This window comes from Sphingomonas faeni (assembly GCF_003053745.1).
Taxonomy (GTDB): domain Bacteria; phylum Pseudomonadota; class Alphaproteobacteria; order Sphingomonadales; family Sphingomonadaceae; genus Sphingomonas; species Sphingomonas faeni.
The window spans coordinates 112719-337067 of sequence record NZ_QAYE01000004.1 but is presented as its reverse complement, the minus strand read 5'-3'; the positions used below and the strand labels follow the sequence as shown (position 1 = coordinate 337067).

225 protein-coding genes, 4 tRNA genes and 1 riboswitch (1 of these 230 cut by a window edge) are annotated in these 224349 nt (G+C 66.2%); of the genes, 118 read left to right on the top strand and 111 right to left on the bottom strand.

What is annotated here, in order from left to right:
• The 7 genes from C8J25_RS09970 to C8J25_RS09940 all read right to left on the bottom strand — a co-directional run.
• On the bottom strand, positions 1-299 hold the 5' portion of the coding sequence (locus C8J25_RS09970; RefSeq protein WP_146173325.1) for a hypothetical protein. It extends 418 nt beyond the left edge of the window; 299 of the gene's 717 nt are visible here — the first part of the coding sequence; it begins with the start codon at positions 297-299; its stop codon lies beyond the left edge, outside the window.
• A 276-nt stretch (positions 300-575) separates the two neighbouring features.
• The gene (locus tag C8J25_RS09965; RefSeq protein WP_107954333.1) at positions 576-2246 is read right to left on the bottom strand and encodes an ATP-binding protein; all 1671 of its coding nucleotides are present in this window, start codon (positions 2244-2246) and stop codon (positions 576-578) included.
• Between the two features lie 114 nt (positions 2247-2360).
• Positions 2361-3080, bottom strand: a complete 720-nt coding sequence (locus C8J25_RS09960) for a TIGR02186 family protein (protein WP_056064071.1) — start codon at positions 3078-3080, stop codon at positions 2361-2363.
• Positions 3081-3115: 35 nt separating this feature from the next.
• A complete protein-coding gene (locus C8J25_RS09955; protein ID WP_107954264.1) occupies positions 3116-4030 on the bottom strand; it encodes a sulfite exporter TauE/SafE family protein in 915 nt (304 codons plus the stop codon).
• A 48-nt stretch (positions 4031-4078) separates the two neighbouring features.
• Positions 4079-4720, bottom strand: coding sequence for a hypothetical protein (locus C8J25_RS21110; RefSeq protein ID WP_244186945.1), 642 nt, complete (start codon positions 4718-4720; stop codon positions 4079-4081).
• Positions 4721-5070: 350 nt separating this feature from the next.
• Positions 5071-6513, bottom strand: a complete 1443-nt coding sequence (locus tag C8J25_RS09945; RefSeq protein WP_279628753.1) for a glycosyl transferase family protein — start codon at positions 6511-6513, stop codon at positions 5071-5073.
• A 248-nt stretch (positions 6514-6761) separates the two neighbouring features.
• A complete protein-coding gene (locus tag C8J25_RS09940) occupies positions 6762-7268 on the bottom strand; it encodes an outer membrane protein assembly factor BamE (RefSeq protein WP_107954262.1) in 507 nt (168 codons plus the stop codon).
• 134 nt (positions 7269-7402) lie between these two features.
• Here C8J25_RS09940 and C8J25_RS09935 point away from each other — a divergent pair, with 134 nt between their 5' ends.
• Positions 7403-7909: a ubiquinol-cytochrome C chaperone family protein gene (locus C8J25_RS09935; protein ID WP_244186943.1), complete on the top strand. Its 507-nt coding sequence runs from the start codon at positions 7403-7405 to the stop codon at positions 7907-7909.
• The gene (locus C8J25_RS09930) at positions 7906-8430 is read left to right on the top strand and encodes a YceD family protein (protein ID WP_107954261.1); all 525 of its coding nucleotides are present in this window, start codon (positions 7906-7908) and stop codon (positions 8428-8430) included. The genes C8J25_RS09935 and C8J25_RS09930 overlap by 4 nt, the downstream gene beginning before the upstream one ends.
• Positions 8431-8634: 204 nt before the next feature.
• On the opposite strand, the gene C8J25_RS09925 is transcribed toward C8J25_RS09930, so the two are convergent.
• Both C8J25_RS09925 and C8J25_RS09920 read right to left on the bottom strand, forming a co-directional pair.
• Positions 8635-9171, bottom strand: a complete 537-nt coding sequence (locus C8J25_RS09925) for a SixA phosphatase family protein (RefSeq protein WP_107954260.1) — start codon at positions 9169-9171, stop codon at positions 8635-8637.
• An 8-nt stretch (positions 9172-9179) separates the two neighbouring features.
• Complete coding sequence (locus C8J25_RS09920) at positions 9180-11879, bottom strand: ATP-dependent DNA helicase (protein WP_107954259.1); 2700 nt, start codon at positions 11877-11879, stop codon at positions 9180-9182.
• Positions 11880-12141: 262 nt separating this feature from the next.
• Between C8J25_RS09920 and C8J25_RS09915 the strand changes: the two genes are divergently transcribed.
• The 5 genes from C8J25_RS09915 to C8J25_RS09895 all read left to right on the top strand — a co-directional run bounded on the left by C8J25_RS09915 (position 12142) and on the right by C8J25_RS09895 (position 17163).
• Positions 12142-12447: a hypothetical protein gene (locus C8J25_RS09915; RefSeq protein ID WP_056053958.1), complete on the top strand. Its 306-nt coding sequence runs from the start codon at positions 12142-12144 to the stop codon at positions 12445-12447.
• 57 nt (positions 12448-12504) lie between these two features.
• Entirely contained in the window at positions 12505-14070 is a 1566-nt protein-coding gene (locus C8J25_RS09910; RefSeq protein WP_107954258.1) for a lysine--tRNA ligase, read from the top strand.
• A gap of 217 nt (positions 14071-14287) precedes the next feature.
• Positions 14288-14845, top strand: a complete 558-nt coding sequence (locus C8J25_RS09905) for a 2'-5' RNA ligase family protein (RefSeq protein ID WP_107954257.1) — start codon at positions 14288-14290, stop codon at positions 14843-14845.
• A 91-nt stretch (positions 14846-14936) separates the two neighbouring features.
• Positions 14937-15941, top strand: a complete 1005-nt coding sequence (locus C8J25_RS09900; protein ID WP_107954256.1) for a histone deacetylase family protein — start codon at positions 14937-14939, stop codon at positions 15939-15941.
• Entirely contained in the window at positions 15931-17163 is a 1233-nt protein-coding gene (locus C8J25_RS09895) for an MFS transporter (protein ID WP_244186941.1), read from the top strand. The genes C8J25_RS09900 and C8J25_RS09895 overlap by 11 nt, the downstream gene beginning before the upstream one ends.
• Before the next feature lie 157 nt (positions 17164-17320).
• On the opposite strand, the gene C8J25_RS09890 is transcribed toward C8J25_RS09895, so the two are convergent.
• Complete coding sequence (locus C8J25_RS09890; protein ID WP_244186940.1) at positions 17321-18586, bottom strand: dipeptidase; 1266 nt, start codon at positions 18584-18586, stop codon at positions 17321-17323.
• A 71-nt stretch (positions 18587-18657) separates the two neighbouring features.
• On the opposite strand from C8J25_RS09890, the gene C8J25_RS09885 reads away from it, so the two are divergent.
• A complete protein-coding gene (locus C8J25_RS09885) occupies positions 18658-19788 on the top strand; it encodes an acyltransferase (protein WP_244186939.1) in 1131 nt (376 codons plus the stop codon).
• On the opposite strand, the gene C8J25_RS21105 is transcribed toward C8J25_RS09885, so the two are convergent.
• The 5 genes from C8J25_RS21105 to sucC all read right to left on the bottom strand — a co-directional run bounded on the left by C8J25_RS21105 (position 19774) and on the right by sucC (position 24076).
• A complete protein-coding gene (locus tag C8J25_RS21105; protein WP_244186937.1) occupies positions 19774-20016 on the bottom strand; it encodes an energy transducer TonB in 243 nt (80 codons plus the stop codon). The genes C8J25_RS09885 and C8J25_RS21105 overlap by 15 nt on opposite strands.
• Before the next feature lie 325 nt (positions 20017-20341).
• Positions 20342-20521: a type II secretion system protein M gene (locus tag C8J25_RS20280; RefSeq protein WP_146173323.1), complete on the bottom strand. Its 180-nt coding sequence runs from the start codon at positions 20519-20521 to the stop codon at positions 20342-20344.
• A 432-nt stretch (positions 20522-20953) separates the two neighbouring features.
• A complete protein-coding gene (locus tag C8J25_RS09875; RefSeq protein ID WP_107954255.1) occupies positions 20954-21883 on the bottom strand; it encodes an electron transfer flavoprotein subunit alpha/FixB family protein in 930 nt (309 codons plus the stop codon).
• Positions 21880-22626 carry an electron transfer flavoprotein subunit beta/FixA family protein gene (locus tag C8J25_RS09870; RefSeq protein ID WP_056064107.1) on the bottom strand — a complete coding sequence of 249 codons (747 nt, stop codon included), beginning with the start codon at positions 22624-22626 and terminating at the stop codon, positions 21880-21882. The genes C8J25_RS09875 and C8J25_RS09870 overlap by 4 nt, the downstream gene beginning before the upstream one ends.
• 247 nt (positions 22627-22873) lie before the next feature.
• Entirely contained in the window at positions 22874-24076 is a 1203-nt protein-coding gene (sucC, locus tag C8J25_RS09865) for an ADP-forming succinate--CoA ligase subunit beta (protein ID WP_107954254.1), read from the bottom strand.
• Between the two features lie 340 nt (positions 24077-24416).
• On the opposite strand from sucC, the gene C8J25_RS09860 reads away from it, so the two are divergent.
• Positions 24417-24746 (top strand): PilZ domain-containing protein, encoded by a 330-nt coding sequence (locus tag C8J25_RS09860; protein WP_056064110.1) that lies wholly within the window; start codon positions 24417-24419, stop codon positions 24744-24746.
• A gap of 205 nt (positions 24747-24951) precedes the next feature.
• On the opposite strand, the gene C8J25_RS09855 is transcribed toward C8J25_RS09860, so the two are convergent.
• Positions 24952-25890 (bottom strand): ribose-phosphate pyrophosphokinase, encoded by a 939-nt coding sequence (locus C8J25_RS09855; protein ID WP_056064113.1) that lies wholly within the window; start codon positions 25888-25890, stop codon positions 24952-24954.
• Positions 25891-25987: 97 nt separating this feature from the next.
• Here C8J25_RS09855 and gltX point away from each other — a divergent pair, with 97 nt between their 5' ends.
• The 11 genes from gltX to C8J25_RS09800 all read left to right on the top strand — a co-directional run bounded on the left by gltX (position 25988) and on the right by C8J25_RS09800 (position 34544).
• A complete protein-coding gene (gene gltX / locus C8J25_RS09850) occupies positions 25988-27319 on the top strand; it encodes a glutamate--tRNA ligase (protein WP_107954253.1) in 1332 nt (443 codons plus the stop codon).
• 505 nt (positions 27320-27824) lie between these two features.
• Positions 27825-28490, top strand: a complete 666-nt coding sequence (locus C8J25_RS09845) for a TonB family protein (RefSeq protein ID WP_107954252.1) — start codon at positions 27825-27827, stop codon at positions 28488-28490.
• 55 nt (positions 28491-28545) lie between these two features.
• Positions 28546-28893, top strand: coding sequence for a hypothetical protein (locus tag C8J25_RS09840; RefSeq protein WP_056487857.1), 348 nt, complete (start codon positions 28546-28548; stop codon positions 28891-28893).
• Between the two features lie 20 nt (positions 28894-28913).
• Positions 28914-29873, top strand: a complete 960-nt coding sequence (gene ribD, locus C8J25_RS09835) for a bifunctional diaminohydroxyphosphoribosylaminopyrimidine deaminase/5-amino-6-(5-phosphoribosylamino)uracil reductase RibD (protein WP_208622561.1) — start codon at positions 28914-28916, stop codon at positions 29871-29873.
• The gene (locus C8J25_RS09830) at positions 29873-30484 is read left to right on the top strand and encodes a riboflavin synthase (protein ID WP_107954251.1); all 612 of its coding nucleotides are present in this window, start codon (positions 29873-29875) and stop codon (positions 30482-30484) included. The genes ribD and C8J25_RS09830 overlap by 1 nt, the downstream gene beginning before the upstream one ends.
• Complete coding sequence (gene ribB / locus C8J25_RS09825) at positions 30468-31622, top strand: 3,4-dihydroxy-2-butanone-4-phosphate synthase (protein ID WP_107954250.1); 1155 nt, start codon at positions 30468-30470, stop codon at positions 31620-31622. Before C8J25_RS09830 ends, ribB begins: the two co-directional genes overlap by 17 nt.
• Positions 31622-32044, top strand: a complete 423-nt coding sequence (gene ribH, locus C8J25_RS09820) for a 6,7-dimethyl-8-ribityllumazine synthase (protein ID WP_107954249.1) — start codon at positions 31622-31624, stop codon at positions 32042-32044. Before ribB ends, ribH begins: the two co-directional genes overlap by 1 nt.
• Positions 32041-32586 (top strand): GNAT family N-acetyltransferase, encoded by a 546-nt coding sequence (locus tag C8J25_RS09815; RefSeq protein WP_107954248.1) that lies wholly within the window; start codon positions 32041-32043, stop codon positions 32584-32586. Before ribH ends, C8J25_RS09815 begins: the two co-directional genes overlap by 4 nt.
• Positions 32546-32776: a DUF4169 family protein gene (locus tag C8J25_RS09810; RefSeq protein ID WP_341871533.1), complete on the top strand. Its 231-nt coding sequence runs from the start codon at positions 32546-32548 to the stop codon at positions 32774-32776. Before C8J25_RS09815 ends, C8J25_RS09810 begins: the two co-directional genes overlap by 41 nt.
• Positions 32777-33193: 417 nt before the next feature.
• Positions 33194-34009 carry a DUF1206 domain-containing protein gene (locus C8J25_RS09805; protein ID WP_107954247.1) on the top strand — a complete coding sequence of 272 codons (816 nt, stop codon included), beginning with the start codon at positions 33194-33196 and terminating at the stop codon, positions 34007-34009.
• Positions 34010-34169: 160 nt separating this feature from the next.
• On the top strand, positions 34170-34544 hold the full coding sequence (locus tag C8J25_RS09800; RefSeq protein WP_107954246.1) for a hypothetical protein: 375 nt from the start codon (positions 34170-34172) through the stop codon (positions 34542-34544).
• 3 nt (positions 34545-34547) lie between these two features.
• Here C8J25_RS09800 and C8J25_RS09795 read toward each other — a convergent pair whose 3' ends face one another.
• Both C8J25_RS09795 and C8J25_RS09790 read right to left on the bottom strand, forming a co-directional pair.
• A complete protein-coding gene (locus C8J25_RS09795; RefSeq protein ID WP_244186936.1) occupies positions 34548-35042 on the bottom strand; it encodes a hypothetical protein in 495 nt (164 codons plus the stop codon).
• A 220-nt stretch (positions 35043-35262) separates the two neighbouring features.
• Positions 35263-36351 carry an alkene reductase gene (locus C8J25_RS09790; protein ID WP_107954245.1) on the bottom strand — a complete coding sequence of 363 codons (1089 nt, stop codon included), beginning with the start codon at positions 36349-36351 and terminating at the stop codon, positions 35263-35265.
• A gap of 123 nt (positions 36352-36474) precedes the next feature.
• Here C8J25_RS09790 and C8J25_RS09785 point away from each other — a divergent pair, with 123 nt between their 5' ends.
• From C8J25_RS09785 to C8J25_RS09760, 6 genes are all read left to right on the top strand, one after another.
• Entirely contained in the window at positions 36475-37410 is a 936-nt protein-coding gene (locus C8J25_RS09785) for a DMT family transporter (RefSeq protein ID WP_107954244.1), read from the top strand.
• Positions 37407-38060 carry a COQ9 family protein gene (locus C8J25_RS09780; RefSeq protein ID WP_107954243.1) on the top strand — a complete coding sequence of 218 codons (654 nt, stop codon included), beginning with the start codon at positions 37407-37409 and terminating at the stop codon, positions 38058-38060. The genes C8J25_RS09785 and C8J25_RS09780 overlap by 4 nt, the downstream gene beginning before the upstream one ends.
• Positions 38061-38188: 128 nt before the next feature.
• Entirely contained in the window at positions 38189-38464 is a 276-nt protein-coding gene (locus C8J25_RS09775) for a FeoA family protein (RefSeq protein ID WP_056487822.1), read from the top strand.
• 9 nt (positions 38465-38473) lie between these two features.
• Positions 38474-40348 carry a ferrous iron transport protein B gene (feoB, locus tag C8J25_RS09770; protein ID WP_107954242.1) on the top strand — a complete coding sequence of 625 codons (1875 nt, stop codon included), beginning with the start codon at positions 38474-38476 and terminating at the stop codon, positions 40346-40348.
• Positions 40349-40517: 169 nt separating this feature from the next.
• Positions 40518-41102 carry a single-stranded DNA-binding protein gene (ssb, locus tag C8J25_RS09765; RefSeq protein ID WP_107954324.1) on the top strand — a complete coding sequence of 195 codons (585 nt, stop codon included), beginning with the start codon at positions 40518-40520 and terminating at the stop codon, positions 41100-41102.
• A 5-nt stretch (positions 41103-41107) separates the two neighbouring features.
• On the top strand, positions 41108-42640 hold the full coding sequence (locus tag C8J25_RS09760; RefSeq protein WP_425275461.1) for a sensor histidine kinase: 1533 nt from the start codon (positions 41108-41110) through the stop codon (positions 42638-42640).
• Here C8J25_RS09760 and C8J25_RS09755 read toward each other — a convergent pair.
• The 4 genes from C8J25_RS09755 to metX form a co-directional block, all read right to left on the bottom strand.
• Complete coding sequence (locus C8J25_RS09755) at positions 42630-43016, bottom strand: response regulator (RefSeq protein WP_107954323.1); 387 nt, start codon at positions 43014-43016, stop codon at positions 42630-42632. The two genes, C8J25_RS09760 and C8J25_RS09755, sit on opposite strands and share 11 nt — an antisense overlap.
• Before the next feature lie 103 nt (positions 43017-43119).
• Positions 43120-43707, bottom strand: a complete 588-nt coding sequence (gene metW, locus C8J25_RS09750; RefSeq protein ID WP_107954241.1) for a methionine biosynthesis protein MetW — start codon at positions 43705-43707, stop codon at positions 43120-43122.
• Positions 43704-44138, bottom strand: coding sequence for a GNAT family N-acetyltransferase (locus C8J25_RS09745; protein ID WP_107954240.1), 435 nt, complete (start codon positions 44136-44138; stop codon positions 43704-43706). Before C8J25_RS09745 ends, metW begins: the two co-directional genes overlap by 4 nt.
• On the bottom strand, positions 44135-45286 hold the full coding sequence (gene metX / locus C8J25_RS09740) for a homoserine O-acetyltransferase MetX (RefSeq protein ID WP_107954321.1): 1152 nt from the start codon (positions 45284-45286) through the stop codon (positions 44135-44137). The genes C8J25_RS09745 and metX overlap by 4 nt, the downstream gene beginning before the upstream one ends.
• Positions 45287-45540: 254 nt before the next feature.
• Between metX and hisC the strand changes: the two genes are divergently transcribed.
• On the top strand, positions 45541-46638 hold the full coding sequence (hisC, locus tag C8J25_RS09735) for a histidinol-phosphate transaminase (protein WP_107954320.1): 1098 nt from the start codon (positions 45541-45543) through the stop codon (positions 46636-46638).
• A complete protein-coding gene (locus C8J25_RS09730) occupies positions 46638-47546 on the top strand; it encodes a prephenate/arogenate dehydrogenase family protein (protein WP_107954239.1) in 909 nt (302 codons plus the stop codon). Before hisC ends, C8J25_RS09730 begins: the two co-directional genes overlap by 1 nt.
• 36 nt (positions 47547-47582) lie before the next feature.
• On the opposite strand, the gene C8J25_RS09725 is transcribed toward C8J25_RS09730, so the two are convergent.
• From C8J25_RS09725 to ftsE, 4 genes are read right to left on the bottom strand one after another with little or no spacing between them, the layout of a single operon-like run.
• A complete protein-coding gene (locus tag C8J25_RS09725; protein ID WP_107954238.1) occupies positions 47583-48263 on the bottom strand; it encodes a lysophospholipid acyltransferase family protein in 681 nt (226 codons plus the stop codon).
• A complete protein-coding gene (locus tag C8J25_RS09720; RefSeq protein WP_107954237.1) occupies positions 48260-48796 on the bottom strand; it encodes a YdcF family protein in 537 nt (178 codons plus the stop codon). Before C8J25_RS09720 ends, C8J25_RS09725 begins: the two co-directional genes overlap by 4 nt.
• Positions 48793-49689 carry a cell division protein FtsX gene (locus tag C8J25_RS09715; protein ID WP_107954319.1) on the bottom strand — a complete coding sequence of 299 codons (897 nt, stop codon included), beginning with the start codon at positions 49687-49689 and terminating at the stop codon, positions 48793-48795. Before C8J25_RS09715 ends, C8J25_RS09720 begins: the two co-directional genes overlap by 4 nt.
• Complete coding sequence (gene ftsE, locus C8J25_RS09710) at positions 49689-50405, bottom strand: cell division ATP-binding protein FtsE (protein WP_107954236.1); 717 nt, start codon at positions 50403-50405, stop codon at positions 49689-49691. Before ftsE ends, C8J25_RS09715 begins: the two co-directional genes overlap by 1 nt.
• Before the next feature lie 165 nt (positions 50406-50570).
• Between ftsE and C8J25_RS09705 the strand changes: the two genes are divergently transcribed.
• From C8J25_RS09705 to C8J25_RS20715, 3 genes are all read left to right on the top strand, one after another.
• Positions 50571-51338: an MJ0042-type zinc finger domain-containing protein gene (locus C8J25_RS09705; RefSeq protein ID WP_107954235.1), complete on the top strand. Its 768-nt coding sequence runs from the start codon at positions 50571-50573 to the stop codon at positions 51336-51338.
• A gap of 168 nt (positions 51339-51506) precedes the next feature.
• Positions 51507-51593, top strand: a tRNA-Leu gene (locus tag C8J25_RS09700).
• Between the two features lie 77 nt (positions 51594-51670).
• A complete protein-coding gene (locus C8J25_RS20715) occupies positions 51671-51823 on the top strand; it encodes a hypothetical protein (RefSeq protein ID WP_165886441.1) in 153 nt (50 codons plus the stop codon).
• 178 nt (positions 51824-52001) lie between these two features.
• Here the strand turns inward: C8J25_RS20715 and C8J25_RS09695 are convergent, their stop codons facing one another.
• The 6 genes from C8J25_RS09695 to C8J25_RS09670 all read right to left on the bottom strand — a co-directional run bounded on the left by C8J25_RS09695 (position 52002) and on the right by C8J25_RS09670 (position 60834).
• Positions 52002-52253, bottom strand: a complete 252-nt coding sequence (locus C8J25_RS09695; protein ID WP_107954234.1) for a hypothetical protein — start codon at positions 52251-52253, stop codon at positions 52002-52004.
• 18 nt (positions 52254-52271) lie between these two features.
• Positions 52272-57302 (bottom strand): DUF11 domain-containing protein, encoded by a 5031-nt coding sequence (locus tag C8J25_RS09690; RefSeq protein WP_107954233.1) that lies wholly within the window; start codon positions 57300-57302, stop codon positions 52272-52274.
• 84 nt (positions 57303-57386) lie between these two features.
• Positions 57387-58508, bottom strand: coding sequence for a DUF11 domain-containing protein (locus tag C8J25_RS09685; protein ID WP_107954232.1), 1122 nt, complete (start codon positions 58506-58508; stop codon positions 57387-57389).
• A gap of 59 nt (positions 58509-58567) precedes the next feature.
• On the bottom strand, positions 58568-59041 hold the full coding sequence (locus tag C8J25_RS09680) for a DUF11 domain-containing protein (RefSeq protein WP_107954231.1): 474 nt from the start codon (positions 59039-59041) through the stop codon (positions 58568-58570).
• A gap of 11 nt (positions 59042-59052) precedes the next feature.
• Positions 59053-59985, bottom strand: coding sequence for a hypothetical protein (locus C8J25_RS09675; RefSeq protein WP_167397696.1), 933 nt, complete (start codon positions 59983-59985; stop codon positions 59053-59055).
• A gap of 387 nt (positions 59986-60372) precedes the next feature.
• The gene (locus C8J25_RS09670; protein WP_107954318.1) at positions 60373-60834 is read right to left on the bottom strand and encodes a hypothetical protein; all 462 of its coding nucleotides are present in this window, start codon (positions 60832-60834) and stop codon (positions 60373-60375) included.
• A gap of 488 nt (positions 60835-61322) precedes the next feature.
• Here C8J25_RS09670 and C8J25_RS09665 point away from each other — a divergent pair, with 488 nt between their 5' ends.
• Genes C8J25_RS09665 through C8J25_RS09645 form a run of 5 tightly spaced genes read left to right on the top strand, consistent with a single transcriptional unit; the run spans position 61323 to position 66792 of the window.
• Entirely contained in the window at positions 61323-62387 is a 1065-nt protein-coding gene (locus tag C8J25_RS09665) for a type III polyketide synthase (RefSeq protein WP_244186935.1), read from the top strand.
• A complete protein-coding gene (locus C8J25_RS09660) occupies positions 62384-63064 on the top strand; it encodes a methyltransferase domain-containing protein (RefSeq protein ID WP_107954228.1) in 681 nt (226 codons plus the stop codon). The genes C8J25_RS09665 and C8J25_RS09660 overlap by 4 nt, the downstream gene beginning before the upstream one ends.
• Positions 63043-64131 (top strand): NAD(P)/FAD-dependent oxidoreductase, encoded by a 1089-nt coding sequence (locus tag C8J25_RS09655; protein ID WP_107954227.1) that lies wholly within the window; start codon positions 63043-63045, stop codon positions 64129-64131. Before C8J25_RS09660 ends, C8J25_RS09655 begins: the two co-directional genes overlap by 22 nt.
• Positions 64132-64162: 31 nt before the next feature.
• Positions 64163-64573: a peptide-methionine (R)-S-oxide reductase MsrB gene (gene msrB / locus C8J25_RS09650; RefSeq protein ID WP_107954226.1), complete on the top strand. Its 411-nt coding sequence runs from the start codon at positions 64163-64165 to the stop codon at positions 64571-64573.
• A 44-nt stretch (positions 64574-64617) separates the two neighbouring features.
• The gene (locus C8J25_RS09645; RefSeq protein WP_107954225.1) at positions 64618-66792 is read left to right on the top strand and encodes a transglycosylase domain-containing protein; all 2175 of its coding nucleotides are present in this window, start codon (positions 64618-64620) and stop codon (positions 66790-66792) included.
• Here C8J25_RS09645 and C8J25_RS09640 read toward each other — a convergent pair.
• From C8J25_RS09640 to C8J25_RS09630, 3 genes are read right to left on the bottom strand one after another with little or no spacing between them, the layout of a single operon-like run.
• Positions 66768-67442, bottom strand: a complete 675-nt coding sequence (locus C8J25_RS09640; protein ID WP_107954224.1) for a M48 family metallopeptidase — start codon at positions 67440-67442, stop codon at positions 66768-66770. The genes C8J25_RS09645 and C8J25_RS09640 overlap by 25 nt on opposite strands.
• A 15-nt stretch (positions 67443-67457) precedes the next feature.
• Complete coding sequence (locus C8J25_RS09635) at positions 67458-67892, bottom strand: YcgN family cysteine cluster protein (RefSeq protein ID WP_133020171.1); 435 nt, start codon at positions 67890-67892, stop codon at positions 67458-67460.
• Entirely contained in the window at positions 67889-68470 is a 582-nt protein-coding gene (locus C8J25_RS09630; RefSeq protein WP_107954317.1) for an SCO family protein, read from the bottom strand. Before C8J25_RS09630 ends, C8J25_RS09635 begins: the two co-directional genes overlap by 4 nt.
• A gap of 79 nt (positions 68471-68549) precedes the next feature.
• On the opposite strand from C8J25_RS09630, the gene C8J25_RS09625 reads away from it, so the two are divergent.
• Complete coding sequence (locus C8J25_RS09625; protein ID WP_056487752.1) at positions 68550-69158, top strand: ankyrin repeat domain-containing protein; 609 nt, start codon at positions 68550-68552, stop codon at positions 69156-69158.
• A gap of 168 nt (positions 69159-69326) precedes the next feature.
• Here C8J25_RS09625 and C8J25_RS09620 read toward each other — a convergent pair whose 3' ends face one another.
• From C8J25_RS09620 to tsaD, 3 genes are read right to left on the bottom strand one after another with little or no spacing between them, the layout of a single operon-like run.
• Positions 69327-69836 carry an MmcB family DNA repair protein gene (locus C8J25_RS09620; protein ID WP_107954315.1) on the bottom strand — a complete coding sequence of 170 codons (510 nt, stop codon included), beginning with the start codon at positions 69834-69836 and terminating at the stop codon, positions 69327-69329.
• 58 nt (positions 69837-69894) lie between these two features.
• Entirely contained in the window at positions 69895-70872 is a 978-nt protein-coding gene (locus C8J25_RS09615) for an NAD(P)H-dependent glycerol-3-phosphate dehydrogenase (protein ID WP_107954223.1), read from the bottom strand.
• Entirely contained in the window at positions 70869-71894 is a 1026-nt protein-coding gene (gene tsaD / locus C8J25_RS09610; protein ID WP_107954222.1) for a tRNA (adenosine(37)-N6)-threonylcarbamoyltransferase complex transferase subunit TsaD, read from the bottom strand. Before tsaD ends, C8J25_RS09615 begins: the two co-directional genes overlap by 4 nt.
• 64 nt (positions 71895-71958) lie before the next feature.
• Between tsaD and hemC the strand changes: the two genes are divergently transcribed.
• The gene (gene hemC / locus C8J25_RS09605; protein ID WP_107954221.1) at positions 71959-72864 is read left to right on the top strand and encodes a hydroxymethylbilane synthase; all 906 of its coding nucleotides are present in this window, start codon (positions 71959-71961) and stop codon (positions 72862-72864) included.
• Positions 72861-74519: a uroporphyrinogen-III synthase gene (locus C8J25_RS21100; RefSeq protein WP_244186933.1), complete on the top strand. Its 1659-nt coding sequence runs from the start codon at positions 72861-72863 to the stop codon at positions 74517-74519. The genes hemC and C8J25_RS21100 overlap by 4 nt, the downstream gene beginning before the upstream one ends.
• A gap of 293 nt (positions 74520-74812) precedes the next feature.
• Here C8J25_RS21100 and C8J25_RS09595 read toward each other — a convergent pair whose 3' ends face one another.
• The 7 genes from C8J25_RS09595 to glmM form a co-directional block, all read right to left on the bottom strand.
• Positions 74813-75697, bottom strand: coding sequence for a bestrophin family protein (locus tag C8J25_RS09595; protein WP_056064245.1), 885 nt, complete (start codon positions 75695-75697; stop codon positions 74813-74815).
• An 80-nt stretch (positions 75698-75777) separates the two neighbouring features.
• Positions 75778-76827 carry a dihydropteroate synthase gene (folP, locus tag C8J25_RS09590; protein ID WP_107954220.1) on the bottom strand — a complete coding sequence of 350 codons (1050 nt, stop codon included), beginning with the start codon at positions 76825-76827 and terminating at the stop codon, positions 75778-75780.
• Between the two features lie 126 nt (positions 76828-76953).
• Positions 76954-78093 (bottom strand): site-specific DNA-methyltransferase, encoded by a 1140-nt coding sequence (locus C8J25_RS09585; protein WP_107954219.1) that lies wholly within the window; start codon positions 78091-78093, stop codon positions 76954-76956.
• A 176-nt stretch (positions 78094-78269) separates the two neighbouring features.
• Positions 78270-78908, bottom strand: coding sequence for a ribonuclease HII (locus tag C8J25_RS09580; protein WP_107954218.1), 639 nt, complete (start codon positions 78906-78908; stop codon positions 78270-78272).
• On the bottom strand, positions 78908-79783 hold the full coding sequence (gene thiD / locus C8J25_RS09575) for a bifunctional hydroxymethylpyrimidine kinase/phosphomethylpyrimidine kinase (RefSeq protein WP_107954217.1): 876 nt from the start codon (positions 79781-79783) through the stop codon (positions 78908-78910). Before thiD ends, C8J25_RS09580 begins: the two co-directional genes overlap by 1 nt.
• A 338-nt stretch (positions 79784-80121) precedes the next feature.
• On the bottom strand, positions 80122-80337 hold the full coding sequence (locus tag C8J25_RS09570; protein WP_107954216.1) for a DUF1272 domain-containing protein: 216 nt from the start codon (positions 80335-80337) through the stop codon (positions 80122-80124).
• Positions 80337-81677: a phosphoglucosamine mutase gene (gene glmM, locus C8J25_RS09565; protein WP_056487731.1), complete on the bottom strand. Its 1341-nt coding sequence runs from the start codon at positions 81675-81677 to the stop codon at positions 80337-80339. The genes C8J25_RS09570 and glmM overlap by 1 nt, the downstream gene beginning before the upstream one ends.
• A gap of 68 nt (positions 81678-81745) precedes the next feature.
• Between glmM and C8J25_RS09560 the strand changes: the two genes are divergently transcribed.
• Both C8J25_RS09560 and C8J25_RS09555 read left to right on the top strand, forming a co-directional pair.
• Positions 81746-83008, top strand: coding sequence for a dicarboxylate/amino acid:cation symporter (locus tag C8J25_RS09560; RefSeq protein WP_107954215.1), 1263 nt, complete (start codon positions 81746-81748; stop codon positions 83006-83008).
• Positions 82983-83975, top strand: coding sequence for an aldo/keto reductase (locus C8J25_RS09555; protein ID WP_107954214.1), 993 nt, complete (start codon positions 82983-82985; stop codon positions 83973-83975). The genes C8J25_RS09560 and C8J25_RS09555 overlap by 26 nt, the downstream gene beginning before the upstream one ends.
• A gap of 121 nt (positions 83976-84096) precedes the next feature.
• Here C8J25_RS09555 and C8J25_RS09550 read toward each other — a convergent pair whose 3' ends face one another.
• On the bottom strand, positions 84097-85890 hold the full coding sequence (locus tag C8J25_RS09550) for a peptide MFS transporter (RefSeq protein WP_107954213.1): 1794 nt from the start codon (positions 85888-85890) through the stop codon (positions 84097-84099).
• Between the two features lie 117 nt (positions 85891-86007).
• On the opposite strand from C8J25_RS09550, the gene C8J25_RS09545 reads away from it, so the two are divergent.
• Together C8J25_RS09545 and C8J25_RS09540 are read left to right on the top strand one after the other, a co-directional pair.
• Positions 86008-86583, top strand: coding sequence for a nitroreductase family protein (locus C8J25_RS09545; protein WP_056487718.1), 576 nt, complete (start codon positions 86008-86010; stop codon positions 86581-86583).
• 37 nt (positions 86584-86620) lie between these two features.
• On the top strand, positions 86621-86977 hold the full coding sequence (locus tag C8J25_RS09540; protein WP_056053547.1) for a GntR family transcriptional regulator: 357 nt from the start codon (positions 86621-86623) through the stop codon (positions 86975-86977).
• A 223-nt stretch (positions 86978-87200) separates the two neighbouring features.
• On the opposite strand, the gene C8J25_RS09535 is transcribed toward C8J25_RS09540, so the two are convergent.
• Positions 87201-88016, bottom strand: coding sequence for an arylamine N-acetyltransferase family protein (locus C8J25_RS09535; RefSeq protein ID WP_107954212.1), 816 nt, complete (start codon positions 88014-88016; stop codon positions 87201-87203).
• 639 nt (positions 88017-88655) lie between these two features.
• Complete coding sequence (locus C8J25_RS09530; protein ID WP_107954211.1) at positions 88656-90368, bottom strand: acyl-CoA dehydrogenase family protein; 1713 nt, start codon at positions 90366-90368, stop codon at positions 88656-88658.
• A 46-nt stretch (positions 90369-90414) separates the two neighbouring features.
• On the opposite strand from C8J25_RS09530, the gene C8J25_RS09525 reads away from it, so the two are divergent.
• Complete coding sequence (locus tag C8J25_RS09525; RefSeq protein ID WP_107954210.1) at positions 90415-91434, top strand: L-threonylcarbamoyladenylate synthase; 1020 nt, start codon at positions 90415-90417, stop codon at positions 91432-91434.
• Between the two features lie 96 nt (positions 91435-91530).
• Here C8J25_RS09525 and msrA read toward each other — a convergent pair whose 3' ends face one another.
• Entirely contained in the window at positions 91531-92073 is a 543-nt protein-coding gene (msrA, locus tag C8J25_RS09520; RefSeq protein ID WP_107954209.1) for a peptide-methionine (S)-S-oxide reductase MsrA, read from the bottom strand.
• A 59-nt stretch (positions 92074-92132) separates the two neighbouring features.
• On the opposite strand from msrA, the gene galE reads away from it, so the two are divergent.
• Positions 92133-93131: a UDP-glucose 4-epimerase GalE gene (galE, locus tag C8J25_RS09515; protein WP_107954208.1), complete on the top strand. Its 999-nt coding sequence runs from the start codon at positions 92133-92135 to the stop codon at positions 93129-93131.
• Here galE and C8J25_RS09510 read toward each other — a convergent pair.
• From C8J25_RS09510 to folK, 3 genes are all read right to left on the bottom strand, one after another.
• The gene (locus tag C8J25_RS09510) at positions 93128-93595 is read right to left on the bottom strand and encodes a phosphatase PAP2 family protein (RefSeq protein WP_146173322.1); all 468 of its coding nucleotides are present in this window, start codon (positions 93593-93595) and stop codon (positions 93128-93130) included. The two genes, galE and C8J25_RS09510, sit on opposite strands and share 4 nt — an antisense overlap.
• Before the next feature lie 245 nt (positions 93596-93840).
• Positions 93841-93916: transfer RNA gene (locus C8J25_RS09505), tRNA-Lys, on the bottom strand.
• Positions 93917-93937: 21 nt separating this feature from the next.
• A complete protein-coding gene (gene folK / locus C8J25_RS09500) occupies positions 93938-94447 on the bottom strand; it encodes a 2-amino-4-hydroxy-6-hydroxymethyldihydropteridine diphosphokinase (RefSeq protein WP_107954206.1) in 510 nt (169 codons plus the stop codon).
• Positions 94448-94469: 22 nt separating this feature from the next.
• Here folK and C8J25_RS09495 point away from each other — a divergent pair, with 22 nt between their 5' ends.
• The gene (locus tag C8J25_RS09495) at positions 94470-95204 is read left to right on the top strand and encodes a uracil-DNA glycosylase (protein WP_107954205.1); all 735 of its coding nucleotides are present in this window, start codon (positions 94470-94472) and stop codon (positions 95202-95204) included.
• 141 nt (positions 95205-95345) lie between these two features.
• Here the strand turns inward: C8J25_RS09495 and C8J25_RS09490 are convergent, their stop codons facing one another.
• On the bottom strand, positions 95346-96560 hold the full coding sequence (locus C8J25_RS09490) for a UbiH/UbiF/VisC/COQ6 family ubiquinone biosynthesis hydroxylase (protein ID WP_107954204.1): 1215 nt from the start codon (positions 96558-96560) through the stop codon (positions 95346-95348).
• 163 nt (positions 96561-96723) lie between these two features.
• Here C8J25_RS09490 and C8J25_RS09485 point away from each other — a divergent pair, with 163 nt between their 5' ends.
• From C8J25_RS09485 to C8J25_RS09460, 6 genes are all read left to right on the top strand, one after another.
• Entirely contained in the window at positions 96724-99036 is a 2313-nt protein-coding gene (locus C8J25_RS09485; RefSeq protein ID WP_107954203.1) for a DNA translocase FtsK, read from the top strand.
• Positions 99037-99262: 226 nt separating this feature from the next.
• Positions 99263-100651 (top strand): carbohydrate porin, encoded by a 1389-nt coding sequence (locus tag C8J25_RS09480; protein ID WP_107954202.1) that lies wholly within the window; start codon positions 99263-99265, stop codon positions 100649-100651.
• 82 nt (positions 100652-100733) lie between these two features.
• Positions 100734-101363 carry a LolA family protein gene (locus C8J25_RS09475; protein ID WP_107954201.1) on the top strand — a complete coding sequence of 210 codons (630 nt, stop codon included), beginning with the start codon at positions 100734-100736 and terminating at the stop codon, positions 101361-101363.
• Positions 101364-101698: 335 nt separating this feature from the next.
• Positions 101699-102481 (top strand): exodeoxyribonuclease III, encoded by a 783-nt coding sequence (locus tag C8J25_RS09470; RefSeq protein ID WP_107954314.1) that lies wholly within the window; start codon positions 101699-101701, stop codon positions 102479-102481.
• Complete coding sequence (ribA, locus tag C8J25_RS09465; RefSeq protein ID WP_107954200.1) at positions 102478-103524, top strand: GTP cyclohydrolase II; 1047 nt, start codon at positions 102478-102480, stop codon at positions 103522-103524. Before C8J25_RS09470 ends, ribA begins: the two co-directional genes overlap by 4 nt.
• Before the next feature lie 32 nt (positions 103525-103556).
• Entirely contained in the window at positions 103557-104036 is a 480-nt protein-coding gene (locus C8J25_RS09460) for a YdcF family protein (RefSeq protein ID WP_167397695.1), read from the top strand.
• Positions 104037-104172: 136 nt separating this feature from the next.
• Here C8J25_RS09460 and C8J25_RS09455 read toward each other — a convergent pair whose 3' ends face one another.
• A complete protein-coding gene (locus C8J25_RS09455) occupies positions 104173-104853 on the bottom strand; it encodes an HAD family hydrolase (protein ID WP_107954198.1) in 681 nt (226 codons plus the stop codon).
• Positions 104850-105524 (bottom strand): YggS family pyridoxal phosphate-dependent enzyme, encoded by a 675-nt coding sequence (locus C8J25_RS09450; protein ID WP_107954197.1) that lies wholly within the window; start codon positions 105522-105524, stop codon positions 104850-104852. The genes C8J25_RS09455 and C8J25_RS09450 overlap by 4 nt, the downstream gene beginning before the upstream one ends.
• 22 nt (positions 105525-105546) lie before the next feature.
• Between C8J25_RS09450 and C8J25_RS09445 the strand changes: the two genes are divergently transcribed.
• Positions 105547-106065: a thiamine phosphate synthase gene (locus C8J25_RS09445; RefSeq protein WP_244186932.1), complete on the top strand. Its 519-nt coding sequence runs from the start codon at positions 105547-105549 to the stop codon at positions 106063-106065.
• A gap of 215 nt (positions 106066-106280) precedes the next feature.
• On the opposite strand, the gene C8J25_RS09440 is transcribed toward C8J25_RS09445, so the two are convergent.
• Positions 106281-106988, bottom strand: a complete 708-nt coding sequence (locus C8J25_RS09440; protein WP_183037995.1) for a hypothetical protein — start codon at positions 106986-106988, stop codon at positions 106281-106283.
• Positions 106989-107279: 291 nt separating this feature from the next.
• Here C8J25_RS09440 and C8J25_RS09435 point away from each other — a divergent pair, with 291 nt between their 5' ends.
• Genes C8J25_RS09435 through holA form a run of 4 tightly spaced genes read left to right on the top strand, consistent with a single transcriptional unit; the run spans position 107280 to position 111947 of the window.
• Entirely contained in the window at positions 107280-107711 is a 432-nt protein-coding gene (locus C8J25_RS09435) for a DUF3576 domain-containing protein (RefSeq protein WP_056053843.1), read from the top strand.
• Positions 107712-107722: 11 nt separating this feature from the next.
• On the top strand, positions 107723-110404 hold the full coding sequence (gene leuS / locus C8J25_RS09430) for a leucine--tRNA ligase (protein ID WP_107954195.1): 2682 nt from the start codon (positions 107723-107725) through the stop codon (positions 110402-110404).
• Positions 110401-110931, top strand: a complete 531-nt coding sequence (gene lptE / locus C8J25_RS09425) for an LPS assembly lipoprotein LptE (RefSeq protein ID WP_107954194.1) — start codon at positions 110401-110403, stop codon at positions 110929-110931. Before leuS ends, lptE begins: the two co-directional genes overlap by 4 nt.
• Positions 110928-111947: a DNA polymerase III subunit delta gene (holA, locus tag C8J25_RS09420; protein ID WP_107954193.1), complete on the top strand. Its 1020-nt coding sequence runs from the start codon at positions 110928-110930 to the stop codon at positions 111945-111947. The genes lptE and holA overlap by 4 nt, the downstream gene beginning before the upstream one ends.
• A 268-nt stretch (positions 111948-112215) precedes the next feature.
• Here the strand turns inward: holA and C8J25_RS09415 are convergent, their stop codons facing one another.
• From C8J25_RS09415 to C8J25_RS09390, 6 genes are read right to left on the bottom strand one after another with little or no spacing between them, the layout of a single operon-like run.
• Positions 112216-113118 (bottom strand): ParB/RepB/Spo0J family partition protein, encoded by a 903-nt coding sequence (locus C8J25_RS09415; protein WP_107954192.1) that lies wholly within the window; start codon positions 113116-113118, stop codon positions 112216-112218.
• On the bottom strand, positions 113115-113897 hold the full coding sequence (locus C8J25_RS09410) for a ParA family protein (RefSeq protein ID WP_056064325.1): 783 nt from the start codon (positions 113895-113897) through the stop codon (positions 113115-113117). The genes C8J25_RS09415 and C8J25_RS09410 overlap by 4 nt, the downstream gene beginning before the upstream one ends.
• Entirely contained in the window at positions 113894-114514 is a 621-nt protein-coding gene (gene rsmG, locus C8J25_RS09405; RefSeq protein ID WP_107954191.1) for a 16S rRNA (guanine(527)-N(7))-methyltransferase RsmG, read from the bottom strand. The genes C8J25_RS09410 and rsmG overlap by 4 nt, the downstream gene beginning before the upstream one ends.
• The gene (gene mnmG / locus C8J25_RS09400) at positions 114511-116346 is read right to left on the bottom strand and encodes a tRNA uridine-5-carboxymethylaminomethyl(34) synthesis enzyme MnmG (protein WP_107954190.1); all 1836 of its coding nucleotides are present in this window, start codon (positions 116344-116346) and stop codon (positions 114511-114513) included. The genes rsmG and mnmG overlap by 4 nt, the downstream gene beginning before the upstream one ends.
• A 54-nt stretch (positions 116347-116400) precedes the next feature.
• On the bottom strand, positions 116401-117678 hold the full coding sequence (gene mnmE, locus C8J25_RS09395) for a tRNA uridine-5-carboxymethylaminomethyl(34) synthesis GTPase MnmE (protein WP_107954189.1): 1278 nt from the start codon (positions 117676-117678) through the stop codon (positions 116401-116403).
• Positions 117679-117685: 7 nt separating this feature from the next.
• Positions 117686-117919 (bottom strand): DUF6489 family protein, encoded by a 234-nt coding sequence (locus tag C8J25_RS09390; protein ID WP_056053820.1) that lies wholly within the window; start codon positions 117917-117919, stop codon positions 117686-117688.
• 56 nt (positions 117920-117975) lie between these two features.
• Here C8J25_RS09390 and C8J25_RS09385 point away from each other — a divergent pair, with 56 nt between their 5' ends.
• Together C8J25_RS09385 and C8J25_RS09380 are read left to right on the top strand one after the other, a co-directional pair.
• The gene (locus tag C8J25_RS09385; RefSeq protein ID WP_107954312.1) at positions 117976-118446 is read left to right on the top strand and encodes a methylated-DNA--[protein]-cysteine S-methyltransferase; all 471 of its coding nucleotides are present in this window, start codon (positions 117976-117978) and stop codon (positions 118444-118446) included.
• Positions 118443-119144, top strand: coding sequence for a dienelactone hydrolase family protein (locus C8J25_RS09380; protein WP_107954188.1), 702 nt, complete (start codon positions 118443-118445; stop codon positions 119142-119144). Before C8J25_RS09385 ends, C8J25_RS09380 begins: the two co-directional genes overlap by 4 nt.
• Before the next feature lie 178 nt (positions 119145-119322).
• Here the strand turns inward: C8J25_RS09380 and C8J25_RS09375 are convergent, their stop codons facing one another.
• The 4 genes from C8J25_RS09375 to hemE all read right to left on the bottom strand — a co-directional run bounded on the left by C8J25_RS09375 (position 119323) and on the right by hemE (position 123296).
• The gene (locus C8J25_RS09375) at positions 119323-120042 is read right to left on the bottom strand and encodes a TerC family protein (RefSeq protein ID WP_107954187.1); all 720 of its coding nucleotides are present in this window, start codon (positions 120040-120042) and stop codon (positions 119323-119325) included.
• Positions 120043-120248: 206 nt separating this feature from the next.
• The gene (gene rho, locus C8J25_RS09370) at positions 120249-121505 is read right to left on the bottom strand and encodes a transcription termination factor Rho (RefSeq protein WP_031395107.1); all 1257 of its coding nucleotides are present in this window, start codon (positions 121503-121505) and stop codon (positions 120249-120251) included.
• Positions 121506-121818: 313 nt separating this feature from the next.
• Positions 121819-122280 (bottom strand): CopD family protein, encoded by a 462-nt coding sequence (locus C8J25_RS09365; RefSeq protein WP_107954186.1) that lies wholly within the window; start codon positions 122278-122280, stop codon positions 121819-121821.
• Complete coding sequence (gene hemE, locus C8J25_RS09360) at positions 122277-123296, bottom strand: uroporphyrinogen decarboxylase (RefSeq protein WP_208622565.1); 1020 nt, start codon at positions 123294-123296, stop codon at positions 122277-122279. The genes C8J25_RS09365 and hemE overlap by 4 nt, the downstream gene beginning before the upstream one ends.
• A gap of 358 nt (positions 123297-123654) precedes the next feature.
• Between hemE and C8J25_RS09355 the strand changes: the two genes are divergently transcribed.
• From C8J25_RS09355 to C8J25_RS09310, 10 genes are all read left to right on the top strand, one after another.
• Positions 123655-124488 (top strand): pyruvate, water dikinase regulatory protein, encoded by an 834-nt coding sequence (locus tag C8J25_RS09355; RefSeq protein ID WP_093398203.1) that lies wholly within the window; start codon positions 123655-123657, stop codon positions 124486-124488.
• Positions 124485-125075: a Maf family protein gene (locus C8J25_RS09350; RefSeq protein WP_107954184.1), complete on the top strand. Its 591-nt coding sequence runs from the start codon at positions 124485-124487 to the stop codon at positions 125073-125075. Before C8J25_RS09355 ends, C8J25_RS09350 begins: the two co-directional genes overlap by 4 nt.
• A 249-nt stretch (positions 125076-125324) precedes the next feature.
• On the top strand, positions 125325-126137 hold the full coding sequence (locus C8J25_RS09345; protein ID WP_107954183.1) for a shikimate dehydrogenase family protein: 813 nt from the start codon (positions 125325-125327) through the stop codon (positions 126135-126137).
• A complete protein-coding gene (coaE, locus tag C8J25_RS09340) occupies positions 126134-126709 on the top strand; it encodes a dephospho-CoA kinase (protein ID WP_107954182.1) in 576 nt (191 codons plus the stop codon). Before C8J25_RS09345 ends, coaE begins: the two co-directional genes overlap by 4 nt.
• A 15-nt stretch (positions 126710-126724) precedes the next feature.
• Positions 126725-127417, top strand: a complete 693-nt coding sequence (dnaQ, locus tag C8J25_RS09335) for a DNA polymerase III subunit epsilon (protein ID WP_107954181.1) — start codon at positions 126725-126727, stop codon at positions 127415-127417.
• A gap of 61 nt (positions 127418-127478) precedes the next feature.
• Positions 127479-128078, top strand: a complete 600-nt coding sequence (gene hpf, locus C8J25_RS09330; protein ID WP_056064359.1) for a ribosome hibernation-promoting factor, HPF/YfiA family — start codon at positions 127479-127481, stop codon at positions 128076-128078.
• A 101-nt stretch (positions 128079-128179) separates the two neighbouring features.
• On the top strand, positions 128180-128647 hold the full coding sequence (locus C8J25_RS09325) for a PTS sugar transporter subunit IIA (protein WP_056064361.1): 468 nt from the start codon (positions 128180-128182) through the stop codon (positions 128645-128647).
• A gap of 128 nt (positions 128648-128775) precedes the next feature.
• On the top strand, positions 128776-129243 hold the full coding sequence (locus C8J25_RS09320) for a PaaI family thioesterase (RefSeq protein WP_107954180.1): 468 nt from the start codon (positions 128776-128778) through the stop codon (positions 129241-129243).
• The gene (locus C8J25_RS09315) at positions 129240-129566 is read left to right on the top strand and encodes a DUF1491 family protein (protein ID WP_107954179.1); all 327 of its coding nucleotides are present in this window, start codon (positions 129240-129242) and stop codon (positions 129564-129566) included. The genes C8J25_RS09320 and C8J25_RS09315 overlap by 4 nt, the downstream gene beginning before the upstream one ends.
• Positions 129567-129719: 153 nt before the next feature.
• Complete coding sequence (locus C8J25_RS09310) at positions 129720-130379, top strand: cell wall hydrolase (protein WP_107954178.1); 660 nt, start codon at positions 129720-129722, stop codon at positions 130377-130379.
• Between the two features lie 79 nt (positions 130380-130458).
• On the opposite strand, the gene C8J25_RS09305 is transcribed toward C8J25_RS09310, so the two are convergent.
• The 4 genes from C8J25_RS09305 to recQ all read right to left on the bottom strand — a co-directional run bounded on the left by C8J25_RS09305 (position 130459) and on the right by recQ (position 134989).
• Complete coding sequence (locus C8J25_RS09305) at positions 130459-132315, bottom strand: AsmA family protein (RefSeq protein WP_107954177.1); 1857 nt, start codon at positions 132313-132315, stop codon at positions 130459-130461.
• Positions 132316-132399: 84 nt separating this feature from the next.
• Entirely contained in the window at positions 132400-132798 is a 399-nt protein-coding gene (locus C8J25_RS09300) for a hypothetical protein (RefSeq protein WP_107954176.1), read from the bottom strand.
• The gene (locus C8J25_RS09295) at positions 132795-133223 is read right to left on the bottom strand and encodes a protein tyrosine phosphatase family protein (protein ID WP_056064377.1); all 429 of its coding nucleotides are present in this window, start codon (positions 133221-133223) and stop codon (positions 132795-132797) included. Before C8J25_RS09295 ends, C8J25_RS09300 begins: the two co-directional genes overlap by 4 nt.
• Positions 133220-134989, bottom strand: coding sequence for a DNA helicase RecQ (gene recQ / locus C8J25_RS09290; RefSeq protein WP_107954175.1), 1770 nt, complete (start codon positions 134987-134989; stop codon positions 133220-133222). The genes C8J25_RS09295 and recQ overlap by 4 nt, the downstream gene beginning before the upstream one ends.
• Before the next feature lie 140 nt (positions 134990-135129).
• Between recQ and C8J25_RS09285 the strand changes: the two genes are divergently transcribed.
• Positions 135130-136101: a hypothetical protein gene (locus C8J25_RS09285; RefSeq protein WP_107954174.1), complete on the top strand. Its 972-nt coding sequence runs from the start codon at positions 135130-135132 to the stop codon at positions 136099-136101.
• 21 nt (positions 136102-136122) lie between these two features.
• Here the strand turns inward: C8J25_RS09285 and C8J25_RS09280 are convergent, their stop codons facing one another.
• The 3 genes from C8J25_RS09280 to C8J25_RS09270 are packed head-to-tail and all read right to left on the bottom strand — an operon-like array spanning position 136123 to position 138976.
• Complete coding sequence (locus C8J25_RS09280; RefSeq protein ID WP_107954173.1) at positions 136123-136578, bottom strand: hypothetical protein; 456 nt, start codon at positions 136576-136578, stop codon at positions 136123-136125.
• A 2-nt stretch (positions 136579-136580) separates the two neighbouring features.
• Positions 136581-137120: a Panacea domain-containing protein gene (locus C8J25_RS09275; protein WP_146173321.1), complete on the bottom strand. Its 540-nt coding sequence runs from the start codon at positions 137118-137120 to the stop codon at positions 136581-136583.
• Between the two features lie 26 nt (positions 137121-137146).
• A complete protein-coding gene (locus tag C8J25_RS09270) occupies positions 137147-138976 on the bottom strand; it encodes an ABCB family ABC transporter ATP-binding protein/permease (RefSeq protein ID WP_107954171.1) in 1830 nt (609 codons plus the stop codon).
• A gap of 121 nt (positions 138977-139097) precedes the next feature.
• On the opposite strand from C8J25_RS09270, the gene C8J25_RS09265 reads away from it, so the two are divergent.
• Positions 139098-139328, top strand: a complete 231-nt coding sequence (locus C8J25_RS09265) for a hypothetical protein (RefSeq protein ID WP_107954311.1) — start codon at positions 139098-139100, stop codon at positions 139326-139328.
• Positions 139329-139400: 72 nt separating this feature from the next.
• Here the strand turns inward: C8J25_RS09265 and C8J25_RS09260 are convergent, their stop codons facing one another.
• The 4 genes from C8J25_RS09260 to crtY all read right to left on the bottom strand — a co-directional run bounded on the left by C8J25_RS09260 (position 139401) and on the right by crtY (position 143952).
• Positions 139401-140345 carry a phytoene/squalene synthase family protein gene (locus C8J25_RS09260; protein ID WP_107954310.1) on the bottom strand — a complete coding sequence of 315 codons (945 nt, stop codon included), beginning with the start codon at positions 140343-140345 and terminating at the stop codon, positions 139401-139403.
• Positions 140346-140532: 187 nt separating this feature from the next.
• Complete coding sequence (locus C8J25_RS09255) at positions 140533-141114, bottom strand: LOG family protein (RefSeq protein WP_107954170.1); 582 nt, start codon at positions 141112-141114, stop codon at positions 140533-140535.
• Between the two features lie 196 nt (positions 141115-141310).
• On the bottom strand, positions 141311-142789 hold the full coding sequence (locus C8J25_RS09250) for a phytoene desaturase (RefSeq protein ID WP_056487654.1): 1479 nt from the start codon (positions 142787-142789) through the stop codon (positions 141311-141313).
• Positions 142786-143952, bottom strand: a complete 1167-nt coding sequence (crtY, locus tag C8J25_RS09245) for a lycopene beta-cyclase CrtY (RefSeq protein ID WP_107954169.1) — start codon at positions 143950-143952, stop codon at positions 142786-142788. Before crtY ends, C8J25_RS09250 begins: the two co-directional genes overlap by 4 nt.
• 554 nt (positions 143953-144506) lie before the next feature.
• Between crtY and C8J25_RS09240 the strand changes: the two genes are divergently transcribed.
• Positions 144507-145061: a GNAT family N-acetyltransferase gene (locus tag C8J25_RS09240; RefSeq protein WP_107954168.1), complete on the top strand. Its 555-nt coding sequence runs from the start codon at positions 144507-144509 to the stop codon at positions 145059-145061.
• On the opposite strand, the gene C8J25_RS09235 is transcribed toward C8J25_RS09240, so the two are convergent.
• On the bottom strand, positions 145045-145245 hold the full coding sequence (locus tag C8J25_RS09235; protein WP_107954167.1) for a hypothetical protein: 201 nt from the start codon (positions 145243-145245) through the stop codon (positions 145045-145047). The genes C8J25_RS09240 and C8J25_RS09235 overlap by 17 nt on opposite strands.
• Before the next feature lie 118 nt (positions 145246-145363).
• Positions 145364-147325, bottom strand: coding sequence for a glycoside hydrolase family 127 protein (locus C8J25_RS09230; RefSeq protein ID WP_107954166.1), 1962 nt, complete (start codon positions 147323-147325; stop codon positions 145364-145366).
• Positions 147326-147829: 504 nt separating this feature from the next.
• Here C8J25_RS09230 and C8J25_RS09220 point away from each other — a divergent pair.
• The 6 genes from C8J25_RS09220 to thiC all read left to right on the top strand — a co-directional run bounded on the left by C8J25_RS09220 (position 147830) and on the right by thiC (position 155164).
• The gene (locus C8J25_RS09220; protein ID WP_425275460.1) at positions 147830-148264 is read left to right on the top strand and encodes a DUF2141 domain-containing protein; all 435 of its coding nucleotides are present in this window, start codon (positions 147830-147832) and stop codon (positions 148262-148264) included.
• Between the two features lie 90 nt (positions 148265-148354).
• On the top strand, positions 148355-149197 hold the full coding sequence (locus tag C8J25_RS09215) for a MipA/OmpV family protein (protein WP_107954165.1): 843 nt from the start codon (positions 148355-148357) through the stop codon (positions 149195-149197).
• A gap of 391 nt (positions 149198-149588) precedes the next feature.
• Positions 149589-150611, top strand: a complete 1023-nt coding sequence (locus C8J25_RS09210) for a ferritin-like domain-containing protein (protein WP_107954164.1) — start codon at positions 149589-149591, stop codon at positions 150609-150611.
• Between the two features lie 51 nt (positions 150612-150662).
• Complete coding sequence (locus tag C8J25_RS09205) at positions 150663-151685, top strand: ferritin-like domain-containing protein (RefSeq protein WP_107954163.1); 1023 nt, start codon at positions 150663-150665, stop codon at positions 151683-151685.
• Between the two features lie 76 nt (positions 151686-151761).
• Positions 151762-152640 carry an outer membrane protein gene (locus tag C8J25_RS09200; RefSeq protein ID WP_244186926.1) on the top strand — a complete coding sequence of 293 codons (879 nt, stop codon included), beginning with the start codon at positions 151762-151764 and terminating at the stop codon, positions 152638-152640.
• A gap of 410 nt (positions 152641-153050) precedes the next feature.
• Positions 153051-153160, top strand: a riboswitch (TPP riboswitch).
• Positions 153161-153199: 39 nt separating this feature from the next.
• The gene (gene thiC / locus C8J25_RS09195) at positions 153200-155164 is read left to right on the top strand and encodes a phosphomethylpyrimidine synthase ThiC (protein WP_107954162.1); all 1965 of its coding nucleotides are present in this window, start codon (positions 153200-153202) and stop codon (positions 155162-155164) included.
• A 22-nt stretch (positions 155165-155186) separates the two neighbouring features.
• Here thiC and C8J25_RS20275 read toward each other — a convergent pair whose 3' ends face one another.
• From C8J25_RS20275 to C8J25_RS09175, 5 genes are all read right to left on the bottom strand, one after another.
• Positions 155187-155699: a hypothetical protein gene (locus tag C8J25_RS20275; protein ID WP_146173320.1), complete on the bottom strand. Its 513-nt coding sequence runs from the start codon at positions 155697-155699 to the stop codon at positions 155187-155189.
• Positions 155700-156062: 363 nt separating this feature from the next.
• The gene (locus tag C8J25_RS09190) at positions 156063-156350 is read right to left on the bottom strand and encodes a type II toxin-antitoxin system RelE/ParE family toxin (RefSeq protein ID WP_107954161.1); all 288 of its coding nucleotides are present in this window, start codon (positions 156348-156350) and stop codon (positions 156063-156065) included.
• The gene (locus tag C8J25_RS09185) at positions 156347-156712 is read right to left on the bottom strand and encodes a ribbon-helix-helix domain-containing protein (RefSeq protein WP_107954160.1); all 366 of its coding nucleotides are present in this window, start codon (positions 156710-156712) and stop codon (positions 156347-156349) included. Before C8J25_RS09185 ends, C8J25_RS09190 begins: the two co-directional genes overlap by 4 nt.
• 39 nt (positions 156713-156751) lie before the next feature.
• The gene (locus C8J25_RS09180; protein ID WP_107954159.1) at positions 156752-157018 is read right to left on the bottom strand and encodes a Txe/YoeB family addiction module toxin; all 267 of its coding nucleotides are present in this window, start codon (positions 157016-157018) and stop codon (positions 156752-156754) included.
• The gene (locus C8J25_RS09175) at positions 157015-157263 is read right to left on the bottom strand and encodes a type II toxin-antitoxin system Phd/YefM family antitoxin (protein ID WP_107954158.1); all 249 of its coding nucleotides are present in this window, start codon (positions 157261-157263) and stop codon (positions 157015-157017) included. The genes C8J25_RS09180 and C8J25_RS09175 overlap by 4 nt, the downstream gene beginning before the upstream one ends.
• Before the next feature lie 145 nt (positions 157264-157408).
• Here C8J25_RS09175 and C8J25_RS09170 point away from each other — a divergent pair, with 145 nt between their 5' ends.
• Positions 157409-158263: a hypothetical protein gene (locus tag C8J25_RS09170; protein ID WP_107954157.1), complete on the top strand. Its 855-nt coding sequence runs from the start codon at positions 157409-157411 to the stop codon at positions 158261-158263.
• Between the two features lie 48 nt (positions 158264-158311).
• On the opposite strand, the gene C8J25_RS09165 is transcribed toward C8J25_RS09170, so the two are convergent.
• Positions 158312-158611, bottom strand: a complete 300-nt coding sequence (locus C8J25_RS09165; protein ID WP_093398329.1) for an alkylphosphonate utilization protein — start codon at positions 158609-158611, stop codon at positions 158312-158314.
• A complete protein-coding gene (ung, locus tag C8J25_RS09160) occupies positions 158608-159306 on the bottom strand; it encodes a uracil-DNA glycosylase (protein WP_107954156.1) in 699 nt (232 codons plus the stop codon). The genes C8J25_RS09165 and ung overlap by 4 nt, the downstream gene beginning before the upstream one ends.
• A gap of 175 nt (positions 159307-159481) precedes the next feature.
• On the opposite strand from ung, the gene aguB reads away from it, so the two are divergent.
• Complete coding sequence (aguB, locus tag C8J25_RS09155; RefSeq protein ID WP_056064445.1) at positions 159482-160330, top strand: N-carbamoylputrescine amidase; 849 nt, start codon at positions 159482-159484, stop codon at positions 160328-160330.
• A gap of 120 nt (positions 160331-160450) precedes the next feature.
• On the opposite strand, the gene C8J25_RS09150 is transcribed toward aguB, so the two are convergent.
• Complete coding sequence (locus C8J25_RS09150) at positions 160451-161026, bottom strand: DUF4337 domain-containing protein (RefSeq protein ID WP_107954155.1); 576 nt, start codon at positions 161024-161026, stop codon at positions 160451-160453.
• A gap of 68 nt (positions 161027-161094) precedes the next feature.
• Between C8J25_RS09150 and C8J25_RS09145 the strand changes: the two genes are divergently transcribed.
• Positions 161095-162132, top strand: a complete 1038-nt coding sequence (locus tag C8J25_RS09145; protein ID WP_107954154.1) for an MBL fold metallo-hydrolase — start codon at positions 161095-161097, stop codon at positions 162130-162132.
• A gap of 249 nt (positions 162133-162381) precedes the next feature.
• On the opposite strand, the gene C8J25_RS09140 is transcribed toward C8J25_RS09145, so the two are convergent.
• The 4 genes from C8J25_RS09140 to C8J25_RS09125 all read right to left on the bottom strand — a co-directional run bounded on the left by C8J25_RS09140 (position 162382) and on the right by C8J25_RS09125 (position 167176).
• On the bottom strand, positions 162382-163041 hold the full coding sequence (locus tag C8J25_RS09140) for an alpha/beta fold hydrolase (RefSeq protein ID WP_107954153.1): 660 nt from the start codon (positions 163039-163041) through the stop codon (positions 162382-162384).
• Between the two features lie 40 nt (positions 163042-163081).
• Complete coding sequence (locus C8J25_RS09135) at positions 163082-164383, bottom strand: CitMHS family transporter (RefSeq protein WP_107954152.1); 1302 nt, start codon at positions 164381-164383, stop codon at positions 163082-163084.
• 232 nt (positions 164384-164615) lie between these two features.
• Positions 164616-166097, bottom strand: coding sequence for an OprO/OprP family phosphate-selective porin (locus C8J25_RS09130; protein WP_107954151.1), 1482 nt, complete (start codon positions 166095-166097; stop codon positions 164616-164618).
• Positions 166094-167176 (bottom strand): ABC transporter substrate-binding protein, encoded by a 1083-nt coding sequence (locus C8J25_RS09125; protein WP_107954150.1) that lies wholly within the window; start codon positions 167174-167176, stop codon positions 166094-166096. Before C8J25_RS09125 ends, C8J25_RS09130 begins: the two co-directional genes overlap by 4 nt.
• A gap of 91 nt (positions 167177-167267) precedes the next feature.
• Here C8J25_RS09125 and C8J25_RS09120 point away from each other — a divergent pair, with 91 nt between their 5' ends.
• The 3 genes from C8J25_RS09120 to C8J25_RS09110 all read left to right on the top strand — a co-directional run bounded on the left by C8J25_RS09120 (position 167268) and on the right by C8J25_RS09110 (position 171825).
• Complete coding sequence (locus tag C8J25_RS09120) at positions 167268-167933, top strand: response regulator transcription factor (protein ID WP_208622559.1); 666 nt, start codon at positions 167268-167270, stop codon at positions 167931-167933.
• On the top strand, positions 167923-169317 hold the full coding sequence (locus C8J25_RS09115) for a sensor histidine kinase (RefSeq protein WP_107954149.1): 1395 nt from the start codon (positions 167923-167925) through the stop codon (positions 169315-169317). The genes C8J25_RS09120 and C8J25_RS09115 overlap by 11 nt, the downstream gene beginning before the upstream one ends.
• Before the next feature lie 90 nt (positions 169318-169407).
• On the top strand, positions 169408-171825 hold the full coding sequence (locus C8J25_RS09110) for a bifunctional diguanylate cyclase/phosphodiesterase (RefSeq protein WP_107954148.1): 2418 nt from the start codon (positions 169408-169410) through the stop codon (positions 171823-171825).
• 4 nt (positions 171826-171829) lie between these two features.
• Here the strand turns inward: C8J25_RS09110 and C8J25_RS09105 are convergent, their stop codons facing one another.
• A complete protein-coding gene (locus tag C8J25_RS09105; RefSeq protein WP_107954147.1) occupies positions 171830-172186 on the bottom strand; it encodes a hypothetical protein in 357 nt (118 codons plus the stop codon).
• Between the two features lie 208 nt (positions 172187-172394).
• On the opposite strand from C8J25_RS09105, the gene C8J25_RS09100 reads away from it, so the two are divergent.
• The 3 genes from C8J25_RS09100 to C8J25_RS09090 all read left to right on the top strand — a co-directional run bounded on the left by C8J25_RS09100 (position 172395) and on the right by C8J25_RS09090 (position 174665).
• Positions 172395-173876: a PAS domain-containing protein gene (locus tag C8J25_RS09100; protein ID WP_244186924.1), complete on the top strand. Its 1482-nt coding sequence runs from the start codon at positions 172395-172397 to the stop codon at positions 173874-173876.
• A gap of 14 nt (positions 173877-173890) precedes the next feature.
• Positions 173891-174223, top strand: a complete 333-nt coding sequence (locus C8J25_RS09095) for a hypothetical protein (RefSeq protein ID WP_107954146.1) — start codon at positions 173891-173893, stop codon at positions 174221-174223.
• A 91-nt stretch (positions 174224-174314) separates the two neighbouring features.
• The gene (locus C8J25_RS09090) at positions 174315-174665 is read left to right on the top strand and encodes a response regulator (protein WP_107954145.1); all 351 of its coding nucleotides are present in this window, start codon (positions 174315-174317) and stop codon (positions 174663-174665) included.
• 46 nt (positions 174666-174711) lie between these two features.
• Here the strand turns inward: C8J25_RS09090 and C8J25_RS09085 are convergent, their stop codons facing one another.
• The 7 genes from C8J25_RS09085 to C8J25_RS09055 all read right to left on the bottom strand — a co-directional run bounded on the left by C8J25_RS09085 (position 174712) and on the right by C8J25_RS09055 (position 182780).
• The gene (locus tag C8J25_RS09085) at positions 174712-175017 is read right to left on the bottom strand and encodes a hypothetical protein (RefSeq protein WP_107954144.1); all 306 of its coding nucleotides are present in this window, start codon (positions 175015-175017) and stop codon (positions 174712-174714) included.
• A 28-nt stretch (positions 175018-175045) separates the two neighbouring features.
• Positions 175046-175930, bottom strand: a complete 885-nt coding sequence (locus C8J25_RS09080) for a type 1 glutamine amidotransferase (RefSeq protein ID WP_107954143.1) — start codon at positions 175928-175930, stop codon at positions 175046-175048.
• A gap of 83 nt (positions 175931-176013) precedes the next feature.
• A complete protein-coding gene (locus tag C8J25_RS09075; protein ID WP_107954142.1) occupies positions 176014-177090 on the bottom strand; it encodes a lipocalin-like domain-containing protein in 1077 nt (358 codons plus the stop codon).
• The gene (locus tag C8J25_RS09070; protein WP_107954141.1) at positions 177090-179639 is read right to left on the bottom strand and encodes an FtsX-like permease family protein; all 2550 of its coding nucleotides are present in this window, start codon (positions 179637-179639) and stop codon (positions 177090-177092) included. The genes C8J25_RS09075 and C8J25_RS09070 overlap by 1 nt, the downstream gene beginning before the upstream one ends.
• Positions 179629-180315, bottom strand: a complete 687-nt coding sequence (locus tag C8J25_RS09065; protein WP_244186922.1) for an ABC transporter ATP-binding protein — start codon at positions 180313-180315, stop codon at positions 179629-179631. Before C8J25_RS09065 ends, C8J25_RS09070 begins: the two co-directional genes overlap by 11 nt.
• 63 nt (positions 180316-180378) lie before the next feature.
• Entirely contained in the window at positions 180379-182586 is a 2208-nt protein-coding gene (locus C8J25_RS09060) for a penicillin acylase family protein (RefSeq protein WP_107954139.1), read from the bottom strand.
• Between the two features lie 119 nt (positions 182587-182705).
• Positions 182706-182780: transfer RNA gene (locus C8J25_RS09055), tRNA-Gly, on the bottom strand.
• A gap of 165 nt (positions 182781-182945) precedes the next feature.
• On the opposite strand from C8J25_RS09055, the gene C8J25_RS09050 reads away from it, so the two are divergent.
• From C8J25_RS09050 to C8J25_RS09025, 6 genes are all read left to right on the top strand, one after another.
• Entirely contained in the window at positions 182946-183728 is a 783-nt protein-coding gene (locus C8J25_RS09050; protein WP_107954138.1) for an ImuA family protein, read from the top strand.
• The gene (locus tag C8J25_RS09045) at positions 183697-185166 is read left to right on the top strand and encodes a Y-family DNA polymerase (protein WP_244186960.1); all 1470 of its coding nucleotides are present in this window, start codon (positions 183697-183699) and stop codon (positions 185164-185166) included. Before C8J25_RS09050 ends, C8J25_RS09045 begins: the two co-directional genes overlap by 32 nt.
• 7 nt (positions 185167-185173) lie before the next feature.
• On the top strand, positions 185174-188698 hold the full coding sequence (locus C8J25_RS09040; RefSeq protein ID WP_107954137.1) for an error-prone DNA polymerase: 3525 nt from the start codon (positions 185174-185176) through the stop codon (positions 188696-188698).
• 235 nt (positions 188699-188933) lie between these two features.
• Positions 188934-189830 (top strand): tetratricopeptide repeat protein, encoded by an 897-nt coding sequence (locus tag C8J25_RS09035; RefSeq protein ID WP_107954136.1) that lies wholly within the window; start codon positions 188934-188936, stop codon positions 189828-189830.
• Positions 189827-190468 carry an LON peptidase substrate-binding domain-containing protein gene (locus C8J25_RS09030; protein WP_107954135.1) on the top strand — a complete coding sequence of 214 codons (642 nt, stop codon included), beginning with the start codon at positions 189827-189829 and terminating at the stop codon, positions 190466-190468. Before C8J25_RS09035 ends, C8J25_RS09030 begins: the two co-directional genes overlap by 4 nt.
• Positions 190465-190650 (top strand): Trm112 family protein, encoded by a 186-nt coding sequence (locus tag C8J25_RS09025; RefSeq protein ID WP_279628752.1) that lies wholly within the window; start codon positions 190465-190467, stop codon positions 190648-190650. Before C8J25_RS09030 ends, C8J25_RS09025 begins: the two co-directional genes overlap by 4 nt.
• A 10-nt stretch (positions 190651-190660) precedes the next feature.
• Here the strand turns inward: C8J25_RS09025 and C8J25_RS09020 are convergent, their stop codons facing one another.
• Positions 190661-191827 (bottom strand): alpha-hydroxy-acid oxidizing protein, encoded by a 1167-nt coding sequence (locus tag C8J25_RS09020; RefSeq protein WP_107954133.1) that lies wholly within the window; start codon positions 191825-191827, stop codon positions 190661-190663.
• A 26-nt stretch (positions 191828-191853) separates the two neighbouring features.
• Complete coding sequence (locus tag C8J25_RS09015; RefSeq protein WP_107954304.1) at positions 191854-192651, bottom strand: class II aldolase/adducin family protein; 798 nt, start codon at positions 192649-192651, stop codon at positions 191854-191856.
• A gap of 95 nt (positions 192652-192746) precedes the next feature.
• Here C8J25_RS09015 and C8J25_RS09010 point away from each other — a divergent pair, with 95 nt between their 5' ends.
• Together C8J25_RS09010 and C8J25_RS09005 are read left to right on the top strand one after the other, a co-directional pair.
• Entirely contained in the window at positions 192747-193412 is a 666-nt protein-coding gene (locus tag C8J25_RS09010; RefSeq protein WP_107954132.1) for a Crp/Fnr family transcriptional regulator, read from the top strand.
• A 41-nt stretch (positions 193413-193453) separates the two neighbouring features.
• Entirely contained in the window at positions 193454-194245 is a 792-nt protein-coding gene (locus C8J25_RS09005) for a DUF72 domain-containing protein (protein WP_107954131.1), read from the top strand.
• Positions 194246-195859: 1614 nt separating this feature from the next.
• Here the strand turns inward: C8J25_RS09005 and C8J25_RS09000 are convergent.
• Positions 195860-197275 carry a sigma-54-dependent transcriptional regulator gene (locus C8J25_RS09000; RefSeq protein ID WP_107954130.1) on the bottom strand — a complete coding sequence of 472 codons (1416 nt, stop codon included), beginning with the start codon at positions 197273-197275 and terminating at the stop codon, positions 195860-195862.
• 140 nt (positions 197276-197415) lie between these two features.
• Between C8J25_RS09000 and C8J25_RS08995 the strand changes: the two genes are divergently transcribed.
• The 8 genes from C8J25_RS08995 (at position 197416) to C8J25_RS08960 (ending at position 202156) form a co-directional block, all read left to right on the top strand.
• Positions 197416-197538 (top strand): aa3-type cytochrome c oxidase subunit IV, encoded by a 123-nt coding sequence (locus tag C8J25_RS08995; protein WP_082441508.1) that lies wholly within the window; start codon positions 197416-197418, stop codon positions 197536-197538.
• Between the two features lie 4 nt (positions 197539-197542).
• Positions 197543-198664, top strand: coding sequence for an NAD(P) transhydrogenase subunit alpha (locus tag C8J25_RS08990; RefSeq protein WP_107954129.1), 1122 nt, complete (start codon positions 197543-197545; stop codon positions 198662-198664).
• 10 nt (positions 198665-198674) lie between these two features.
• A complete protein-coding gene (locus C8J25_RS08985; RefSeq protein WP_107954128.1) occupies positions 198675-198923 on the top strand; it encodes a hypothetical protein in 249 nt (82 codons plus the stop codon).
• Entirely contained in the window at positions 198920-199135 is a 216-nt protein-coding gene (locus C8J25_RS08980; RefSeq protein WP_107954127.1) for a type II toxin-antitoxin system HicB family antitoxin, read from the top strand. Before C8J25_RS08985 ends, C8J25_RS08980 begins: the two co-directional genes overlap by 4 nt.
• A gap of 19 nt (positions 199136-199154) precedes the next feature.
• On the top strand, positions 199155-199472 hold the full coding sequence (locus tag C8J25_RS08975; RefSeq protein ID WP_056064542.1) for an NAD(P) transhydrogenase subunit alpha part 2: 318 nt from the start codon (positions 199155-199157) through the stop codon (positions 199470-199472).
• Between the two features lie 27 nt (positions 199473-199499).
• The gene (locus C8J25_RS08970) at positions 199500-200987 is read left to right on the top strand and encodes an NAD(P)(+) transhydrogenase (Re/Si-specific) subunit beta (RefSeq protein WP_107954126.1); all 1488 of its coding nucleotides are present in this window, start codon (positions 199500-199502) and stop codon (positions 200985-200987) included.
• Positions 200988-201088: 101 nt separating this feature from the next.
• A complete protein-coding gene (locus C8J25_RS08965; protein ID WP_107954125.1) occupies positions 201089-202030 on the top strand; it encodes a hypothetical protein in 942 nt (313 codons plus the stop codon).
• A 51-nt stretch (positions 202031-202081) separates the two neighbouring features.
• Positions 202082-202156: transfer RNA gene (locus C8J25_RS08960), tRNA-Val, on the top strand.
• 4 nt (positions 202157-202160) lie between these two features.
• Here C8J25_RS08960 and C8J25_RS08955 read toward each other — a convergent pair.
• Complete coding sequence (locus C8J25_RS08955) at positions 202161-202721, bottom strand: helix-turn-helix domain-containing protein (protein ID WP_107954124.1); 561 nt, start codon at positions 202719-202721, stop codon at positions 202161-202163.
• An 85-nt stretch (positions 202722-202806) separates the two neighbouring features.
• Here C8J25_RS08955 and C8J25_RS08950 point away from each other — a divergent pair, with 85 nt between their 5' ends.
• The 3 genes from C8J25_RS08950 (at position 202807) to C8J25_RS08940 (ending at position 204887) form a co-directional block, all read left to right on the top strand.
• Positions 202807-203271 (top strand): DUF6456 domain-containing protein, encoded by a 465-nt coding sequence (locus C8J25_RS08950; RefSeq protein ID WP_107954303.1) that lies wholly within the window; start codon positions 202807-202809, stop codon positions 203269-203271.
• Between the two features lie 39 nt (positions 203272-203310).
• Positions 203311-204249, top strand: a complete 939-nt coding sequence (gene dapF / locus C8J25_RS08945; protein WP_107954123.1) for a diaminopimelate epimerase — start codon at positions 203311-203313, stop codon at positions 204247-204249.
• Between the two features lie 83 nt (positions 204250-204332).
• Positions 204333-204887: a fasciclin domain-containing protein gene (locus tag C8J25_RS08940; RefSeq protein ID WP_107954302.1), complete on the top strand. Its 555-nt coding sequence runs from the start codon at positions 204333-204335 to the stop codon at positions 204885-204887.
• Between the two features lie 224 nt (positions 204888-205111).
• Here C8J25_RS08940 and C8J25_RS08935 read toward each other — a convergent pair whose 3' ends face one another.
• Entirely contained in the window at positions 205112-206377 is a 1266-nt protein-coding gene (locus C8J25_RS08935) for a NupC/NupG family nucleoside CNT transporter (RefSeq protein WP_107954122.1), read from the bottom strand.
• Positions 206378-206522: 145 nt separating this feature from the next.
• Between C8J25_RS08935 and C8J25_RS08930 the strand changes: the two genes are divergently transcribed.
• The 6 genes from C8J25_RS08930 to C8J25_RS08905 all read left to right on the top strand — a co-directional run bounded on the left by C8J25_RS08930 (position 206523) and on the right by C8J25_RS08905 (position 210595).
• Entirely contained in the window at positions 206523-207170 is a 648-nt protein-coding gene (locus C8J25_RS08930) for a queuosine precursor transporter (protein WP_107954121.1), read from the top strand.
• Between the two features lie 126 nt (positions 207171-207296).
• The gene (gene argB, locus C8J25_RS08925) at positions 207297-208214 is read left to right on the top strand and encodes an acetylglutamate kinase (RefSeq protein WP_060526005.1); all 918 of its coding nucleotides are present in this window, start codon (positions 207297-207299) and stop codon (positions 208212-208214) included.
• A gap of 281 nt (positions 208215-208495) precedes the next feature.
• A complete protein-coding gene (locus tag C8J25_RS08920) occupies positions 208496-208798 on the top strand; it encodes a YggT family protein (RefSeq protein ID WP_107954120.1) in 303 nt (100 codons plus the stop codon).
• A complete protein-coding gene (locus C8J25_RS08915) occupies positions 208795-209106 on the top strand; it encodes a DUF167 domain-containing protein (protein WP_107954119.1) in 312 nt (103 codons plus the stop codon). The genes C8J25_RS08920 and C8J25_RS08915 overlap by 4 nt, the downstream gene beginning before the upstream one ends.
• Entirely contained in the window at positions 209103-209978 is an 876-nt protein-coding gene (gene folD / locus C8J25_RS08910; RefSeq protein ID WP_107954118.1) for a bifunctional methylenetetrahydrofolate dehydrogenase/methenyltetrahydrofolate cyclohydrolase FolD, read from the top strand. The genes C8J25_RS08915 and folD overlap by 4 nt, the downstream gene beginning before the upstream one ends.
• Positions 209975-210595, top strand: a complete 621-nt coding sequence (locus C8J25_RS08905) for a MarC family protein (RefSeq protein ID WP_107954117.1) — start codon at positions 209975-209977, stop codon at positions 210593-210595. Before folD ends, C8J25_RS08905 begins: the two co-directional genes overlap by 4 nt.
• Before the next feature lie 94 nt (positions 210596-210689).
• Here C8J25_RS08905 and C8J25_RS08900 read toward each other — a convergent pair whose 3' ends face one another.
• Positions 210690-212480, bottom strand: a complete 1791-nt coding sequence (locus C8J25_RS08900; RefSeq protein ID WP_244186920.1) for an AcrB/AcrD/AcrF family protein — start codon at positions 212478-212480, stop codon at positions 210690-210692.
• A gap of 90 nt (positions 212481-212570) precedes the next feature.
• Here C8J25_RS08900 and C8J25_RS08895 point away from each other — a divergent pair, with 90 nt between their 5' ends.
• Positions 212571-212996 carry a GtrA family protein gene (locus C8J25_RS08895; protein WP_175518124.1) on the top strand — a complete coding sequence of 142 codons (426 nt, stop codon included), beginning with the start codon at positions 212571-212573 and terminating at the stop codon, positions 212994-212996.
• A gap of 30 nt (positions 212997-213026) precedes the next feature.
• Positions 213027-213755, top strand: coding sequence for a class I SAM-dependent methyltransferase (locus tag C8J25_RS08890; RefSeq protein ID WP_107954116.1), 729 nt, complete (start codon positions 213027-213029; stop codon positions 213753-213755).
• A gap of 272 nt (positions 213756-214027) precedes the next feature.
• Here the strand turns inward: C8J25_RS08890 and C8J25_RS08885 are convergent, their stop codons facing one another.
• The 3 genes from C8J25_RS08885 to C8J25_RS08875 all read right to left on the bottom strand — a co-directional run bounded on the left by C8J25_RS08885 (position 214028) and on the right by C8J25_RS08875 (position 217600).
• Positions 214028-215050: a glycosyltransferase family 2 protein gene (locus C8J25_RS08885; RefSeq protein ID WP_107954115.1), complete on the bottom strand. Its 1023-nt coding sequence runs from the start codon at positions 215048-215050 to the stop codon at positions 214028-214030.
• Between the two features lie 67 nt (positions 215051-215117).
• Entirely contained in the window at positions 215118-217223 is a 2106-nt protein-coding gene (locus C8J25_RS08880) for a RelA/SpoT family protein (RefSeq protein ID WP_107954114.1), read from the bottom strand.
• Positions 217224-217270: 47 nt separating this feature from the next.
• Positions 217271-217600, bottom strand: a complete 330-nt coding sequence (locus tag C8J25_RS08875; protein ID WP_107954113.1) for a CC_3452 family protein — start codon at positions 217598-217600, stop codon at positions 217271-217273.
• Between the two features lie 184 nt (positions 217601-217784).
• Here C8J25_RS08875 and C8J25_RS08870 point away from each other — a divergent pair, with 184 nt between their 5' ends.
• Positions 217785-218207 carry a winged helix-turn-helix transcriptional regulator gene (locus C8J25_RS08870; protein WP_107954300.1) on the top strand — a complete coding sequence of 141 codons (423 nt, stop codon included), beginning with the start codon at positions 217785-217787 and terminating at the stop codon, positions 218205-218207.
• 86 nt (positions 218208-218293) lie between these two features.
• On the opposite strand, the gene C8J25_RS08865 is transcribed toward C8J25_RS08870, so the two are convergent.
• From C8J25_RS08865 to C8J25_RS08855, 3 genes are read right to left on the bottom strand one after another with little or no spacing between them, the layout of a single operon-like run.
• On the bottom strand, positions 218294-218719 hold the full coding sequence (locus C8J25_RS08865) for an acyl-CoA thioesterase (RefSeq protein ID WP_107954112.1): 426 nt from the start codon (positions 218717-218719) through the stop codon (positions 218294-218296).
• A gap of 1 nt (position 218720) precedes the next feature.
• Positions 218721-219497: a sulfite exporter TauE/SafE family protein gene (locus C8J25_RS08860; protein WP_107954111.1), complete on the bottom strand. Its 777-nt coding sequence runs from the start codon at positions 219495-219497 to the stop codon at positions 218721-218723.
• An 11-nt stretch (positions 219498-219508) separates the two neighbouring features.
• Positions 219509-220717 carry an LL-diaminopimelate aminotransferase gene (locus C8J25_RS08855; RefSeq protein ID WP_093398371.1) on the bottom strand — a complete coding sequence of 403 codons (1209 nt, stop codon included), beginning with the start codon at positions 220715-220717 and terminating at the stop codon, positions 219509-219511.
• 471 nt (positions 220718-221188) lie between these two features.
• Between C8J25_RS08855 and C8J25_RS08850 the strand changes: the two genes are divergently transcribed.
• The 3 genes from C8J25_RS08850 to clpS all read left to right on the top strand — a co-directional run bounded on the left by C8J25_RS08850 (position 221189) and on the right by clpS (position 224234).
• Positions 221189-222907, top strand: coding sequence for a PHA/PHB synthase family protein (locus tag C8J25_RS08850; protein ID WP_107954110.1), 1719 nt, complete (start codon positions 221189-221191; stop codon positions 222905-222907).
• A gap of 333 nt (positions 222908-223240) precedes the next feature.
• Positions 223241-223690: a phasin family protein gene (locus C8J25_RS08845; protein ID WP_167397694.1), complete on the top strand. Its 450-nt coding sequence runs from the start codon at positions 223241-223243 to the stop codon at positions 223688-223690.
• Positions 223691-223883: 193 nt separating this feature from the next.
• Entirely contained in the window at positions 223884-224234 is a 351-nt protein-coding gene (gene clpS / locus C8J25_RS08840) for an ATP-dependent Clp protease adapter ClpS (protein WP_056066412.1), read from the top strand.
• The last annotated feature ends 115 nt before the right edge of the window (positions 224235-224349 follow it).

Sequence of the window (224349 nt, the reverse complement as noted above, 5' to 3'; positions counted from 1 at the left end):
GTAAAAACTGGCAGCATTTCGCTACCATACGAAAACGACATATTCTCGACGCCAATATTAATCGGCAATTTCGACTTATTATATACTGCAACCCGGAAAGTCAGGCTTCCATGATCCAGTCCTGGCAATGGGACAACCCGAACAGCGGCTTGCTGATCCGGCAAATCTTCTTCGATCGTCGGAACGCCCCGATCGAAACGGACGACCTGCGCAGACGTCGGCGCTGGCTTAATTACAAGTTTCGCGAACGCAGGCGTTGCGGTCAACGCAATCACGCCGAAAATAACGAGTTTCTTCATCATGCCCCCAAAGCCGCGGATCCCCATCCGCGTCGAAGAGCAAGTATCATGCTCTAGTCCCAGATCAACGTGCACAGATTTACAAAAGTTCGGTACATTTTATCCACAATTTATGGAAACGTTTGGTCTAGACTAAGTCACAAGGCTATTTGTCGTCAGTACTTTGCCTGTCACGGAGTGCGGTATGCGAGACCGCATATCATCGGAATTTTATGATGTTTGGCGGAGACCTAAGGCGGCTTGTGGCAAATTGCAGCGTCGGGGTCGTCGCGCTTCCTACTTCCCCTGCGCCCGCCAGCGCTGGATCGTGCGACCGATGATCTGGTCCTCGCCGCCGACGTCGCGCCATAGTTCGGAGAACAGCGGATCACCCGAGGCGGGGCGCTTCTCCTCCTCCAATCCGTCGAAGCTCACGCGGATCGGGATCGTCACGCCTTCACCGCAGATGATGCACTCGCGATTGCGTAGCGCGGGGATCGAATCGAGAAACCCTCGCGCGCCTTCGGGCATCGCAGCGCGGACGAAGGCCTGGTCGCGGTCGTTGTTGAGGCGCATCGCGATGATCGTGCCGCATTGCGACAGCACACCCTCTGCGAGATCCGACGGACGCTGCGTGATGAGGCCTAGCGACACACCGTATTTGCGGCCCTCCTTGGCGATCCGACCGAGAATGCGCCCGACCGAACTGTTCGCCTCCTGCCCGGCCGGGATGTAGCGATGCGCCTCCTCACAGACGAGCAGGATGGGACGTTGCGGTTCGTTGCGGGACCAGATCGCGAAGTCGAACGTCATCCGCGCGAGTACCGCCACCACCACCGACGTAATATCCGACGGTACGCCCGAGACGTCGATGATCGAGATCGGCTTGCCGTCGCCTGGCAGGCGGAAGATGCGCGCGAGGAAGCTCGCCATCGTGTCCGCCACCAGCATGCCCGAGAACATGAACCCGTAGCGCGGATCGGCTTTGATCTCGTCGATCTTGGACTTGAGCCGAAGATAGGGCGCGGTGTCGCCAGCGCGGTCCATCTTGCCCATCTCGGCGCTGATGATCGTCGTCAGGTCGCTCAGCATATACGGGATCGGCGCGTCGACGGTGAGCTTGGCGATCTCTTGCCCGAGGCGGCTTTTCGCCTTCGCCGCGAGCAGGCATTTGGCGAGGATGTCGGCGTCGAACTGCCTCGCGGAACCACTGCTGGTCAGGAAGACCTCGCAATGCTCCTCGAAGTTCATCAGCCAATACGGCATCTGCAGGTTCGACACGTCGTAGATCGCCCCGTTCGACTTGAACGCCGCGGCGTATTCGCCATGCGGATCGATCATCACGATGTGCCCCTGCGGCGCGAGTTCGCAGATGCGGTGTAGGATCAACGCGGCGCTGGTCGACTTGCCCGTGCCCGTCGATCCAACAAGCGCGAAATGCTTGCCGAGCATCGCGTCGACGTACAGCGCAGCGGGGATATCGGTCGTCGGATATACCGTGCCGATCGTGATGTTCGCACGGTCGTCTGCGGCATAGACCTGTTGCAGGTCCGCCGTGGTGATCGGGAACACCTCGCAGCCGGGCATCGGATAGCGCGTGACGCCGCGGCGGAACCGGTAGAGCTTGCCGGTAAGTTTGTCCTCGTCGCCTTCCCCCAGATAGTCGATCTCCGCGGCGACGCAGGTGCCCGCGGCATCCTCCAGCTTGAGCGAGCGGATATTGGCGACCAGCCACGTCGCGCCGACGCGCATCTTGATCTGGCTGCCGACCTGTCCAGCCGCTGCGACGACCGGATCGGAATCATCGTGCAGCGCCGCGATCGCGGCGCGATCGAGCAGGATGCGGCTGCTCGATCCGGCGATCGCGAAGACGACGCCGACGGGTGCCGCCGCAGCGCCGGCGCCAGCGAATCCGCCCGTCAGGGGTGCCGCGCGCAAGAATGCGCCAGGTCCCGGCATGTCGCTCATCGCCGCAAAATCTCCAGTCATTTCGGACCGACCCTGCCGCGATAATTGTAAATATCCGATGACGACGGTGTTGAACTTGCTGAGAAACCCACCGCGTTTAGTCATCGTGACGCGCTAGACCCGGCGCGCGATCCAGCCTGCCGCCCAGCCGAGGAACACCGACAGCGCGACCGCCACCAGTCCGTAGGTCACCGAAGAACGATCCGCGGCGCGCGCGACGAATCGCTCGAAACCCGATTTGCGAATGTCGATGTCGCGAACCGCGGCCGCCAGGACCCGCCCGTCACGAATCAGGAACGTCTCCGCGGTGAATCGGCCGACGGGCACGCGGGCGGGGATCGACACGCGCGCACGGTAGAGCACGCCGTCGGTGATCTCGACCGCGCGGGGCGCCTCGTAATACAGGCCGGCGCGGCGCTTGAGGTCGACCAGCCCTTTCTGGAAGCGGTCCTGGATCGGCGCCGGTGCGCTCGACGCCGGTGACAATTGCAGGCTGTCGAGGCCGAGCTCGTAGATCGCGCGCGTCCGGTCGTCGACGAGGCGGTCGATCGGTTTGGACGACGCGATCGCGTAGAAGCTGGGGGCCGAACGGTATCTGAGGCGCGCGGCGTTGACCCAGATGCCGGCGACCTTCTCCTTCTCGCGCATCAGGATCGACTGGGTCGGGCCCTTGACGACGACGACGATGTCGGTGGGTTGCTCACCGGTCGGCAGGCGCCCGCCTGGGTAGAGAATCGCGCCGAACAGCAGCAGCTCGGCGCCGGTGAAGCTGTAGGCGATCTCGATATTGCGCTGCGACACGTCGGGGACCAGCACGGGCTTTGCCTGCGCCATCAGCAGCGGCGCAAGTAGAGCTAGCCAGCCAGGCTTCACGACAGCGTGACCGAGAAGATCTCCTCGGGGCGCCAGACAAGTCCGAGCAGGATACGCGCGCCGACTAGCAGCACCATGACCGCAAGTCCGAGGCGAAGATATTCGGGGCGGAACTTGGTCGCGAACCGCGCGCCGACCTGGGCCCCTACGACCGAGCCGAGCAGGAGCAGCGCCGCCAGCACGATGTCGACGGCCTTGGTGGTGGTTGCGTGGACCATCGTTGCGACCGCAGTCACGAACAGCGTCTGGAACAGCGACGTGCCGACCACCACCGACGTCGCCATGCCGAGCAGGTAGATCATCGCTGGGACGAGGATGAAGCCACCGCCGATGCCAAGCAGGATCGTCAGGATGCCGGTGAAGAACCCCAGCAACAGCGGCGCGAGCGGCGAGATGTAGAGCCCCGACGCGTAAAAGCGCGTCCTGAGCGGGAGCGCAGCGACGAGCGGGTGATGGCGGCGTTTACGTGCCTTCGGAGGCCGCCCGGTCCGCGCGCGGCCGATCGTGCCGATCGATTCCTTCGCCATCAGGCCACCGATCGAGCCGAGCATGATCACGTAGACGATCGCGATCACGGTATCGATCTGGCCGCTTTGCTGGAGCAGCCGGAACAGCCATGCCCCGAAGAACGAGCCGAGGATGCCACCTGCGACGAGCACCCCGCCCATCTTGGTATCGACGCCCTTGCGCCTGAAATGCGCGAACACGCCGGAAACGCTGGCGCCGGTTACCTGGCTCGCGGACGAGGCTGCGGCAACCGTCGGCGGAATGCCGTAGACGATCAGTAGCGGTGTCGTCAGGAAGCCGCCGCCGACGCCGAACATTCCCGACAACAGTCCGACTCCCCCGCCGAGCAGGATGATGACGAGCGCGTTGACCGACAGGTTCGCGACGGGAAGATACAGATCCACGACGGCTGCGTTACACCGGATTGCGCGGGCGGGGCTAGGCTCGACCGCTTAGAAGTCGCTACCGATCGACAGGGCCGGTCCGGAGCCCGGACGCGCGCCACCGGCGATGCGTTCGCGCCAGTCGAGTGTCAGGCGGATCGTCTTGCGCGCGACTGGCAGCGCGGCGACGATCGAAGGCCCGATATCGAAGCGTTCGGCGTCGCGTTGTGCACTTCCCCAGGCGCCGATGCCGATGTCTATGGTCGCGCCGGCAAGCTTTCCTAGTGGATGCGTGAGTCGTGCGGAGGCGTCGACGAAACCTTCGATCCCGTCACGCGCAATCCCGCCGGCCTGGCCGTACGCTTCCAGGCGGATACCCGGCGCGACCTTGGCGGGACCGTAGCCGGCGATGACGCCCACCGTCGGTCCGCCACGGCCGCCATCGAGTGCGAACCGCTGCTCGGCGACGAGGCGGATCGGTAGCCGCGTCGGTTGCCATTCGATCCCGAGTGCGGCCTCCCGTCCGGCACCTTTGAGCGGCGTGGCGACGCGTGCCACCAGCGCGACCTTGCGACGGCTACCGAGCGCGTAGGCCAGTCGCAAACCACCCTGCGACGCGCCGAGCTGCCCGCCCGACACCGTACCGGCGGGACCGCCACGCGCGAGCAGCCATGCGCTTCCGGTGAGACGATCTGGCCCGTTGGCGACCATGGGCGGTGCTACCGGCGACGGAATGAGGTATGTCCGAGGCTCTGCGACGGCTGGTAAATCGGGAAGATGTCGCGGTACTGACACCGGCGGCATAGCTGTTGATGCTTGCCATGGTCGCGGCTTGGAGACCATCGTCGGTACGACAACACCGTATGGGACGATCGCAACGCGCGGCGGCACGCGCTGTCCCGCGAAAACTGCTGCGGCAACTCTCGGCACTAGTACTTCGATCACCCGTGGGATCATGTCCGACGGTGGAAGCGAGGCGACCTCCGGCAACAACAACGCGACGCGGACCATTACCCATCCGCCTAATGCCAATGCGAGAAAGCGCAGCGGGCGCCCGACACTCATCGTGCGGCGGCGGCGAGGCCCGAATCGTTGGCGGTGACGACATCGTCGGGCGGCAGGTCCGGAAACTCATGCCGCGTCTTGTCCCAGACCGGCGCGGCACCCCGCAGCATGCCGATATAGACGATCAACGCGCGCGGTGCGGCGATCAGCGAGACGAGGTTGCCGACTAGGAATCGCGGCAGCGCCCAGATCGCCTCGCGCATGCCATAACTGCGTCCCGTGAATATCATCCGCACGATCAACCGCCACGCCAGCAAGGCGCCATTGGCGACGAGCAGCCAGAAGGCGATCGGGTAGGCGCCGTTCGCGTAGGGCGACGCCCCGCCGGCTTGGCCATGCGCCAGCAGCGAGAACACCCATATCGGCACCGCAAGATAGCCGACCGCTAGGATCACGACCGCCAACGGCGCGCGTCGATCGCGCATTCGCATCCAGTGATCGGCGACCGCGCAGGGCTGTCCCCAGCCGGTACGATCCCAGCCCGCCAGCGCAATACCCATCATCCACCGCGTCTTCTGGCGCACCGAGCCGCCGAGCGTACACGGGAAATACGCGCGTACCGCGACCACCGTCCCGGCATCGTCCGCCGCAACGCGCGCGAAAATGCCGCGAGCGCCTAGCTCTGCGAGTCGCAAGCCCAGCTCGTAATCCTCGGTCAGGCTGGTGGCGTCGAACGGATCGCCGCCCCGTGCCTGCGCAATCGTCGCAAGGACGGCGGGTGCGATCGCACAGCCCGTGCCCGCGAGCGGCATCGCTGCGCCCAATGCCGTCCGGACGACGATCTGCTTGGCATGGGATTCGGCGAACTCGTCGGCATAGTGTCCCGACACCAGCCGCGCACCGCGGTGGACCAGCGGCAGGACGGGAAGCTGGATGACGTCATACTGCTCGATCAGACTGTCGAAGACACGCAACTCCTGCGCATGCACCACGTCTTCTGCATCATGAATTACGACGGCCTTGGTCGGCAGAGCCACCTCGCCCCCGTCTCGCAGATCGTCGCGACACAGCGCATGCCACAGGGTGTTGAGGCAGTCGGCCTTGGTCGTCGGCCCGTCTCGTAGCCCGATCACGAGCCGGATCCGCGAGTCGCGCTCGGCGACCGCGGCAATTGCATCGATAGTCCCCCGGTCGTTCGGATAGGCGCCGACATAGATGCGGTAATTATCGTGGTCGTAGCGATCGAGCGCGGTCGTCAGCATCCCGCCGATCACCGCGACCTCGTCCCACGCCGCGACGAACACTGCGATCCGTCCGGCGGTGCGTGGTAATGGCAAAGTGGCAAGAGTCAGGCGAGCCCGGCCGCCATGCCTGATCCGGTGACCAATATAGACCAGATCGACCAGCAGATCATCGATACCACCGAGTAGCAGTCCGACGCCCGCAAACAGCAGCATCTCTCGCGCGGACGCGTCGATGATCCACAGCGACTCGCCCAAGCCACACCCCCGAATCAAGGGTACCGCAAGTCACCGTCGTAACGGATATAGTCTTATCGAGAACGGATGTTTGTCGTTTTCGCGAATTACGGCCTGACACGGCGAACCATCGCGTCGAACGTGCGTTACGACGATGATCCCTTTCCCCCCTTTCGGGATCGGCGCCGATGATGCCCGGCCCGGCCGCACCGCTGCGTAGCACGCGGTGCGGCCTAACCGACTTTGTGCTTACCCTTCAGACCGACCGGCTATGGTCGATTTCGACCGCCGCCGCCGGTGTTGCTACCGCCGCCACCGCCGCCGCCAGCACCCGCGGCGCCGACCGTGCCGATGTTACCGAACAGATCCTGGAAGAAGCCGCGCTCGCGACCGAGCGTCGGCGTCTTCTTGCCATAGGGTGCGATCGACGCGACCTGATCGAGCCCGCCGCGACGGATCGCGGTGACGGTGCCCCTCTGGTCGAAGCTGATCTGCAACGTGATCTGCGCGTTCGCGCGCGGGTTGCGGAACGCGAGGTTGCGGCTGTCGCGCGCAAGATAATACCAGTCGCCCTGGTCGAACTGGCCGGCGAGCGTCGGCTTGCCGAGCGTGGCGAGCACCGATTGGCGATTGTCGACGCCCGGCTGGACCGAGTTGACGAGGTCGGTATCGACCACATAGCCTTGGTGCGACCGCAGCTGGGTGCAGCCCCCACTGGCCAGTGCGGCGACCGCAAGTGCGGCGGCGAGACCCGTACGGGCGGAAAACACGCTCATATAAACTCCCAACCGGGGCACGCGAAAACACGTGACGGGTCCCACGCGATTGCATCGGCCGCCGATCGCCTCGATATGCGAGGATGCGCGGGCAAACAAGCCGAAGCGCGGCTTCGTGTTGAGGACGATAGATTTTGAGCTGGTTGGGAAGACTGCTCGGCGAGAAGCCCGACGAGGCGCTGCCGCTGTACAACGCTGTCATCGGCCGTGCCCGCGCGGAACATTGGTACAGGGAGGGCGCGGTGCCGGACACGGTCGACGGCCGGTTCGACATGATCGCGACGTTGCTGGCGATCGTCATGCTGCGGCTCGAGACGGAGCCCGCTGGCGGCGAACCCGCGGCGCGTCTGGCCGAACGCTTCGTCGACGATATGGACGGGCAGCTCCGCGAGATCGGGATCGGCGACATCATCGTCGGCAAGCATATCGGCAAGATGATGAGCATGCTTGGCGGGCGGCTTGGTGCCTACCGCGACGGGCTGGCGGCGGGCGATATCGCGCCGGCGTTGGTGCGCAACCTGTACCGGGGCGCCGGGCCGGACGATGCCGCGCTGACTCACGTCCGCGAGTCGGTGATGGCCTTTCATGCGGGGCTGGCTGCGACGCCACTACCAAATCTGTTATCTGGAGAATTGCCGTGAAGCCCGAGTTCAGCCGCCCCGAACGCCTCGACACGATCGGCGAGCGCGAGCGGATCGTCGACATCGCCGCGACCGAGGACGAGCGCGCGGCGCTGGCAAAGCGGTTCGCGCTGCTCTCGATCACGCGACTCGACGCGCGATTGGGGATCAAGCGGACCGACAGCGGCATCGTCGTAAAGGGCCGCGTGACCGGGGCTGCTGTGCAGGCATGTTCGGTGACCGACGAGCCGCTCAACACGAAGATCGATGAGCCAGTCGCGCTGTTGTTCGTCGCGCAGTTGGTGTCCGAGGGCAACGAGGTCGAACTGTCCGACGACGCGCTGGACACGGTAGCGATCGAGGGCGGCACGATCGACCTTGGCGAAGCTGCGGCGGATACACTGGCGCTGGCGATCGACCCATTCCCGCGAGGGCCGAATGCGGCGGCGGCGCTGGCGGCGGCGGGGGTCATTAGCGAGGACGAGTTCCGGCCGGCGAATGCGTTCTCGGATTTGAAGGCGAGGATGGCGGGGAAGAGCTGAACGGTACCGCGGTCTCAGGCTCGTTCGAGATTAGTTTACCAAAGATTTGCACCACCCCGGCGAAGGCCGGGGCCCAATTGGGGGCCGATAGTGAGGTAGGGCGGTCCGCCGTTACAACCACCTCTCCAATTGGGCCCCGGCCTTCGCCGGGGGTGGTGCGTGTTTGGGGCAACCTCGGCCTCCTTGTTCTCCCGGGAACATGGTTTAGTCCGCGTCGGGGCCTAAAGTAGGATCGAGATCGCGTGGGCGGATGAAGCGGGTCAGGCGCGCCGTACCCGCCGCAACATCGCCCCACTCCCCCTCGAACTGAAGCTCCGCAATACTGGCCGTCGGATATTTCTCCTCGACCGCATCGCGCAACGGATCGGCCCCATCCGCGACCAGCATCAGTACCAGATCCTCCAACCCAGGATTGTGCCCGATCATCAGCGCACTTTCCGCCTCGGCCGGAAATCCGTGCATCACGTCGAGCAACGTCGCCGCAGACGCTAGGTACACCCGCCGATCCAGGTCCGGCGCGATCGTCCGGCCATAGCCCGATTCGATCTGTTCCAAAGTCTCCGAAACCCGCACCGCCGGCGACGCGATCGCATGATCGAAAGCGAGCCCAAGCGACCGCATGTGGCGGCCGACCATCGCCGCGGCACGCTTGCCCTTGGCGTTGAGCGGGCGGTCGAAATCGCGCGCGACCGGATCGTCCCAGCCGGACTTGGCGTGGCGCAACAGCGTCAACGTCTTCATGGCAATCCTCAAGCCGGTTCGCGGCTTTCATGCCCTACCGGCGCTCGCGAGGAAAGCCGACTTGCGACTCGGGCCACCGCTTCTTCGAGCGTGACGCGCGCGATCGGCACGCCCGGTGGGAACGCGCTGAGTAGCCGCGACGGCATCGCAGCGGACAGCATTACGAACACGCCGGAGTCATCAGCACGCCGGATCAGCCGCCCGAACGCCTGCGCCAAACGCGCTCGGACCAGCCGGTCGTCATACGCCGAACCGCCGCCCGCGAGCCTGCGTGCGGCGTGCAGAACGGACGGTTTAGCCCAAGGCACGCCCTCCATCACGACCAGCCGCAGCGATTCGCCAGGAACGTCGACACCATCGCGCAGTGCATCGGTGCCCAGCAGCGACGCGCCCGGATCGTCGCGGAAAATGTCGACCAAGGTGCCGGTATCGATCGGATCGACGTGCTGCGCGTGGAGCGGCAGGCCTTCGCGCGCGAGTCGATCGGCGATGCGGCCATGCACGCCGCGCAGTCGTCGGATCGCCGTGAACAGCCCGAGCGTCCCGCCGCGGCTGGCCACGATCAGCTGCGCATAGGCGTTGGCGAGCGCACCGACATCGCCACGCTTCACGTCGGTGACGATCAGGACTTCGGCCTGTCGGGTATAGTCGAACGGGCTCTTCGCCTCGAACCGGGCGGCGGGGCGCAGCAAATGCGGCGCACCGGTGCGAGCTTCGGCGACTTCCCAATCGCCGCCGCCGGTCAGCGTCGCCGAGGTGACGAGCGCCCCGTGCGCAGGCTTCAGGACGATCTCGGCGAACGGTCGCGTCGGATCGAGCCAGTGGCGATGCAGCCCGATATCGAACTCGCGCCCCTCGATCCGGTCGACCGCGAGCCAGTCGACGAAATCGCCATCGACGGGCCCGCCGACGCGCGCGAGCAGCGACAGCCACGACGCCACCGTCTCCGCGCGCCAGCCGATCGAGGCGATCGCGCCTTCGACTCGGGCTCGGGCGGGCGCGTCCATCCAGTCGGGCGCTTCGGCGAGCACCGCTTCGAGGCGACGGCCCAGCGTCACGAGCGGGCGGACGAGTGCGTCGAGCGCGGCGGCGGCGGGCGCAGCGGCCTCGATCAGCGTCGCATCGGGTTCGGCGAGTTCGGTCTCCAGGCCGTAGCCTGCGTCACCCGGTTGCTCGGCTCGCGCGTAGGTTAGCCCGCGGACGGCGGCGAGCAGTGTCTCGATCGGCCCGAACGGCGCGCCTTCGCCGAGACGTTGCAGCCAACCATCGGACGCCAACGCCCCGGCCGCGGTCACCGCGTCGCTGATCGCCCGCGCGCCCTGTTCGTCGTAGCTGGCGAGATCGGACAGCCGTGCGGCGAGGCCCCGCCGCCGACCGCGACCGCTCGATTCGGGGCCGAGGATCCAGCGACGGAGTTCGATCGTCTCGGCGCCGGTCAGCGCGGTCGCGAACATCGAATCGGCCGCATCGAAGATGTGATGGCCCTCGTCGAAAACGTAGCGCGTCGGCCGGGTGGCGAGCTCGCGCCCTCTTGCGGCGTTGACCATCACCAGCGCGTGGTTGGCGATGACGATGTCGGCGTCGGACGAGGCGCGGGCGGCGCGCTCAATGAAGCATTTCCGGTAGTGCGGGCAGCCGGCATACACGCACTCGCCGCGCCGGTCGGTCAGCGCGGTCGAGCCGTTGCGGCGGAACAGCGTCGGCAGCCAGCCGGGGAGGTCGCCACCGACCATGTCGCCGTCCGCGCTATAAGCCGCCCAGCGCGCGACGAGGTGCGCGAGGATCGCCGCACGCCCCGCGAACCCGCCTTGCAGCGCGTCCTCCAGGTTCAGTAGGCAGAGATAATTCTCGCGGCCTTTCCGCGTGACGACCTTGGCCTTCCGGATTTCGGCGTCGGGATACAGGCGAGCGGTTTCCTGTCCCAACTGACGTTGCAGCGTCTTGGTGTAGGTCGAGATCCACACCGCGCCGCCGGCCTTCTCCGCCCAGAGCGACGCGGGGGCGAGATAACCGAGCGTCTTGCCGATCCCGGTCCCCGCTTCGGCGAGCACCAGATTGGGTGTGTCGCGCATCGCCCGCGGCGCGAACGCGGCGGTGGCGGCCCCGGCATAGGCGCGCTGGCCGGGGCGTTCCTCGGCGCCGTGCCCGGTGAGGTCGACGAGTCGCGCTTCGGCGTCTCCGGGCTCGATCGTGACGGTACGCGGGGCAGGTCGCGGCGCGTGCTCCTCCCATTCGGGGAGCGACGAGAACAGCCAGCGTTCGTTGACCGCCGGCTTCTTCAGCCGCTCGGCGACGACCGGCGCCCACGGCCAGCGCAGGCGAAACAGCGATTGCGCGGCAGTCCATGCGCCCTCACGCTCGGGCCAGTCGCCATCGGTCAGCGCCAGCATCGCCTCCGCCGCGCGCAGCAGGAACGGCGCAACCTCCGCATCCTCGGTCGGCACGTCGAGCCCGGTGACCCGCGCGATCCCCTTCGGCGTCGGCACCGCGAACTGCGCGGGGCGAAGGAACGCATAGAGTTCGAGCAGATCGAGCCCCGACAGATCGGGATACCCGAGTCGTTGCCCGACCAACGGCGCATTGAGCATGATGACCGGCGTATCGGCCGCGATCCGGATCGCCTCACCCCGTCCGATCGGACGCGCGCCGTCGGCGTTCGCGATCCAAATGCCGGCGTGGCTGGCGTGGAGGGCGGGATAGCGAAGCACCGCGAGACCTTGCTGCAGTGAGAACGAAAGGGCAACCTCTCGCTGCTTGTTCTTCCGCGAAGGTGGGAGCCCAGTCTGGATCCCCGCCTTCGCGGGGAAACACGCTGTCGTCGGTTTCAGCCTAAAGTGCTGCACCCCTCGCGGTTGTGAAAACCTCCACCAACAAGCTCACCCATATCGGCCGTTACGCAACCGGCACGGTTCACGTGCGTTGCGCACTCATCGATACCGAGCTTTACCTACATCAACAGGGACGATCATTATGCGGAAGTTTCTCATGGCGCTGAGCGCGCTCTCGCTCGCAATTCCGGCGGCTGCCGTGATCCCCACGGGCAAGGCCGAAGCACGCTCGAAGCGCGAATATCGCGGGCATGACCGTCGTTACCGCGCCAAGCGTTGCCGTCATTCGAGCGGTACGACCGGCTTGGTCGCAGGCGGCGTCGGCGGCGCGGTTCTCGGCAATGCGGTCGGCGGCGGTCTGCTCGGCACGTTGGCAGGCGGCGCAGCGGGTGCGCTCGGTGGCCGTGCGGTCGACCGGACGATCACCGCGAAGGATCGTTGCCGCTGAGTCGCAAGCGGCGGTGGGGGTGACGGACACGAATGCACGCGCTAGTCGCGCTGTATCATGACCGACGACATCCGCACCGCCGCCCTCGAGTCCAAAGCCTGGCCGTACGAGGAGGCGCGCAAACTCCTCAAGCGCTATCCGAACGGCAAGTCGGGCGATCCGGTGCTGTTCGAGACGGGCTACGGACCGTCGGGCCTGCCGCACATCGGCACGTTCAACGAAGTGTTGCGCACGACGATGGTGCGCAACGCCTTCCACGCGCTGAGCGATACGCCGACGCGGTTGATCGCATTCTCGGACGACATGGACGGCCTCCGGAAAGTGCCGGACAACGTCCCCAATGGCGACATGCTGCGCGAGCATCTCGGCAAGCCGCTGACACAAATCCCCGATCCGTTCGGCACGCATTCGAGCTTTGCCGCACATAACAACGCGATCTTGCGCGAATTCCTCGACCGCTACGGCTTCGAGTACGAGTTCGCCTCATCGACCGAATACTACACGTCGGGTCGCTTCGACGAGGCGCTGAAGGGCGTGCTCCGTCACTTCCAGGGTATCCAGGACGTGATGCTCCCGACGCTGCGGGCCGAGCGTCGCGCGACCTATTCGCCTGTGCTGCCGATCTCGCCGACCAGCGGCATCGTGTTGCAGGTGCCTATCGAGGTGATCGACGCCGAAGCCGGGCTGATCGCGTTCGAGGATGACGGCCAGCGGATCGAACAAACCGTGCTTGGTGGCAAGGCCAAGCTGCAGTGGAAGGTCGACTGGGCGATGCGCTGGGTCGCGCTCGGCGTCGATTACGAGATGGCGGGCAAGGACCTGATCGATTCGGTCACCCAGTCGTCGAAGATCGCACGCGTGCTCGGCGGGCGCCCGCCCGAGGGCTTCAACTACGAGATGTTCCTCGACGAGAATGGCGAGAAGATCTCGAAGTCGAAGGGTAACGGCCTGAGCCTCGAGCAGTGGCTAACCTATGGCCCCGAGGAGTCGCTCGCGTTCTACGCGTACCGCGAGCCGAAGAAGGCCAAGTCGCTGCACATGGGCGTGATCCCGCGCGCGGTGGACGAGTATTGGCAGTTCCGCGGCAATTATGCGGGCCAGGACCTGAAGCAGCAGCTCGGCAATCCGGTCCATCACATCCACGACGGCAAACTACCGACGGGCGAACTGCCGGTGACGTTCGGGCTGCTCCTCAACCTCGTCGGGGTGATGGGCGATGCGAGCAAGGAGCAGGTCTGGGGCTATCTGGCGAACTACGTGCCCGATGCGTCGGCGGCCAAGTATCCCGAGCTCGACCGCCTGATCGGCTATGCGCTGGCCTATAGCCGCGATTTCGTTGCGCCGACGCTCAAGCGGCGTGCCCCCGAGGGCGTCGAGGTCGCGGCGCTGGAGCGGCTCGATGCGGAACTCGCCGCGCTGCCCGTGGAGGCGAGCGCGGAGGATATCCAGAACATCGTCTACGAGATCGGCAAGACCGGCGGGTTCGAGAACCTGCGCGACTGGTTCAAGGCGCTGTACGAGACGTTGCTGGGCTCGGAGCAGGGTCCGCGGATGGGCAGCTTCATTGCGCTGTACGGGGTCGAGAACTCGCGGAAACTGATCGCGGAAGCGCTCGCTCGGTAAGACGACGCGTTCGAAGAAGAACCACCCCGGCGGAGGCCGGGGCCCAGTTGGGGGACGTTCATAATTGGACGCAGAGCGCCGTTACCACGACCTTTCCAACTGGGCCCCGGCCTTCGCCGGGGTGGTGGTTTCAAGTTGGCCGAGCGGCCGTATCGCCTCGACAGCTTAACGAGAACATATTAGCAACAAGTCCGCCTCCCCCGATTCGGAAACCGGCATGTTTCATCGAACACTCGCGCGTCATCGCCTGTTCTTCGCGATCCGCCCGCCACTCCCGCTAGCGCGCCAGATCACCGCTGCAGCGTCGTGGTTCGAAACCGACCGGGACAAGCTGCGCCCCGAGCATTTGCACGTGACGATCGATATCCTCGACGACCATGATCGCGTCTCGACCACGCTGGAACGCGACCTGAAAGCGATCGGCGATGCGGTCGAAGCAGTACCGTTCGCACTCCAGTTCGATACCGTGGTCGGCAGCGATCGATCCATTGCGATGCGCGCCCGCCGGAAGAACGCATCCTTCGCGGCATTGTACCAGCGGATCGCCGTGGCGCGCGAGGCGGCGGGGCTACGCGCCCGCGCTGGGTATCGGTCGAGCCCTCACATGACGCTAGGCTACCGCGACGGCGTGTCGTTCACACAACCCATCGCGCCGATCGGCTGGGATGTGGATGCGTTCGTGCTGGTCCACAGCCATGTCGGCCGGACGCGCCACGACGTGATCGGGCGCTGGTTGCTGAGCGGCGACGACGATCGGCAACTGGCGCTGTTCTGAGCCTTCGAATTTGCCGAACGCGCGCGATCCCGTAGGACCCCGGACGCGTTCGGTTGGTTCTTCCCTCGTGACCGCGCACCAAGGAGCGAACATGCGGCTGTTCTTCAACGACGCCCAGCGAACCCACGCTCCTGCGCGCGAACTCCACAACGGCGCGTTCACTGCCTATGCGGAGACGCCCGCGCGCATTGACGCGATCCTGCACGCGATCGGTCCGGTCGAGACGCCGGAGGATCTTGGCGAGGCACCGATCCTCGCGGTGCACTCCCCCACCTATGTCGCGTTCCTGAAAGACGCCGCGCGACTGTGGCGCGAGGCGGGACGCGAGGGCGATGCAATTCCCTACACCTTCCCGATCCGCGGCCGCCGTCCGCTCGACCTCACCCGGATCGACGCGCTGATCGGCGCGCACAGCTTCGACGCGACCACGCCGATCACCCCCGAGACCTGGGCCGCCTCCTATGGCAGCGCACAGTCCGCGCTCGCCGCGACCCACGCGGTCCTCGACGGCGACCGCGCCGCCTTCGCGCTGTGTCGCCCGCCCGGCCACCATGCCGGCGCCGATTATTGCGGAGGATATTGTCACCTCAACACCGCCGCGATCGCCGCGCAGGCCGCGCGCGATGCCGGTGTCGCGCGCGTCGCGATCCTCGACATCGACTATCACCACGGCAACGGCACGCAGGACATCTTCTACGCCCGCGGCGACGTGTTCTACGCGTCGGTCCACGCGGATCCGAAGACCGACTACCCGTTCTACTGGGGCCATGCCGACGAAACCGGCGACAGCGAAGGACTCGGCACTACGCTGAACCTTCCCCTCCCCCACGGCACACGGATCGAGGCTTTCCGCACCGCGCAGACCACCGCGCTCGACGCGATCGCCGCATTCAACCCCGGCCTGCTCGTCGTCAGTTTCGGCGCGGACACGTGGGATGGCGATCCGATCTCGCACTTCAAGCTGACCACGCCCGACTATACGGTCCTCGCGCGCGACATCGCCGGGCGTGGCTGGCCGACTGTGATCGTCATGGAAGGCGGCTACGCGGTCGACGCACTCGGCCACAACGTCGCGAGTTTCCTGAGTGGCTTCTGAAGCGCCTATCGCTCTCGGCACGCCGGCCTACCGCCGGCTTACGTTGGCGATGCTGTTCGCGGGGTTCTCGACCTTCTCGCTGTTGTATTCGGTACAGCCGTTGCTGCCGCTGTTCGCCGCGCAGTTCGGGCTGACGGCGGAAGGAGCGTCGCTGGCGGTGTCGCTGGCGACGGGGCCACTGGCGGTCGGCATCCTGTTCGCCGGGTTCGTCTCGGACCGGGTCGGCCGGCGGCCGCTGATGATCGCGGCAATGTTCGCGGCTGGCGCGCTGACCTTGGCGGCGGCGGTCGTGCCGGGCTGGAGCGGGTTGCTCGTGCTGCGCTTCCTGACCGGCGTCGCGCTTGCGGGCGTGCCGGCGGTGGCGATGGCCTATGTCGCGGAGGAGGTCGATGCGGGCTCGGTCGGCGCTGCGATGGGGTTGTATATCGCGGGCAGCGCGCTCGGCGGGATGGCGGGGCGCCTCGTCGTCAGCGTCGTCGCCGATCTCGAAGGATGGCGCTGGGCGCTCGCTGCGGTGGGTGTCGCAGGGCTGGCGATGGCGGAGGCATTCCGCCGACTCGCGCCGCTCTCGCGCAATTTCACGCCGAGCGTCGGACGGCCGGGCGCGCTGCTGCGCAGTGCCGGCGCGCTGTTCACCGATCGCGCGATGCCGCTGCTGTATCTCGAGGCGTTCCTGCTGATGGGCGTGTTCGTCACGATCTATAATTACGCTGGCTTCCGGTTGATGAGCCCGCCTTACGGACTCAGCCAGGCGGCGGTCGGGGCCGTGTTCCTGCTGTACGTGCTGGGATCGGTCAGTTCGGCGAAGTTCGGCACGCTGGCGGGGCGGCTCGGGCGACGGAAGGTCTTCTGGATACCGGTCGTGCTGCTGATTGCGGGTGTCGCGCTGACCGCGATGCAGCCGCTCGTGGTGGTGATCGCCGGGATTGCGGTCGTGACGATCGGCTTCTTCGGCGCGCATTCGATCGCGAGCGCCTGGGTCGGGCGGCGTGCACAGGGCTCGCGCGGGCAGGCGGCGGCGTTCTACCTGTTCTTCTATTACATGGGGTCGAGCGTGCTGGGATCCGCTGGCGGGTTCGCCTGGACGCATGCCGGTTGGCCGGGGGTGACGGCGTTCTGCCTGTTGCTGGGCGTGGCGGCGCTGGTGATCGGGCTGGTGTTGCGCACGGTGCCGCCGCTGGTGGTGGAGCCGCCGGCGCCGCAGCGAATGCCGGATCCTTGAAGCGCGAATTCTCCCCTCCCTGAAAGGGAGGGGCTAGGGATGGGTTGGCCAATTTGAACCACTAGCATTGGAATTCGCGGAGCCCGACCCGCCCCCTCCCTTCCAGGGAGGGGGGAAGAAGTCCGGCTCCACTCAGACTTGGGAACGGGAACCCGCTCTACCGAGACGCCACGTCGGTCGCGTCGATGGGCGGCATACCCGCCATCCCCTTCGCGACCGCTTCGACCCGTTCCATGACGCGGAGGACGTTGCCGCCCGACAGCTTCGCCATGTCGCCATCGCTCCACCCGCGCCGCGCCAGTTCGGCGAACAGCAGCGGATACCCGTCGACCCCCTTTAGGCCGATCGGCCCGGTCCCTTGGATGCCGTCGAAATCGCCGCCGATCCCGACATGATCCCGACCGGCGATCTTCGCGATATGCTCGACGTGATCGGCGACCGTCGCGGCGGTGACTTGCGGTTCCGGATGCGTGGCGTCCCAACTCACCAGCGGCGCAGGCGATTTCGCGCCGTACACGCCGGCCGGCACGCCGATCGACTTCGCATAGGCCGACCGCGCGATGTCCCATGCGCGCCACTCGCCCGACAGGAACGACGGGTAGAAGTTCACCATCACCACGCCGCCGTTCGCGCCGATCGCACGGAGCAGGTCGTCGGGAATGTTGCGCGGCGCGTCCGCGATCGCCCGCGCGCTGGAGTGCGAGGCGATCACCGGCGCCTTGGTCGCCGCCAGCGCCGCGGCCATCGTCGCGTCGGACACATGCGACACGTCGACGATCATCCCGATCCGGTTCATCTCGGCGACCACCTGCCGCCCGAAATAGCTTAGCCCGTTCGCGCGTGGTGCATCGGTCGAGCTATCCGCCCAGTTCAGGCTCTTACCGTGCGTCAGCGTCATATAGGCGACGCCGAGCGCGTGATATTGGCGCAGCACCGACAGTCGCCTATCGATCTGGTGCCCGCCCTCGACGCCGATCAACGACGCGATCCGCCCGGCTTTCTCGATCCGGCGGATATCCGCAGCCGTGGTGGCAAGCTCGAAAACCGCCGGGTTCGCCGCGACGAACCGGCGGACGATGTCGATCTCCTCGAGCGTCATTCTGACCGGACCGGGCGCGTCGGCGGGGATGTAGACCGACCAGAACTGCCCGCCGACATGACCTTTGCGCAGGCGGGGAATGTCGGTCTGCAGCGGGTTCGGCAGCCGCGCGGTGTCCACCGAGAGATCGACCGCCTCGACCTTCGCGTCGTGCAGCTCGCGGATTTCCCAGGCCAAGTCGTTATGCCCATCGATCACCGGGCTGCGTTCCAGCACGCGCGCGACGCGCCGCGCGATCTGCGGGTCGGGCGCAGCGGCCGGGCTCGACTGTGCGGTGATGAGCAGGAAGGCGGCGATCATCTCTTGGTCCCCGGTAACGTCCATTTCATCCTGAAGGAGGTGATCGCGCGCGACAAGCCGGGTACGCCGCGCCGAACCAGAGCGAAGTGGCGGACTTGAGTACCAGATCGACCCATATACGAGCCGGAAGCAGTGCCCGGACCAACGACACGAGCCTGTCCACTGCGATCGCGATCGCGCGGCTGATCGGGATCATGGGGATCGTCTATGTCCACGCCTGGACCGGACGCACCGCGGAGGAATTGGCGGCGGCAGCGTTCAGTTGGCAGGCGGTGCTGCGGACGGTGCTCGGCGAAGTGTTCGGACGTAGCGCCGTACCGCTGCTCGGCATGATCTCCGGCTGGCTGGTCGTCTCGACCGCGACGCGCCAAGGCTACGGGGCGTTTTTGATCGGCAAGGCGCGGACGATCCTGCTGCCGATGGTTTTGTGGAACGCAATCGCGATCCTGCTGGTGGGGGCGGCGGCGACGTTCGGCGACCTGAAAGCGCCGACGCCGACGAGCATCGGCTGGACGCTCAACGAACTCGTGCCGCTCGTGCATGCGAACGACATCAACGTGCAGATGCCGTTTCCGCGCGATCTGTTCGTCTGCATGACGATCGCGCCGGTTCTAGTGCGCGCGTCGAGCGTGTGGCTGGCGGTGGTCGCGCTGGTGGCGGTCGCATGGAGTGTGTCCGGGGTGCACGTCCCGTTGTTGCTGCGACCGCAGATCCTGCTCTTCTTTACCGCTGGGATCGCCGCGCGGCGATCTGGCGCGGCGGAGCGAGTGGCGGGGTGGCCTGTCGCCCTATGCGCGCTGCCATTCGTGCTGCTGATTGCGCCGCGGCTGTGGACCGCGCTGCTCGGGAACGCGTTCTTCGATGCACATCCGCTTCTGATGGCGGCATTCGATATCGTGTTTCGATTGGCGTCGGCGGTGCTGTTCTGGCGGTTCGCCTGGGCGTTGGCGGGAAGCAACGTTGCGGACCGGTTGCGCGGGATCGAGCGGTACGGGTTTCTCGCATTCTGCGATCACTTAGTACTGTTATGGCTGTTCGGGCCGGTGATCGGATTGGCGACCGGCGCGCTGGGGGCGGGGTTGTATCCGGCATATCTGCTGGTCCAGCCGCTGCTGGTGCTCGGCGTCACGGTCGTGCTGGGGCGGGTGCTGATGGCGCTCTCGCCGGCAGTCGCGCGGGTGCTCAGCGGCGGCCGGCTGGGGCAATCGGCTTCAATTACCGCGTGACGGCGGATCGAGCTGGTTCACCCATTCCTGGTTGTGAACAACGGTAGAGCGAACCGGCCGACCGGTGGCGTCGAGCCAGGGGCGGTAGCGGAAGCGCAGTTCGATCAGGCGGCAGGTGGTCGCATCGAGCACCCCGTTTCCGCTGGATCGCGTGACCATGCAGTGCGTGACGCTGCCGTCGGTCTCCACGGTGTAGCGAACGCCGACGATCCCGCCCGCACCGATCACCGCTTCGGCGTTGGGGAAATCCTTGTTCTTGAAGCGGTCCTTGATGAGGTGGGGCGGCGTCTCCTGACCACCTTCGCCGTCGCCATTCCCGGAGCGACCACTGCCGGTGCCGTTCCCCTCGCTGCCTGCGCCTGTACCCGATCCCGGAACGGGGGCCGCGCCCGTGGTGGCGTCGCTGCCGGGGCCTGGTTTCAGCGTGGTGATGACCGGGGGCGGTGGAACGATCGGCTTGGGAACGACAAGTTCGGTCGCCTTCGAGCGCAGGTTCGCAGGAGACGCTGCGCCTTCGGGGCGGTGGCGTTTCGCTGGGCGTGGAGCGATCTTTTCAGGTGGTGGCGGTGGGGGGTTTCAGGCCGGCGGCGAATGTCTTCAGCGCATCGGGGATAGCGGTCGGAATACTGACGCCGAGCCCGAGGATCAGTGCATAGCCGATGACCGCGCAGAGTATCGCGGCGCCGGCGGCGGATATCAGGCGGTCGCGGGGGTTCGAGTAGACGCCATACATGCTGATCAATTGGGGAGGCGTGCATTGTGCGGCAACTGCGCATGAGGGCGCGAGCACGATCTCGGTACTTCGGACGTATTCGGTACTTATCCCGCTTCGACAGATGCACCTTCCCGGCGCAGGCCGGGGTCCAATTGGAAAGGTCGATGTGACGAAGGACCGTCCGTCGTTACCTCCGTTTCCCAATTGGGCCCCGGCCTTCGCCGGGGGGGGGGCACTCTGGATGGCATAGATCTCGGTTTGTCAGCGTGTCGGTTCGAAATCGGCCGACCTTCATGTTCGGCAGACACAAAAACGGGCGGTGTGACCGAAGTCACACCGCCCGTTCGTGGCGCGCGACGCGGGAGTAAATCCCGCGTCGTCGGTCGGCGCTGAGGCGCCGCCGGCCGGGCTTGCTGTTGCGCGAGGCTTCGCCCGCGCAGCGGCTTTCGCCTACAGCTTCGCCGTCAACTCCGGCACGATCTTGAACAGATCGCCGACCAGGCCGATGTCCGCGACCTGGAAGATCGGGGCGTCCTCGTCCTTGTTGATCGCGATGATGACCTTCGAGTCCTTCATGCCCGCGAGATGCTGGATCGCGCCCGAGATGCCGACAGCGACATACACTTCCGGTGCGACGATCTTGCCGGTCTGGCCGACCTGATAGTCGTTCGGCGCATAGCCTGCGTCGACTGCGGCGCGCGAGGCACCGACGCCGGCGCCGAGCTTGTCCGCCAGCGGATCGATCATCGCGTGGAACTGGTCGCTCGAGGCAAGCGCACGGCCGCCCGACACGATGATCTTCGCACTGGTCAGCTCGGGGCGCTCGTTCTTGGCGATCTCCGAACCGGCGAAGGTCGACAGCCCCTTGTCGCCGGTCGATGCGACCGCTTCGATCTCGCCCGAGCCACCTTCGGTCGCGGCCTTGGCGAACGCTGTGCCGCGGACCGTGATAACCTTCTTCGCGTCGGTCGACTGCACGGTCGCGATCGCATTGCCGGCGTAGATCGGCCGCGTGAACGTGTCCTCGCTCTCGACCGACAGGATGTCGCTGATCTGCATGACGTCGAGCAGCGCGGCGACGCGCGGCGCGATGTTCTTGCCGTGCGTGGTCGACGGCGCGACGAACGCATCGTGCGTGCCCATCAGCTCGACGATCAACGGCGCGACGTTCTCGGCGAGCGCATGCGCGAACGCGGCGTCGTCAGCGACATGCACCTTGCCGACGCCGGCGATCTTGGCGGCTTCGGCAGCGACGCCGTCGACGCCCTGGCCGACGACCAGCAGATGGACTTCGCCGAGCTGCGATGCGGCGGTCACCGCCGACAGCGTGGCATCCTTGACGGCCTGACCGTCATGTTCGACCCAGACGAGCGTCTTCACTTGGCGACTCCCATTTCCTTGAGCTTGCCGACCAGCGCGTCGACATCGGCGACCTTGATCCCGGCCGAGCGCTTGGCGGGCTCGACCACTTTCAGCGTGGTCAGGCGCGGCGTCACGTCGACGCCGAAATCGGCGGGCGTCTTCTGCGCCATCGGCTTCGACTTCGCCTTCATGATGTTCGGCAGCGAGGCATAGCGCGGCTCGTTGAGGCGAAGATCGGTGGTGATGATCGCGGGCAGCTTCAGCGTGTCCGTCTCCGCGCCGCCATCGACTTCGCGCGTCACGTTGACCGAACCGTCGGCGATCTCGACCTTCGACGCGAACGTGCCCTGACCCCAGTTGAGGAGGCCGGCGAGCATCTGTCCGGTCTGGTTGTTGTCGTCGTCGATCGCCTGCTTGCCGAGGATCACGAGGTCGGGCTTTTCCTCCTCGACGATCTTGGCGAGGATCTTGGCGACGCCCAGCGGCTCGACCTTGGTCTCGCTGACGACGAGGATCGCGCGATCGGCACCCATCGCGAGCGCGGTGCGGAGCGTTTCCTGCGACTTCTGCTCGCCGATCGAGACGACGACGATCTCGGTGACGCCCTTGTCCTTGAGACGGATCGCTTCCTCGACCGCGATCTCGTCGAACGGGTTCATGCTCATCTTGACGTTCGCCAGATCGACGCCCGTTCCGTCCGCCTTCACGCGAGGCTTCACGTTGTAGTCAAGCACGCGCTTGACCGGCACCAGCACCTTCATCGGGGTTCCTTCCAAGGTGAAATCATTCGTTTCGATCACCGTCACAGTGTGGCGGCGTTGGCGCGACAGATGGCTGTTTCGAGCCGTTTTCGCAAGTCCGGTATGGAAACATCGCTATGCCGTAGCGTCACGGCGAGATGCCGATCGGACCACCTGCCGAACAGTGTGCGACATCAACGAAAAAGGGCCCGGACGTTTCCGTCCGAGCCCCTCTTTTCGCAGAATCAGTATGCGAGGTCGAAGGCAGTTAGGCCGCGACCTTCTGCACCTCTGCGACGATCTTCTTCGCGGCATCGCCAAGGTCGTTCGCCGGGACGATCGCGAGGCCGGAGTTCGCAAGGATCTCCTTGCCCTTCTCGACATTCGTGCCTTCGAGGCGGACGACGAGCGGCACCGAGAGGTTCACTTCCTTCGCCGCGGCGACGATGCCGTCGGCGATGATGTCGCACTTCATGATGCCGCCGAAGATGTTGACGAGGATGCCCTTAACGTTCGGATCCGCGAGGATGATCTTGAACGCCGCCGTCACCTTCTCCTTGTTGGCGCCGCCGCCGACGTCGAGGAAGTTGGCCGGGAACATGCCGTTGAGCTTGATGATGTCCATCGTCGCCATCGCGAGGCCGGCGCCATTGACCATGCAGCCGATGTCGCCATCGAGCTTGATGTAGGCGAGGTCGTACTTCGACGCCTCGAGCTCGGCGGGATCTTCCTCGGTCTCGTCGCGCAGTTCGAGCAGGTCCTTGTGGCGGAACAGCGCGTTGCCGTCGAACGCGACCTTCGCGTCGAGCACCATCAGCTTGCCGTCGTTCGTCACCGCGAGCGGGTTGATCTCGATCTGCTCGGCATCGGTGCCCATGAACGCGTCATACAGCTTCGACGCGGTGTTCGCGGCCTGCTTGGCGAGATCGCCGGTGAGCTTCAGCGCGGCAGCGACGGCACGGCCGTGATGCGGCATGAAGCCGGTAGCCTGGTCGATGTCGATCGACTGGATCTTCTCGGGCGTGTCGTGCGCGACGGCTTCGATGTCCATGCCGCCTTCGGTCGAGACGACCATCATCACCCGGCCGGTGGTGCGGTTGAGCGTCAGCGCGAGGTAGAATTCCTTGTCGATGTCGACGCCGTCGGTGACGTACAGGCGGTTGACCTGCTTGCCCGCGTCACCCGTCTGGATCGTGACGAGCGTGTTGCCGAGCATCTCGGTCGCGGCCGCGCGAACCTCGTCCTCGGTCTTGGCGAGGCGGACGCCGCCCTTGGCATCGGGGCCGAGCTCGACGAACTTGCCCTTGCCGCGGCCGCCGGCGTGGATCTGCGCCTTGACGACATAGAGCGGTCCGGGAAGCTTCTTCGAGGCCTCTACGGCCTCCTCGACGGTCAGTGCCGCGAAACCGGCAGGCACGGGGACGCCGAACTTGGCCAGCAGTTCCTTGGCCTGGTATTCATGGATGTTCATCGGGAAGGCTCCACGCAATTTTTAGGAAACTCGGGAATTGGTTGGCCGTAAAGCACAGGGCGGGCAGCAAATCCACCCTTAAGGCATTTGCAGTTGCGTGTCGTTATCAATAGGCGGATTTATCGACCGCGAATGGCCTGATCTAAAGCAATTCCTTTGGCGTCGCACCCCGCCGCCTCTACAGGAGGGCCATGGCGATCCGACTCCGCATCATTGCGTTCCGCAGTTACCCCGCCGGTGTCGGTGGGACATTTGTCCGGCCACGCGCGGCCAAACCTCAAGCGGCCGAATCGTAGGGCGTTTGGAGATTAGTAACCACTTGGGGAGCAGTGTTCCGGACATGACACAGCCCGTCCCCATCCCCCCCGCCGAACCGACCGGCGAGGAGCTCCGTCAGGCGCTACGCAAGGCCGTCAAGATGCGCGCCCACCTGCGCGATCGGGGCCAGACGCGATTCGAGATCGAGGTGACGGATTTGTCGCTCTCGGGGTTTCGCGCGGAGACGAGCTTTACGTTGTGGCCGGGGACGGTCGTGTGGCTGACATTGCCGGGGTTGGCGGCGCTCGAGGCCGTGGTCGCGTGGCGCGACAAGTTCAAATATGGCTGTGCCTTCGCCAAGCCGCTACATCCGGCGGTGTTCGAGCATATTGTAGCGTTGTCGCAGCGATAGGACGCAAGCGTGTTCTCCTGCGAACGCAGGAGCCTAGGATTACTCAGCCCCGCTATTGATTACCCTGGGTTCCTGCGTTCGCAGGAAAACATCTAGACGTCGGCAAGGCCACCGTCGGACGGTTTGACGTTAGCCGATAGCCGGCCCTGTCGGTCGCTGCTCGCTTCTGTAAGTATCGGCGCGGACGGTGCCGCGCCTGCGCCCGTCAATCGAACAAGCTCGACACCGACGTCTCGTCCGCAATCCGCTTGATCGCCTCGCCCAGCAACGGCGCGATCTGCAGATGACGGATCTTGCCGTGCGCATCCTTGATGACCTCGTGATTCCCGATCGAATCGGTGATCACCAGTTCGCGGAGTTCCGAGCCCTCGACTCGGGCCACTGCCCCACCCGACAACACGCCGTGCGTGACATACGCCACGACATCCTCGGCGCCTGCTTCCTTCAGCGCCGCCGCCGCGTTGCACAGCGTCCCGGCCGAATCGACGATGTCGTCGACCAGGATGCAGAACCGCCCCTCGACTTCGCCGATGATGTTCATCACCTCCGACTCGCCCGCGCGCTCGCGACGCTTGTCGACGATCGCCAGCGGGGCGTTGTCGAGTCGCTTGGCGAGCACGCGTGCACGGACGACACCGCCGACGTCCGGCGACACGACCATCAGGTTCTTGCCCTTGAACCGCGCGAGGATGTCTGCGGACATCACCGGTGCGGCGTAGAGGTTGTCGGTCGGGATATCGAAGAAGCCCTGGATCTGCCCGGCATGCAGGTCGACCGACAACACGCGGTTCGCGCCCGCGACCGTGATCAAATTGGCGACCAGCTTTGCCGATATCGGCGTGCGCGGGCCGGGCTTTCGGTCCTGCCGAGCGTACCCCATGTACGGGATCACCGCGGTGATGCGCCGCGCCGACGCACGCTTGAGCGCGTCGATCATGATCAGCAGTTCCATGAGATTGTCGTTGGCGGGATAGCCGGTCGACTGGATCACGAACACGTCCTCGCCGCGGACGTTCTCGTTGATCTCGACGAAGACCTCCTCGTCGGCGAACCGCCGCACGCTGACGTCGGTCAGCGGAATCTCGAGATAGGCGGAGATTTCCTGCGCCAGCGGCAGGTTCGAATTGCCGGTCATCAGTTTCATGAAGCTATTTCCCGCTCGATAGTGCGAACCCCTTAGGCGCAGCTTCCCGTTGGTGGAAGGGTTTGCCCGCCGCCGCGCCGCTCCGTACAGCGGCGGAATGACCGTAATCACCCGTTTCGCCCCCTCGCCCACCGGCCGGCTGCATGTCGGCAACATCCGCACCGCGCTCCACAACTGGATGTTCGCGCGCGCCAATGGCGGCAAGTTCGTGCTGCGGATCGACGATACCGATCCCGAACGCAGCGAAGAGCGGTTCGTCGACGCGATCCGCGCCGATCTCGACTGGCTCGGGATGACGCCGGATGCGGAGGAACGGCAGTCAGCGCGGTTCGCTCTGTACGAGGCGCGGTTCGCGGCACTGGTCGCGAGCGGGCACGTGTATCCGGCGTACGAGACCACGCAGGAGCTCGACCTCAAGCGCAAGATCCAGGCCGGGCGCGGGTTGCCGCCGATCTACGACCGCGCGGCGCTGGCGTTGGACGACGACGCGCGGGCGAAGCTGGAGGCGGACGGCGTGAAGCCGCATTGGCGGTTCAAGCTCGATCACGACTCGGCGATCGCGTGGGACGATTTGATCCGCGGCGCGGCGCATTTCGAGGCGAAGACGATGAGCGATCCGGTGATCCGGCGCGCGGACGGGTCGTGGCTGTATATGCTGCCGTCGGCGATCGACGATGCCGAGATGGGCGTGACTCATGTCGTCCGCGGCGAGGATCATGTGTCGAACACCGCGCTCCAGTTGCAGATGTTCGCCGCGCTCGGCGTCGCGCCGCCGCGGTTCGCGCACGAGGCGTTGCTGACCGGTGCGGAGGGCAAGCTGTCGAAGCGGCTCGGGTCGCTCGGCGTCGATCATTTCCGCGAGGTCGGAATCGAGCCGCAGGCGGTGCGTGCGCTGCTCGCGCGGATCGGGACGAGCGACCCGGTCGAACCGATCGCCGACGCCGCGCCGTTGATCGCGGGGTTCGACTTTGCGCGGTTCGGGCGCGCGCCGGCGCGGTTCGACGAGGCGGAGCTGGCGGCGTTGAACGCGCGGATCCTGCATACGCTGCCGTTCGAGGCGGTGGCTGGGCGGTTGCCGGCGGGCATGGATGTGGCGGCGTGGGAGGCGGTGCGGCCGAACCTCGTGACGCTGGCCGATGCGGCGGACTGGTGGGGTGTGATCGAAGGGCCGGTTGCTGTCGAGGGTGAGGGCGAGATCGACGTGGCGTATCTCGATCAGGCGCTGGTGGCGGCTGGGGAGATCGACTGGTCGAGCGATCCTTGGCACGCGCTGACGGCTCGGTTGAAAGCGGAGACGGGGCGCAAGGGGAAGGCTTTGTTCCTGCCGTTGCGGCTGGCGCTGACAGGGCGCGATCATGGGCCGGATATGGCGGCGCTGCTGCCGTTGATCGGGCGGGAGCGGGCTTTGGAGCGGTTGGCGGCGCGCTGATCTAGCTCCCTGAAGGTCGCCGGAAAAAGCTTGTTCTCCCGCGAAGGCGGGAGTCCAGCCTGGGCTCCCGCCTTCGCGGGAGAACAAGAAAGGAAGGGCTGCGGTGGAATTGACCGCAACGGACTATACTTTGCCGGCGGTCACTTTGCCCGCGCTCGACAAAAGCACCGCCCTTCCCTCTCATCACCACCCCGGCGAAGGCCGGGGCCCAATTGGGGGACGTTGCGAACGGGCGCCGCGTTCCATTATTCCAACCTTTCCAATTGGGCCCCGGCCTTCGCCGGGGTGGTGCACGTGGCCGAAGAATGTGACCGCCAGCGCAGTACGGTAAGGTTGGTCGAGCCAATGGGGCCGACCGGCAAACATCGCCCGAGAGCGGCGAAACAAGGTTAGCTTACCTCGCCCCCCACCCATCTCCCCTTGCCCCCAAAATGTAATGATGTACCATCGCAAACGGCGGTATCTATCTCGCCGCCATCCTCAAGGAGATGCGAAGGAGACGGTAATGTACGCGGATCGACTGAACCGGACGGGCGGATTCAATCCCGGGAGCCTCGGCGTCGCGCTGAGCATCAACTGCGCAGTGATCGGAGCCTTGTTCTTCGCGGCGCCCAACGTGCTGCCGTTCGTGCCTGACAAGCCGCTCGTGACCTATGTGCCGTACACCCCGCCGCCGCCACCCGAGCCGGTACCGCCCGCCGATCCGCTGGTCCGCCAGCAACCGCGCCCCGCCCCGCGTCCCGACGCGCCGATTACGCTAGTGCAGATACCGCAAACCGACGGCTTCGCGGTCGCGCCCGATCCACTCCCCTACACGCCGCCGATCGGCATCGAAGGCACCGGAACAGGCACCGTCGCGGTCGATCCGCCGAAACCCACGCCGGTATTCGTCCAACCCGGCATAGACCCGCGCTATGCCGCCGAGTTCCAGCCTAGCTACCCGTCCGAAGAACGCCGCGCCGAACGCGAGGGCCGGGTCGTGGTCCGCGTGCTGGTCGGTGTCGACGGTCGTGTGAAGCAGGTCGAGCGGGTCAGCGCGACCACCGACGCGTTCTACCGCGCGACGCTCGACCGCGCGCTGGCAAAGTGGCGGTTCAAGCCCGCGACGCGCGACGGCGTTCCGGTCGAGGCATGGCGGTCGATGGCGCTGACGTTTGTCCTCCAGAACTAAAGCTTGAGGGGCGCGGGGCTGGCCTAGCCGGCTCCGTCCCCCTATCTTGGCGCGCATGGGCTTTTTCAGTCGCTTCACGCCGATCGTCGCCTATCGCGACCTGCGGCTCTTCCTCAGCCAGCGCCGGCCGTACGAACTCATCTTTCTCGTGGCGGCGCTCGGCGTCACCAGCTTCCTGATCTACGCGTTCATGAAGGATTCGTACGTCGAGAAGGAATACCGCCCGAAGATCATCTACGTCGAGCAATGGCCTGCCGATCGCACCGATGCGCAGATCGAAGCTCAGCAGAAGATCGACGCACCGATCAAGGCCAAGGCGCTCGCCGAGCAGAAGGCCCGCGAGGACGCGCAGCGCGAGTCGTTCAAGCGGCTGGACGACAAGCTGAAGGCCATGGGCATCTGACACAAGTCGATACCCGCTGGATGGGCACTGCGCTGGCACTCGCCGAGCGGGGCCGAGGGCGAACCGCGCCCAACCCCAATGTCGGCTGCCTGATCGTGCGCGAGGGCCGCGTCGTCGGGCGGGGCTGGACGCAGGCGAGCGGGCGACCGCATGCCGAGGCGATGGCGTTGGCTGAAGCTGGCACGAACGCTCGGGGAGCTACGGCTTGCGTGACACTGGAGCCCTGCGCGCATCGGTCTCCGCGTGGGCCCGCGTGTAGCGACCTGCTGATCGAAGCAGGCGTTGCGCGTGTCGTTGCCGCCTTGGAAGACCCCGATACGCGAACGGCGGGCCAAGGATTTGCCCGGCTGGAAGCCGCTGGCATCTCCGTGACGCGCGGTGTTCGCGCGAAGGAAGCCAGACGTTCGATGGCCGGCTTTCTTACCCGCCAAGCGCTCGGCCGCCCCCATGTCACCCTGAAGCTCGCGACATCGCTCGACGGCTGCATCGCGATGGCGGACGGCTCGAGTCGCTGGATCACGGGGCCACAAGCTCGCGCTCACGCGCATCTCGAGCGGAGTCGGCACGAAGCGATCCTCGTCGGTCGCGGCACGTACGACGCCGATGCACCGCGACTCGACGTGCGGCTACCGGGGCTGGAAGCTCGCGGTCCGATGCGCGTGCTTTTATCCGCAACCGTCAAAGACCTGCCCGGCTGGACCGTCATCGCCGCTCCGCGCGACATCGCCACCCTCCCCGGTGTCGACCACCTTCTCGTCGAAGGCGGCGCGGCCGTAGCGTCGGCATTCCTCGCGGTGGATGTGGTCGACCGGCTCCTTCTCTACCGTGCGCCGATCCTGATCGGCGGCGGCAAGCCCGCACTCCGCGACATCGGCCTGACCGACCTGACTGAAGCACATGGTCGCTGGGCGATCGTCGATGCGCGGCAACTTGGCATGGACCGGCTCGAGGTCTACGAACGCGAACGAAACGAGGCATAATGTTCACCGGAATCGTCACCGACATCGGCACTGTCGCGAGCGTGGAGTCGCCAGACGACACACGCGTGGTCGTCAGCACCGCCTATGATACCGCGACCGTCGATCTCGGCGCGTCAATCTCTTGCTCCGGCGTCTGCCTGACGGTCGTGGATAAAGGCCCGAACTGGTTCGCGGTCGACGTCTCGGGCGAGACGATCAGCCGTACCGCCAAGGACCAATGGACCGAGGGTCGCAAGTTCAATCTTGAACGCGCGATGAAGCTCGGCGACGAACTCGGCGGCCATATCGTCACGGGCCATGTCGACGGGCTCGGCACCGTCGTCGCATTGGCGGAGGAAGGCGGCTCGCACCGCGTCACCATCCGCGCCGGCGCCGACATCGCGCCGTTCATCGCCCCCAAAGGTTCGGTGACGGTCGATGGCGTCTCGCTCACGGTAAACAGCGTTCAAGACATCGACGGGGAGGTCGAATTCGGCCTCAACATCATTCCGCATACCTGGGCGGTCACCACGCTCGGGACGATCCAGATGGGGCAGTCGGTCAATATCGAGATCGACGTCCTCGCCCGCTATCTCCAACGCATGGAGCATTACCGTGTCAAAGCCAGCTGAATTAGCCCGTCTCAAGCACGGCTATCTGTCGAGCCCGGAAGAAATTATCGACGAGGCGCGCAACGGCCGGATGTTCATCCTGGTCGACGACGAGGACCGCGAGAACGAGGGCGACCTCGTCATCCCCGCGCAGATGGCGACGCCGGAGAAGATCAACTTCATGGCGAAGTTCGGTCGCGGCCTGATCTGCCTCGCGCTGACTAGGGATCGCACCGAGGAACTCGGGCTCGAACTGATGAGCCGCAACAACGGCACGCGGCACGAGACCGCGTTCACAGTGTCGATCGAGGCGCTCGAAGGCGTCACGACGGGCATCTCGGCCGCCGATCGCGCCCGCACGATCGCGGTCGCGGTCGATGCGACAAAGGGCAAGCCGGACATCGTCACCCCCGGCCACGTCTTCCCGCTGGTCGCGCGCGACGGCGGCGTGCTGATCCGCGCCGGCCATACCGAGGCGGCGGTCGACGTCGCGCGGCTCGCCGGGCTCAATCCCTCGGGCGTGATCTGCGAGATCATGAACGAGGACGGCACGATGGCGCGGATGGACGACCTCGTCACCTTCGCGCAGTTCCACAACGTCAAGATCGGCACGATCCGCGACCTGATCGCGTATCGCCGCCGCCACGATCACCTCGTCGAGAAGCGCGCCGAGGCGAAGTTTACCTCCGAATGGGGTGGCGACTGGAGCGCGCTGACGTTCTGGAACAAGGCGACCGGCACCGAGCAGGTCGCGCTCGTGAAGGGCAAGATCGACCCCGCCAAGCCAACTTTGGTCCGCATGCACGCACTGTCGCCGTTCGCGGACATTTTCGGCGAATCGGGCGAACGCGGCCGTATCCTCGCGCGCTCGATGCAGATGATCGCGGACGAAGGTGCAGGCGTGATCGTCGTCATCAACCGGCCTCGCAGCAACACCTTCACCTCGGCGGTGATGAAGAAGGCGGGTGCGGACATCACCCCGGACATGGAGGAACTGCGCGACTACGGCGTCGGCGCGATGATCCTGACCGAACTCGGCGTCCACGACATGGTGCTGATCACCAACACGCATCACACGCTGGTCGGCCTCGACGGCTATGGCCTGTCGATCGTCGGCGAGCGCCCGATCGCGTCCCTGAACATGGAAAAGAGCAACTGATGGCGCATCTCCTCATCGTCGAAGCCCGGTTCTACGATCACCTCAACGACCTGCTGGTCGAGGGTGCGAAGACCGCGATCGAAGCCGCCGGCCACACGCACGAGACGATCACCGTGCCCGGCGCGCTCGAAGTCCCCGGCGCGATCGCGCTGGCGGCGGAAAGCGAGACGTTCGACGCCTATGTCGCGCTGGGCGTCGTGATCCGCGGCGAGACCTATCATTTCGAGATCGTCGCGGGCGAGAGCGCACGCGGGATCATGCAGCTGACGATGGACGGCCTGCCGATCGGCAACGGCATCCTGACCACCGAGAACGAGGCGCAGGCGTTAACGCGTGCAAAGCCCACCGAAGGCGACAAGGGCGGCGGCGCAGCCAACGCGGCGCTGGCCATGCTGGCGCTCAAGGACCGCTTCATCGCATGACCGCGCCGGTGCTCCTCACGGAGCGCCTGTTGCTCCGGCCCTTGGGACCGGAGGATGCCGAGGCGTGGTACGCGTTCCACGCCGATCCCGTCACGATGCGCCATTTGGGCGGCGTTCAGTCGCGCAGCGTCGCCTGGCGTGGTCTGTGCGCAATGGCAGGCGCGTGGAGCATTCGCGGCTTCTCGATGTTCGCGGTGACGCTACGCGATACCGGCGAATGGATCGGTCGCGTCGGTCCGTGGCAGCCCGAAGACTGGCCGGGGACGGAAATCGGCTGGGGGCTCGCATCGCAGTTCGCCGGTCGCGGGTTCGCGCGCGAGGCCGCGACGGCGACAATCGACTATGCGGTGGATGTCCTCGGCTGGACCGACATCATCCACACCATCGCACCCGACAACGCCGAGTCGATCGCCCTCGCGCAACGGCTCGGGTCGACCAACCGCGGCCCAACGACACTCCCCCCGCCGCTCAAATCGCTGCCGGTGGACGATTGGGGTCAGAGTGCTGCCGACTGGCGCGCGCGGAGAGCAAGGCGTGGGTGACGTGATCAACCTGCGACTCGTCCGGAAGCAGCGGGCTCGTGACGAGGCTTCGGTGCGGGCAGAGCAGAACCGCAGGCTGTTCGGGCGGACAGCAGCGGAGAAGGCGACGGACGCTACTATGAAGACTCGGATCGAGAGGACGCTTGACGGCGCGAGGCTCGATTCTACCTCCGACATGTTCGAGGAATAAGCTCGCCCTCACCCCTCCGACGGTGAAGTCGCCCTTGGGGCCCTTCCCTTGCAGCGTCAAACCGAACCAACGTCTGATTCACGATCCTGCCCCCCCCACAGGAAGGAAGATCAGGTCTGCGCCCTAGAACGGCGAAAATCGTGATAGCTTCAGCGGAACCGAAGGCAGATCGGCCGCGCCGCCCGCAACAACCACGGTGCCGATGTCCGTTGAGCAAGTACGTGTCGGTAGTTGTGCGGCATGATGCCTTCCTTGTTCTCCCGCGAAGGCGGGAGCCCAGACTGGATCCCCGCCTTCGCGGGGAAACAAATCTTGCTTGCTCGGGAGGGATAGCCGCTCCCCAACCGTCCTCAACTGCCTCACCACAGGAACGTCACGCGCGCCGCGCCGTTATGCCTCCGTAACAAAGAGGCGCTCATGATTTCGGATGCGAATGCGACGTTGCTCGCCAAACTCGGCTTCGCCGCGCGCGGGGTGGTGTATATTCTCGTCGGCTGGTTCGCGGTCGACGCGGCGTTGCGTGGTGGCAAGATCGCCGACAACCAGGGTGCGATTGGGTCGATGGCGGACGAGGCGTTCGGCCCGATACTGCTCGCGATCGTCGCCGCCGGCCTGCTCGGCTATGCGGTCTGGCGACTGACGGAGGCGGCGGCGAACCCCGAGCAGATCGGCAGCGACGTCAAGGGCAGCCTCAAGCGGATCGGCCACGTCGTCAGCGGCATCGCGCACCTGATCCTCGCCTGGACCGCCGCCAAGCTCGCTATGAAGACGGGATCGCGCGACGCCGCCGTCTCGCCCGGCGACGAGAGCGCGCGCGACTGGACCGCGTTGCTGCTCGACCAACCGGCGGGACGGGTTCTGGTCGGCGCTGTCGCAGTCGGCGTGCTGGTCGCCGCCTTCCAGCAGGCGCAGAAGGCGTGGCGCGGCGACTTCATCCACGACCTGCGTGGCGACGCCCCTGCGCCCGGCTATGTCTGCACGATGGGGAGGATCGGCTACGGGGCGCGGGCGCTCGTGTTCCTGATCGTCGCCGGGCTGTTCGGATTGGCCGCCTGGACTGCACATGCCAGCGACGCCGGCGGCGTGGCAGAGGCACTGGAACGGCTGCAATCGCAACCGGGCGGCAAGTGGCTGCTCGCGCTGACCGGTATCGGGCTGGCGCTGTTCGGTGCGTACAGCCTGGTCGAGGCGCGCTTCCGTCGGATCCATGTCGACCTGCCGGGTACAGATTAGAGCTTTCTTCTCTCCCATGTCCCCCCGCTAAGGCGCGGGTTTAACGATGGCGTTCGTGACTTGGGCTCCCGCCCTCGTGGAAGAACGAGAATGATAGCCAGCGGCAGAAAACACGTGTGCATCAGGGTATCGTTAAGCCGCGGACGTTACGGAGATCGTCATGTACACGATCAGCTTCGACGTCCCGACCAAGACACTCAACATCGTCACCGAGGGATTCTGGTCGGTCGCGACGACGGCGGCGTTCTCGGCGGAACTGCTCGCTCGGGGATCGGCAGCGCGGCTGTATCACGGCCGGTTCGTCGTGCTCGCCGACCTGCGAAAGGCCGCGATCCAGCCGTTGAAGGTCGTCGATGCGCTGGAGGCGATGATGCCTAAGGCGCTGAAGGTGACGTCGGCGCCGATCGCTGCGGTAGTCGCCTCGCATCTGGCCAAGCTCCAGACCGAACGCTATCTGAAGGCCGAGAATTGCCGGACGTTTCTCGACATCGACGAGGCAAAGGCGTGGCTGGCCGGGGATCGTACCGCCACCTGACTCCTAGTCCTGCGGGGCCGTTTCCAGCAAAGCCGCCTCGACCTCTTCGATCGTGATGCCGAACGCGCCGGCAAGCCCCGCCACCGACGCGCCGCGATCGGCGAGCGTGCGGATCCGCGCGATGTCGACGATCGTCTTGTAGCTACGGGTGTCGCGGTCGGTCTTCGATTCCTCGCCGCTGCGCGCGAGCGCGCCCGAGCGGCGGCGTTTGGAAATCTTCAACGCCTCGACATCGTTGGTCGGCGGTGCATCGAGCCGCGCCTTGATCCGCTGATCCCCTTCGATACGCCGGATTTCGCGGGCGCGTTCGCGTTCCTGGGACTGGAGATCGCGTTGTGCGGCACGAGATTCGGATCGCTGTTCGGACGCGGCAAGCCGCTCCTTCGCGCGCTGCTCGCGGCCGTTGGCACGCTCCTCCGCGCGCTTTACGGCCCGGTCGGCGGTGCCGGGCATGAGCGGCCCCGTTCCCCTGCCGCCGCTCGGCCAGCCGTCGGTCATTGGATATCCTGTCGTCACCGGTGCGCCGTGCGGCGCGGAAGCGCGCTGCTAGGCGATGGCAGCGCGGGTGACCATAGGCAGCCCTTCGCGATCCTCCTCCGCCAGGGGGAGGTGTCGCCGAAGGTGACGGAGGGGGAGGACACGGAACCACTGTTCGCGCGTGCCTCCCCCTCCGTCAGGCTGGCGCCTGCCACCTCCCCCTTGCGGGGGAGGATCAAGCTCAGGCGTTGGCAGTCTCGAGCGCGGGGTAGTCGATGTAGCCCTCGGGGCCCTGGCTATACCACGTTTTCGCATCGTCCTTCGCAAGCGGTGCACCCGTGCGCAGGCGTTCGGGAAGATCCGGGTTCGCGATGAACGTGCGACCGAAGGTGATCGCGTCGGCATTGCCCGAATCGAGCTCGGCCTGCGCCTCCTCGACCGTCGTGTAGTCCGAGTTCACGATCAGCACGCCGTTGAACACCTTGCGGATCGCTGGGCTGAGCTTGGGTACGTCGGTCTTGCCGAAGGTGCCGTCGGGGCCGGGCTCGCGCAGTTCGAGGAACGCGATGCCGAGGTCGGACAGCGCCTTCGCCGCGGCGGTGAACAGCGCCTCGGGCTTGCTGTCGTCGACGCCCTGCGAATCGCCGTTGGGCGACAGGCGGACGCTGACGCGGTCAGCCCCTGCGACCGAGATGACGCGCTCGGCGACTTCACGGAGCAGGCGGACGCGGTTCTCGATTCCGCCACCATATTCGTCGGTGCGGAAGTTCGCGTTGTCGCGCAGGAACTGGTCGATCAGATAGCCGTTCGCCGCGTGGATCTGCACGCCGTCGAAGCCGGCCGCGAGTGCGTTCTTCGTTGCCAACTCATAGTCGTTCAGCAGGCGCGGAATCTCGTTGGTCTCGAGCGGACGCGCGACCTCGAAATCCTTTTTGCCCTCGAACGTATGCGCCTGGCCTTCGGTCGCGGTGGCCGACGACGACACGGGCTGCGTCTCGTAGACCGACGAATGGCCCTGGCGACCCATGTGCCACAGCTGTGCGACGATCCGGCCGCCAGCGGCGTGGACCGAGTCGGTGACGGGCTTCCAGGCGGCGACCTGCGCGTCGGTCCACAGGCCCGGCGCGAACGGCCAGCCTAGCCCTTCGCGGCTGATGCCGGTGGCTTCCGAGATGATCAGGCCGGCGCTCGCACGCTGCGTGTAATATTCGACCATGATGTCGGACGGCACCGCATCCCTGTCGGCACGCCCGCGGGTGAGCGGCGCCATGATGATGCGGTTCGGCGCGTCGACGGCACCAAGGGTAATCGGATCGAAAAGGCTAGGCATGGGGGCTCCTTATTGGCCTGACGGGCGGAAGATAGGAGGCTACAGGGCGGCATGCATCGCCCCGACCCGCAAAGATTATCTAGCGTGCCCGATACGCCGCACGGTTTGACGCCGGCCGGTTTTATGCCAACCGCGCAAAGTGTTGCCGCGCCGGGACTTATCGCCTTCGCGGCGCTCGTCGTGGCGAACGTCGCGCTGGCGTTCGGGCCGTGGTTCGTCCGCGCTACCGAGGTCGGGCCGGTGGCGGCGGGGTTCTGGCGGCTCACGCTCGCCGTGCCGTTCCTGATCGCGCTCGCGGTCCAGCAGGGCGCGCGGCCGACCCGGTTGAGCCGCGGCGTGTGGATCGGGTTGATCGTCGGCGGCGTGTGCTTCGCGGCCGATCTCGGTGCGTGGCATCTCGGCATCCGGCGCACGACGCTCGCCAATGCGACGCTGTTCGGCAATGCCGCGACGCTGATCTTTCCGATCTACGGCTTCCTGATCGCGAAGACGTGGCCGACGCGGACTCAGGGCTGGGCGCTGGTACTGGCGGCGACGGGCGCTGCGCTGTTGCTCGGGCGGTCGTATCAGCTCGATGCGAAGAACCTCGTGGGCGATCTGCTCTGCATCCTCGCGGGGCTGCTTTATACCGTCTATTTCATCCTGATGGCGCGCGCGCGGGCGACGCTTGCGCCGCTGTCCGCGCTGACCCTGTCGACGCTGGCGGGGATCGTGCCGCTGCTCGTGTTCGCGCTGGCGATGGGCGAGCGGGTGATGCCAACGCATTGGGGGCCGCTGATCGGGCTTGCCTTGTGCAGCCAGGTGCTCGGCCAGGGGCTGATGATCTATGCGCTCGGCCGCTTCTCGCCGCTGGTGATCGGGATCGCGTTGCTGATCCAGCCGGTGGTCGCCGGCGTGGTCGGCTGGCTGGTGTATGGCGAGCGGCTCGGCGCGGCTGATCTGGTCGGCGTCGTGATGGTGGCGGTCGCGCTGGTGCTCGTCCGCCGGGGACCTCCCCCGGAAGTCCCCCTTGAAGACGCGCTTGATACGCCTGATTTTGAACGGCAGGAGACGGTATGACCCAGGACCTTACGCTCGACGAAATCCGCGCCCTGCTGGCGCCCGGCATTGCCGCCAACGCGGCCTTCGACGGCTGGAGCGACGCCGCGCGCGACATGGCTGCACAGGCCGAGGGAATCGACACCGACATCGCCGCACTGGCATTCAAGGATGGCCCGGTCGACATGATCGACGCGTGGTTCGCGCATATCGACGGTGTGATGCTCGCTGCGGTACCCCCCGAGCGGCTGGCGCTCATGAAGATCCGCGAGAAGATCACAGCGTTGGTCGAGGCGCGGCTAGACGCAACGTCGATAGACCGCGAATCGCTGCGGCGCGCGCTGGCGATCCTCGCGCTTCCGCAGAACCTGGCGAAGGCGACGCGGCTCGGCTGGCGGACGGTCGACACGATCTGGCACGCGGCCGGCGATATCGCGACGGACTATAACTACTACACCAAGCGGACGATCCTGCTCGGCGTGTACGCATCGACGATCACGGTGTTTCTCGACGACGAAAGCGAAGGTCTGGCCGAAACGCGCGCGTTCCTTGGCCGGCGGATCAACGGGATCATGCAGTTCGAGAAGGCCAAGGCGGGGTTCCTCAAGCGCACCGAACACGGCTTCAGCCTGTCGCGATTCGTTGGCCGCCTGCGTTATCCGACTGCCTGAAGCCACCAACAAACGGCTAAGTGTCTCTGTATCCTGACTTTCATCCGGATGGCGAGACGTCGAGGCGGTTGTAACCCAAGACGGTTAGGGCTTCCCTTCCCCGGGCGTTACTGATAATCAGTCGCATCATGGACACTCGCCCCGATCGTTCCGTCAGCCTCGAAACGCTGCCTCGCAAGCAGCATGGCATCGTTGCCGCGATCGAATGGGCGCGACTTGCCGATCCCGAGGCGCGCCGACTGCGCGAACTGGGCTTCGACGAAGGTGTCGATGTCGAGGTTTTGCACCGCGCGACGCTGGGCCAGGGCCCGATCGCCTGCCGCATCGGCCGGATGACGGTTGCGCTTCGCCGCGCGGTTGCTGGCGCGATCCACGTTTCGCCAATGCCTGCCGCGGCTGAATAATCCCATAAAATGAACGCAGCACCGCTGGTTGCGCTAGTCGGCAATCCCAATGCCGGCAAAAGCGCGCTGTTCAACGCGCTTACCGGTGCGCGGCAGAAGGTCGGCAATTATCCCGGCGTGACGGTCGAGCGGAAGGTCGGGCGGCTGATGCTCGACGACGGGCGGCCGATCGAACTCGTCGACCTGCCCGGCGCGTACAGCCTCGAACCCTCCTCCCCCGACGAGCGCGTGACGCGCGACGTCGTCACCGGCACGCAGGACGGCGAGCGCCTGCCCGATGCGCTGGTCGTCGTCGTCGATGCCGCCAATCTCGACAACCATCTGCGCTTCACGCTCCAGCTGATCGCGCTCGGCCTGCCGGTCGTGGTCGCGCTCAACATGGTCGATCTCGCCGAGCGCGACGGCCTGAAGCTCGACCCCAAGGTGCTCGAACGCGAACTCGGCGTGCCGGTGATCCCGACCGTCGCGGTGCGCAAGCGTGGCCTCGACGAGTTGAAGGCCGCGCTGTCCGGCATCGTCGTCAACGGCCCCATGCGGCTCCGAAAGTCGGATGGCAGCGTTCAGGACGATATCGTCACGCTCCAGCGCCGCGCGCGCCAGATCGCGACGTCCGCGACCGTATCAGAAACGCAGGTCCGCCGCTGGACGCACATGCTCGACGCGGTCGCGCTGCATCCCGTGGCTGGCCCAATCCTGCTGCTCGCGATCATGTTCCTGATGTTCCAGGCGGTGTTCAGCTGGGCACAGCCGTTCATGGACGCGATCGATGCGGGCTTCACCGCGTTGCAGGGGTTCCTGACCGCCGAACTGCCCGACTCGCTGCTCCGCTCGCTTCTGGTCGACGGCGTGATTGCCGGCGTCGGCGCCGTGATCGTCTTCCTGCCGCAGATCCTGATCCTGTTCCTCTTCATCCTCGTGCTCGAGGCCAGCGGCTACATGGTCCGCGCGGCGTTCCTGATGGACCGGGTGATGGCGAGCGTCGGGCTGTCGGGGCGCGCGTTCATCCCGCTGCTGTCGAGCTTCGCCTGCGCGATCCCCGGCATCATGGCGACGCGGACGATCGACGACGAGAAGGACCGGCTGACCACGATCCTGATCGCGCCGCTGATGACGTGTTCCGCGCGCCTGCCGGTCTACACGCTGATCATCGGCGCGTTCATTCCCAACACGCAGGTGCTGCCGTTCGTCGGGTTGCAGGGGCTGGTGATGCTCGGCCTGTACGTGATGGGCATCGTCGGTGCGTTCGTCGCCGCGCTGGTGCTGCGCCGGACGGTGACCAAGGGCGTGTCGTCGGGCTTCATGATGGAGATGCCGAAATACCAGTGGCCGCAGTGGCGCGACGTCGGCATCGGCCTGTGGAGCCGCGCGCAGATCTTCCTGAAGCGCGCCGGCGGCATCATCCTGACCTCGACGATCATCCTGTGGGTGCTGCTGAGCTTCCCCAAGCCACCCGAGCAGCCCGCCGGCGCACCGAAGATCTCCGCGGTCGATTATTCGATCGCGGGCCGCATCGCCAACGGCATCGCGCCCATCTTCGCGCCGATCGGCTTCAACCGCGACATCGTCCTCGCGCTGATCCCGGCGATGGCCGCGCGCGAAGTCGCCGTGGCCGCGATCGGCACCGTCTATGCGATCGACGATCCCGACAGCAACCAGGGCGGCAAGGCGATGATCGAGAACCTGCGCGGTCGCTGGAGCCTGCCGACCGCGCTCGCGTTCCTGATGTGGTTCGTGTTCGCGCCGCAGTGCATTTCGACGATCGCCGTCACCCGCCGCGAGACGAATGGCTGGAAATGGCCCGCCTTCATGGTTGGCTATTTGTTCGCCGCCGCGTACATCATGGCGGGTATCACATACTGGCTGGCGGTAGCCGCTGGTTTGTAGGTGATGCACTGAGCGGACTCCAAATCCGTTCAAGGCGTAGGTCCTGGTCCTTCTCCCCAGAAGCGATCATCCCTTCCACCGGGTAATCTGCACCCAGGTCCTACGCCGTTACCGTATATTCGTTCATGCTCGTCTGAGCAATCAAACCTTACTAGTGGAGTCCTGGTTCGTGGCAGGCAGCGTCAACAAGGTCATCATCGTCGGCAATCTGGGTCGCGACCCGGAGAGCAAGGCGTTCCAGAACGGCGGCAAGGTCGTCAATCTGCGCATCGCGACATCCGAGTCCTGGAAGGACAAGATGTCGGGCGAGCGCAAGGAAAAGACCGAATGGCATTCGGTCGCGATCTTCAACGAAGGTCTCGCGAACGTCGCCGAGAAGTATCTGCGCAAGGGATCGAAGGTCTATATCGAGGGCGCGCTCCAGACCCGGAAGTGGCAGGACGCGCAGGGCCAAGACAAATATTCGACCGAGATCGTACTGCAGGGCTTCAACAGCGTGCTGACGATGCTCGACGGCCCGAATGGCGGCCAGGGTGGCGGCGGTGGTAGCCGCGGCGGTGGCGACGACTGGGCCGGCGGTGGCGGCGGCAACGACTTCGGCGGTGGTTCGTCGGGTGGCGGCGGCGGCGGTTACGGCGGCGGCGGTGGCGGTCGCGGCGGCAGCGCACCTTCCGGTGGTGGCGGTGCCCGCGGTGGCAGCTTCGGCCAGACCGGCGGCTTCTCGGACGATCTCGACGACGACGTGCCGTTCTGATCTCTGTGACGACGCTGTATTCCGTTCCCAAGACCGCCTCGTTCGACGAGGCCGAGCGCTCCCGCGTGATCTCGGCCTACGACGTCGCCGGTGCGCGCGCGAAGGGCCAGCTCGACGATATCGTGGCGTTCGCAGCCGAGCTCTGCGGCGCCCCGGTCGCGTTGCTGAGCTTGGTCGAGGAGGAATATCAGCGTTTCCTGGCGCGGACCGGCTTCGACCTGGAGCAGACTCCGCGCAGCATGTCGTTCTGCGCGCACGCGATGCACCATCACGAGGTGATGGAAGTGCCCGACGCGCAGGCCGATCCGCGCTTCGTCGACAACCCGCTGGTGACCGGCGAGCCGTATGTCCGATTCTACGCGGGTGCACCGCTCGTCTCCAGCGAGGGCGTGCCGCTGGGTGCGCTCTGCGTGCTCGCGAACGAGCCTCGCGAAGGCCTGACCCGGTTCCAGCGCGACGGCCTCACGCTGCTGGCGAAGGCGGCGATGGGCCGGCTCGACGACCGCCGTACCGCACGCGAGCAGGCGATGGCCGAGGCTGAAGCCCGCCGGACGCTGGAAGCGAGCGACCTGAAGTTTCGTACGCTCGCCGACACCATGCCGCAGATGGTCTGGTCGACGCTGCCCGACGGCTTCCACGATTACTTTAACGCGCGGTGGTATGAGTTCACCGGCACGCCCGTGGGAACGACCGATGGCGAAGGCTGGAACGACATGTTCCATCCCGACGACCAGGATCGCGCCTGGGCAATCTGGCGCCAGTCGCTCGATACCGGCGAGCCGTACAACATCGAATACAGGCTTCGGCATTTCGACGGCACGTACCGCTGGGTGCTCGGCCGCGCGTTGCCGGTGCGCGACGAAAACGGCCGGATCACGCGTTGGTTCGGGACGTGTACCGACATCCACGAACAGAAGCTGGCCTATGAGGAGCGCGAGGTCATCAGCCAGGAGCTGAGCCACCGCATCAAGAACATCTTCGCGGTGATCGCCGGGCTGATCGCGTTTTCGGCACGAGGGAAGCCGGAGTTCGCGGGCATTGCGACCGATCTCCGCCACCGGATCAACGCGCTCGGCCGCGCGCACGACTTCGTCCGCCCGCACAGCGCCAACTCGCGTCCGGCCGCCGCGCAGAACAGCCTGCACGGCCTGTTGCAGGAATTGTTCGAGCCGTATCAGCGGATCGACGGCGCACGTCTCAGCGTCACCGGCGACGACGTTCAGATCGACGATCGCTCGGCCACGCCGCTCGCCTTGCTGTTCCACGAGCTTGCCACCAACGCGACGAAGTACGGCGCGCTTGCGACCGAACTCGGCACGGTTCGGATCGCCGTCACGGCGAACGACGACACGGTAAGCTTGAACTGGTGCGAACAGGGTGGCCCGTCCGTCGCCAAGCCGACGACGCCAGCAGGTTTTGGTACGCAGTTGATCGAGATGAGCGCCGTGCGTCAGCTAGGCGGCAGCGTGAATCGGACCTGGAACGACGACGGCTTGATCGTCGACCTGAAGATCCCGAAGGCTGCCTTCAGCCGCTGACCACGCGAACGACGTCGTCGTGCGCGATCGGATCGTCGTTGCAGGCCAGCGCCGCAGCCGCCAGGATTGCCGCGTCGCTGAACGGCTTGCGGATGTATCCGAGGCACTCGGCGTCGCCGATCTGCGCAGGGTTGGCGGTCACGAACACGACCTTGACGCCGTAGTCGCGCGCCATCCGCTTGGCGATCTCAGGCCCGGTGGGTCCATCGCGCAGGTTGATGTCGACGAAAGCGAAGTTGCAGCCCGGTGCCGCCGCGATCGCGCTGTCGCGGTCGGCCGCAATCCCCGCGACGCCGTAGCCGGCATTCATGAGGATTCTCTCGAGGTCGAGCGCGACGAAGATTTCGTCTTCGACAATGAGGGCGGTCTTGGTCATCGGCGAAGTAACCAGTCGACCGCCGATCGGTTCCGCCAAATCGGTGATTTAGATCAACCGCTTGTCCCGATATGGCCTGATTCCCGTAAATTCCTGCAATCGATTACCGTCGCAGCAGGAAGACCGCGTGCTCGGCGAGCAGGCTAGCACCCCCCGCGCCGGTGCGCTTGTCGCCCGACAGAAACCACGCATCCTCGACAATGATTCCGCGCGCTTTCACGAAGGCGCGGAAATCGTCGATCGTGACGTGGTGGATGTTCGGCGTATCGTACCAGCTCTCGGGCAATTGCCGCGTCACCGGCATGCGGCCGCCCCACAACAGCGACAGCCGCACACGCCAATGCGCGAAATTGGGGAAGCTGACGAACGCGCGCCGGCCGATCCGCAGCAGGTGATCGAGCACGAGATCGGGGGCGCGTGCGGTCTGCAAGGTCTGGCTCAGGATCGCGTAGTCGAAGCTGCCGTCGGGGTAGCCGGCAAGGTCGATATCCGCATCGCCTTGGATCACCGACAGTCCGCGGGCAACCGCCGACGCCACGTTGTGCGCATCGATCTCCAAACCGCGTGCATCGACGTCTCGCGTATCGCGGAGTGCGGCCATGAGCGCTCCGTCCCCGCAGCCGATGTCGAGCACCCGGCTGCCCTGCGCGACGTTCTCGGCGATTACGGAAAGATCGGTACGTAAGTTCATGGTGCGGTCCGCAGTTGCTCGGCCAAGCCCGGAGCGAGCCGTTCCATGTAGCGATCGGCGCGGACCAGCGGATGGAAGCCAAGGTCCGCATACACGCCATGCGCGTCGGCGGTGACGAGCCCGAACCTGCGCAACCCGGCAAACGACGGATGCTCCAGGAACCAGCTCACCATCCGCCGCCCGAGCCCCTGCCCGCGTACGGATTCGTCGACCCATACGTCCGCCAGCCACGCAAACGTCGCATGATCCGTAATCATTCGCGCAAAGCCGACCTGCTGTTCGTTCTCGTACGCGCCGAGACAATGCGACCCGGCGATCGCGCGTTCGACCAGATTGCGCTCGATCCCCGGCGACCAGTAACTGCTCGCGAGCCAGCCGTGGATCCGGTCGACCTGCAACTTGCTCGCGTCGTCGGACAGGATGATCGTCATCGGCCGGCCCTGAGGAAGCCGTCGACGACGCGGTTGAGATCGGGCGCCTCCAGCAGGAACGCGTCATGGCCGTATGGGCTCGACAATTCGACGAAACTGACCGGCGCGCCGGCTGCGTTCAGTGCCTGGACGATCGCGCGCGATTCGGCGGTCGGGTAGAGCCAGTCTGTGTCGAAGCTGACGAGGCAGAACCGCGATTTGGTCGCGCGGAACGCGTTGGCGAGCAAACCGCCATGCTCTTCGGCCAGATCGAAGTAGTCCATCGCGCGCGTGATGTAGAGGTACGAGTTCGCATCGAACCGGTCGGTGAACGCGAGCCCTTGGTGGCGCAGATAGCTCTCCACCTGGAAATCCGCGTCGAACCCGAACGATTTCGCGTCGCGCGCCTGGAGCCGCCGCCCGAACTTCTCGGTCAGCCCCGCTTCCGACAGATACGTAATGTGCGCCGCCATCCGCGCGACCGCGAGCCCGGCAGTCGGTGCCGCGTCATCATGATACTCGCCGCCACGCCAGTTCGGATCGGCCATCACCGCCTGCCGCCCGACCTCGTGGAACGCGATGTTCTGCGCAGTATGACGCGCCGTCGAGGCGATCACGACACACGCCTTCACGCGGTCCGGGAACGTCGCGGGCCAGCTCAGCGCCTGCATCCCGCCCATCGATCCGCCGACCACCGCGTGGAGCACGCCGACGCCGAGATGATCGAGCAGCATCGCCTGCGCGCGCACCATGTCGCGGATCGTGATGACCGGGAAACTCATCGCCCAGGGGCGGCCGGTCGCCGGATTGACCGTCGCGGGGCCGGACGTGCCCATGCAGCTGCCCAGTACGTTGGCGCAGACGATGAAGTGGCGTGCGGGATCGATCGGCTTGCCCTCGCCGACCATGCGGGTCCACCAGCCGGGCTTGCCGGTACGCGGATGATGCGAGGCGACGTGCTGGTCGCCGGTCAGCGCGTGGCAGATCAGGATGGCATTCGACGCATCGGCGTTGAGCGTCCCGTAGGTCTCGTAGGCGATGTCCACGGGCGACAACAGCACGCCGCCATCTAGGCGCAGCGGCCCCGGCAACGTGACGCGGCGCGCGAGGCCGAAGCGCTGGTCGGTTGAGGGGTTGGCCGCGGTATCGATGGCAGGCGTGTCGAGCATGCCGCGCGCTACCATAAGCGGCCGCAGTCATGCCAGCGCCGCTTCCCGATCCTCCCCCGCCAGGGGGAGGTAGCTGGTGCTTGCCAGACGGAGGGGGAGGAAAGGGAAACAGCTGTTGCGTTACCCTCCCCCTCCGTCGCCTTCAGCGCCACCTCCCCCTTGCGGGGGAGGATCGTGAACTCCGTCCTTGCCACGCACAAAGATTTGCCACCACGCCACACCGCCCGCTATGTCCCGCGGCCATGACAAACATCATGCCCGCACCCGCGCCGAAGCCCTGGATCCTGGGGATCGCGCCGTACACGCCCGGCCGCTCGACGACCGACGATGGCCGCACGGTGATCAAGCTGTCGTCGAACGAGAACCCGCTCGGCACCAGCCCCGCCGCCAAGGCCGCATTCGACGCCGCCGACCGCACGCTGGAGCGCTATCCGGATGCGGGCGCGGCGGAACTGCGCGAGGCGCTGGCGGCGCATTACGACCTCGATCCGGCGCGCGTGATCTACGGCACCGGCTCCGACGAGATCCTGCATCTGGTCGCGGGCGCCTATGCCGGCCCGGGCGACGAGATCATCCACGTCCGCTACGGTTTTGCGGTCTACGAAATCGCGACGCGCCGCGTCGGTGCCGAGCCGGTGATCGTCGACGACCGCGACTATGCGACCGACGTCGACGCGATCCTCGCTGCCGTCACCGAGCGCACCCGCGTTGTGTTCGTCGCCAATCCGAACAACCCGACCGGTACGTTCACGCCGCGGGCGGAAATCGCGCGGCTGCATGCAGGGCTGCCGAAGTCGGTGCTGCTCGTGCTCGACCAGGCCTATGCCGAATATCTGTCGCCCGAAGAGGACGATGCCGGCCTCGCGCTGGCGATGACCGAGGCGAACGTGCTCGTCACGCGGACCTTCTCGAAGATCCACGGGCTAGCCGCAGAGCGGATCGGCTGGGGCTATGCCTGCGCGCCGATCATCGACGCGATGCACCGCATCCGCGCACCGTTCAACGTGACGACGGCAGGCCAAGCCGCCGCTGTCGCCGCCATCGCCGACACCGCCTTCGTCGACGCAACGCGCGCGCATAACGACACCTGGCGCGGCTGGTTCGTCGAGCAGATCGGGCAGATGGGCAACGCCGGGCTTCGCGCCGTACCGTCGAAGGCGAACTTCGTGCTCGTGCTGTTCGAGGGCAAGCTGACCGCGGACGCCGCCTATCACGGGCTGATGGACGCAGGCTACATCGTCCGCTGGCTGCCGGGTCAGGGCCTGCCCAACGCGCTACGCATCACGATCGGCACCGAAGAGGAAACGCGCGGCGTGACCGCGGCGCTGCGCAACCTGGTCGAAGCCGCCTGATGCTCCCGTTCGCGCGCGTTACGATCATCGGGCTGGGACTGATCGGCTCGTCGGTGGCGCGCGCGGTGCAGGCGACGATGCCGACGGTCCGCGTCACCGGCTACGATGCCGATGCGACCGTGCGCGAAGCCGCGGACCAACTGCAGTTCTGTGACGACGTCGCGGACTCGGCCGGCGCCGCGGTGATCGACGCCGACCTCGTCATCCTGTGCGTGCCCGTCGGCATCATGGGCGACGTCGCCGCCGAGTTCGCGGCGGAACTGCCGGCGGATGCGATCGTCAGCGACGTCGGCAGCTGCAAGGCCGAGATCGTCCGTGCGCTGACCGAAGCGCTACCAAACGCGACCGTCATCCCCGCGCACCCGGTCGCGGGCACCGAGCGGAGCGGCCCCGAAGCCGGCTTCGCGACGCTGTTCCGTCACCGCTGGTGCATCGTCACGCCCCCCGAGGGCGCCGACCCGGTCGCGGTCGAGCGCGTCTCCGAATTCTGGCGCAGGCTCGGCGCGCAGGTCGAGACGATGGCGCCCGAGCATCACGACCGCGTGCTCGCCGTCACCAGCCATCTGCCGCATCTGATCGCCTACACGATCGTCGGCACCGCGGGCGATCTTGAGGAAGTGACGCAGTCGGAGGTCATCAAATATTCCGCGGGCGGTTTCCGGGATTTCACGCGGATCGCGGCGTCGGACCCTACGATGTGGCGCGACATCTTCCTCAACAACCGCGAGGCGGTGCTGGAGATGCTCCAGCGTTTCTCGGAGGATCTGAGTCATCTGCAGCGTGCGATCCGCTGGGGAGACGGCGATGCGTTGTTCGACCTCTTCACACGCACGCGCGCGATCCGCCGGAGTATCGTCGAGCAGGGCCAGGACGATGACGTCCAGGATTTCGGGCGTACGCACGGGTAAGGGTAACCACCCCGCCTTTGCTGGGGTGGTGAAACGTTAATCCAGCGCGTTCATCGCGGCATGGACCAGCTGCTCCGCCTCTTCGCGCGGCAGGCCCGGCGGCACCACCTCGCCGAACCGGAAGGTGATCACCCCCGGCAGCTTCGGCCCCTTCTTCGGCCACACCAAACCACTGTCGCACGCGATCGGCACCGTCGGCATCTTCAGCGCGCGATACAGCCCCGCAAACCCCGGCTTCAGCGGCGGATGCTCGCCCGGCGAAACCCGCGTCCCCTCCGGAAAGATCAGGATCGATCGCCCGGTCGCCTTCGCCGCGGTCGCCTCGCGCATCATGCTGCGCATCGCCGTTGCCGATGCCTCGCGGTCGACGACGATCGCGCCGTAGCGCCGTGCCGCCCAGCCCCAGGCCGGAATATCCGCCAGCTCGCGCTTCAAAACGATCGCCGGACCATCAAGCAGACGCTGCAACTGAAGCGTCTCGAACATCGCCTGATGCTTGCACGCGTAGAACGCCGGCTCGGTCGGCCGTGTCCCCTCCACGCGGATGTGCACGCCGAGGATCACGCGCGCGCACCAGCGGTGGAAACGCGTCCAGATCGTCGAATGCACGATCACCGCGCGCGAGCCGAACAGCGCCGAGATCGGCACGGTCACCACGATCGGCACCGAGATCGTGTAGAAAACGAGCATGAACGCCCAGTTACGCAGCCAGATCATCCGCCATATCCAATCCACAATGCGATCCGGCGAAGGATCAACTTGTTATATTCGTTGACCAAAGTCCCGAGCCGCGGCGTCCCCGGCACGCCATCGCCGAGGATCACGACGTTCTTGTCGAGTGCCGCCGCCAACTCCATCCGCGCGCGCGCGACGTGCCAGTCCGACGTCACCAGCCGCACCGAGCGGTATTTGTGCACGCGCACCCACTGCGCGGTCTCCTCGGCGTTCGAGCGCGTATCGACCGCATCCGCGCCGAGATCGATGCAGCACGCGAACAACGCGGGCGACGTGCGATACTCCAGTGCGAGATCGATCGGCCGCACCCCCGGCGCGACGCCGGTCACGAGCATCCGCTTCGCCTGATGATCGCGGAGCAGCGCGATCCCGCGGTCGATCCGCCCTGCACCGCCGGTCGGCACAACGATCGCATCCGACGTGAAACCGTCGAGCGGCTTGGGCAGCAGTAGCATAAACAGCGCGAAGCCGAACGCCCAGGCGAGCGCCAGGATGCCGAACAGCCGCACGATCACAGGATATGCCTCAGCGCGCGGACGATCGTCACGCGGGCGGCGAGCGTGGCCAGCACGACGAACGCGACCGGGAGCAGCGCCAGCACCACCCAGTCGACTCCGCCGAGAGTCACGCCGCCGAGCAGTTCGGAGCCCAGCCCGTGCAACCGGATGCCAATGAACGCGATCACCAGCAACGCCGTGACGCCGCCGCCGACACCACCGATCGTCGCATCGAGCGCGATCCGTCGCTGGAACAACCGCGCGACCTGGAGATCGGTCGAGCCGAGCATGTGCATCACCGCGATCGTCGCGTGATGCGTCTGGAGCCCCGCGCGCGCGGCAAGCACGACGACCGCGGCGGTCGCGCTCGCCATCAGCAGGACCAGCGCCAGCGCGAGGAACGTCAGCGAGCGCATGACGTCGTTGACGGGCGACATCCAGCTTTCGTGGCGATCGACGCGGACGATCGGGCTCAAGCGCCGCACTGTCGCCGCGACGCGCGCGGCCGCCGCCCCGTCATGATCGGCGAGGTCGACGTCGATCATCGCCGGTACGGGCAATTGCGGGTCGGCACCATCGGACCCGAGCCAGGGTTGCAGCAGTCGCGTGAGTTCGGCGCGGTCGACCGGCGTTGCCGTCGCGACCGCTGGCATTGCCCTGAGCGCGGCGAGCACGCGCGCGGCAACGGCATCACGCCGCACTGGATCACCGTCGACGACCTGCACCGTCAACCGGCCTACCAGCTGGCGATCGAGCAACCGCGCCGCACCCGCGGTCGCCAGTCCCAGAGCCGCGGCGAGCATCGTCAGGAACAGCATGATCGCCATCACCCACGTCATCGCGCGCAGGCCGCCGGCTTCGTCGAGCACCCGGCGTTCGGCCGACGACCGGGCTTTGATGGCGCGACTCATCATTCGGGCCGCGTCGGTGGATAGCGCAGCGAACCGGTCGGATCGAGCAATCGCCCGCGATCGAGCCGCATCATCTGTGCGCCGGGTATCCGGCCGAGCAGGTGGAAGTCGTGCGTCGCGACCACCACGGTCGTCCCCAGCTTGTTGAGCGATTCGAACAGGTGCAGCAGCCGCTCGGCCATGTCGGGATCGACATTGCCGGTCGGCTCGTCCGCGACCAGGATTTCGGGGCGTGCGATGACGGCACGCGCGATCGCGACGCGCTGTTGCTCGCCGCCAGACAGCGTCGCGGGTCGCGCATCGGCGCGGTCGCCGAGCCCGACCCAGGCGAGCATCTCGCGCACCGGTTGCTCGATATCCACCTCGGGCATCCCCGCCACGCGCAACGGCAGCGCGATATTGTCCCAGGTCGACAGATGCGGGACGAGCCGGAAATCCTGGAACACCACGCCGATCCGCCGCCGGAACCCGGGCAGCCGGTCGCGCGACAGCACCACCGCGTCCTCGCCGAACAGCCGGATCACGCCGCGCGTCGGACGCTGCGCGAGATACAGCAGCTTGAGCAACGAGGTCTTCCCCGCGCCGCTCGCGCCGGTCAGGAAATAGAACGCACCGCTACGCAGCGTGAAGCTGAGGTCCGCCAGCGTCTCCGGCCCTGCATCGGGACCCGTGCCGTAGCGAAGCCCGACGTTTTCGAATTGGACGATATTCGCCATGACGTGGTTGCGCCCGCTCTCGCCCGCTTGATGTCCGTGCCAATGCCCGTATCGGCGCTTTGCCATGAAAGCGCGCGCCGCTTCAAGCTTGCCACATATGCGGGCCGCGTGCTTATTCGGCACGAGATACGGTCGCGCTCCGGCGACCGCTGGTGAAGCGTATCCATGATCCTCCAATGTCCCGAGTGCAGCACGCGCTATCTGGTCCCCGACAGCGCGATCGGGACCGAGGGGCGCACCGTGCGCTGCGCCAATTGCAAGCATAGCTGGTTCCAGGCCGCCGCACCGGACGTCGAGGATGCGCTGGAGCTCCCGGAATCTGCTCCGCTCGCACCTGCGCCGCCACCGCTCGCCCCGCTGGCGCGGCTGCCGATCGTGGAGCCAGCCGAACGGTTCGCGCCTTTCGCCGCTGCCGCATCAATCGCGCCCGAGCCCGCGGTCGTAGCACCCACATTCGTTCCACCGGTAACACCGCAGATCGAGAACCTGCCCGTTCGCCTGCGTCGCAACACGACGCGGCGCTGGACGATCGTCGCGGTGCTGGCCGGGCTGCTGATGCTGATCGCGGCGGGAGCGATCGTGTATCTTGGTGCACCCGGCGTCGCGGCCAAGCTCGGTCTCGGGACTGGCAGCGACGAGACACCGCTGCGGTTGCGCGACAATCCGATCGAGCGCCGCGAACTCGACAACGGCTCCGAACTGTTCGCGGTCAGCGGCCAGGTGACCAACCCATCGAACCAGCGCCAGCGCGTGCCCGATATCCGCGCCGAACTCCGCGATGCGCAGGGGCGGCTGGTGTATAGCTGGACGATCACCCCGCAGCAGCGCACGTTGGCGCCGGGCGGTGCGATCGACTTCAACTCCGCGACCTTGAACGTGCCCGCGAACTCGAAGCGCCTCGAGCTGAGCTTTGCCGGCGAGGCGACACGCTAAGTCTACGATCGCCCCACACCAGCGGAAAATCATCGTGTTGGCGCTGGAAAAAACGTGACGATCGGATTTGGATAGCGGCTTTTTCGCAAAGGCCGTTGCACGATGCGAAAACCCTTGCTAGTGGCGCTCGCCTACCAGATGCCGGGTCCGCCCGGTGATGTTTCATGGGCGGCCATGGCGGAACTGGTAGACGCGCAACGTTGAGGTCGTTGTGGGCGAAAGCCCGTGGAAGTTCGAGTCTTCTTGGCCGCACCATTTTTTCAGATCGAGTAAACACCCCCTTCGAGGGTCCCCCTTTCGCGGCTGTGCGTTGGGCTTGGCGGAGGCATTGCATGAGTTCGATCGACGACACGATCATCGACACGCCCGAGGGGCCGATGACGTTTGCGCAGTGGAAGAAGAAGAACCCGGTCCAGCTGCCTTCGCGGCGGACCAAGGGGAAGAAGCTGCCCAACAAGGTGAAGCTAACCACCGACGAGAAATAGCGGTGGCTGGGGCTGGAGTGCCCGACCGATAAGCCGACATGCTCCCCTCCCTGGAAGGGAGGGGTTGGGGGTGGGTTGGCTAGCTTGTGTTACGACGGTTCGGATTTTGCGGAGGCCGACCCACCCCCGGCCCCTCCCTTCCAGGGAGGGGGGAAGATAGCGGAAGCGGTTTTGCCGCTCAGTGCTTCCCCGCCCCCCCTGAGCCCTGCCTCGCGCGGATCATCCGCGCCTGGAACTTCACGCGTTGCCAAAACGTCGCGTCGTCTAGGCGCCATTGGCGGATCGCCTGCGTCGCCAGCGTCTCGATCAACGCCTCGCTCGTCGCCGCATCCTGCGCCGCAAACGCCCGTGCGAGGTCCTCGACGCACGGACCGTGGTCGGTGAAGTCGCGCGGCAGCGGCATGGGTGTGGGCTGGCTCGGCATCGGCATAGGTCTTTCTCCCTGTAATTAACGTCGACCACCGAACAGGGCGCGCGTGGCGCCACCGATCGTCGTCTGGTCGAACTTCAGCCGCATCGTGACGTACGGCCCCTGCCGCGTGTAGCGGTCGTCCTCGAAATCGCGGTCGCGGTAGCCGGACACGTTGTAGCCGGCGCTGATCCACGTGTTCTGTGCGGGCGACACGCCGACCGAAGGTCCACCGCTCCAGGACCAAGCGCCACGCTCCCACGCATGCTGGACCGAACCGCTGACACCGATGTCGAAGCGCGTGCCGACATCTTGGCGCAACTCGAACCCGGTTACGTCGATATACCCGTCATAGGTATCGTCGGCGAATCGTCCGGCGACGTATTTCGCGCCGTAATACAGCGTCGCCTCGGTGCCGTGGCCAAGCCCTTCCGGACCGGTGCGATAGTTGACCGCCAGATTGTTGATGATCCGCGAGGTCACCTGGTCGCCGCCGCCGTACGCGGGCACGCCGAGCGAATTGGAGTCCGAGAACCCGGCATCCGCGCTCTCGTGCCGCAGTTCGAGCCGTTCGAGCAGCGACCAGCGGCTATCGAGCGGACGGAAGGCGAGCGCGACGTCGGCGGTGGCATAGGTCGCGACCGCGCCGGTCTTGTCCTTGATCGTGTACGCCTTGATGCTCGACGCGAGCGTCTTGCCCTGGCCCAGCGTGCGCAGGAAGTTGGTCGTGACCCCCCAGCGATCGCCGCTGTCGGCATTGCGATATTCCAGGCGCCCGTTCACCGACCAGCGGGCCTGGCGATAGGTCGCGCCGAGCGTCACCGCGGCATAATCGCCATTGGTCTGGTCCTGCCCGACATAACCACCCGAGGTGACCGGCTGGAACGCGTTGACGACCGCGCCGTCCGGAATTTGCCCCTTCAGGGTGTTGCTCGCGTCGAGCGTGCCGTCGAAGGTCCAGTTCTTGCCGAGCGGCACCGACTGGCTGAGCCCGTATTGCGCATAGGTCCGCGCGCCGTTCTCGCCGATCGCCTGCTGGTTGAGCGTGCTCATCAGCTTGGCACCGGTCCAGGGCGCGACGTCGACGCCGAACTGCTTGGTATGCGCGACATAGCCGTCGCCGTTCGCGATCTCGTACCCGCCGATCAGGCGGATGCCGGGCTTGATCCGGTAGGCGAGCTGGATCTGGTGGCGGATCGGGAAGTCGACGCTGTCGCTGTCGCCGCCGGGCGCGAACTGGGTCTGGCCGGTGAGCGTCACCGCATTGCCGAACAGCGCTTGCGTGCCGCCGACCGTCAGCAGACGACTGTCGCGGTTCTTGCCGTCCATGCCGCGGTCCGACGCGAACTGGCCGCCGACAAAGATCGTGCCGGTGTCGCGGCGATATTCGAGGCGGGCCTCGCCAGCGGCGCGCGTGCCCGGGTTAGTCAACTGCTGCTGGTACCAGGCGACCCCGGTCACGCTCAGCCGGTCGGTCAGCCGCAGCCGACCGTCGAGCCCGAACTTGCGCGTACCTGCCTCGACCAGGTTCTGCTGGCCGACGCCGAACGCGGTATCCTGCTGGCGGGCATAGGCGAGCAGATCGAGCTTGGTGCCGTGGTGATCGACCTCGGCAAGATAGGCGAGGCCCTGGCCCAGCCCGCCGCGACCGCCCTTGGCGATCTCGCCGCGCAGTTCGGTATTGGCGGTGACGTGCGCCTTGATATCGGCGCCGAGCACGGTGGCCTTGCCGACGGTCTCGTCACGGATGACCGCGACGCCGACCTCGACGCGGCCGTTGGCGAGCTTGGTCGCGACGCGCGCGGCGGCTGCGAGCTTGGCCGACCTGCCGCCCTCGACCTCGTAGTCGGCGACGATGAAGATCGGATTGAGGTTGCTGTCGCGGCTCAGGATCGGCTGGCGGAAGCGGACTGTGCCCATCGACGTGTCTATGTCGTAGTCTATGTGGCGGGTGAGCTCGGTGCTGGCGACGATCAGTTCGGAGCGGAAGCGATCGCGGGTTTCGAGGCGTAATTTGTCGCTGTTCGGCACGATGTTACGCCCCGACAGGCGGTAGGGACCGGACAGGCCGTTGCCCTGGATTTCGTCGCGCGAATACAACGTGTCGGTATGTGCGGCGAAGCCGGTCGCGCGCACTCGCTTGCCCTCATACGCGGTCTTGATGCCGTTGAGCGTGCGATTGTAGCGGGTCAGCTGCGTATCGGTGAAGCCGGTCTCGAAATCGCCGAACAGCGCATAGAACTCACGACGCTCGAGCCGCAGGTACAATTTCCGGCGGGTTGCCGCGTCATAGCCCTGGCGCGAGCCGTCGCCATAGACGGTGTAATAGCGGTCGGGGTCGATCGTGCCGAGCAGCCCGCGATCGGGATCGTATTTGCGGTCGCTGTCATAGGCGATCGTCGCCAGCCACGAGCCCCTGACGCGGCCCTTGGCATAGAAAGCGAGCTGTCCGTCGGTGACGACGCTGTTCCGCTCCGACCGCGGCAAGCCCGACTGGCGCTTGCTGAGCATGTCGTAGCCGAGCGAGCCAGCGCCGAACCCGACCACGACCCAATCCTTCTGCGATGCGGCCAGCCAGGCGCGGACTTCGCTGCTGTGGACGATCTTGTCCTCGGTCAGCGAGACGATCGCGTGGACGGCGCCCGCCTGCGTGGTCGGCTGGAGCGCGATGAAGGCCAGACCGTCGTCGCCGACCACCTGTGCGGTGGTGGACGACCGCTCGCGACCGGCAAGCTGACGGCCCTGCTCGAGTTCCGCCTCGACCGCCGCGGTATAGGGCTGGTCGACGGTGAAGGGGATCAGCGTGCCTGCACGCACCGGACGGCCGGTCTTGTCGGTCACGCGCACCGCGATCAGCGGGCGGGCCAGGCCGTCGGCGACGAGCCGGCTGCTGGCGGCGTCGAACACCGCGCGAACGCCGGGCCCGGAGTAATGCACCACGCGGTCGAGCGTCTTCACGACGCTGCCGTCGGCGGCGAGCACGCGTGCCTGGAGGCGATTGTCGCCGTCGATCAACGGGATACCCGTCCAGCGCGAAACGGCGATGTCGGTGCCGTCGCGCTGATCGGTGCCGTCGAACGCGAGCGGCTCGACCTGCTTGCCGTTGATGGTCAGCGCGACACGCTGGCCGGGCATATGCTTGACGACCGCGCGGACGATCGGCGCGCGCGGGTTGTGGTCGGCCTGTGGGAACAGCCAGTCGATGCCGGCGGTCTGATCGCCCGCCAGCCAGTCGCGGCTGCCCGCGGCGACGGCGGCATCGGCGACCGTGATGGGGAGGCCCGCGTCCGCCGACGCAGCCTTGCCGGTTGGCTTGAGCTGAAAGTCGACGCGCTTGAGCAGGCCGCCGTCGCCCTCGACGAAGCGCGAGATCGGGCTGTTGGCCTGGCGCGTGTCGATGTCGCAGGCGACCGGTGCGTGCGTCGCGGGGATGCTCGACGTGTCGATCTGGACGACGTGGCGCCCGGCGCGGACGCCCTCGAAATGGTACAGTCCGTCGCGGTCGGTCGAGACGAACGTGCCGTCCTCCATCAGCAGGCGGATTCCGGGCACGCCCTTGCGCTTGTCGACCGGATCGCCGCAATTCCCCTCGGTCACGCGGCCGATGATCGTCATCGCGTCGGTGAACAGCAGCGGGCGCAGGCGCACGGAGGCCGCAGCCTCGTTGCTGGTGACGGTACCCTGGCCGACGACGCGGGCGCGGTTGAGCGCTTCGCCGGTCGGCGCACCGGGGGCGATGCTGACGACGTATTTCAGCTCGGTAGACGCACCGGCGGCGAGCACGGGTATGACGAAATCGAGGCTGCGGCCGTCGGTCGACACGGTCGGCTCGTCACCGCCCCGCGCGGAATTGCGTTCGTAGCGCAGTCCCTTGGGCAGCGTGTCGGCGACGTGGAGCCCGCGCGCGGGGACCGAATCGCGGTTGGTGATGCGCAGCAGATACTGGACGAAATCGCCCGGCGCCGCTTCACGCACCGATGCCACCTTGGTCAGCAACAACGTCCCCGCGCCGGGGCTGTCGAGCGGGATGTCGGCCGAAAAGGGCTCGGGCGTCGACAGCGTCAGCGATCCACCGAAGCTGGTGTCGTTGAGGATGAACGGCGTACCCTGCGGATCCTTCAACGCGGCGAGCGTCGCGCGATCGACGGTCGATGGCGCGGTGTAGGTGCCGGGCGGCGTCACTTTCAGGTAATAGCGACCGGGCGCGGTGAGTGGGAATCGGTACCGGCCGGTCTCACCCGGGTACACGCGGCCGCTGGCGTCGGTGACTGCCTCACCGGTGACGACGGTGGAGGGATAGCGGCTGACGCCGTCGTCGCCGAACACGGTGGCGGGCTGGCCGGCATCGTCGACCAGCGACACGGTCGTGCCGTCGACCAGCGCACCGGTCCGCGAATCGAAGGTGTAGCCGGCCGGATCGATCAGCAGCGACGCCATCGAGGCAAGGCTGTAGCCATCCTCGGCAAAGCTCAGCTTGATCGTTGCGCCGCGCATGTTGCGGATGTCGCAGGCGGCGAGTTCGGGATGCTTGCCCGTCGCGCTGGCGGGGATGCCGCCGGCGAAGATGCCGCTGTCGGCCGCGGTCTCGGTGAGTGTCAGCGTCGTGTGGATCTTTCCGACATCGACCGCGATGACCGCGGTCTCGCGCGCGTCCGGGTCGTGGTTGCCGGCCTGGTTGTCGAGCACCAGGATCATGTCGGCATAGATGTCGATCGCCGCGACCCAGGGCGATTTGGCGAAGGTCGCGGCATCGATCGGCGCGGGTGTGAACTGGAAGCTGGGGGTAGTCTGGCACGTCGCGCCCGTCAGGTCGTAATTGGGCGGCGGGAGGTGGAATGTAAGCGTGGTCGGGCGCTTGGCCCGGTTCACGTCGAGCGAAACCGTATTGGACGGCAACGTGCGTACGCCGGAATCGCTGGCCGCGTCGTCGAACGACAGCGTCGCGGTATTCTGGATACGAGTCGTCTGGACACCCGTCTGCGCGGCCGCCGGCAGGGTGCCGACGATCAGCCCGAGCAGGAGCGTCAGGAGCAGGGCGCAAAGGCGCGAAAGGCGACGGAAGCTGGACATGAAGGGTCCTCTCCCGACGCGCGTCTCCACGCGCCGGGATCGGTCGTTCCTTGTTCGTGAGGAGCGGAGTCTGGGTGGTGGGACTTAGTTGATCGTCACGCGGAAGCTTGCCGCCACCGACGTCCCGCCGAGCAGGGTCGGAATCGTCGCGGTCACCTTCTTCGTGCCGGCATTGTACGAGCCGGTGAACGGAGTCAGCGGGATCGCCGATCCGTCGTCGTTCGCAGGGAAGCCGTTCAGCACGCATGCCCCGCCGACGCCCAGCCCACCGATCGTGATCGATCCCGGCTGATAGGTCGTATTGGCCGGAATGATGTCGGTGAGATTGATGTTGCTCGCAGGCACCAGCAGCGTCGCGTTGTTGACGACCAGGCAATATTGCACGACCGCGCCCGGAATCGCCTTCGGCAGCAACAGGCCGGAGACCGGATCGGAAATCACCACCGACGACTTCGTCACCGTCAGGTTGACGTTGCGCGTCGTGATTTCATAGCCAAGTGCCGCACGGCCATAGCCGTTGCTGGCGATATCGGGGCCAAGACCATCCGAATCATTGTCCGCGAAGACCACGTCGACCGCATTGTCGTCGTTGGCGAGAAGGCTGGGCACCAGTGCCGCGCCCTGCGCCGCCGCATCGCCGCCCGCCGCGACCTGCGCGATCAGCGTGACACCTGCGAGCGAGACCGCCTGAACGTTGGGCACATCCGCGACGATGAACACGATCGCCGATTGATCGGCACCGAGTTCGTTGATGTACGTGGCGGTATCGACGCCCGAATCATAGGTGCCGTTGCCGTTCGAATCGACGAACACCTTGATGTTGGTCACGTCGAAATTGTCGCCGGTGAACAGCCCCTGGATCGGCGTCTGGCTGGTCGACAGCAGGAAATCCTGTATGCCGTTGGTGTTGTTCGTCACCTTGAACGTCAGGACCGCGCCCGCCTGGCCGACCGAGACCTGCGTGTTGGCGGGCTGGTTGGTGGCGACGGTCAGGTTGACCTTGCGATCGACCACGAACGTCGCGGCGTTCGACGTCGCCGATTGCTGGACGCCGTTGACCAGATAGCTGGCCTGCGCGGTGTTGGTGACAGTCGTACCGGCGGCGGTACCTGCTGGTCCCGGTGCGGTCTGTGCCATGGCGGTACCGGCCGACACGATGGCGGCCGTACCGGCCAGCAGCGTGCGTATTACCCCTTTTGCGTGCATCGTTTAGGTCTTCCTTCTGTGATGGTTTTGGTCAGGTGTGGAGAGAGAGATCGGCCGGATCATTTGAGGACGGCCTGGAACGCGAACTGGCCCTGCGAACCCGCCGCTAACGGGCTCGCGAGGCGCCACCGGACGCTGGTGACATCGTTGGGGCTCGCCGCGCGCGTGCTGCCGTCGGGGCTGCGGACGCGGAGGGTGGCGAGCGAACCGTAAGTCTTGCCGTCGACCGAGACGTCGGGCGCGGGCGAACCGGGATTGGCCGATCGATAGGCGATCTGGCGCGGCAACGGGTTGTCGAGCACAACGTTCGCCAGCGGCTGCGCGCCGCTGTTGCGATAGGCGAGGACGAAGATCACCTTGTCGCCCGGCGTCACCTTGGTCGGCTTCACCAGTGTGACCCGGGTGGTGCCGTCGGGCGCGGCGCTGCGCGCCTCGACGAGGATGCTGCTGCTGACCTGCAACGGACCGGCAGCCGCGGAGGCTGCGGCGGCCGTGGCGACCAGAACGGCGGCAGTCATTGGACGCGTAATCATAGCTTGGCTCCTCATTGGATCTTGGCTTTGAACTGGACGGTATGGCTGGACCCGGCGGCGACGCGGCCGAGCGCGACGGTGACGCCGGCACCTTGCGCAGTGCTCGGGTCGAAGCGCCCGGCGTCGTCGTCCGCGCCATCGCTGAGCGGCGCACCGTCGAGCGTCAGGCTGCCGGGGACGAAGACGGTGCCGAGGGGAATCGGGTCGGCGATCCGCGCGCCGGTGACGGCATCGGTGAAGCGCGCCTCCAGCGTGTAGGTGATGACCGCGTCGCGGACCGCGGTCTGCGATCCGTCGGCGGCGCGCACCGACTGGCTCTTGAGCAGCACCGGCCCCGCGAGCGCGGTGCCGAGCGGGACCGAGACGGTGGCGAGTGCGCCGGTCGGTCCGACCACCGCATCGCCGCCGCCATCACCCGCGCTCGGATAGACGTTGCCCGTCGCGCCGGATCCCGTCGTCGAGCGCGCGGTGACGGTCAGCACGGCGTTCGTGGCGCTGCCCTCCGGCGTGGCAACCAGGATCGCGAGCAGCTTGATCGACTGGCCGGGCGCCAAGAGCGGTGTCTTGCCACCGACCGGCGCGACGTCCTTGGCAGGATCGTAGAGGCCATCGCCGTCGGTATCGATCACCAGCGTACGCAACACGGCCGCGCCGGGTGATACGGAGGCGGCCAGCACGAACGACTCGGCGCCATTGTCGAGGTTGGTCAGCGTGAAGGGAATGGCGACCGGCTGCGCGGTGACGACGACCGCGCCCCGGCCGTCGCGGACCAGCGCCACGTCGAGCCGCTCGGCGACGATGATCGTCACGGTGTTCGAGCTGGTCGACTGCGCCGTACCATCGGCATCGTACCGCAGGCCGGCGGTATTGACGATCGGCGTACCCGCCGGCGTGCCGATCGACGTCGCGACGGCCGGCGTCTGGGCAAGCGCCGGCTGGGACAATCCTGTACTCAGAATGCATGTCAGCAGGCACGGTGCCGCTGCGACGCGTCGAAACCGCCCGCTCTTTCCCCCATGCTGTGACATCAGACGAATCAATTTTCTTCCCAATCCTTTGATCGGGAACAAAATGTCCGAAGCCGCTTAATCAAATACTACGAAATCAAAATGGGATCATAAAGCAAAACTATGATAGTTAATGTGACGACATCCGTTTCGAACTTTAAGTTCAGTATATTACACTGTGAAACGGCATCATATTTCATTGCTGTTGAATCGCAAGCAACTTGAACCCGTAATGGCTTTATTGTGGAATACGTAAAAAAACCGGCCGCGACACGCTTCAAAGAAGACGCGCCGCGGCCGGTCTCGGCAGGCGTAGTGCTGGGGTTAGCCGCGAAGAAGCGCGCGCAGATAGGCCTTCATCTGCTGGTCGCCGGTATAGCTCAGCGAGATCTCGACGCGCCGCCGGTCGGTCGGGTCGGTGACGCGGTCGATCAGCTTCAACTTGTGGAGATGCTCGATCCAGCGCTGCGACGTGGTGACGGGTGCGTCGGACATGCTGACCAGCGCCTTGATGTTCATCGGCATACGGTCGTCGCGCGATGCGAACAGCGCGAGGAGCATGTCCCAAGCCGGTTCGTGGAACAGTTCGCCAGGCAGGAACTTCCGCCGCAATCGCCGTTGCTCGAGCACCGCATTCGCATGCTCGATGAGTGCGGCGTCGTTCGGTTCATTGCCTACCGGCGCCGGTTCGGCAGCCTTGGCGACCCGTCCGTTGAACTCCTCCGCGACTGCCGACAATTTGGCAGTCAGATCCTTGACCAATTCCACGACGGTTTCGTTCTTCACCAAAGGCTCCCCGTTGCCATCGACCCGTTCCCATCGACCCGTTCCCATCGACCTTGATGCGCGATCGAGACCGCGTGCCCGCAACATGTCGCTGCTATCGCACGCAAACCTTCGACCATCCCAGATACAGGCTGAGACACCCCGATATTCGGACTAAACGCCAAAAAGCCAGCGGCGTCCTTCCATTTTGTTAACTAACGGGACAGTCACACCCGAATACAACTATATTTAGGTATCACACCCCAACTTATTATATATTAATCAACTCGTTATGGATCTTATTGTCGTGCCAGACGCCCGTTTTGGGTTCGATCAAAGGCTCGATATTGTGCTTCTACAAAGGCACGTGAGTCCTCCTTGCGGATGCTTCATACCTGGCAGATCATGCCAGCAGCGAAACACCGATTTGCGATGAATCGATATCGCATGCGTCCCATAGTCCGATCGAACGTGCCATGCGTTGGGCGTCGATCGCAGGAAAGGGTATCGTGTCCGCTTATCTCAATGCCGTAGGGTCCGCCGTTCCCGGTCACGATATCCACGCGGCGTTCATCGACTGGGCGCGATCGCGGGTCGATGCCCGTGCCGAGCGCGTCTTCGACCGGATGGCGTCGCGGTCGGGGATCGGACATCGCTGGTCAGTGTTGCCGCCGACCGCGGGGGGTGGCTCGCCGGTCGACGATTCCGGCTTCTACGCCGCCGAGCCGCATCCGGGGACAGCCGCGCGGATGGTCCTGTATGCCGAGCACGCACCCGACCTCGCGATCCGCGCGATCGAGGCGTTGCGCGAGAAGGTTGTGATCGAGGGCATCACGCATCTGGTCGTCGCCAGTTGCACGGGCTTCGTCGCGCCGGGGATCGACCAGATCATCGCACGCAGGCTTGGGCTTTCGTCGAGCGTGGAGCGGCTTCTGATCGGTTTCATGGGGTGCTATGCGGCGATCGTCGCGTTGCGGAGTGCGCGGCACATCGTCCGCTCCGAGCCGGACGCGCGCGTGCTGGTGGTGACGGTCGAGCTTTCCACGCTGCACCTGCAACCGGCCAACGACATCGAGGCATTGCTCGCGATGCTGCAGTTCGGCGATGGCGCCGCCGCCGCGCTGGTGACGGCGGATGCAACCGGGTTCGAACTCGAAGCGCCGTTCGCCGCGTCGTTGCCCGATAGCGAGACGCTGATCCGCTGGGACGTGACCGATGCGGGCTTTGCGATGCATTTGTCGGGCGAGGTGCCGGGGCGGATCGCCGCGGCCCTGTCCGACGAGGAGTTTCGCGCGATCGTGAGTGCCGGACAGCCACCCGAATCGATCGACGGTTGGGCAGTCCATGCCGGCGGGCGATCGATCCTGGATGCGGTCGAGCATGCGATGCATTTGAACCCCGAGGCACTGGCGGCGTCGCGGCAGGTGCTGGCGGACAATGGCAACATGTCGTCGGCGACGTTGATGTTCGTGTTCGAGCGATTGCTTGCGGGGCCGCCGGTCGAGCACGGCGTGGCGCTGGCGTTCGGGCCCGGCCTCGCGGCGGAGGGCTTCGGGTTCCGGAGCGCGGCATGAGCCTCGCGGTTCGCAGCCAGGCCGAAGAGCTGATGGACGCCGACGACCTCGACGCGGCGACCTATGCAGACGTCGTCGGCGATCTCGCGACGGTCAACACGGTGACGATGGCGCGCCGCCCGACGCTCGGCTTTCTCGCGCGTGCGACTGCGGGGCGGAAAAGCTTCCGGCTGCTCGACGTCGGGTTCGGCGATGGTGACATGCTGCGGCGGATCGCGAGCTGGGCGAAGGCGAAGGGTATCGAGGCGGAGCTGGTCGGGGTCGATCTCAACCCGCGCAGCGAGCAGGCGGCGCGGGCGCATGGCGGCGACATCCGCTACGTCACGGGCGACTATGCCGACCTCGCGCATGAGCCGTGGGACGTGATCGTCAGCAGCCTCGTCGCGCATCATATGAGCCACGACCAGCTGATAGCGTTCCTGCGGTTCATGGAGGGCCATGCGAGCGCAGGGTGGTTCGTCAACGACCTCCACCGGCACGGCTTCGCGCACTGGGGTTTCCCCGTCCTCGCGACGATCGCGCGCTGGCATCCGATCGTCCGCCACGACGGCACGCTGTCGATCGCCCGCAGCTATCGCCCAGACGAATGGCCGCCGCTGCTCGCCGAGGCCGGCATCACCGAGGCGAAGGTCCGCCGCGTATTCCCGTTCCGGTTATGCGTCGAACGCCTGCGCTGATCGTCGGCGGCGGACTCGCCGGGGCCGCGACCGCGATTCAGCTCGCGCGCGCCGGACTGCCGCATCTGCTCGTCGAGCGATCGCGTAAGACCGGCGATGCGATCTGCGGCGGGTTCCTGAGTTGGCGGACGCTGGAGACGCTCGCCGGGCTCGGGATTGATCCGGACACGTTGAACTCTGAACGCGTGACACGCGCCCGCATCTTTGCCGGCAATCGCCGCGCCGAAGCCGCCCTCCCCCATCCGGCAATCTCGGTCACGCGCCACCGGCTCGATACGGTCCTGCTGGCCGAAGCCGAACGGCTGGGCACGCCGATCGAGCGCGGCGTCACCGTACGCGAGATCGAGGGGACAAGCGCTCGGCTCGCAGACGGCGCGACGATCACGGCCGACGCGCTGTTCCTCGCGAGCGGCAAGCACGACGTTCGCGGCATGGCGCGCCCCGAAGACGCGCGCGGTGCCGACCCGACCTTGGGTATCCGGGTGAGGATCGCCCCCTCGCCTGCGCTGAGCAAATCGCTCGCGGGCGGCATCGAGCTTCATCTGTTCGACCGCGGCTATGCCGGTCTCGCGATGCAGGAGGACGGCACCTCGAACCTCTGCATGGCGGTCCATCGTTCAAGGCTTCAGGCGGCAGGTTCCCCCGCGCAACTGCTCGAAGCCCTCGGCCAAGAGATGCCCGCGCTCGGCGAATGGGTCGCGCTGATCGCGCCGAACGCGTCGATCGATGCGATCGCCAACGTCCCCTACGGCTGGCGCCAACGCACCGGTTCCGATGCACTCTTCCGTCTCGGCGATCAGGCCGGCGTGATCCCCTCGCTAGCCGGCGAAGGCATGGGCATCGCGCTCGCCAGCGGCGTCGCGGCGTCGACAGCTTATGCAAAAGGCGGCCCCGAAGCCGCAGCGTCATGGCAGGAGGATTTCGCCCACCGCCTCGCTCGCCCGATCGGTATCGCCAGCATCGTCCGCCACATCGCCGAAAGCGAACGCGCCGCGTGGCTACTTCCTTTCCTGCGCCCCACACTGATCCAGGTCATCGCCAACGCAACCAGATTGGGGCAATCTTGAAAGCCGCCCCGCCAGCACGAGATGCATGTCCATGGACCAGCTCAATCTTTCCGAGGCCGAATGGCGCAAGCGGCTTACCCCCGAGCAATATCACGTACTACGCGAGGGCGGCACGGAGCGTGCCTTCGCCGGCGTTCTGACCGACAACAAGGCCGATGGGATCTACCGGTGTGCGGCGTGCAGCAACGAGCTGTTCGACAGCGCGGACAAATATGATTCCGGGTCGGGCTGGCCGAGCTTCACCCAGCCGATCGGTCCCGACGCGGTCACCGATCACGCGGATCGCAGCCACGGCATGACCCGGATCGAAACCCGGTGCGCGCGCTGCGACAGCCATATGGGCCACGTCTTCCCGGACGGTCCGCCGCCGACCGGGCAGCGTTATTGCATGAACTCGCTCTCGCTCGAATTCCGGCCGCGCAAAGCGAACGTCGCGGCCTGATGTCGCTTGTAGGGCGGGACCATCGCGCGTAATTCTGCGGCCACATGGCTCGTACGCGTTCTGCTCCCCCGTCCCGTCGGTCCCCAACTCCCCCGGCGTCACGCTGGCGGCGGCGGCTGGTCGTCTTTCTCCAAGTCATGGTCGGGATCGGTGTCCTTGCGCTCGGTGCGCTGGCGATCGCGGTCTATATCGCGATGTCGCAGCTGCCCAGTTTCGACAGCCTGAAGTCCTCGCCCAACGGCCAGATGATCCGCGTCCATGCTGCCGACGGCACCGTGATCGTGTCGATGGGGCCGAGCTTCGGCGAATGGCTGCCTTACGGCCAGATTCCCAAGGTGATGCGCGACGCGACCGTCTCGGTCGAGGATCGCCGCTTCCGCTCGCATATCGGCGTCGATCCGGTCGGCATCGCGCGCTCCGTGAAGGTACGGTTCGATCGCGGCCACTGGACGCAAGGCGGCTCGACGATCACGCAGCAGCTCGCGCGGACCGTCTTCCTCAACAACCAGAAGAAGTTCGGCCGCAAATTCCGCGAGGGCATCCTGGCGTTCGCGCTCGAATGGAAGTTTTCGAAGGACCAGATCCTCGAACTGTACCTCAACAAGGTCTATTATGGCGGCGGTGCCTACGGGATCGACGCGGCTTCGCGGAAGTTCTTCGGTCATGGCGCAGATCATCTGAGCCTGGCCGAAGCCGCCGTCATTGCGGGTCTCGTCAAGGCACCGTCCAACTACTCGCCGACTGCCGACGCGGAAGCCGCAATGGGCCGCGCCGGTGTCGTGCTGGAGACGATGCAGGAAACCGGTGCGATTACCGCGTCCGAAGCTGCCGATGCCGACGTATCCGGGCTGAAACTCGCGCCTGAGCCGAAGCAGAACAGCGTGCGGTACTTCACCGACTGGGCGTTGCCGCAGCTCGATACGCTGATCGACGAGACGACCGAACCGCTCGAAGTCTGGACGACGCTCGACCTGACGATGCAGCGCCAAGCCGACGATGCGATCCGCGCCAATGCCCCACCAGGAGCACAGGGGGCGCTGGTTGCGCTCGATCGTGGCGGCGAGGTCCGCGCGATGGTCGGCGGCAAGGATTACGTCTCGTCGATCTACAACCGCGCGACGCAGGCGGTCCGCCAGCCGGGCTCGTCGTTCAAGCTCTTCGTGTACCTTGCCGCGCTGGAGGCCGGCCACAAGCCGGAGGACTCGATCGTCGACGAACCCGTCACGATCAACGGCTGGAGCCCGCGCAACGATTCGCGACGCAATTCCGGCGCGGTCTCGTTGCGGACCGCGTTCGCCTATTCGCTCAACACCGTGGCGGCCAAGCTCGGCCAGGAGGTCGGCTTCAACACGGTCGCCGACATGGCGCGGCGGTTCGGCATCACGACGCCGGTCAACGTCCATCCGTCGATGGTGCTCGGCACGTCGGAGGTCCGCGTGATCGACATGACGCGCGCGTTCGCGTCGGTCGCCAGCAAGGGCGTGGCGGTAACGCCGTACGGGATCACGCGCGTGACGGCGAACGGCCAGACGATCTACACGCACGAGGTCGACCGCAGCCACGTGCTGGTCGCACCCTATGTCGCCGCCGAGATGACCGACCTGCTGCAGACCGCGGTCAACACCGGTACCGGCCGCGCGGCGCAGATCGGTCGGCCGGTCGCGGGCAAGACCGGCACCACCACCGCATCGAAGGACGGCTGGTTCCTCGGCTTCTCCAGCGGCATCACCACCGGCGTGTGGATGGGTCGCGACGATGCCAAGCCGATCGCCGGCCTGCACGGCGGCACCGCGCCGGCAAAGGCCTGGGCGGCGTTCATGAAGCCCGCGACGGCCAACCGTCCGATCGAGCAGTTCGATACGAAGGTTACGCTACCCGAATGGCAGCTGGAGCCCGACGAGGAGAGCTATTTCGGGCAGCCCGACAATGGCCAGATGGCGGTCGATGCGGACGGTAATCCGATTGAGCAGGGACAGCCGTCGGTCCCGACCGACGCGCAGACCGGCGACACTATCCCGCGGCCCGATGCGGATCAGCCCGAAGCTGCGCCGGCTCCACCGCCGCAGCAGATGAACCAGGATTGGATCGACCGAGTCATCGGGCGTGAGCGGCGTGAACCTTCACCGGCTGGGCGGCAACCGCTCCAGCGCGATGTGCCGCGCGATCAGGTGCAGACTCAGCGCTTCCAGAGCGATCAGGAAGAGCGTCCGAACCAGTGAAGGCCCGCGCCGTGCGTGCGTAACCAGACGCGCGCGGGCGTCGGGTCTTCGCCGTAGAGTTGCTCGACCAGCGCGTGGAAGACCGGTGCGTGGTTCATGTGGACACGGTGCGCGACTTCGTGCGCGACGGTGGCGCGGCGGACCCAACTCGGCGCCAGGATCAACCGCCAGCTGTAGCGGATGATGCCGCTCGACGCGCAGCTTCCCCAGCGGCCCTTGGCATCGCCGACTGCGACCTGCGCGACGGTTACCTTGGCCTTGGCGGCGTATTCGGCGGTCTCGGTCTCCAGCAGGGCGAGCGCGGTGCGCTTCAGCCAAGCCTCGACACGACGGGCGATCGTTTCGGGCGGGCCTGATAGCGACAGGACCGAGCCTTCGCGGACCACGGTCCGACGGCTACCGGGTGTCCACACGATCGTCAGCGGCTCGTCGGCGACGGTGAGGATCGCACCGGGCACGAATGGGCGCGGCTGGGGGAGCAGCGCGCGCTGTTCGGCAATCCAGCCGGCCTTATCCTCGGCCCAGGCCAGCGCCTGTTTCAGCGCCGCACGCTTGGGGAGGACCAGCCTTGCCCGGCCACTCGCGGGATCGATCGAAAGACGCGCGCGGCGTGCGCGGGGGTGACGGACGATCTCAAGGCCCTCGATCATCGGGCTATCACCAGGTCAGAGCTCGCGGTCGATCACGTGGTATTCGAGCTCGCCGGCCTCGTCCTCGCTGATCGTCCAGCCGCGCACCGATTGCTTGGCGCGGTGGACGGCTTCGCGGTCGCCGCAGACGAGGTAATGCCATTCGGGCAGTTGCTCGCCGGCCGCGCGCAGACGGTACGCGCAGGTCGAGGGCAGCCAGTCGATCCCGCGGACGTTGCCGGTCGTCAGCCGCACGCATTCGGGGACATAGGCGTGGCGGTGGCGGTAATCGGAGCATTGCCCGCTGCGGCGGTCGAGCAGCCGACACGAGACGTTGGTCGCGACGAGCTCGCCGGTATCCTCGTCCTCGAGCTTGTGGATGCAGCATTTGCCGCAGCCGTCGCACAGGGCTTCCCATTGGCCGCGGTCGAGCTGGTCGATCGGCGTATCTTCCCAGAAGCGCGCGCTCACCGGGCCCAGCGCTTGATTTCCGTTACCACTGCGTCGGGCCCTTGTTCCTGCGGCAGCAAAGCGAGGGGCTTGCCGTCCGGGTCCATCAGATAGGCCTGGCGCGAGTGGTTTACGAGGTAGCCGCCGCCGGGCGAGGCGTCTCCCTTGCTGGAATACACCGCATACTCGGTCTTGATCTTCGCGATCTGGTCGTCGGTGCCGGTCAACCCGACCATCCGCGGGTGGAAGGCGGAGACGAACTGCTTGAGCACCGCGGGGGTGTCGCGTGCCGGATCCACCGTCACGAACACCGGCACGATCTTCGCGGCGAGCGCAGGGTCGCTCGCCTCGAGCTTTTTCACCGCGGCGCCGATCGCCTGGACATCCGTCGGACACACATCGGGACAGAAGGTGTAGCCGAAATACATGATCCGGTATTTGCCTGCGAACGCCTGTTCGGTGACGGTCTTCCCGTTCTGGTCGGTCAGCGTGAAGGCGCCGCCGATCCGCGCACCTTCGAGCGGTGGTTTGGCGGGCGGTGCCGAAGCGGTGCACGCGGATAAAGCGAGTGCCGGTATGAGAAGGAAACGGAGGGTCATGGTCCCGCCAGCCTTGATCTGTTCGCTACTGCGGCGCAAGCGTCACCCTATATCCAGGACGAACCAAGGAAGTCTCTCGATGCGTATCCGCCTGATGCTCGCCGCTACCCTCCTGACGCCTGCGCTCGCCTGCGTCGCGGCGCCCGCGTTCGCGCAAGGCCAGTCGGAGGGGTACAAGTTCCTGTCCGCGGTGCGCGATGCGAAGAACAACGATGTGCTGGAGATGCTCGGCAAGCCCGGCAGCAACATCATCAACACGCGCGACGTGACCAGCGGCGAAGGCGCGCTCCACATCGTCATCAAGCGCAGCGACGAGGTGTATCTGCGCTTCCTGCTGCAAAAGGGTGCGGACGCGAACCTGCGCGACGGCAAGGGCAATACGCCGTTGCTGCTGGCGGTGACGCTGGGCCAGACGAACATGATCCCGATCCTGACCGCGGCGGGGGCGAACCCGAACCTTGCCAATTCGGCGGGCGAGACGCCGCTGATCCGCGCGGTGCAGCGGCGCGACGTGGGGATGATCCGGGTGTTGCTGGCCGAGAACGCCGATCCCGACCAGGCGGATATCATGGCGGGCATGTCCGCGCGCGCCTATGCCAAGCAGGATGGACGCAACCCGATCGTGAGCAAGCTGCTGGAAGACGCGCCGAAGAAGGTGCGCAAGGCGGTTTCGGGCCCGAAGTTCTAAGCTGGAGTGGCGGTCGCCAACGCCGCCAGGACCACGACAGGCTCCCCGCCCTGAAAGGGAGGGGCTGGGGGTGGGTAGGCCAGCTTGCGACGGGACCTCACCCGATACGGAAACCGACCCACCCCCGACCCCTCCCTTCCAGGGAGGGGGGAAGTTCACGACGTTCCTTTAGAATGCCAACCCGTCGGCGTCCGGGTCCATCTGCGCGATCAGCCGCCGTGCCGCGCGCCGGGCGAACGCGAGCGTACACCGTTTCCGCACATGCGCCGGCAGCGGCACCGTATGCGCCTCCCGCACGATCGCCGCGTCATAGCGATCGGCGACGATGATCCCCGTCCGCTCGGGCAGGAACGCGGGCCCGTTCAAGGGCCCAACGTCGAACCCGGCCGGGACCGCCCAGAAATACCGGTCGCAATGCCCGAGATAATCCGGCCACTTTCCGTCGCCTAGCAGATCGGCGCGCGACACCTTGATCTCGACGATGACGATCTGACCGCGCGCATCCACCGCCATCAGGTCCGCGCGGCGGCCACCATCGAGCGGCACTTCGGTCATCGCGGTGAGGTCGTGACGCAGCAACATCCGGATCACGCCGCGCGCCACGTCGGCGGCGCACATCACCGAATCGGGAGGTGATCCAGGTTTGTCGATGCAGGAGTCCGGCGGCATGTCGAGCATGCGGCGGAAATAGAACAATCCGCGAACGAGGCAAGCCCATTCGCGGATTGCCTGGCGGTCAGCCCGCCTCGCCCTTCAGCGGCCGGGCGAGCAGGTCACCGATGACGTCGCTCACTGGCGCGCCCTCCAGCAGCCGGCAGACGGCTTCGGTGATCGGCATGTCGACACGCGCGTCGCGGGCGGCTTCGCGGAGGACGGGCGCGGTGAAGGCGCCTTCCGCGACGGTCCGGCGATCTGCCAGCAATGTCGCCGCCGAATCGCCACGCCCGAGGCCGACACCCAGCGAGAAGTTGCGCGAACTCGTCGAGGAACAGGTGAGCACGAGATCACCCAGCCCGGAAAGCCCCGCCAGCGTCTCCGCGCGCGCACCGCGTGCCAGGCCGAACCGCGTCATCTCGGCGAACCCGCGCGCGATCAACGCGGCGCGCGCGTTCTGGCCGAGCCCTGCCCCCTCGACGACGCCGCAACCGATCGCAAGGACGTTCTTCACCGCGCCACCGATCTCCGCCCCCGCGACGTCGGTCGAGGCGTAGGTGCGGAAATGGCGGGCCGCGAGGCGTGTCGCGAGCCGCTCGCCAAGCGCCGCATCCTCGCAGGCCAGCGTCACCGCGGTCGGCAACCCGGCGGCGACTTCGTGCGCGAAGGTTGGTCCCGAAAGCACCGCGATCGGCGCCTCCGGATGTACCGCGCGCGCGACCTCGCCGACGAGACGCTTGCTCCCCGCCTCGATCCCCTTCGCGCAGAGCACGAGCGGAATGCGGCCGATCGGGGCGGCGGCGAGCACGCTGCCGACGTGCTGGGCGGGCGCGACGACGAGGATCGCATCCATGTCCGCGAGCGCGGCGAGGTCGTCGGTCGCGCGAATCGTCGCTGACAGCGCGACGCCGCCGAGGAACAGCGTGTTCTCATGGGCGGTGTTGATCGACTCGACCACCGCGTCCTCGCGCGCCCACAGGATCACGTCGCGGCCACCATAGGCTGCGACCTGCGCAAGTGCCGTGCCCCACGCCCCGCCACCGATGACGCCGATCTTCATGCCTTCACCCCCGCGCCACGCACCGCTTCGGCATTCGGATCGAGCGGCCAGCGTGGTCGCGCGGCGACATCGAGCGGATCGGTAAGGCCCGCGGCGAATCGCTCGGCCCCTGCCCAACCAATCATCGCGGCGTTGTCGGTGCACAGCCACAAGGGCGGCGCGACGAAGCGGAGCCCGTGCGCGCTCGCGAGCCCCTGCAACGCGGTACGGACCGTCGTGTTGGCGGCGACTCCGCCCGCGACGACGAGCGCGGTGGCGCCATGCGATGTCCGCAAAGCCTTGGTCGTGCGGTCGATCAGGCAGTCCACCACCGCCGCTTGGAACGAGGCGGCGATATCCTCGGGCGAATACTGGCCGACGACACGTGCGACCGCGCTCTTCAGTCCGGCGAACGAGAAATGCGGCTCGGCCGAGCCTTTCAGTGGCCGCGGGAGGGGGACGGCCTTGAGATCCCCCAACGCCGCAGCGCGCTCGACCGCGGGACCTCCCGGGAAGCCCAGCCCCAAGAGCTTGGCGGTCTTGTCGAACGCCTCACCCGCCGCATCGTCGATCGTCGTGGCGAGGCGCCGATACGCACCGACGCCCTCCACCAGCAGCAACTGGCAATGCCCGCCCGACACGAGCAGCAGCAAATAGGGAAACTCCAGGTCCGGGTCCGACAGCCGCGGCGAAAGCGCATGGCCCTCAAGGTGATTGACCGCGATCAACGGCTTCCCCGCCGCGTGCGCGAGAGCCTTGCCGGTGACGAGCCCGACCATCACCCCACCGATCAGCCCCGGCCCAGCGGTCGCGGCGATCGCGTCGACGTTGGCCAGCGTCAGCTTCGCGTCGGCCAGCGCCGCGACGATCAGCGGCTCCAGTGCCTCGACATGCGCGCGCGCGGCGATCTCCGGTACGACGCCGCCGAACGGAGCGTGTGCCGCCTCCTGCCCGAGCAGCCGGTGCGCGAGGACCTGCCGGTCGCCGGTGACGAGCGCGGCGGCGGTTTCGTCGCAGGAGGATTCGATGCCGAGAATGATCATCGCATGTCTGTATAGGCCCGCGTGAAGCTTGTCGAAGGGGGCCCCTTTCTGCATGGCACGCAGGATGACAGTTTTTCGGCTCGGTACGCGCGGTTCGCCGCTGGCGCTCACCCAGGCAGGCCTGGTCCGCGATGCCCTGTGCGCAGCCCATGGCTGGTCGGCGGACAAGGTCGAGACGGTCGTGATCCGCACGACGGGCGACCGCGTGCAGGATCGCGCGCTCGCCGAGATCGGCGGCAAGGCGCTGTGGACGAGGGAACTCGATCGAGCGCTGCACGACGGCGACATCGACTGTGCGGTGCATTCGATGAAGGACGTCGAGACGATCCGGCCGCACACGCTGAGGATCGCCGCGATGCTGCCGCGGGCCGACGTCCGCGATCGGCTGATCGGTGCGGAGACGTTTGCCGACCTGCGCCCGGGCGCCGTCGTCGGCACGAGTTCGCCGCGACGCCGCGCGCAGATGCTGCGGCTGCGGCCCGACCTGGAGATCGTGCTGATCCGCGGCAACGTCGACACGCGGCTCGGCCGGGTGGCGAGCGGCGAGATGGACGCCACGCTGCTCGCCGCCGCGGGGCTCGATCGCCTCGGCCGCGAGGACGGCCATGCGATCCCGACCGACATCATGCTGCCCGCTCCGGCGCAGGGCGCGGTCGGGATCGAAGTCCTTGCCGACAGCGCCGCGCACGCGATCGTCGCCGCGATCGACCATGCTGACACCAGCCTGTGCGTGCTGACCGAGCGCGCGTTGCTGGCGCGGCTGGGCGCGGATTGCCACTCGCCGGTCGCGGCGCTCGCATCGCTGGCGGGGGAGACGCTGACGTTGCGCGCCGAGTTGATCGCCGAGGACGGGACGTGCGACGTCGCCGGATCGATCGAAGGCAGCGCGGGAGAAGACCTGGGCACGATGCTGGCGGTCGACCTTCTCACGCGCGCGCCGGCCAGCGTCCGCCGGTTGTTCGCGGCATGACGTCGCCCCACGCCGTCGTCGTCGTGCGGCCGGAGCCCGGCAATGCGCGGACTGCTGCGGCGCTGCGGGCGCTCGGACTCGACGTACGGCAGGTTCCGCTGTTCGCGGTGACGCCGGTCGACTGGAGCGTGCCGGATCCTGCAGGGTTCGATGGGTTGTTGCTGACCAGCGCGAATGCGGTGCGGCATGGCGGCGCGGGACTGGACGCGTTGAAGCGCCTGCCGGTGATCGCGGTCGGCGCCGCGACTGCCGCGGCAGCGAGCGACGCGGGTTTTGCGGTCGCGGTGACCGGGTCGGGCAATGCGCGCGATGCCGTTTCCGAGGCGCGCGATCGCGGTTTCGCGCGACTTCTGCATTTGGCCGGGCGCGATCGTGCCCCGACCGGCGACGGGATCGAGGCCATTACGGTCTACGCGAGCGATGATGTGCCGATCGACGCTACGATGGCGCAGTCGTTCGCCGATACCGTCGTGTTGCTGCACTCCGAACGGGCCGCTGCCCGGTTGAAGGCTATGCTTGATACGGCGGGCATCGACCGATCCGGGATTGAGATCGCCGCGATCAGCGCCGCCGTCGCCGAAGCGGCCGGAACCCGCTGGGCGACCGTCTCGATCGCCCCGCAACCGAGCGATCCGGCGCTCGTCGCGCTGGCTGCTGCACGTGCGAACACACGCGCGATTGACCATCCGGTGCGTGGCGGGGATAAGCACCCCATGAGCGACTACGTGCCGACCGATCGCCCACGGGCACGCGGACCCAGAATGGGCGTCATCATCGCCCTCACCGCGCTTGCGTTCGTCGCCGGATTGGCGCTGATGGCCTATGCCGCGAGGAAGCTGCCCTGGTTCGGCGCCACGGCGTCGACCACCGCTGGCGCACCCGTCGCGGGCCAGAAAGCCGGCGCGAGCAATTCCGGATATATCCCGTCGCAACCGCTCGGCCCGGACGGCCAGCCCCAGACGGCTCCGCCGGTCGACACTGCCGTGCTGGCAACGCGCGAGGCGACGCTGGCGGGCCAGTTGACCGCCCTCGAGTCGCGCACCGCGGCGATCACTACCGACGCCGCTGCTGCTGGCGCGCAGGCGACGCGGGCGGAAGGCCTGCTGGTGGCCTTCGCAGCGCGACGTGCGCTCGATCGCGGGGTCGGGCTCGGCTATCTGGAGGAACAGTTGCGCCTGCGGTTCGGTCAAGCCCAGCCGCGTGCGACCATGTTGCTGATCCAGTCTGCGCGCCAACCGGTCACGCTTGAGGATCTGCGCCAGGGTCTCGACGCGATCGCGCCGGACATCACGAGTTCGACCGGTGAGAACTGGCTCGACACGATCCAGCATCAGATCGATTCACTGGTGGTATTGCGCAAGGCGGGGACGCCTTCGCCGATGCCCGCCGACCGCCTCGCGCGCGCGCGCCGACTGCTCGGCGCAGGCCAGGTCGAGGCGGCCCGCGCCGAAGTCGCCCGCCTGCCCGGCGCCGCGCAAGCCGGCAACTGGATAGACGCGGCCCGGCGCTACGTCGTTGCCCGCCAAGCGCTCGACCTGATCGAGAACACAGCACTAATCGGTCAGGCGGGGCAGCCGCAGCCGGCGCCGGTCGTCATGCCAACGCCACAAACGGCAACCGAAACGGACACCGCCCCGGACCCGTCGGGTATCTGAACTAAACGCGTTTTCGCTAGTGTAGAACGATCTACGGCCATAGCTTTGCATTCGGCTGTCAAAGATACAACAGCAAGACCGTTCGATCTCTTTCCGATATCAGGATAGCGGCGTACCGACAAATCGTCCCGGGAACACCTACGGGGTCACGCACTGAAGTCGGCGGTGTGTTTCGATCTACGACAGTCCGGAACAGACTTTGTGTGATCCGGCCTTATCTTCCTCAACGTGCCCAGTGGGGCAGTCGTTCTGTAAAGGAAGTCGACGCTCAATAGCGCCGACCCTGTCTTTTCTTACCAGAGCACGCCGCGGACCGGCTGCAACGGCTCCGGTGCCTCGTCGCCGATCGCCTGGAGCAGGTCGATCTCGATCGTCCTGCACATTGCGTTCAGCGGGACGTCGTGGATCGTGTCCGCGAACGGGTCGACCAGATCGTCGCCGATCTGGAGCACGGCCAGGAACATCAACCCGGCAATCGTCGAACCGATCGGCGTCGCGAACCCAAGCGTCTCGACCAGACCGATCGGCAGCAGGATGCAGAACAGCCGCGTGAAGATGCTGGGGAAAAAGCGATACTGGTTTGGCAGCGGCGTGTTCTTGATACGCTCCATGCCACCCTGCGCGTTGGCGATATCGACGAGGATCGCCTCGAACTGCGTCTGCTGGATGGTGTCGATCCAGCCGTTGCGGCGCGCAATATCGATTCGGCGGCCGGTGCCGTCGAGCAGGCCGTTGGCGATATTGGTGCGATCGAGCGCGAACGACGCCTCTTCCTTCGACAGGAAGCGCAACACTTCGGGAGGCGCTGGCTGCTTCCGCAACTGGCAGCGCAGTGCGTTCACATACGCGATCTGGCGGAGGACGATCGTCCGCTTCATATCGTGGCCTTCGGGCTCTGGCAGCATGTTGCGCGCCATTCGCGCCAAATTGCGCGAGGCATTGATCATCAGGCCCCACAGCCCGCGGCTTTCCCACCAGCGCTGATACGCGGAGTTGTCGCGAAAGCCGAGGAACAGCGCCAACGCGGTACCGAACAGCGTCAGGGGTAGGGCTGGCGCATGAAACGGCAGGACGTAATAGGTGATCGTGACGACGACGTCCCAGACGAAAAGACCCAGCAGCGGGCGCCAGACCTCGCTCAAGATTTGACTGAGGCGTGGTGTTGCGGTGACGATCAAACGAAAGCTCCCTTGTTTACTGGGCGTTTAATGCGCGAAGAGACGTTTCGCTGCAATGCAGCGACGATCAGCCGCCCCGCTTAGCCGCCGACGAGCGACTGATCGCGCAGGCCGCGCCAGATCTTTACCGCCTGCACCGTCTCTACGACGTCGTGGACGCGCAGGATCTGGACGCCGGCCTCGGCGCCCTTGAGTGCCAGTGCGAGCGAACCAGCGAGGCGCTGGTCGATCGGCGCTTCGTTCGAGAGAGCGCCGATCAGACGCTTGCGGCTCGCGCCGAGCATGATCGGGCAGCCGAGACCGTGGAAGATCGCCAAGCCGTTGAGCAGCGCAAGGTTCTCCGCGAGCGTCTTGCCGAAGCCGATGCCGGGATCGACCATGATCCGCGACCGGTCGACGCCGCCCGCGACGACCGCGGCGATGCGGGTTTCGAGCCAGTCGAAGACGTCGGTCAGGACGTTGGCGTAGCCACCATCGCCGTGGCCGCCTTTCTTGGGGTCGGGCGAATGCATCAGCACGACCGGGCAGCCGCTTTTTGCGACCACATCGAGTGCGCGGTCATCCCAGAGGAGTGCGGCGACGTCGTTGACGATGTGCGCACCGGCGGCGAGCGTCGCCTCCATGACGGCCGCCTTGCGCGTGTCGACCGAGACGATCGCGCCGGCGCGCGCGAGGCGTTCGACGACGGGGACGAGGCGCGAGATCTCGTCGCCTTCCCAGACCGCGGGGGCGCCAGGGCGGGTCGATTCGCCACCGACGTCGATCAGCGTCGCGCCGGCGGCGGCCATGTCGATGCCGGCTGCGGCGGCGGCGGCGGGGTCATCGACATGCTTACCGCCGTCGGAGAAGCTGTCGGGCGTGACGTTGAGGATGCCTGCGACGATCGGCTGGTCGAAGCGGAGCGTGCGTTCGCCGAGCAGGAGGGGCGCGCGGGGGGCGGTGATGGCGGCGTGAAGGTGCGCAGCGCGGTCGCCCAGCGTGGCGACGTCGGCGACGGGGATGATGCGGCGGTCGCGGCCTTCGATCACTTCGTAGGCGGCGAACCACTGTAGGCCGCCAGCGAGGCGCGCGACGCTGCCGTCTTCATGGCCGATCGGGGTGTCGACGAACTGGACGGGGCGGAGGTGGATGATCGTTCTCCTGCTCCCCTCCCTGGAAGGGAGGGGTCGGGGGTGGGTCGGCCGATTGGTTTACGTATCGCCCGCCAAGCCGCCAACCCACCCCCAGCCCCTCCCTTCCCGGGAGGGGAGCAAAAGTCAGATCGTGTTCGCCAGCAGATACGTCTGGCGGAGGTCGTCGATCGGTTTCAGGCCCTTGTCGCTTTCGTAATGCCAGAAGCTCCAGCCGTTGCAGGCGGGGGCGTTCTGGAGGGTCGAGCCGAGCTTGTGGATCGAGCCGATCGTGCCGCAGTCGCTGAGCAGCGAGCCATCCGCGCGGATGGTGGCACGCCAGCGGCGCTTCGAGTCGGTCAGGACTGCGCCGGGGGCGAGATACGCGTTCTCGACCAGCACGCCGAACGCGACCTTGGGCTGCGTGCGGGGGCTCATCATCGTCGCGAGTGCGGACTCGTCGAGCGGCAATGCCGCCTCGATCCGCTCCTGTGCGGCTTCGATGTAGTCGCCTTCGCGGTCGATGCCGATCCAGCTGCGACCGAGACGCTTGGCGACCGCGCCGGTGGTGCCGGTGCCGAAGAACGGGTCGAGCACGACGTCGCCGGGCTTCGTGCACGCGAGCAGGATGCGGTAGAGCAGCGCCTCGGGCTTTTGCGTCGGATGCACCTTGGTGCCGTTCTTCTTCAGCCGCTCGGCGCCGCCGCAGGTCGGGAATTCCCAGTCGCTGCGCATCTGGAGCTCGTCGTTGAGCGTCTTCATCGCGCGGTAGTTGAAGTGGTATTTCGCCTTCTCGCCCTTCGACGCCCAGATCAGCGTCTCGTGCGCGTTGGTGAAGCGGGTGCCGCGGAAATTCGGCATCGGATTCGTCTTGCGCCAGACGATGTCGTTGAGGATCCAGTAGCCGAGATCCTGCACCGCCGCACCGACGCGGAAGATGTTGTGGTAGCTGCCGATGACCCAGAGCGCGCCGTCGTCCTTGAGGATGCGGCGTGCTTCCTTGAGCCAGGCGCGGGTGAAGCGGTCGTACGCGGCGAAGGTGTCGAACTTGTCCCAGTCGTCGGTGACGGCATCGACGTGCGACCCGTCGGGGCGATAGAGTTCGCCACCGAGCTGGAGGTTGTAGGGCGGGTCGGCGAAGATCATGTCGATGGAATTCGACGGCAGCGCCTTCATGTGCTCGATGCAGTCGCCGCGCAGTATTTGGTCGAGCGGAAGGACGGCCTGGACCGCCGGCTCCACTGCCTTTTTCGCACGCGGCCGTGCGATCGTGTCGATCAAACCCATGTTTTCCGCCCCTTATCGACGCCCATAGCGGCGGAATTGTCCGACTCCGTCAAGCAAACATTCGTTAACGGCGTTTCGGTGCAATTCCGTCGCTGCGACCAATCGAGTCGCCGTTGCCCAGATGTTGAGTCGTGGGAGACTCGCGGCTCAAGCCCTTGGGGTGTGGCGCGAAAGACTCAGCTCGTCGTTTCCTGTGCGAAAAGTCCCTCGCGCGCCAGATAGGCGGCGGCGACGGGCGCGAAACTGCGGCGGTGAATCGGCGTGGGGCCGTGATCGCGGAGCGCCTTCATGTGGTGCGCGCAGCCATAACCCTTGTTCGAATGCCAGTTATATTCCGGGTGCACGTCGGCGGCGGCGATCATGATGAGGTCGCGCGTGTGCTTGGCGACGATCGAGGCAGCGGCGATCGACAGCGATTTCGCATCGCCGCCGACCAGCGGCGTGGCGGGGTAGGTCCAGCGGGGCAAGCGGTTGCCGTCGACCAGGACGTGGCCGGGGGCCTGGCCGAGTTCGACCGCCAGCGCATCGACCGCGAGCGTCATCGCCTTCATCGTCGCCCAGTAGATGTTGAGCGTGTCGATCTCTTCCGGCTGGACGATGCCGACGCCGACGATCGCGCAGCCTTTGAGGCGGGCGCAGAGCCGTTCTCGCTCGGAGGCGGAGAGCTTCTTTGAATCGTCGATGCCGCGGGGGACGCCTTTTGCGGGGAGGATCACGGCGGCGGCGACGACTGGTCCCGCGAGTGGGCCGCGGCCGGCTTCGTCGACACCCGCGACCGGGCCGACGCAGAGCTTTTCGTGTTTCATGCCGGGCATTATCGGGTTCTCAACTGATCGAACGGGCTGACGCCGAGTGCGTGGCCCATCGGGCCGTGCCCTGCGCCCAGCCCCGGTGCGTTGGCAAGCGCGGCGCGGACGAACGCGATGGCGCGCTCGATTGCGGCGCCGAGCGGCAGGCCTTGAGCGAGCCCGGTGGCGATACCGCTGGCGAGCGTGCAGCCGGTGCCGTGCGCGTGGCGGGTTTCGATGCGGGGGTTGGTCCAGTGGGTTTCGCCGGCGTTGGTGACGAGGCGGTCGGTGACGGAGGGGCCTTCGGCGTGGCCGCCTTTTATGAGGACGGCGGGGCCTAGTGCGCGGATTGCGGCTTCCCCGCCAAGGGCTGCGAGTTCGGGGAGGTTGGGGGTAACGAGCGTCGCGATCTGCATGAGGCGGGTGAAGGCGGCTATGGTGTCGCGGTTTGCGAGGACCGAGCCGGAGGTGGCGATCATCACCGGGTCGAAGATGATCGGGAGTTTGCTCCCCTCCCTGGAAGGGAGGGGTTGGGGGTGGGTTGGCTTGGGGCCGGTGTCGCGCTTACCCAGCGGCCTACCCACCCCCGGCCCCTCCCTTTCAGGGAGGGGGGAAAGACTCTCTAGATATGAAGCGACCGCATGTGCCGTTTCTGCCGAGCCGATCATGCCGATCTTTACGGCGTCGATGCCGATGTCCGAGACGACGGAGTCTATCTGCGCCAAGACCATGTCGGTGGGGATCTGGTGGACCGCCTGCACGCCGAGCGTGTTCTGTGCGGTGATCGCGGTCACGGCCGTCATTGCGTGGCCGCCGAGCATGGTTACCGTCTTGATATCCGCCTGAATTCCAGCGCCGCCGCCCGAGTCGGAGCCGGCTATTATGAGCACCCGCGCTGTCATAAAGTGTCCCAGATCGGGGCGAAGTGCACGAAGTGCAGACGCTGGCGCAGGTCTGCACTTTGCCTGAGGTGGGGCTGCAATCGGGATGCCGGACTGGGTTTGGCGCGGTTGGCGGTCATGGGATCGGCTATGGCATGATCGATCGGATGTAGGACAGGGGTGCTGGACATACGCCTGCATCCGCCCCGGCGGAGGCCGGGGCCCAGTTGGGAGACGTCGCTAACCGCGGACTGCGATCTGTTACCTGGACCTTTCCAACTGGGCCCCGGCCTCCGCCGGGGTGGTAGGAGAGGTTGGGGTGGCAACAAGGAGCTAGGTAGCGCTTACCCGACCGGCGCCTAGTGCCGCCGCGCGCCTGCCGGCTTTTGCGGCGGTGCCTCGCCGAGCCTCGTCGGGCGGTCGAGCAATTCGCCGCCGCAGTTGGGACAACGCTCGTCGAGCGCGTCCGCGCATTCCGCGCAGAAGGTGCATTCGAACGAGCAGATGAATGCGCCCGGCGCGTCCGCCGGAAGCTCGGTGGTGCAGCGTTCGCAAATGGGGCGCATCTCGAGCATCAGGCGGCAGCCTTCCGGACAGCGTCGCAGATGCGGTCGACGACACGCTCGACCTGTGCCGGATCGTCGCCTTCCGCCATCACGCGGATCACCGGTTCGGTGCCCGATGGACGGATGACCAGACGGCCATTGCCAGCGAGCTCCGCCTCAGCCTGCGCGATCACCGCCTTTACGGCATCGTCGTCGAGCGGCTTGCCACCGGCGAAGCGGACGTTCTTCAGCAACTGCGGCAGCGGCTCGAACCGGTGCAGCACTTCGCTCGCCAGTGCGCCCGAACGCTTGACCTCCGCCAGGATCTGCAGCGCCGCGACCAATCCGTCGCCGGTCGTCGCATAGTCGGACAGGATGATGTGGCCCGACTGCTCGCCACCGACATTGTAGCCGCTCGAGCGCATCTTCTCGAGCACGTGGCGGTCGCCGACCTTGGTTCGGACGAGGCCGAGGCCCTGCGCCGCGAGGTGGCGTTCCAGGCCCAGGTTCGACATCACCGTCGCGACGAGGCCGCCGCCCGCGAGCCGCCCCTGGCGCGCCCAGCTGGCGGCGATCGTCGCCATCAGCTGGTCGCCGTCGACGATCGTGCCGGTCTCATCGACGACGATCAGGCGATCCGCGTCGCCGTCGAGCGCGATGCCGATGTCCGCGCCGCTCGCGACCACCGTCTCGGCGAGCGTCTGCGGCGCGGTCGAGCCGACGCCGTCGTTGATGTTGGTACCGTTGGGCGTGACGCCGATCGCGACGACGTCCGCGCCGAGTTCCCACAGCGCCGATGGTGCGACCTTGTACGCTGCGCCGTTCGCGCAATCGATCACGACCCGCATGCCGTCGAGGCGAAGGTTCTCGGGGAAGGTCGACTTGGCGAAATGGATGTAGCGGCCCTGCGCATCGTCGATGCGGCGTGCGCGGCCGATCTGGCTCGACGGCACGAGCGGGATGTCGCCGTCGATCAGCGCCTCGATCGCTTCCTCCGCTTCGTCCGACAGCTTGTAGCCGTCAGGACCGAACAGCTTGATGCCGTTGTCGGCGTAGGCGTTATGGCTAGCAGAGATCATGACACCGATATCGGCGCGCATTGAATGGGTGAGCATCGCGACCGCGGGTGTCGGCATCGGCCCGACCATGACGACATCCATACCGACGCTAGTGAACCCTGCAACCAGTGCGGATTCAAGCATGTAACCCGACAGCCGCGTGTCCTTGCCGATGACGACGCGGTGGCGATGATCGCCGCGCAGGAAGTATGCGCCGGCGGCCATGCCGACCTTCATCGCCATCTCTGCTGTCATCGGCGAGACGTTTGTGGCGCCACGAATGCCATCGGTGCCGAAATATTTCCTTGCCATCACACGTGCTTTCCGTCCGGTATCGGGGTTTGCACCGTTGATAGCGCGGTAAACCACGAAGGGCGAGCATGTCGCAGGCTACACGGATCCTGATCGCCCTCATCGGCGGCATCGCGATCGGCATCCTCGCCGCCGCACTCGCGCCGTCCCAGGCGATCGCGGTCACCGCGGTGACGCAGCCGATGGGCTCGGCGTGGCTGCACGGACTGCAGATGGTGATCGTGCCGTTGATCGTGTCGCTGCTCGTCACGGGAATCGGCGCGACGGCCGAGGCGGCACGCGCGGGACGGATCACGATCCGCGCGCTGGTCATGATGGTCGCGATCCTGTGGGCGGTGACGATCATGTCCGCACTAGTGACGCCGTTGCTGCTCGAAGCGTGGCCGTTGCCCGCTGGACTCGCGACCGCACTCCGCACCGCGCTGACGACCACCGCGCCGGTCGGGTCGGTGCCGGGGATCGGTGCGTTCTTCGATACGATCGTGCCGACCAACGTCGTCGCGGCGGCGGCGGGGGACGCGTTCCTGCCGCTAACCGTGTTCGCGCTGGCGTTCGCGTTCGCGGTCACGCAATTGCCCGAAGCGCAGCGCAGTATCCTGACCGGGTTTTTCCAGGCGGTCGTCGACGCCCTGCTGATCGTGATCGGCTGGGTGCTGAAGCTCGCGCCGATCGGCATCTTCGCGCTCGCCTACGGGGTCGGCGCGCGGACCGGCACCGCGGCGTTCGGTGCACTGGTGCATTACATCGTCTGTGTCTCGGCGATCGGCGTGGTCGTGCTGATCGCCGCGTATCCGGTCGGGATGATCGGCGGGCGCGTGCGGTTCGGGCGCTTTGCGCGCGCGGTCGCGCCCGCGCAGGCGGTGGCGATCAGCACGCAGTCGTCACTCGCCTCGCTGCCGGCGATGCTGAAGGGCTCGGTCGAGCTCGGCGCAGCGCCAGCGACAGCCGGGATCGTGCTGCCGCTGGCGGTCGCGGTGTTCCGGGCGACGAGTCCGGCGATGAACCTCGCGGTGGCGCTGTACGTCGCGCATCTGGTCGGCGTACCGATCGGGCCGGGGCAGCTCGCCGCGGGGATCGCGACCGCGGCGATCACGACGATGGGGTCGGTGTCGCTGCCGGGCACGGTAAGCTTCATCGCCTCGGTCGCGCCGGTCGCGATCGCGATGGGGGTGCCGATCGAGGCTCTGGGGCTGTTCATCGCAGTCGAGACCGTGCCCGACCTGTTTCGTACCGTCGGCAACGTGACGATGGACACCGCCGTCACCATCTCCGTTTCAGCCCGCAGTGGCTCACAGGAGATTCCGCATGAAGTATCGCACGCTCGGCCCTGATTTCGAGGTTTCCGCGCTGGGTCTCGGCTGCATGCCGATGGCCGGCATCGGCAAGGGCATGTACGGCGAGGCGAACGCCGATGAGAGCATCGCGACGATCCACCGCGCGATCGAGCTGGGCGTGACACTGTTCGACACCGCCGAAATCTATGGCCCGCTGGTCAACGAAGAGCTGATCGGCAAGGCGATCCGCGGCAAGCGCGATGGCGTCGTGATCGCGACCAAGTTCGGCTTCCGCTACGACGAGAACGGGATGACGGGGGTGGACTCAACGCCTGCCAATGTGCGGCGGGCTTGCGAGGGATCGCTGAAGCGGCTTGGGGTCGAGACGATCGACCTACTGTACCAGCACCGCGTCGATCCGGACGTGCCGATCGAGGATACGGTCGGCGCGATGGGCGACCTCGTGCGCGAGGGCAAGGTGCGGCATCTCGGGTTGTCGGAGGCGGGGCTCGACACGATCCGGCGGGCTGCGGCGACGCATCCGATTGCGGCTTTGCAGAGTGAGTATTCGTTGTGGGAGCGCGATGTTGAAGAGGCGATCCTGCCATTGTGCCGCGAGCTTGGGATCGGGTTCGTGCCGTATTCGCCGCTCGGGCGGGGCTTCCTGACGGGGCAGATTACCGCGCGGTCGGATCTGCCTGAGGGCGACTATCGGCGGAACGATCCGCGGTATTCGGAGGAGAACTTCGCCAAGAACATGGAGATGGTCGCGGCGGTGAAGTCGATTGCCGATGCGCATGGGGCTTCGCCGGCACAGGTGGCGCTCGCCTGGTTGCTGGCGCAAGGCGACGATATCGTGCCGATCCCGGGGTCGAAGCGCCGGGTTACGCTCGAGGACAGCATGAAGGCGGCGGACATTACGCTGACCGCGGACGATCTGGCGAAGCTGGATGCAGCGGCGCCGAGGGGTGGGACGGCTGGGCCGCGGTATGGCGAGAAGGCGCTGTCGATGACGCGGATCTGACGGCCTCCCCTCCCGCCTGCGGGAGGGGTCGGGGGAGGGGCGTGCCTCGCACACCGGACGCCAGTACGTACGTCGCGCCCTCCCCTAGCCCCTCCCGCAAGCGGGAGGGGAACTGGTTTACTCACTGAACGCCGTGCATCCACTTCTTGATCAGTGGCGAGATCAGCAGCAGCACGACGCCGATGCCGGCCGAGACCAGACCGATGGTCCAGAACACGCCGGCATAGGTATCCAGGCTGACCTTCAAATTGGTCACCTGCCCGCCGACCGTCTCGACGCTCGCCACCTGCGCGACCACGCCGGCGACATACTGCGCGACCGAGATCGACAGGAACCACACGCCCATCATCAGACCGACGACGCGCGCGATCGACAGCTTGGTGATCATGCTGAGACCGACCGGCGAGATGCAGAGCTCGGCGAACGAGTGGATGAAATACAGCCCGGCGAGCCACCAGATCGCGACCTTGAACGAAGGCCCGACCATGCTTGCGCCCCAGACGAGGAACAGGAAGCCGACGCCGACGCCGATCAGCGCGATGCCGAACTTGACGGGGATCGACGGCTCCAGGCCCTTGGCGGCGAGCTTGGTCCACAGGATCGACATCACCGGCGCGAGCGCGACGATGAAGAACGCGTTGAAGAACTGCGTCTGGCCGGCCGAGATGCTGAAAAGGCCGAACACGCTGAGGTCGGTGTTGCGATCCGCGAACAGCGTGAGGCTCGACCCAGCCTGCTCGAACAGCGTCCAGAACACGACGTTGAACACGATCAGCACCATCGCCGCGAGCATCATCTGGAACTCGCGACGCTCGCCGTTGATGAACGACCAGATCAGGATGCCGGGCACCGCGATCAGGAACGTGCCGAACAGCAATTTGCCCATCAGCGACAGCGAGGCGATGTAGCCGACGATCCCGGAGCCCGGCACCGGCGGCACCGCGTTCATGAGGTTGACAAACAGCAGGTAGAAGATCGGGATACCGAGCAGCGCGAGCGCATAGATGCCGAGCGCACGATCGGGACCGGTGCGAACCGGGGGCTCGCCGTAGCCGTCGAGCTTGCCGCCATCGAACTGGATCAGCGTCCACGACGCGAGCATGCCGATCGCGGCGAGGCCGAAGCCTGCCCACCAGCCGACCGCGACCGCGAGGAACGGACAGAGCAGCTGCGAAAACAGCGAGCCGAGGTTGATCCCCATGTAGAAGATCGTGAACCCGGCATCGCGGCGCTTGTCGCCCTGTGCGTAGAGTTCGCCGACCATCGTCGAGATGTTGGGCTTGAAGAAGCCGTTGCCGACCGAGATCATGCAGAGCGCGAGCAGCATGATCGTGACGTAGAAGCTGCTGCGTTCGGCGCCGGATTCGAAGCCGCCCTTCTCGACCGTGCGCGCGGTCGAGCCGTCGGGCGCGAGCAGCGAGACGGTACCGTCGTCGTTACCCTTGATCTTCAGCTTGTTCGCGCCGTCGACGAGATAGCGGACTTCGCTGTCGGCCTGGTCGACGACTTCGATCGCGTAGCGCTGGTTGGCGATCGTCGCGTAGGGCTTGGCAGTCTCGCCGCCGAAGCAGAGCAGCAGATAGCCGAGCGCCATGATGATCGCGCCGAACTTCACCGCGCGCTTGGAACCGAGATATTGGTCCGCGAGATAGCCGCCGACCAGCGGCGTCAGATACACCAGCGCGGTGTAGCCGCCGTAGAGCCCGGTCGCCTCGCGGTCGCCGAACACGAAATGCTTGGTAAGGTACAGCGTGAGCAGCGCGCGCATGCCGTAATAGCCGAACCGCTCCCACGCTTCGGTGGTGAACAGCCGCGCGAGCTGGCGGGGATGCCCGAACCAGGTTTCGCCGGACGCCGGGTTGATATGGGTGATGTCCGGCTCTCGCGGGGTATCCGCGGTCGGGGTGTCCACCATTCTTACGCTCCCTGATACTCGTCTTGGCCGCCGTCGAACGCGGGGCCGTTATGGCGCGCAACCTAGCGGCAAAGCTCGGCCTGTAAATATCGCACATCAGGGCTTATCTTGCGGGACATGCTCAACGACCGCTCCACGCCGCTCTCGCTGCTCGCCACCCGCCGCTCGGGCAAGCCGCGCGACCTGATCGCGCCCGGCCCCGATTCCTACCAGCTGGCGACGATCCTGGAGATCGCGGCGCGGACGCCCGACCACGGCAAGCTCGCGCCGTGGCGGTTCGTGGTCGTGGGAGACGAGCACCGCGCCGCTCTGTCGACGTTGATCACGGATGCGTATCTCGCGGAGCGGCCTTCTGCGTCGCGGACCGAACTCGAGTCGCTCGACCAGTTCGCGCACCAAGCGCCGACGCTGGTGGTCGTGCTGTCGTCGCCGAAGGAGAGCAAGATTCCGCTTTGGGAACAGGAGCTTTCGGCGGGGGCGGCGTGCATGAACCTGCTTCATGCGGTGCATGCGGAGGGGTTTGCGGGGGGCTGGCTGACGGGGTGGCCAGCCTATTCGGACCTGGTGCGCGATGCGTTCGGGACGGCGGCGGAGCGGATCGCGGGGTTCATGTTCATCGGCACGCCGTCGCGCGCGCTCGACGAACGGCCTCGCCCGGATATGGCACGGCTCGTAAGCCATTGGGAATCCTAAGCCTCGACTTTCCGCCAGATTGCTGTATTAGAACAGCATGACAGCGCTCAGCAGCGACGACAGCCCCGTATATATCCGCCTTCGCAGCACGATCGCTGCGGGTATTTTGCGCGGCGACTATCGTGCAGGGGACCAATTGCCGTCGGTGCGCGCGTTCGCCGCTGAGCAGGGGGCGAACCCGCTGACGGTCGCCAAGGCGTATCAGAGCTTTCAGGACGACGGCTATGTCGAGGTCCGACGCGGGGTCGGAATGTTCGTGATGCCGGGTGCGGCGGAGGCTTTGCGGGTGGCGGAGCGCGAGAATTTCGTGACGACGCAGTGGCCGCGGATCCTGGGGCATATCGACCTGCTGGGGTTGGATGCGCATGATCTTTTGGAGCGCGAGCGGGCCTGAGCCGCTGCGAGCGATTTCCTTCGCCTCCCCTGCCCCTTGCGTTTGTCTGCACCCTGTCCCGTTCGTCCTGAGTAGTCATCGAGTAGCTCCAACGGAGCGTATCGAGAGGACGTATCGAAGGACAGGTTGGCGCGGGGAACCCATGCTTCGATACGCGCCCTCGATACGTTGCTGACGCAGCTACTCGGTCGCTACTCAGCACGAACGGAAGCGGGGTGCTGCTTCAGAATAACCCCAGCGCCGCGACGTCCTCGACGCTCAGGTCGATCCCGAACAACAGGCTCATGCGGATGCGATACACGCGCGGGTCCGTGATCTCGCCGACCGTCGTGTCGGTGCCCGAGCGCCGGCGGTAGTTGCGGCCGATCAGCGACGCGAAGCCGTTCGGGAGGACGATGCTGGCGATCGGGGTGTGGGTGAATCGACTGGACGGCGCGGTCGAGGTCCAGTGGTTAGACATTGCCAAGTCCGCATCGAACACTTGCGCGAGCGTGAAGCTGTATTGCGGCTGGAATCCTCCCGTTTCGCCGCGACCATCGGTGGTCATCGGATCGCCGTCGCGGAGCAGCATCCAGCCTTGTTCGGTCGCTTCCAGCCGGAAGCGGGCGCCATCGGGAGCGGTCGCCTCGGCGCCGTCGGCGAGCGGGAGGACGGGCGTGTAGCTGCCGCCGAAGCCGGTGTCGGCGATCCAGTCCTGGCCATCGATCGTCACCAGCGCGAAGGTGTGCGTGAGCGGCGGTACGTCGGTGGCGGCGATCCAGACGCGGGCCAGCAACGGGCGTGCGGTGAAACCGAGTTCTTTGAGCGCATCCAGGAACAGCCGGTTGTGCTCGAAGCAATAGCCGCCGCGCCGTGCGGTGACGAGCTTGGCGAAGACCGATGTGCTGTCGATCGCGATGCCGCGGCCGAGGACGACGTCGAGATCCTCGAACGGGATCGAAAGACGGTGCGCGTGTTGCAGGCGGCCGAGGCCGATCGAGTCGAGCGTGGGCCGCGCGGGCATGGCGACACGGAGGAGATAGGCTTCGAGGTCGAACATCGGTCAGGCTTTCAGAGATTTCCGCCCTCCCTTACCGTTCGTTGCGCAGGGACGTCGAGTGCTGGGCACCGGATGTTGCATGTGGTGCAGCCCCCCTCCCCCGTTCGTGCCGAGCGAAGTCGAAGCAGCTGCGCGTTGGGCATACCCTTCGACTACGCTCAGGGCGAACGGGATATGGGGTGCCACCCCTGCTCGCTCCGTCGCCCCGGGCTTGTTCCGGGGACCACCGTTCCGCGTTCTCATTTCCCCCGGATCTGTGGAACGGTGGATGCCGGAACGAGCCCTGCATGACGGCGTGGTTTGGCGCTGTCACGACCAGTAGCGTCCCTCGCGATCCTCCCCCGCAAGGGGGAGGCGGCTGGCGCTTGCCGGACGGAGGGGGCGGTAAGGGTTTACCGCCGTTGCGTGTCCTCCCCCTCCGTCACCTTCGGTGCCACCTCCCCCTTGCGGGGGAGGATCGAGGCGGCCTGGGTGCCACTCCGCGACAGCCTGTACCGCCTTCCCACTAGCTACCTCCCCGGCGGAGGCCGGGGCCCAATTGGAACGTCGGAAGTAACCGAGCACCGCGCGGATCACGGCCGTCCCCCAATTGGACCCCGGCCTCCGCCGGGGAGGGGCGAACGACGATGTCGCGTTCGATCAGGCCGCGAACAGGTCCGCTTCGATCGAGTAGAGCACCGCTGCGCTGGCGTTCGCGGCCGCATTCAACCCCATCGCCTCGGGGACGATCTGGTCGAGGTAGAAACGCACCGCCGCGGTCTTCATCCGGCCGAAGTCGTCGCTGCCGGCGACCCCGCCCTGCCGCTCCATCAACCAGCCACAGGTCGCGACCGACAACATGGTGAGGAAGGGGTAGCTCGCCGCCAGCTTGTCGTCGGCGTCCGCGGTGGCGAGCTTACGCCCGATCGCTTCGCACGCGTCGACCAGTGCCAAGAGCCGATCGTCCTTCGCTTCCGCACGGATGTCGGCGATCAGCGTGGCGAACGCGCCGCCATTGTCGAGGCCGAGTTTCCGCCCGACGAGGTCCGCCGCCTGGATGCCGTTGGTGCCCTCGTAGATCGGCGTGATGCGGGCATCGCGGAAATACTGCGCGGCGCCGGTTTCCTCGACATAGCCCATGCCGCCGTGGACCTGGATACCGAGCGAGGCGACTTCGTTGCCGAGATCGGTGCCGTGCGCCTTGGCGAGCGGCGTGACGAGCTCGAGCCGGTTGCGCGCGGCGTGGTCGCCGAGATTGGCGCGGTCGACCTGCCCGGCCGCGTAGTAGACGAGCGCGCGCGCCGCCTGCGTCTGCGCCTTCATCCGCATCAGCATGCGGCGGACGTCGGGATGCTCGACGATCTTGACCGAGTCCTTGTTCGGCGAGCCGGCGCGGGCGGACTGCACGCGGTCGAGCGCATAGGCGACCGCGCCCTGCGTCGCGCCCTCGGCGACCTGAACGCCCTGGAGGCCGACGTTCAACCGCGCGTTGTTCATCATCGTGAACATGGCGCGGATGCCGCCGAGTTCCGCGCCGATCAGCTCGCCGATGCAGTCGTCGTTGTCGCCGAAGCTCAGCACGCAGGTGGGCGAGGCGTGGAGGCCCATCTTGTGCTCGATCGAGACGACGCGGACGTCGTTGAAGTCGCCCGGCGTGCCGTCTTCCTGAAGGCGAAACTTGGGGACGAGGAACAGCGAGATGCCCTTCGTGCCTGCCGGTGCGCCCGGCGTCCGCGCGAGGACGAGGTGAACGATGTTCGGCGCCATGTCGTGATCGCCGAACGAGATGTAGATCTTGGTGCCCTTGATCGACCACTTGCCGTCACCGAGCGGCGTCGCGGTCGCGCGCAACGCGCCGACGTCGGAGCCCGCCTGCGGCTCGGTAAGGTTCATCGTACCGGTCCACTCGCCGGTCGCGAGATGGGGGAGGTACAGCGCCTGCTGCTCGGGGCTGCCGTGATGCTGGAGCGCCTCGATCGCGCCGACGGTCAGCGTCGGGCACAGCGCGAAACCCATGTTGGCCGAGCCCAATGTGTCGAGCACCGCGGTCTGGATCGCGAACGGAAGGCCCTGGCCGCCCCATTCTTCCTCGACGCCGATTCCGCCCCAGCCGCCCTCGACATAATCCTTGTACGCCTGCGCGAAGCCGTCGGGCATGACGACGCCGTCCGGAGTCCATTTTGCGCCGACGGTGTCGCCGGTGCGGTTGAGCGGCGCCCATTCGCCCGACGCCAACTGGCCGACGCCTTCGAGGACCGCGTCGACGACGTCGTCGCTGGCGGCGGCATAGCGTTCGGTCGCGGCGATCTCGCCGATCCGCACGACATGGTCGAGCACGAAACGCTGTTCGGTGGTTGCTGGAGTGAAGGCCATCGCATCCTCTTATCGCTACGGTTTGGACCCGCTATACGCCTGTGGAATGACCCGTCCACACCCTCGGATTTTACCCTACGGCACGGCCGCAATCGCCGAAGCCGCCGCACTGATTCGCGACGGGGGGATCGTCGCGGTGCCGACCGAGACGGTGTATGGGCTGGCGGCGGACGCGACCAATGCGGAGGCCGTGGCGCGGATTTATGCCGCGAAGGGGCGGCCGAGTTTCAATCCTCTGATCGTGCATGTGGCAGATCTGGCGGCGGCTGAGCGTATTGCTGTGTTCGATGCGGATGCTCGGGCGTTGGCCGAGGCGTTCTGGCCGGGGCCGCTGACGTTGGTGCTGCCGGTGCGGGGGGATTCGGGGATCGCTTCGCTGGTGACGGCGGGGTTGGATACGGTCGCGATACGGGTGCCTCGGCATCGGGCTATGCAGGGGTTGATCGCGGCGTCGGGGCGGCCGTTGGCGGCGCCTTCGGCCAATGCGAGCGGGGGGATCAGTCCGACTACCGCCGCGCATGTCGCGGGAAGCTTGGGGGGGAACGTACCGTTGATCCTCGACGATGGGGCTACCGAGGCGGGATTGGAGTCGACGATCGTGGCGGGGCGGACGGTGCTGCGGCCGGGGCCGGTTACGGCGGAGGCTATCCGGCAGTACTTAGAGCACCCCCCCGGCGGAGGCCGGGGCCCAATTGGAACGTCGGATGTAACCGGGCAAGACCTGCGTCATGACCGTCCCCCAATTGGGCCCCGGCCTTCGCCGGGGGGGATTGAGAGTGGGGTGACGGCGCCGGGGCAGCTTGAGAGCCATTATGCGCCAAGCAAGTTGCTCAGGCTGAATGCGTTCGAGACAGGGTCTGATGAGTGGCTGATTGGTTTCGGCGATGTGGCAGGCGACGTGTCGCTCTCCGCGTCTGGAAACCTTGTCGAAGCCGCGGCGAGGTTGTTCGACCTGCTCCATGCAGCGGACGCAAACGATCGCTCAAAGATCGCGATCGCGCCGATCCCATTCGACGGCATCGGCGAAGCGATCAACGACCGCCTTCGCCGCGCCGCACATCGATAGTCCGTTCCCCTGCGCACGCAGGGGTCCAGGAGTCAGGTCGGACGGCGGTATTTAGCTGGGCCCCCGCTTCCGCGGGGGAACAGCATTGGTTCGATCTTACGCGTTCACCGCCGCCTTCGACCGCGCGGCGAAGCTCTTGCGGAGCTTCTGCAGCTTGGGCGGGATCACCGCCATGCAATATGGGTTCGAGCGGCCCGAGGTTTCCCAGTAATCCTGGTGATAGCCCTCGGCCTCGTACCACGTGTCCATCGGCTCAATGGTGGTGACGATCGGCTTGGGCGAATCCGCCTGCGCGCGCTCCAGTGCCGCTTCCATCTCGGCCTTCTGCGCGTCGTCCGCGGGAAACATCGCCGAGCGGTACTGCGTCCCCACGTCGTTGCCCTGCCGGTTCAGCGTCGTCGCGTCGTGCGTCGCGAAGAAGATGTCGAGCAGGTCGCCGAGCTTCAGCTGCTCCGGGTCGAAACCGATCCGGATCGCCTCGGCATGGCCGGTGTCGCCGCCGCAGACCTGCTTGTAGGTCGGGTTGGGCACATGCCCGCCGATATACCCGCTCTCGGCCGACCCGACCCCGATCACATCCTTGAACACAGCCTCGGTGCACCAGAAGCAGCCGCCGGCCAGCGTTACATAATCCGTCATAACGATCTCCTTTCCGCCAATGTAGGAAGTCGCTACCCCGCAACAAAGAGGAGACGCGCGTGATTGACGGTAAGGTTATGGTGACTGGCGGGGCCGGCTATATCGGCAGCCACGCGGTGCTGGCGTTGCTCGATGCGGGGTATGACGTCGTCGTGCTCGACAATCTGGTCACCGGGTTCGACTGGGCGGTCGATCCGCGCGCCGCACTCGTCGAGGCGAACGTCGCCGACGATGCGAAGGTCCGCGCGGCGATCCGCGAGCACAACGTCAAGGCGATCATGCATTTCGCGGGCTCGGTGGTGGTCCCCGAATCGGTTAGCGACCCGCTCAAATATTACCGCAACAACACCGCCGCCAGCCGTGCGCTGATCGAGAGCGCGGTCGTCGAGGGCGTGGCCCATTTCATCTTCTCGTCGACCGCCGCGACCTATGGCACGCCCGAGAAGGTACCCGTCGCGGAGGGCGATCCGACCGTGCCGATCAACCCGTATGGCATGTCCAAGCTGATGACCGAGGCAATGCTGCGCGACGTCGCCGCGGCGCATCCGATGAACTATGCGGCATTGCGCTACTTCAACGTCGCCGGCGCCGATCCGCAGGGGCGCAGCGGCCAGTCGACGGTCGGTGCCACGCACCTGATCAAGATCGCGGTCGAGGCCGCGACCGGCAAGCGCGACGCGGTAGGCGTTTACGGCACGGATTTCGCCACGCCCGACGGCACCGGTGTGCGCGATTACATCCACGTGACCGACCTGGCCGCCGCGCACGTCGCCGCGTTGGAAGTCCTGGTCGCGGACCCTGCCAAGAGCCACACGCTCAACGCGGGTTATGGCAAGGGATTCTCAGTGCTCGAGGTGCTCGATGCGGTCGACAAGGTTACCAACCGGACGATCGAGCGTCGCCTCGAAGGGCGTCGCGCGGGGGATCCGGCGATGCTGATCTCGGACAATCGCGCGATCCTCGAGACGCTCGACTGGACGCCCCGCCATGCCGATCTCGACCGGATCGTCCGCGACGCGCTGGCATGGGAGCGCGCGCTGGCCGAGAAAGGTCGCTAGGAGGCCGGATCGGCGGGCGGGGTGCCGAACGCGTGGCGCTCGCCGCCGATCGCTCGCCGCGCGCGAGCGGTGGCGAGCCACCAGGCGAGCGCCCAGAGCGTGCCGAAGCTCCACCCGGCCAGCACGTCGCTCGGCCAGTGGACGCCCAGATACACCCGGCTGCAGCCGATCGCGCCGACCAGCAGGATCGCGACGACGAGCAGATACGCTCGGGTCGCGCGATCCCGTGTCACCTGCGAGGCGAGGCCGGCGAGCGTGAGATAGACGATCGCGCTGTTCGCGGAATGCCCGCTCGGGAAGCTCATATGCGTGACCGTGACGAGGTGCGCGACGATATCGGGACGCGGGCGGGCGACCTGCAGCTTGACGAGTTCGACCACGATATTGCCGGTGACGCTGGCCGCGACCATGGCGGCGGCGGTCAGCCAAAGGCGCTGGACGATCAGCAGGCCGGCGGCGACCACCACGACGATCGTCAGGACGATACCGCCGCCGAGCGCGGTGACGTCGGCTGCGACCTTGGGCAGCCATGACGGCCCGCCCCACGCGCGCAGGCCGAGGATGATCGACCGGTCGAACGCGAACGGCCAGTGATCAACCGCGAGACCGACAAGGAGGATGAGGGCTAGCCCGATCGCCGCGACCGATGCGCCCGCGAGAATCGCCGGGACATGCCGCCGCCTGCTCGGCGCAACGCCCGAAGCATCGATGGTGGGTCCGCCGGGGCTCGAACCCGGGACCTCTCGATTAAAAGTCGCTTGCTCTACCAACTGAGCTACGGACCCCCGCCATCGTGGACCGCGCACCTAATCGCGTGGCCGCTTTCGGTCAACCGATTGCGCCAATTGCCGGATCGTTCGCCCGGTCAGCGGATCGCGCCATTGCGGGATCAGGCTGGCGAGGGGGCCAAGGACGAAGCTGCGGGTGCGAAACGCGGCGTGGGGAACGGTGAGCCCGGGCGACGACCACGCGCCGCCCGACCAGAGGATGATGTCGAGATCGATCACGCGGCTTCCCCAGCGGCGGCCGGGGCGGCGGCCGAACGCGCGCTCGATCCGTTTGAGGCGGACGAGCAGCGCGGCGGGGTCTTCGGGCGTCTCAATCAGTGCGACGGCGTTGGCGTAGCGGCGGTTCGAGGGGCCTAATGGTGCGCTAGTTACGGTCGGCGATCGTGCGACGACAGTGCCGAGCGTCTCCAAAGCGGCGGCGATCTCGTGTTCGGGGCTCCCGTGACGGCCGCGTCGGTTCGAGCCGAGCGCGATCGCGTAGGTGGTCGCGGCCTGCGCGATCGGCGGGAGCGGGGTTGCAGGCGACATTTGGTCCGCCTAGCGCAATCCCATGGATTCCACACCTTACACCTCCAAGCTTCCCGAAACCCTCGAAGACACCGGCGAAGTCGACGTCACGACGGTCTTCGCGCCCGTCTCCGCGCTACCCGAGACCGAGCCGCCGCATGACTGCCCGCTCTGCCCTCGCCTCGTCGCGGTGCGCGAGCAGGTGCGCACCGAGTTCCCGACCTGGTGGAACGCGCCGGTCCCGGCGTTCGGCGATCCGGCGGCGTGGCTCGGCATCATCGGCCTCGCGCCGGGCAAGCATGGCGCGAACCGCACGGGCCGCGCGTTCACCGGCGATTATGCGGGGCAGTTCCTGTACGAGACGCTCGGGCGGTTCGGGCTTGCGACCGGGACATATGGTGCGAAGGCCGAGGACGGGCTGGCGCTCGACGGCGCGATCATCCTCAACGCGGTGAAGTGCCTGCCGCCCGAGAACAAGCCGACGCCGGAGGAAATCCGCACCTGCCGGCCGTTCCTCGAGACGCAGGCGGATGCGGTGCCGACCGCGCGGGTGTTCGTGGCGCTGGGGCATATCGCGCATCAGTCGGCGGTGAAGATGCTCGGCGGTCGGTTGCCGAAAGCGCGCTTTGCCCACGGCGCGGAGCATGTGATGCCCGACGGCCGCATCCTGATCGATAGCTTCCACTGCTCGCGCTACAACGTGAATACCGGTGTGCTGACGGCGGAAATGTTCGACGCGGTGTTTGCGCGGGCGCTGGAGTTACGTGGGGCGGTTTGAAACGCTCACCGGACTCCGGCCCCCAATACGGTCAGTGCCTCTCGCGGTAGAACAGACGCATTTTTCCGGTGGAGGCCGGGGTCCAATTGGTGAGATCGTCGTGACAGAGCGCCGCCGCTGATCAGCGGCAGATCGTCCGTCTCAGATCTTGAGCCCCTGCAACAGCTTCGGCAGGTCACCCGATTCACCGCGTGCTTCGGCCATGAAGCGGTCCTTGAGCGGCGGGATCGCGTTGACGGCGCTGATGCCGAACCGGCGGACGGCGCTGGCAGTCTTGCCGGGGAGGCCGAACAGGCGGGTGAGCGTGTCGGTGGCGGCGGCGGTCATGAACGTGTCGAGCCCGCGCCAGCGCTGGTAGCGCGCGAGCAGTGCCGCGTCGCCGAGATCGAGGCCGAGCCGCTTGCCCTCGACCAGTACCTCGGCGAGCGTCGCGACGTCGCGGAAGCCCAGGTTGAGACCCTGCCCGGCGATCGGGTGGATGCCGTGGCCGGCGTCGCCGACGAGCGCGAGCCGCGTGTCGGTAATGCGCGCGGCGTGGTGGAAGCCGAGCGGGTAGCTCGACCGCGGGGTGGCCATCGACAGCTTGCCGAGGAAGCCGCCCATGTTCTTTTCGGCTTCGGCGAGGAACGCGCGGTCGCCGAGCTTGAGCATGCCGGGCGCGTTCTTCGAGTCGACCGTCCAGACGATCGCCGAGCGGTGACCGTCGGCGTCATCGGGCAGCGGAAGCAGCGCGAACGGGCCGCTTGCGTAGAAGATCTCGTACGCGACATCCTCGTGCGAGCGTTCGTGGTGGAACGCGGCGATGATCGCGGTGTGCTCGTACGACCAGCGCGCGATCGTGATCCCCGCAGCTTCGCGCGTCGGCGAGTTGCGGCCCTCCGCGGCGATCAGCAGCGGCGCGCGAATGACGTCGCCCGAGTCCAGCGTGGCGGTGACGCCCGATTCGGCACGGTCGACCGACGTCGCACGCGTCTGCATGCGGAGATCGACATGCGGCGCAGCAGTTGCGGCGTCGAACAGCGTGCGGCGGAGCAGCTTGTTCTCGTACATCGTGCCGAGCGCGCCATCGTCTGCGGCGGGGACGAAATCGAGCGCACCCGGTTCCAGCCCATCGCTGACGCGAATCTGGCGGATCGCACAGCCCTGCCCCGCCAGCGTCGCGCCGATGCCGATCGCGTCGAGCATGCGGTGGCTCGCGCTTGCCACCGCCGACGCACGGCCGTCGAAGCCGGGCGCCAGCGTCACCGCGGGGTCGGCGGGGTCGATCACGATCGTCGAGATGCCGTGCACGTCGAGCGCCACGGCGAGCGTCGCGCCGACCAGCCCGCCACCGAGGATGATTACATCTGTGTCCATGGTCGCGCTTTATCCCGGTAGCCGGTCGCTGCCAACGACGATCCGGGCGCAGCTTAACCCGTGTTGCAGAGGACCGCGCTTGACGTTCAACCCGCCCGGCGCGATGAATTTTCAATCTGAAGTTGAAACTTCACCATTTAGTTGAATCTGGAGAATACGGGTCATGGCCAGCCGCGCGCAGCCAGCCTTGTGGCGTGAGACGGTGAAGGCGGGTGCCGTCCGCAGCGGCGCGCTGATCGCAGCGATCGCGTTGTTCGTTGGCACGCTGCTGATGGCGCTGGCGCTGGCGAGCTATCACCCGAGCGACCCCGCCCTGAACACCGCGTCGGGCGGAGACCCCGCCAATCTGGTCGGGCCGCCGGGTGCATGGTTCGCCGACATCGCGCTCACGCTGTTCGGGCCGGCGGTCGCGCTGTTGCTGCCGATCGGACCGATTCTCGGGATGCGACTGTGGCGTGACGCGCCGCTCGGGCATTGGGTGCGGATGGTGCGCGGCGCGGCGATCGGCGTCGCGCTGATGGCGAGCGCGCTTGCGTTCGTATCGGGCACGTCGGTGCTCGCGCTTCCCGCCGGCTGGGGCGGCGTGATCGGCCTGTCGGTCTCCAGCGCGGTGCATTGGGCGTTGAGCTTCATCGGCCAGCCGGTCGCCGAACTCTGGTCCGCGCGCTCGATAGGGCTGGTCGCGGCGATCGCCGGCGCGATCGTCTGGGGCAAGAGCATCGAGATCGATCTCGGCGAGCGCAAATGGCGCCTTCCCCGCCGCAATCGGACCGAGGCGCTCGGCTATGACGGCTTCGCGGAGATCGACGAGGACGACGACGAACCGCTGACGTTGACCCGGAAACCGGTCGAGCCGCGTGCAGTCGCCGAGCCCGACCCGCGTCCCGCTCCCGTCATCGCGGATCGCCAGAATGCGCCATCGCAGGCGAAACCCAAGGAGCGCCAGTCGTCGCTCGACCTGCGCGACAATTTCACGCTGCCGAGCCTGGACCTGCTGACGCCGTCGCCGCCGAGCCAGGGCAATGTGATCGACAAGGCGGGCCTGGAGCGCAACGCGCGGCTGCTGGAGAACGTGCTCGACGATTTCCACGTGAAGGGATCGATCATCGAGGTTCGGCCGGGCCCGGTCGTGACGATGTACGAACTCGAGCCAGCGCCCGGCATCAAGGCAAGCCGCGTGATCGCGCTGGCCGACGACATCGCGCGCAACATGTCCGCGATCTCCGCGCGTGTCGCGGTTATTCCGGGGCGCAACGTGATCGGTATCGAGCTGCCGAATGCGCGGCGCGAGGCGGTGTCGTTGCACGAACTCGTCGGCAGCCAGACGTTCGAGGACCAGTCGGCGCAGTTGCCGATTATCCTCGGCAAGAACATCGCGGGCGATTCGGTGATCGCCGATCTCGCGCCGATGCCGCATCTGCTGGTCGCGGGCACGACCGGCTCGGGTAAGTCGGTTGGCCTGAATAGCATGATCCTGTCGCTGCTCTACAAGCTGACGCCGAACCAGTGCCGGATGATCATGATCGATCCGAAGATGCTCGAACTGAGCATGTACGACGACATTCCGCATTTGTTGTCGCCGGTCGTGACCGATCCCGCCAAGGCGGTGCGCGCGCTGAAATGGGCGGTCGAGACGATGGAGGACCGCTACCGCCAGATGTCCTCCGTCGGCGTGCGCAGCCTTGCGGGTTTCAACGACAAGGTGCGCGGCGCGAAGGCGAAGGGTCAGCCGCTCGGGCGGAAGGTGCAGACGGGGTATCACCCGGACACCGGCGCGCCGATGTACGAGGAGGAGAAGCTCGAATACGACGTGCTGCCGCAGATCGTCGTGATCGTCGACGAGCTCGCCGACCTGATGATGACCGCGGGCAAGGAGGTCGAATTCCTCATCCAGCGGCTTGCGCAGAAGGCCCGCGCGGCGGGCATCCACCTGATCATGGCGACGCAGCGGCCGTCGGTCGACGTCATCACCGGCGTCATCAAGGCCAATCTGCCGACCCGGATCAGCTTCCACGTCACGTCGAAGATCGATTCGCGCACCATCCTCGGCGAACAGGGCGCCGAGCAGCTGCTCGGCAAGGGCGACATGCTCTACATGCCCGGCGGCAAGGGCATCGTCCGTGTCCACGGGCCGTTCGTGACCGACGACGAAGTGCGGCTGGTGGCGGATCACTGGCGCTCGCAGGGCCTGCCGGATTACATCTCGTCGGTGACCGAGGAGCCCGAGGAGAGCTTCGCGCTGGAGGGCTCGCCGACGGGTGAGGATTCGGCGGAGGACCAACAATATCGCCAGGCGATCCAGCTGGTGTGCGAGTCGCAGAAAGCCTCGACCTCGTGGCTCCAGCGCCAGTTGCGGATCGGCTACAACTCCGCCGCGCGGTTGATCGAGCGGATGGAGAAGGACGGCATCGTCGGCCGCCCCGATCACGTCGGCCGCCGCGAAGTGCTCCGCGATACCGAGGGGCATGCGATCTAGGGTTAGGATCGATCCTCCCCCGCCAGGGGGAGGTGGCTGGCATTTGCCAGACGGAGGGGGAGGCAAGCGACCACCTCGGCTCCGTGCCCTCCCCCTCCGTCACCTGCGGTGCCACCTCCCCCTGGCGGGAGAGGATTCCTGGAGTCCCTTTGGCTTGTCGAGGGTTTCGGACTGCGAAGGCCCGGTATACGGGGTTGATACAAGTTACGAAAAACAGGTGGGCGTAATGGGGTATCGGCGGTTCTGTGCAGCGGCAGCGGTGGCGCTCGCCCTACCCGGTCAGGTCTCCGCGCAGGATACCGCCAAGCAGACCCCCGGCAGCAGCGCGACCGACACGCAGCACCGCCCGCGCTCCGGCGTGCGTCGCGACAGCGATCTGTCGCCCTCCGCGCTGACCGCCGATACGCAGCGGACCCCGCCGCCCGGGCTGTTCGCCGACTGGTTCGACATCCGCAAACGGCTGGCGGATCGCGGGATCGGGCTCAGTGCGCGCTATGCCTCGGAAAGCGCGTATAATTTCTCCGGCGGCGACCGGAAACTGTTGCGCGAGACCGGCCAGTTCGACGTCGGCGTGCTGCTCGATCTCGACAAGGTCGTCGGCCTCAGGGGCGGCGCGTTCCAGGCGACCGTCACCTACCGCCGTGGCCGCGACCTGGGTGCGGATGCGAATCTCGGCGTGCTGCAACAGGTGCAGGAAGTGTACGGCCGCGGGCAGACCGTCCGGCTGACGCAATTCTGGTACGAGCAAATGCTCGGCGAAAAGCTCGAACTGAAGATCGGCCGGACCAATCCGGGCGAGGATTTCGCCTCCTTCTCGTGCTATTTCCAGAACCTCAGCTTCTGCGGTGCGCCGCCGGGCAATCTGAACGGCGATTACTGGCAGAACTGGCCGATCAGCCAATGGGGTGCGCGATTGCGCTACGACGTGAACGATCACCTCGCGCTCAAGACCGCCGCCTACGAAGTGAACCCGCGCAACCTCGAAAAGGACTTCGTGATTGGCCATTTCCACGGTGCGACCGGCGCGCTGATCCCCGTCGAGGCCGAATGGCGGCGCGGCGACGACGACGGCCGGGTCGGTGCGTACAAGGTCGGCGGCTGGGTCAACACGTCGAACGGCGACGACGTGTTCTACGACCTGAACCGTCGGCCGATCGCGATCACCGGACTCGAACCGCTCCGCCGCAGCGCGCGCTACGGGGTGTATCTCAACATCCAGCAACAGGTTACCGGCACCTCGAAGGACGGCAAGTCGGTCACCGGGCTCAGCGTCTTCGTCAACGCGACGCAGGCCGATCGTGCCACCTCGACCACCGACAACCAGATCGCCGCGGGGCTGTTCTACAAGGGGCTGGTGCCGTGGCGGCCGAACGACATCCTCGGCTTCGGCGTGGCGCGGACCAACGTGAACGGACGCGTGGCGAAGGGCCAGGCGCTCGATCCGACGCGGCCCGCCGTGCAGGATGCCGAATACGCGGCGGAGATCTATTACAGCGTCCACCCCACCAAGTGGCTGGAACTGCGCCCGAACGTGCAATTCGTTCACAACCCCGGCGGCGTGCACGACGCGAACGACGTCGCGGTGCTCGGCCTGAAGGGCGCGATTACGCTGTAGTCCGCGCGCTCTCACGGAACTCGCCGAATTCAGTGGCGGTTCAAGCGCGGGCGGGCAACGGTCGCGCCTTGAGGAGATTTCGATGTTCAATACCCGCCCCGCGGTGATCGCGACGATCGCCGCTTTGTCCGTTGCCGCCGTGCCCTCCCCTATCGCCGCGCAGGCGACTGGTGACTTGGCCGCCGTGCAGAAGCACCTGCAATCGGTCGAGACCATGACCGCGAACTTCTCGCAGGCGGATCGCAACGGCAAGGTGCTGACCGGCGTGCTGACGCTCAAGAAGCCCGGCAAGCTGCGTTTCCAGTATGAGAAGGGCGTGCCGATCCTGATCGTCGCGGAGGGCGGCGCGCTGACCTTCATCGATTATTCGGTGAAACAGGTGCAGCGCTGGCCGATCAAGAACTCGCCGCTGGGCGTGCTGCTCGATCCGACTCGCGACATCACGCGCTACGCCAAGCTCGTCCCCGGCTACGACCAGCGGATCGTGTCGGTCGAGGCGAACGATCCGAAACATCCCGAATACGGCCGGATCACGCTGGTGTTCGTCCGCAACGCGAGCGCGCCGGGCGGACTGATGCTGCAGGGCTGGGTCGCGCTCGACAGCCAGAACAACCGCACGACGATTCGCCTGACCAACCAGAAGTTCGGCGAAGCGGTCAGCGACAACAGCTTCCGCTGGAACGATCCGCGCCGCACGGGTGTAAGAAAATAACATAAAATTCGTGTCATTCATGCAAGCGACAGGTTCGGCCCCCTAGAGAGTGGCTCGCGGATGTGGGGCATTCGGGATTTTTCCCCCTGTTGCCCGGATGGTTTCCTCATCTTTCGCCTGCGTGACGAACGCTGAGTCGGCCCTCGCTCCATGCCCCCGGAGCGGGGGTCTTTCGCGTAGAGCGGCAAGAAGACTGCGTCTTCATGACTCGCTCAAGCGCGGCCGGCGGGCAAAACCCGGTCGACGACAGCGGCTTTGCCGATGGCGCCTTCTACCGTCTTCAAGACCTTGCGCGCTTCCTTGTCCCCACCCCCCCGCAACGCTACATCGCGCCGGTGAAGATCGTCTCCTGGAACATCAACTCGGTCCGTTTCCGGATCGCCATCGTCGAACAGTTTCTGCGCGACGAGCAGCCCGACATCCTGTGCCTGCAGGAGACCAAGGTCATCGACGGCGACTTCCCGTTGGCGGCGTTCCGCGCGCTTGGTTACGAGCACATCGTCCTGCACGGCCAGCGCATGCACCACGGCGTCGCGATCCTGAGCCGAGTCCCGATCGTCGAGGACGACCGCTTCGACTGGCAGGCGAACAGCGAGGCGCGCCACATCGGCGTGCGGCTGGAGAACGGCGTACGGCTCGAGAACGTCTACGTCCCCGCCGGCGGCGATGTCCCCAATCGCGACGTGAACCCCAAATTCGGTCAGAAGCTCGACTTCATCGAGCGCATGACGACCTGGTCCGAAACGCTGCCCGGCCCGACAATCCTCGTCGGCGACTTCAACATCGCCCCGCTCGAATCCGACGTCTGGAGCCACAAGCAGCTGCTCGACGTCGTCAGCCACACCCCCATCGAGGTCGAGGCACTCGGCAAGTTGCAGGCGGCAGGCGACTGGGTCGATCTCGGCCGCCATTTCCACCCCGCCCCCGCCCGCCTGTTCACTTGGTGGAGCTACCGCGCGAAGGACTGGGCAGCATCCGACCGCGGCCGTCGGCTCGATCATATGTGGGCAACCGGTGCCGCCGCCGAAGCTGCGGTGTCGCATCACGTCTATGAACGCTGCCGGAGTTGGCTGAAGCCGTCCGACCACGTCCCGATCATGACCGAGTTCGCGTTTTGAGTAATCCTCGCGCAGCGGCACGCGCGGTCGATGCGCTCAGGCGCGGCTGGCCGATCGCGATCGACGGGCTGGTGCTGCTCGCGGTCGAGACGGCGGATGCAGAGCGGTTGGCGGCGTTCGATCCCGAAGCGAATGGCGGCGTGCTGATCTCGTCGGGGCGTGCGGCAACGTTGAAGCTCGCGAACCAACTCGCAGCCGCGGATCCGACCGAGCCCGTACTCGTCGATCGCGCCCCCTGGATCGACTTTGCCGCCGCTACCGCATTGGCCGATCCGCAATTCGACCTGGCCACCCCCCTCAAGGGTCCGTTCCAGACGCTCCCGCTCGCCGATCCGAACGCGGCGGCAGCTGCCTTGCGCCTTGCCCGGATCGCCGGACTGCTGCCGGCGTTCTTCCTCGGCACGGGCGAACCCGAGGTCCGCATCACCCGCGCAGACATCGACGCACACGAAGACGCGAATCGACTGACACTCGCGGCACGCGCACGGCTTCCGGTCGAAGGCGCGGAGGATGCGGAGATCGTCGCGTTCCGCAGCCCAGAAAGCGCGGACGAGCACATCGCGCTGCTGATCGGCCAGCCCAATGGTCAGCCGCCGTTGGTCCGCCTCCACAGCGAGTGCCTGACGGGTGACGTGCTCGGCAGCCTCAAATGCGATTGCGGGCCGCAGCTGCACGCCGCGATACACGCGATCCAGCATGGCGGCTGGGGTATCCTGCTCTATCTGCGGCAGGAAGGCCGCGGGATCGGCCTCGTCAACAAGCTGCGCGCGTATGCGTTGCAGGACCAGGGCTTCGACACGGTCGACGCGAACACGCGGCTCGGCTTCGCGGTCGATGCGCGCGATTTCGGCGTGGCGGCGCGAATGCTGACGCTGCTCGGCCAGCGCGAGGTACGGTTGCTGACCAACAACCCCGCCAAGGTCGCCGGGCTCGAAGCGGCGGGCGTGACGGTGATCGAACGCGTGCCGCATTTCCTCCCCTCGAACCCACATAACGCGCACTATCTCGCGACCAAGCGCGACCGCACGGGCCATCAGTTCTGACCGAGATCCCTCCCTCACACCGCCTGATAGTCGTGTTCGGCGCGGCCGTTCGTCCCGACGGCAGCCCCAGTCCTACCCTCGCCCGCCGAATCGCATTCGCAGCGGCGGCGGCGGCGCGCTATGTCGATGCGGACCTGTTCTGCTCCGGCGCGAAGGGCACGCACGGGCCTTCGGAAGCGTCGGTGATGGCGAATGTGCTGGCCGAGACGGTCGACCGGTCGCGAATCCATCTCGACGAAGCCAGCGTGGACACGTTGCAAAGCGTCGTCGCCGCGACCGCCTTCGCGCGCGCGGGCCAGTATGCGCAGTGCATGATCTGTACCGACGGCTACCACCAACCCCGCATCCGCATGCTGTTCGCGATGCTCGGCATGCCCGCGAGCGCGATCCACGTGCCGCATGGCGGGAGCCGGCGGTACCAGCTCAAGATGCGGACGCGCGAGGCGGCGGCTATTCCGTATGATCTGGTTGCAGGAGTCGGTGCGATCTGGCGGCGCAAGCGGGCGGGCTAAGCGACCATCGCCTCCACGCTGGTCGAGTGGAGCACCCTTGCCCGTCGTCTAGTTTGTTTCCCCGCGAAGGCGGGGACCCAGACTGGGCTCCCGCCTTCGCGGGAGAACAAGGAGGCAGGAGACTCCTAGGCTCCGATCAAATGCTTCCAATCAACCGCGCCACGTCGTCGAAGCTCTCCGCCAGCGCATCAACACCGATCGCCTCGAGCCGAGCACCATGCTCGGCGTTGCAATGCGACCCCGCCGACAAGCCGATAACATAGCCCCCCGAAGCCACTGCCCCGGTCGCCCCCACAGGCGAATCCTCGAGGATCGCCGTCCGCGCAATATCGACGCCCAACTGCCGCGCCCCGAACAGATACAGATCCGGCGCCGGCTTGCCGTTCGTCACATGCTCCCGCCCGCTATAGAGGTGGTCGCCGAACGCATCGCGCAAGCCGATATGCTCCAGATGCCGCGCGATCCACGAAACCGGGCTCGACGAGACGATAGCCTTGGGCAAATTGGCCGGGAGCGAGCGGACGAACGCCACCGCGCCTTCGATCGCGTCGACGCCAGCCGCCATCACGCGCTCGTCCTCGGCCTTCCGCGCGGCGTAGAACGCCTCGGGGAGCGGACGGTCGATCCAGCGCTCGATCGCATCGATGAACTGCGGCCCGGCGAGTCCCATGAAGTTCGCCATCGAATCTTCGGCGCTGGTCGGGTGCCCCGCGGCGGTCAGCCATTCGGCGATGTGGCGGTTGCCGACGGCTTCGCTGTCGATCAGCACGCCGTCGAAGTCGAACAGCAGCGCGTCGAACCGAACCGCAATGCTCATGCGCTCGTCCCCCGCGCGCCGAACAACGCGCTGCCGATCCGGACGTGAGTCGCGCCGATCGTCACCGCGGTCTCGAAATCGTCGGACATGCCCATGCTGAGCCCAGTCAGCCCGTGATCGCGAGCCAGCTTCGCCAGCAGCGCGAAATACGGCGCCGGCTCGATGTCCGCGGGCGGCAGGCACATCAGCCCGGCGATCGGCAAACCGGCGGCGCGCGCCTGCTCCACCAGCGCGGGCAGGTCCGCGATCGCGCAGCCACCCTTTTGCGGCTCGTCGCCGATGTTGACCTGGAGGAAACAGTTCGGCCGACGATCGCTCGCCTCCATCGCCTTCCCCAGCGCGGTGACCAGCGACGGGCGATCGACCGCGTGGATGCAGTCGAACAACGCCACCGCCTCGGCCGCCTTGTTCGACTGGAGCTGGCCGATCAGGTGCAGTTCGACGTCCGGATATTGCTCACGCAATGCCGGCCATTTCTCGGACGCTTCCTGCACGCGGTTCTCGCCGAACACGCGCTGGCCCTCGTCGAGCAAAGGTTCGATAGCCTCGACCGGATGCGTCTTGGAGACCGCGATCAGCGTCACGTCGTCCGCGCGGCGATCCGCTATCTCGGCGGCCTTGGCGACCCGGGTGTGGATGGCCTGGAATTTGGTGGTGTCGTCAGCAATCATGCGGCGCGCTATAGGCAGCGGCGTGGCCCGTCGTAACCCCATTCCCGCGCGCTGGCTGATGACGGACGAGCGGATGGGCGACGCCTTGTGGCCTGCGCTCAGGCGACTGCCGCCGGGATCCGGCGTGGTGTTTCGGCATTATGCTACGCCTGCGCGGGAACGGCGGGAATTGCTGCGGCGGGTTATTCGCGTCGCGCACGCACGACGGTTGACCGTGGTAGTGGCCGGAAAGTCTACGATCGACGCCAACGGGGTGCATGGTCGGGCACGGACTCACGGGATCAGAACCTGGCCAGCGCATTCGAGGGGCGAGGCCTTGGTTGGCAAGCGCGCCGGAGCTGCTGCCCTGTTCGTGTCGCCGATCCACATCACCCGGTCGCACGACGGCGCGGCGGGGGTCGGTCCAGCGCGGGCCATGCGGATCGGACGAGGACTCGGGATACCAATGATCGCGCTAGGCGGAATGACCGAGTCGCGCTGGCGGCAAATCCGGCGATTCGGCTTCCACGGCTGGGCCGCGATCGATGCCTGGATCCGTTAGCTGCTAAGCGAGAACGAACACCCCGACCCCGTTATCCCAGCGAAGGCTGGGATCTTACATTGGGGCCCGCGTCACCCGCATCGAGGAATACCTCAGCTTCCGCTGGGGTGACGGCGAAGACAAGCAGCATCGAACTCTATCCCTGAAGGAAAAGCGGCGCGGTAAGGTCACCCGACCGTTCAAAAACTCCAGCAAAGTACCACTTTGCTGGATGCTTAGAACCGGAAGGCGGTGCCCAGATACACGGCCTGGCTATCGCGACGATCGTCATCGACCTTCACGAAGCGCTCGCGATCCGACCGGTACCGCACGCCAGCCGTCACCGCGAGGCTACGCGTCAACGCGTAAGACCCGCCAAGATCCACCGAATAGCTCGGCGCGTCCTCGACAAGCCGCGGCGCGCTCGACAGTGGACGATCCGCCGCAGCCTTCACCGTCCCGCTGAACCGCTTGGCGCTATAGCTCACTGCCAAGTCGGCCGCTTCACGCCCACCCGGCATTACGCCGAGATCGAGCTTGTTCACGTCACCCGAGATCGCGAACCGCTTCCAGCCGACCGACATGCCGAGATTGTAGGCGATCGGCGCAATACCGACGGTCGGCGTTGTCGATGCGAGGCTCGCCGTGTTGGCAACACCGCGGTTGGTCTGCGCACGGACCGCGACGGTCACCGCGCGGTTATCTTGGCGCGTTTCGGCAGGCGTAAAGCGGAAGCTGCCAGCGTCGAAGCCACCGCGCGCGAACATCGCGGCAAGGCGGGGGTCGGCGGCGGCCGGCGTAAACGATCCGATACCGCGAACCGCGGCGACGTTATGCTTGGCGATCCGGGCGGGCTGTTCGCTGGCGCCGAAGGCAGGCGCGACGATTGCGGCGGTGGCGACAAGCGCCCCGGCAACCACCCCAACTATTCCCCCACGCGTCATCACAACGAATCTGTCCTTCGAATCCCGTAATCGGATCCTGTTAAACCGCATCTAACATGAATTGATCCACAGCAAAGGCCGCAGAACCGCCCATTCCCACCCTTCGTCGCCGAATTGTCCGACAGTGTTGCAATCAGCACACAGATCGCCGCGATAGCGCTACCGAATCGGTCGCTTTCCCGGATCGGCCAGCCCTCCGCGCATACGCTCGTCGCGCACGCCGGCGTCTGCTTGCGGGCGCGCGGGCTCGCCTGTAGAGCAAGGGCTGATTTTCTTGCCAGGATGATGCCCATGTTCCGCCGCTCGCGTATCGCAGTCGTGCTGTTTGCCCTGCCTCTCGTCGCATGCGGCGGCGGTTCCGCGCGTCCCAAGGCGGATCTCGCCGCGTCGAAGATCACGACGATCGGCGTGAACAGCTACCTGTGGCGCGCGAGCCTCGACACATTGGGCTTCATGCCGTTGCTCCAGACCGACTCAAATGGCGGCGTGATCGTCACCGACTGGTACATCAATCCGCAGACGCCGACCGAGCGCATGAAGGTGACGGTCTCGATCCTCGACCAGGATCTGCGCGCCGATGCGCTGCGCGTCGCTGCCCTCCGCGAAGTCAATCGCAACGGCCAGTGGGTCTCGTCGCCGGTGCAGGCCGCGACCACGCAGAAGCTGGAAGACATCATCCTGACCAAGGCCCGCGACCTGCGCCGCGCCTCGATCGCGGGCTGAGGACTGATATAATGGCGTCGCGTTTCAATGCGTTGAAGGCGGACGCGGCGTGGCAGAAGGTCTGGGACGAGCGCAAGACGTTCGCCGCCGACGACCTGTCGACCAAGCCGCGCTCGTACGTGCTCGAGATGTTTCCCTATCCGTCGGGGCGCATCCACATGGGGCATGTCCGGAACTACACGATGGGCGACGTGCTCGCTCGGTTCCGTCGGATGAAGGGCATGGAAGTGCTCCATCCGATGGGCTGGGACGCGTTCGGCATGCCCGCGGAGAACGCGGCGATGGAAAAGGGCGTGCATCCGGGCAACTGGACGCGCGCCAACATCGCGACGATGAAGGCGCAGCTGAAGCGCCTCGGCTTCGCGCTCGACTGGACGCGCGAACTGGCGACGTGCGAGCCCGAATATTACGGGCATGAGCAGGCGCTGTTCCTCGACCTGTTCGCGGCTGGCCTCGTCTACCGCAAGGAATCGGCGGTAAACTGGGATCCGGTCGACATGACCGTGCTGGCCAACGAGCAGGTGATCGACGGCCGCGGCTGGCGCTCGGGCGCGCTGGTCGAGCGGCGGAAGCTGTCGCAGTGGTTCCTGAAGATCACCGACTTCGCCGACGAACTGGTCGACGGGTTGGGCGCGCTCGAGCATTGGCCCGACAAGGTCAAGCTGATGCAGGAAAACTGGATCGGCCGCAGCCAGGGCCTGCAGTTCAAGTTTGACCTCACTGCTCCCCTTCCGCTCGCGGGAGGGGTCGGGGGAGGGCCTGACACGAACGCGGCGGCAGCGTCCGAGGATGCCTCCCCTCCCCTGACCCCTCCCGCAAGCGGGAAGGGAATAGAGAGCGTCGAAGTCTTCACCACCCGCCCCGACACGATGTACGGCTCCAGCTTCGTCGCGGTCGCCGCCGATCACCCGATCGCGCGCGCCATCGCCGAGACGAACCCCGACGCCGCAGCCTTCATCGAACTCTGCAAGCGTGGCGGCACCACTGCGGCGGAACTCGATACGCAGGAAAAGCTCGGCTTCGACACCGGCATCCGCGCGGTACATCCGCTCGACAAGACGTGGCACCTCCCCGTCTACATCGCGAACTTCGTGCTGATGGAATACGGCACCGGCGCGGTGTTCGGCGTGCCCGCACACGACCAGCGCGATCTCGATTTCGCGCGCAAATACGACCTGCCCGTCAAGCGCGTCGTCAGCGAAGGCGATGACGAGACCCCCGTGTTCGTCGGCGACACCGCCTGGACCGGCGCCGGCACGATCGTGAACTCGCACTTCCTCGACGGCATGGATATCGAGGACGCCAAGCGCGTCGTGATCGAGCGCGCCGAGGGCGAAGGCTGGGGCAAGGGCACGACCGTGTTCCGCCTGCGCGACTGGGGCGTCAGCCGCCAGCGTTACTGGGGCACGCCGATCCCGATCATCCACTGCGACGCGTGCGGCGCGGTGCCGGTGCCCAAGGACCAGCTGCCGATCGTGCTGCCCGAGGACGTCTCGTTCGACATCCCCGGCAACCCGCTCGATCGCCATCCGACCTGGAAGCACGTCCCCTGCCCGTCCTGCGCAGGCCCTGCGGGGCGCGAGACCGATACGCTCGACACGTTCGTCGATTCGTCGTGGTATTTCATCCGCTTCGCCAGCCAGCCGGACGCGAAACCGTTCGACCGGTCGGGCGCGGAGAAGTGGCTGCCGGTCAACCAGTATATCGGCGGCGTAGAGCATGCGATCCTGCACCTGCTCTACGCGCGGTTCTGGACGCGTGCGCTGAAGCATATCGGCATGCTCGACATCGCCGAGCCGTTCGCCGGGCTGTTCACGCAAGGCATGGTCACGCACGAGACCTATAGCCGAGGCGACGCCGGTGACGCGCAGCCCGAGTCCGAGACCGACGACGACGATACGAGCGACGCGCCGGTAAAGACCAAGTGGCTGTCTCCCGACGAAGTCCGTAAGACCGATTCAGGGTATATCGAGATCGCGACCGGAGGCCCCGTGACGGTCGGTCGCGTGACGAAGATGTCGAAGTCGAAGAAGAACACCGTCGATCCCGAGCCGATCGTCGACCAGTACGGCGCCGACGCGGTGCGCTGGTTCGTGCTCTCCGACTCGCCCCCCGAGCGCGATCTCCCCTGGAGCGAATCCGGCATTGAAGGCGCGTGGCGGTTCGTCCAGCGTCTGTGGCGCCTCATCGAGTCGGACGATGCGGCCAAGGCCGAGGGCGAAGACATCGCCTTGCGTAAACTCTGCCACCGCACGACCGTCGGTATCGAGAGCGATATCAATGCCTTGCAGTTCAACAAGGCAGTCGCGCGGCTCTACAGCTTGTGCAGCGCGATCGAGAAGGCGGCACCGTCCGCGGACCGCGAACAGGCCATCCGCACGTTGCTGCTGCTCGTCAGTCCGATGGTCCCGCACGTCGCCGAGGAAGCCTGGGCGACCGCAGGCAATGACGGCCTGATCGCCGACGCCGCCTGGCCGATCGTCGATCCGGCGATGCTGGTCGACGACGAGGTGACCATCGCGGTGCAGGTCAACGGCAAGCTGCGCGACACGCTCGTCTTCCCCAAGGGCGCACCGAAGGACGAGGTCGAAGCCGCCGCGCTCGCCTCCGAAAAGATCGTCCGCCTGCTCGAGGGCAAGCCGCCCCGGAAAGTGATCGTCGTGCCCGACCGTCTCGTGAACATCGTCGCATGAAGCGCCTAGCGATCCTCGGCGCACTTGCGCTGGCCCCCGCACTGTCCGGCTGCGGCCTGCATCCGCTCTATGCTGGCGGCAGCAGTGGTCCGGTCGCGGGCGCGCTCGGCCAGGTCGAGATCGCGCCGATCGCGGGCAAGAACGGCTGGCTGATGGCCACCGCGCTACGCGATCGCCTGCCCTCGAACGGCGCACCTGCGCTCTACCGGATCGACATCCGCCTCGACGACACGATCAGCGGCCTCGGCGTCCGCACCGACGACAGCGTCTCGCGCGAACGCCGCACGTTGCGCGCGCGCTATCAGCTCGTTCGGATCGGCGACAACTCGGTGCTGCTCGACGCGACCGCCGGCTCCGACGCCGGCATCGACGTCGTCCGCTCCGAATATGCGACGATCGCGGCCGAGAATACCGCGCTCGAACGCCTGTCGCAGATCGTCGCCGACCAGATCGTCGCGCGCGTTGCGCTATATGCACGCAACACGCCTGCGGACGCCGCGGCGCAGGCCACTACGCCCGCCAAGTGAAGGCCAGCGCCGGCCAGATCCGCGGTGCGCTGGCCAAACCGGGCGGCGACATCCGCCTGTACCTGCTCCACGGCCCTGACGAGGCTGGCGCAAGCGACCTCGCCCGCGTGCTGGCCAAGGCGATGGGCGCGGATGCCGAACGCGTCGATCTCGACGGCTCGACGCTCAAGAGCGACCCCGGCCGGCTGACCGACGAAGCCGCGTCGCTATCGTTGTTCGCCGGGGCCCGGTTCGTCCGCGTCGCGTCGGCCGGCGAGGAAAGCCTCGAAGCGTTCACCAACCTCCTCGCGGCCGAACGCGTCGGCAACCCGGTCGTCGCGATCGCCCCGACCGTCAAATCCACCGCCAAGATCGTCAAGCTCGCGATCGACTCCCCACGCGCGATGGCGTTCGCCTGCTACGCCCCAACCGCGCAGGACGCAGAACGCCTCGCGACGACGATCGCCAACGAGAACGGCCTCCGCCCCGCCCCCGGCGTCGCCCGCCGCCTCGTCGATACGACTGGCGGCGACCGCGCCGTCATTTCGCGAGAGATCGAGAAGCTCGCGCTGTACCTCGACGCCGCCCCCGATCGCCCTGCGGACCTCGATCACCACGCGCTCGACGCGGTCGGCGCGGACCTCGGCGATGCTGAAATGAGCCGCGCGATCGACGCCGTCATCGAGGGCCGGGCCGACGATCTCGGCGCCGAACTCGCGGTGTTGGAGGAAGCCGGCACCTCGCCGATCCCCTGGCTCCGCCAACTCGTCCGTCGCCTGATCGCGCTCGCCGACATGCGCGGCGAAATCGACCGCGGCGAAGCGGTCGACGCGGTGATGAAACGCCACCGCGTGTTCTTCAAGGAAGAGGCCAGCACGGCTAGGTCGTTACGCCGCTGGACCCCGACGATGCTCGCCACTGCGATCCAGCGTGTACGGACTGCCGAGCGGGCGATCATGGCATCGGGGAATGCCGGCGGTGTGGTGGCGGAAGCTGCCGTGGTGGCGCTATCCCAAGCGATCGCACGGCGAAACTAATCTTGAGCGCGCTTCGCCGCGGCATGTCCTTCTAATAACCGTCCACACACCTTCCGTCATCCCGGCGCACGCCGGGACCCATGGATAGGGTGCGATCACTAACGAAGCGGACCGCAACCGTGGGTCCCGGCTTCCGCCGGGATGACGGAGAATATTGGTCCTCCCTCTCCCCTCCACGCTTCCCTATCCCCGTTCGTCCTGAGCGAAGTCGAAGGATGGTCCAGCACGCAGGTGCCTCGACTTCGCTCAGCACGAACGGAGCGCGTGGTTAGATCGCCCCACCCGTCAACCGCTGACACACCATATCGAGCTGGTCCAACGTCGAGTAATTCAACGTCAACGTCCCCCCAGTCTCGGTATGCGCCACCCGCACCTGCAACCCCAGCAAATCCGCCAACTGCCGCTCCAACGCCGCGATATCCGCATCCGGCACCCGAGGCTCGGACGAACCACCACCACCACCACGGCTCCGCCCAGGCTTCGCATCACGCGCCAGCTTTTCGGTCTCGCGCACCGACAGCCCCCGCGACACGACCTGGTCCGCTAGCGACTCCACATCCGGCGACCCCAGCAACGCCCGAGCATGCCCCATCGACAGCGATCCATCGACCACCTGCGACTGCACCTGCGCCGGCAATTCGAGCAACCGCAGCAGGTTCGCCACATGACTGCGCGACTTGTGGACGATCTTAGCGAGCACCTCCTGCGTATGCCCATACTCGCCCGCCAGCCGCTGATACGCCTGAGCCTCTTCGATCGCGTTGAGATCCTCGCGCTGAATGTTCTCGATCAGCGCGATCTCGAGCGTCTCAGCGTCGTCGAAGTCGCGGACGACGACCGGCACCTCGTGCAGCCGCGCGCGCTGTGCCGCCCGCCAACGCCGCTCACCAGCAACGATCTGGAAATCATGCCCATGCGGGCGAACCACGATCGGCTGGATCAATCCGCGCGACGCGATCGATGCGGCCAGCTCGTCGAGCATCGCCTCATCGAAATGCCGCCGCGGCTGATCGGGATGCGGCGACAGCGAGCTGACCGGCAGCATCCGCACGCCCGACGATTGCTGCGCCGCACCATCGGCCGACACCGGCGTCTCGCGCGCCATCTCACCGAGCAGCGCGTTGAGGCCCCTGCCCAGCCCCGGCCGGCCGCGTTTGTTACCGTCGCTCATGCCGCAACCTGCGCAGTTGCCGGAAGCCGCCCGATGAGCTCACGCGCCAGCGCAATATACGCCTGCGACCCCGAACACCGGTGATCGTAGATCAGGGCAGGCAATCCGTGGCTAGGCGCCTCCGACAGTCGCACGTTGCGCGGGATCACCGTTTCGAACACGACCTTGCCCAGCACAGCGCGAACGTCCGCCGAGACCTGGTCGGTCAACCGGTTCCGGCGATCGAACATTGTCAGCGCTACGCCGAGGATCGACAGACCCGGATTGAACCGCTGGCGGATGCGCTCGACCGTGCTCAACAACTGCGACAACCCCTCAAGCGCGAAAAACTCGCATTGCAGCGGCACGAGCAGCGAGTCCGCCGCGACCATCGCGTTGATCGTGAGCAGCCCCAGCGACGGCGGGCAATCGATCAGCGCGATATCCCACGGTCCCTGCGCCGCCTTCACCGCACGATCGAGTCGGTGCGTGCGCGCATCGAAATCGACCAGCTCGATCTCCGCGCCCGACAGGTCGACCGTCGCGGGGACGATATCGAGCCGCGGCACGCGCGTATGCACCACCGCGTCCTCGATCGACGTCTCGCCGACCAGTACGTCATAGCTCGACCGCTCGCGCTGCGAATGGCCGATGCCGAGCCCGGTCGACGCGTTGCCCTGCGGATCGAGATCGACCAGCAGCACGCGCATCCCCGTCGCGGCGAGCGCGGTCGCGAGGTTGATGGCGCTGGTGGTCTTGCCCACCCCGCCCTTTTGATTGGCGACCGCGATGGTGATCATCGCGCGCTTACCCGATCCAGAACCACGATCGACGACTCCGGGTTCGTGACGCTTTGTTCCACGTGGAACATAAACCGCCAATGCTGCTTGAGCGCGGCCAGCTCCTCCTCGTCGAAACGCCCCCGAGGAAGCAACCACCGCGTCTCCGTTGTGGCGCAGTGCGCCGCGCCACGCAAAAGGTTTTGCAACGATGCAACCGCACGAGCCGAAATGATCGAAGCGTCGGCTGCGGCATTCTCAACCTTCGAGGCATGAACGCGGACCTGCTCGCCAAGCCCAAGCCGAGCGACACAAAGCTGGAGGAAGTCCGCACGCCGCCGACGGGGCTCGACCAGATCTACCGGCCCCTCGCGTACCAGCGCAACGACCATGCCGGGAAACCCCCCGCCGGTACCGATATCAAGCCAGCGCTTTGAGGAACTGCCCACCCCTGCGAGCGCGACGAGCTGGAGCGAATCCACCACGTGCCGGTCCCAGATCGTCGGGATCGTCGACGGCGCAATCAGATTCTGATGCGGCGCTTCCTCGACGACCATCGCCACGAACGCGTTCAAGCGCTCGGTCGCTGCCGCCCCGAACCGCTCGGTGGTCCAGCTCTGCGCTTCGTCTTCGGTCATGCTGGCACTCGTTTCGTATGCAATAATACAGCGGACAAAGCCGCCGGGGTGATCCCCCGCACCCGCGCCGCCGCCGCCAGCGAGGTCGGCCGCGCCGCGCTCAGGCGATCGATCATCTCGTTCGAAAGACCCGGCACGCGATCATAGGCAAGGTCCTCCGGCAAACGGATCGCCTCGTCGGCCCGCAACCGCGCGACCTCCTGCGCCTGCCGCTCGATATACGGAGCGTAGCGCGCGTCCTCTAACACTTCGTCAACGACCGCCATCGGGATCCCCGCCGCAGCGTCCGGCGCGACATGCGCGAGCGTCACGCCTTCGAACCGGAGCCAGTCGAACGCAGTCCGCCGTGCACCGTCCCGACCAATCGCAACGCCCTGATCGGCAACCTCGGTTGCCGTCCGCTCGCAATCGAGCGCCGACCGGAAACGATCACGGTCCTCGGCCAGTGCATGCTGATGCGCCAGCCGCTCGGGTCCAAGACACCCAGCCGCCTCCGCAATCCCGCCCAGCCGCGTCTCAGCGTTATCCGCGCGCAACGACAATCGGAACTCCGCCCGCGCCGTCAGCATCCGATACGGCTCGGTAACACCCTGCAGCGTCAGGTCGTCGATCATCACCCCAAGATAGCTCGACGCACGATCCAGGATCACCGGCGCCAGATCGCACGCATACGCAGCTGCATTGAGCCCAGCGACAAGCCCCTGCCCCGCCGCTTCCTCATACCCGGTCGTGCCGTTGATCTGCCCCGCGCAGAACACCCCCTCGATCGCTCCCAGCGCAAGCCGCGTATCAAGCGCCCGCGGGTCGATATAATCATACTCGACCGCATAACCCGGCATCGTCATCGTCACGCGCTCGAGCCCCGGAATGCTGGCAAGCATCGCCGCCTGAACCTCGACCGGCAGCGACGTCGACAGCCCGTTCGGATAGACGGTCGCGTCATCGAGACCCTCGGGTTCGAGGAAAACCTGATGCCCATCGCGGTCGCCAAACCGATGCACTTTGTCCTCGATCGACGGACAGTAACGCGGCCCCGCCGCCTCGATCGCACCGGTGAACAGCGGCGACCGATGAAACGCCTCGCGGATGATCGCATGCGTCCGATCGGTCGTCCGCGTGATGGCACAGGCGATCTGGGGCAATGGACGAGCACGGGTCATCGGCGACATCATCCAGGGATCGAGGTCCGACGGCTGCTCGGCGAGTGCGCCCCAATCAATCGTGCGCCCATCGAGCCGCGGTGGCGTCCCCGTCTTCAGCCGCGCCATCGGCAGGTTCCGCGCACGCAGCTGGTCGGCAAGTGGCTTGGCCGCACGCTCACCGATCCGACCCCCTTCCTCGCGGTCATCCCCTCGGAAGATACGTCCGCCGAGGAACGTGCCGGTCGCCAGCACGACCGCTCGTGCCTCCACGATCGCGCCATCCGCCAGCACGACACCCGCCACGCGATCGCCGTCGAAGTGCAACGCCGTCGCCTCGCCCTCGACGATCGACAGCCCTGCCGTGGCCGCAAGCATCGCCTGGATAGCACCGGAATAGAGACGCCGATCGGCCTGGATCCGAGGCCCCTGCACCGCCGAACCCTTGCTGCGATTGAGCATCCGATAGTGGATCGCGGCAGCATCGGCCGCGCGTCCGATCAGCCCATCGAACGCGTCGACCTCGCGAACCATGTGCCCTTTACCGAGCCCACCGATCGCCGGATTGCACGACATCGCGCCAATATGCGCAGCGTCGAACGACACGAGCGCGGTACGCGCGCCCCTCCGCGCCGCCGCGGCTGCGGCTTCGGTTCCGGCATGGCCACCGCCAACCACCACTACATCGAACATGTCACGGCCGTAGAACGCCGCGACCGACGCGTCAAAGATGTTCCACGTGGAACATCACTTCCCGATGCAGAAACGTCCGAACAGTGCGTCCAGCATCTCTCCGGTGGCATCGAGCCCCAGCACACCAGCAAGGATCGCGCGAGCCTGTCGAAGCTGTTCCGCAACGATAAGCGCGTCCGAGCTTCGATACCGAAGAGCCTCGACCGCCGCAGCGCATTGTCGGCGCTGGTGCTGCTTCAATGCGATCTCATCGCCACGCGGCAGCATAGCAATCGCTCGCCAATGCAGTTCATCCCAAAGGGCATCGAGCGATTCCCGGTCGTTCTGCGAGACCGCCAATGTCCGGTCAGCGGGCAACTCTCCGCGCCCCGGCAGATCGGCGCGCGCATGAATCCAGATCGCATCCCCGCGGGGCGGCGCGGTATCGGCCAGCCACATCACGATGTCCGCCGCGGCGATCGCACCCTCCGCACGCGTGACACCGATCGCTTCGATCGGGTCGAGCGTATCGATCAAACCGGCAGTGTCGGTCAGCACATAGGCGACACCGTTCCGCGTCACCGGCACGTCGATCCGGTCGCGTGTCGTTCCTGAGATCGGCGAGACGATCGCCGCATCGCGCTCGCCGAGCAGGTTGAGCAGCGTCGACTTGCCGCTGTTCGGCGGACCGCCGATGACGACGCGCAAGCCGTCCTTCAACCGCTCGACCGGCGGGGCATCGACCACCGCCTCGATATGCGCGGCGAGCGCGGCGATTTCCGAGACGATCGCGTCGAACGCGGCGGTATCGCTCGCAACGTCATCCTCCTCGGCGAAGTCGAGCATCGCCTCGACCCGCGCGGACAGCATCGCGACCGAGTCCATCCAACCGCGAACGGCCTGACTCACCCGCCCTTCCGCGGCCGTCATCGCCGCGACGCGCTGGCTCTCGGTTTCGGCTTCGAGAAGATCGGCGAGCCCCTCCGCCTCGGTCAGGTCGATCCGCCCGTTGGTCAAAGCGCGGCGGGTGAACTCCCCCGGCTCGGCGTGCCGCAACCCTGGCATTCCCGACAGCACACGCTCGACCGCCGCGATCACCGCCCGACCACCGTGGCAATGAAACTCGACCAGGTCTTCGCCAGTCGCCGTCGCGGGTCCCGGAAACGCGATCACCAGCGCGCGATCGAGCAACGCCCCATCGGTGTCTCGCAGTCCCCGGAGGCTGGCATGGCGCGGAACCGGCAGCGGTCCCGCCAGCGCCTCGGCCGCGGCAAACGCCTGAGGCCCGCTCACCCGAACGACGCCGATCGCCGCTGGCGGCCGTCCGCTCGATACCGCGAAAATCGTCTTCACGGGAAACTCAGCCGCTTTTCGTCGCGCTGTCGAACAGGCGCTTCCACATCGCCATCCCCGCCTCGCCCATCGGCTGCCAGCCGCGCATCATCGATTCGAGCATCTCGGGTTTCATCTGGCCGTCCGGAATGGCCTCCATCATCATCGCGATATAGCGGTCGTGGATCGGCGTCAGGTCGGGCAGCCCGACCGCGCGGCGCGCTTCTTCAGGCGTGCATTCGATCTCGATATTCATCTTCATGTGACACACCCTCGATGACGCTTGAGCGGTCCATCGCGGCGCTGCATAGCGTGGGAATGTATGCGCGCGATGCCGCCTCGATCGCAACGCCTATCGGTCTGGTCCGCGTGACCGGCACCGGGGACCGGATCGACGCGATCGACATCGGCGTAGAGGCAAGGTCACCCAGCGATGCCCCCGCAATCCTCGAAGCACTCCGCCAGATCGACGCGTATTTCGCCGGACGGCTGACCGAGTTCGACCTGCCGCTTGCACCCTCCCCTACCCCGCGCGGTGCCGACCTTCGCCAGGCGATCGTCGACATCGCCTACGGCACGACGGCCAGCTACGGCGCACTCGCGAAAGCGATCGGTTCCAGCCCGCGCGCGATCGGCCAAGCGTGTGCGCGCAATCCTTTTCCGATCATCGTCCCCTGCCACCGAATCCTTGGAGCCGGCGGAGCGCTTGGTGCGTACTCCGCGGGGGAAGGCCCGATCACCAAATCCCGGCTGCTCGACCATGAGCGGCCGCCAGGAGGACTGTTATGACGAACACTACCAAGATCGCCACGCTCGCGGGCGATGGCGAATTCACCGCGTATCGCGCGACTCCGGCAGGCACGCCAAAGGCCGCGATCGTCGTGATCCAGGAGATCTTCGGCGTGAACGCCGGGATCCGCCGCAAGTGCGATACGCTCGCCGAGGCCGGCTATCTCGCGATCGCCCCCGACCTGTTCTGGCGACTTGAGGCCGGTATCGAGCTCGACCCGGACATCAAGCCCGAGTTCGACCGTGCGCTCGAACTGATGGGCCAGTTCGACCAGGACAAGGGTATCGCCGATATCGAAGCGAGCATCCGCGCCGTCCGCAGCGAACTCGGTGACGACGCCAAGGTCGGCGTGGTCGGCTACTGCCTCGGCGGGCGCCTGGCGTTCATGACCGCGGCACGAACCGACGTCGATGCGAGCGTCGGCTATTACGGCGTCGGGATCGACGGCCTGCTGGCTGAAAAGCACGCGATCGCACACCCGGTGCTGCTGCACGTGCCGGAAGAGGATCACTTCGTCGACAAGGCCGCACAGGCAGCGATGCACGCGGGGCTCGACGATCACCCAAAGGTGACGATCTACGATTACGCGGGCGAGGACCACGGCTTCGCGACCGAGTTCGGCGAGCGCCGCTCGGATGCGTCGGCCAAGCTGGCGGACGAGCGGACGGCGAAGTTCTTCGCGGAGAACCTCGCCTAAAACCCCTCCGTCACCCCGGACTAGTTCCGGGGTCCACGGTCCCGCGCAATCACGACTATCGAGCGTGCGGAACAGTGGATGCCGGAACGAGCCCGGCATGACGGGGCGCTGAAGACGAAAAAAAGGCCTCGCCGGACGATCCCGGCGAGGCCTTTTTCTTATCCCACTCGCACCGCGATCAGCGCAGCAGCGAAATGATCCCGAGCGTCTCGCCAGTGCCGACCCAGCCCTCGTAGATCATCTTCAGCGCGACCACGAGGATCACCGCAAGGCCGATATACGCGATCCAGCGATACTTGTTGATGACGCGCGCGATGTAGTTCGCCGCCAGACCCATCATCGCGACCGACAGCAGCAGGCCGATGACCAGGATGCCGGGATGCTCGCGCGCCGCGCCTGCGACGGCCAGAACGTTGTCGAGGCTCATCGAGACGTCGGCGACGGCGACAGCCCAGGCCGCGCTCGCAAAGCCCTTCGAAGAGCGGATACCCGATCGCTCATCGCCCTCGATTTCTTCCGAACCCGCATTCTCCGCGCCCTCGCGGATTTCGCGCCAGAACTTCCAGCTGACCCAGAGCAGCAACAGGCCGCCCGCGAATATCAGCCCGACGATGCCCATCAGCCACGTGACGATCAGCGCGAAGAAGATACGCAGCACCAGCGCCGCTCCGATGCCGATCAGGATGACCTTCTTGCGTTGATCGGCGGGAAGTCCGGCGGCGAGTGCACCGACGACGATCGCGTTGTCGCCCGCGAGGACGAGGTCGATCATGAGGACCGATCCGAATGCGGCGAGCGCCTTCGGGTCGCCGAGGTTGGAGAAGTCGGCGACGATGTGCTGCCAGATTTCGAGCGGCGAGCCTGGCCCGGCGACTCCCGATGCGGCGGCGGCCAGCATGGCGATGATACTCAAGATGTCAGCTCCCGGTGACGGATTACGTAGGGTTTAATAGCAAAGCGGCACGCGAAAGCCATGCTCTCGCGTGCCGCTTTGGTCTGCTTGGCCGGACATGGGCAAGGCCCATGTCGTCGGTCGGGAGGCTCGCGCCCCCGCCGGCCGAACCGGTGCGAGTCCTGCGCCAGCTTGGCGCAGGCCGCACTCGGTTATTGATTCATACTGTCGAAGAAATTCTCGTTGGTCTTCGAATCCTTCATCTTGTCGAGCAGGAACTCCATCGCGTCGATCGTGCCCATCTGCATCAGGATACGGCGCAGGACCCACATCTTGCTGAGCTTGGCCTTGTCGACCAGCAGCTCTTCCTTGCGCGTGCCCGACTTGCCGACGTCCAGCGCTGGGAAGATGCGCTTGTCCGCAACCTTGCGATCCAGCACGATTTCCGAGTTGCCGGTGCCCTTGAACTCCTCGAAGATCACCTCGTCCATGCGGCTGCCCGTATCGATCAGCGCGGTGGCGATGATCGAGAGCGAACCGCCCTCCTCGATGTTGCGCGCGGCACCGAAGAAGCGCTTCGGACGCTGCAGCGCGTTTGCGTCGACACCGCCGGTCAGGACCTTGCCCGACGACGGCACGACGGTGTTGTAGGCACGACCCAGACGCGTGATCGAGTCGAGCAGGATCACGACGTCCTTCTTGTGCTCGACCAGGCGCTTGGCCTTTTCGATCACCATTTCAGCGACCTGGACGTGACGCTGCGCGGGTTCGTCGAAGGTCGAGCTGACCACCTCGCCCTTCACGCTGCGCTGCATGTCGGTGACTTCCTCGGGGCGCTCGTCGATCAGCAGGACGATCAGGAACACCTCGGGGTGGTTGTCGGTGATCGCCTTGGCCATGTTCTGCAACATGACCGTCTTGCCGACGCGCGGCGGTGCGACGATCAGCGTGCGCTGGCCCTTGCCCTGCGGCGAGACGATGTCGATCACCCGCGCCGACTTGTCCTTGACGGTCGGGTCGGCGGGATCGAGCGTCAGCTTGCTCTCGGGATAGAGCGGCGTGAGGTTGTCGAAATTGACGCGGTGGCGGACGACGTCGGGGTCGTCGAAATTGACGGCCGTGAGCTTCACCAGCGAGAAATAGCGTTCGCCATCCTTCGGCCCGCGGATTTCGCCCTCGACCGTGTCACCGGTACGCAGGCCGAACTTCCGCACCTGGTTCGGCGAGATGTAGATGTCGTCCGGGCCGGCGAGATAGTTCGATTCCGGCGAACGCAGGAAGCCGAAGCCATCGGGCAGCACTTCGATCGTGCCGAGCCCCATGATCTGGTCGCCATTGTCGGCTTGCACCTTCAGGATCGCGAACAGCAGGTCCTGCTTACGCAGCGTCGAGGCGCTCTCGACCCCCAGTTCCTCGGCCAGCTGGACCAGCTCGGCGGGTTTCTTTTTCTTCAGGTCTTTGAGATGCATGGGGATTTCCGGATAGCAATCAACGGGAGAACGCTCGGTCGGCGGTGCGCTTGGGAAGCGGAACTGGGCGAGACGAGTCTGGCAAGACACGACCGGGCAGGACGCCAGGAGGCCGTGTTGGGAGAAGGGGTTAGAATTGGGGGGCGGGTTAGTCAAGCGGGGACGGGAGGACCACTTCTGGATCCTCCCCCGCCAGGGGGAGGTGGCTGGCACTTGCCAGACGGAGGGGGAGGAAAGGACAACGGTTGTTGCGCGTTCCTCCCCCTCCGTCACCTTCGGCGACACCTCCCCCTGGCGGGGGAGGATCAGGAAGTCAGAACGGCTTAACGATCACCAGCACCACGATCAGCGTCACCGCCAGCGCAGGCACCTCGTTGAGCATCCGCAACTGCTTACCCGCCAGCGTCGGCTTCCCCGCTGCGAGCTTCTTCGCATAACCGACCGCCCAGCCGTGATATCCCGTCAGCAGGAATACCAGCACGAGCTTCAGGTGCAGCCACCCAAGCCCCGGTGCGCCGTCCGCCAGCCCCAGGTTCAGCGCCAGCGCGATCCCCAGCACCCAGACGACGATCATCGCCGGCGTCAGGATGATGTGGCGGATCTTGCTCTCACGCTCGACCCAGTTCGCCGCCTCGCCCGCATTGCCAGCCGCCAGCGCCTCCTGATGATACACTAGATAGCGCGGCAGCATGAAAAGCCCCGCCATCCAGAAGATCACGAAGATCAGATGCGCCGCCTTCACCCAGTCATAGGCAGCGCCGAGAAAACCGCTCATGTCGTGCTCCTTACGCGGGCGATCAGCTGCTCGACATGCGCGATGGGCGTGTCGGGCAGGATGCCGTGGCCGAGATTGAAGACGTGCGGGCGCTCGACGAACGCCGCGAGGATCCGGTCGGTCGCCGCATCGAGATCCGCCCCGCCTGCGATCAGCGCCAGCGGATCGAGATTGCCCTGCACCGGCATGTCCACGGGCAACGACGCATGCGCCCAGACCGGATCGACCGTCTCGTCCAGCCCGATCGCATCGACGCCCGTCTCACACGCATACGCCGGGAGCTTGCCTCCTGCCCCCTTCGGAAAGCCGATGATCGGCACGCCGGGGCACCGCGCGTGGAGCCGCTCGACGATCGACGCGGTCGGCGCGATCACCCAGCGCTCGAACTGGGCAGGCGATAGCGACCCCGACCAGCTGTCGAACAGCTGCACCACGTCGACACCCGCCTCAATCTGCCGCGCGAGATACTCGACCGTATTGTCGGCGATAGCGTCGATGATCGCACCAAACGCCTCGGGATCGCGATACGCAAAACGCCGCGTCTCGGATTGATCCTTCGAGCCCTTCCCCGCCACCATATAGGTCGCGACCGTCCAGGGAGACCCCGCAAAGCCCAGGAACGTCGTCTCGGGAGGCAGTGCAGCCGCGACCTTCGCGACGGTGCCGTAGACCGGCTCCAGCCGCCCCATCACCGGTTGCAACCGATCGAGCGCATGATCGACAAGCGCCGGCTCGAGCCGAGGCCCCTCGCCGACCCCGAAGCTCAGATCCTGCCCGAGTGCCCACGGGATCATCAGGATGTCCGAGAACAGGATCGAGCCGTCGAACCCGAACCGGCGGATCGGCTGGAGCGTGACTTCGGCTGCGGCGTCGGGATCGGTCGCGAGCGCGAGGAAGCCGCCCTTCTCCGCACGAAGCTCACGGTATTCGGGGAGATACCGCCCCGCCTGCCGCATGAGCCACAGCGGCGGTACGGCCTGACGCTCTCCGCGAAGAGTCGCCAGGAGAGGCTTGATGGGAGGCGAGTTGGGAGTCGAATCGGTCAGCGGAGCACCCTTCTTCTACTATAAGAAGATTCAAGAAATAGGTTGTTGCAGTGGTTGGGCGGTTGAACCCGGGACTTATGCGGTGATCCCGGAATTGCCAACAGCTTGACCCTCGCGCACCGCCACAAACGCGCTGATTCGATTCAAGGCTCCCCGTTACCCACAGCCTGTGGATAAAATCCGGCCCTGTGCGCGGCGGTGTGGATAGAATCGGTGTTATCCACGGCGAACCCGTCGCTTGGCGAGGCGGACGAGTTACGCTAGCCGTTCTCCCCATGTTATCCACAGATTCACGCCCACAGGTCCGCCCGCTGGGGATAAAACGCCGATGATGCGGCTCCACCTTCATTTGTTGTCGGATTCGACCGGCGAGACGCTGGAGAACATCGCGAAGGCGGCGCTGGCGCAATATGACGACGTCGAGACGGTCCGCCATTTCTGGCCGATGGTGCGAACAGAGGCGCATCTCGAGCGCATTCTCCAAGAGATCGCGCAGAACCCGGGGTTGGTCGTCTTCACGCTAGTGAACCCCGCGACGCGGCGCATCTTGGAGCAGAGGTGCCTCGCGTTGGGGCTGCCCGCGGTGGCGCCGCTCGACCCCGTGAACGACGCGCTCTCCGGCCTGCTCGGGCAGCAGGCGAAGGCGCGGCCGGGACGCCAGCACGTGCTCGATGCCGCGTATTTCGCGCGCGTCGACGCGATCCAGTGGACGATCGCCCATGACGACGGGATCGCCTCGGAAGAATGGGAGGAGGCCGATATCGTCCTCGCGGGCGTATCGCGTTCGTCGAAGACGCCGACCTCGATCTATCTCGCCAACCGCGGCTACAAGACCGCGAACATCCCGATTGTCGTGGAAAGCCCACCACCGCTGAACCTCTACAAGCTCGCCAACCCGCTGATCGTCGGCCTCACGACCAGCGCCGACCGTCTGATCCAGGTCCGCCGCAACCGCCTGCTGTCGCTCAACCAACAACCCGACACGTCCTATGTCGAGGAAGAAGCGGTGATGCGCGAGCTCGCCTTCGCGCGCCGCATGTTCGCCGACAATGGCTGGCCGGTGATCGACGTTACGCGCCGCTCGATCGAGGAAACCGCGGCGGCGATCATCGCGTTGTGCAACCAGCGCCGCGCCGACGCCGCTCCAAAGGTCGAGTCATGAGCCTGATCCTCGCCTCGCAAAGCGCCTCGCGTCGCGCGATGCTGACCGCTGCCGGCGTACCGTTCGAGGCGACCTTTGCTGGCGTCGACGAGGATGCGGCCAAGGCGGCGCTCCGCGACCTGTCCCCGCGCGATCTGGCTGATGCATTGGCGGAACTGAAGGCACTGAAAGTGTCCGCGCGGATGCCGGGCTATCTTGTCCTCGGCAGTGACTCGCTGGTCGCACTGGAAGACGGCAGTATCCTCGACAAGCCCGTGGACCGAGACGATGCGGCGGCACACCTGCGACTGATGTCCGGCAAGCGCCACGACCTCTGGAGCGCCGCGGTCATTGCCGAGAACGGCCAGGCGATCTGGCGCCACGTCGAGCGCGCGAAGATGCACGTCCGCCCGCTGTCCGACGCATTCATCGAGACGTACCTCAATGCGGAATGGCCCGCGATCGCGGGCTGCGTCGGCTGCTACCGCATCGAAGGCCCCGGCGCGCAACTGTTCGCCAAGATCGAAGGAAGCCAGTTCACGGTACTCGGCATGCCGCTGCTCAACGTCCTCGACTTCCTCCGCGTGCGTGGCGAGCTGCCGGCATAACCCGACGCTCTCGATCCTCCCCCGCCAGGGGGAGGTGGCTGGCGCTTGCCAGACGGAGGGGGAGGAAAGGGAAACGCCTGTTCCGCATCCTCCCCCTCCGTCACCTTCGGTGCCACCTCCCCCTTGCGGAGGAGGATTGGAGGAGGGTCGCACATGGCATTCCGCGCGCGCTAGACTAAACCCCGTTCACCCGCGAAGGCGGGTCCCCAGACTGGATCCCCGCCCCCGCGGGGAAACACGGAGCCTTGAATGACCCGTCCCTACGCAGAAGTGATCGGCGATCCGATCGCACAGTCGAAATCGCCGCTGATCCACGGCTTCTGGCTAGACGCGCTCGGGATCGACGCGGAGTACCGCCACAAGCTCGTCACCACAGCAGACCTCCCCGCCTATTTCACCGAACGCAAAGCCGACCCCGCTTGGCGCGGATGCAATATCACGATGCCGCACAAACTCGCCGCGCTCGACCACGTCTCCGACCCCGGCAACGTCCGCGGGACGATCGGCGCGATCAACACCGTGTTCCGCAACCAGACGGGCGACTGCATCGGCACCAACACCGATGCCGCCGGATTCTGGGCGCCGATCGACGATCTCGACATCGCCGGCCAACCCGTCACGGTGATCGGCGCCGGCGGTGCCGCCCGCGCGATCCTGTTCGCCCTGTCACGAATGGGTGTCGGCCCCGTCACCATCCTCAATCGCAATCCGCTGAAGGGCGCGGCGCTGCTGTCGACGTTCGGCCTTAAGGGTCAGGCGCTGCCGATCGGCCCCGCCGTCCCGCCATCGCGATTGCTCGTCAACGCCAGCGTACTCGGCATGGCCGGTCAGCCACCGCTCGATATCGATCTCGGCGCGCTCGAACCGGACTCGCTCGTCTACGACATCGTCTACTCCCCGCTCGAAACCGGTCTGCTCAAAACGGCACGCGCGCGCGATCTCGAAACCGTCGACGGCCTGGAAATGCTGATCGGCCAAGCAGCGGTCGCATTCGAGATATTGTTCCACGTGGAACCACCGCGCGATCGCGACGACGAACTGCGGGCGTTGTTGATGAAATGATCATCGGCCTCACCGGATCGATCGGCATGGGCAAGTCGGCCGTCGCCGCGATGTTCGCCGACGAGGCCGTCCCCGTGTTCGACGCCGACGCCACCGTCCACCGCTTGCAAGGCATCGGCGGTCGACTTGTCCCCACAATCGAAGCCGCCTTCCCCGGCACGACCATCGACGGCGCAGTCGATCGCGCGAAACTCGGCGCGGCGGTCTTCGGCAACGACGCCGCCATCAAGCGCCTCGAAGCGATCGTCCACCCCGCCGTCGGCGAAGAACGCGCCGCTTTCCTCGCCAAGCACGCCGGCCAGCGAGTCGTCTTCGACGTCCCCCTGCTGTTCGAGACGGGTGGCGACCGCAACGTCGACCTGATCGTCGTCGTCTCCGCCGCCCCCGACGTCCAGCGCGCCCGCGTCCTCGCCCGCCCCGGCATGACCGTGGAGAAGTTCGCCGCGATCCTCGCGCGCCAGACCCCCGACGCCGAGAAACGCGCCCGTGCGAATCACGTCATCCACACCGACACCAGCTTCGACGCAACCCGCGCGCAAGTCCGGGCGGTGCTTGCATCCTTGGAAATCTGAGCCGATACCATCGGGATGCGTGAGATCGTCTTCGATACCGAAACCACCGGGCTCAGTTTTTCCGGCGGCGACCGCATGGTCGAAATCGGCTGCGTCGAGATGCTCAACCGGGTCGAGACCGGCCGCACCTTCCACGCCTATTACCACCCCGAACGCGACATGCCGGTCGAGGCGTTCAACGTCCACGGGCTGAGCGCGCAGTTCCTCTCCGACAAGCCGAAGTTCGCCGACGCGGTCGAGGACCTGCTGGAATTCGTCGGCGACGCGCCGATGATCGCGCACAATGCCGGCTTCGACTTCTCGTTCCTCAACGGCGAGCTGACCAAGTGCGGCCGCCAGATCGTCCACATGAAGCGGATGGTCGACACGCTGCAGATCGCGCGCAGCCGCCACCCCGGCGCCAAGCATTCGCTCGACGCACTCTGCTCGCGCTTCGGAATCGATCGCAGCCACCGCGTCCTGCACGGCGCGCTGCTCGACGCACAGTTGCTCGCGCAGGTCTATGTCGAGCTGATGGGTGGCCGCCAGATCGGTCTCGGCCTGCTCGGCGATACCGGCAGCACCGCCGCGACTCCGATCGTCGCACAGGCGCCTCGGGTCGTTCGCCCCGCCCGCGTTTTCGCGGTGAGCGAGGGAGACCTTGCGGCCCATGCTGCGTTTATGAAGGGGATCAAGGATCCGATCTGGGGGGCCGTGGCGTCCGGATGACGCTGGCAGGGTGGAGCCAATAGGACCGCCCGAAGACTGTAACGCCGACAAGGAGACGACAATGGATATCCGGATTTCTGGTCATCAGGTTGACACTGGCGAAGCACTCAACAGCCACGTGGAAGACCGACTCCAGGGTATCGCCGACAAGTATTTCTCGCGCGCCATCTCGGCGGAAGTCACATTCGGCAAGGGCCCGCACGACGCCGGCTTCAAATGCGACATCGTTTCGCACGTGATGAAGGGCCTCGTTATCAAGGGCCACGGCGACGCCTATGACGCGCGCGCCGCGTTCGATGCCGCCGCCGCCAAGATCGAGACCCAGCTCCGCCGCTACATGCGCCGCCTGAAGGATCGCCATGCTGGCGAAGCGGTCGCGATTGCCGAGAGCAACGGCTACGACAATGCCGGCTACACGCTGTTCCAGGAAAGCATCGAGGAAGACGATGTCGCGGACGCACCGCTGATCATCGCCGAAACGCGCGTCGATATCCCCGAGGCCAGCGTGTCCGACGCGGTGATGATGCTCGATCTGCGCAACACCGCCGCGCTGCTGTTCATGAATGCGGGCACCGGCGCGCACAACATGGTCTATCGCCGCGGCGATGGCACGATCGGTTGGGTCGAGCCACAGCGCGCAGCGGCCACCCCGGCCCAATAAAGAAGGGTCCATAAAGGCGCGCGTCTCAAGGCCGCGCCTTTACGCCCCCGCGCAACCCGCTAAGGCGGACGCGCGCGGGGGCGCTTGAGACATTGAACACAATGACCGATTTCAGTGATATGCTGCGTCCCGACGCAGTGCAGACGGGCGTGATTGCCAAAAACAAGAAGGCAGTGTTCCAGCATCTCGCCACGGTTGCGTCTGAGATACTCGATGCCGACCCCAAGATGATCGCCGATCGGCTGGCGGCACGCGAGAAGCTCGGCTCCACCGGGTTCGGGGGCGGCGTCGCCATCCCGCACGCCAAGCTCGAAGGGCTCGCGCAGGTGACCGGCGTCTTCGCGCGGCTGGCAGAGCCTGTCGACTTCCAGGCGGTCGACGATCTCCCCGTCGATCTCGTCTTCATGCTGCTTTCCCCCACCGATGCCGGCGCGGTCCACCTGAAGGCGCTCGCCCGCGTCTCGCGACGCCTGCGCGACAAGGCATTCCTCGAGAAACTGCGCGGCGGCGGTTCGCCCGACGCGGTCTACGCGCTGTTCACCGCCGACGAGGTCCGCGATGCCGCGTGAGGCGCTCGCACACCATCCCGTCATCCTGACGAAAGTCAGGACCCAGAGCCACGAAGAACAGGCCTTCGTGGCTCTGGGTCCTGACTTTCGTCAGGATGACGGGGCGTGGCTAGTCGCGAGCGACGCGAATGTCTGACACGCCAAACACGGCAGGCGCAGACGCACATTTCCGCGCACTGGAGTCGCTTTACGCCCAAGCCCCGATCAACCGCTTCTTCGACTCCTCACTCGAAATCCCCGAAGCCGGCGTCGCGCGCATCCATTTCACGATCGACGAGCGCCACTACCACGCCGGCGGCGCCGCGCACGGCACGAGCTATTTCAAGATGCTCGACGATGCCGCCTTCTATGCCTGCAACAGCCTGGTCACCGACCGTTTCCTGCTCACCACCGCCTTCAACCTGCTCCTCACGCGTCCGCTGAAAGTCGGCCCCGTGATCGCCGAAGGACGCTGGATCAGCGGCAAGCGGCGTGTGTTCGTCGCGGACGCGCGGCTGATCGACGCCGACGGTGAAGAAGCGGCAAGAGGCACGGGCACGTTCATGCGCTCCCGGATCGCACTCGCTGGTCTCCCCGGATACCGCAGCGCAGCATGAGCGGTCGTCTCCCCAGCGGAGTCCTCGTCAGCGCCCTGTTGCGGCGCGTCAACGACGCCGGCGGCTTCGGCGCGGTAATAGCGAAGGGAGACCCGCAAGGCGGCGCCATCCTGGTCATCGCGGTCGACAAGGGCGCCCCTCCCCGCCTGCTGGAACGCGGCATCGGACCCGACGGCCGGACCGCGCTGATCGACTCCACCCCACTCGAAGACCTCGACGGATATTGGCATCGCCGCCGCGCAAGCGACCCGGATCTCTGGGTAATCGAGGTGGACATCGCAGCGGCGGAACGGTTCGCCGCTGAAACGATCCTCGACGATTGACTCGAAAGCCCCCCCAATAGAGGGGAATTGCAACATTGATTGGCGTTGTGCTGGGACGGGTGCGATCCGGATCAGTTACGCAGTCGGGGGGATGCCTGGACGATCGGCTCGTACGATTGCTTCCGCGGTCCAACCGCATCTGAATAAGTTTGAATGACGATTCTTCAGCGGGCTGCGACGATCGCAGTCATGACCTTCTCTCTCGCCGGCCTGCTCGGCAACAGCGCTCCCGGTCAGGCAACCGGTATCGATCGCTCGACCACCAATCTCACTGCTCTTGCCAATCTAAACGCGCTCTTGCCGCAGAATGTTCCGCAGATCGCTCCAGTTGCAACGACCGTCGCACCTGTCGAGACGAACGCCGAGAACACCGCAGTCAGCCCTGTCGTCGCAGAAGCCGAAGAATTCGACACGCTCGCCCAGGCCGTCGCCGCGCAGGATAGCGCCGCCGCCGACGAAGCGCTTCAGTGCCTTGCCGGCGCAATCTACTTCGAATCCAAGGGTGAGCCGCTGACCGGCCAGCTCGCCGTCGCCGAAGTCATCATCAACCGCGCCAAGTCGGGTCGTTTCCCCGCCAACGTCTGCGCCGTCGTCAAGCAGCGCGGCCAGTTCAGCTTCGTCCGCGGTGGCCAGATCCCCAACATCAACGCCGGCACCGCCTACCGCACCGCGATCGCGGTCGCCAAGGTTGCCCTCGCCGATGCGTGGAACAGCCCGGCTGACAAGGCGCTCTACTTCAACACCCCCGATCGCCGCCCCAGCGTCCGCGCGATCAAGGTCGCCTCGATCGGCAACCACATCTTCTATCGCTGATATCCCCGGATATCGCTGAAGTCCGCCCCCGTCCCGCACCCAGCGGGGCGGGGTTTTTTATATCCGCTGACGTCTCAGCCTACCGCAGCGCTCGTGCCGCCAACCCCGAACAGTCCGCATCGCTAGCCGTCGGCCCCTGCTTGCCGGTGATCGCCCGGCCGATCGCCTTGAAGATATTGCCGACGGATTTCACCTCCGGCGGGATTGTCACATTCGGCTGCTGGATCGTCCCGGTCATGTACGCCGACCCCGGCAGTTGGAGCAACGCATTCTGCTTCGGCGCGCCACTCAGCCGAATGTTGAGCGCTTCGGACGGAAACACTACGCTCCCCTGCCCGCGCAACTGGCTGGCGGTGGTATCGACGATCATCGGATCGGCGCGCCCGCGCCCCCGCGTCACGTCGAGTTTCACCACCACGCAGCGCAGCCCGGCGCGCTCGCCATCTTTCGCCAGCAACGCGCGCGCCGCATCGAACCCCAGCGCGGCCGCGATCCCCTGCGGCAACTGCCCGTCCCGCGCGACGAACCCGATGCTTCCATCGGCGTTCCCGACCGCAGCCCGGATCGTCTCGCCCGGCCCCTTCAGCCGCACCCGCGCACTCACGTTCCCGCTGAAATCGCCGCGCCCGCCCGCCAGCGCCTGTACGCTGCTACCCCGCAACCGCAGGTCGATCGCGACGGTCGGCGTCTTGCGATCGCCTCGCTGGTCGACCGTGACCTTGCCGGTAACGGTCCCCTGCGGCAGCCTCGCGACGAGCTGGTCCAGCGTCAGCAGCTGGTGATCGATCGCGATCGTCCCCTTGGCCGACACGATCGGCGACTTGCCCTTCGCGGCGACGATATGCTGGATGCGGAACCCGAACTCGGCATCGGTGCTGTCGATCTTGCCTATGTCGATCCGCGTATTCGGCACCAGCCTCGGCCCGATCGCTCGCTCAAGCGCAGCGCCCTTGGCCTGCGCCTCGTCCGACGACAGGTCCGCGAAGTCGAACTGGCGCGAGACGATGTCGCCGTTCACCTTGCTCCGCCCGTCCCGCTTGTCGACCGTCACATGTCCTGCGAAATCCGACCGCCCGACCACGCCCTTCAGCTGCGTGATGGTCCATTTCGGCGCATCGTGGCGGACGTGCGCGCTGAACGACACCGGCTGCGTCCGGAACAGCCCTGCCTCGATCACCGCGTCGATCAGCTTCAGGTCGGTCGCGCGCGCCGTCACGTCGAGTGTCATCGCATCGGTATCGAGCGGCCGGTCCATCACGCCCTTCGCCGATATCGACAGTCTGTCCCCGTCGATCGACGCGGTGAACGGCCAAGGCTTGCCCTGCGATCGCTCGATCGACGGCCCTGAGACCGCGATCCGCACCGCCGCACCACGCACGGTGCCGGTGCCATTCGCGCGGATGCCCGCAACCGGATCGGACGAGAACTGCGCGGTGACTTGCCGCCCCTGCTTGGCATCGCGGTACGAGATCACGCTGTCGCGGATGACGAGACCCTGCAGGTCGTTCGAACTGCCGCCGCTCTTGGCCTTGCCCGGCCGATCCCAGTTGGTCCGCCCCTGCTTGTCACGCACCAGCGCCAGGTACAGTCCGGACGCCTTCACGTCGCGCGGCCCGAACCCGCCCTTCAACAGCGATAGCGCGGAGAACGTCGCCTCCGCCTCGCGCAACCGCACGAAATCGCCGCTGCCGGCCCATGCCGCCTGCGGAATGCGCACCTGCGTGATGCGGATCGTCGGCGAGAAACCGAACCCGTCGACGCGCTCGATCCCGCCGATCGTCACCGGCCGGCCAAAGCGCGCGGTCAGCTGCCGCTCGATCACGCCTTTCAGCGATCCCCAGGGGAACACGGCGAGCCCGATTATGACCGTAGCCATCACGGCCACGACGACGATGCCGGTGACTTTCACCCAGCGCTTGGCGACCCATCTTCTCATCTACTGCGGCGACGCGTCGAAACGAGAAACGTTCCGCAAGCGTCAGGACCGCTGCCGCAGAATGACCGCGGCGCGTATGGCTCGCTAGACCCGCACGCTCTTCGGCGCCAACCTGCGGATATCGAGGACGTCGACCTGCGCGAGCATCACCGCGCCCAGCGCCTTGTCCCCGGTCTCGACCAATATCCCCTCGTGCGTCGCGCGCACCGTCCGCCACGATACCTCGCGCACCGTCAGGGTCTTGCCGATCCGCTTCACCGCAGCAACCCGCCCGTCATCCGCGATCGCCAGCGCGCCCTGCCCGTCCGCGCCGACGACAGCGCCAGCCACCGCAAACCCGCGAAGCTGCGCCTGCGCCGCGTCCGCCGCCTCTTCCGGAGTCTCGATCTTCACGACCCGCCGCATCCGCACGACTACCCATCCCAAGGCGGCGAGCAGCAGCACAACGACGGCCACGATGCCGCCGACGATGGCAGGCGTCATCGCGGCCCTGCGAGCGCGTCCAGCATCGGTCGGATTCCGCGCAGGTCATATCCGGCGTCCTCGGCCTGCGCGAGCAACAGGTTCGGGTTGCGCCCCGCCTTCGCCGCCGCCAGCGCCCACAAATTGCAACTCCGCGTCCCCGACCGGCAATAGGCCAGCACGGGCCCGTCCGAATCCGTCAGCGCCTGCGTCATCGCGTCGATCTGCGGATGCGAGAACCCCGCATGCGTCACCGGGATCGAGACGTATTTCAGCCCGGCCGCTTCCGCCGCGGCGCGGATCGCATCACCCGAAGGCTGCCCCGCATCCTCGTCGTCCGGTCGGTTGTTGACGATCGTCTTGAACCCCGCCGCGGCGATCTCCGCGACCTGCTCGACCGCGATCTGTGGCGCGACCGAAATACTTTCGTTTATTTGCCGTATCATGCGGACTCGCGGATGACCTGGAGGAAGGCATCCCCATAGGCGTCGAGCTTGCGCGCGCCAATGCCTGATAACAGGCTCAACTCGGCACGCGACGCCGGCCGCTGCCGCGCAATGTCACGCAACACCGAATCGTGGAAGATGACATACGGTGGAACGCCCGCTTCCTTCGCCAGATCGCGCCGCCGCACGCGCAACGCCTCGAACAGCGGATCGTCCACGGGGTTCGGCACAGCGCCAACTGCACCCTTGCGCCGCCGCTCGCGCTTGGGCGGAACGACGATCGACACCGCCGCCTCGCCCTTGAGGATAGCCTTCGCCGCCGGTCCGAACTCGAGGCCCCCATGAGGATTGGTGCGCAACGCATCCTTCAGCATCAGCGCCCGCGACACAGGCTTCAGCAACGCCACCTCGTCGCCCTCGACGATCCCGTACACCGACAGCGCCTCGTGCCCGTTCATCAGGCTGCGCTCGCTGGACACGCCCGTCAGGATGCCCTCGATATACCCCACACCGTACATCTGCCCGGTCCGGAACACCGCCGACAGGAATTTCCGCGCGGTCTCCGTCGCATCCACCGCATCGACGTTGCCGAGGCAATTGTCGCAATTCCCGCAATCCTCGAGCCGCTCCTCGCCGAAATACTTGAGCAGAATCCGCCGCCGACACCCGGCCGTCTCGACCAGCCCGCCCATCGCGGTCAGCCGCTGCCGCTCGCCCGCCTGCCGCTCGGGCTCCACCTCGCCAATCCGCTGCCGAGCGCGCGCGAAATCTTCCGCACCCCAGAACAGATGCGCGATCGCCGGGTCGCCATCACGCCCCGCGCGCCCGGTTTCCTGATAATAGGCCTCGATCGATTTCGGCAGCCCGGCATGCGCCACGAACCGCACGTCGGGCTTGTCGATCCCCATCCCGAACGCGACCGTGGCGCAGATCACCATGTCCTCGCTCGCGACGAAATCGGCTTGGTTCTTCGCACGCACCTGCGGATCGAGCCCCGCATGATAGGCCCGCGTCGGCCGCCCGCTCCGCCCCAGCGCCTCCGCCAACTTCTCGGTCGCCGCGCGCGTCTGCGCATAGACGATCCCCGGCCCCGGTATCTTCTCCAGGATATCCGCGATCTGCCGGTTGACGTTGTCGCGCCCCGAAATCGCATAGCGGATGTTCGGCCGGTCGAACCCCGACACGATGAGCCCCTCCTGCGAAATCCCCAGCTGCTCGAGGATATCCGCCCGCGTATGCGCGTCCGCGGTTGCCGTCAGCGCGAGGCGCGGCACATCCGGAAAGCTGTCGAGCAGAGGCCGCAGCAACCGGTAGTCCGGCCGGAAATCATGCCCCCACTCGCTGACGCAATGCGCCTCGTCGATCGCAAAGAGGCTGAGTTTGGCCTGGCTTAGCAGGTTCCGAAAACTCTCGTTCGAAGCCCGCTCCGGCGCAACATACAGCAGGTCCAGATCGCCCGCCCGAAACCGCGCGATCGTCTCCTCGCGATTGGTATCGACCGACGTCAGCGTAGCCGCCTTGATCCCAACAGCAGTGGCGGCCCGCAACTGGTCATGCATCAGCGCGATCAGCGGCGACACGACCACGCACGTCCCCTCCAGCATCGTTGCCGGCAACTGGTAACACAGCGACTTCCCCGCCCCCGTCGGCATGACAGCCAGCGTCCGCTGCCCCGCGAGCACCCGGTCGACGACATCGCGCTGCACCCCACGAAAATCAGGAAAGCCGAAGATGCGCTGGAGATCGGGAAGAGGGTCGAGTGCCATTGCCATGCGATCTAGGCGTCGCGCAGTCGCCCGTCGAGGGGCGAGCCTGCATTGGTTATCCAATCATTACCGATCATAAATTCGTTGCGAATACGATATGACGCGGCAAGATCGCGGCGCCTGACGCCGGAGACCTCACGATGATCACCAATATCCTGAGAACCAGCGTGGCGGCATCGGTCCTCGTGAGCAGCGTCGCGCTAGCCGGCGACACGGTCACGGCCATCCGCGACGTACCGGTCGGCGGGATGATCGCCGCAACGATCGACGGCAAGCCCGTCACGCTGCGCGTCGACCCCGCCGCGCCCGGCCTGGTCTTCGTCACGACCGCGGTCGCCGAGCGACTTGCGTTGAAGGGCGGTGCGCTGGGACTCGGCTATTCGGTCGGCGGGCAAGGCGCGATGCAGGCGACGACGGTCCGCCCGATGACGTTCGGGACCAATGCGGTGAAGCGGCGGATCGGCTTTCCAAGCCGCAAGCACGAGGCCAAGGGAAAGGCTGCGGACCCCCGCTGGGTCGGGCGGCCCTATGCCGATGTCGGCGACGGCAGCATCGGCCCGGCGTCGCTGCCCGAACCCGTCGTACGCATCCTCCTGAACGCGCCGCGCGCGGGAGAGCGGACCGTCGCGTTGCCGATGGTCGACGGCGGCGGCCTGTTGGGGAAGCTCTCCGGGACTTTCGCGCAGATCACGATCGGCGGCCAGCCGATCCGGGTTCGCTTCGATCCCTATCATCCACGCACGACCGTCACCGCCAACGCCGCCACGCTGATCGCGCAGGCGCAGCGCGGCACGCTGGCCGGCCTCACCGCTTCGGTCGAGATCGCCTTCGGTATCGCCCGACCCGTCCGCACGATGACGCTCGCCACCCCGCTCCTCGTCGGCCCGCTCGCGCTATCGTCGCTCGGCGTCCGCACCACCGACGTTGGCAGCGCCGCCGCGATCCCCGACGCCGACGCGCCACCACCCGACCCCGACGAGATCGTCGTCGTCGCCAAGGGCAAGCGTGATTTCAAACGCGATCGCCTGACGATAGGTGCCGACCTGCTCGATCGCTGCTCATCGATCGTCTTCGACAAACCCGCCAAGCAGGTCCGCCTCACCTGCGGGTAGACTCGCCCATCGCAGACGCCGTTATTCAGTCTTGCTGATGGCTTTGCGGGCACCGACAAAAATGCCCGTCAGAACCATGCCGACAAGGCCCAAGACCGTGACGGCAGTACTGCCGACCAGTAGATCGAGCACGCTTTCATCGAGATCGAAGCTCTGCCAGTGGCTCCCGTCCAGCACCAGCAACGCGAAGGCACCGCCGGAATAGACCGACATATACGTGAATGCCTTCTTCGCCGAAGGCGCGATCAGCTTGTCGAGTTCGGCAATCGTGCTGCTGCCCCGGCGCAATTCTTCAAAGTCCTGCTGGATCCTGTCCTTGTCCGCCGTGACCTCGTTGAAGCGCTCGCGTAAGGTTTCCAGCTCGCCCCTGTAATCGACCGGTTCGGTAACCGGCAGACTTACAGGCGCCCGGTCGATATCCTCAAGCGATGCCCGTTCCGTCGCCGAACGCGGAGACTCCGGAGGATCGGTTGCCACTATCAGGCTGGAACCCGACCAGCCTGAGCCAGCGCCAGATAATGCGCTCGAATATCTTCGTTCGGGATCACCGCGTTGCGACCCCGATCATAATAGGCACGAGACCAGGGCGTATTCGGCTGATGCGTCAAATCGGACAGTTCGCGCGCGCTTTTCAGGCCGTATTTGTTCCACACATGCTGGATCACGGCGCGCTCCTCATCGGTCAAAGCCGCGGTTGGAGTCGATCCGTCATAGTCGCGAATCTTGCCCCTTGCGCTGCCGAGATCCCTCAGGCGGTTCCAGATCGAACGGAACACCGGGCCGTTGTCCCACGCTTCGGGTTGCGCATCGACCAACGGCACACCGGCGATCGCCAGGTTCCAGCCATCGGCGATATACGTCAGCTTTTGCAGCTTCATCTGCGGCATCACATGCCCTGCAAGATCTGCGAAGGCATTTGCGACGGCTGCGGGCGAATAGTTAGGCAACTGCTCTTCCCATCGATGAGTACGGCAAGCTTTTACAAAGAACAATGTAGGAACGCCACCTTCAATTATCAAAATGCGGCCTGGAATACAATCGATCGCTATTCCGCCGCCAACGCCCCATCATCATCGCCAGCCCGCTCCTGCGCCTGCCGGTTCCACATCTCCGCATACACGCCGCCCCGCCGTAGCAAGTCCGCATGCGTCCCCTGCTCGACGATCCGCCCCGCCTCGAGCACGACGATCTGGTCCGCATGCACTACCGTGGACAGCCGGTGCGCGATCACGATCGTCGTGCGCCCGCGCTCGATCGCCTCCAGCGTATCGAGAATTTCCGCCTCGGTCCGGCTATCCAGCGCCGACGTCGCCTCGTCCAGGATCAGGATCGGCGGGTTCTTGAGCAGTGTCCGCGCGATCGCCACGCGCTGTTTCTCGCCACCCGACAGCTTCAATCCACGCTCGCCGACGCGCGTCTCATACCCCAGCGGCTGGCGCTCGATGAAGTCGGCAATTGCCGCGCCCTTGGCAGCAACCTCGACCTCGGGCATCTCCGCACCCTCGCGGCCATAGGCGATGTTGTACCCGATCGTGTCGTTGAACAGCACCGTATCCTGCGGCACGATCCCGATCGCGGCGCGCAACGAAGCTTGCCGAACTTCCGAGATATCCTGCCCGTCGACGGTAATCCGCCCGCCCGTCAGGTCGTAGAACCGGTACAGCAACCGCGCGAGCGTCGACTTCCCCGCCCCCGACGGTCCAACGACAGCCAAAGTGGACCCCGCCGGCACGTCCAGCTCCAGATCGCGCAAGATCGGCCGCCCAACGTCATACCCGAACGACACCCCCTCGAACCGCACATGCCCCGCGCTCACCGCCAGTGCCGGCGCACCCAGCGCATCGACGACCGTGGCCGGCGTATCGATCAGGTCGAACATCGCCGCCATGTCGAGCGCGCCCTGCCGGATCGTGCGATACACCATACCCAGCAGGTCGAGCGGCCGGAACAGCTGCGCCAGCAGCGTCGATACGAACACCACGTCGCCCGCCGACGCCTCGCCGCGGCTCCACCGCCACACGACGAACCCCATGCCGCCCGCCAGCATCACGTTGGTGATCAGCGCCTGGCCGAGGTTCAGCCACGCAAGCGAATTCTCGCTTTTCACCGCCGCCTCGGAATAGGCCGTGATCGCGCTGTCGTAGCGCTTCGCCTCACGCTCCTCCGCGCCGAAATACTTCACCGTCTCGAAGTTCAGCAGCGAATCCACCGCATGCGCGACCGCTCCGGTATCGAGGTCGTTCATCCGCGCGCGCAGCGCATTGCGCCAGTCGGTCACCATCCGCGTGAAAAGGATATAGCCAACCACCATCACGACGGTCGCGACGACCAGTGGCCAGCCGAACTTGGTCGAGAACAGCCCGAGCACCAGCACCAGTTCGAACACGGTCGGCGCGATGTTGAACAGCAGGAAATACAGCATCGTGTCGATGCTCTTGGTGCCGCGCTCGACCACCTTGGTGACCGCGCCCGTCCGCCTGGACAGGTGGAAATCGAGGCTCAGCGCATGCAAATGGCGGAACACCTGCGCCGCCAGCCGCCGCGACGCGTCCTGCCCGACGCGCTCGAACACCGCGTTGCGCAGATTGTCGAACAACGTCGTCCCGAACCGCGACGCCGCATACCCGACCACCAGCAGCACGACGAGCGTCAGCGCGGTACGGTCGTTCCCCGCCATCCGGTCGACCGCATATTTCAGCGTGAACGCCGCGCCGAAAACCTGGATCAGCTTCGACGCGATCACCAGCAACATCGCGACGACGATCCGCGCCTTCAGCTTGGGCTGCCCCGCCGGCCACAGGAACGGCAGGAAGCGGCGGAGCGTCGGCAGCAGGGGCTGGTCCGCGCGGGTGGAGGTGTACGTGTCAGGGGGCATGGATCGATGCGATGTAGGCGCAGTCAAGCCCCGGCGAAAGCAGTTGGGGGAACAATCCTGCCACTTCGTCGCTTTTGTTATCGTGTCCGATGTCGGCCACCGCGAGCCACTGGAGAATGAAATGGAACCGCTGTTCTACGTCATGGCCATCATGGGCTGCGGTGACGGCAACGTGAACTGCACCGAGGCGCGGGTGATCCCGGCGCGGTACGAGACGATGGCGCAATGCCGCGCGGCACTGCCCGATCAATTGGCACAGAACACCGACGTTCCGTATCCGATGATCGGTGCAAATTGCCGTGCGCAAGGCCAATTGATGGCCAAGACCGGCAAGGCTAAGCCACAGGGCTAGACTGTTTCCCCGCGAAGGCGGGGACCCAGACTGGGCTCCCGCCTTCGCGGGAGAACAAACTACCGTCGATGATTACCTAGGCCGCGTCCACAACCGTGCATCCCGCGCTGTCCGCGGATACAGCGTGTCCCGCTGTGCAGCCTCCCGCGCCGCGGTCACGATAAACCCCAGCTTCTGCATCCCCGACGTCGTCACCCGGTGATCCCACGCATGCTCACCCCGAGCCGCCACGGTCCGCCCGATCGCCCCATAAATCCCCGCCGCCGACAGCACCGCCCAAGCCGAACGGAACGACAGCGCCGGCGTCCCCTCCCGCGCACTAGCCTCGAACGCCGCCGCCCGATCCGCCATCCGCTTCGTCAACACTGCCAGCCGAGACCGGAACGGCGGCTTCATGTGCTGCCCGGGCGGAAAGTCCATCTCGACCAGCCACTCCTCGGGCAGGTAACACCGCCCGACCCGGTCATCCTCCTCGACATCGCGCGCGATATTGGCGAGCTGGAACGCCATCCCCAGGTCGCACGCACGGTCGAGCGTATCCTCGTCCTCGGGATCGACGCCCATCGCAATCGCCATCATGCACCCGACGACGCCCGCGACATGGTAGCAATATTTGTAGAGGTCGTTCTCCGACCGCGGCCGCCACTCGCGCGCATCCAGCGCGAATCCCTCGATCAGGTCGCGCGCGAACCGCTTCGGCAGGCGCGTTTCGGCCGCGAAAATCCGCAACGCATCGAACGCCGGCTCGCCGACGACTTCGCCCGCTAGCGCCTGCTCGGTCATAGCCGACAGCGCGGCCAACCGAGCCGGGGCGTCCTCGACCACGGTCATCCCGTGGCCATGATCTTGCCCATCCGCGATATCGTCGCACCGCCGGCACCACGCATACAATAGCCAAGCCCGCTCCCGCGTCGGCTTGTCGAACAACAGGCTGGCCGCCGCAAAACTCTTCGACCCACGCGAGATCGACTCATGCGCGGTAGCAACGATCGCCTCGCGTGAGGGCAGGGGATGGATCACGACATCAGCTCGCACGCCACCATTATTACAGCCGCCACCCCGGCGAAGGCCGGGGCCCAGTTAGGGGACATCAATTGGCTGGCGCTGCGCGTCGTTACTGCAACCTTCCCAACTGGGCCCCGGCCTTCGCCGGGGTGGCGGCGAACATTGGGATGGCGGCAGGTGCTGGAGTGAGCCGTCAACCTCACAAATCCGACGCGTTCATCCGCACAATCGGCTGCGTCGGCACATGGTCCGCCATCCGGTCGAGCAGCACATCGAGCGTATCCGCCACGATCAGCAGATCCCGGTGCTGCGGCCGCAGGAAGCCAACCTCGCCCATCTTCTCCCAGAACGCGATCAGGTGATCGTAATAGCCCGCGGTATTCAGCAACCCGACCGGATCCGCATGATACCCAAGCTGCGCCCAGCTCAACGCCTCCCACAGCTCATCCATCGTCCCGGTCCCGCCCGGGATCGTCACGAACCCGTTGGAAAGATCGGTGAACATCTGCTTGCGCTGATGCATGCCGCTGACAACGTGCAGCTCGGTAAGCCCCCGATGCGCAACCTCCGCATCGACCAGCGCCTGAGGAATAACCCCGATAACCTCGCCGCCGCCCTCAAGCGCCCCATCCGCGATCGCACCCATCAGCCCGGTCCGCCCGCCGCCATAAACGAGGCCAATCCCCCGCTCGGCAAAAGCCAGCCCCAGCGAGCGAGCGCCTTCGATATAGGTGGGATCAGCCGGCGTCGCCGACCCGCAATACACAGCAAGTCTCTTCATCCCGCCTCGCTAGGGGAAGCGCGCGGGGTGCCGCAAGGAAAGAATGGGTTCACGCGGAGACGCGGAGACGCGGAGGTGTTGCGTTCCGGACAGCGTTCGCGCTGTCTTCACGCAAGTTCCGCAAATCGTTGGAGACACGCTCGCTAAGCGACAAGCGCGACATCTCCGCGTCTCCGCGCCTCCGCGTGAACAAACCTTACTTCTCGCCTTCCAGCATCAACCGAGCCGTAGCCTTCGCACTCCCGACGACCCCAGGAATGCCCGCCCCCGGATGAGTCCCAGCACCCACAAAGTACAAATTCGGAATATGCTCGTCGCGGTTGTGCACCCGGAAATACGCACTCTGCGTCAGCACCGGCTCCAGCGAGAACGCGCTACCCAGATGCGCATTCAGATCCTCCGCGAAATCCTTCGGCGCATACGAGAACTTCGTCACGATCCGCTCATGGATGTCCGGGATCAACCGCCGCCCGATCTCGTCGAGGATGCGCTTCTCCAAAATCGGCGCGATCTCGTCCCAGTCGACCGGGAATTTCCCGAGATGCGGCACCGGCGCCAGCGCATAGAAGGTCGAATGCCCCTCCGGCGCCAGCGACGGATCGGTCACGGTCGGATGATGCAGGTACAGCGAGAAATCTTCCGACAGCACGCCGTGGTCGTAAATGTCCTCGAGCAGCCCCTTATAACGCGGCCCGAACAGGATCATGTGGTGCGGGATGCCCGGCCACGTGCCCTTGATCCCGAAATGCACCACGAACAGCGACGGCGAATATTTCTTCCGCTCGAGCGACCCCGTCTTGCGCTTCGCACTCCGCGACGTCGCCAGCAGGTCGCGATACGTGTGCATGATGTCGCTGTTCGCCGCGATCGCATCAGCCTGACCCGACCAGCCGCTCGCCGTCGTCACGCCGGTCGCGCGGTCGCCCAAAGTCTCGATCGACGTCACCGGATCGTCGAGCCGCAGCACGCCGCCCAGCCGCTCGAACTGCGTCACCAGCGCCGCCACCAGTCGATTGGTCCCGCCACGCGCGAACCACACCCCGCCATCGCGCTCCAGCTTGTGGATCAGCGCATAGATCGCGCTCGTCGTCATCGGATTGCCGCCGACCAGCAGCGTATGGAAGCTCAACGCCTCGCGCAGCTTCTCCGACTTCACGAAGCTCGACACGATCGAATAGACCGACCGCCACGCCTGATACTTCGCCAGCGCCGGTGCCGCCTTGATCATCGACCCGAAGTCGAGGAACGCGACATGGCCGAGCTTCTCATAGCCCTCGTGAAACACCCCCGCCGAATATTGCAGGAACTTCTCGTATCCTGCCCAGTCGCCGGGATGCAGCTTCTCGATCTCGGCGCGCATCTGCACGTCGTCGTTGGTGTAGTCGAAATTCGTCCCATCGGGCCAGTTCAACCGGTAGAACGGCAGCACCGGATCGAGCGTCACGTCCTCGCTCATGTCGCGCCCGGTCAGCGCCCACAATTCGCGCAGACAATCCGGGTCGGTGATGACCGTCGGCCCCGCATCGAACGTGAAGCCGTCGCGCTCCCAGAAATACCCGCGCCCACCCGGCTTGTCGCGGCTCTCGACGATCGTCGTCTGCACGCCCGCGGATTGCAGCCGGATCGCGAGCGCCAGCCCGCCGAAACCTGCGCCGATGACTATTGCGGTCTTCATGATGACATACTGCCTGCGATGGCGCGGACGGCGCGCACGATGGGGACGGGGGGCTTGCCGGTCAGAACGCGCGCCTTGTCGGAAAGCGTCGAGCGGCCGGCGTAGAAACGGCCGATAAGCGAGGGGGAGAGGCGGTAGAAGCGCTCGAGGATACGGTAGCGTTCCTCCGGTTCGGCGGCGCGGAACAACATCGTGTCGAGCATCCGGTAGAAGCCGCGGCTTTTCCAGGTCGCGCGCGCCATCGCATGCGTCGCATCGTGGAGTTTCGCGCCCGAGAAATCGCCGAGGCCGGCGAGCATCGAAGCGGTCCGCACCGCGTCGGGCAGCGAATAGCCGGTGGTCGGATGAAACATCCCCGCGCGCATGCCGGCCTTGGCCACCCGAGCACCACCCGACCGCCAATACGCCTCGAAATCGCCCCCCATCGCGACCGGCAACACGCCCGACTCCTCGCGCACGACGCGCTCCACGTCCCAGCCGCGCGCCGTGACATACGCGTCGATCCGCGCGCCCAGCACCGGCACATCCAGATCGGGCGTGTCGCTATAATAGGTGTCCTCGACGAACATCCGGTCCGCCGAGAACGGCAGGCAATAGACGAACCGATACCCGTCGATCTGCGGAATGGTGGCATCCATCACCATCGGCCGCGGGCTTTCGTGCGGCACGCGCAACGCCAGTTCGCGCCCGAGAAACTTCTGCCAGGCGAGATCGAGCAGCGAAAGATCGCCCGCCCCCCGCGCGTCGATCACGCCGGTCGCCTCGATCCGGTCGCCATCCGCCAGCACCACCGCGGTCGCACTAGCCCCCGACACCTTCCGCCCAAGCATCAAGGCATGCGGCGGCAGCGCGCGACGCACTTCGCGGTCGAGCCGCGTGCTCTCGATCGAATAATAGGTCGCGTCGATCGTCCGCTGATGCGCCGGGAAGCGCACGTCATATCCGCGCCACGCATGCACCACGAGCGGCGCGACAATCCAGCGATCGCCTTGCGCCACGTCGCTGCCGAAGAACGACCAGAGATGATTCCCGCCGACGACTGGCGCGGAGTCGATCAGTCGCACGTCGAGCGCGGGGTGCTTGGCCTTGAGCGCCAGCGCGATCATCCCGCCGGCCAAACCCGCGCCAACGATCGCAACGTCGCAGGAGATCGTCGATGCCATGCCTCCGACTAGCGCAAAGCGAGAGCCTCGAAAACAACCTTTCCGAACCAATCGCCCGCGAAGACAACCTGCGTTGCCGGGGGCGGGGGGCGGGGGGCGGGGGGCGGGGGGCAGGGGAGGGGCTCACCTCAATCCTCCCCCGCCAGGGGGAGGTGGCTGGCACTTTGCCAGACGGAGGGGGAGGAAAGGGAAACCTCTGTTCCGCATCCTCCCCCTCCGTCACCTCCGGCGACACCTCCCCCTTGCGGGGGAGGATCAAACGAACGATCATCGCGGCGTGCGAACGTGCGAACGTGCGAACGTGCGAACGTGCGAACGTGCGAACCGTACGAAGAGGAGAAGCTCAATCTGCTCCCCTCCCTGGAAGGGAGGGGCTGGGGGTGGGTCGGCTTCCGCAAGTTCGAACACGCGCGGTTAAAGAGTGGACTGCCTTCCGCATACCGGAACGCGAGTGGCTCAAGCGGGCCGACCCACCCCCGACCCCTCCCTTCCACGGAGGGGAGAAAGCTTTGCAACGGATACCCCTCCGTCGAGATCACCCGTAGACCGTGGAAATGCCCACATCCGCTCCCACGTTAACCACCGCCCGCCTAACCCTGAGCGCCCACGCCGCCACCGACCTCGAAGACTGCGCCGCAATGTGGACCGACCCGCGCGTCTACACGATGATCGGCGGCCAGCCGCGCACCCGAGAGGACGTCTGGATCCGCCTGCTCCGCTCGATCGGCCAATGGTCGCTGTTCGGCTACGGCAGCTGGATCGCCCGCGACACCGCCACAGGCCACCTCATCGGCGAACTCGGCCTCATCGAAGCACGCAGAGCCATCGACCCCTCGATCGACGCAACTCCAGAAACAGGCTGGACGCTGACCGGCGATGCGCAAGGAAAAGGCTACGCCTCCGAAGCGCTCGCGGCGATCCTCGCCTGGACCGACGCGCGCATCCCCGCGACGACCTGCATCATAGACCCCGCTAACGCCCCCTCGATCCGCCTCGCGGAACGGCTAGGCTACCGCCTTCGCACCACGGGCACCTACCGAGACGCCCCGATCCTGATCTTCGACCGAGCCGCGGCGTCGCAAAGTCCCGGCGCTATTTCTGCGCAGTAACCACCGGAGTCTCCACCGACGCGATCGGCATGGAATCGCCGGCCCGGTCGTAGAACGCCATCAACACCAGCCCCAACGCCAATATACTCCCCGCGATCACATAGATCAGGCTCTTGTGATCCCTGCCGGAATCGGCGCTGGTATTCGTGCCGGTATCCCCGCGCGCGGCGTTTTGATGTGCCATGCATCTCTCTCCGTATTGGCAGGTCGTCCTGCTCTGAAGAGGGAGGCTATCAGGTTTCGCCGCACTGCATAGAGGCTATCGCAACCGCATCGAACGCGTCGGGACTACACCGCCCGACCTACGCCAATCCCGGCGCGATCGGCCAGTAGGTCGCATAGCGCTCATGCGCGACGCGGAAATACGGCACCATCCGCACCGGCTGCCGGTCCGCCGCGAGGATCGTGAACTCCAGCGGCCGGTCCCCCGCGCGCATCTTCTGCGCGATCGTGTCGGGATCGCCCGCCAGCGTCGGCGGCGTGAACGGCGCGGCATTATACTCGCCATATTTGCGCTCGTTGACGATGATGTCCGATCCCGGCGCCAGCCCCTCGCGCCCGAAGCTGCCCGCCATCACCAGCGGCCCGTAAGTGAACGCGACGATTTCCGGCGCCGCCGGCGACCGCTCGACCCCGGCGCGCATATCCAGCCGCAGTTCCACCGTATCGCCGTCGCGCCACCCCCGCGCCAATTCCAGATACCGCCCCGGACTGGTCGACCGCACCGCCTCGACCCCGTTCACCAGCACCACCGCGGTCCGGCTCCACCCCGGATGACGCAGCTTCAGCGTCAGCTCGGCTGGTCGCTTCAACGTCCAGCGCAGCGTCGTCGTCGCCGCATCGGGGAACGCCGTCACCTGCGTCAGCACCGCGTCCTTGTCCTTCCACCGCACGGCGGAGGGCACGAACAAATTCACGTACAGCGCGCGGTCGTCGTGGAAATAGATCGAGTCGCGGTATTTGACGTGGTTTTCCATCCCCGTGCCGGTGCAGCACCAGAACGAGTTCTCGGGCGTGTGGTACAGCTTCATGTAGCCCGGCCGCGCACCCTGGAAGTACGTCGCCATGCCGCTGTCCGGGTCCTGCGACGCGAGGATCCCGTTATACAGCGTCCGCTCGTAATAATCGGCATAGCCCGCCTGCGGATCGTGCAGGAACAGCGCCCGCGTCAGCTTCAGCATGTTGTGCTGGCAACACGTCTCCGATCCCTTCGCCGACAGGACATGCTCGGCGAAATCGGCGACCGGAAAGAAATGCTCGTTGTCGCCGTGCCCGCCGGTGGCGAACGACCGCGTCAGCGCCACCGTCTTCCAGAAGAATTCGGACGCCTCGCGGTATTCGGGCTTCCCCGTCACCTCCCACACCCGCTGGAAACCGATGATCTTCGGCACCTGCGTATTGGCATGCAGCCCGTCGAGATGGTCGCGGCTCTTGGCCAGCGGCGCGAGGATCGCCTTGTGCGAGAACCGCTCCGCCATCGTCCGATACTCGGCGGTCCCGGTCATCGTGTAGAGGTCGGCGAACACCTCGTTCATGCCGCCATGCTCGGTATCCAGCATGGTCTCGAACTGCGCATCGCTCAGCGGCCGGCTCGCGACCACCGCCCAGTCCGCCAGCCGCAGCAGCACCGCGCGCGCCGTGTCGCTGTCCGCCAGCAACGTCGCATCGCGCAGGCCCGCATACACCTTGTGCAGCGTGTACCACGGCACGCCGGTGATCGGATCGCCGCGCAGATGCGCCGCCACCAGCGCCGGCCCGTCTGGGAACGCGCAGACCAGCCCGGTCCCCGACGCCGCCTGGCACGCCGCCAGTTCGCGCGCGATATGGTCGATCCGCACCTTGAACCGCCGGTCGCCGGTCGATCGATAGGCGAGCGCACACGCCGACAGATAATGCCCCAGCGTATGCCCGTGGCAGTTGATGTCCGCCCACAGCGGATCCGATTCCCAGCCGCCATAGACCGGTGCTTTCGGTGCCAGCCCGGCATTCACCCGGAAATTGTGGAGCATCCGGTCGGGTTGCAGCGCGAGCAGATACGCCTCGGTCTTGCGCTGCGCATGCAGGAACGGTCCCTCGCCGAGCGTGACGTCGGCCAGGTCGAACGCCTGCAATGTCGCGGTCGGCACCGTCGCCGGCACCACCTCTGGCGGCACGAACGCAAACGCCTGCGGACCGATCGACAGGGAGCCCACGGTCAAAGCACCGGTCGCGACACCCGTCAGGAATTTCCGGCGGGATTGGCCCCCGCGGCACAGCTCGACCATAACGACACCCTCTCGTGCTCTCATTATTTGTCTGAGTAGCAGGCGTGTCGCACAGGCGAAAGAGGCGGGATGTCGTGGATTAGGGTACCCAATGCGCGCAGACATGGCCGGCGAACTGGGCACGACCATCCGCGACTCCATCATGCGGGAGTCCGACACGATCACGCGCCTACAACGGCGTCTCGCGACCTCCTGATCAAGGCGATCCGATCGAGCCGATCACCGGCGCTGTGGTAATTCCGCTACGGGTGCTGTTGATTCCGATCAACATCGACGCACCGGGTCTGGTACTGACGATCATGACGGCTATGGGGTAACCCATCGCATGACGTGGGGAAGTTTTTCTCCGGTTCATGTGGCGGGGCGCATGGGGCGGCTGGCTGATCACGGCGAGCCATCATCGGCGACATCACGAACGACACGGGTGCATCTATGGCCTCTATTTCCGCTTTTGGGATCGGCTCTGCGGCACCGACAAGCAACGCGGCGATCTTGCCGGCGCGCATGCGGAAGCGGCTGCTCGTCGTGGCGGCAGCAACGACATGGGCGATGCTGTCGGCGACCGCGCCCGTCACGCGGCTCGACGTCCAGGTCGACAATCTCCGCTCGTCGAAGGGGATGATCCGGATCTGCCTCACCGCGGACCCCGACAATTTCCCCGCCTGCGTCGACGATGCCAAGGCACTGACGCGGACGCTGCCCGCCAGCATCCACGCTACCAGCTTTTCGGGCCTGCCGCAGCGAGGCTATGCGCTCGCGATCATCCATGACGAGAACAGCAATGCGAAGCTCGATACGATCGCGGGCATCCCGCGCGAGGGCTATGGGTTCTCGCGCAATGCCGCCGTCCGCTTCGGCCCGCCGCGTTTCGATGCCGCCCGGTTCATGCTTGCCGGTGATGCCGAAATGCAACAGGTAAAAATGCGTTACATCTTCTGACCGATCGCAGCGGACCGAAAACGGTTTTACCGCGTTGCGACGTGGAACCTTTTTCTCCGGAGCATTTCCTTGCGCGCATTCACCCTTCTCATGTCTGCCGCAATCGCGGTGCTGGCAACCGCCACCCCGGCGCTCGCCCAGACCGATCCGAACCCGTCGCCAACGATCACGGACCCGCGCGACAACAACCGTATCACCATCGCGGTCGGTGCGGTGTCGATGCCCGATTACGAAGGTGCGGACAGCAATTCCTTCACCCCCGCCGGCGCCATCGTCGGCACGGTGCGCGGGCATGACTTCTTCCTCCGCGGCACGCAGCTCTATTTTAACCTGATCCCGAACACGGGCGAAGTCGGCATCAACTACGAAGTCGGCGTCATCGGCGGCATCCGCCGCGATCGCACCGGCGACATCGACAACCGCCAGGTCCGCGCACTCGGCAAGATCGATACCGCGTATGAGCTCGGCGGCTATGTCGGCATCGGCAAGACCGGCGTCATCACCAGCGACTACGACACGATCACCGCGCGCGTCGCGTACGTCCACGACGTGTCGGGCACCTATGACAGCTACGTCATCACCCCGCAGGTGAACTACACCACGCCGCTGTCGGTCCGCACGCTCGTCTCGCTCGGCGTGTCGGCGGATTACGCCGGCAAGGGCTTCGGCCGCACCTATGCCGCCGTGACGCCGATCGGCTCGCTGAACAGCGGCCTGCGCACCTACGACATCAACGACAGCGGCTTCCGTCGCGCGAACGCCTCGCTGTTCGTCGTGCAGAGCCTCTCGGGCGATCTGCGCCACGGCTTCGGCGTCGGCGCAGGCGTCCTCTACGGTCGCATGCTCGGCAAGTATAAGAACACCCCGATCGTCGCCGACGTCGGTGATGCGGACCAGTGGCTCTACGCCCTCGGCCTGACCTACACGTTCTAAGCTATCGATTTCGGCGGATCCGGCTCGGCCCGATCCGCCGAACGCGTTACCTTTTCTCTCTCTCCGGTAGGGAGAGAAAAGAGGGCCTGCCGGGCGTTTTCCGGGAGGACCAGGGAAAGGTGAAGCCGGCATCCAGCCGCCACCAAAACCCCAATCATCGCAAGCAGGTAAGCCTCTCTGCCGGGTCGTGAAATTTATTTCATCGCACCCCCTTGAACCGTGCATCCATTATTCATCCGCGTACGTTTCTCGCCACGGACGGCTTTTTTTATGTCCGTAATTGAGCGCGTTACGAGCGGGATTCGAGCAATCGACCTGATCGGGGCATGCCCCGTTGCGCGACTGCCGCAGAGCATTTCGACGTCCGCAACAGCAAGGGGAGGACCCTGATATGACCGAGAGCGTGCACCTGATCGAAGCCCTCGATGCGCGAGTGGAACGCCGCAGCGAGCGACGTGAATTCTTCAAGACCGCGCTGGGCGCCGCTGCGATGACCGCAGCCGGTGCGACCGCGCTGTCCTTCTCCAGCTCGGCGTCGGCACAGACGATCACCGATGCGGACGTCCTGAACTTCGCACTCAACCTCGAATATCTCGAGGCGCAGTTCTACTCCTACGCCGCCTATGGCACCGGCCTCGACAACAGCCTGCTCACCGGCACCGGCACCCAGGGCGCGGTCCGCGGTGGTCGCCAGGTCAACTTCACCGATCCGATCGTCCGCCAGTACGCGCGTGAAATCGCGCAGGACGAGATCGCACACGTCAAGTTCCTCCGCACCGCGCTCGGCACCTCGGCCGCCGTCGCGCAGCCGGTGATCGATGTCAGCGTCTCGCCGACCAGCGCCTTCTCGCTCGCGGCACAGGCTGCTGGCCTCGTCCCCGCCGGCACCGCGTTCGATCCGTATGCTTCGGACGAAGCATTCCTGCTCGGAGCGTTCATCTTCGAAGACGTCGGCGTGACCGCGTACAAGGGCGCCGCCCCGCTGCTCACCAGCAAGGCTTATCTCGAAGCCGCTGCCGGCCTGCTCGCGGTCGAGGCGTATCACGCTGCGATCGTCCGCACGACGCTGTACGGCAAGGGCATCGCGACCCCGTCGCTGCGCACCTCGGCCGACGCGATCTCGCGTGCTCGCGACAGCCTCGACGGCGGTGGCGCCAACACGACGATCTTCGGCACCAACGACATCGATCAGGGCATCTCGTCGTATCAGGCGACGCCGATCAACCTGTCGGCGACGCAGGCCGCCGTCACCGTGTCGAACATCGTTCCCCTCGACGCAGATGGTGTCGCCTACAGCCGCTCGGCCAGCCAGGTGCTCAACATCGTCTATCTCAACAGCGGTGCGGCATCGGCCGGCGGGTTCTACCCGAACGGCATGAACGGCACCATCAGAACGAGCATCGCGGCAGCCTGATCGCATCGGCCTCGCCCAACGCTCTTCTTTGCTATTCAGGGGATTAACCCAATGACCGATCTCTCTACCAAGCTCGAAATGTTCGACGCGATCGCCAGCCGGCGCAACGAACGCCGTAACTTCCTGCGTTTTGCCGGCGGTTCCGCGCTCGCAATCGGCGGTGCCACGCTTCTCTCGGCATGCGGCAGCGACGATGCCGATCTCGCGCCGACCCCGACTCCGGGACCGGCGCCTGTTGCGGCACTCAACGACGCCGACGTGCTCAACGTCGCGCTGAACCTCGAATATCTCGAAGCGCAGTTCTACGCGTTCGCGGCATTCGGCGTCGGCCTGAACGCCAACCTGCTGACCGGCATCGGTACGCAGGGTGCTGTCACCGGCGGTGCGCAGGTGCCGTTCCAGGATACCGTGGTGCGTGAATACGCCCGCGAGATCGCGATCGACGAAGTCGCTCACGTCGCGTTCCTGCGTCGCGCACTCGGCAACGCTGCCGTCGCGCAGCCAGCGATCGACATCTCGGTCGGCACGGCTGCCGCTCCCGGCGCGTTCACGGCCGCCGCACGCGCGGCTGGCGTCATCGGCGCAACGGGTGTGTTCAACCCCTATGCTGACGACAACAGCTTCCTGCTCGGCGCGTACATCTTCGAGGACGTCGGTGTGTCGGCGTACAAGGGCGCAGCACCGCTGATCGGCAACAGGACCTACCTCGAGGCGGCCGCCGGCATCCTCGCGGCAGAGGCGTATCACGCCGGCCTGATCCGCACGATCCTGTACCGCAAGGGTCTGCAGACGCCGAACCCGATCCCGTCGCTCATCACCGCCGCCAACCAGATCAGCGACGCACGCGACAGCCTCGACGGCTCGAGCGATATCGATCAGGGCATCACCGGTACCGATGCGACCGTCTCGAACATCGTGCCCACCGACGCCAACGGCCTCGCCTACAGCCGCTCGGTCGCTCAGGTGCACAACATCGTCTACCTGACCAACACCGCAAAGATCGGCGGGGGCTTCTTCCCCAACGGCACGAACAACCGTCTCGACTCGCTGCGGACCAGCGGCGCCAACGCGTGATCGCGACGATCGTCTAAAACATAAACCTGGGGTCGCGGCGCACGGGAGCACCGCGACCCTTGTTTGGGGAACGACCATGAAAAACCTAACGAAGCTCACCATGCTCGCCGGTCTCGCCGCCGCGGGCATTTTTGCCGTTCCGGCCGCCGCGCAGGACATGACGACGGACAGCGACCGCAATCCGTTCTCGGGCGTCTATATCGGCGCGGCCGGCGGCTATGACGTCCAGGGCAACGACGTCGGCTCGTCGATCCTGTTCGACCGCAACAACGACGGCAATTTCAGCGACAGCGTCAACACCATCACCGGCGCCAACGCCTTCTCGCCGGGCTTCTGCAACGGCTCGGCCCGCACCGCGGTCCCCGCCTATGGTTGCCGCAACGACGATGACGGCTGGTCGTATTACGGCCGTGCAGGCTTCGACGTGCAGCGCGGCGCGTTCGTGGTCGGCATCGTCGGCGAATTCGGCAAGTCCGAGATCACCGACAGCGTCGCCGCCTTCTCGACCACGCCCGCCAGCTACACGATGGCGCGCAAGCTGAAGTGGGAAGGCTCGGCCCGCCTCCGCGCCGGTCTCGCCGCGCGCAACACGCTGTTCTACGCCACCGGCGGCGCCGGCTATGCCAAGATCGACAACCTGTTCTTCACCACCAACACCGCCAACGCGTTCGCAGCCACCGGCTCGGACAAGCGCTGGGGTTATGTCGGCGGCGGCGGCATCGAGCAGAAGCTGACCAAGAACATCTCGATCGGCATGGAATACACCTATCACCAGTACAAGGACGACGACGCCCGCGTCTTGGTCACCGCCGGCACCGCGCTCGCCGGCAGCCCGGTCCTGCTCGCGAACAACCCGTTCGTCCTCGCCCCCAACACCGCTGGCACCACCTTCCGCCGCAGCGACGAGAACTTCCGCTGGCACTCGCTGCGCGGCACCGTGTCGTTTAGATTTTAATGCACAGGGCGGCCTGCACCAAGCTGGTGCAGGACTCGTCCAAGCCCGGCCAGCGCAGCAGAGCACGCCACAAGGCGTATCTTAGCTACGACTGACGGCGCGCGGAGTGACAGAAAAGGCCGCAGCCCCAAACCGGGCAGCGGCCTTTTCTTTATGTGCTCGATCCTCCCCCGCCAGGGGGAGGTGGCACCGAAGGTGACGGAGGGGGAGGGCCACGCAACAGAAGTTTCCCTTACCTCCCCCTCCGTCTGGCAAGAGCCAGCCACCTCCCCCTAGCGGGGGAGGATCGCAAGAGGCACCCTCCGTTCGCCCTGAGCGAAGTCGAAGGTCAAGCCCCAAGCCCAAACGTCTCGCCCCCGCACCTCGACCACCAAATTCCCCATTGCACCCCAACCCAACCCCCCTATGCTCACCCCACCCCGGGGGAGCGCTTATCCGCGCTTGAGAGGAAGGCAGGAGCCTTCGACCCGCTGAACCTGATCCGGTTGATACCGGCGGAGGGAGGGAGCGGTCGCCACAGAACCGCAATCCTTGCTCCGACACCCGTAGGAGCAAGCGCATGGCCATCGATACGCAATCCAAGACCGCAGACATCGGCGTAACCACCGGCCCGATCCGAGGCTCCCGGAAAATCCACGTAGCAGTCCCGACCAGTCCCGACGTCCGCGTCGCCATGCGCGAAATCGTCCTAGACCCAAGCTGCAGCGAACCCCCGCTACGCGTCTACGACACCAGCGGCCCCTACACAGACCTCCGCGCGAAAATCGACATCAACGCCGGCCTCCCCCAACTCCGCCGCGCCTGGATCGAAGCCCGAGGCGACGTGGAATCCTACGAAGCCCGAGAACTCCGCCCCGAAGACAACGGCTATCTTGCCGCCAGCCGGCTCGGCACGGACCGCACCGCCCAAGCGGCAGCGCAGGGCGGCAACAAAGACTCCGGCGTCCCCCAGTTCCCCGCCACCATCAAGCGCCCCCTCCGCGCGCGCGCCGGCGCCAACGTCAGCCAGATGCACTACGCGCGACGCGGCATCATCACCCCGGAAATGGAATACGTCGCCACTCGCGAAAACCTCGGCCGCGCGATGCTCAAGGATTACAAGCGAGACGGCGAATCCTTCGGCGCGCAGATCCCCGACTTCGTAACCCCCGAATTCGTCCGCGACGAGATCGCCCGAGGCCGCGCGATCATCCCCAACAACATCAACCACCCCGAATCCGAACCGATGGCGATCGGCCGCAACTTCTTCGTCAAGATCAACGCCAACATCGGCAACAGCGCGGTCGCCAGCAACGTCGCCGCCGAAGTCGACAAGCTCGTCTGGTCGATCCGCTGGGGCGCGGACACGGTCATGGACCTCAGCACCGGCCGCAACATCCACGACACGCGCGAATGGATCCTCCGCAACTCGCCGGTCCCGATCGGCACCGTCCCCATCTACCAGGCGCTCGAAAAGGTCGGCGGCGTCGCCGAGGACCTCACCTGGGAGATCTTCCGCGACACGCTCATCGAGCAGGCCGAACAGGGCGTCGATTATTTCACGATCCACGCCGGCGTGCGCCTCGCCTACATCCCGATGACCGCGAAACGCGTCACCGGCATCGTCTCGCGCGGCGGCTCGATCATGGCGAAATGGTGCCTCAGCCACCACAAGGAGAGCTTCCTCTACGAGCGCTTCGACGAGATCACCGAGATCATGAAGGCGTACGACATCGCCTACAGCCTCGGCGACGGCCTGCGCCCCGGCAGCATCGCCGACGCCAACGACGAAGCGCAGTTCAGCGAACTCTACACGCTCGGCGAACTCACCCACCGCGCGTGGAAGAGCGACGTCCAGGTCATGATCGAAGGCCCCGGCCACGTCCCGATGCACAAGATCAAGGAGAACATGGACAAGCAACTCGAAGTCTGCGGCGAAGCGCCCTTCTACACTTTAGGGCCACTCACCACGGACATAGCCCCCGGCTACGACCACATCACCAGCGGCATCGGCGCCGCGATGATCGGCTGGTACGGCACCGCGATGCTCTGCTACGTCACGCCCAAGGAGCATCTAGGCCTCCCCGACCGCGACGACGTGAAAGTGGGCGTAGTAACCTACAAACTAGCCGCACACGCCGCCGACCTAGCGAAGGGCCACCCCGCCGCCCAGATGCGTGACGACGCGCTCTCCCGCGCCCGCTTCGAGTTCCGCTGGAGAGACCAGTTCAACCTCTCCCTCGACCCCGACACCGCGGAATCCTACCACGACCAGACGTTGCCAGCCGAGGGTGCCAAGACCGCCCACTTCTGCTCGATGTGCGGCCCAAAATTCTGCTCGATGAAGATCACGCAAGAGGTGAGGGACTTTGCAGCGAAGCAGAACGCGCCGGCGGATACGTTCCTGGCCGCAGACGTCGACCAAACCGACGCCAACCGAGCGATTTTCGCCAAGGGTTCCCACGCCGACGCCGAAAAAGGCATGGCGGACATGAGCGAAAAATTCCGTGAGAAGGGCAGCGAAATCTATCTGCCTGCAGAGTAAGCGAAGGGCGGGGAAGCCGTGATTATAACCGCGGCTTCAAACCATTCTTGGCGAAATTGGCGATTAGTCGAGCAGCTTCTTCGTCCGCATATTTGATGACACGGATGTTAATGTCGTTCTTTTGATTTTTTTGTTCGTCGGTTAGGTTTGTACGTTTTCGCCAATAATCGAGATAATCGTCTTTCTCCTCCGTCGAAATGACGCCTCTACGTGCAAAAAGATCGAGGGCCGCAGGATTCAAAGACTTTTTTAAATCCCATCGGATTCTTTTTAGAACTGACAAAACTCGCTGAGAAGCTAGTTTCATGAAACGATGAACGCATACGTTCCCTACTTCGGCCTCGTTACTGTTGTCCTTATTTCTGATGACGCATATCTGAATGATAGGTTGATGGCCGCATTCACAGGCTCTTTCGGATGGGTCATCATAGACAAGATGCAACTCCCACTCGGACTTTGCTTCCGCCCAAATTTTCGACTCACTACGCAGTAAAATCGCGGCTTTGAATTTTTCTTCGTTATGGCCAGCGCCCATGCGATATTACACCATATGTAAGTGTTAAGGGCATTAACCTTATATATATCGAAATATCCATCAACTTAGATCATGCCAGTTGGAAGGAAAAAGCAAACTAACAGTGAAAGAAAAGTAGATCTTCGCCTACGAACGCATGTTTGTAAGCTACTGAATCAGCTATTCAATTTGATACTAACTCGCGTCATGCAGCGTGGTAGCGTTTACGGGGCCGTATGCCACTTATCGTATGCATCATGCAGAGATCTGGCCAATAAACCCATGATTCGTATCGGCGGGCAATGGATTTTGAAAATGCGAATTAGATAATTTCGATCGGATACGTTGTGTTTTGAATCAGGGCTGCTGAACAGGTGTGAGCTATTATGGGAGTAGTCCAAGCGAATATTGTGCGCCATGCACGACCCGCACGATATCCACGCTGTCGCGCTCCACTCGATACAGCACAAGATAATTGCCGACCGTAATGCTTCGTGCGCCAGTCCCGATCTCAGGCCGCGCCGAACCACTTTCTGGATAGTCCGCTAACCGAGCCACACTCGAGACAAGTCGCTCGACCAGTCGCGTTGCCGCATCGGGATCGTGCCGTGCGATATACAGCCATATGTCGTCGACATCGCGTATCGCCTGCGGGAGGCGACGGATCTTCATCCGTGCTTGCGAACCGCCTCACCAGACCGGCCACTGCGGCGTGCGATATCTGCGGCATTGAAATTGCCGTCGACGGGAGGGCCACTGCCGATACCCTGAGCCCAGGACCGGCGCAGGGCACCAAGCGTATCGTCGTCGCGATCTCGGCGCGCAGTCATGTCCGCCATCGAGTCGTCAGCCGGTTTCGATGCAAGGCCGTCCTCGATCGCAGCATTCGACGGGGCTAGTTTCCCAGCATCATCCATGTTGCGCGTAACAAGATCAGCGACATAGGCGTCAAGACTATCATAGCGACCTTCGGCGACTTGCCGCTCGGCCCAAGCCATCAGCTCGTCAGGAAGGTCTACACTATTCTGTGCCATGTCCGATCCTATGCATTTGCGGGGTACGCGACAAGCACATCAATAATGATACCTGCACTGCGCGACCTGCAACGTCTGCGCATCGCCGCTTCCCGTCACGCGGTACACGAGTCGGTGCTCGTGGCTGATCCTGCGCGACCACCAGCCCGACAGATTGCCGCCGAGCGGTTCGGGTTTGCCCGTACCTTTGAAGGGATGGCGTCGGCATTCCTCGATCAGCACGTGCAACTTGTCGACCAGTTTCGCGTCATGATCCTGCCAGTGACGATAGTCCTCCCAAGCCGTAGGCCAGAAGGCTACGTTCACGGAAAAGGAACTGCTTCTGCATCGTTAGTCTCGAACCCACGGACCGCTTCCAGCAACCGTTCGGCGTTCTTGGGCGAGCGCAACAGATAGAGCGTCTCCTCCATCCCGGCCCATTCGCTCGCCGAGATCAGCACGACATTCTCGCCGCGTTGCCGCGTAATCATCACGGGGGCCCGGTCCGCCGCGACCTTGTCGATCACGGACTTCAGGTTCTCGCGCGCTTCGGAATAGGTCACGGTCTGCATGAATGGAATATGGACAATATCTTGTCCAATGTCAACCATGCGCGGCTGTCGTGAAGGATGCCCCCGCGCCACACCCTCTCCACAAAAAGTCCAACAGCCCGCGCAAACGCTGTCCTACACGCCGCCCGCCTGATCCGCTCCGGCCATGACCAAACCCACGCGCACGCGCGCTCGCCGCGATGTCATGCCCGACATCGCCCCCGCTCTCGAACCGGCCACTCCCGAGCCAACCGCACGGACCACCGCGATGACCATCATCGAGGCGGAGCATCTCCCGACGGTCGAGGACTTCGACCTCGCCGAGTATGACTGGGTGCCGGTCCGCCGGAAGGTGCGGCACGATGGCTGGACGGTCGCGACGCAGCAGGCGTTCATCGGCGTGCTCGCGGATACCGGTTCGGTCACGCAGGCCGCGCGCGAGGTGAACATGTCGGCCACCTCCTGCTACCGCCTGCGCCGCGCGGCCGATGGCGCGGCGTTCGCGGCGGCGTGGGATGCGGCGGTGCAGACCGCGTCGCTGCGGCTGGTCGATCTCGCCTTCGACCGCGCGATCAACGGATCGCCCGAGCCGGTGTTCGACCGCGACGGCAACCGCGTCGGCCAGCGCGTCCGCTTCAACGATCGCCTGCTGATGTTCCTCCTGCGGGCGCACCAACCCGATCGCTATCGCACCCCCGGCCAGTCGCCTGCGCCGGCGCCCATTCCGGTACCGCCGGTCGATACCACGCTCGCCGCGCTCGCGCCGCCGATGCCCGCCGAACCGCACCGCCTGATGGCCCCCGAGGCGCTGGTAATGGCGCTCGAAGTCGCCGATATCCGCGCTGAACCCGTCGCCAGGCGCCGTCCCGCGTCAGCCGGTTCCGCACCGTCCGTCCAGACGTTCGAGGCGCAGCTCGCCGCCGCGAAGGCGACGATCCCGCCGAAATACCCCGAGAGGCTCCGCGTCCAGGAGGGTGAGGATGACCATGAAGGTCCTGGCCGGCGCCGTTTCCGAGCGTAACTTTATCGTGACCTTTGGCGCCGCCCCCTCAACCGCGGCTTCGAAGCCCTACCGCTTCCGGACGAACTCCGCGCGCAGCACCAGTCCCTTGATCCCCTCGTACCGGCAGTCGATCTCCTGCGCGTCGCCGGTCAGCCGGATCGACTTGATCAGCGTGCCGCGCTTGAGAGTCTGCCCCGCACCCTTCACGGTCAGGTCCTTGATCAGCGTCACCTGGTCGCCGTCCGCCAGCACGTTGCCGACGGAGTCCCGCACCACGACCGCACCGTCGTCCGCCGCCACCGCGGTCGCCGCACCGCCCGCAACCCACTCGCCGGTCGCTTCGTCATAGACATATTCGTCGCTCATCGGTCAGTCTCCGGCAGCGCCCAGTCGATCGGCGCGCGCCCATGGGTTTCGAGAAAGGCGTTGGCCCGGCTGAACGGCCGCGATCCGAAGAACCCGGTCCGCGCGGCCAGCGGCGAAGGATGCGCCGACTGGATCACCAGATGCCGCCCGCCCTTCGCAACGTCGTCGACGAACGCCGCCTTCTTCTGCGCATACGCCCCCCACAGCAGGAACACGACCGGTTTGTCCTGCGCGTTCACCGCCGCGATGACCGCATCGGTAAACCGCTCCCACCCGCGCTTCTGGTGCGACGCCGCCTCGCCCATCCGCACGCTCAGCACCGCGTTGAGCAGTAACACGCCTTGTGCGGCCCAATGATCCAGCATGCCATGGCGTGCCCGCGGAATCCCGAGATCCGCCTCCAGCTCCTTGTAGATGTTCACCAGGCTAGGCGGCGTCCGCACCCCCTCCCGCACCGAGAAGCTCAGCCCATGCGCCTGCCCCTCGCCATGATACGGATCCTGCCCCAGGATCACGACCCGCACCTGATCGAGCGGCGTCAGCTCCAGCGCGCGAAACCGGTCCGCATCCTCCGGAAACACCCGAGCCCCCGCCGCCCGCTCGCCCTCCAGAAACGCATCGAGCGCGCGCATGTACGGCGCGTCGAACTCGGCAGCGAGCGCCTGCCAACTTGGGGGGAGCGTATGATCGATCATCCCTGCCGCATGTCGGACAGGGCAGGGGAGTGTCAATCGCCCCCTCGTTCCCCCGCGAAGGCGGGGGCCCAGGATCACAAACGACACCGCCCGAGATCCTGGACCCCCGCCTCCGCGGGGGAACCGGATCACCAAAGGCTCGCACAACCCGAACCGCTCTCTTATATGCGCGCCCATGACCGAGATCACCGTCGCCGCGCTGCAGCTGGGCTTCACGCCCAACATCGACCGCAACATCGCCAACGTGTCGCGCCTCGTCCACGAGGCCGCGGCAAAGGGCGCGCAGGTGATCCTGCCGCCCGAACTGTTCGAGGGCGAGTATTTCTGCCGCGTCGAGGACGAGGGCCTCTTCGCCAACGCCGCACCCGTGGGCGAGCATAAGGCGGTGCTCGCGATGCAGGCGCTCGCCGAGGCGCTCAAGGTCACGATCCCGACCAGCTTCTTCGAGGCGGACGGCCCGCATCATTACAACAGCCTCGCGATGATCGGCCCCGACGGCAACGTGCAGGGCGTCTACCGCAAGAGCCACATCCCCGACGGCCCCGGCTATGAAGAGAAGTTCTACTTCCGCCCCGGCAACACCGGCTTCAAGGTCTGGCCGCACCCCGCCGGGAAACTGGGCGTCGGCGTCTGCTGGGACCAATGGTATCCGGAAACCGCACGCGCGATGATGCTGATGGGCGCCGAAGTGCTTTTCTACCCGACGGCGATCGGCAGCGAGCCGCACGACACCTCGCTCGACACCGCGCGGCTCTGGCGGCGCGCCATGGTCGGCCACGCGGTCTCGAACGTCGTCCCGATCGTCGCCGCCAACCGCGTCGGCGTCGAGCACGGCCAGACCTTCTACGGCACCAGCTTCATCGCCGACGAGCGCGGCGACATCCTCGCCGAGCTAGGTCGCGACGACGAGGGCGTGATCACCGCGACGATCGACCTCGATATCGTCAAGCGCCACCGCGCCGCCTTCGGCTTCTTCCGCGATCGCCGCCCCGACCTGTACGGCCGCCTGGTCCAAGACATCTGACCTCTCGATCCTCCCCCGCAAGGGGAGGTGGCAGCGCGCAGCGATGACGGAGGGGTGACGCGGTCTCGATAGGGCATCACCCCTCCGTCGCTTCGCGCCACCTCCCCTTGCAGGGGAGGATCAGAACCAAGCCAGCCCAGCCAACAACGCGCCCACCAGCGCAGCCGCCCCCGCGACCCACAACAACCACCGCCGCCCGGTCAGCGCCGTAATCGACGCCAGCGCGATCGCCACCTGGATCGCGGTCACCGCCAGCGCCAGCTTCGTATGCGGCCGCAACGCCTCGTCCGACTCCCCGTCCGCCGCCGCCGAGCGACGATCGAGCGTCTCCGCCTCCCGCTTCAGTGCCGTCCCGCGCGCCTTGTACCGCGCGATATCCGCCCGGTGCGTCGCCATCTGCGTCGCACCGAACCCAGGCGGCGCGAGATCGACCTCCATCTGCGCGATATGCCGCTTCAGATCCTCCGCCTGGTAATAGCCCCACGCATCCGACGCTTGAGCCTTGATCAGCACCGCCTCGTTCTTGTGGAGCAGCGCCTCGTTCTGCGTATGCCCGCCGAGGAAACTGGTCACCGCCGCCAGCGTCGCCAGGATCGCGGTGAACAGCGCGATTCGCTGGTCGAACGCCTCACCCTTGGCTGCGCGTTCCTCCGACAGTTGCTCATGCAACCCGCGCACTTCGAAATCATCATCCATGTTGGTCGCTATGGCCCTCCGCGCGTGACTGGACCCTGATGATCGCGTGACATAGTCGTCAGCGCGCCATGATCCGCCCTCGCTCGATACTGCTCGCTCTCGCGCTCCTCACCGGCTGCGCGACGCCGTCGACAAAGACCTTTCCGCGGAGCAATCACTTCAACGGGACGCGCTTCTTCAACCCCGACGGCGTGCAGGGCAGCACCGGCGAGCAGAAGCAGGGCCCGGTCGCGCTGCTTCGCAATCTCGTGAAGCCACCTTACCGCAGCTGGCCCGAAGTCCCCGTCACCCCGACGCGGCCCCCGGCCCGTGTCGAGGGCCAGACGCTGCGCGTCACCTGGATCGGCCATTCGACCGTGCTGGTGCAGACCCAGGGGCTCAACATCCTGACCGATCCGATGTGGCTCGAACGCTCGTCCCCGGTCCAGTTCGTAGGCGTGAAGCGAGTCCGCGAACCCGGCGTGCGTCTCGCAGACCTGCCGAAGATCGACCTGATCCTGCTCAGCCACGACCACCGCGACCACCTCGACATGACCGCGATGAGACGGCTCTGGCGCCGCGACAAGCCACTGATCGTGACCGGCCTCGGCAACGACCAGATCCTCGCGCGCAGCGGCATCCATGCGGTCGCGCGCGACTGGGGCGGCCGGGTGACGCTACGTCCCGGCATCGCCGTGATCGTCGACCGCACGCACCACTGGAGCGAATACGACCCCGGCGACCGCGACAAGACGCTCTGGGCGGGCTTTACGGTAACGCTGCCCGGTGGGAACCTATATTTCGCGGGCGACACCGGGCCGGGCGACATGCGCTGGGCAACCGAAGCGCGCGCAGCCGGCCCGGTCCGCCTCGCGATCCTGCCGATCGGCGCGTATCATTTCGCAGGACACGAGACCGACAACCACATCGGCCCGGACCAGGCGGTGACCGCGTTCGAACAACTCGGCGCAGCCTATGCGATCGGCGTCCACTGGGGCACGTTCGAGCTGACGTCAGAGGGGATCAACGAACCCCCCGATCACCTCCGCGCGGCGCTGCTACGCGAACACATTCCCATCAGCCGCTTCCGCACGCCCGTCGCCGGCGAGGCTTGGGTGATCGAGTAGCTTCCAATCCCGGAGTTACACAGGAGCCCGCCGTTCACACCTCCCCGGCGGAGGCCGGCGCCTAGCTGGGAAACGCCTGTCGTGAGCGCGGGACTATGGCGGGCTCGAGCCCGGTCGACCACAGGGTTGCCGATACGGGACGCTGGTCGTCGGTCGAGGTCACGATGCATCTCATCGAAGAGCAGGGTCCATGCCGACCGTCGAGCGAACGGCGCCTGCACGGTCCTGGCAGAGGACCCTCCTAATCGATCAGCCGGTCTTCAGCCATTGGCGGAGCAGTGCGGTGACTTCGCCGGGACGCTCCATCGGTGCGAGGTGACCGCAGGAGCGCAGCATGTGAAACCGCGAACCCTCGATCCGTGCACTCAGCGCGCGTGCGTCGTCGGGGGTGCAGATCAGGTCGCGGTCGCCGACCGCCACCAGCGTCGGGACGTGGATCGCGGCGATCGCCTCGCTGATGTCGGGACGGGCGAGCAGCGCGCGTTGCTGGCGTTCGAAGACGGTCTGGCCGACGCGTTCCGCCATCGCCTGTGCGGGGCCGGCGACGATCGCGGTCAGGCGCGGGTCGGCGTGCGGCGCGGTGGCGAGCAGGCCCTGGCCGACGACGGTACGCGGGCGTACCTCCATCGACGCGCGCGTGCCGAACAGCGCGATCCGCTCGATCCGGTCGGGGGCTTGCCGCACCATCTCCATCGCGACGTAGCCGCCGAGGCTGACGCCCGCGACCGCGAACCGCGGTGGTGCGCTGGCGAGGACGCGCGCGGCCATTTCGGACAACGTATCGTCCTGCGACAGGTCGCCGAACTCGACTTGTGCGACGGCGGCGAGGTCGACGATCTGGCGCGCCCAGAGCTGCCCGTCGCAGCCCATCGCGGGAAGCAGCATCAACGGTGTACGCGGTCGGACCATGCGAAATCTCCGGTAGCGGCGGGTTGCGGGGATGCTCACCTCAGGCGACGAACGGGAAGGCGAGCGCGATCATGCCGACGATCGTCATCACCGTGCAGACCGCGATCGCGGGCACGAGCGTGAAGCGCTGGTGATCGGCGAGATCGATGCCGACCAGGCTGACCAGCAGATAGGTCGACGGCACCAGTGGGCTGAGCAAGTGGACCGGCTGGCCCATCAGCGACGCGCGGGCGATCGCCTCGGGTGCGACGCCGTAATGCGCGCCGGCCTCGGCGAGGATCGGCAGCATCCCGAAATAGAACGCATCGTTCGAGATGAAGAAGGTGAACGGCATGCTCAGCACCGCGGTGATCGGCGCCATGTACGGCCCGAGTGCGGGCGGGATCACGCCGACCACCGCCTTGCTCATCGCCTCGACCATGCCGGTGCCGCCGAGAATGCCGGTGAAGATGCCCGCCGCGAAGATGAGCGAGACGACCGCGAGCACGTTGCCGGCATGCGCGGAAATGCGCTCCTTCTGGTCGGCGACGCCGGGATAGTTGACGATCATCGCGATCGCGAACGCCAGCATCATCAGCACCGACAGCGGAAGAATGCCCCACACCAGCAACGTCAGCAGCGTGATGACGAGCGCGGCGTTGAACCAGATCAGCTTCGGCCGGCGGGCTTCAGGGTATTGCGAGACGGCCATGCCGGTGAACTCGGTGTCAGCGGTGATGCCCGCTTCACCCATCCGGACGCGCTCCTTGCGGCCGAAATACACCGCGAGACCGATCAGGAAGGCGAGGCCGGCGATCATGCCGGGGATCAGCGGCAGGAACAGCGTGGCCGGATCGAGCTTCAGCGCACTCGCCGCACGGGCGGTCGGGCCGCCCCACGGCGTCAGGTTCATGATCCCGCTCGTCGTCATCAACAGGCAGACGAGGTACAGCCGGTTCATGTTGAAGCGCTTGTAGAGCGGCAGCAGCGCGGCGATCGTGATGATGTAGGTGGTCGACCCATCACCATCGAGGCTGACGAGCGCGCACAGCACGACCGTCCCGATCAGGATCCGCATCGGATCGCCGTGGACCATCCGGATCAGCCGTCCGACCAGCGGATCGAAGAGCCCTGTATCCGTCATCGTCGAGAAGAACAGGATCGCGAACAGCAGCATGACGCCGGTCGGCGCGAGGTTCTTGATGCCGTCGATCATCATCGGGCCGAGACCCGCGGCCTCGCCCGCGAACACGCCGAAGAGCGACGGAATCACGATGAGCGCGACCAGCGGCGTCATCTTCTTGGTCATGATCAACGTCATGAACGTGGCGACCATCAGGAAGCCGAGCAGGGCAAGGTTCATCGCATCGTCCTAGGAAAGGGCGTGAATAGGGGGGTGGGGGATGTGGCAGACGTCGCCGCAGTTACCGTCGCGGGGACCGCCACACGGGCGGCCGCAAGCACCCCGTCATCCTGACGAAAGTCAGGATTGAGGGTTACGGAGCGTGGTCCCTTGTGGCTCTGGATCCTGACTTTCGTCAGGATGACGGAGGGGTGGGGCCGGGCCGTCGTGGCAGATCGCATGCCGGCCAGCATCAGAAGGTGACGCCGACGCGGGCGCTGAGCGTCTGCCCGCTATCGTTGCCGACATAGTCGCCGGCGCGGTTGTCGGTGTTCCACTGGATCGCGTTCACCTGGAAGCGGGTGAAGGAGTTCAAATACCAGTTAACCCCGACGGTCGCCGCCCAGCCGTCGCCGCCGGTCAGCAGATTGTCGAAATCGAGGCTTTCGTAGCGTGCAGTCAGCTCGATCGCGCCGACCCCGCCGTCGAACGTGGGCTTCAACACCTTGGGCTGGCCGAAGCTGCCGAGCCGCGGGTTGTATGGCGGCAGGTCGCCGGTCAGGAACAACCCGCCCGAGACGCTCCACGCCTTGCTGACGAAATCGGGACGCCCGCCGTCGAGCCGCGCGTTGCGGCGGCCCGCTTCGCCCATTACCCACAACGGCCCGCGATAGCCGCCCAGCTCGACGCCGTAGCCGGTCGTGCCGGTGCCGCCGATCAGCGGCCCGGTCGACACGCGCAACGCGCCGTTGAAGCGGCCGCCGATCACCGTGTTGCGGGTCAGCGTGCCGGCGACCGAGGAGAGCGACTCGTCGAAGCCCCACGCGCCGATGTGGAGTACGCCGGTATCGGACTTGATCGGGTTCCAGTGCGCGCGGCCAAGCACCGTGCGGCTGTCGCCGACGGTCTGCGTGCCATCGATCCGGTCGCCGGTGATCGTCACCGAGGCATGGCCGGTCTTCCAGAAGATGCGCGGCATCACGCCGATACCGTAGAAACCACGCTGCGGGATGATCGCGGTCGCGACCGTGGTGCGCTCCAGGAACGGCGTCGAATCCGAGCCGGTCGAGCCTTCGAAGCCGCGATCGTTGAACAGGTGACCGGCGCGAACGTCGTAATCGAGACCCGGCTTGATCTTGTTGCGCCAGCCGACGAACGCGGTGACGACGTCGACCTCGTTCTCCGAGAAGTCGCTCTCGAACTGGTAGAAGAAGTGCGTGCCGACGCCGCCTTCGAGACCGAGGCGCAGCGCGCGCATGCCGGTCGTCGTGATGTTGCGGCCGTCGTACTTCGAGCCGAAGCTGGAGCTGACGTCGGTCAGGATGCGGCCGCGCGGCTTGAACGTGTAGACGCCGTCCGCCGAGTGGAAGACGGGCAGGCCGGCGCCCCATTCGGTGGTCACGCCCGACGGATTGTCGCGTGCGGCGACCGCCTGCGCGACGCTACGATCGGCGGGACCCGGAGGCGCGAGCTGCGGCGCGAACGGCACGGTGCGACGCGGCTCGGTGTTCTGCGCGACCGCCTGCGGTGCGATCTGCACGGGCGGTACTGGCGCGGACGCCTGCGCGACGGCGGCGTTGTTCTCCAGCCGATCGAGACGCGACTTCAGCGCCGCGATCTCGGCGGCCTGCGCACGCACCAGTGCGGCGAGGTCGGCGTCGGTCGGAGCTTGGGCCAGCGCCGGAGTCGCGGCGATCAGCGCGAGTGCGGCGCACCCGGTACGGAAGAGAGTCATTGTTGGGCTCCGGTGGCGAGAATCGCGGTCCAGTCGCGCAGGAAACGCTGGCGCTTGACGCGGTCGAGGTTGACGAGAAGTTGCGGGCCCACGCGGATCGGTCGCGCCTGGCTCGAGGGAAGACGGCGGGCGGAAACGTCGGTGCGGACCGGCCACAGGCTGCGCTTGGCGAGCAGCGACTGGCCTTCGCGCGACAGCAGGAAATCAAGGAACAGTTTCGCCGCCGCGGGGTGCGCGGCCTCGCGCGCGATGAACGCGATCCGCGAGGTGACGATCGTATAGTCCTGAAGGAACGCGACGCCGATCCGGGGATCGGTCCGCGCGCGTTCCAGCGCGTAAGAGCCGATCACGTTGTACGCGATCGCCTGCCGCCCCTCGGCGACGCCGCGCAGCATCGGCTCGCTGGTCCGCGACAGGACGGGCCTGGTCGCGGCGATCGCCTCGAGCAGCGACCGCGTGTCGCGCGTGATCGCGAGGTCCTCCGAGAGATACAGATAGCCGACGTTGGAGCGTGCCGGGTCGAACGTCGTGACGCGGCCATTGAGCGCGCGGACGTTCTTCCGCAGCCATGTCTCCAGCGCGGCGTGCGTGCGCGGCACCTGTGCGGCAGGCACGAGACGCTTGTTGTAGACGATCCCGATCGGCTCCGCGGTGACGCCGAAGCCCATGTTCTTCCACACCGACACCGGCGGTAGCGCGGGCTTTTCGGGGCTCGCATAGCCTTGCGCGAAGCCGTCGTTGATCAGCTTGACCTGTAGGTCCATCGCCGACGACCAGACAAGATCGGCGGACATTTTCTTCGCGCGCGTCTCGGTGACGAAGCGGCGGTACATCTCGGTCGAGCCGATGTCCGCATACAGCACGGTAATGCCCGGATACCGCTTCCGGAACGCAGCGACGACCGGCAGCAGCTCGGCGCGATCGGCATTGCCATAGATCCGCACCTGCCGTTCGGCACGCGCGTCGGAGATCAGCTGGTCGTAGGAGCGCGGATAGTTGGCAGGGCGCTGCGCCACGGCCGTCGCGGCAAGCGCCGACAGCCCGGTCAGTATCGCGATCTTCATTAAAATTCGTGCCATCGTCACTCTCCTCGCCTTCCGTCTCTGTGTTCGGATAGACTGCAACGGTGGAGTACGAACCGAACCTGTCACCAACCTTTCATGGTTTTTCATGCGCATCCTGCTGATCGAGGACGACGCGGCGTTGGCGCGCAGCATCGCGGCGTTGCTGCGTGCGGACGGTAATGCGGTCGATCACGTCGCGACGGGCGAGGATGCGCTGTCAGTGATCGCGGGGGAGCCGTATGCGCTGGTGATCCTCGACGTCGGGTTGCCCGGTATCGACGGGTTCACCGTGTTGGAGACGTTGCGGCGGCGCGGCGAGCGGGTGCCGGTGCTGATGCTGACCGCGCGCGATGCGCTCGACGACCGGGTGCGCGGGCTCGATCTCGGCGCCGACGATTATCTGCGGAAGCCGTTCGACCCCGAGGAACTGGAGGCGCGCGTCCGGGCGCTGGGGCGGCGGCGAGGCGGCGATCCTTTGCCAGTGCTCAGCGTCGGTACGCTGACGATCAACCGCTCGACTGGTGACGCCGACATCGCCGGCCGTGCGCTCGACCTGCGTCGGCGGGAGCGTGCGGTTCTGGAGGCGCTTGCCACCCGAGCTGGCCGGGTCGTCCCCCGAGCGTTGCTGATCGGCGAGGTGTTCGGGTTCGACGAGCCAGTAGGCGACAACGCGATAGAGGTCCATGTCACGCGGCTGAGGGGAAAACTTGCGCCCGACGGCCCCGGTATCCGCACCGTCCGCGGGGTCGGCTATATGCTCGATGCCGGCTGAGACGCGTACCCCAGCGCTGCGTACGCGCCTGCTGGTCGCGGTGCTCGGCCCGTTGCTGGCGGCGGCGATCCTGATCGGCGTGGTCGGCGCGACGCTGATCGCCGACGTCGTCCGCCGCACGAATGACCGCGTGCTCGGTGGTGCGCTCGGCGCGATCGCCGAGACGGTGCAGGTCGAGCGCGGCGAGGTGACGCTCGATCTGCCGTCCGCCGCGTTCGGGATGCTGGAGAATACCGAACGCGACAACGTGTATTACCGCGTTGCCGTCGGGCCGGACCTGCTGACCGGCTATGCGGATTTGCCCGCCCCCGATCCTGCGACGCTCGACATCGACGTGCCGCGCTATCGCTTCGCGCGCTACCGCGGGCAGCAGATCCGCATCGCCGAAGTCCGCCGCTCGCTTCCCCGGATCGACAAGCCCGTGATCGTCCAGATCGCCGAGACGCTCGACAACCGCGGTGCGCTCACCCGTCGGCTGATGCTCGCGCTGCTGATCGGGGAATGCGTCCTCGTCGGTGCCGCGGCGTTGCTCATCCGGCCTGCGTTAGGCTGGAGCCTCCGCCCGCTTGCCCGCCTGCGTGGTGCCGTCGAAGCACGCGATGGACGCGCTCGCCCCGATTTCTCGCCGCTCGACACCGGGCCGCTCCCGAGCGAACTCCGCCCGCTCGCCGGTGCGTTCGACCGCCTGCTGGCGCAGCTCGACACTGCGACCGTCGGCGTCCGCCGCTTCACCGCAGATGCATCGCACCAGATGCGCACGCCCTTGTCGGTGCTGAAGGTCCAGGTCGCGCTCGCCCGCCGCGGCTCGGGACCCGAACGCAGCGTCGCGCTCGACGAGATCGCCGACGCGGTGGTGCGCCTCGAACGCCTGGTGACGCAGTTGCTGGCGTTGGCGCGCGCCGAGGAGGCCGGCGTGTCCGCGCCGCTCGAGGCGGTCGATCTGCGCGAAGTGGCGGTGGCGGTCATCACGCGACAGATCAACCGCGCGATCGAAGCCGGCATAGATCTGACCATAGAAGGCGACCCGGAGGTCAGCCACGTCGTACCCGGCCACCGCACGCTGATCTTCGAGATCGTGTCGAACCTGATCGACAATGGCATCCGCTACAACCGGCGCGGCGGCACCGTTTCGGTGAGGCTCCAGACGTCGCCATCGGAGACGACGATCGCGGTGGTCGACGATGGGCCGGGGATACCGATCGACCAGCGCGAGATGGCGTTCGACCGGTTCGTCCGGCTCGGCGCATCCGGGAGTCCGGAGGGAAGCGGCCTCGGCCTGGCGATCGTGCGGTCGGCGGCGACTCGCCTGAATGCGACCGTGGCGTTCGGCGAGGTGGCCAGCGGCACGAGCGTGATCCTGCGGTTCTTTCACGCGAATGAGTAACCTGCAGCAACATCCCTCGATGCGCAGAATGGCGGGCGTGCGATTTCGTTAACGTGTTCGTGTCACTCGGGAAAAAACGACCGAGCGACCATGCTACCAACCCTCTTCAATCTTCATTTCCAGCATTCGGGCTATCTGGTCGTCGTCGCGATCGGCATCTGCCTGACCGCAAGCTGGTCGGTGTCGCTGCTGACCACCGACATGGCCAATGCCCCGCAGCGCGAGCCGTTGGGCTGGCGTCACGGCGCGCTGGCACTGGCCGCCGGGCTGGGGGTGTGGGCGACGCACTTCATCGCGATCCTCGCATACCGGCCCGACCTGCTGCTGCGCTACGACCCGTTCGTGACGACGGTATCGGCGCTGGTCGGGATCCTGACCGTCGGCGTACCGATCGTCGCGATCACGCGGTTGCGGTCGCACAAGGGGCGGATCGTCGCTGCGGGTGCGGCGGGGGCTGGGATCTGGTGCATGCACGCGGTCGGCATCACCGGCATGACCGACTGCATCCACGTCTTTTCGTGGCCGACCAATGCCGCCGGGCTGGTGATGGGGACGCTGCTGCTGTCGTCGTGGCAAATCAATCGCAGATGGTCGCGCTCGCGGCCGATCGGGTGCCTGGTGTTCGCGCTGTCGATCTGCGTCACGCATTTCCTGTCGCTGTCGGGCGACCTCGTCCTCGGCAGCGTCAACGAGGTGCCCGGCAGCGTGTTGTCGCAGGGGCTGGTCGCTGCCTGCATGACCTTCGCCGTGTCGGTTACGTGCCTCGGCAGTCTGCTGACCTTCGCGCGGTTCAAGACGACGCGGGAGGAGGAGGCGCAGACGCTGAAGTCGGTTATGGAGAGCATGTCCGACGGGCTGGTGTTCATCGACCGCGAAGGCCGCCTGCGTCATTTCAACCGACGCTTCCTCGACCTGTTCAACACGCCGGTCGACGCGATCGCCGCGGGCCTGACGATCGACCAGTTCCTCGACGTCATCGCGGAGTGCCGCAGCTGGCCGCCCGAGAAGCGTGCGTTGGTCGGTGGTGGCATGAAGCGCTGGGTCGAGATGGATAGCGACTTCGATCGCGAGTGCGAGATGGAGGATGGCCGCACCTATCAGATGCAGTGCCGGTCGATCCCGCGACAGGGCATCGTGCTGACGTTCAACGACGTCAGCGCCGAACGCCGTGCGCTCGATAACCTCACGCATCTCGCCTATCACGACCCGCTGACCGGCCTGCGCAATCGCCGTGCGCTGCGCGAGGAGAAGGAAGCGCGGATCGGTCTGGGCAAGCCGTTCTCGCTGCTGTTGATCGACCTCGACGATTTCAAGCGGATCAACGATGCGTATGGCCATGCGGTCGGCGATACGTTGCTGATCCATGTCGCGGCCGAGCTGACGAGCCTGCTGCCCGACGACAGCTTCGTTGCGCGGATGGGCGGCGACGAGATCGCGATCATTGCCACGCAGCTTGGCGACGCGGCGATCGCGCTGGCCGACACGATCGTCGTCCGGCTGAGCGCGCCGGTGATCATCGACGAACGCCGGCTGCTGCCCGGGTGCAGCATCGGCATCGCCGGGTTCGCCAACGACCTGACCCCCGACGAACTGATGAAACGCGCCGACATGGCGCTGTACGAGGCGAAGCGACGCGGGCGCCGGCGTGCGCAACCCTATGTCTCGGGCCTTGCCGAGCGCCTGGTCGAACGGCAGCACATCACCGACGACCTGTACGAGGCAGTGCAGAATGGCGGTTTCTCGCTCGCGTTCCAGCCGGTGGTGGCGCTGTCGTCGGGCATCACGACGGGATACGAGGCGCTGATCCGCTGGAACCACCCCACGCGTGGCTGGATCTCGCCCGATACCTTCATCCCGATCGCCGAGGATTGCGGCCTGATCGAGGAAATCGGCCGGTGGGTGATCATGGAAGCGTGCCGCCAGCTGGCGGGCTGGTCGTCGCACCTGCATGTCGCGATCAACGTGTCGGCGGGACAGCTGAAGTCGGACGCGCTGCTGCACCACCTGACGCAGGCGATCATGGTCCACGGTGTCGCGGCGGAGCGGGTCGAGGTCGAGATCACCGAGACCGCGCTGATCGACGATGCCGCGCGCACCGCGGCAATGCTGGCGCGGATCCGCAGGACCGGGATCAAGGTCGCGCTCGACGATTTCGGCACCGGCCAGTCGTCGCTCGCGCATCTTCGCGATTTCCAGTTCGACCGGATCAAGATAGACCGGAGTTTCGTGATCGAGGCGGGCTCCGACGCGCGGTGCATGGCGGTGCTGCGCGCGACCGTCGCGATCGGCCAGGAACTCGGCGTCCTCACGCATGCGGAGGGAGTCGAGACGCGCGAACAGCTCGAATTGCTGCGCTCGATCGGCTGCGACGCGGTGCAGGGCTATCTGGTCGGGCGACCGGTCGTGCCGTTCACCGATGCGGTCGAAAATCTCGTGCCGGTGTCGGTGGGCATGGTCCCCAGCCCGACAGGCGGCGAGCCGGCGGCTGTCGCACGGATCGCCGCCTGACCGCTTACCGGCAGATCCGCAGCGCGATCGCGTCGAGTTCGCGGTCGTAGCTGGCGCGCTCGGCCGCGCTCAGGAAGCCCTGTTTGGCGATTAAGCGGTCGGTGGCGCGGCGGACCCTGTCGACTCGCTGCCAGAGTTGCGTGCCTTGACGCTCTGTGATCCGGCGAGCTTTCCGCGCGGTGCCGATATCCGCCTGGAGGATGTTCGCGCGCACCGAGATATGCGCCTGGCGCGGGTCCTTGATCGATCCACCGAGATCGCCCTCGATCGCGTGCTGCTCGGTCCGGTTGCAGCTCGGATAATCCTGTCGCGGGGTCTGCGCCGTGGCACCGGCCGCGCCGACCGCCAAGACGACGAACATGAGACTTTTTACGATTGCTCTCCTGCCACGCACCCCATCGGTGCACGAGCGGCCTTACCTGGATCAAACTGAACGCTGGTTGTGCGCGCGACTACGGGCGAGGACGCCACACCCCCGCATCGCGAAATATTGCCCGGGAGTCGAAATGCCCCGCACAACGACGGTATGCTATTGTGGACGTGCCAGACTTTAGGTAGCAAATACTTGCTTGGAACAGAGTAAGAACCAGACGTCCTTGCGGGACGAGGATGCCGATCATACGCTGATCCTGGCGGCATTCGGCCGTTCGCTCGACGCGGCGGATCCTTTCGTGGTCGGGTTCAACGAAGCGATCCTGCCTATGGCGATCAGCGATCCGACGCTTCCCGACAACCCGATCATTCACCTGAACGCGGCGTTCGAGCGCCTGACCGGCTATGCCCGCGACGAGGTGGTCGGCCGGAATTGCCGGTTCCTGCAAGGGCCGGAGACGCGTCCCGAGGACGTGTCGCGGCTGCGGGATGCGATCGGGCGGTCCGAGCGAATCGAGATCGACCTGCTCAACCACCGCAAGGACGGGACGCCGTTCTGGAACCGGCTGCTGGTCGCGCCGGTGTTCGATCGCAGCCGGCATCTGCGCTATTACGTCGCGTCCCAGCACGACGTGACGCTCGAACGCGAAACGCTCGCGCTGCTGGAGGCCGAGCAGCGCGAACTCGAGGCGTCCGCCGCAGAGACGCAGGTTCGGCTCGCCGACAGCGCCGCGCGGCTGCAATTCGCGTTGAAGGCGGGGCGGCTGGGCGCGTGGACCTTCGATCCCGCCAGCCAGCATCTCGACGCATCGGATGGCTGCAAGATCGTCTTCGGCTATGATCCGGGCGCGGCGTTCGGTTATCCCGAGTTCCTCGAAACGATCCATCCGGAGGATCGCGCGCGCGTGGTCGAAGCGATCCAGGAGACGATCGCGACGGGTTGCGACTACGACATCGAATACCGCATCGTGACGCCGACGGCCGAGGTTCGCTGGGTCGCGATCCGCGGCGAACTGCTGACGCGCGCGGATGGGACGGCGCTGTCGATGACCGGATTCTCGACCGACATCACCGAGCGCAAGCGGACCGAGGAACACCGCGCCCTGCTGGCGGGGGAGTTGACGCACCGGGTGAAGAACACGCTCGCGACGGTCAGCGCGATCGTCAACCAGACGTTGCGCGATGCAGCCTCGATGTCCGAGGCGCGCGACACGATCGGTGCGCGGATTGGATCGCTGGCGGTCGCGCACGACCTGTTGCTGCGCGACGAGGTAGAGGGTGCGACGATCGCGGATATCGTGACCGGGGTGATGGCGCCGTTCGACGATGGCGGCGGTCGCCTGTTCTCGGTCGAGGGGCCGCATGTCCGGCTCGAGCCGCGCGTGACGCTCGCCTTGTCGATGGCGCTTCACGAACTGGCGACCAACGCCGCCAAATATGGCGCGCTCCACGTCGCGGGCGGGCATGTCACGATTTCATGGAGCGTCGGCATCGGTGAAGGCGGACGCCGGCTGGCCTTCATGTGGGAAGAGACCGGCGGCCCGGTGGTCACCACGCCGACGCGTACGGGCTTCGGATCGCGGATGATCGAACGCGTGCTCGCGCAGCATATGCGCGGCACCGCCCGGATCGAGTATCGCGACACCGGCGTCGTCTTCACGATCGACGCGCCGCTCTAGGCTCGCTCGCGTCGATGCCGAAACCGCCCCCGCTGACGACTCCCGACGGACGCTATATCGTGGTGCGCGGACGGCTTTGGCGGACCGCGAACCCCGGCCTGGACGAAGACGACCGCGTGCGACTGGTTGCGGCGTTGATGGACGGCCGGCGAGGCGTGGCCGCGGCGAAGCGGGATGGCGATGGCGCAGCAGAGGCGGCTGCGCGGGCCGCCGTGGATGCGGCCAAGCACGGTCTGGGCGAGCGCGGGCCGGTATGGTGGACCGACGGCGCACCCGATCTCAATCGGCACATGGCGCGCACGACGCCCTATGCGGACTGGTTTGCGACGGTGGATGACGCCGCGTAACCGAGTAACCTATTTAACCATAAATTGCGTCCACGCCGGACCCGACCCAGACCCAGCGCGTTGAGAGGCACTGGTTTTACGGGAAACGCAGATGTGCCACGTGCTTGTAATCGAAGACGACTGGCTGATCGCGGACCATATCATCAGCCTGATCGCGCAGGCTGGCGCCACCTCCTATGACCAGGCCGATTGCGAGACCGATGCGGTCTTCGCCGCGGGCGCGCGCATCCCGGACATGATCGTGTCAGACGTCCGGCTGCGTGAGGGTACTGGTCCACTGGCGGTGCAGCGGATCATCGCGGCACACGGCGACATCCCCGTCATGTTCATTACCGGAACGCCCGAGGCATGCGTGCCGTGCGATCCGCCGGCTGCGATACTCGACAAGCCGATCAGCGAATCTTCGGTTATAGAGACGTTCCGGAGACTTGCCCCGCACTGAGCGGCGGCGAGGTACGGCGTGGTGAGCGCCGTACCTCGATCGGCTATCAGCCCTGGATATCGCTCGCGTCGAATTCCATGAACGCGGCCTTCACCTCGGCGGCGCGCGCATCGTCCGCGATGTCAACGGAGACGACGATCTTGCCTTCAAGGGCGGCATCGTCACGCGACTCCGGCGTCGGGTCCTTGCCTTCGGTATCCGAACCGGCCTTCTCGTCTCCGACGCTGTTGTCTGCGCCGTCGGTGGTGATGAAGATGTCGGTCCGCTCGATGCCCTGCTCCTGGACCAGGCGCTCGACGGTCATCTCGGCTTCGCGGCGGGTATCGAACTTAGCCTTGAGGGTGGTGGACATTGGTCGCTCCTTGTTGCGGGTCAAAAGGTCAGGCGGGACACAGATCGGGCGATGCGGCGTGTGCGCGATCGCTAGCGTCGATGTCCGCGAGGTGATCGAGAAAGTTGGTCAGTTCGGTGCGGCGGCGCGCCTCGTCGGCGAACTCGCGGTCGACGCCGAGCGCCCATAGCAGCGAGCGGCGATCGGGGTCGTGGTGGAGCGTATCGAGCTGGTCCGCGCGGTGCTCGACGTCGCCGGTCGTCTCCGCGAGCCCGGCTTCGACGATGTCCTCGGCCTGGCGCCGCAACGCCACCGCGATCTCGCCGAGCGCGAGTTCGGGATGATATTGCACGCCCCAGAACGTCCCGCCGTCGTGACGGATCTCGGCGGCTTGGATCGTCGTGACGGCGTTGCTCGCGAGCAGGGTCGCGTCTGCGGGAAGCGTCTCGACCTCGTCGCCGTGGATCGCGGGGGCGTCCCAGCTGGCAGCGCGGCCGGCGAGCAGCGGATGATCGCGGCCGGCGTCGGTCGGCGTGATGCGGCGAGCGATCCCGGCCTCCATCCGCTGTGGCATCTTGCGGACCTTGCCACCGGCGGCGGCGACCGCGAGCTGCAGCCCGGCACAGGATCCGAACGACGGCGTGCCCGATGCGAATACCGATCGCATGAAGGTCAGCTGGCGTCGGACCTCCGGGCTGTCATCATAGACGTGGAGCGGCGATCCGGTGATGAACACCGCCTCGAACAGGCCCAGGGCGCTGGCCTTGTAGACCTGCGCATCGTTGTCGGCGGGTGCGACGATCGTGATCTCGGCATCGGGACGGAGCTGACGAAGCGTCGACGCGTAGGTTTCGCCCGAGCTTTTGCCGGCGTGGCGACGACGTGCCTCGCGTTCGTCCGCGGTCTCGCTTTCGGCAACCAGAAAATGCGGCAAACCCGGTCCTCTCCCGTTTCGGTTCGAGCGACCTCAACGCGCTGGCGCGGATTTCGTCCGCCGCCGCCGCAAATTTTGCGCGCTCACATCTCCAGCGCGCGCTCGTAGCCGGTGAGTTCGAGATAGCCGCGACCGCCACGGGTGCGGACCGCGCCCTCCCAATAGACCGGCAGGCCGCTGCGGCGGGCGTCGAGCTCCTGCGCAGCGAACATCGGTACGAGGCGCCAGCGCTGGACGCCGCCGGCGATGCGAACGCTCAGTTCCTGCGAGACGGGGTAGAGCGCGCCGGTCGCCTTGCTCCGCCATGTCGCGAGCGGGCGGAAGGCGACGTCGTTGGGGCCGAACACCGTCATGCTGCCATCGGCGCGACGGAGCGAGCCGCCTGTCCAGACCGTGCCGCCGCCCTTGCGCCGGATGCGGAACGCCATCAGCGCGGAGCCGTCGTCGAAATTGAGCCCGGTCCAGTCCCAGCCTTGCGCGGCGGGGGCGAGGTAGTTGGACGACCATTCGCGATCGAGCCACGCCTCGCCGGTCACCGCGATCGTTCCGCCACCTCTGCGGACGCGGCCGGTCACGCGGAGATGCGGCACCGAGTAATAATAGCTCGCTTCCTCGGGGCGCGGTCCCTTGCGGCTATAGCCTCCAATGCCCTGCGCCAGAGGAGGCTGGGTCGGCTGGAAATCGAGCGCGAGGCCGAAGCCGTCCGCATCGACGCGCGTCGTCCAGCGGCCATTCCCCGCGCGGCGCAATCGCCAGTCGCGGATCGCGACGTCGGCATCGCCGGTGCGCGCCTGCGCGAGACCGAAGCCTTCGCGTGCCGCCTGCTCGCCGTGGAGCAGCTTGCCCGTGGTCGGATCGGACAGCGCGGCGTGCGCGAACAGGACCTGGCGTGCGGCGAACCGGCTCGGGTTGCGCGGATCGACCGGCGGGCGCGTGCGGAAGAACGTCACCTGGAAACCGAGATCCTTGCCATCCTCGGTCCGCAGCCAGCCGGTGACGTACCACCATTCGGTACGAAACGCCGGGTGCGCGCCGTGATCCGCGGGGAACCGAAGCGTGATCCCCGGCCGCACGACCGGATAAGGGGCGGGCGGCGTGGCGGCTGGCGCGGCGACACCGATCGCGGCGATCCAGCCGAGCAGGGCCCAAGGTCGCAGCATCACCAATCCTCCCGCACCGACTGTACCGCGCTCTTCGCCGTCGCGCGCCGCCCCGCCAGCATCGCGGTCGCCGCCGCCGCGCCCGTCAGCGCGGTCGCGACGCCGATCAGCGTGTCGACCGGGATGCGGGTGGTCATCGTCCAGTTGAACGACTGCGGGTTGATGACGTGGATCAGCACCTGCGACAGGACCAGCCCGAGCCCGATCCCCGCGAGCGCGCCGGTGAGCCCGACGATCGCACCCTCGGTGGCGAGCATCCTGGTGAGCTGGCCGCGGGTGAGGCCGAGATGTCGCAACATCCCGAACTCGCGTTCGCGCGCGATCGTCTGCGCCGACATCGTCGCCGCCACGCCCGCCAGCCCGACCAGGATCGCCACCGCCTCCAGCAGATAGGTGACCGCGAAACTGCGATCGAACAGCGTCAGCGCGAGTTTCCGCAGCGTCGCCGGCTGGCCGGCCTCGACCTGGGGACGCAGGTCGGCGGGCAGGCGATCGGTCATCGCGCGCGCGACCTTCGCCGGATCCGCACCGGGCAGGATCGTCGCGGAAATCTCGTCGCGGCGATCGTCGCCCGTCAGGCGCTGGTAGTCGCCCTCGTCGATCAGCACCGCGCCCGCCTGGCGTCCATAGTCACGCCATATGCCCGCGACCGTGAACTGCGTGCGGCCGGCGATCGGCAGCGTGATGCGCTCGCCTGGATCCCAGCCGTACAGGCGGTGTGCGGGCTCCGAGACCCAGATCGGCAGCGCGTCGTTCTTCTGCACTGGCGGCCCGCGATCGATCAGCACCAGCAACGGATCGCGGCCACCGCGCTCGGGTCGCGCGATCAGGCTGACCGGTGGGCGATCCGCGGCGATGGTCAGCGGAATCTGGCGACTGAAGGCGAGGCGGGCGATACCCGGCGTGCCTGCGATACGCGTGCGGGTCGCCGGATCGAACGTCGCGCCGCCGGTGGTGCGCAGATACAGGTCCGCGCCGAGCACCTGGTTGAGCCACTCGTCGACCGCGCCGCGGAAGCTGGTCACCATCGTCGCCATCGCGATCATCAGCGCGGTCGAGGCAACGATCCCGCATAGCGCCGTCGCCGCTTCGCCCGGCGCGCCGTGAAGGTGACGGACCGCGAGCAGGCCGGGCACGCTGCCTCGCGTCCGCCTTGCCAGCGGGGTCAGCAGCGTGCGCGCGAACCACGGCACCCCCGCGACGCCGCCCGCGAGCATCAGCGCCATTCCCAGGAAACCGAACAGCGGTAGTCCGGCGATCGCGGGCAACAGCGACGCGGCGCCCCCCGCGACCAGCAGCACGGCGGCGGGCCACCACGCGACCGGTCGCCTCGGATCGAGCACGTCGCCCGCGTTCTTGAGCGCTGCGGCAGGCGCAGCCCGTGCCGCGACGCGCGCGGGCAACGCGCTGCCGAGGATCGCCGCGAGCAGGCCGAGCGCGAAGAACCCGATCGCGGCACCGGGCTGGATCACGACGCGCCCGGTGCTGCAGCCGAAATAGCCCGCACCGAGGTCGCCGCCGAACCAGTGGAGTGCCGCCCATGCCAGGCCGTACCCTGCCGCCAATCCCGCCGCCGCGCCGACCAGTCCGATCGCAAGCCCCTCGATCACGACCGCGGCGATGATCCCGGCGCGCGGCATGCCCAATGTCCGGAGCAGAGCGAACGCACGTTGCCGCCGCACCACCGATAGCGACTGCGCCGAATAGACGAGGAAACCGCCGGTCAGCAGCGCGACCAGCGCCAGCATGTCGAGATTGACACGGTACGCGCGCGACAGGGCATCGCCCTGCGCGTTCTGCGTTTCGGCGGTCGACAGGATAGCGTCCGCGGGCAGGATCGCGCGCAACGCCGGCTCCGCGATTGAGCGATCCGACAGCGCGAGGTCGAGACGATCGATCCGCCCGAGACGCCCGAACCGCCACTGCGCCGCGGCGATATCCATGACCCCGACCGCGGTCGATTCGTCCGTCGCCGGCAGCGTGCCCGCCACCCGCAACGGCACCGACCGGCCATTGGCGACGACAACCAATCGCGTGCCGATCTTCGCACCGACTTGGGTCAGCGCCGCGCGTGACAGGAACAGCGCGGACTCGTCGAACGCCGTATCGTTGCCGGTATCGGGACCACGCGGGCGGATGCCGATCAGCGACGGCGTCACCGTGGCGGCACGGATCACGTCGACACCCAACAGCGTCAGCCGCGCCTTGCCGATCCGCGCATCGAGGCGCAGCACCGGGCTGGCATCGCCGACGCCATCGGCCCGCGCGACACGGGGATAGAGGCGTTCGTCGAAGCCGAGCGGGCTGGTCGCGCGGACCGACAGTTCGGCGGCCCCGCTGACGCCGCGCATCGCGCCGTCGAACGACGCCAGCGCCGATCCGTTGACGAGATGCACCGCAAAGCCGAGCGCAACGCCAACTGCGATCGCGACCGCCGTCAACAGGAAGCGGGCAGGGTGGAACCGCCACTCGCCCGCGATCAGCCAGCCGAGTCCGAGCCGTCCCGACCAGAGCCCGGACCCCGACTTCAGACCATGCTCAGGCGCCACGCCGCTCCACCAGTCCCTCGGCGCCCAGCGTCAGCACGCGGTCGGCGATCGCCGCGCTCGCGTCCGAATGAGTCACCATCACGCCGGCCGCGCCATTGCCGCGCACCGCATCGGCGAACAGCGACAGCACGCGCGCCGCGGTCTCGGGATCGAGGTTGCCGGTCGGCTCGTCCGCGAGGATCAGCGCGGGGCGGTGGACGAGCGCCCGGGCGATCGCCACGCGCTGCAACTCGCCCCCCGACAGGTCGCGCGCATATCCGTCGCCGCGACCGTCCAGGCCGACCGCTTCGAGCATCTCCTCGGCGCGCGTCGAAGCCGCGACGTAGTCCGGCGAGACGAGCGCCAGCGGTAGCGCGACGTTCTGGCGCAGCGTCAGATAGGGAAGGATGTGGAAGGCCTGGAACACGAAGCCGATCCGCTCGCGCCGCAACCGGGTCCGCGCGGTCTCGTCGAGCGTGCTGAGGTCGATGCCGTCGATCGCCACGCTGCCCTCGTCCGCCTCGTCCAGCCCGGCGAGGATATTGAGCAGCGTCGATTTGCCGACCCCGGATTCGCCGATGATCGCGACCAGTTCGCCCGCGCCGACCTCCAGATCGAGATGCCGGAACAGCCGCCGCGGCCCCGGTACCGACTTACCGAGCGCACGGACCGCGAGAAGGGGAGGGGCGTCAGGCATATCAAGTCCGTGCAATAGCCTGGGTGGCGCCGCAAGCACCGACATCGCTGGATATGCGGTAGATCAGTAACCCGGTCGATAGGTTCGTTCGACGTGCCCCGCCAGTTCGTCGGGATGGAAATAGACCGGCCGCAACCGTCCCTCGGCATAGCGCGCTATCTGATCGGCGAAATGCGGCGATCGAACGTCGCCGCTCTGGCCGCCGGCCATGACCGCCATCGCCTTCACCCGCGCGCCGAACTCGACCACCGCGACGAAGCTGTTGCCGCTGCTGCCGTAATAGCGCTTCGTCCCCGGCCACGGTTTCGCGCCGAACGATGCGAGGCTGCCCCACTGCGCCGAGGTGAACGGCACCGGGGTCGAGGCGCGGGCATCGTCGAAATGCGGCGCGATCGAATCGTCAAGCCGCTGGAAGCGGTTGATGTCCTTCCACGGCGTCCGCCAGTCGCCGAAATCCTGCTTGAGCCGAGTGACGGCCGTGCTCAGCGCGGCGAGCTTCGTATCAGGGCCAACGCGCGTGGCGATATAGTCGGGCACGTTCAGCCTCTCCGCCTGCGCGAAGCTGCCGACCTCGCGCCACAATTGGTCGCCCCAGAAGACCGCGAGACTGGTCGCGGTGGAATCATAAGCCCAGCGGTGGTCCCAGCGCTTGAGCAGCGCGATCGGTGCGGCAAGCGCGGCGCGACGCGGATCGCCCGCGGGAAGTGCGTCCCATGCCGCGACCAGTCCGGGCAGCAGCCGCGCAAAGGCGGGGAGATAGGGATCGAACGCGGCCGCCCGCAGCGTGTCGGGTGTCCAGCCGGTCTTCCCCGTCAGCAACAGGTCGGCATGGACGCCGCGCGCATTGCCGCCGACCTGGTCCATGTAGCGCGGATAGTCCGCCGCCTTGGGACTGTCGGGGCCCGCCGCGCTCCACGGCCAGTCGTTGGTGTTGTGCGCCCACCCTATGCGCGGGTTGAGCACGCTCGGCAGGCTGGGAAGCGTATGCAGGCCATGCCAGTCGGTCGCGGGGGCGCTGCCGTCGACCGGGCGGGTATAGTCGAAGCGATCGTCACGGATCGGCATGAACTGCGGCATCAGGAATGCGATCTCGCCTTTGCTGTCCGCGAACAGCGTGTCGTTCGACGAATTCGCCTTCAACGCCGCGACCTTCATGTAGCCCGCGAGATCGGTCGCCTTGGTCCGAAGGTAGCTTTGCTCGAGCGCGGGCACCGGGCGCCACATCAGCGCGGTGGCGATCCATTTGCCGGCCTTGGTGGCGACGATCGGGCCGTGATGCGTGCGGTAGGTGGTGAAGCGGCGCTCGGCCATCGTCCCGTCGAGTTGGCGGACGTGCAGCGTAACGGTGCGTGCGACGACTGGCCGGCTGGCCGTTCCGTAGCGATAGGCATAGCCGCCGCCACGCCGCGTGATCCGCTCGGCGAACTCGTCGACGTTGTCGACCGTCGCCGAGGTGTGCATCCACCCGGCCTTCGGATTGAAGCCCTGGTAGACGAAGAACTGGCCCCAGGTGCTGGCGCCATATGCGTTCAGCCCTTGGTCGCTGGTCATCTGCGCCTCGGAACGGAAATAGAAGCTGGTGTGCGGATTGATGAGCAGCAGCGCGCGGCCGTTCGCGGTCAGCCTGGGCGCGATGGCGATGCCGTTGGACCCCGACGGTTCGCGCGGGATCATCCCGAGTTCCTCCGGCGTCGGCGGGGTAGGCTGGCCGTAGAAGGTCTTCAGGTCGCTGAGCGAGATCCGCTCGATATCGCCGCCGATGCTGCCTTCGGTGAAGCTGAGCGCCATCCACGGCTCGAACCGGGTCAGCACGCGAGGCTTTGTCTGCGGGTGCGTCGCGAGATAATAGTTCAGACCGTCCGCCCAGGCCTGCATCAGCGTGCGCAACCATGTCGGGCTCGCGGCATAGTCCGCCTTCAGCGTGGTCGGATCGACGAACAGCCGCTGGCGAAGATCCGCCCAGACCGCGTCCTCTCCCACGTCAGCGCCGGCCGCCTCCGCGGTCCGGCCGAGCGCGGTCAGGTAATTCGCCTCGATCCGCGGGAAATCGTCCTCCGCCTGCGCATAGATCATCCCGAACACCGCATCGGCATCCGACCGACCCTTGATATGCGGGATGCCCCAGTCGTCGCGGGTGATCGTCACGCGCTTGGCCTGCGCCTGCCACCGCTGCATGTCGGGGGAGGCCGAAACGGGGGTGGCCGAGGAGGGGGCGGCCAGCAGCAGGGCCGACAGGATCAACAGGTGACGCGCGTGCCGAAGGATTGCCATGCGCCGAGCGTAAGGCGAACGCACGGGAAATGCCATGCGTACTGGTAATGGTTGATATGCTGGATCGCAATGCCGAGGCTATATCGCCTCGCGCTGGACCGCTGTTTTCCTAGGAAAACTGGAGCGGGCGAAGGGATTCGAACCCTCGACCCCAACCTTGGCAAGGTTGTGCTCTACCCCTGAGCTACGCCCGCTCTGGCGCCTATGTCTCCGGTCGAAAGCGACACGGTGACTGGGTGAGGCGCGCTGTTAGCCCGGTGTTTCCGGGACGGCAAGCGCCTTTTCAACTTTCGCGTGAAATTCGACGCAAACGAGATTCCGCTTGGCGACTCCTGCACTAGAACATTACAAGAACAATTGTGAACGAGTCGCTTGCCTTGATAGCCCGCCTGAAGCGGATTGCCACGACGGGGATGCCGACTCAGGGCGATGGCCGTGCGGACGATGCGTGGCTGACGCATGGGATGGCGAAGGCGCAACTCCACGAGATTTTCGCGACGGTCGACGATTCGGCGAGTGGCGCGGGGTTCGCGATCGCTTCGGTGTTGGCGGCAAAGGCGGCGCCGGTGATGTGGCTGCGCACCGAGGCGAGCGAGCGGCAGGGCGGGCGGCTGCACGCGACCGGGCTGGTCGAGATGGGGCTCGACGTGACGTCGCTGGTGTTGGGGCTTGTCGAGGACGAGGCGAGCTTGCTGCGTGCGGCCGCCGATGCCGCGCGGTGCCACGGGCTCGGCACGCTTTTGATCGAGTCTTGGGGTCGTGCGCCGAAGATCGACCTGACCGCGACGCGGCGGCTGATGTTGGCGGCCGAAGCCTCGGGCGTGACGATCCTCAGCCTGCGCATCGGTGCCGAGCCGGTTCCGAGCGCGGCCGCGTCGCGCTGGCAGGTCGCGGCGTGTTGCTCGCGACCGCTGGAAGCCGACGCACCGGGCAAACCTGCCTTCGACATCGAATTGCTGCGTCGACGCGGAGGCCAGGCCGGGCTTCGCTGGCGTGTGGAGTGGGACCGTGACGCGCACATCTTCGACCAAACCGCCTTCGCCTCTGGTGATTCCGCGGCGCTACCTGGCGCTGGTGTTCCCGTGGCTGCCGATCGAGCGGCTGCGGACGATGCGGCCGCATTTGTTCGTCGGACGGGCTGAGACGCCGATCGCGTTCGTCGAGACGGTCTCGGGTGGGGTGCGATTGAAGGCGCTCGACCGCGAGGCGGTGCGAGCCGGACTCCAACCGGGGCTGACGCTGGCGGATGCGCGGGCACAGGTTCCGGAACTGGAAGTGTACGAGCATGACGCGCATGCCGATCACGAATGGCTCGAGCGGCTCGCGGACGGGTGCCAGCGGTACACGCCGTCGGTGGCGCTCGACGAACCCGACGGGCTGATCCTCGATATTGCCGGGTGCGTACACGAGTTCGAGGGCGAGCGGCGCCTTGCCGCCGATCTGGAAGAACGCCTCGCGCGGCGCGGGCTGCTCGTGCGTCATGCGTTCGGCGACACCCCCGATACGGCGCGCGCGTTGGCGCGGTATGCGGGGGCGCCGGCTCCGGATGAAAAGCGTGCGGTGAAGCGGTTGCCGGTGGCGGCGCTGGGCCTCGACGAGGATGCGACGACTGCCCTGTCACGCGCGGGGTTGAAGACCGTCGGCGACGTGATGGCGCGGCCCTTGGCGACCATCGCGGCGCGGTTCGGCGAGGAGGCGGCGATGATGATCCGCCGGCTCGACGGTTCGGTGAAGGGGCCGATCGTCGCGCGCCGCACTGTGCCGAAGATCGGTGTCGAGCGCCGCTTCGCCGAACCGATCGCGCGTACCGAATACGCACTGGAGATGCTCGCCGAGCTCGCCACGGAAGCGGCGGTGCAGCTTGCCGACCGCCACGAAGGTGGACGAAGGTGGGAGGCGCGCCTCTTCCGTGCGGACGGCCTCGTCCAGCGGCTGCGGATCGAGACCGGCCAGCCGACGCGCGACGTGGCGCTGTTGATGCGGCTGTTCCGCGAGCGGATCGACAGCCTCGCCGACCCGCTTGATCCGGGGTTCGGCTATGATCTCGTCCGCCTCGATGTTGCGTTAGCGGAGAAGCTCGATGCGTCGCAGTTGAAGCTGGAGGGCGGCGAGGCTCAGAAGGGTGAGGTCGCGCAACTCGTCGACCAGCTTGGCACGCGACTGGGGCGAACGCGGGTGCGCCGGTTCTCGGCACGTGACAGCCATATCCCCGAGCAGGCCGAGCTGATGCTGCCGGCTGCCGAGGCGCCCGCCCCGACGCCCTGGACTGCGCCGGAAACGGGCGAACCGCCGCTCCGCCCGATCTACCTGTTCGATCCGCCGCAACCGATCGAGTCGATGATGGCCGAGGTTCCCGACGGCCCGCCGCACCGCTTCCGCTGGCGCCGCACCGTGCATGACGTGGCGCATAGCGAGGGCCCGGAGCGGATCGCCGGCGAATGGTGGCGACGCCAGGACATTCCGACGCGCGATTACTACCGCATCGAAGACCGTCGCGGCCGCCGCTTCTGGATCTTCCGCCACGGCCTGTATTCCGAGATGGAGGCGCCGCGCTGGTACCTCCACGGCGTCTTCGCGTGAGGATCGGATGAACGAGCGAGCCGCGCCAGCGTTCGCGGAACTTGTCGCTGCGACGAATTACTCGTTCCTCGACGGCGCCAGCCATCCGAGCGATATCGTCGGCCGCGCGATCGAATTGAAGCTGGCCGGTATCGGCATCGCCGATCGCAATACGGTTGCCGGCGTGGTCCGCGCCTATGATGCCCTGGAACGCGCAAAACGAGGCCAGCTCGGTGCGAAGCTGCCGCCGTTCGATTTCAAGCTGGTGGTCGGCGCGCGTCTCGTATTCGCCGACGGTACGCCGGACATCATCGCCTATCCCGCAACCCGGGCCGGATGGGGACGGCTGACGCGGTTGCTGACGCTCGGCAACCGGCGGGCAGAGAAAGGCGGCTGCATCCTTGGCTTCGACGATCTGGTCGCGCATCTCGGCGAAATCGTGTTGATCGTCATGCCCGAGTGCACCGCGCGACCGGCGGTCGCGCACAAGGATTTCGTGCTTCCCGTCCGCAACGATGCCAGTCTCGAGGCTACGCTTGCCGCGCTTCGTCCGCTTGCGCGGCGATCGGTGTGGCTTGGGGTTACGATGCCGCATGGCGGTCGCGATCGGCGACGCCAGACCCGGCTTGCCCGGATCGCCGTCAAAGCGCGCGTGCCGATCCTGGCGACGAACGACGTGCGTTATGCGGTCGCCGACGATCGCTCGCTTCACGACATCGTCACCTGCATTCGCGAGGGCACGACGATTCAGCGAGCCGGCAAACGGCTAGGTGCCAATGGCGAACGCCATCTAAAGGATGCGGACGATATCGCGCATCTTTACCGCGACCGGCCGCACGCGATCGCCGAGACGGCAAAGCTGCTCGCGCGGATCGACTTCACGCTCGACGAACTCAAATACGAATATCCGCATGAGCCCGTCCCCGCAGGCTGGGACCCTCAGGGATGGCTGGAGCATCTCGCCTGGCAATCCGCGATCGACCAATATGACGGCTATGTGCCGGACAAGCTGCTGGCATCGCTGCGCGACGAGTTCGCGCTGATTCGGCAGCAGGAATACGCCTATTATTTCCTGACGGTCCACGACATCGTCCGGTTCGCACGCAGCGCCGATCCGCCGATCCTGTGCCAAGGGCGCGGATCGGCCGCCAACTCGGTGGTCTGCTACGTGCTCGGCGTCACGTCGGTGGATCCGATGAAGCACGATCTGCTGTTCTCGCGCTTCGTCTCGGCCGAACGGAGCGAGCCGCCCGATATCGACGTCGACTTCGAGCATGAGCGGCGCGAAGAAGTGATGCAGTATATCTACGGGCGCTACGGTCGGGAGCGTGCGGCGATCGCGGCGACCGTCATCCACTTCCGCTCGCGCAGCACCGTGCGCGAGGTCGGCAAGGCGCTGGGCTTCACCGAGGACGTCACGCAGCGGTTGACGAGTACGGTGTGGGGCAGTTTTTCGAACCGTTTTCCGGAACGGCGCTTTGCCGAAACGGGGTTCGATGTCGCCAATCCGGAAATCGCTAGGTTGCAGGACATGGTCGAACGGCTGCTCGAATTTCCACGTCATCTGTCGCAGCATGTTGGCGGCTTCGTACTGACGCAGGGTCGGCTCGACGAGATCGTGCCGATCCATAATGGCGCGATGGAGGATCGTACGTTTATCGAATGGGACAAGGACGATATCGATTGCCTCGGCCTGATGAAGGTCGACATTCTCGCGCTCGGCATGCTGACCTGCATCCGCAAGAGCTTCGACCTGATGCGACAGCATGGGCTCGGCGATCATGAACTGAAGACGATCGCCAACGACGAGAATTCCAAGGTTTATGACATGCTGTGCGATGGGGACAGCATCGGTGTGTTCCAAGTCGAGAGTCGGGCGCAGATCAACATGCTGCCCCGTCTGAGACCCCGCAAACTCTACGATCTGGTGGTGCAGGTCGCAATCGTTCGACCCGGCCCGATCGAAGGCGACATGGTGCATCCGTATCTGCGGCGGCGAGCCAAAAAGGAGGTGGTGGTCTATCCCTCGCCATCGCCCGAGCATGGCAGAAGCGACGAACTCGAAGTGCTGCTTGGCGAAACATACGGCGTGCCGTTGTTCCAGGAACAGGCGATGAAGCTGGCGATCGTCGCGGCAAAGTTCACCCCCGACGAGGCCAACGAATTGCGCAAGTCCATGGCGACGTTCCGCAAGGTCGGAGGGATGAACAATTTCCAGGCCAAGCTGATCGGCGGCATGGTCGCTCGTGGGTATGAGGCAGAGTTCGCCGAACGCTGTTTCAAGCAGATCGAGGGGTTCGGGTCTTACGGGTTTCCCGAGAGCCATGCGCTGTCGTTTGCGCGGCTGGTGTATGTGTCGTCGTGGATCAAATGCTTCCATCCGGCGGTGTTCTGTTGCGCGTTGCTCAATTCGCAGCCGATGGGGTTTTATGCGCCGGCGCAGCTGGTGCGCGATGCGGTCGAGCACGGGGTGTGCGTGCTGCCGGTCGATGTGAATGCGAGCGGGTGGGATAACAGCTTATCCTCCCCGGCACGGGGAGGGGGACCGCGCGAAGCGGGGTGGAGGGGGGCTTCCGCGGACGTATCGCTTGCGGATGCCCTTGTTACTGGCGGCGCTGATGAGGCTGCCACTCTTCCAAGCGGGACGTCTGCGGCGGCCCCCCTCCACCATCCTGCGGATGGTCCCCCTCCCCGTGCCGGGGAGGATGTGCGGCTCGGGTTTCGGCAGGTGGATGGGTTTCGGAAGGATTGGGCCGACGAGATCGTTCGCGTTCGGACCACGCCGTTCGCTAGCATCGAGGACCTCGCGCGGCGCGCCAATTTGCCGCAGCGGGCTATGAACCTGCTGGCCGATGCGGATGCGTTCCGGTCGGTAGCGAAGGAACGGCGTGAGGCTTTGTGGGATGTGCGTCGGACGCCACCCAAACAACTCTCGTTATTTGCTGCCGCCGATGTGCCCGAGCTTGGCGCGGAGCCCGACGCGCACCTGCCGGCGATGCCGCTGTCCGAACAGGTCGCGGCGGATTACCAGACGACGCGGCTGTCGTTGAAGGCGCATCCGATGCAGTTCCTCCGCGAACGCTTTGCCGCCGAGGGGATCCTGTCGAGCGCGCAGGCCAACGCGACCAAGGATGGGCGGCGCGCTAAGGTCGCCGGGGTGGTTTTGGTCCGCCAACGGCCAGGCAAGGGCAATGCGATCTTCGTGACGATCGAGGACGAGACCGGGATCACCAACGGTCTGATGTGGGCGCGCGATTTCGAGGCGAACCGCCGCGCGGTGATGGCCTCGCGGCTGATGGTGCTGGAGGGCGTGATCCAGCGCAGCGAGGAAGGCGTCAGGCACCTGATGACGTCGCGGGTGCAGGATCGCAGCGACATGCTGCGGCTGTTGTCGGAAGATCAAGCGCTGGAGCCGCCGCTCGCGCGCGTGGACGAGGTGATCCGGCCCGTCCTCCCACGCGGCCCTGACGGACGGACACCCCGTGTCCAGCATCCGCGCGCCCAGCATCCCCGGGACGTCCGCGTCCTACCCAAATCGCGCGACTTCCATTGATGCCCGTCACCCCCGCGGACGCTAAGGTCTCCCTATTGGGCGTAGGTCGCGTGCCACGTGAGATACCCCAATTTTCGCTGGGGTGACGGACTGGACCACTGGCGAGACAAGTGGTGCGCTCGTGGAATTTCGGACGCGATGGTCTAGAGGTAGGCTCTAGAGGTGGCATTCGCCGCGGGGGCGCCCCAGATAGCACGCGAGAATTACACGGGAGTTGAACTTGGCCACGCTTGGAATGTCCCCCGCGGAGAAGGACGCCGTCGAGGCGTTCCGTCGCGATGTCGTCGAACCGTCGATGACGAGCCTCGTGATCATCGATTTCTGGGCGGAATGGTGCGGGCCGTGCAAGGCGCTGACCCCGACGCTGGAGAAGGTCGCCGCGGATTATGCCGACAAGGGCGTCGTGCTGGCCAAGGTCGATACCGACAAGAACCAGTTCATCGCCGCGCAATTCCAGATCAAGTCGATCCCGACCGTCTATGCGATGTTCCAGGGCCAGCTGGTCGCCGACATGACCAGTGCGCGCACCGAATCGCAGCTGCGCGTGATCCTCGATCAGTTGCTCAAGCAGCTGCCGATCGAAGCCGGCGCAACCGACGCGGTGCCCGACGTCGAGCCGTTGATCGCGATCGGTGAAGAGGCGCTCGCGGCCAATGACGGCGAGCGCGCACTCGGCATCTTCCGCGAGATCGCCGAGATCGCGCCCGAGCATCCGCAGGTCCATGCCGGCTTCGTCCGCGCATTGGTCGCGACCGGGCAGATCGACGAGGCGACGGACTGGCTGGCGAACCTCGATCCGGCCATCGCCAAGGACCCGGCGATTATGCGCGCACAGGCTGCACTTGCACTCGCGCAGTCGGCGCCGCCGGTCGAGGATTTGTCGCCGCTGCTCGCTGCGGTCGAAGCGAACCCCGGCGACCTCCAGGCGCGGTTCGCACTCGCCAACGGCCAGATGGCGGCGAACGATCGTGATGCAGCGGCCGACACGTTCCTCGGCATCATCGCCACCGAGCGCGACTGGAACGAGGGCGCGGCACGGACGCAGTTGTTGAAATTGTTCGAGGTCGTCGGGCTCGAAGATCCGTGGGTGTCTGGACAGCGACGCCGCCTGTCTGCGATCCTGTTCGGATGACCACCGAGTCCGCCCCTCCGCGCGCCACGACGCGACTGTCGATCTTCCCGCTGCCGGGGGCGCTGCTGTTCCCCGGCATGCACTTGCCGCTGCACATGTTCGAGCCGCGCTATCGGGCGATGATCAGCGATGCGATGGCGCGCGACCGGCGGATCGGGATGATCCAGCCGCGGGGCGGACCACATGACGACGCGGATGCGCTGTACGACATCGGCTGCGTCGGCAAGATCGCCGAGGTCGAGGCGCTCGACGACGGGCGCTACAACGTCGTGCTGGAGGGCATCGCGCTGTTCCGGATCGTCCGCGAGCTCGACGTGACGACCGCATTCCGCCAGGTCGAGGCGGAGTTGCTGCCGTTGATCGAGGACGACGCGCTGTCGCTCGGGCGACGGTCGTCGCTGGAACTGGAGTCGCGGCGGTTCGCCGACATGCAGGGCTACGCGGTCGACTGGGATGCGGTCGGCCGGCTCGACGACGAGAGCCTGGTCAACGGCATCGCCCAGATCGCGCCGTTCGATGCGGCGGCGAAACAGGCGTTGCTCGAGGCGCCGAACATCGAGCAGCGCGCCGAGCTGATCATCCAGCTGATGCAGTTCTTTGGGCGGCACGACGGCGATGAATCGGTGACGTTGCAGTGAGCGGGCTCGACCCCTGGCTGCTCGAACGCCTCGTTTGCCCGATGACGCGCACGCCACTCCGCTACGACGAGCCCGCGCAGGAACTGATTTCGGACGCCGCCGGGCTCGCCTATCCGATCCGCGATGGCGTGCCCGTGATGCTGGTCGAGAAAGCGCGCCGGCTCGACGAGACCGCCGCCTGATCGTCCTGCTTTAGCAGCCCATCCGCGTCGCGCCGGCCTCCCGAACGGCCGCAATCGTCGGATAGCCGTTCACCGCCATCAGAAGGTCAGTTTCGGCGATGATGCATTTCAGCACGTGTGCAGCGCCGTTCGCGCCGTCGAGCGCCAGCCCGTACGTGTAGGGTCGGCCGATCCCGACCGCGGTTGCGCCGAGCGCCAGCGCCTTGACGACGTCGGTGCCGGACCTGATCCCGGAGTCGAACAGCACCGGCACTGCACCGCTCGCCTCGACCACCGCGGGCAGCATGTCGATCGCGGCGATCCCGCCATTCGCCTGGCGACCGCCATGGTTCGAGCAGTAGATCGCGTCCGCACCCAAATCGATCGCGCGTCGGGCGTCGTCGGGATGGCATATCCCCTTCAGGACGATCGGCAGCGACGTCATCGATCGCAACCACGGCATGTCGTCCCACGTCAGCACCTTGCCGAACGTGCCGGCCCATTGCCGCACCGCCGCCGGCAGGTCCTCGCGCGGGGGCTTGGCGAGCATCGCGCGGAAGACCGGATCGCTGAAGTAATTCTCGAGCACATGGCCGCGCAGTTGCGGGAAGTTCGCGACGTTCAGGTCGCGCGGGCGCCAGCCGGTCACCCAGGTGTCGAGCGTGACGACGATCGCCTTGTATCCCGCCGCCTCGGCACGGTGGACGAGGCTCTCGGCGAGCGGCTTGTCCTTCGGAGTGTAGAGCTGGAAGAAGCCGGGCGTGTCGCCCATCGCCGCGGCGACGTCCTCAAGCGGATCGTTCGACAGCGTCGACTGGATCAGCGGGACGCCGGTCGTCGCAGCCGCCCGCGCGGCGGCGAGATCGCCGTGGCCGTCCTGCGTGCACAGCCCGTTGATCCCGACCGGGCTCATGAAGATCGGGCTGGGCAACGTCATCCCGAACAGGTCGATCGACAGGTCGCGGCGCGTGGCATCGACCATCATCCGCGGGGTCATGCCCCAGTGCCGGAACGCGTCGGCATTCTGGCGCTGCGTGAACTCGTCGCCGCACCCACCTTGCAGATAACCGAGCACAGACGGTGGCAAGGCCGCTGCCGCCCGAGCCTCGAACGATGCGAAATCGACCGGGACCTTCGGGACGACACCGGCGAGCCCGGCGAAATAGATCTCGTTCTGGTAATCGCCGTAATGCGGCATGCGCTGCCCTCCGAAGCTGGTTGCGATCAGTCCCGATAGCCCGGATTGACGCGGTCAAGCTTGCGTAGCAACGCCGGCCAGGCGAGCCCGTCGGCGAGCATGCGCATGCCTGTCGAACTCGATTGCCCTTCGACCTTTTCGGCAACGCCCTGGTTGGGGTTGTTAAGATTCTCGCGACCGGCGCTCAGCATCAGGACCTGTGCCTCGCAGGCGCGTTCGAGGAAATACATCCGCAGGAACGCCTGCGGCACCGATTCACCCACCGTCAGCGTGCCGTGGTTGCGCAGGATCATCGCGTTCTTGGTGCCGAGATCCTGCACCAGCCGCTCGCGTTCCTCCAGTTCCGTCGCGATGCCCTCGAAGTCGTGATAGGCGACGTCGTGCCCGGCGATCATCGCCGTCTGCGTATGCGGGAGCAGCCCCTCGGCCATCGCCGACACCGCCTGGCCGTGCGGCGTGTGGAGATGCAGCACCGCCACCGCATCGTGACGCGCGGCGTGGACCGCCGAGTGGATCACGAAGCCCGCGCGGTTGACCGGGGCAGGGGTGTCCATGACCTTGTTGCCGTCGACGTCGATCTTGACCAGCGACGATGCGGTGATCTCCTCGAACATGTGCGTGTACGGGTTGATCAGGAAATGATGCTCGGGTCCGGGGACGCGCGCGGACAGATGCGTGAAGATCAGATCGTCCCAGCCGTAGAGCGCGACCAGCCTGTACGCGGCGGCGAGATCGACGCGCAGCGCCCATTCCTCGGCCGATACCTGGTCCTTGATCGTCGTCGTCGCTGCCGCCGGTTCCATCGTTTTGAGTGCCGTTGCCATCATCCGCCTCCTTATGTTTGACCCCTTGTACGACCGGCCTTCGACAAACTTTGTCTCGATGGTGACAATTGCGAAATTTCGCCTAGCCTTGCGTGATGCACGATCCGGATCACGCGATACTGGCCACCGATAGCTGGTTCGGCGCGATACCGGCGGGCCGTCGCGAGCGCCTGTTGCAGGAGGCGCGAGTGGAGGTGCTGGAGAACGGCGCGCGGATCTACGGCTCGGGTGATCCGCCGAACGGGTTGTGGGCGGTTCTGGATGGACAGGTCCGGTTAAAGGGCTTGTCCGCCAATGGTGCCGAACTGCTCGCGCTGATCGTGCGGCCGGGGACGTGGTTCGGGGAATTGTCGACGCTGGACGGCCATCCGAGGCCGCACGACGCGACGGCGTTCGGCACGGCGCGGCTGCTGCATGTGCCGGTGGCGGCGTTCGCGCGGGCGGCGGCGGCGGACCCGGAGCTTTACCGCGATCTCGGACTGCTCGTTTGCGCGCACCAGCGCACCGCCTTGCGGTTCATCGCGCAGAGCGTGGGACAGTCGATCCGGGTGCGACTGGCGCAGGCGCTGATGCGCGCGTCGCAGGCGGGGGATGGTCGGATCACGATCCGTCAGGAAGAGCTGGCCGGCGTCGTCGGTATCGCGCGCCAGACGCTCAACCGGCATCTGAAGCGGTTCGAGCGGGATGGCCTGGTCGCGGTGGCCTATGCGCAGGTCCGTATTCTCGACCTGCCGGGGCTGCGCGGCGTCATCACCGAATAGGGCATCGCCAAGCGCTTCTCTAGCGCGCTACACTTGCGCCCATGACCATCAGAATCGGTATTGGCGGCTGGACCTACGAGCCGTGGCGCGGGACCTTTTATCCGGAGAAATGGCCGCAGAAGCGCGAGCTCGATTATGCCGCCGAGCACGTCACCGCGATTGAAATCAACGGCACCTATTATGGCAGCCAGAAGCCCGCGACGTTCGCATCATGGGCGAACGCGGTGCCCGACGGGTTCGTCTTTTCGCTCAAGGCGTCGCGCTATTGCACCAACCGGAAGGTGCTGGCCGACGCGGGGGAGTCGATCGCCAAATTCACCGGACAAGGGATCGTCGAACTCGGCGACCGGCTCGGACCGATCCTGTGGCAGTTCATGGCGACCAAGAAATTCGACGCCGACGACTTCGCCGCGTTCCTGAAGCTGTTGCCTGGCAGGCAGGACGGGCTCGCGCTGCGCCATGCGATCCAGGTCCGTCACGAGAGTTTCGCGGTTCCGGAGTTCGTGGCGATGTGCCGCGATGCGGGCGTCGCGATCGTCTTCGCCCAGTCGGCGGAATATCCCGCGATCGCCGACGTGACCGGCGACTTCGTCTATGCGCGATTGGAGGATGCCGAGGAGCGCTTCGTCGCCGGCTACGCGCCGACCGCGCTGGACGAATGGGCGGACAAGGCGAAGACCTGGGCGGCGGGCGGGCGACCGGAGGGTTTGCCCTATGTCGAGGACGCCACGCCGGCAATGACGCCGAGAGATGCGTTTGTGTTCTTCATCAACGGCGCAAAGGTTCGCGCTCCCCATGCGGCGATGGCGCTGATCGATCGGGTGCGGGGGTAAATAAAGCGCGGTCAGTCGCACGCCGCTTCGTAGTTGCCCGATCAGCGTTGTCCGACTGAGCTTCCGCCAAAGCTGCCGCTTGTTCAGGTTGCGGCGATGAAGATGGCACGCCCGTGGTGCTTCGCGACTTTGAGCTTGGCCGGGTGTGGGGCGGAGCCGCTCTGTTCCTCCGATGTGACACACGTCGCGCGTGATATCGGGAGCGATCGTTATACTGTTACGGCGACGCGGAATTGTGGTGCCACGACTGGCTATGCGACCATCTTGCGTATCGGTCGCGCGAGCGAGCCACAATCGGCCGCAACGGAAGTTTTCGTCGCCGACAGCAACCACGGGGCGGCCGCTGAAGGTCCAAGAGGCGCGATTTGGCTGAAGGTCGTCTGGACGGCACCCGGCCAATTGTCAGTCGCCTACGATTCAAGAGCTCGTGTATTCAAGCACGTGCTCGACGCGAAGGGGGCTTCGGTCCGCTACACGGCGAGTGATCCGTACTTAAGGCTCTAAGTGCCGTGGTTGGCAGGTCTTGTAGCTGCTCCAGAGTCAAACCGACCGTTTCACCCAAATCCGAACGCTCAGGTAGTCGGCTCGCCACCCGAGAGCAGCCATTCGTTCAGGGCGATCTTTCCCATCCCGGTCATTCCTGATGGAGAAATCAAAAGTTTTGCATCAATGTTAGTATCCTACTTCCAGCGTCACGACCGTCAACCGACCTTTGATTTTGCCAACCAACGTCACATTGCCACCAGGCGAGTCAGGGCTGTTCATTGCCATTATGGTGCTGGACGTCATTTGGGCCGTGAAAAGAGGTTTGAAGGTTGTTGCTCCCGGCGCGGTAACAATGGTGACCTTTGCCCGATCATCGACCCAGGCGCCGTAACCCCATGCCGCCCCTATGAACCGTAGTGAGTGGCCGGGAGGTGGCGGAGGAACGGCTGGCTCATAAAACTTTCGTGACCCCTCGCATCCTGCTTTGCTCAACCGGCCGTTAGAGAGTGTGCCTCCCTCATAATCAGCTTGGAGCACGTAGCAGCGACCATCGCTCAATGAGAGAGTGACGGGCAGAAAACCTGGGGACTATGCCGCTACGACACGCGCTTTGCTCGTTTCGGCTATCGCAAATGCGCCAACAACCTTGGCACGGCCTACAGCCAAGCCGCGCTTGTAAGTCGGATCAACGCGGAACACGTTTGATACCGCCGCATCAGGGATGCGAGCTAGTGACGGTGCGCTGGGATCTGATGGCACCGCGACACCTGGTCGCGATCCGTTACCACTGTATCCGGCGGGCGGGACAAACTGCGCCTGAGCGCTGATCGCCGCGACGGCTATGGTAATCCCTGCGCTTGTGCGGGCTAATGCTGATGCTTTAGTATTCATCTGCTACTCCCTGATCGGAGCAATTTACGACCGTGGTGGCAAAGAGCCAGCGGAGATGCTGGCAGTCGGCATGATGCAAAAATCACAGGGTATGCATTGACCAAAGAACGACGAGAAACCGTCGGATTCGCCGATGCTAAAGACTAATGCAGCGGGGGTGCCCGTCCACTGGACGGTTTCCTCATGTTTGGACCTCAAAGTGGACGGTCCGCTAACCTTCCCAACCCAGCCGTCATATCACGCCGCGTTGTCGATCCCGAGTTCGCCGAGCTTGCGGTACAGCGTCGAGCGGCCGATGCCGAGGCGGCGGGCGACTTCGGTCATGCGGCCGCGGTAGTGGCCGATCGCGAGGCGGATGACGTCGGCTTCGATCTCCTCGAGCGCGCGGAGGTTGCCGTCGGGGCGGAACAGCGTGACGCCGCCGCCGCCGATCGCCGCCGGCGCGGATGGCCGCTCGCGCGTGCCGAGCGCGGCGATCTCCGGGAAATCCTCTTCGGTCAGCGCGGTGTCCTCGCACAGCACGGCGGCGCGGAAGAGCGCGTTCTGCAACTGGCGGACGTTGCCGGGCCAGTCGTACTGGACCAGCAGCGCGAGCGCGGAATCGGTAATGCCGAGCGGTCGCAACCCCGGCTGTTCGGCGATCCGCGCGAGCAGGTGACGGGCGAGCGCGGGGATGTCGCCGGTGCGTTCGCGCAATGGCGGGATCGTCACCTGGACGGCGTTGAGGCGGTAATACAGGTCTTCGCGGAAGCGCCCCGCCTCGACCTCGTCCAGCAGTTTGGTATTGGTCGCGGCGATCACGCGGACGTCGACTTCGCGCGGGTGACGGGCGCCGATCGCGAGGACTTCGCCGGTTTGCAGGACGTGCAACAGCTTCGCCTGCGCTTCGAGCGGCATCTCGCCGACCTCGTCTAGGAACAGCGTGCCGCCGTCGGCGTCGTGAAACCGGCCGATCTTGCGCTCGAACGCGCCGGTGAACGCGCCCTTCTCGTGCCCGAACACTTCCGATTCGATCAGGTTCGCGGGGATCGCACCGCAATTGACGCTGATCATCGGCTTCTTCGCGCGCGGGGAGGCGGCATGGATCGCCTCGGCGATGACGTCCTTGCCGACGCCGATCTCGCCTTCGAGCAGGATAGCGACGCGGGCGCGGGCGGCTTTCGCGGCGATCGCAAGGGCAGCGCGGAAATCGGGGGAGGAGCCGACGATCTCGTCGAAGGCGAGCAGCGCGGGGATCTTCTCGGTCAGCGGGCGGAGCTCGCCGGACGATTTGCCGACCACCGCCGCGTCCAGCGCGGCGAGCAGGCGATCGGGGGCAAGCGGTTTGACCAGGAAATCGGTGGCGCCGGCGCGCATCGCGCTGACCGCGTGCGCGACCGATCCGTTCGCCGTGATGACCAGGATCGGCAGCGCCGGACGCCGCTCGCGCAGGGTCGCGATCAGGGTGGTCGCATCCTCGTCGGGCGCCCAGTGATCGATCACGATCGCGTCGAGCTGCATGCCGTCCTGCGTGCCGAGCGTGGCGATCGCGGTCTCGTCGTCCGCCGCGAAGACCGCGCGCCAGCCGCCGCGCGCCGCGAGGGCAGCCACCAGCCGCCGCTGCGTGGGCTCGTCGTCGATCAGCAATAATAGGCGCTGGCCATTGCGCGTCATGGCGAATCCTGTCCCGTTCCGGCACGTGCAATAGCTAGCGCAAGTAAAGAGCGACTTAAATGTCCTGCTTGGCGATCCAGGATACGCGCGATAAGGTCTCGGCCATAGAGGATGGCACTGACAGGATTGGGGCACGAACCATGGCCGGCAACGGGGACATGAAGGCGCACGTCGCGACCTATTCGAGCGTGACGGGAATGATGAAATGGGGCGCGGTCGGGTGTGCGCTGGTCGTCGCGCTCGTGATCTGGCTGATCTCGTAACGCCATGAAGATCGCCGTCCTGAAAGAGCAAGCGGACGGCGAGCGGCGGGTTTCCGCGACGCCGGAAACGGTCAAGAAATTCATTGCGCTGGGGGCTGTGCTGGCCGTGGAAGCGGGCGCGGGGGATACCGCCTCGATCGCCGATGCCGCGTATTCGCATGCAGGCGCGTCGGTGGGCGACCGTGCGGCGACGCTGGCGGGGGCGGATATCGTGCTCGGCGTGCAGGGGGCTGATCCTGCTTCGCTGGACGGCGCGACGCCGGGGGCGTGGATCGTCGCCAGCCTCAATCCCTTCGCGGACCGTGCGCGAGTCGAGGCTTATGCCGCGGCGGGCTACGAAGCGCTGGCGATGGAGTTCATGCCGCGCATCACGCGCGCGCAGTCGATGGACATCCTGTCGTCGCAGTCGAACCTGTCGGGGTACAAGGCGGTACTTGACGCCGCCGCCGAATATGGGCGCGCGTTTCCGATGATGATGACCGCGGCGGGGACGATCTCGGCGGCCAAGGCGTTCGTGATGGGCGTCGGCGTGGCCGGGCTGCAGGCGATCGCGACCGCGCGGCGTCTCGGCGCGCAGGTGTCGGCGACCGACGTGCGCGCCGCGACTCGCGAGCAGATCCAGTCGCTCGGCGCAAAGCCGATCTTCGTCGAGAACGTCGCCGGGATCGAAGGCGAGGGGACGGGCGGGTATGCCGGCGAGATGTCACCCGAATACCGGGCGGCGCAGGCCGAACTCGTGTCGGGGCATATCGCCAAGCAGGACATTGTGATTACGACGGCGCTGATCCCGGGACGTGCCGCACCGCGGCTGATCTCGGCGGCGCAGGTTGCGAGCATGAAGCCGGGGTCCGTGATCGTCGATCTTGCGGTCGAGCAGGGCGGCAACGTCGAGGGCTCGGTCGCGGGTGAAGTGGTCGTGATGAACGGCGTGAAGATCGTCGGCCATCGCAACGTGCCGTCTCGTCTTGCAACCGACGCCAGTGCGTTGTTCTCGCGCAACCTGTTCAACTTCCTCAACGCCTTCTGGGACAAGGAGGCTGGACGACCCGTGCTCGACGCCGAGATCGGCGATGCGATCCGGCTGACGCAGGGCGGCAAGATCGTGAACCCAAGGCTGCTGTCTTGATCCGGGGGGCGTGACCCGTGGCGATCGGCTTCTCGATGCGATGCGGGCCAATCCGCGGGACTGGCGGATTGAGGATGTCGTCGCCGCGTGTACTGAGGCGGGGATATCTTGCAGCCCGCCTCGCAACGGCTCACACTACAAGGTGAAGCATGCAAGCCAGATCGAAATCCTGACGATCCCCGCGCACCGGCCGATCAAGCCGGTCTATATTCGCGATCTCGTCAGGTTCATCGATGCGGTGCGGAGAACGGAACGATGAGCCCGCAAGATTATGAGGTCGTGATTCGGCCGCTGTCGCCTTCAGATGGTGGGGGATATCTTGCGGTTGTCCCGGCACTCCCTGGGTGCAAATCCGACGGCGACACGCCGCAGGATGCGCTTGCCAATGCTTATGATGCGATCGCCTGCTGGATCGAAGCTGCCGAACACATGGGACGCACCATCCCCGCCGCTGCGCGCGCGGCAGCCTGAGAGAATCGGAGACCGAACAATGGACTTTATCGCAATCCTGTCGATCTTCGTGCTGGCGTGTTTCGTCGGGTATTTTGTCGTCTGGGCGGTCACGCCCGCGCTGCACACGCCGTTAATGGCGGTGACCAATGCGATCTCCTCGGTGATCATCGTTGGCGCGCTGATTGCTGCGGCTGCGGCAGGCATCGGCGCCGGATCGGGCGTGGCAAAGGCGCTCGGGTTGCTGGCGGTGGTGCTGGCGAGCATTAACATCTTCGGCGGCTTCGCGGTCACCGCGCGGATGCTGGCGATGTACAAGAAAAAGGAACGGCCGGTCGCGCCTGCTGCGAGCAAGTGAGCGATACGGACGTGATGGGGACGCGCGATGCATGAACTGACGGTCAGCCCTTGGGCATCGCTCGCCTATCTGGTCGCGGGGGTGTGCTTCATCCTCGCGCTGCGTGGGCTGTCGAGCCCGGCGTCAAGCCAGCGCGGCAATCGGTTCGGCATCATCGGCATGACGATCGCGGTCGTGACCACGCTGGTGACACATGTGCCGTTGCGTTCGGAAGCATGGCCTCCTGGCAATCCGCACGATTGGATGATCGACTGGACCACCGTCGTCGAAATCCTTGCCGCGATCGGCGTCGGTGCTGCAATCGGTCTCGTGACAGCACGCCGGATCGCGATGACCGCGATGCCGCAGCTCGTTGCCGCGTTCCACAGCCTCGTCGGCCTCGCCGCGGTGTTGGTCGGCGTCGCCGCGTACCTCAACCCGCAGGCGTTCGGCATTTCCGACCTCGTCATCCCGCTGATCGGCCAACCCTTCGCGGTCATCCACCCCGTCAGCCGAATCGAACTCGGCCTCGGCGTGGCGATCGGTGCGATCACCTTCTCGGGCTCGGTCATCGCGTTCCTGAAGCTCAACGGTAACATGGGCGGCAAGCCGATCATGCTGCCTGGGCGCCACGTCATCAACCTTGCGCTGCTCGCCGCCATCCTAGGGCTGATCGCGTATTTCGTCACCGACCAGTCGGCGTGGATCTTCTGGACCGTCGTGATCCTGAGCTTCGTCATCGGCTTCCTGCTGATCATCCCGATCGGCGGCGCGGACATGCCGGTGGTGGTCAGCATGCTCAATTCCTACTCGGGCTGGGCGGCCGCCGCGATGGGCTTCACGCTGCACAACAGCGCGATGATCATCACCGGCGCGCTGGTCGGCAGCTCGGGCGCGATCCTCAGCTATATCATGTGCCGCGCGATGAACCGCAGCTTCATCAGCGTCATCGCCGGCGGCTTCGGCCAGTCCTCGGACGCGGGCGGTCCCGCGGCGGTCAGCGATCGACCGTGGAAGCGCGGCTCGGCGGAGGACGCCGCGTTCCTGATGAGCCAGGCCGAGCAAGTCATCATCGTTCCCGGCTACGGCATGGCGGTCGCGCAGGCGCAGCACGTCCTTCGCGAAATGGGCGACAAGCTGAAGGCGGAGGGGGTGCGCGTGAAATACGCGATCCACCCTGTCGCGGGACGCATGCCGGGGCACATGAACGTGCTGCTGGCAGAGGCGAACGTGCCGTATGATGATGTGTTCGAGCTGGAGGACATCAACAGCGAGTTCGCGCAGACGGACGTCGCGTTCGTGATCGGCGCGAACGACGTGACCAATCCCGCCGCGAAGACCGACAAGACGTCGCCGATCTACGGCATGCCCGTGCTCGACGTCAAGAAGGCCAAGACCGTGCTGTTCATCAAGCGATCGATGGGCGGCGTCGGCTATGCTGGTGTCGATAACGAGCTGTTCTACCGCGACAATACGATGATGCTGCTGGCCGACGCGAAGAAAATGGTCGAGGATATCGTCAAGGCGCTCGACTGAGTTGTTCGCGTGGGGTTCCCAACTGCAACGGAACTCGATCCAGTTCGGGTGTAACTCCTCGCATAACGCAGGTTAGTCTCCGCAATACAGCGGAGACCTTGATGACCCGACCGGACGGCCTGCCCGACGCGGCGAATTACGACACGGGGATCGACGCGGTCCTCATCGGCGGGCCCGGCGCGCCGGACCGGCTGACCGTTGCCCTCGCCGCGCTGAACGGTCGGATCGTTGCCCGACTCGATTGGCCGGCAGGCTTTGGTGATCATGCGACGCCGCAGGTGATCGTCGTCGAGACGGCCGGCGTCGACCCCGCGATACTAGCCGAACGCCTGCCAGGAATCGTCCATCAGGCGGCCTCGATGCAGGCGGGACTGGTGGTCGCCCTGGGCGTCGACGAGATCGACGTCGTCGCGGCGGCGACGCTGGGTGGCGGCACACGGTTGCTGGTCGATCCCACCGTCGGCGATTGCGTGGCTGCGATCGTGGTCGCTGCCGAGGCGGCGCGTATCCCGGCGGGTGTGTTCGATTTCCACCGCGAGACCGACGGCACCCGGCTCGAGCGACTGAACACGGAGGTCGCGCGGATCGCCGAGGCGCTCGCCAAACTGACGCGAGCCGAGATCGAGGGCGACGCACCCGCCGCGCCGATCGTCGGCGACCGCACCAATCGCTATGGCGCGCCGCCCGCCTTGGTCGAGCCGAGCGCGGCTGACGTCCGTCGGGCGATCCGCGCGCGCCGATTGCGCGACCAGTTCTTCGGCGCGACATTGTTCGAGGATCCCGGCTGGGACATGCTGCTCGATCTCTACGCCGCCGAGTTGGAGCGGGGCCGCGTCTCGGTGTCGAGCCTGTGCATCGCCGCCGCGGTCGCACCGACGACTGCGCTGCGCTGGATCGCGCGCATGACCGACACCGGATTGTTCGAACGCCGCCCCGACCTGCTCGACCGACGCCGCGCCTTCATGGTGCTCTCCGATCGCGCGAGCGAGGCGATGCGCGGGTATATCGTGGCCACCAGGGGCGCCGACCTCCGCATTCCGTGATTTTAGCTTGCCCCGGCCGCCCGGCTTTGGCATCGGACGTCCTCCCGAGAGGGGCGATTAGCTCAGTTGGTAGAGCGTCTCGTTTACACCGAGAATGTCGGCGGTTCGAGCCCGTCATCGCCACCACCCTCTATAGCTCGCGCACCAGCCGCATCGCGACTGCGATCCAGGCGGGGTCGGCGATGGTCAGCGACTGCGTGCCGGTACCCGGCGGCAGGACGGTAACACCGCCGTTGCATCCGGTGAGTCGTCCGAACGCGAACCTTCCCGCCGCTTGCGGGACGAGGACGTCGCGGTTGAGCGCGGTTGCGAAATCTCGGGGGGCAAGGGTCGCTGCCCAGATAACGTCGCCTGCCCGGTAGTCCCCGGTGCCATTCGCGACGGTTATGGCGATCTGGCCGGGTGCGACTTGAGGTGGGGGTGCGGTGGTGGTTCGCCGCGGGGCGTGGGCTCCGCGGGCGTCGAGTATTGCGGCGACGGGCAGGTCCACGCGGTCCGGCAAGGTCACGAGCGCAGCGGCCTCGACGCCCAGTGCCGCGGCGATCCGGTTGAGCCAGCCGATCGACACGGTGCGCGTGCCCGTCTCCAGCCGACCGATCGTCTGTGCGGTGGTGGGTGGGTCGCAACGCCTGGCGACGTCCTCCAGCGTCAGCCCCTTGGCACGCCGGACTTCGCGAATGGCGGTGATCATCGAACAGCTCCAAACCAGATAGGTTATTCTTCTGTCCTACAACCGTGCGGATATGGCAACCGGCAAGCGCAACGGGAGATGGCGGATGCGTGAACTGGTAGAGCGGACGGTCGATTCGGAGGGTGTTCCACAACCGGCCGGCGTGCGTCGCGGTCGTACCGTGACCGTGAACCTTGCCGAGTCGCCGCTCGGCTGGTTGCGGTCGCGCGCGTTGATCGACGTGGCGCAGTTCCAGGCCGGGGAGCGGTTGCTTGCGGATTACGAACGCGCGTCGATCGCGCCGAGCGTGACGATGCGCTGGGTCGAGCGGGTCGATGGGGGAGGTGGTGACGGGCTCGATCCGACGTCGGCGCAGATTGCGGCGAAGCGTCGGTTCGACGCGGCACTGGCGGCGGCGGGGCCCGGGCTGGCGGATATTCTGTGGCGCGTGGTTTGTGCGGGGGAGGGGCTGCCGGTGGCCGAGAAGGCGTTGCAATGGCCGGCGCGGGCGGGGCGGGTCGTGCTGACGCTCGCGCTCGATCGGTTGGCCGCGCATTACGGGATCGGTTAGGCGCTCGCATTGGTGCGCGGGCGTGACTAAGTGGCGGGCATGCGTTTCGACCTCATCAAATGCCACGGCTCCGGTAACGACTTTCCGCTGATCGACGCACGCGCGTCGGCGCTTGGCGATGCGGCTTGGGCGGCCGTTGCGCGGGCGCTGGCGGATCGTGACGGGCTGGTTGGTGGCGATGGGCTCCTGCTGCTGACTGGCGGCGACGCGACCCACGCGTTCGGCATGCGGATGTTCAATTCGGATGGCAGCGAGTCGGAGACGTGTCTGAACGGCCTGCGCTGCGTTGCGCGCGCGGGGTTCGCGGCCACGGGTGCCAAGACTGCTATGGCGCTGCTGAAGATGAGCGACGCGGCCGTCGAGCGCGATGCCGATATTGCCGAGGGCGTGTTCACCGTGCGCGAGATCGCTGGCCCTGCGTCTCTGGATGTCGAGGCGTGGCCGATGGCGGTCGGGACCGATCGCATCGTCGATATGCCGATCGCGCAACTGCCGACGGACCTTACCTTCACTGCGGTCGCAATGCCCAACCCACATCTCGTAACGTTCGTTGATGCCATCGACGAAGCCGAACTCATCCGCGTCGGCGAGGCGTGCGAGGCAGCACCCGACTGGCTACCCAACCGCGCGAACGTCAGTTTTGTAGAGGTGCGTGGCCGCGACCTTTTCGTGCGGACGTTCGAGCGCGGCGTCGGGCTGACCGACAGTTGCGGTAGTGCGATGGCGGCGTCGACCTATGCCGCGTGCCTGACCGGGCGGATCGCGTACGATACGCCGACCACCGTCTTCAACAAGGGCGGGCTGGTCCGCGCGGAGGCGAGCGAGGCGGCGATGGTGACGCTGTCGGGCAATGCGACGTTCGAGTGGACGGGCACGATCGACGTCGATCTCGACACGGCGACCGCGAGCGACCTCGTCGTCACGCGGCGGCATGACGATGAGATCGCGGCGTGGGCGGGGCTGCTCGCGACGATCTGAGCGCCGGCTGCGTCCTTCTTGCGGCGCGCGCGTATCTCCCCGCAGTGGCGCCGCACACCGGCTCCGCACGCAGGAGAGAAGCCATGAACCACTTCATTCGTACCGCGATCGTCGCGGCCGCCGTTGCCGTCAGCGGCGGCGCCATCGTCGCAGCGCAGACCAACCCGATGGTCGGCGGCGCCGCGATGTACCCGACCAAGACGATCGTCGAGAACGCCGTCAATTCGAAGGATCACACGACGCTGGTCGCCGCGGTCAAGGCCGCCGGCCTGGTCGAGACGCTGTCGGGCCCGGGTCCGTTCACCGTGTTCGCGCCGACCAACGCCGCATTCAAGAAGCTGCCGGCCGGCACCGTCGACACGCTGCTCAAGCCCGAGAACAAGGCGCAGCTTGCCAGTGTCCTGACCTATCACGTCGTGCCCGGCACGATCACCGCCGCCGACATCGCCGCCAAGGCGAAGGCGAACGGCGGCACCGCGACCTACACGACCGTGCAGGGCGAGCCGCTGATGTTCAAGAAGGCCGGCACCGGCTGGGGCATCATGGACGGCAAGGGCCACAAGGGCCGGATCACGATCGCCAACGTCATGCAGTCGAACGGCGTGATCCACGTCGTCGACACGGTGATGCTGCCGTAATCGGCGATTTTGCGAGATAGCTTCCTCGTTTTCCCCCCCGCGAGGTAGTTTGCGTCGGGCCCGTTGCCGAAAGGCGGCGGGCCCGATTGCGTTTGGGCGCCTTGTAGTCTCGGCCCGTCATCTCGACCCACGTCATCCTGACGAAAGTCAGGACCCAGGGTAACAAGCGCTGCCCCTCGTGGCTTTCGGTCCTGACTTTCGTCAGGATGACGGATGGGCGGGATTCAGCCGATCAGCAGGCCCGCGAGCGCCGCCGACATCAGGTTCGCCAGACTCCCCGCCGCCAGCGCACGCAGCCCAAGCTTGGCGATCATCGGCCGCTGGTTCGGCGCGAGGCTGCCGGTCACCGCCATTTGGATCGCGATCGACGAGAAGTTCGCGAACCCGCACAGCGAGAAGGTGATGACCGCGATCGTCCGTGCGCTCAGCCCCTGCTGCGTGCCGAGCGAGATGTAGGCGACGAATTCGTTCAGCACGATCTTCTGTCCGAACAGCCCGCCGGCGATCCCCGCCTCGCTCCACGGCACGTTCAACAGGAACATGATCGGCGCGAAGACATAGCCGAGCAGCCCCTGGAAGCTCAGCCCCGGCAGCCCGATCATGTTGCCGAGCCCACCAAGCAGGCCGTTCGCGAGCGCCACGAGTGCGACGAACGCCAGCACCATCGCGCCGACCGCGACGGCCAGGCGCACGCCGGTCTGCGCGCCTTGGGCTGCGGCCATGATGAGGTTTGCAGGCTTTTCCTCGTCATGCGTAGCTTGCGGCATCGGTTCGCCCGCCGACGATTCGCCGGGCAGGTCGCCGAGCGCGAGTTCGCCTTCTGGCGGCGTGACGCGGTCGGGCATGATGATCTTCGCCATTAGGATGCCGCCCGGCGCGGCCATGAAGCTGGCGGCCAGCAGGTAATCGATGCGGATCCCCATCGACGCATACGCCGCGAGGATTGTGCCGGCGACGCCCGCCATGCCGCTGGTCATTACGGTGAAGAGCTGCGCCGGGGTCAGCCCCGCGAGATACGGCCGGATGACGAGCGGCGATTCGCTCTGGCCGACGAAGATGTTCGCGGCGGCGCACAGCGATTCGACCTTCGAGACGCCGATGACCTTCTCGATTCCGCCTCCGACCCAGCGCACCACGAACTGCATGATGCCGAGATAATAGAGGATCGAGACGAGGCTGGCGAAGAAGATGATCACCGGCAGCGCGGCGATCGCGAAGCTCTGCCCGCCGATCTCGGGGGTCGCCATCTTGCCGAACAGGAACTCGGTGCCTTTCTGCGAATAGCCGAGAAGGTTGGCGACGCCGCCCGACATCTCGCCGAGCACGACCTTGCCGAAGCTCGAATACAGCACGAGCACGGCGATCCCGGCCTGCAATGCGAACGCGGCGCCGACGATGCGCAGGCGGATCGCACGGCGGTCGCTCGACAACAGCACGGCAATGCCCAGGATGACGGCGATGCCCGCCAAACCGATGAAGAGTCTTTCCATGGACGCCCTGCGTTTTCTTGCGATGACACGCGCCGCCCCCCGGCTGCGCAAGCGACCGACATGACACGCGAGCGCCGCGCTCGCCAGTTATTTGAAGCGCGCTAGTCATTTGACGGCGCGCGCGTTTTCGCTAGCGTCCCCGGCGATGGATAAGTTGCCCCCCGCGTTCCCGCGTTCGCTCTTCGTTTTTTCGGTCTTGTACGGCGGCATGGTCTGCATCGCCGGCGTGTTGGGAGTGAAGCAGGTCGCGCTCGGACCGCTTGCGGTCGAGGCGGGGATCTTCGGCTTCCTGCTGCTCGTGGTGCTGAGCAGCGCGATCGCCGAGCTGCACGGCCAGAAGACCGCGACGTTCCTGGTGCGCCTTGGCTTCATCCCGCTGCTCGTGTCGGCGGCGCTGATCCACCTGGTGCTGGCGCTGCCGCACGATCCGGGAATGTACCCGCCCGCGGTCGATGCCTTCCCGATCGTCGTCGGCCAGAGCTCGCGGATGATGATCGCGGGGCTGATCTCGTACGGGATCTCGCAGACGCTCAACGTGCTGATCTTCTCGAAGCTGTCGGGTCAGGTCGGCGGCGGCGACGGCAAGCTGGTGTGGCTGCGCGGGATGATCGCGAGCATCATCTCGCAGATCATCGACACCATTTTGTTCATCACCATCTCGTTTCTGGGCGAACGGCCGATCGTCGCGCTGATGGAGGGGCAGATGCTGACCAAGGTCGTGCTGTCGATCGTGCTGGTGCCGTTCATGATCACGTTCTTCGTGAAGCTGGGACGGCGGTTGGACCGGGCATAATGTTAGATTTTTCCGTTCGTGCCGAGTAGAGACCGAGCCTGTCGAGGGCTCGTATCGAGGTACAGGTCTCTCGATACGCCATCTCGACAAGTGCTCGATGGCTACTCGAGACGAACGGAAGTTTAGTTGACCGATCACACGCCCGATCCCGCCCTGCTCGCCAAGGCGGAAACGCTCACCGAGGCGCTGCCGTATCTGCAACGCTACGCCGGCAAGACGTTCGTCGTGAAATACGGCGGCCACGCGATGGGCGATCCAGAGCTGCAGCGCGATTTCGCCGAGGACATGGTCCTATTGAAGGCGGTTGGCATCAACCCGGTGGTCGTCCACGGCGGCGGCCCGCAGATCGGCGCGATGCTCAAGCGATTGGGTGTCGAATCGCGCTTCGTCGACGGCCTGCGCGTCACCGATGCGGAAACCGCGCAGATCGCCGAGATGGTCCTGGCCGGCTCGATCAACAAGGAAATCGTCGGCTGGATCGGCCAGGCGGGCGGCCGCGCGGTCGGCATCTCGGGCAAGGACGCAGGCCTCGTCCTCGCGCAGAAAGTCGGCCACGGTCGCGAGCCGGACAAGCTCCAGGGGATCGAGCGGCACGTCGATCTCGGCTTCGTCGGCGAACCGATCGCGGTCGACCGGACGATCCTCGACACGCTGATCGCCGCCGACATCATCCCGGTGATCGCGCCGATCGGCATCGGCGCCGACGGCCACACCTACAACATCAACGCCGACACGATGGCGGGCGCGATCGCCGCCGCGATGGGCGCGGCGCGGTTCTTCCTGCTGACCGATATCGTCGGTGTGCTCGACAAGCAGGGCGAACTGCTGACCGACCTCGACCCAGCGCGGATCGCCGAACTGCGTGCCGACGGGACGGTGACCGGCGGCATGATCCCGAAGCTCGACACCTGCGTCGCGGCGGTCGAATCGGGGGTCGATGCCGCGGTGATCATCGACGGTCGCGTGCCGCACGCGATGCTGCTGGAGATCTTCACCAAGCAGGGGGCGGGCACGCTGGTGAGCGCCAACGGGCGCTCGCGGTAAAGGGGGTAGCCTTGGCCAACCCAACGATCCTCCCCCGCAAGGGGGAGGTGGCTGGCACTTGCCAGACGGAGGGGGAGGCACGCGCTAACCTCCGTTCCGTATCCTCCCCCTCCGTCGCCTCCGGCCCCACCTCCCCCTGGCGGGGGAGGATCGCTCGGGGCGGGCATATGTGATGACGGTCCGTCGGTAGAATAGAGTCGGTACACCTCTCAGACACCACAGGCCTTCTCGTTCTCCCTCGGCTACCTTATATCGGCGACACACCAGCGGAGACCCTTGCCTTGATCGCCCTTCTTCAGATCATCCAGTTGCTGCTAAACCTCGTCTGGTGGGTCATCGTCATCCAGGCGATCCTGTCGTGGCTGATCGCGTTCAACGTCATCAACACGCACAGCGATTTCGTCCGCACGGTGTGGAACGCGCTGCAGAAGATTACCGAGCCGCTCTATCGCCCGATCCGCCGCGTGCTTCCCGATTTCGGTGCGCTCGATCTGTCGCCGCTGGTCGTGCTGCTGATCCTCTACATCCTGACCAACATCGTCATCCCGAACATCGCGCAGAACTACCTCGTCGCGGCCTATTGATCGGGCCGGCAGCCTGGCGCGCGGTCCATGACGGCCTCGCGATCGCCGTCCGGGTAACCCCGCGCGGCGGTCGCGATGCCCTCACTGCCGGAACGCCCGAGCATTTTGCCGCGCGACTGGCGGCGGCGCCCGTCGATGGCGCCGCGAATGCCGGACTGGTAGCGCTCGTCGCCAAAACCTTCGGCGTACCCAAGCGTGCCGTAACGATAATCTCCGGCGAAACCGCCCGCCTGAAGCGCCTGCACATCGCGGGCGATGCCACTGTGCTGGCGGAAATCGCGTCCGCGCTCTATGGGCCGCGGGCATGAGCGCGACCATCATCGACGGCAAGGCCTTCGCCGCCGGCCTCCGGGCCCGTATCGCAGACGGCGTTACCGCCTTCAGGGCGCAGGCAGGCCGCGCGCCAGGCTTGGCCGTGGTGCTGGTCGGCGAGGATCCCGCCTCCAACGTCTATGTCCGTTCGAAGGGCAAGGCGACGCGCGAGGCAGGGATGGACAGCATCGAGCACCGCCTCCCCGCCGACGTCCCCGCCGAAGACCTGCTCGCGCTGGTCGCGACGCTCAACGCCGACCCGACGATCGACGGTATCCTCGTCCAGTTGCCCCTGCCGAAGCATATCGACGAGCAGGCGGTGATCGCCGCGATCGACCCCGACAAGGACGTCGACGGCTTCCACCCGATCAACGCCGGCCGACTCGCAACCGGCCTGCCGGGTTTCGTTCCCTGCACGCCGTATGGCTGCGTCATGCTGCTGAAGAGCGTGCGGCCGAACTTGAGGGGATTGGAGGCGGTCGTCGTCGGCCGCTCGAACATCGTCGGCAAGCCAATGGCGCAACTGCTCCTCCGCGAAAGCTGCACCGTCACCGTCGTCCATAGCCGGACACAGGACGTGCCCGCGCACATCCGCCGCGCCGACATCGTCGTGGCCGCGGTCGGCATCCCGCAGATGATCAAGGGCGACTGGCTTAAGCCCGGCGCGACCGTCATCGACGTCGGCATCAACCGCACCGACGCCGGCCTCGTCGGCGACGTCGATTTCGCCAGCGCGGTCGACGTCGCGGGGGCGATCACGCCGGTGCCGGGGGGCGTCGGGCCGATGACCATCGCCTGCCTCCTGCGCAACACGTTGGTCTCCGCAGGCCGCCGCGAAGGCGTCGCGATCGAGGAGTCGAGCCTGTGATCGAACTCTACATCTCGTCGCTGATCACGTTCTTCGTGGTCATCGATCCGCCCGGCTGCGCGCCGATCTATGCCGGGCTGTCGGCGAGCGCGTCTGCCCTCCAGAAGCGTGCGATGGCGATCCGCGCGGTCGGCGTGTCCGCGCTGATCCTGTTCGTGTTCGCGCTGTTCGGCGAGGCGTTGCTGAAGGGCCTCGGGATAAGCCTGGCCAGCTTTCGCATCGCCGGCGGCATCATGCTGTTCCTGATCGCGCTCGAAATGGTGTTCGAAAAGCGTACCGAGCGCCGCGAGGATCGTGCCGCCAAGGTGGCGAGCGATCCCGAGGCCGAGGACGTCTCGATCTTCCCGATGGCAATGCCGATGATCGCAGGCCCGGGCTCGATCGCGTCGGTGATGCTGTTGATGAGCCGGAACAGCGGGATCGAACGCTCGGCGGTCGTGCTCGCGGCAATGGTCACGATCCTGCTGCTGACGCTGGTCGCGCTGCTCGCGGCGGGGCCGATCATGCGGATCCTCGGCGCGAAGATCGAGGCGGTGATCACCCGGTTGCTAGGCGTGTTGCTGGCGGCGCTGGCGGTGCAGTTCGTGCTCGATGGTCTGTCGGTGGTGTTGCGCTAATCCGTTCTCCTGCGAACGCAGGAGCCCAGGATTACGGACGTTGTCTTTCGTTACCCTGGGCTCCTGCGTTCGCAGGAAAACCGGGGGGTGGCGGTCAATCCACGTTGAACAACCGCAACGGCGACTTCGCGGGCAGCGGCAGAGGCGTCAGCCATGCCGGCACCTCGTTCTTCGCCAGCTCGGCATAGAACCCCTTCGGGCTACGCGCCTTGTAGTTGGTCGACTCCGCTGCGTTCGGGCACAGCAGCAGCATCGTCGCGCCGTGCCGTTTGATGATCGCATGCGCCTGGTCCGCCGTCCCCCCGAACGCATGCTGGACGTCCAGGATCGCGTCGCCGTTCCGATGATACGGCCCCGCGATCGCATCATGATGCGTGATCGTGATCAGGCGGGGCCCCATGTCGACGAAGGTGAAGATCGTCTGCGCGGGATATTTGTTCAGCGCGAGCAGCACGGTCGTACGCAGGCAGTCGCCGGTCGCCATGTTGACGCGCTTTTCATACGGCTTCGGCCGGTCGATCGGCAGGTATTTGAGCACCATCCCGGCGAACATGCCCGAGACGATCAGGAACGCGAAGGCCGTCCCCAGCACGCGCACTGCGATCGATCGGTTGCCGAGCAATCGGGGGATGATCAGCCAGGCCAGCGCGGTCGCTCCCGGGATCGCCAGCATCTGTGCGGCGGGTCCGGCGCGGACCTGCCACAACAGCATCGCGCAGGCGAACGCGGTGAACAGCGCGACAGCTGCCCAGCCGACTGCGCTTGAAGCGCGACGCGCACGCCAAGCCGCAAGGATCGCCCCGATCAGGCCGATGATCGGCAGCGTCGCCAGCGAGAAACCGACCCGGAAGCTGTGCTTGTAGATCGGTTTCGCCTCGCGGACATTGTCCAGCCAGTTGCGTTGCAGCTCGGGCGAAATCCCCTCGGGCCGGCCCAGGCACTGCGGGAAGACCAGCGCGAACCCGACGACGATCGCCGCCCCGGCCGCGACCGCCAGCGCCAGCCGCATCCCGCGCGACGAAGGGCCGAACCGCGCGAGCAGGAACAGCAGCATCCCCGCCGCGATCATCACGCTCAGCCACACCGGCGTCAGCGCATCGCACCGCATCGCCTGGTTGGCGTTCGAGGCGAACAGCGCGAACCCGAGCGTGCTACCACCACCCAAGGTCAGCGCATAGATCGACAGCCGCTCGGCTTCCGATCGATCCCATACCCAGCGCAAGGCGATGATCGCCCCCGCCATCGCCGCATAGGGCAACAGCTCGAGCCCGATCGACAGCGACACCGCACTCGCGATCCCGACCATCGCGCCACCACGACGTCCGTTCGCATCGCACAGACCGGCGACCGTCAGGCTCAGCATGGCAAGCTGCCAGCCGTGATGATCGATCCGTTCGGGCATGAACATCAGCATCGTGCCCGTCGCGCCGACCATGAACACGACCGCGAGCGGCCACGCGTAAGGGCTGATCAGCCTTCGCACGGTCGCGCCGATGCCGAGCATCGCAATCGACAACGGCAGTAAGGGCGCGATCCCGCAGGCGAGCCGCTCCGCCCAGCTGTTGCTGGTGAACAGGCGGAAGAACAGGATGAGGCCGGCGATCGGCAGGTCGACGATCCGGCTCCAGTGAATGTCGAAACCGACCGGCGGGTTCATCCGATAGTTGCGCAGATCGTACCAGCCCTGCCCGTCGAGCAGCGCGCGGACCTGCATCAGCCGCATGTTGTCGTCGGTATCCCCGAGCGACAGCCAGCGGATCTGGCCCCAGCGATCGACCATCGACCACGCCGCCACCGCCACCCAGGCGAGCAGCGTCAGCGCGATCCAATGCCGGTCGAGTTCGTCCAGCAGCGTGCGCTGTCGAGAAGCGGGGGCCTGATCCAAAACGCTTTCCTCCTGCCCGCGCGCACACTAGATGCGCGGGCTTGTCTTCGGCGCCGCTCTATCGCGGTATCGGTAAAGAACAAGGCGGGCATGCAGGCGATTTGGCGACAGATGGAGCAGATGCGGGCGAGCGGCGTGCTCGGCCAGCTCGTGCGCTTCGGGATCGCCGGCGGGATTTCCAGCGTCGTCTATTCGCTCGTCTACCTGCCGCTGACCGCGTACGTGTTCCCGCCCCGCCAGGCGGTGGCCGCGGTGCCGTTCGCGTTTGCCGTCGCGGTGGTGGTAGGCTTCTTCCTGCACAGCCGCTGGAGCTTCAAGGGGCATGCGAAGGAGCCGGGCGCCGGTCGTCATGTGAAGTTCGTGATCGTCCAGGGCTCGGGGCTAGCGCTCAATGCGGTCATCACTTGGATCGGTACGGCGCTGCTGCACTTGCATCCGTGGATCCCGTTGATCCCCGCCGTTTTTCTTGCTGCGATCGTGACGTTCGTGCTCAACCGTTTCTGGGTTTTCAACTGACATGAACTTCAACCGCAGGGCCGACACTTAATGGACCGCATCGTCTACGACCGGATGGCCGCGCATGACTCCACCCACTGGTGGTACCGCGCCCGCCGCGACATCCTGGCGGATTACCTGACACGCTACGGCGCGTTGCCGAAGGATGCGAAGATCCTCGAGATCGGCTGTGGCACCGGGCATAACCTGCCGATGCTGGCCGAGTTCGGTGAGATCGACGCGATCGAGATTGATCCGGCGGCGCGCGAGATCGCGAGCGAGCGGCTGGGGAAGCCGGTGGGGGCGGCGCCTTTGCCCGAGCTGCCGGGGGTGCCCCGCAAGCATTACGACCTGATCGCGGTCCTAGACGTGGTCGAGCACATCGAGGACGACGTCGCCGCGCTGAAGGCGATGGCCGATTGCCTCGCGCCCGGCGGCAAGATCCTGATCGCTGTGCCTGCGCATGCGTGGCTCTGGAGCGCGCACGACGTGGTGAACCACCACCACCGTCGCTATTCGAAGGCCACGCTCAAGACAGCGATCGAGACGGCGGGCCTGAAGCCCGAAAAGCTCGGCTATTTCAACTCGCTGCTGTTCCCGCTGGCGGCCGCGGCGCGGATCGCCGGCCGCCTCTCCGGCCGCGACGACAGCGACGACTCCCCGCCGCCCAAGCTGGTAAACGCGCTGTTCGAGAAGATCTTCCGCCTGGAACGCCACATGGTCGGTCGCCTGCCGATGACGCCGGGCGTCTCGATCGTGACGCTGGCGGTGCCGCGGTAAGCTAGGTTCGGGGACTGCCACGCCCCTTTGTCCGTTCGTCCTGAGCGAAGTCGAAGGACAGGCCACGTGCGTAGGTGCTTCGACTTCGCTCAGCACGAACGGGGGGTGGGGGCGGATTTGAACGCTTAGCGACTTTCATAAGCTACCACCCCGGCGAAGGCCGGGGCCCAATTGGGTAACCTTGCTAACTTCGGGTGCGCTTCGTTACTGCGACCTTTCCAACTGGGCCCCGGCCTTCGCCGGGGTGGTGTTGTGATCGGCAGGCGCGTTCGTTATTCCGGGTGGAAGGGAAGGGAGCTGTCAGGCAACCGCGCTACTTCCACCGGCTCCGCACGGAATCCCAACGTCGCCTTCCCCTGGATCGGGCCTGCCACGTCGGCGACGATATACAGCGGCCGGCGCTTGGACTCGACGTATAGTCGCCCGAGATACTCCCCGATCATGCCCAGCACGAACATCTGCACCGCGCCCAGGAACACCGTGACGAGCATCGTCGAGGTCCAGCCTTGTACCGCGCTGCCCGAGAGCCAGCCGATCGCGATGTAGACGAACAGGAGCAGCGACACGCCGGTCAGCGCGAGCCCTGCGTGGCTGGCGAAGCGCAGCGGGGCGGTGGAGAAGCCGGTGACGGCGTCGAACGCGAGCCGGATCATCTTCGCCAGCGGGTAGTTCGTCTCCCCCGCGAGTCGCTCGGCGCGGTCATAGGGGAAGGGCACCTGCTTGAACCCGATCCAGGCGACCATGCCGCGGATGAAGCGGGCCTGCTCGGGGAGCGACAGGAATGCATCGAGCGCGCGCCGGCTCATCAGGCGGAAGTCGCCGGTGTCGAGCGGGATCGGCGTCTCGGTCATCCGGGTCAGCAGGCGGTAGAACGCAGCGGCAGTGGCTTTCTTGAACACGGTTTCGCCCGCGCGTTGGCGACGCACCGCGTAGACGACGTCGGCCTGGCTTGCCGCCATCGCCGCGCGCATGTCTGACAGCAGTTCGGGCGGGTCCTGGAGATCGGCGTCGATGATCAGAATCTGCTCGCCGGCGCAGAGATCGAGCCCGGCGGTGAGTGCGAGCTGGTGACCGTGGTTGCGCGAGAGGTTGATCGCGACGAGTCGCGGATCGGCGGCGGCCAGACGCTGCATGACGGGCCAGCTGTCGTCGCGCGAGCCGTCGTTGATCAGGACGATCTCGTAATCGTCGCCGACCGCGACCTTCGCGGCGCCGGAAATGCGCGCATGCAGGATGTCGAGGCACGCCGCCTCGTTATAGCAGGGGACGACGATCGATAACGCGGGACGGTTCATTCGCCCCGTCTAGCGTCGGGTTTGTCTGTCGTCATTGAAAGATGTGGGAAGCCAAAAGCAACAAACTCTACACCCGCTCCACGGTATGCACCGCATCCGCCGCCCGCAGCCCCGCCATCAGCCGCATCAATTGCTGCACGTCGTGCACCTCGACGTCGATCTCGTTGGTGTGGAAGCTCTTGTCGCGCGTATCGAGCCGCAGGTTGATGATGTTCGCCTTGTGCCCGCCGATGATCGTCGAGACGATGCCGAGCGAGCCCGGTTCGTTCTTCACCATCACCGATATGCGTGCGACGGCGCCTTCGGTCTTGTCGCCCCAGGCGACGTCGACCCAGTCGGTCTCGTTTTCCGATCGCTCGGCGAGTTCGGCGAGGACCTTGCAGTCGATCGCGTGGACCTCGATCCCGGCATCGGGCCGGCGCAACCCGACGATCCGGTCGCCCGGCACGGGATGGCAGCACGTCGCCAAGTCGTAGGCGACGCCGGGGGTCAGGCCCTTGATCGAGATCGCGCTCGATTGCGGCGCCAGCGCATGCGTCACGTCCGCACCCGCCGAGCCCGGCATCAGCGCTTCCATCACCGCCGCATCGGACAAGGTGCGCCGCGCGATCGCCACCATCAGCGACGAATCATCGGGCAGCTTCAGCCGCTTCAGCGCGTGGCTCAGCGCATCCGTGCCGATCTGCGCAGGCAGCCGCGTGACGATGTCGTCGTACAATGTCCGGCCAAGCGCGACCTGCTCGATGCGCTCCTTTTGGCGGAGGTGCCGGCGGATCGCGGCAAGCGCTTTGCCGGTGGTCGCGACGTTGAGCCATTGCGGCTGTGGCGACTGGCCCTTCGAGCGCAGGATCTGCACTTGATCACCGTTCTCGATCACCGTCGACAGCGGCACGACTCGGCCGTTGACCTTCGCGCCGACCGCCTGGTCGCCGAGATCGGTGTGCACCGCATAGGCGAAGTCGATCGAGGTCGCGCCCTTGGGTAGCTGGATCAGTTCGCCCTTCGGCGTGAACGCGAAGATGCGATCGGTGTACATTGCCATCCGCGTGTGTTCGAGCAACTCTTCCGGGCTCTCGGCGGTGTCGAGAATCTCGACGAGGTCGCGAATCCAGCTGACCTGCCGGTCGCTGCCGTTGATCTGCTGCTTGTACGCCCAGTGTGCCGCCAGCCCGAATTCGGCCTGTGCGTGCATGTCGGCGGTACGGATCTGGATCTCGATCCGCGCGCTGTCGGCATGGATCACCGAGGTGTGCAGCGAGCGATAGCCGTTGCGCTTGGGCGTCGAGATGTAGTCCTTGAACCGGCCCGGCACCATCGGCCAGCGCTGGTGGATGATCCCGAGCACCCGGTAGCAATCCTCCTCGGTCGGGACGATCGCGCGGAACGCCATGACGTCGGACAGCTGTTCGAAGCTGATGTGGCGCTCCGACATTTTCCGGAAGATCGAGTAGGGATGCTTTTCGCGTCCCGAAATCTCCGCCTCGACGCCCGCGCGCGACAGCACCAGTTTTAGCCCGGAGGCGATCTTGGCGATGCGGTCGCCGTCGCCCTTCTTGAGCTGTTCGAGGCGGCGGTTGATCGATTCGGAGGCTTCGGGTTCGAGCTGTTCGAACGCCAGCGACTGCATCTCGCGCATGAACTCGTACATGCCGATCCGCTCGGCGAGCGGCGCGTAGATGTCCATCGTCTCCTTGGCGATGCGACGGCGCTTCTCGGGCTTGGCGATATGGTGGAGCGTCCGCATGTTGTGCAGGCGGTCGGCGAGCTTCACCAGCAGCACGCGGATGTCGTCGGACATCGCGAGGAGGAATTTGCGCAAATTCTCGGCGGCGCGTTCGTTCTCGGTCTGCGCCTCGATCTTGCTGAGCTTCGTCACGCCGTCGACGAGGCGTGCGACAGAAGCACCGAACAGTCGCTCGATCTCCTCGGGCGTGGCGACCGTGTCCTCGATCGTGTCGTGGAGGATCGCGGTGGCGATCGTCTCGGCATCGAGATGGAGGTCGGTCAGGATCCCGGCCACCTCGATCGGATGGCTGAAATACGGATCGCCGCTCGCGCGCTTCTGGCTCCCGTGCGCCTGCATCGAGAAGACATAGGCGCGGTTCAGCAGCGCCTCATCGGCATCGGGATCGTAGTCGAGGACGCGATCGACCAGTTCATATTGGCGCAACACGGCTTATAGATGGGGCCGGGTTGCGATGCATTGCAACAAATTCCTCGTTATTTCGCGTGGTTGTTGCACGTGGCGAGCGCGTCGGCGTCATAGGCCTTGCCCGCGACCGTGAAACTGGCGAGCGGCCCCACGCGCTTGGCGACCGTGGCGCAGAGGATCACGTCGCGCTGCGGTGCCTTGCTGGAGACGAACGCCGCATTCTCCCAGCGCCACGGCGTGCCGTTGGTGATCAGCCGGGTGGAAGTGGGCGCGGCGGCCGGGACGGCTACATAATAATTGGTGGGGGTCTGAGCCGATGCCGGTGTCGCGACCAGTGCGGCGAACCCCGTCGTCAGGGCGGGAACGGCGGTCAGAAGGGCGCGGGTGATGACGGACATCGGTAGACTCCTAAAAGGTTTCTAATCGAGACCTATTCCGATTAGTTTCGAGTTGCAACTGAAATCGGAGGAGCATTTCGCTTCTGCCTTTTATGCGGTACCGTTGCTGTCCAATAAGGAAGACGCCGTGGGAAAATTGCGCGAACCCTTGCTCGAATGCAGCCTGCCTGCCGCGCTGGAGGCGATGGGCGAGCGCTGGTCGTTCCTTATTCTGCGCGCGTCGTTCAACGGCCTGCATCATTTCGAGGAGTTCCAGTCGGAACTGGGGATTGCGCGTAATATCCTGGCGAACCGGCTGGCGCGGCTGGTCGAGCACGGGATTCTGGAGCGGCGGACTATTCCGGAGGATCGGCGCAAGATTGCGTATGGGCTGACCGACAAGGGGTTTGCGCTGTTGCCGACGATGATCGCGCTCCGGCAATGGGGCGAGCGGTGGGAGACGTGCGTGCCGGCGTTCCCGATCCTGGTCGACGCGCGCGATCGGCGGCCGTTGCAGCCGGTGTCGGTGCGGTCGCATGATGGGCGCGTGCTGAGTAAGGGGGATTTGATCTGGGCGCTTCCGGGAGAAGTTGCCGGGGATGGGGTGGAGGCTGAGGCGGCTGAGTAATCCGCGGCGGCTCCTCCTTGTTCTCCCGCGAAGGCGGGAGCCCAGTCTGGACCCCCGCCTTCGCGGGGGAACATGCTATCTACGGGTTATTGGGCGGGTAGCGTTTCCAGTACCGTGCGGATCGCATCAGGCAACGTCACCGGGCGGCCCGTTTCCAGATCTACATGCACGCTGACCATGGTGATGACCGTGTGCAATTCCCCCGTCTCCGCATGCGCGAGCTCGAACCGCTTCGTCAGGCTCGTCGTACCGAGCTTCTCGATCCGCACGAACGCCTCGACTGTATCCCCCAGGCGGAAAGGCTTGAGATAATCTATCTCCGTCCGCCGCACGTTGAACTCGGTGGTCGGCCAGACGTCTGGCAGAGCCTCCGCGATCCCGGTCCATTCCCAGAACTCGGTAACCGCGACGTCGGCATATTCGAGATAGCGCGAGTTGAAGACGATGCGCTGGCCGTCGATCTCGGCATAGCGCACGCGGAACCTGGTCGAGAAGGCGAAGCCCGGCCGCATGTCAGAAGATCAGCTTCACGCCGACCAGCGCCAGCACGGTCGCGAGCACGGGGACCAGCACGCGGTCGGAGACACGCGTCGCGATCAGGCTGCCGACGATGATGCCGGGGATCGAGCCGATCAGCAGCGACACCAGCAGGTCGACGTCGACCGAGCCGAGGATCCAGTGGCCGATCCCGCCGAGCAAGGTCAGCGGTACGGCGTGCGCGATGTCGGAGCCAACCAGCCGGTTGATCGGCAGCGTCGGGTACAGGATCAGCAGTGCGGTCATGCCCAGCGCGCCGGCACCGACCGAGGTCAGCGACACCAGCACGCCCAAGACTGCGCCGAGCAGGATGGTCAGCATCGCCTGCCGCTCGCCGCCGACCGTGCCGATCCGCGGGGTCAGCCACGCGACGATCCTGCCGCGGAAGAAGGTCGCGACTGCCGAGAGGATCAGCGTGACGCCGAGCACGGCGGTGATCGCGTGGCCGGTGTCGGACGACTTTTCGCCGAGATGGTTGAGCACCAGCAACGTCGCGATCGCCGCGGGGACGCTACCGGTCGCGAGCCTGCGCACGACGCGCCAGTCGACCGTGCCGCGCCAGCCATGCACCGTCGTCCCGACCGTCTTGGTCGCCGAGGCGTAGAGCAGGTCGGTGCCGACCGCGGTGGCGGGGTGGAAGCCGAAGACGAGCACCAGCAGCGGCGTCATCAGCGACCCGCCGCCGACACCCGTCAGCCCGACGATGAGGCCGACGAGCACGCCGGCCACCGAATATAACAGGTTGATATCCACGCTGGCGAAGGTCAGCCAGCGCCACGCGCAGGCGTATTGACGCCCATCGACTGGAGATATTTCTTCACGTTGCGCGCCGCCTGGCGGAGCCGCTGTTCGTTCTCGACCATCGCGATCCTCACATAGCCCTCGCCGTTCTCGCCGTAGCCGACACCTGGGGCCACCGCGACGTGCGCGTGAGTCAGCAATTGTTTGGTGAACTCAAGGCTGCCTAAATGCGCGAGCGCCGGTGGCAGTGGTGCCCACGCGAACATGCTCGCACGGGGGCTCGGGATGTCCCAGCCGGCGCGGCCGAAGCTCTCGACCAATACGTCGCGGCGCTTGTGATAAAGCTGCCGGTTGCGCTCGACGATGTCCTGCGGGCCATTGAGCGCGGCGCAGGCGGCGGCTTGGATCGGCGTGAACGCGCCGTAATCGAGGTACGACTTCACGCGAGTCATCGCCGCGATCAGCGTCTTGTTGCCGACCCCGAAGCCCATCCGCCAACCGGCCATCGAATAGGTCTTGCTGAGCGAGGTGAACTCGATCGCGACGTCCTTCGCGCCCGGGACCTGGAGGATCGAGGGCGTCGGCTTGCCGTCGAAATACAGCTCCGAATAAGCGAGGTCGGAGATCACCCACAGCTTATGCTTCTTGGCGAACGCAACGACGCGCTCGTAGAAGGCGAGGTCGACGACTTCGGCGGTCGGGTTCGACGGATAGCCCATCACCAGCACCGACGGCGCGGGCACGGTGAACGCCATCGCGCGCTCGAGGCTCTCGAAATACGCCTCGTCGGGCGTGGTCGGCACCGCGCGGATCGTCGCGCCGGCGATGATGAAGCCGAAGGTGTGGATCGGATAGGACGGGTTGGGCGCGAGCACGACGTCGCCGGGCGCAGTAATCGCGGTGGCCAGACTCGCGAGGCCTTCCTTCGAGCCCATCGTAACGACGACCTCGGTCTCAGGATCGACGTCGACGCCGAAGCGGCGGCCGTAATAGTTCGCCTGCGCTTTCCTCAGGCCGGGGATGCCCTTCGACTGCGAATAGCCGTGCGCGCTAGGCTTGCGCGCGACTTCGACGAGCTTCTCGATGACGTGCTCGGGGGGCGGCAGGTCGGGGTTGCCCATGCCGAGATCGATGATGTCCTCCCCGCCCGCGCGCGCCGCCGCCCGCATCGCGTTCACTTCGGCGATGACATAGGGGGGCAGGCGTTTGATGCGGTAGAAGTCTTCGGACATGATCAGCCTCTAGCTGGAGGAGCGGGTGCTGTACCGCAGGTGAGCGGGGGCGTCATCCGCCTCATTCGTCGAGGGGACGAAAGCTGGGGTATTCTGGTTCGCGCCGCACCCTTCGACAATTGGGATACCCCAGCTTTCGCTGGGGTGACGGGGTTTGTGTATGGTCCGCTCCCCACCAGATTCCGTCACGCCAGCGAACGCTGGGGTATCCCGGTTCGCGCCGTACCCTTCGACAATTGGGATACCCCAGCTTTCGCTGGGGTGACGGAGTTTGTGTACGGTCCGCTCCCCACACATCCTCCGTCATCCTGACGAAAGTCAGGACCCAGGGTCACGGGCGTAGGCGTTTGCGGCTCTGGGTCCTGACTTTCGTCAGGATGACGGGTGGGGTTGCGGGCGGCGTGGTTGAATCCACACGTCCTTCCGCTTGGCCGATCGCTCGGCTAAGCTCCCGAAAAACCAGAGGATGCCATGGCCGATACTCCTCCCGACGCCTCCACGCCGACCCTGCCCGATCTCCAGCATTGGACGTGGGTGATGGGGCGTGCGCAGCAGATGATGATGGAGCAGGGGCTCGCCGCGATGCAGGCCAAGCCCGAGGGAATCCCGGCGATCCCCGGCTTCAGCGACCCCGCGACACTGGAGCGCGCGCGAGATTTCTGGACCGAGAGCCTGACGCTGTGGCAGCGGTTTCTCGATCCCGCCAAGGCGCCCGAACCCGCGCCGGTGACCGACAAGCGCTTCAAGGCGCCGCAGTGGCGCGAGCCGGTGTTCGACCTGATCCGGCAGAGCTATCAGCTGATCGGCGACCACATGCTGCGCGGCGTCGAGGCGGTGGACGGGCTCGACCCCAAGCAGAAGGAGCAATTGCGGTTCGCGACCAAGGGGTTCGTCGATGCGATGAGCCCGACCAATTTCGCGCTGACCAACCCGCAGGTGATCGAGAAGACGATCGAGACGCGCGGCGAGAATCTGTTGAAGGGCCTGCAGAACATGATGGCGGATCTTGCCCGCGGGCAGGTGACGCATACGCCCGACGGCGCGTTCGAACTCGGGCGCAACCTGGCGATGACGCCGGGCAAGGTGGTGAAACGCACGCCGCTCTACGAGCTGATCCAGTACAGCCCGACCACCGACAAGGTGCTGGCGACGCCGCTGGTCATCTTTCCGCCGTGGATCAACCGGTTCTACATTCTCGACCTGACGCCGGAGAAGAGCTTCATCTGCTGGGCGGTCGAGCAGGGCATCACCGTGTTCATGGTGTCGTGGAAATCCGCCGATTCGAGCATGAAGGACGTGGTCTGGGACGACTATGTCGGCGCGCAGGTCGAGGCGATCGATACGGTTCGCGCCGCGCTCGACGTGCCGGCGGTGCACACGATCGGCTATTGCGTGGCGGGGACGACGCTGGCGGCAACGCTGGCGCTGCTAGCGGCGCGTAACGAGGCGGCGAAAGTGGCTAGCGCGACGTTCTTCACCGCGCAGGTCGATTTCGCGCAGGCGGGCGAACTGCAGCATTTCATCGACGACGAACAGCTGAAGATGGTCGCATCGCTGTCGCCCGAGGGGGTCCTCGACGGGCGGTACATGGCGACGACGTTCAACCTGTTGCGCGGCCGCGACCTGATCTGGAACTACGTCACGCAGAATTACCTGCTGGGGCAGGATTACGTGCCGTTCGACCTGCTCCACTGGAACGGCGACACGACCAACCTGCCCGCGAAATGGCATCTAAGCTATCTGACCGACCTGTACCGCGACAATCTGCTGGTGACGGGCACGATGACGGTGGACGGTACGCCGATCGACCTGACCAAGGTCTCCACGCCGAGCTATGTCCAGGCGGGGCGCGAGGATCATATCGCGCCAGCCGAAAGCGTCTGGAAACTCACGCACTTGTTCGGCGGGCCGCTGAAGTTCGTGCTGGCGGGGTCGGGGCATATCGCGGGCGTGGTCAACCCGCCGGCTGCCGGGAAGTATCAATACTGGACCCATCCGGGGGCGCACACGACGCTCGCCGACTTCGTTGCCGGTGCGACCGAGACGAAGGGCAGCTGGTGGCCGGACTGGGTCGAATGGTTGCGCACGCTTGATGCCGAGACGGTGGCCGCAGACGGTGCGCGGCTACCGGGAGAGGGGGCTCTGAAGGCGCTTGGCGAGGCGCCCGGCGAGTATGTGAAGAGCCGATAGCGCTACCTTACGTTTGCGTCATGGTGCAGTGCACAATTTTATTGTGCGGCGCCGCGAATCGTGTATGAAGACCGCGACATAACTCCGAAGAGAGGTGCGTGGATGGTGGATATCGTGAAACGGACGGCCAAGGCCGGTTCGAAGCCTGCCGCCATCGCGAAGGCTCCTCGGACCGTCGTCAAGCCGGCGAAACCGGCACCCGAGCCGATCGCCAAGACGTCGGCACCTCAACCTCTCGCGGCTGCTTTTGTATTGCCGCACACGGACATTCCCGCCCCGATTCAGGCCGCCGCGCCATCGGGGATCCCAGCCAGCGAAACAAAGGACGCCATAATGGACACGATCCAGAGCATCACCGAGAAGACCAAGGCCCTCTTCAGCGGCGCGAACACCGCCGAATTCAACGAGCAAGCCAAGGGCGCGATGGAGAAGTCGGCGAAGATGGCGGAAGATTTCGTCGCATTCGGCAAGGGCAACATCGAGGCGCTCGTCGAGTCGTCGAAGATCGCCGCGAAGAACGTCGAGGCTCTCGGCCAGGAAGCCGCTGAGTACGCCAAGACCTCGTTCGAGAGCGCGACCGAAGCCGCCAAGACGCTCGCCGCCGCCAAGTCGCCCGCCGAGTTCATGAAGCTTCAGGGCGATTATGCGCGCACCGCGTTCGACACGATGATCGCCGAGGGCTCGCGCTCGACCGAGCGGATGCTGAAGATGTTCGGCGAGTTCGCACAGCCGATCTCGAACCGCGTTGCGGTCGCGACCGACAAGATGAAGATCTCGGCCTAAGTCACGCGATGCCGGCTTCGGCCGGCAGGTGACGAGAAAGGGGCGGCCGTCATGCGACGGTCGCCCCTTTTGCGTTTGCGGTTTTCGCGTGACGGGTGCCAGCGCCCCCTTGCCCTTGCCCCCCGGCATGCCATATTTTGGCAGCATGCTTTTGACCCCTGAAATGACGACTCCCCAGCGGACGGGCGAGCAGATGGCCGAGCGCCGCGACGATAATGGAGAGGACGGCCATGATGGCACCGGGGGCGGCACCGGCGCCGGCATCGCGACCAAGACTCGCGCGAAGACAAAACAGCCGACGCCGTACCGCGTGCTGATGCTCAACGACGACTATACGCCGATGGAATTCGTCGTGCTGTGCCTCCAGCGCTTCTTCCGGATGGACATGGAGGCCGCGACTCGCGTGATGCTGCACGTCCACCAGAAGGGCGTCGGGGTATGTGGCACGTTCAGCTACGAGGTAGCGGAGACGAAGGTGTCGCAGGTGATGGATTTCGCCAAGCAGAACCAGCATCCGCTGCAGTGCACGCTTGAGAAGGCGTGAGCCTTACCGTTTGAGGTGATCTGTCTTGATCCTCCCCCGCAAGGGGGAAGTGGCACCGAAGGTGACGGAGGGGGAGGCAAGCGCCAACCGCTGTTCAGTATCCTCCCCCTCCGTC

What these genes read in the sequence shown, in the direction of transcription:
- hemC (WP_107954221.1), top strand. Translation starts at nt 71,959, where the DNA reads ATGACAGTTTTTCGGCTCGGTACGCGCGGTTCGCCGCTGGCGCTCACC.
- C8J25_RS09120 (WP_208622559.1), top strand. Translation starts at nt 167,268, where the DNA reads ATGCGCATCCTGCTGATCGAGGACGACGCGGCGTTGGCGCGCAGCATC.
- C8J25_RS09560 (WP_107954215.1), top strand. Translation starts at nt 81,746, where the DNA reads ATGTCGCAGGCTACACGGATCCTGATCGCCCTCATCGGCGGCATCGCG.
- C8J25_RS09110 (WP_107954148.1), top strand. Translation starts at nt 169,408, where the DNA reads ATGCTACCAACCCTCTTCAATCTTCATTTCCAGCATTCGGGCTATCTG.
- C8J25_RS08875 (WP_107954113.1), bottom strand. Translation starts at nt 217,600, where the DNA reads ATGTCCGTCATCACCCGCGCCCTTCTGACCGCCGTTCCCGCCCTGACG.
- rho (WP_031395107.1), bottom strand. Translation starts at nt 121,505, where the DNA reads ATGCATCTCAAAGACCTGAAGAAAAAGAAACCCGCCGAGCTGGTCCAG.
- C8J25_RS20280 (WP_146173323.1), bottom strand. Translation starts at nt 20,521, where the DNA reads ATGTATGGCGTCTACTCGAACCCCCGCGACCGCCTGATATCCGCCGCC.
- C8J25_RS09900 (WP_107954256.1), top strand. Translation starts at nt 14,937, where the DNA reads ATGCGGCTGTTCTTCAACGACGCCCAGCGAACCCACGCTCCTGCGCGC.
- C8J25_RS09855 (WP_056064113.1), bottom strand. Translation starts at nt 25,890, where the DNA reads ATGAAACTGATGACCGGCAATTCGAACCTGCCGCTGGCGCAGGAAATC.
- C8J25_RS09005 (WP_107954131.1), top strand. Translation starts at nt 193,454, where the DNA reads ATGACCATCAGAATCGGTATTGGCGGCTGGACCTACGAGCCGTGGCGC.
- C8J25_RS09715 (WP_107954319.1), bottom strand. Translation starts at nt 49,689, where the DNA reads ATGAGTCGCGCCATCAAAGCCCGGTCGTCGGCCGAACGCCGGGTGCTC.
- C8J25_RS09475 (WP_107954201.1), top strand. Translation starts at nt 100,734, where the DNA reads ATGTTCAATACCCGCCCCGCGGTGATCGCGACGATCGCCGCTTTGTCC.
- C8J25_RS09035 (WP_107954136.1), top strand. Translation starts at nt 188,934, where the DNA reads ATGTCCCCCGCGGAGAAGGACGCCGTCGAGGCGTTCCGTCGCGATGTC.
- C8J25_RS08890 (WP_107954116.1), top strand. Translation starts at nt 213,027, where the DNA reads ATGGACCGCATCGTCTACGACCGGATGGCCGCGCATGACTCCACCCAC.
- ribD (WP_208622561.1), top strand. Translation starts at nt 28,914, where the DNA reads ATGGGCACTGCGCTGGCACTCGCCGAGCGGGGCCGAGGGCGAACCGCG.
- C8J25_RS08935 (WP_107954122.1), bottom strand. Translation starts at nt 206,377, where the DNA reads ATGGAAAGACTCTTCATCGGTTTGGCGGGCATCGCCGTCATCCTGGGC.
- C8J25_RS09625 (WP_056487752.1), top strand. Translation starts at nt 68,550, where the DNA reads ATGCGTATCCGCCTGATGCTCGCCGCTACCCTCCTGACGCCTGCGCTC.
- C8J25_RS09240 (WP_107954168.1), top strand. Translation starts at nt 144,507, where the DNA reads ATGCCCACATCCGCTCCCACGTTAACCACCGCCCGCCTAACCCTGAGC.
- C8J25_RS09305 (WP_107954177.1), bottom strand. Translation starts at nt 132,315, where the DNA reads ATGAGAAGATGGGTCGCCAAGCGCTGGGTGAAAGTCACCGGCATCGTC.
- rsmG (WP_107954191.1), bottom strand. Translation starts at nt 114,514, where the DNA reads ATGACCGAAGACGAAGCGCAGAGCTGGACCACCGAGCGGTTCGGGGCG.
- mnmG (WP_107954190.1), bottom strand. Translation starts at nt 116,346, where the DNA reads ATGTTCGATGTAGTGGTGGTTGGCGGTGGCCATGCCGGAACCGAAGCC.
- C8J25_RS09640 (WP_107954224.1), bottom strand. Translation starts at nt 67,442, where the DNA reads ATGATCGAGGGCCTTGAGATCGTCCGTCACCCCCGCGCACGCCGCGCG.
- C8J25_RS08845 (WP_167397694.1), top strand. Translation starts at nt 223,241, where the DNA reads ATGGACACGATCCAGAGCATCACCGAGAAGACCAAGGCCCTCTTCAGC.
- C8J25_RS09095 (WP_107954146.1), top strand. Translation starts at nt 173,891, where the DNA reads ATGCCGAAACCGCCCCCGCTGACGACTCCCGACGGACGCTATATCGTG.
- C8J25_RS09965 (WP_107954333.1), bottom strand. Translation starts at nt 2,246, where the DNA reads ATGAGCGACATGCCGGGACCTGGCGCATTCTTGCGCGCGGCACCCCTG.
- recQ (WP_107954175.1), bottom strand. Translation starts at nt 134,989, where the DNA reads ATGGCACTCGACCCTCTTCCCGATCTCCAGCGCATCTTCGGCTTTCCT.
- ung (WP_107954156.1), bottom strand. Translation starts at nt 159,306, where the DNA reads ATGATCGATCATACGCTCCCCCCAAGTTGGCAGGCGCTCGCTGCCGAG.
- C8J25_RS09545 (WP_056487718.1), top strand. Translation starts at nt 86,008, where the DNA reads ATGCTCAACGACCGCTCCACGCCGCTCTCGCTGCTCGCCACCCGCCGC.
- C8J25_RS09250 (WP_056487654.1), bottom strand. Translation starts at nt 142,789, where the DNA reads ATGAAGACCGCAATAGTCATCGGCGCAGGTTTCGGCGGGCTGGCGCTC.
- C8J25_RS09680 (WP_107954231.1), bottom strand. Translation starts at nt 59,041, where the DNA reads ATGATTACGCGTCCAATGACTGCCGCCGTTCTGGTCGCCACGGCCGCC.
- C8J25_RS21100 (WP_244186933.1), top strand. Translation starts at nt 72,861, where the DNA reads ATGACGTCGCCCCACGCCGTCGTCGTCGTGCGGCCGGAGCCCGGCAAT.
- C8J25_RS09315 (WP_107954179.1), top strand. Translation starts at nt 129,240, where the DNA reads ATGAGCGGTCGTCTCCCCAGCGGAGTCCTCGTCAGCGCCCTGTTGCGG.
- C8J25_RS09450 (WP_107954197.1), bottom strand. Translation starts at nt 105,524, where the DNA reads ATGATTGCTGACGACACCACCAAATTCCAGGCCATCCACACCCGGGTC.
- C8J25_RS09705 (WP_107954235.1), top strand. Translation starts at nt 50,571, where the DNA reads ATGATCCTCCAATGTCCCGAGTGCAGCACGCGCTATCTGGTCCCCGAC.
- C8J25_RS09940 (WP_107954262.1), bottom strand. Translation starts at nt 7,268, where the DNA reads ATGAGCGTGTTTTCCGCCCGTACGGGTCTCGCCGCCGCACTTGCGGTC.
- hisC (WP_107954320.1), top strand. Translation starts at nt 45,541, where the DNA reads ATGCCCGCACCCGCGCCGAAGCCCTGGATCCTGGGGATCGCGCCGTAC.
- leuS (WP_107954195.1), top strand. Translation starts at nt 107,723, where the DNA reads ATGGCGTCGCGTTTCAATGCGTTGAAGGCGGACGCGGCGTGGCAGAAG.
- C8J25_RS09105 (WP_107954147.1), bottom strand. Translation starts at nt 172,186, where the DNA reads ATGTTCGTCGTCTTGGCGGTCGGCGCGGCCGGTGCCACGGCGCAGACC.
- C8J25_RS08930 (WP_107954121.1), top strand. Translation starts at nt 206,523, where the DNA reads ATGGATAAGTTGCCCCCCGCGTTCCCGCGTTCGCTCTTCGTTTTTTCG.
- C8J25_RS08885 (WP_107954115.1), bottom strand. Translation starts at nt 215,050, where the DNA reads ATGAACCGTCCCGCGTTATCGATCGTCGTCCCCTGCTATAACGAGGCG.
- feoB (WP_107954242.1), top strand. Translation starts at nt 38,474, where the DNA reads ATGAACGCAGCACCGCTGGTTGCGCTAGTCGGCAATCCCAATGCCGGC.
- dapF (WP_107954123.1), top strand. Translation starts at nt 203,311, where the DNA reads ATGCGTTTCGACCTCATCAAATGCCACGGCTCCGGTAACGACTTTCCG.
- C8J25_RS09615 (WP_107954223.1), bottom strand. Translation starts at nt 70,872, where the DNA reads ATGAAGATCGGCGTCATCGGTGGCGGGGCGTGGGGCACGGCACTTGCG.
- C8J25_RS09580 (WP_107954218.1), bottom strand. Translation starts at nt 78,908, where the DNA reads ATGCCCGGCATGAAACACGAAAAGCTCTGCGTCGGCCCGGTCGCGGGT.
- C8J25_RS09555 (WP_107954214.1), top strand. Translation starts at nt 82,983, where the DNA reads ATGAAGTATCGCACGCTCGGCCCTGATTTCGAGGTTTCCGCGCTGGGT.
- C8J25_RS08940 (WP_107954302.1), top strand. Translation starts at nt 204,333, where the DNA reads ATGAACCACTTCATTCGTACCGCGATCGTCGCGGCCGCCGTTGCCGTC.
- C8J25_RS08950 (WP_107954303.1), top strand. Translation starts at nt 202,807, where the DNA reads ATGCGTGAACTGGTAGAGCGGACGGTCGATTCGGAGGGTGTTCCACAA.
- C8J25_RS08865 (WP_107954112.1), bottom strand. Translation starts at nt 218,719, where the DNA reads ATGCGGCCGGGCTTCGCCTTCTCGACCAGGTTCCGCGTGCGCTATGCC.
- C8J25_RS08990 (WP_107954129.1), top strand. Translation starts at nt 197,543, where the DNA reads ATGAAGATCGCCGTCCTGAAAGAGCAAGCGGACGGCGAGCGGCGGGTT.
- clpS (WP_056066412.1), top strand. Translation starts at nt 223,884, where the DNA reads ATGGCCGAGCGCCGCGACGATAATGGAGAGGACGGCCATGATGGCACC.
- C8J25_RS08965 (WP_107954125.1), top strand. Translation starts at nt 201,089, where the DNA reads ATGACCCGACCGGACGGCCTGCCCGACGCGGCGAATTACGACACGGGG.
- C8J25_RS09030 (WP_107954135.1), top strand. Translation starts at nt 189,827, where the DNA reads ATGACCACCGAGTCCGCCCCTCCGCGCGCCACGACGCGACTGTCGATC.
- C8J25_RS09185 (WP_107954160.1), bottom strand. Translation starts at nt 156,712, where the DNA reads ATGGCACAGAATAGTGTAGACCTTCCTGACGAGCTGATGGCTTGGGCC.
- C8J25_RS09045 (WP_244186960.1), top strand. Translation starts at nt 183,697, where the DNA reads ATGCGGCCGCATTTGTTCGTCGGACGGGCTGAGACGCCGATCGCGTTC.
- C8J25_RS09345 (WP_107954183.1), top strand. Translation starts at nt 125,325, where the DNA reads ATGACCCGTCCCTACGCAGAAGTGATCGGCGATCCGATCGCACAGTCG.
- C8J25_RS09265 (WP_107954311.1), top strand. Translation starts at nt 139,098, where the DNA reads ATGGAACCGCTGTTCTACGTCATGGCCATCATGGGCTGCGGTGACGGC.
- crtY (WP_107954169.1), bottom strand. Translation starts at nt 143,952, where the DNA reads ATGGCATCGACGATCTCCTGCGACGTTGCGATCGTTGGCGCGGGTTTG.
- tsaD (WP_107954222.1), bottom strand. Translation starts at nt 71,894, where the DNA reads ATGATCATTCTCGGCATCGAATCCTCCTGCGACGAAACCGCCGCCGCG.
- C8J25_RS09325 (WP_056064361.1), top strand. Translation starts at nt 128,180, where the DNA reads ATGACCGATTTCAGTGATATGCTGCGTCCCGACGCAGTGCAGACGGGC.
- thiC (WP_107954162.1), top strand. Translation starts at nt 153,200, where the DNA reads ATGGCCATCGATACGCAATCCAAGACCGCAGACATCGGCGTAACCACC.
- C8J25_RS09355 (WP_093398203.1), top strand. Translation starts at nt 123,655, where the DNA reads ATGATGCGGCTCCACCTTCATTTGTTGTCGGATTCGACCGGCGAGACG.
- ftsE (WP_107954236.1), bottom strand. Translation starts at nt 50,405, where the DNA reads ATGGCGAATATCGTCCAATTCGAAAACGTCGGGCTTCGCTACGGCACG.
- C8J25_RS08995 (WP_082441508.1), top strand. Translation starts at nt 197,416, where the DNA reads ATGGCCGGCAACGGGGACATGAAGGCGCACGTCGCGACCTATTCGAGC.
- dnaQ (WP_107954181.1), top strand. Translation starts at nt 126,725, where the DNA reads ATGCGTGAGATCGTCTTCGATACCGAAACCACCGGGCTCAGTTTTTCC.
- C8J25_RS09200 (WP_244186926.1), top strand. Translation starts at nt 151,762, where the DNA reads ATGAAAAACCTAACGAAGCTCACCATGCTCGCCGGTCTCGCCGCCGCG.
- C8J25_RS09065 (WP_244186922.1), bottom strand. Translation starts at nt 180,315, where the DNA reads ATGCCTGACGCCCCTCCCCTTCTCGCGGTCCGTGCGCTCGGTAAGTCG.
- C8J25_RS09655 (WP_107954227.1), top strand. Translation starts at nt 63,043, where the DNA reads ATGCGTCGAACGCCTGCGCTGATCGTCGGCGGCGGACTCGCCGGGGCC.
- lptE (WP_107954194.1), top strand. Translation starts at nt 110,401, where the DNA reads ATGAAGCGCCTAGCGATCCTCGGCGCACTTGCGCTGGCCCCCGCACTG.
- C8J25_RS09140 (WP_107954153.1), bottom strand. Translation starts at nt 163,041, where the DNA reads ATGGTCCGACCGCGTACACCGTTGATGCTGCTTCCCGCGATGGGCTGC.
- C8J25_RS09925 (WP_107954260.1), bottom strand. Translation starts at nt 9,171, where the DNA reads ATGAAGACGTTGACGCTGTTGCGCCACGCCAAGTCCGGCTGGGACGAT.
- C8J25_RS09685 (WP_107954232.1), bottom strand. Translation starts at nt 58,508, where the DNA reads ATGCACGCAAAAGGGGTAATACGCACGCTGCTGGCCGGTACGGCCGCC.
- C8J25_RS09075 (WP_107954142.1), bottom strand. Translation starts at nt 177,090, where the DNA reads ATGCTGCGACCTTGGGCCCTGCTCGGCTGGATCGCCGCGATCGGTGTC.
- C8J25_RS09730 (WP_107954239.1), top strand. Translation starts at nt 46,638, where the DNA reads ATGCTCCCGTTCGCGCGCGTTACGATCATCGGGCTGGGACTGATCGGC.
- aguB (WP_056064445.1), top strand. Translation starts at nt 159,482, where the DNA reads ATGACCGAGATCACCGTCGCCGCGCTGCAGCTGGGCTTCACGCCCAAC.
- C8J25_RS09860 (WP_056064110.1), top strand. Translation starts at nt 24,417, where the DNA reads ATGACACAGCCCGTCCCCATCCCCCCCGCCGAACCGACCGGCGAGGAG.
- C8J25_RS08850 (WP_107954110.1), top strand. Translation starts at nt 221,189, where the DNA reads ATGGCCGATACTCCTCCCGACGCCTCCACGCCGACCCTGCCCGATCTC.
- C8J25_RS21110 (WP_244186945.1), bottom strand. Translation starts at nt 4,720, where the DNA reads ATGGTCGCCAACGGGCCAGATCGTCTCACCGGAAGCGCATGGCTGCTC.
- C8J25_RS09085 (WP_107954144.1), bottom strand. Translation starts at nt 175,017, where the DNA reads ATGTCCACCACCCTCAAGGCTAAGTTCGATACCCGCCGCGAAGCCGAG.
- C8J25_RS09815 (WP_107954248.1), top strand. Translation starts at nt 32,041, where the DNA reads ATGACCGCGCCGGTGCTCCTCACGGAGCGCCTGTTGCTCCGGCCCTTG.
- C8J25_RS09175 (WP_107954158.1), bottom strand. Translation starts at nt 157,263, where the DNA reads ATGCAGACCGTGACCTATTCCGAAGCGCGCGAGAACCTGAAGTCCGTG.
- C8J25_RS09235 (WP_107954167.1), bottom strand. Translation starts at nt 145,245, where the DNA reads ATGGCACATCAAAACGCCGCGCGCGGGGATACCGGCACGAATACCAGC.
- C8J25_RS09215 (WP_107954165.1), top strand. Translation starts at nt 148,355, where the DNA reads ATGTCTGCCGCAATCGCGGTGCTGGCAACCGCCACCCCGGCGCTCGCC.
- C8J25_RS09040 (WP_107954137.1), top strand. Translation starts at nt 185,174, where the DNA reads ATGAACGAGCGAGCCGCGCCAGCGTTCGCGGAACTTGTCGCTGCGACG.
- C8J25_RS09090 (WP_107954145.1), top strand. Translation starts at nt 174,315, where the DNA reads ATGTGCCACGTGCTTGTAATCGAAGACGACTGGCTGATCGCGGACCAT.
- C8J25_RS09805 (WP_107954247.1), top strand. Translation starts at nt 33,194, where the DNA reads ATGATTTCGGATGCGAATGCGACGTTGCTCGCCAAACTCGGCTTCGCC.
- C8J25_RS09660 (WP_107954228.1), top strand. Translation starts at nt 62,384, where the DNA reads ATGAGCCTCGCGGTTCGCAGCCAGGCCGAAGAGCTGATGGACGCCGAC.
- C8J25_RS09285 (WP_107954174.1), top strand. Translation starts at nt 135,130, where the DNA reads ATGATCACCAATATCCTGAGAACCAGCGTGGCGGCATCGGTCCTCGTG.
- msrB (WP_107954226.1), top strand. Translation starts at nt 64,163, where the DNA reads ATGGACCAGCTCAATCTTTCCGAGGCCGAATGGCGCAAGCGGCTTACC.
- C8J25_RS09540 (WP_056053547.1), top strand. Translation starts at nt 86,621, where the DNA reads ATGACAGCGCTCAGCAGCGACGACAGCCCCGTATATATCCGCCTTCGC.
- C8J25_RS09480 (WP_107954202.1), top strand. Translation starts at nt 99,263, where the DNA reads ATGGGGTATCGGCGGTTCTGTGCAGCGGCAGCGGTGGCGCTCGCCCTA.
- C8J25_RS09455 (WP_107954198.1), bottom strand. Translation starts at nt 104,853, where the DNA reads ATGAGCATTGCGGTTCGGTTCGACGCGCTGCTGTTCGACTTCGACGGC.
- C8J25_RS09015 (WP_107954304.1), bottom strand. Translation starts at nt 192,651, where the DNA reads ATGGCAACGGCACTCAAAACGATGGAACCGGCGGCAGCGACGACGACG.
- C8J25_RS09550 (WP_107954213.1), bottom strand. Translation starts at nt 85,890, where the DNA reads ATGGTGGACACCCCGACCGCGGATACCCCGCGAGAGCCGGACATCACC.
- C8J25_RS09775 (WP_056487822.1), top strand. Translation starts at nt 38,189, where the DNA reads ATGGACACTCGCCCCGATCGTTCCGTCAGCCTCGAAACGCTGCCTCGC.
- C8J25_RS09915 (WP_056053958.1), top strand. Translation starts at nt 12,142, where the DNA reads ATGCGGAAGTTTCTCATGGCGCTGAGCGCGCTCTCGCTCGCAATTCCG.
- C8J25_RS09270 (WP_107954171.1), bottom strand. Translation starts at nt 138,976, where the DNA reads ATGCCCCCTGACACGTACACCTCCACCCGCGCGGACCAGCCCCTGCTG.
- C8J25_RS08980 (WP_107954127.1), top strand. Translation starts at nt 198,920, where the DNA reads ATGAGCCCGCAAGATTATGAGGTCGTGATTCGGCCGCTGTCGCCTTCA.
- msrA (WP_107954209.1), bottom strand. Translation starts at nt 92,073, where the DNA reads ATGACGGATTATGTAACGCTGGCCGGCGGCTGCTTCTGGTGCACCGAG.
- C8J25_RS09230 (WP_107954166.1), bottom strand. Translation starts at nt 147,325, where the DNA reads ATGGTCGAGCTGTGCCGCGGGGGCCAATCCCGCCGGAAATTCCTGACG.
- C8J25_RS20275 (WP_146173320.1), bottom strand. Translation starts at nt 155,699, where the DNA reads ATGGGCGCTGGCCATAACGAAGAAAAATTCAAAGCCGCGATTTTACTG.
- C8J25_RS09745 (WP_107954240.1), bottom strand. Translation starts at nt 44,138, where the DNA reads ATGACGATCATCCTGTCCGACGACGCGAGCAAGTTGCAGGTCGACCGG.
- C8J25_RS09780 (WP_107954243.1), top strand. Translation starts at nt 37,407, where the DNA reads ATGACCCAGGACCTTACGCTCGACGAAATCCGCGCCCTGCTGGCGCCC.
- C8J25_RS09495 (WP_107954205.1), top strand. Translation starts at nt 94,470, where the DNA reads ATGGATTCCACACCTTACACCTCCAAGCTTCCCGAAACCCTCGAAGAC.
- C8J25_RS09115 (WP_107954149.1), top strand. Translation starts at nt 167,923, where the DNA reads ATGCCGGCTGAGACGCGTACCCCAGCGCTGCGTACGCGCCTGCTGGTC.
- sucC (WP_107954254.1), bottom strand. Translation starts at nt 24,076, where the DNA reads ATGAACATCCATGAATACCAGGCCAAGGAACTGCTGGCCAAGTTCGGC.
- C8J25_RS09415 (WP_107954192.1), bottom strand. Translation starts at nt 113,118, where the DNA reads ATGAGCGACGGTAACAAACGCGGCCGGCCGGGGCTGGGCAGGGGCCTC.
- C8J25_RS09000 (WP_107954130.1), bottom strand. Translation starts at nt 197,275, where the DNA reads ATGACGCGCAATGGCCAGCGCCTATTATTGCTGATCGACGACGAGCCC.
- C8J25_RS09300 (WP_107954176.1), bottom strand. Translation starts at nt 132,798, where the DNA reads ATGACGCCTGCCATCGTCGGCGGCATCGTGGCCGTCGTTGTGCTGCTG.
- C8J25_RS09365 (WP_107954186.1), bottom strand. Translation starts at nt 122,280, where the DNA reads ATGAGCGGTTTTCTCGGCGCTGCCTATGACTGGGTGAAGGCGGCGCAT.
- metX (WP_107954321.1), bottom strand. Translation starts at nt 45,286, where the DNA reads ATGCTCGACACGCCTGCCATCGATACCGCGGCCAACCCCTCAACCGAC.
- C8J25_RS09220 (WP_425275460.1), top strand. Translation starts at nt 147,830, where the DNA reads ATGCGGAAGCGGCTGCTCGTCGTGGCGGCAGCAACGACATGGGCGATG.
- C8J25_RS09620 (WP_107954315.1), bottom strand. Translation starts at nt 69,836, where the DNA reads ATGCTCGACATGCCGCCGGACTCCTGCATCGACAAACCTGGATCACCT.
- C8J25_RS08895 (WP_175518124.1), top strand. Translation starts at nt 212,571, where the DNA reads ATGCAGGCGATTTGGCGACAGATGGAGCAGATGCGGGCGAGCGGCGTG.
- C8J25_RS09960 (WP_056064071.1), bottom strand. Translation starts at nt 3,080, where the DNA reads ATGGCGCAGGCAAAGCCCGTGCTGGTCCCCGACGTGTCGCAGCGCAAT.
- folK (WP_107954206.1), bottom strand. Translation starts at nt 94,447, where the DNA reads ATGTCGCCTGCAACCCCGCTCCCGCCGATCGCGCAGGCCGCGACCACC.
- ribH (WP_107954249.1), top strand. Translation starts at nt 31,622, where the DNA reads ATGGCGCATCTCCTCATCGTCGAAGCCCGGTTCTACGATCACCTCAAC.
- C8J25_RS09435 (WP_056053843.1), top strand. Translation starts at nt 107,280, where the DNA reads ATGTTCCGCCGCTCGCGTATCGCAGTCGTGCTGTTTGCCCTGCCTCTC.
- C8J25_RS09490 (WP_107954204.1), bottom strand. Translation starts at nt 96,560, where the DNA reads ATGGACACAGATGTAATCATCCTCGGTGGCGGGCTGGTCGGCGCGACG.
- C8J25_RS09870 (WP_056064107.1), bottom strand. Translation starts at nt 22,626, where the DNA reads ATGAAGGTGCTGGTGCCGGTCAAGCGCGTGCTTGACTACAACGTGAAG.
- C8J25_RS09210 (WP_107954164.1), top strand. Translation starts at nt 149,589, where the DNA reads ATGACCGAGAGCGTGCACCTGATCGAAGCCCTCGATGCGCGAGTGGAA.
- C8J25_RS09525 (WP_107954210.1), top strand. Translation starts at nt 90,415, where the DNA reads ATGACCCGTCCACACCCTCGGATTTTACCCTACGGCACGGCCGCAATC.
- C8J25_RS09170 (WP_107954157.1), top strand. Translation starts at nt 157,409, where the DNA reads ATGACCAAACCCACGCGCACGCGCGCTCGCCGCGATGTCATGCCCGAC.
- C8J25_RS08870 (WP_107954300.1), top strand. Translation starts at nt 217,785, where the DNA reads ATGGGCGAGCGCTGGTCGTTCCTTATTCTGCGCGCGTCGTTCAACGGC.
- glmM (WP_056487731.1), bottom strand. Translation starts at nt 81,677, where the DNA reads ATGGCAAGGAAATATTTCGGCACCGATGGCATTCGTGGCGCCACAAAC.
- C8J25_RS09725 (WP_107954238.1), bottom strand. Translation starts at nt 48,263, where the DNA reads ATGATCTGGCTGCGTAACTGGGCGTTCATGCTCGTTTTCTACACGATC.
- C8J25_RS09205 (WP_107954163.1), top strand. Translation starts at nt 150,663, where the DNA reads ATGACCGATCTCTCTACCAAGCTCGAAATGTTCGACGCGATCGCCAGC.
- coaE (WP_107954182.1), top strand. Translation starts at nt 126,134, where the DNA reads ATGATCATCGGCCTCACCGGATCGATCGGCATGGGCAAGTCGGCCGTC.
- gltX (WP_107954253.1), top strand. Translation starts at nt 25,988, where the DNA reads ATGACCGTAATCACCCGTTTCGCCCCCTCGCCCACCGGCCGGCTGCAT.
- C8J25_RS09125 (WP_107954150.1), bottom strand. Translation starts at nt 167,176, where the DNA reads ATGGCACGAATTTTAATGAAGATCGCGATACTGACCGGGCTGTCGGCG.
- C8J25_RS09800 (WP_107954246.1), top strand. Translation starts at nt 34,170, where the DNA reads ATGTACACGATCAGCTTCGACGTCCCGACCAAGACACTCAACATCGTC.
- C8J25_RS09350 (WP_107954184.1), top strand. Translation starts at nt 124,485, where the DNA reads ATGAGCCTGATCCTCGCCTCGCAAAGCGCCTCGCGTCGCGCGATGCTG.
- C8J25_RS09535 (WP_107954212.1), bottom strand. Translation starts at nt 88,016, where the DNA reads ATGTTCGACCTCGAAGCCTATCTCCTCCGTGTCGCCATGCCCGCGCGG.
- C8J25_RS09410 (WP_056064325.1), bottom strand. Translation starts at nt 113,897, where the DNA reads ATGATCACCATCGCGGTCGCCAATCAAAAGGGCGGGGTGGGCAAGACC.
- C8J25_RS09130 (WP_107954151.1), bottom strand. Translation starts at nt 166,097, where the DNA reads ATGACTCTCTTCCGTACCGGGTGCGCCGCACTCGCGCTGATCGCCGCG.
- C8J25_RS09020 (WP_107954133.1), bottom strand. Translation starts at nt 191,827, where the DNA reads ATGCCGCATTACGGCGATTACCAGAACGAGATCTATTTCGCCGGGCTC.
- C8J25_RS09380 (WP_107954188.1), top strand. Translation starts at nt 118,443, where the DNA reads ATGACGAACACTACCAAGATCGCCACGCTCGCGGGCGATGGCGAATTC.
- C8J25_RS09645 (WP_107954225.1), top strand. Translation starts at nt 64,618, where the DNA reads ATGGCTCGTACGCGTTCTGCTCCCCCGTCCCGTCGGTCCCCAACTCCC.
- C8J25_RS08955 (WP_107954124.1), bottom strand. Translation starts at nt 202,721, where the DNA reads ATGATCACCGCCATTCGCGAAGTCCGGCGTGCCAAGGGGCTGACGCTG.
- C8J25_RS09585 (WP_107954219.1), bottom strand. Translation starts at nt 78,093, where the DNA reads ATGGGTTTGATCGACACGATCGCACGGCCGCGTGCGAAAAAGGCAGTG.
- C8J25_RS08975 (WP_056064542.1), top strand. Translation starts at nt 199,155, where the DNA reads ATGGACTTTATCGCAATCCTGTCGATCTTCGTGCTGGCGTGTTTCGTC.
- C8J25_RS09570 (WP_107954216.1), bottom strand. Translation starts at nt 80,337, where the DNA reads ATGCTCGAGATGCGCCCCATTTGCGAACGCTGCACCACCGAGCTTCCG.
- C8J25_RS09375 (WP_107954187.1), bottom strand. Translation starts at nt 120,042, where the DNA reads ATGCTGGCCGCCGCCGCATCGGGAGTCGCCGGGCCAGGCTCGCCGCTC.
- C8J25_RS09320 (WP_107954180.1), top strand. Translation starts at nt 128,776, where the DNA reads ATGTCTGACACGCCAAACACGGCAGGCGCAGACGCACATTTCCGCGCA.
- metW (WP_107954241.1), bottom strand. Translation starts at nt 43,707, where the DNA reads ATGAACTTACGTACCGATCTTTCCGTAATCGCCGAGAACGTCGCGCAG.
- C8J25_RS09840 (WP_056487857.1), top strand. Translation starts at nt 28,546, where the DNA reads ATGGGCTTTTTCAGTCGCTTCACGCCGATCGTCGCCTATCGCGACCTG.
- C8J25_RS09145 (WP_107954154.1), top strand. Translation starts at nt 161,095, where the DNA reads ATGATCCGCCCTCGCTCGATACTGCTCGCTCTCGCGCTCCTCACCGGC.
- C8J25_RS09905 (WP_107954257.1), top strand. Translation starts at nt 14,288, where the DNA reads ATGTTTCATCGAACACTCGCGCGTCATCGCCTGTTCTTCGCGATCCGC.
- C8J25_RS09150 (WP_107954155.1), bottom strand. Translation starts at nt 161,026, where the DNA reads ATGGATGATGATTTCGAAGTGCGCGGGTTGCATGAGCAACTGTCGGAG.
- folD (WP_107954118.1), top strand. Translation starts at nt 209,103, where the DNA reads ATGAGCGCGACCATCATCGACGGCAAGGCCTTCGCCGCCGGCCTCCGG.
- C8J25_RS09295 (WP_056064377.1), bottom strand. Translation starts at nt 133,223, where the DNA reads ATGATACGGCAAATAAACGAAAGTATTTCGGTCGCGCCACAGATCGCG.
- C8J25_RS09695 (WP_107954234.1), bottom strand. Translation starts at nt 52,253, where the DNA reads ATGCCGATGCCGAGCCAGCCCACACCCATGCCGCTGCCGCGCGACTTC.
- C8J25_RS09385 (WP_107954312.1), top strand. Translation starts at nt 117,976, where the DNA reads ATGTATGCGCGCGATGCCGCCTCGATCGCAACGCCTATCGGTCTGGTC.
- C8J25_RS09630 (WP_107954317.1), bottom strand. Translation starts at nt 68,470, where the DNA reads ATGACCCTCCGTTTCCTTCTCATACCGGCACTCGCTTTATCCGCGTGC.
- C8J25_RS09010 (WP_107954132.1), top strand. Translation starts at nt 192,747, where the DNA reads ATGCACGATCCGGATCACGCGATACTGGCCACCGATAGCTGGTTCGGC.
- C8J25_RS09485 (WP_107954203.1), top strand. Translation starts at nt 96,724, where the DNA reads ATGGCCAGCCGCGCGCAGCCAGCCTTGTGGCGTGAGACGGTGAAGGCG.
- C8J25_RS09795 (WP_244186936.1), bottom strand. Translation starts at nt 35,042, where the DNA reads ATGACCGACGGCTGGCCGAGCGGCGGCAGGGGAACGGGGCCGCTCATG.
- C8J25_RS09790 (WP_107954245.1), bottom strand. Translation starts at nt 36,351, where the DNA reads ATGCCTAGCCTTTTCGATCCGATTACCCTTGGTGCCGTCGACGCGCCG.
- C8J25_RS09910 (WP_107954258.1), top strand. Translation starts at nt 12,505, where the DNA reads ATGACCGACGACATCCGCACCGCCGCCCTCGAGTCCAAAGCCTGGCCG.
- C8J25_RS09830 (WP_107954251.1), top strand. Translation starts at nt 29,873, where the DNA reads ATGTTCACCGGAATCGTCACCGACATCGGCACTGTCGCGAGCGTGGAG.
- C8J25_RS09785 (WP_107954244.1), top strand. Translation starts at nt 36,475, where the DNA reads ATGCCAACCGCGCAAAGTGTTGCCGCGCCGGGACTTATCGCCTTCGCG.
- C8J25_RS09135 (WP_107954152.1), bottom strand. Translation starts at nt 164,383, where the DNA reads ATGAACCTTGCCCTGCTCGGCTTCCTGATGGTCGCCACGTTCATGACG.
- C8J25_RS09690 (WP_107954233.1), bottom strand. Translation starts at nt 57,302, where the DNA reads ATGTCCAGCTTCCGTCGCCTTTCGCGCCTTTGCGCCCTGCTCCTGACG.
- C8J25_RS09755 (WP_107954323.1), bottom strand. Translation starts at nt 43,016, where the DNA reads ATGACCAAGACCGCCCTCATTGTCGAAGACGAAATCTTCGTCGCGCTC.
- C8J25_RS09190 (WP_107954161.1), bottom strand. Translation starts at nt 156,350, where the DNA reads ATGAAGATCCGTCGCCTCCCGCAGGCGATACGCGATGTCGACGACATA.
- C8J25_RS09530 (WP_107954211.1), bottom strand. Translation starts at nt 90,368, where the DNA reads ATGGCCTTCACTCCAGCAACCACCGAACAGCGTTTCGTGCTCGACCAT.
- C8J25_RS09255 (WP_107954170.1), bottom strand. Translation starts at nt 141,114, where the DNA reads ATGAAGAGACTTGCTGTGTATTGCGGGTCGGCGACGCCGGCTGATCCC.
- C8J25_RS20715 (WP_165886441.1), top strand. Translation starts at nt 51,671, where the DNA reads ATGAGTTCGATCGACGACACGATCATCGACACGCCCGAGGGGCCGATG.
- C8J25_RS09890 (WP_244186940.1), bottom strand. Translation starts at nt 18,586, where the DNA reads ATGGACGTTACCGGGGACCAAGAGATGATCGCCGCCTTCCTGCTCATC.
- hpf (WP_056064359.1), top strand. Translation starts at nt 127,479, where the DNA reads ATGGATATCCGGATTTCTGGTCATCAGGTTGACACTGGCGAAGCACTC.
- thiD (WP_107954217.1), bottom strand. Translation starts at nt 79,783, where the DNA reads ATGACAGCGCGGGTGCTCATAATAGCCGGCTCCGACTCGGGCGGCGGC.
- C8J25_RS08855 (WP_093398371.1), bottom strand. Translation starts at nt 220,717, where the DNA reads ATGTCCGAAGACTTCTACCGCATCAAACGCCTGCCCCCCTATGTCATC.
- C8J25_RS09310 (WP_107954178.1), top strand. Translation starts at nt 129,720, where the DNA reads ATGACGATTCTTCAGCGGGCTGCGACGATCGCAGTCATGACCTTCTCT.
- C8J25_RS09165 (WP_093398329.1), bottom strand. Translation starts at nt 158,611, where the DNA reads ATGAGCGACGAATATGTCTATGACGAAGCGACCGGCGAGTGGGTTGCG.
- C8J25_RS09060 (WP_107954139.1), bottom strand. Translation starts at nt 182,586, where the DNA reads ATGGCAATCCTTCGGCACGCGCGTCACCTGTTGATCCTGTCGGCCCTG.
- C8J25_RS09390 (WP_056053820.1), bottom strand. Translation starts at nt 117,919, where the DNA reads ATGAAGATGAATATCGAGATCGAATGCACGCCTGAAGAAGCGCGCCGC.
- C8J25_RS09440 (WP_183037995.1), bottom strand. Translation starts at nt 106,988, where the DNA reads ATGACGCGTGGGGGAATAGTTGGGGTGGTTGCCGGGGCGCTTGTCGCC.
- C8J25_RS08970 (WP_107954126.1), top strand. Translation starts at nt 199,500, where the DNA reads ATGCATGAACTGACGGTCAGCCCTTGGGCATCGCTCGCCTATCTGGTC.
- C8J25_RS09845 (WP_107954252.1), top strand. Translation starts at nt 27,825, where the DNA reads ATGTACGCGGATCGACTGAACCGGACGGGCGGATTCAATCCCGGGAGC.